Origin of the sequence: Pseudoalteromonas sp. T1lg21 (assembly GCF_002964625.1) — a bacterium.
Lineage (GTDB): Bacteria > Pseudomonadota > Gammaproteobacteria > Enterobacterales > Alteromonadaceae > Pseudoalteromonas > Pseudoalteromonas gelatinilytica.
The window spans coordinates 168,930-399,615 of sequence record NZ_PQBX01000001.1 but is presented as its reverse complement, the minus strand read 5'-3'; the positions used below and the strand labels follow the sequence as shown (position 1 = coordinate 399,615).

At 41.5% G+C, this 230,686-nt stretch carries 190 protein-coding genes, 1 tRNA gene and 5 pseudogenes (2 of these 196 only partly in view); 84 read left to right on the top strand and 112 right to left on the bottom strand.

All coding sequences use genetic code 11. From position 1 onward, the window contains the following. A protein-coding gene (locus C2M25_RS01820; protein WP_063702272.1) for a M20 metallopeptidase family protein crosses the window boundary here: on the top strand, window positions 1–421 show its 3' end. 893 nt of this gene lie to the left of the window's left edge; the window shows 421 of its 1,314 coding nt (coding positions 894–1,314); the start codon falls outside the window, past its left edge; the stop codon is at window positions 419–421. Window position 422: 1 nt separating this feature from the next. Here the strand turns inward: C2M25_RS01820 and C2M25_RS01815 are convergent, their stop codons facing one another. The 4 genes from C2M25_RS01815 to pomA all read right to left on the bottom strand — a co-directional run bounded on the left by C2M25_RS01815 (window position 423) and on the right by pomA (window position 4,700). Next, on the bottom strand, window positions 423–2,333 hold the full coding sequence (locus C2M25_RS01815; protein WP_105180231.1) for a DNA topoisomerase III: 1,911 nt from the start codon (window positions 2,331–2,333) through the stop codon (window positions 423–425). A 66-nt stretch (window positions 2,334–2,399) separates the two neighbouring features. Next, window positions 2,400–2,876, bottom strand: coding sequence for a hypothetical protein (locus C2M25_RS01810; protein ID WP_105180230.1), 477 nt, complete (start codon window positions 2,874–2,876; stop codon window positions 2,400–2,402). A gap of 129 nt (window positions 2,877–3,005) precedes the next feature. Further along, window positions 3,006–3,929: a flagellar motor protein MotB gene (locus C2M25_RS01805; protein WP_063702266.1), complete on the bottom strand. Its 924-nt coding sequence runs from the start codon at window positions 3,927–3,929 to the stop codon at window positions 3,006–3,008. 3 nt (window positions 3,930–3,932) lie between these two features. After that, the gene (gene pomA, locus C2M25_RS01800; RefSeq protein ID WP_063702264.1) at window positions 3,933–4,700 is read right to left on the bottom strand and encodes a flagellar motor protein PomA; all 768 of its coding nucleotides are present in this window, start codon (window positions 4,698–4,700) and stop codon (window positions 3,933–3,935) included. A 272-nt stretch (window positions 4,701–4,972) separates the two neighbouring features. On the opposite strand from pomA, the gene xseB reads away from it, so the two are divergent. The 3 genes and pseudogenes from xseB to dxs all read left to right on the top strand — a co-directional run bounded on the left by xseB (window position 4,973) and on the right by dxs (window position 8,058). Next, window positions 4,973–5,215 carry an exodeoxyribonuclease VII small subunit gene (gene xseB / locus C2M25_RS01795; protein ID WP_054552565.1) on the top strand — a complete coding sequence of 81 codons (243 nt, stop codon included), beginning with the start codon at window positions 4,973–4,975 and terminating at the stop codon, window positions 5,213–5,215. A gap of 4 nt (window positions 5,216–5,219) precedes the next feature. Further along, complete coding sequence (gene ispA, locus C2M25_RS01790; protein WP_063702262.1) at window positions 5,220–6,107, top strand: (2E,6E)-farnesyl diphosphate synthase; 888 nt, start codon at window positions 5,220–5,222, stop codon at window positions 6,105–6,107. A gap of 89 nt (window positions 6,108–6,196) precedes the next feature. After that, window positions 6,197–8,058 (top strand): annotated as a pseudogene (gene dxs, locus C2M25_RS01785) (1-deoxy-D-xylulose-5-phosphate synthase). Window positions 8,059–8,118: 60 nt separating this feature from the next. On the opposite strand, the gene C2M25_RS01780 reads toward dxs, so the two are convergent. The 10 genes from C2M25_RS01780 to glyA all read right to left on the bottom strand — a co-directional run bounded on the left by C2M25_RS01780 (window position 8,119) and on the right by glyA (window position 18,508). Beyond that, entirely contained in the window at window positions 8,119–11,205 is a 3,087-nt protein-coding gene (locus tag C2M25_RS01780; RefSeq protein ID WP_105174562.1) for a ligand-binding sensor domain-containing diguanylate cyclase, read from the bottom strand. Window positions 11,206–11,238: 33 nt separating this feature from the next. Then, window positions 11,239–11,724, bottom strand: a complete 486-nt coding sequence (locus C2M25_RS01775) for a phosphatidylglycerophosphatase A family protein (RefSeq protein ID WP_063702255.1) — start codon at window positions 11,722–11,724, stop codon at window positions 11,239–11,241. Next, entirely contained in the window at window positions 11,721–12,695 is a 975-nt protein-coding gene (gene thiL, locus C2M25_RS01770) for a thiamine-phosphate kinase (protein ID WP_063702253.1), read from the bottom strand. Before thiL ends, C2M25_RS01775 begins: the two co-directional genes overlap by 4 nt. 44 nt (window positions 12,696–12,739) lie before the next feature. After that, window positions 12,740–13,150 (bottom strand): transcription antitermination factor NusB, encoded by a 411-nt coding sequence (nusB, locus tag C2M25_RS01765; RefSeq protein ID WP_105180229.1) that lies wholly within the window; start codon window positions 13,148–13,150, stop codon window positions 12,740–12,742. 15 nt (window positions 13,151–13,165) lie between these two features. Beyond that, window positions 13,166–13,630 (bottom strand): 6,7-dimethyl-8-ribityllumazine synthase, encoded by a 465-nt coding sequence (gene ribH, locus C2M25_RS01760; protein ID WP_054562661.1) that lies wholly within the window; start codon window positions 13,628–13,630, stop codon window positions 13,166–13,168. 105 nt (window positions 13,631–13,735) lie between these two features. Further along, window positions 13,736–14,851 carry a bifunctional 3,4-dihydroxy-2-butanone-4-phosphate synthase/GTP cyclohydrolase II gene (gene ribBA, locus C2M25_RS01755; RefSeq protein ID WP_105180228.1) on the bottom strand — a complete coding sequence of 372 codons (1,116 nt, stop codon included), beginning with the start codon at window positions 14,849–14,851 and terminating at the stop codon, window positions 13,736–13,738. A 42-nt stretch (window positions 14,852–14,893) separates the two neighbouring features. Next, entirely contained in the window at window positions 14,894–15,547 is a 654-nt protein-coding gene (locus C2M25_RS01750) for a riboflavin synthase (RefSeq protein ID WP_105174560.1), read from the bottom strand. 4 nt (window positions 15,548–15,551) lie between these two features. Then, a complete protein-coding gene (gene ribD, locus C2M25_RS01745) occupies window positions 15,552–16,691 on the bottom strand; it encodes a bifunctional diaminohydroxyphosphoribosylaminopyrimidine deaminase/5-amino-6-(5-phosphoribosylamino)uracil reductase RibD (protein WP_105180227.1) in 1,140 nt (379 codons plus the stop codon). 2 nt (window positions 16,692–16,693) lie between these two features. Further along, entirely contained in the window at window positions 16,694–17,143 is a 450-nt protein-coding gene (nrdR, locus tag C2M25_RS01740; RefSeq protein WP_054552576.1) for a transcriptional regulator NrdR, read from the bottom strand. A 108-nt stretch (window positions 17,144–17,251) separates the two neighbouring features. Then, complete coding sequence (glyA, locus tag C2M25_RS01735) at window positions 17,252–18,508, bottom strand: serine hydroxymethyltransferase (RefSeq protein WP_063702242.1); 1,257 nt, start codon at window positions 18,506–18,508, stop codon at window positions 17,252–17,254. Between the two features lie 292 nt (window positions 18,509–18,800). Here glyA and C2M25_RS01730 point away from each other — a divergent pair, with 292 nt between their 5' ends. After that, window positions 18,801–19,169, top strand: a complete 369-nt coding sequence (locus C2M25_RS01730; protein ID WP_063702240.1) for a hypothetical protein — start codon at window positions 18,801–18,803, stop codon at window positions 19,167–19,169. Window positions 19,170–19,225: 56 nt separating this feature from the next. On the opposite strand, the gene thrC is transcribed toward C2M25_RS01730, so the two are convergent. From thrC to C2M25_RS01710, 4 genes are all read right to left on the bottom strand, one after another. After that, window positions 19,226–20,509 carry a threonine synthase gene (gene thrC, locus C2M25_RS01725; RefSeq protein ID WP_105180226.1) on the bottom strand — a complete coding sequence of 428 codons (1,284 nt, stop codon included), beginning with the start codon at window positions 20,507–20,509 and terminating at the stop codon, window positions 19,226–19,228. An 18-nt stretch (window positions 20,510–20,527) separates the two neighbouring features. Next, the gene (gene thrB, locus C2M25_RS01720; RefSeq protein ID WP_063702236.1) at window positions 20,528–21,454 is read right to left on the bottom strand and encodes a homoserine kinase; all 927 of its coding nucleotides are present in this window, start codon (window positions 21,452–21,454) and stop codon (window positions 20,528–20,530) included. 9 nt (window positions 21,455–21,463) lie between these two features. Next, window positions 21,464–23,881, bottom strand: coding sequence for a bifunctional aspartate kinase/homoserine dehydrogenase I (gene thrA, locus C2M25_RS01715; protein WP_063702234.1), 2,418 nt, complete (start codon window positions 23,879–23,881; stop codon window positions 21,464–21,466). Window positions 23,882–24,108: 227 nt separating this feature from the next. Then, entirely contained in the window at window positions 24,109–24,483 is a 375-nt protein-coding gene (locus C2M25_RS01710) for a response regulator (protein ID WP_105174557.1), read from the bottom strand. 236 nt (window positions 24,484–24,719) lie between these two features. Between C2M25_RS01710 and C2M25_RS01705 the strand changes: the two genes are divergently transcribed. Together C2M25_RS01705 and rdgC are read left to right on the top strand one after the other, a co-directional pair. Then, a complete protein-coding gene (locus C2M25_RS01705; protein ID WP_063702230.1) occupies window positions 24,720–26,483 on the top strand; it encodes a sensor histidine kinase in 1,764 nt (587 codons plus the stop codon). A 90-nt stretch (window positions 26,484–26,573) separates the two neighbouring features. Next, on the top strand, window positions 26,574–27,482 hold the full coding sequence (gene rdgC / locus C2M25_RS01700; RefSeq protein WP_105180225.1) for a recombination-associated protein RdgC: 909 nt from the start codon (window positions 26,574–26,576) through the stop codon (window positions 27,480–27,482). Window positions 27,483–27,539: 57 nt separating this feature from the next. On the opposite strand, the gene C2M25_RS01695 is transcribed toward rdgC, so the two are convergent. After that, a complete protein-coding gene (locus tag C2M25_RS01695) occupies window positions 27,540–28,382 on the bottom strand; it encodes an HDOD domain-containing protein (RefSeq protein ID WP_063702226.1) in 843 nt (280 codons plus the stop codon). A gap of 271 nt (window positions 28,383–28,653) precedes the next feature. On the opposite strand from C2M25_RS01695, the gene C2M25_RS01690 reads away from it, so the two are divergent. Further along, complete coding sequence (locus tag C2M25_RS01690) at window positions 28,654–30,354, top strand: dipeptidyl-peptidase 3 family protein (protein ID WP_105180224.1); 1,701 nt, start codon at window positions 28,654–28,656, stop codon at window positions 30,352–30,354. Between the two features lie 72 nt (window positions 30,355–30,426). On the opposite strand, the gene C2M25_RS01685 is transcribed toward C2M25_RS01690, so the two are convergent. After that, window positions 30,427–31,176, bottom strand: a complete 750-nt coding sequence (locus C2M25_RS01685; RefSeq protein WP_063702222.1) for a substrate-binding periplasmic protein — start codon at window positions 31,174–31,176, stop codon at window positions 30,427–30,429. Window positions 31,177–31,239: 63 nt separating this feature from the next. Further along, window positions 31,240–31,644, bottom strand: coding sequence for an HIT domain-containing protein (locus tag C2M25_RS01680; RefSeq protein ID WP_063702220.1), 405 nt, complete (start codon window positions 31,642–31,644; stop codon window positions 31,240–31,242). A 112-nt stretch (window positions 31,645–31,756) separates the two neighbouring features. Here C2M25_RS01680 and C2M25_RS01675 point away from each other — a divergent pair, with 112 nt between their 5' ends. Together C2M25_RS01675 and C2M25_RS01670 are read left to right on the top strand one after the other, a co-directional pair. Next, window positions 31,757–33,982 (top strand): S9 family peptidase, encoded by a 2,226-nt coding sequence (locus tag C2M25_RS01675; RefSeq protein ID WP_105180223.1) that lies wholly within the window; start codon window positions 31,757–31,759, stop codon window positions 33,980–33,982. Between the two features lie 149 nt (window positions 33,983–34,131). Continuing rightward, complete coding sequence (locus C2M25_RS01670; RefSeq protein WP_105174555.1) at window positions 34,132–35,769, top strand: methyl-accepting chemotaxis protein; 1,638 nt, start codon at window positions 34,132–34,134, stop codon at window positions 35,767–35,769. A 64-nt stretch (window positions 35,770–35,833) separates the two neighbouring features. Here C2M25_RS01670 and C2M25_RS01665 read toward each other — a convergent pair whose 3' ends face one another. From C2M25_RS01665 to dinB (C2M25_RS01655), 3 genes are all read right to left on the bottom strand, one after another. Next, the gene (locus tag C2M25_RS01665; protein ID WP_105180222.1) at window positions 35,834–37,357 is read right to left on the bottom strand and encodes a M17 family metallopeptidase; all 1,524 of its coding nucleotides are present in this window, start codon (window positions 37,355–37,357) and stop codon (window positions 35,834–35,836) included. Between the two features lie 103 nt (window positions 37,358–37,460). Next, window positions 37,461–39,143, bottom strand: a complete 1,683-nt coding sequence (locus tag C2M25_RS01660) for a carbon starvation CstA family protein (RefSeq protein ID WP_063702212.1) — start codon at window positions 39,141–39,143, stop codon at window positions 37,461–37,463. 120 nt (window positions 39,144–39,263) lie between these two features. Further along, a complete protein-coding gene (dinB, locus tag C2M25_RS01655) occupies window positions 39,264–40,250 on the bottom strand; it encodes a DNA polymerase IV (protein ID WP_105180221.1) in 987 nt (328 codons plus the stop codon). A gap of 282 nt (window positions 40,251–40,532) precedes the next feature. Between dinB (C2M25_RS01655) and C2M25_RS01650 the strand changes: the two genes are divergently transcribed. From C2M25_RS01650 to C2M25_RS01635, 4 genes are read left to right on the top strand one after another with little or no spacing between them, the layout of a single operon-like run. Then, the gene (locus C2M25_RS01650; RefSeq protein ID WP_105180220.1) at window positions 40,533–41,588 is read left to right on the top strand and encodes a ComEC/Rec2 family competence protein; all 1,056 of its coding nucleotides are present in this window, start codon (window positions 40,533–40,535) and stop codon (window positions 41,586–41,588) included. Between the two features lies 1 nt (window position 41,589). Next, a complete protein-coding gene (locus C2M25_RS01645) occupies window positions 41,590–42,912 on the top strand; it encodes an ABC-three component system protein (RefSeq protein ID WP_105180219.1) in 1,323 nt (440 codons plus the stop codon). Then, the gene (locus C2M25_RS01640; RefSeq protein ID WP_105180218.1) at window positions 42,896–43,435 is read left to right on the top strand and encodes an ABC-three component system middle component 1; all 540 of its coding nucleotides are present in this window, start codon (window positions 42,896–42,898) and stop codon (window positions 43,433–43,435) included. Before C2M25_RS01645 ends, C2M25_RS01640 begins: the two co-directional genes overlap by 17 nt. Beyond that, window positions 43,425–46,529, top strand: a complete 3,105-nt coding sequence (locus C2M25_RS01635; protein ID WP_105180217.1) for an AAA family ATPase — start codon at window positions 43,425–43,427, stop codon at window positions 46,527–46,529. Before C2M25_RS01640 ends, C2M25_RS01635 begins: the two co-directional genes overlap by 11 nt. 98 nt (window positions 46,530–46,627) lie before the next feature. Here the strand turns inward: C2M25_RS01635 and C2M25_RS01630 are convergent, their stop codons facing one another. Then, window positions 46,628–46,948 (bottom strand): helix-turn-helix domain-containing protein, encoded by a 321-nt coding sequence (locus C2M25_RS01630; protein ID WP_105180216.1) that lies wholly within the window; start codon window positions 46,946–46,948, stop codon window positions 46,628–46,630. A gap of 95 nt (window positions 46,949–47,043) precedes the next feature. Here C2M25_RS01630 and C2M25_RS01625 point away from each other — a divergent pair, with 95 nt between their 5' ends. After that, window positions 47,044–47,307, top strand: a complete 264-nt coding sequence (locus C2M25_RS01625) for a transposase (protein ID WP_105180215.1) — start codon at window positions 47,044–47,046, stop codon at window positions 47,305–47,307. Window positions 47,308–49,011: 1,704 nt separating this feature from the next. Here C2M25_RS01625 and C2M25_RS01615 read toward each other — a convergent pair. The 9 genes and pseudogenes from C2M25_RS01615 to C2M25_RS01575 all read right to left on the bottom strand — a co-directional run bounded on the left by C2M25_RS01615 (window position 49,012) and on the right by C2M25_RS01575 (window position 56,186). After that, window positions 49,012–49,560 carry a hypothetical protein gene (locus C2M25_RS01615; RefSeq protein ID WP_105180213.1) on the bottom strand — a complete coding sequence of 183 codons (549 nt, stop codon included), beginning with the start codon at window positions 49,558–49,560 and terminating at the stop codon, window positions 49,012–49,014. Between the two features lie 791 nt (window positions 49,561–50,351). Next, window positions 50,352–50,507: pseudogene (locus C2M25_RS22275) on the bottom strand (RHS repeat-associated core domain-containing protein); the annotation flags it as partial. 258 nt (window positions 50,508–50,765) lie between these two features. Further along, window positions 50,766–51,335, bottom strand: a complete 570-nt coding sequence (locus C2M25_RS01605; RefSeq protein ID WP_105180211.1) for a PIN domain-containing protein — start codon at window positions 51,333–51,335, stop codon at window positions 50,766–50,768. Then, on the bottom strand, window positions 51,336–51,788 hold the full coding sequence (locus tag C2M25_RS01600) for a helix-turn-helix domain-containing protein (protein ID WP_105173580.1): 453 nt from the start codon (window positions 51,786–51,788) through the stop codon (window positions 51,336–51,338). Between the two features lie 165 nt (window positions 51,789–51,953). Then, a complete protein-coding gene (locus tag C2M25_RS01595; protein WP_105180210.1) occupies window positions 51,954–52,901 on the bottom strand; it encodes a tyrosine-type recombinase/integrase in 948 nt (315 codons plus the stop codon). Then, entirely contained in the window at window positions 52,888–53,367 is a 480-nt protein-coding gene (locus C2M25_RS01590) for a hypothetical protein (RefSeq protein ID WP_105180209.1), read from the bottom strand. Before C2M25_RS01590 ends, C2M25_RS01595 begins: the two co-directional genes overlap by 14 nt. Next, window positions 53,364–54,119 (bottom strand): IS21-like element helper ATPase IstB, encoded by a 756-nt coding sequence (gene istB, locus C2M25_RS01585; RefSeq protein ID WP_105180208.1) that lies wholly within the window; start codon window positions 54,117–54,119, stop codon window positions 53,364–53,366. Before istB ends, C2M25_RS01590 begins: the two co-directional genes overlap by 4 nt. Before the next feature lies 1 nt (window position 54,120). Beyond that, the gene (gene istA, locus C2M25_RS01580; protein WP_105180207.1) at window positions 54,121–55,656 is read right to left on the bottom strand and encodes an IS21 family transposase; all 1,536 of its coding nucleotides are present in this window, start codon (window positions 55,654–55,656) and stop codon (window positions 54,121–54,123) included. A gap of 233 nt (window positions 55,657–55,889) precedes the next feature. Then, entirely contained in the window at window positions 55,890–56,186 is a 297-nt protein-coding gene (locus C2M25_RS01575) for a hypothetical protein (RefSeq protein WP_105173585.1), read from the bottom strand. A 294-nt stretch (window positions 56,187–56,480) separates the two neighbouring features. Between C2M25_RS01575 and C2M25_RS01570 the strand changes: the two genes are divergently transcribed. Beyond that, the gene (locus C2M25_RS01570; RefSeq protein WP_158679652.1) at window positions 56,481–57,332 is read left to right on the top strand and encodes a hypothetical protein; all 852 of its coding nucleotides are present in this window, start codon (window positions 56,481–56,483) and stop codon (window positions 57,330–57,332) included. A gap of 159 nt (window positions 57,333–57,491) precedes the next feature. On the opposite strand, the gene C2M25_RS01565 is transcribed toward C2M25_RS01570, so the two are convergent. From C2M25_RS01565 to C2M25_RS01555, 3 genes are all read right to left on the bottom strand, one after another. Continuing rightward, window positions 57,492–57,911, bottom strand: coding sequence for a recombinase family protein (locus tag C2M25_RS01565; RefSeq protein WP_105180205.1), 420 nt, complete (start codon window positions 57,909–57,911; stop codon window positions 57,492–57,494). Window positions 57,912–58,175: 264 nt separating this feature from the next. Then, the gene (locus tag C2M25_RS01560) at window positions 58,176–58,490 is read right to left on the bottom strand and encodes a hypothetical protein (protein WP_105180204.1); all 315 of its coding nucleotides are present in this window, start codon (window positions 58,488–58,490) and stop codon (window positions 58,176–58,178) included. A 6-nt stretch (window positions 58,491–58,496) separates the two neighbouring features. Further along, window positions 58,497–66,116, bottom strand: a complete 7,620-nt coding sequence (locus tag C2M25_RS01555; RefSeq protein WP_105180203.1) for an FG-GAP-like repeat-containing protein — start codon at window positions 66,114–66,116, stop codon at window positions 58,497–58,499. 96 nt (window positions 66,117–66,212) lie between these two features. Between C2M25_RS01555 and C2M25_RS01550 the strand changes: the two genes are divergently transcribed. Then, window positions 66,213–66,482, top strand: coding sequence for a hypothetical protein (locus C2M25_RS01550; RefSeq protein WP_105180202.1), 270 nt, complete (start codon window positions 66,213–66,215; stop codon window positions 66,480–66,482). A gap of 212 nt (window positions 66,483–66,694) precedes the next feature. Here C2M25_RS01550 and dinB (C2M25_RS01545) read toward each other — a convergent pair whose 3' ends face one another. From dinB (C2M25_RS01545) to C2M25_RS01515, 7 genes are all read right to left on the bottom strand, one after another. After that, the gene (gene dinB, locus C2M25_RS01545; protein WP_105180243.1) at window positions 66,695–67,753 is read right to left on the bottom strand and encodes a DNA polymerase IV; all 1,059 of its coding nucleotides are present in this window, start codon (window positions 67,751–67,753) and stop codon (window positions 66,695–66,697) included. 270 nt (window positions 67,754–68,023) lie between these two features. After that, window positions 68,024–68,437 carry a hypothetical protein gene (locus C2M25_RS01540; RefSeq protein WP_105180201.1) on the bottom strand — a complete coding sequence of 138 codons (414 nt, stop codon included), beginning with the start codon at window positions 68,435–68,437 and terminating at the stop codon, window positions 68,024–68,026. A 19-nt stretch (window positions 68,438–68,456) separates the two neighbouring features. Then, the gene (locus C2M25_RS01535) at window positions 68,457–69,005 is read right to left on the bottom strand and encodes a hypothetical protein (RefSeq protein ID WP_105180200.1); all 549 of its coding nucleotides are present in this window, start codon (window positions 69,003–69,005) and stop codon (window positions 68,457–68,459) included. Then, window positions 69,006–71,771, bottom strand: a complete 2,766-nt coding sequence (locus C2M25_RS01530) for a hypothetical protein (protein WP_105180199.1) — start codon at window positions 71,769–71,771, stop codon at window positions 69,006–69,008. 244 nt (window positions 71,772–72,015) lie between these two features. Beyond that, window positions 72,016–74,049: a hypothetical protein gene (locus C2M25_RS01525; RefSeq protein ID WP_105180198.1), complete on the bottom strand. Its 2,034-nt coding sequence runs from the start codon at window positions 74,047–74,049 to the stop codon at window positions 72,016–72,018. Beyond that, the gene (locus C2M25_RS01520) at window positions 74,042–75,265 is read right to left on the bottom strand and encodes a hypothetical protein (protein ID WP_105180197.1); all 1,224 of its coding nucleotides are present in this window, start codon (window positions 75,263–75,265) and stop codon (window positions 74,042–74,044) included. Before C2M25_RS01520 ends, C2M25_RS01525 begins: the two co-directional genes overlap by 8 nt. 187 nt (window positions 75,266–75,452) lie before the next feature. Then, entirely contained in the window at window positions 75,453–75,659 is a 207-nt protein-coding gene (locus tag C2M25_RS01515) for a hypothetical protein (RefSeq protein ID WP_054552594.1), read from the bottom strand. A gap of 153 nt (window positions 75,660–75,812) precedes the next feature. Here C2M25_RS01515 and C2M25_RS01510 point away from each other — a divergent pair, with 153 nt between their 5' ends. From C2M25_RS01510 to C2M25_RS01500, 3 genes are all read left to right on the top strand, one after another. Continuing rightward, complete coding sequence (locus tag C2M25_RS01510) at window positions 75,813–76,241, top strand: acyl-CoA thioesterase (protein ID WP_054552595.1); 429 nt, start codon at window positions 75,813–75,815, stop codon at window positions 76,239–76,241. 12 nt (window positions 76,242–76,253) lie between these two features. Then, on the top strand, window positions 76,254–77,306 hold the full coding sequence (locus tag C2M25_RS01505) for an aldo/keto reductase (RefSeq protein ID WP_105174553.1): 1,053 nt from the start codon (window positions 76,254–76,256) through the stop codon (window positions 77,304–77,306). A gap of 136 nt (window positions 77,307–77,442) precedes the next feature. Continuing rightward, a complete protein-coding gene (locus C2M25_RS01500; protein ID WP_082874007.1) occupies window positions 77,443–78,369 on the top strand; it encodes a hypothetical protein in 927 nt (308 codons plus the stop codon). Here the strand turns inward: C2M25_RS01500 and C2M25_RS01495 are convergent. Further along, window positions 78,320–78,931 carry a fumarylacetoacetate hydrolase family protein gene (locus tag C2M25_RS01495; RefSeq protein ID WP_105174552.1) on the bottom strand — a complete coding sequence of 204 codons (612 nt, stop codon included), beginning with the start codon at window positions 78,929–78,931 and terminating at the stop codon, window positions 78,320–78,322. The genes C2M25_RS01500 and C2M25_RS01495 overlap by 50 nt on opposite strands. Before the next feature lie 302 nt (window positions 78,932–79,233). Between C2M25_RS01495 and C2M25_RS01490 the strand changes: the two genes are divergently transcribed. The 4 genes from C2M25_RS01490 (at window position 79,234) to C2M25_RS01475 (ending at window position 85,570) form a co-directional block, all read left to right on the top strand. Continuing rightward, window positions 79,234–82,182 carry a TonB-dependent receptor gene (locus tag C2M25_RS01490; protein WP_233999184.1) on the top strand — a complete coding sequence of 983 codons (2,949 nt, stop codon included), beginning with the start codon at window positions 79,234–79,236 and terminating at the stop codon, window positions 82,180–82,182. Window positions 82,183–82,272: 90 nt separating this feature from the next. After that, window positions 82,273–83,814 carry a tryptophan halogenase family protein gene (locus C2M25_RS01485; RefSeq protein WP_105180242.1) on the top strand — a complete coding sequence of 514 codons (1,542 nt, stop codon included), beginning with the start codon at window positions 82,273–82,275 and terminating at the stop codon, window positions 83,812–83,814. A 20-nt stretch (window positions 83,815–83,834) separates the two neighbouring features. Next, entirely contained in the window at window positions 83,835–84,560 is a 726-nt protein-coding gene (locus tag C2M25_RS01480; RefSeq protein ID WP_105180196.1) for a SapC family protein, read from the top strand. After that, window positions 84,560–85,570, top strand: a complete 1,011-nt coding sequence (locus C2M25_RS01475; RefSeq protein ID WP_158679651.1) for a cupin-like domain-containing protein — start codon at window positions 84,560–84,562, stop codon at window positions 85,568–85,570. Before C2M25_RS01480 ends, C2M25_RS01475 begins: the two co-directional genes overlap by 1 nt. 94 nt (window positions 85,571–85,664) lie before the next feature. Here C2M25_RS01475 and C2M25_RS01470 read toward each other — a convergent pair whose 3' ends face one another. The 3 genes from C2M25_RS01470 to C2M25_RS01460 are packed head-to-tail and all read right to left on the bottom strand — an operon-like array spanning window position 85,665 to window position 90,477. Beyond that, window positions 85,665–86,702: a glycoside hydrolase family 16 protein gene (locus C2M25_RS01470; protein ID WP_105174550.1), complete on the bottom strand. Its 1,038-nt coding sequence runs from the start codon at window positions 86,700–86,702 to the stop codon at window positions 85,665–85,667. Beyond that, window positions 86,693–89,209 (bottom strand): glycoside hydrolase family 3 protein, encoded by a 2,517-nt coding sequence (locus C2M25_RS01465; RefSeq protein ID WP_105180194.1) that lies wholly within the window; start codon window positions 89,207–89,209, stop codon window positions 86,693–86,695. The genes C2M25_RS01470 and C2M25_RS01465 overlap by 10 nt, the downstream gene beginning before the upstream one ends. An 8-nt stretch (window positions 89,210–89,217) precedes the next feature. Further along, window positions 89,218–90,477, bottom strand: coding sequence for a sugar MFS transporter (locus C2M25_RS01460; protein ID WP_105180193.1), 1,260 nt, complete (start codon window positions 90,475–90,477; stop codon window positions 89,218–89,220). Window positions 90,478–90,709: 232 nt separating this feature from the next. Between C2M25_RS01460 and C2M25_RS01455 the strand changes: the two genes are divergently transcribed. The 3 genes from C2M25_RS01455 to C2M25_RS01445 are packed head-to-tail and all read left to right on the top strand — an operon-like array spanning window position 90,710 to window position 94,414. After that, window positions 90,710–92,038: a GH1 family beta-glucosidase gene (locus tag C2M25_RS01455; RefSeq protein WP_105180192.1), complete on the top strand. Its 1,329-nt coding sequence runs from the start codon at window positions 90,710–90,712 to the stop codon at window positions 92,036–92,038. A gap of 24 nt (window positions 92,039–92,062) precedes the next feature. Further along, window positions 92,063–93,394, top strand: coding sequence for a glycoside-pentoside-hexuronide (GPH):cation symporter (locus tag C2M25_RS01450; protein ID WP_063702188.1), 1,332 nt, complete (start codon window positions 92,063–92,065; stop codon window positions 93,392–93,394). Window positions 93,395–93,415: 21 nt separating this feature from the next. Continuing rightward, complete coding sequence (locus tag C2M25_RS01445) at window positions 93,416–94,414, top strand: LacI family DNA-binding transcriptional regulator (RefSeq protein ID WP_063702186.1); 999 nt, start codon at window positions 93,416–93,418, stop codon at window positions 94,412–94,414. Here C2M25_RS01445 and C2M25_RS01440 read toward each other — a convergent pair. Genes C2M25_RS01440 through C2M25_RS01420 form a run of 5 tightly spaced genes read right to left on the bottom strand, consistent with a single transcriptional unit; the run spans window position 94,401 to window position 99,943 of the window. Beyond that, on the bottom strand, window positions 94,401–96,368 hold the full coding sequence (locus C2M25_RS01440; protein ID WP_105180191.1) for a response regulator: 1,968 nt from the start codon (window positions 96,366–96,368) through the stop codon (window positions 94,401–94,403). The genes C2M25_RS01445 and C2M25_RS01440 overlap by 14 nt on opposite strands. Window positions 96,369–96,418: 50 nt before the next feature. Continuing rightward, a complete protein-coding gene (locus C2M25_RS01435; RefSeq protein ID WP_062566100.1) occupies window positions 96,419–96,880 on the bottom strand; it encodes a response regulator in 462 nt (153 codons plus the stop codon). Continuing rightward, window positions 96,880–98,358, bottom strand: a complete 1,479-nt coding sequence (locus C2M25_RS01430; protein WP_063702182.1) for a sensor histidine kinase — start codon at window positions 98,356–98,358, stop codon at window positions 96,880–96,882. The genes C2M25_RS01435 and C2M25_RS01430 overlap by 1 nt, the downstream gene beginning before the upstream one ends. A gap of 22 nt (window positions 98,359–98,380) precedes the next feature. After that, window positions 98,381–98,590, bottom strand: a complete 210-nt coding sequence (locus C2M25_RS01425; RefSeq protein WP_105180190.1) for a histidine kinase — start codon at window positions 98,588–98,590, stop codon at window positions 98,381–98,383. Between the two features lie 12 nt (window positions 98,591–98,602). Next, a complete protein-coding gene (locus tag C2M25_RS01420; protein ID WP_105180189.1) occupies window positions 98,603–99,943 on the bottom strand; it encodes a sigma-54-dependent transcriptional regulator in 1,341 nt (446 codons plus the stop codon). A gap of 215 nt (window positions 99,944–100,158) precedes the next feature. Between C2M25_RS01420 and C2M25_RS01415 the strand changes: the two genes are divergently transcribed. Both C2M25_RS01415 and C2M25_RS01410 read left to right on the top strand, forming a co-directional pair. Next, complete coding sequence (locus tag C2M25_RS01415) at window positions 100,159–100,671, top strand: NUDIX hydrolase (RefSeq protein WP_063702176.1); 513 nt, start codon at window positions 100,159–100,161, stop codon at window positions 100,669–100,671. An 81-nt stretch (window positions 100,672–100,752) separates the two neighbouring features. Beyond that, window positions 100,753–101,286 carry a cytochrome b gene (locus C2M25_RS01410; RefSeq protein ID WP_105180188.1) on the top strand — a complete coding sequence of 178 codons (534 nt, stop codon included), beginning with the start codon at window positions 100,753–100,755 and terminating at the stop codon, window positions 101,284–101,286. Between the two features lie 7 nt (window positions 101,287–101,293). Here the strand turns inward: C2M25_RS01410 and C2M25_RS01405 are convergent, their stop codons facing one another. From C2M25_RS01405 to C2M25_RS01395, 3 genes are read right to left on the bottom strand one after another with little or no spacing between them, the layout of a single operon-like run. Next, window positions 101,294–101,788, bottom strand: coding sequence for a YgjV family protein (locus C2M25_RS01405; protein ID WP_105180187.1), 495 nt, complete (start codon window positions 101,786–101,788; stop codon window positions 101,294–101,296). A gap of 49 nt (window positions 101,789–101,837) precedes the next feature. Continuing rightward, entirely contained in the window at window positions 101,838–102,404 is a 567-nt protein-coding gene (locus tag C2M25_RS01400) for a Crp/Fnr family transcriptional regulator (RefSeq protein ID WP_105180186.1), read from the bottom strand. Next, complete coding sequence (locus C2M25_RS01395; protein ID WP_105180185.1) at window positions 102,401–103,438, bottom strand: NAD(P)H-dependent flavin oxidoreductase; 1,038 nt, start codon at window positions 103,436–103,438, stop codon at window positions 102,401–102,403. The genes C2M25_RS01400 and C2M25_RS01395 overlap by 4 nt, the downstream gene beginning before the upstream one ends. Window positions 103,439–103,603: 165 nt before the next feature. On the opposite strand from C2M25_RS01395, the pseudogene C2M25_RS01390 reads away from it, so the two are divergent. Next, window positions 103,604–104,979: pseudogene (locus tag C2M25_RS01390) on the top strand (NAD-dependent succinate-semialdehyde dehydrogenase). 198 nt (window positions 104,980–105,177) lie between these two features. Here the strand turns inward: C2M25_RS01390 and C2M25_RS01385 are convergent. The 3 genes from C2M25_RS01385 to C2M25_RS01375 all read right to left on the bottom strand — a co-directional run bounded on the left by C2M25_RS01385 (window position 105,178) and on the right by C2M25_RS01375 (window position 107,129). Then, window positions 105,178–106,260, bottom strand: a complete 1,083-nt coding sequence (locus C2M25_RS01385) for an endonuclease/exonuclease/phosphatase family protein (RefSeq protein WP_105180241.1) — start codon at window positions 106,258–106,260, stop codon at window positions 105,178–105,180. Window positions 106,261–106,277: 17 nt separating this feature from the next. Next, the gene (locus C2M25_RS01380; protein ID WP_063702163.1) at window positions 106,278–106,598 is read right to left on the bottom strand and encodes a hypothetical protein; all 321 of its coding nucleotides are present in this window, start codon (window positions 106,596–106,598) and stop codon (window positions 106,278–106,280) included. Window positions 106,599–106,697: 99 nt separating this feature from the next. After that, window positions 106,698–107,129, bottom strand: a complete 432-nt coding sequence (locus C2M25_RS01375) for a hypothetical protein (RefSeq protein WP_105180184.1) — start codon at window positions 107,127–107,129, stop codon at window positions 106,698–106,700. 251 nt (window positions 107,130–107,380) lie between these two features. On the opposite strand from C2M25_RS01375, the gene rhlP reads away from it, so the two are divergent. The 3 genes from rhlP to C2M25_RS01360 all read left to right on the top strand — a co-directional run bounded on the left by rhlP (window position 107,381) and on the right by C2M25_RS01360 (window position 111,620). Further along, entirely contained in the window at window positions 107,381–108,193 is an 813-nt protein-coding gene (gene rhlP, locus C2M25_RS01370) for a rhombotarget lipoprotein (RefSeq protein ID WP_105180183.1), read from the top strand. A gap of 88 nt (window positions 108,194–108,281) precedes the next feature. Next, window positions 108,282–110,339, top strand: coding sequence for a TonB-dependent receptor (locus C2M25_RS01365; RefSeq protein ID WP_105180182.1), 2,058 nt, complete (start codon window positions 108,282–108,284; stop codon window positions 110,337–110,339). A 66-nt stretch (window positions 110,340–110,405) separates the two neighbouring features. Continuing rightward, on the top strand, window positions 110,406–111,620 hold the full coding sequence (locus C2M25_RS01360; protein WP_105180181.1) for an MFS transporter: 1,215 nt from the start codon (window positions 110,406–110,408) through the stop codon (window positions 111,618–111,620). A 14-nt stretch (window positions 111,621–111,634) separates the two neighbouring features. On the opposite strand, the gene C2M25_RS01355 is transcribed toward C2M25_RS01360, so the two are convergent. The 5 genes from C2M25_RS01355 to C2M25_RS01330 form a co-directional block, all read right to left on the bottom strand. Then, a complete protein-coding gene (locus tag C2M25_RS01355) occupies window positions 111,635–112,045 on the bottom strand; it encodes a GFA family protein (RefSeq protein ID WP_105180180.1) in 411 nt (136 codons plus the stop codon). Between the two features lies 1 nt (window position 112,046). After that, window positions 112,047–113,060 carry a fatty acid desaturase gene (locus C2M25_RS01350; protein ID WP_105180179.1) on the bottom strand — a complete coding sequence of 338 codons (1,014 nt, stop codon included), beginning with the start codon at window positions 113,058–113,060 and terminating at the stop codon, window positions 112,047–112,049. A 46-nt stretch (window positions 113,061–113,106) separates the two neighbouring features. Further along, window positions 113,107–115,278, bottom strand: a complete 2,172-nt coding sequence (locus C2M25_RS01345) for a putative bifunctional diguanylate cyclase/phosphodiesterase (RefSeq protein WP_105180178.1) — start codon at window positions 115,276–115,278, stop codon at window positions 113,107–113,109. A gap of 800 nt (window positions 115,279–116,078) precedes the next feature. After that, window positions 116,079–116,163 (bottom strand) — tRNA-Leu (locus C2M25_RS01335). Between the two features lie 177 nt (window positions 116,164–116,340). Next, entirely contained in the window at window positions 116,341–117,993 is a 1,653-nt protein-coding gene (locus C2M25_RS01330) for an acyl-CoA dehydrogenase family protein (protein ID WP_105180177.1), read from the bottom strand. Window positions 117,994–118,133: 140 nt separating this feature from the next. On the opposite strand from C2M25_RS01330, the gene C2M25_RS01325 reads away from it, so the two are divergent. After that, window positions 118,134–118,634, top strand: coding sequence for an RDD family protein (locus C2M25_RS01325; RefSeq protein ID WP_063702146.1), 501 nt, complete (start codon window positions 118,134–118,136; stop codon window positions 118,632–118,634). Between the two features lie 75 nt (window positions 118,635–118,709). Here the strand turns inward: C2M25_RS01325 and lptG are convergent, their stop codons facing one another. Further along, on the bottom strand, window positions 118,710–119,777 hold the full coding sequence (lptG, locus tag C2M25_RS01320; protein ID WP_105174541.1) for an LPS export ABC transporter permease LptG: 1,068 nt from the start codon (window positions 119,775–119,777) through the stop codon (window positions 118,710–118,712). Next, window positions 119,774–120,886, bottom strand: coding sequence for an LPS export ABC transporter permease LptF (gene lptF / locus C2M25_RS01315; protein WP_105180176.1), 1,113 nt, complete (start codon window positions 120,884–120,886; stop codon window positions 119,774–119,776). The genes lptG and lptF overlap by 4 nt, the downstream gene beginning before the upstream one ends. A gap of 322 nt (window positions 120,887–121,208) precedes the next feature. On the opposite strand from lptF, the gene pepA reads away from it, so the two are divergent. The 3 genes from pepA to C2M25_RS01300 all read left to right on the top strand — a co-directional run bounded on the left by pepA (window position 121,209) and on the right by C2M25_RS01300 (window position 126,175). Further along, window positions 121,209–122,723, top strand: a complete 1,515-nt coding sequence (pepA, locus tag C2M25_RS01310; RefSeq protein ID WP_063702143.1) for a leucyl aminopeptidase — start codon at window positions 121,209–121,211, stop codon at window positions 122,721–122,723. 126 nt (window positions 122,724–122,849) lie between these two features. Then, complete coding sequence (locus C2M25_RS01305; RefSeq protein ID WP_063702141.1) at window positions 122,850–123,296, top strand: DNA polymerase III subunit chi; 447 nt, start codon at window positions 122,850–122,852, stop codon at window positions 123,294–123,296. Between the two features lie 23 nt (window positions 123,297–123,319). Further along, window positions 123,320–126,175, top strand: a complete 2,856-nt coding sequence (locus C2M25_RS01300) for a valine--tRNA ligase (protein ID WP_063702138.1) — start codon at window positions 123,320–123,322, stop codon at window positions 126,173–126,175. A 166-nt stretch (window positions 126,176–126,341) separates the two neighbouring features. On the opposite strand, the gene C2M25_RS01295 is transcribed toward C2M25_RS01300, so the two are convergent. Next, a complete protein-coding gene (locus C2M25_RS01295; protein ID WP_105174540.1) occupies window positions 126,342–127,619 on the bottom strand; it encodes an outer membrane protein transport protein in 1,278 nt (425 codons plus the stop codon). Between the two features lie 336 nt (window positions 127,620–127,955). Here C2M25_RS01295 and C2M25_RS01290 point away from each other — a divergent pair, with 336 nt between their 5' ends. Further along, complete coding sequence (locus C2M25_RS01290) at window positions 127,956–128,279, top strand: hypothetical protein (protein ID WP_105180175.1); 324 nt, start codon at window positions 127,956–127,958, stop codon at window positions 128,277–128,279. Here C2M25_RS01290 and C2M25_RS01285 read toward each other — a convergent pair. From C2M25_RS01285 to C2M25_RS01240, 10 genes and pseudogenes are all read right to left on the bottom strand, one after another. Beyond that, entirely contained in the window at window positions 128,239–129,456 is a 1,218-nt protein-coding gene (locus tag C2M25_RS01285; RefSeq protein ID WP_105180174.1) for an HD-GYP domain-containing protein, read from the bottom strand. The genes C2M25_RS01290 and C2M25_RS01285 overlap by 41 nt on opposite strands. A 249-nt stretch (window positions 129,457–129,705) precedes the next feature. Continuing rightward, the gene (rraB, locus tag C2M25_RS01280; protein WP_054552644.1) at window positions 129,706–130,041 is read right to left on the bottom strand and encodes a ribonuclease E inhibitor RraB; all 336 of its coding nucleotides are present in this window, start codon (window positions 130,039–130,041) and stop codon (window positions 129,706–129,708) included. Beyond that, window positions 130,041–130,727: a 1-acylglycerol-3-phosphate O-acyltransferase gene (locus C2M25_RS01275; RefSeq protein ID WP_082422959.1), complete on the bottom strand. Its 687-nt coding sequence runs from the start codon at window positions 130,725–130,727 to the stop codon at window positions 130,041–130,043. The genes rraB and C2M25_RS01275 overlap by 1 nt, the downstream gene beginning before the upstream one ends. Before the next feature lie 166 nt (window positions 130,728–130,893). Then, complete coding sequence (gene parC / locus C2M25_RS01270) at window positions 130,894–133,191, bottom strand: DNA topoisomerase IV subunit A (RefSeq protein ID WP_063702130.1); 2,298 nt, start codon at window positions 133,189–133,191, stop codon at window positions 130,894–130,896. Window positions 133,192–133,201: 10 nt separating this feature from the next. After that, entirely contained in the window at window positions 133,202–134,302 is a 1,101-nt protein-coding gene (locus C2M25_RS01265; protein WP_063702128.1) for a PQQ-dependent sugar dehydrogenase, read from the bottom strand. A gap of 52 nt (window positions 134,303–134,354) precedes the next feature. Continuing rightward, the gene (gene parE / locus C2M25_RS01260; RefSeq protein WP_063702126.1) at window positions 134,355–136,244 is read right to left on the bottom strand and encodes a DNA topoisomerase IV subunit B; all 1,890 of its coding nucleotides are present in this window, start codon (window positions 136,242–136,244) and stop codon (window positions 134,355–134,357) included. A gap of 33 nt (window positions 136,245–136,277) precedes the next feature. Continuing rightward, window positions 136,278–136,838 (bottom strand): YqiA/YcfP family alpha/beta fold hydrolase, encoded by a 561-nt coding sequence (locus tag C2M25_RS01255; RefSeq protein ID WP_105174535.1) that lies wholly within the window; start codon window positions 136,836–136,838, stop codon window positions 136,278–136,280. Next, window positions 136,823–137,604, bottom strand: a pseudogene (locus tag C2M25_RS01250) (metallophosphoesterase). The gene C2M25_RS01255 and the pseudogene C2M25_RS01250 overlap by 16 nt, the downstream one beginning before the upstream one ends. Then, window positions 137,591–138,049, bottom strand: a complete 459-nt coding sequence (locus tag C2M25_RS01245) for a DUF1249 domain-containing protein (protein ID WP_063702119.1) — start codon at window positions 138,047–138,049, stop codon at window positions 137,591–137,593. The pseudogene C2M25_RS01250 and the gene C2M25_RS01245 overlap by 14 nt, the downstream one beginning before the upstream one ends. Before the next feature lie 9 nt (window positions 138,050–138,058). Beyond that, window positions 138,059–138,691 (bottom strand): NUDIX domain-containing protein, encoded by a 633-nt coding sequence (locus C2M25_RS01240; RefSeq protein ID WP_063702117.1) that lies wholly within the window; start codon window positions 138,689–138,691, stop codon window positions 138,059–138,061. A gap of 150 nt (window positions 138,692–138,841) precedes the next feature. Between C2M25_RS01240 and tolC the strand changes: the two genes are divergently transcribed. The 3 genes from tolC to C2M25_RS01225 all read left to right on the top strand — a co-directional run bounded on the left by tolC (window position 138,842) and on the right by C2M25_RS01225 (window position 141,851). Continuing rightward, window positions 138,842–140,182, top strand: coding sequence for an outer membrane channel protein TolC (gene tolC / locus C2M25_RS01235; RefSeq protein ID WP_063702115.1), 1,341 nt, complete (start codon window positions 138,842–138,844; stop codon window positions 140,180–140,182). A 107-nt stretch (window positions 140,183–140,289) separates the two neighbouring features. Then, window positions 140,290–141,216 carry an LpxL/LpxP family Kdo(2)-lipid IV(A) lauroyl/palmitoleoyl acyltransferase gene (gene lpxL, locus C2M25_RS01230; protein WP_063702113.1) on the top strand — a complete coding sequence of 309 codons (927 nt, stop codon included), beginning with the start codon at window positions 140,290–140,292 and terminating at the stop codon, window positions 141,214–141,216. A gap of 59 nt (window positions 141,217–141,275) precedes the next feature. Continuing rightward, entirely contained in the window at window positions 141,276–141,851 is a 576-nt protein-coding gene (locus C2M25_RS01225) for a TcpQ domain-containing protein (RefSeq protein ID WP_063702111.1), read from the top strand. Window positions 141,852–141,858: 7 nt separating this feature from the next. Here C2M25_RS01225 and glnE read toward each other — a convergent pair whose 3' ends face one another. Then, a complete protein-coding gene (gene glnE / locus C2M25_RS01220; protein ID WP_105174533.1) occupies window positions 141,859–144,645 on the bottom strand; it encodes a bifunctional [glutamate--ammonia ligase]-adenylyl-L-tyrosine phosphorylase/[glutamate--ammonia-ligase] adenylyltransferase in 2,787 nt (928 codons plus the stop codon). 72 nt (window positions 144,646–144,717) lie between these two features. On the opposite strand from glnE, the gene C2M25_RS01215 reads away from it, so the two are divergent. From C2M25_RS01215 to ruvX, 6 genes are all read left to right on the top strand, one after another. Beyond that, complete coding sequence (locus C2M25_RS01215) at window positions 144,718–145,611, top strand: DUF350 domain-containing protein (protein WP_063702105.1); 894 nt, start codon at window positions 144,718–144,720, stop codon at window positions 145,609–145,611. Window positions 145,612–145,639: 28 nt separating this feature from the next. Beyond that, the gene (locus C2M25_RS01210; RefSeq protein WP_105174532.1) at window positions 145,640–146,101 is read left to right on the top strand and encodes a hypothetical protein; all 462 of its coding nucleotides are present in this window, start codon (window positions 145,640–145,642) and stop codon (window positions 146,099–146,101) included. Window positions 146,102–146,170: 69 nt separating this feature from the next. Beyond that, the gene (gene rsmE / locus C2M25_RS01205; protein WP_105174531.1) at window positions 146,171–146,905 is read left to right on the top strand and encodes a 16S rRNA (uracil(1498)-N(3))-methyltransferase; all 735 of its coding nucleotides are present in this window, start codon (window positions 146,171–146,173) and stop codon (window positions 146,903–146,905) included. Window positions 146,906–146,973: 68 nt separating this feature from the next. Then, a complete protein-coding gene (gene gshB, locus C2M25_RS01200) occupies window positions 146,974–147,927 on the top strand; it encodes a glutathione synthase (RefSeq protein ID WP_105180173.1) in 954 nt (317 codons plus the stop codon). 24 nt (window positions 147,928–147,951) lie between these two features. Further along, window positions 147,952–148,509, top strand: a complete 558-nt coding sequence (locus C2M25_RS01195; protein WP_063702096.1) for a YqgE/AlgH family protein — start codon at window positions 147,952–147,954, stop codon at window positions 148,507–148,509. 20 nt (window positions 148,510–148,529) lie between these two features. Continuing rightward, window positions 148,530–148,979 (top strand): Holliday junction resolvase RuvX, encoded by a 450-nt coding sequence (gene ruvX / locus C2M25_RS01190; protein WP_063702093.1) that lies wholly within the window; start codon window positions 148,530–148,532, stop codon window positions 148,977–148,979. On the opposite strand, the gene C2M25_RS01185 is transcribed toward ruvX, so the two are convergent. From C2M25_RS01185 to C2M25_RS01175, 3 genes are read right to left on the bottom strand one after another with little or no spacing between them, the layout of a single operon-like run. Continuing rightward, window positions 148,976–149,848: a hypothetical protein gene (locus tag C2M25_RS01185; protein WP_233999183.1), complete on the bottom strand. Its 873-nt coding sequence runs from the start codon at window positions 149,846–149,848 to the stop codon at window positions 148,976–148,978. The two genes, ruvX and C2M25_RS01185, sit on opposite strands and share 4 nt — an antisense overlap. Next, window positions 149,849–150,982, bottom strand: coding sequence for a PilT/PilU family type 4a pilus ATPase (locus C2M25_RS01180; protein ID WP_063702090.1), 1,134 nt, complete (start codon window positions 150,980–150,982; stop codon window positions 149,849–149,851). Window positions 150,983–150,996: 14 nt separating this feature from the next. After that, window positions 150,997–152,037: a type IV pilus twitching motility protein PilT gene (locus tag C2M25_RS01175; protein ID WP_063702088.1), complete on the bottom strand. Its 1,041-nt coding sequence runs from the start codon at window positions 152,035–152,037 to the stop codon at window positions 150,997–150,999. 2 nt (window positions 152,038–152,039) lie between these two features. Here C2M25_RS01175 and C2M25_RS01170 point away from each other — a divergent pair, with 2 nt between their 5' ends. The 9 genes from C2M25_RS01170 to C2M25_RS01130 all read left to right on the top strand — a co-directional run bounded on the left by C2M25_RS01170 (window position 152,040) and on the right by C2M25_RS01130 (window position 160,299). Further along, a complete protein-coding gene (locus tag C2M25_RS01170; RefSeq protein ID WP_063702086.1) occupies window positions 152,040–152,753 on the top strand; it encodes a YggS family pyridoxal phosphate-dependent enzyme in 714 nt (237 codons plus the stop codon). A 17-nt stretch (window positions 152,754–152,770) separates the two neighbouring features. Continuing rightward, window positions 152,771–153,592, top strand: a complete 822-nt coding sequence (gene proC / locus C2M25_RS01165; protein ID WP_063702084.1) for a pyrroline-5-carboxylate reductase — start codon at window positions 152,771–152,773, stop codon at window positions 153,590–153,592. 23 nt (window positions 153,593–153,615) lie between these two features. After that, window positions 153,616–154,149, top strand: a complete 534-nt coding sequence (locus tag C2M25_RS01160) for a YggT family protein (RefSeq protein ID WP_063702082.1) — start codon at window positions 153,616–153,618, stop codon at window positions 154,147–154,149. Between the two features lie 58 nt (window positions 154,150–154,207). After that, entirely contained in the window at window positions 154,208–154,648 is a 441-nt protein-coding gene (locus C2M25_RS01155) for a DUF4426 domain-containing protein (RefSeq protein WP_063702078.1), read from the top strand. Window positions 154,649–154,655: 7 nt separating this feature from the next. Further along, complete coding sequence (locus tag C2M25_RS01150; RefSeq protein ID WP_063702076.1) at window positions 154,656–155,255, top strand: XTP/dITP diphosphatase; 600 nt, start codon at window positions 154,656–154,658, stop codon at window positions 155,253–155,255. Beyond that, window positions 155,252–156,385, top strand: a complete 1,134-nt coding sequence (gene hemW / locus C2M25_RS01145) for a radical SAM family heme chaperone HemW (RefSeq protein ID WP_063702074.1) — start codon at window positions 155,252–155,254, stop codon at window positions 156,383–156,385. Before C2M25_RS01150 ends, hemW begins: the two co-directional genes overlap by 4 nt. A gap of 34 nt (window positions 156,386–156,419) precedes the next feature. After that, on the top strand, window positions 156,420–158,255 hold the full coding sequence (locus C2M25_RS01140) for a DUF885 domain-containing protein (RefSeq protein WP_063702072.1): 1,836 nt from the start codon (window positions 156,420–156,422) through the stop codon (window positions 158,253–158,255). A 99-nt stretch (window positions 158,256–158,354) separates the two neighbouring features. Then, window positions 158,355–159,038 carry a hypothetical protein gene (locus C2M25_RS01135; RefSeq protein ID WP_063702070.1) on the top strand — a complete coding sequence of 228 codons (684 nt, stop codon included), beginning with the start codon at window positions 158,355–158,357 and terminating at the stop codon, window positions 159,036–159,038. Window positions 159,039–159,042: 4 nt separating this feature from the next. Next, window positions 159,043–160,299 carry a lipopolysaccharide biosynthesis protein gene (locus C2M25_RS01130; protein ID WP_105174526.1) on the top strand — a complete coding sequence of 419 codons (1,257 nt, stop codon included), beginning with the start codon at window positions 159,043–159,045 and terminating at the stop codon, window positions 160,297–160,299. On the opposite strand, the gene C2M25_RS01125 is transcribed toward C2M25_RS01130, so the two are convergent. After that, window positions 160,288–161,004 (bottom strand): SIMPL domain-containing protein, encoded by a 717-nt coding sequence (locus C2M25_RS01125; protein ID WP_105180172.1) that lies wholly within the window; start codon window positions 161,002–161,004, stop codon window positions 160,288–160,290. The genes C2M25_RS01130 and C2M25_RS01125 overlap by 12 nt on opposite strands. A gap of 169 nt (window positions 161,005–161,173) precedes the next feature. Between C2M25_RS01125 and C2M25_RS01120 the strand changes: the two genes are divergently transcribed. Continuing rightward, the gene (locus C2M25_RS01120; RefSeq protein WP_105180240.1) at window positions 161,174–163,843 is read left to right on the top strand and encodes a bifunctional acetate--CoA ligase family protein/GNAT family N-acetyltransferase; all 2,670 of its coding nucleotides are present in this window, start codon (window positions 161,174–161,176) and stop codon (window positions 163,841–163,843) included. A gap of 15 nt (window positions 163,844–163,858) precedes the next feature. Continuing rightward, window positions 163,859–164,806: an ion transporter gene (locus tag C2M25_RS01115; protein WP_063702064.1), complete on the top strand. Its 948-nt coding sequence runs from the start codon at window positions 163,859–163,861 to the stop codon at window positions 164,804–164,806. 22 nt (window positions 164,807–164,828) lie between these two features. On the opposite strand, the gene C2M25_RS01110 is transcribed toward C2M25_RS01115, so the two are convergent. Genes C2M25_RS01110 through C2M25_RS01100 form a run of 3 tightly spaced genes read right to left on the bottom strand, consistent with a single transcriptional unit; the run spans window position 164,829 to window position 169,978 of the window. Then, entirely contained in the window at window positions 164,829–169,334 is a 4,506-nt protein-coding gene (locus C2M25_RS01110) for an EAL domain-containing protein (RefSeq protein WP_105180171.1), read from the bottom strand. 15 nt (window positions 169,335–169,349) lie between these two features. Beyond that, window positions 169,350–169,775, bottom strand: a complete 426-nt coding sequence (locus tag C2M25_RS01105; protein WP_063702060.1) for a GNAT family N-acetyltransferase — start codon at window positions 169,773–169,775, stop codon at window positions 169,350–169,352. A gap of 2 nt (window positions 169,776–169,777) precedes the next feature. After that, complete coding sequence (locus tag C2M25_RS01100) at window positions 169,778–169,978, bottom strand: DUF3283 family protein (RefSeq protein ID WP_054562754.1); 201 nt, start codon at window positions 169,976–169,978, stop codon at window positions 169,778–169,780. Between the two features lie 149 nt (window positions 169,979–170,127). Here C2M25_RS01100 and C2M25_RS01095 point away from each other — a divergent pair, with 149 nt between their 5' ends. After that, window positions 170,128–170,367 (top strand): hypothetical protein, encoded by a 240-nt coding sequence (locus C2M25_RS01095; protein ID WP_105180170.1) that lies wholly within the window; start codon window positions 170,128–170,130, stop codon window positions 170,365–170,367. Further along, window positions 170,349–170,831, top strand: a complete 483-nt coding sequence (locus tag C2M25_RS01090; RefSeq protein ID WP_105180169.1) for a hypothetical protein — start codon at window positions 170,349–170,351, stop codon at window positions 170,829–170,831. The genes C2M25_RS01095 and C2M25_RS01090 overlap by 19 nt, the downstream gene beginning before the upstream one ends. On the opposite strand, the gene C2M25_RS01085 is transcribed toward C2M25_RS01090, so the two are convergent. The 4 genes from C2M25_RS01085 to zntR all read right to left on the bottom strand — a co-directional run bounded on the left by C2M25_RS01085 (window position 170,828) and on the right by zntR (window position 174,135). Continuing rightward, window positions 170,828–171,073 carry a DUF1289 domain-containing protein gene (locus tag C2M25_RS01085; protein WP_063702055.1) on the bottom strand — a complete coding sequence of 82 codons (246 nt, stop codon included), beginning with the start codon at window positions 171,071–171,073 and terminating at the stop codon, window positions 170,828–170,830. The genes C2M25_RS01090 and C2M25_RS01085 overlap by 4 nt on opposite strands. Window positions 171,074–171,172: 99 nt before the next feature. Continuing rightward, the gene (locus C2M25_RS01080) at window positions 171,173–172,303 is read right to left on the bottom strand and encodes a 1-acyl-sn-glycerol-3-phosphate acyltransferase (protein ID WP_063702052.1); all 1,131 of its coding nucleotides are present in this window, start codon (window positions 172,301–172,303) and stop codon (window positions 171,173–171,175) included. A 154-nt stretch (window positions 172,304–172,457) separates the two neighbouring features. Continuing rightward, on the bottom strand, window positions 172,458–173,738 hold the full coding sequence (locus tag C2M25_RS01075) for an SO_0444 family Cu/Zn efflux transporter (RefSeq protein WP_063702050.1): 1,281 nt from the start codon (window positions 173,736–173,738) through the stop codon (window positions 172,458–172,460). Beyond that, a complete protein-coding gene (gene zntR / locus C2M25_RS01070; protein WP_082874003.1) occupies window positions 173,722–174,135 on the bottom strand; it encodes a Zn(2+)-responsive transcriptional regulator in 414 nt (137 codons plus the stop codon). The genes C2M25_RS01075 and zntR overlap by 17 nt, the downstream gene beginning before the upstream one ends. A gap of 94 nt (window positions 174,136–174,229) precedes the next feature. Between zntR and C2M25_RS01065 the strand changes: the two genes are divergently transcribed. Both C2M25_RS01065 and C2M25_RS01060 read left to right on the top strand, forming a co-directional pair. Next, window positions 174,230–175,174: a D-2-hydroxyacid dehydrogenase gene (locus C2M25_RS01065; RefSeq protein ID WP_063702048.1), complete on the top strand. Its 945-nt coding sequence runs from the start codon at window positions 174,230–174,232 to the stop codon at window positions 175,172–175,174. A 163-nt stretch (window positions 175,175–175,337) separates the two neighbouring features. Further along, window positions 175,338–175,718, top strand: coding sequence for a DUF3192 domain-containing protein (locus C2M25_RS01060; protein ID WP_063702046.1), 381 nt, complete (start codon window positions 175,338–175,340; stop codon window positions 175,716–175,718). 33 nt (window positions 175,719–175,751) lie between these two features. On the opposite strand, the gene C2M25_RS01055 is transcribed toward C2M25_RS01060, so the two are convergent. The 3 genes from C2M25_RS01055 to C2M25_RS01045 form a co-directional block, all read right to left on the bottom strand. Continuing rightward, on the bottom strand, window positions 175,752–176,675 hold the full coding sequence (locus tag C2M25_RS01055; protein WP_105180168.1) for a diguanylate cyclase: 924 nt from the start codon (window positions 176,673–176,675) through the stop codon (window positions 175,752–175,754). Further along, window positions 176,644–180,072 (bottom strand): response regulator, encoded by a 3,429-nt coding sequence (locus tag C2M25_RS01050; protein WP_105180167.1) that lies wholly within the window; start codon window positions 180,070–180,072, stop codon window positions 176,644–176,646. The genes C2M25_RS01055 and C2M25_RS01050 overlap by 32 nt, the downstream gene beginning before the upstream one ends. Before the next feature lie 62 nt (window positions 180,073–180,134). Beyond that, entirely contained in the window at window positions 180,135–181,532 is a 1,398-nt protein-coding gene (locus tag C2M25_RS01045; protein ID WP_105174520.1) for a PhoH family protein, read from the bottom strand. Between the two features lie 299 nt (window positions 181,533–181,831). On the opposite strand from C2M25_RS01045, the gene rapA reads away from it, so the two are divergent. After that, on the top strand, window positions 181,832–184,726 hold the full coding sequence (gene rapA, locus C2M25_RS01040) for an RNA polymerase-associated protein RapA (protein WP_105180166.1): 2,895 nt from the start codon (window positions 181,832–181,834) through the stop codon (window positions 184,724–184,726). 65 nt (window positions 184,727–184,791) lie between these two features. On the opposite strand, the gene C2M25_RS01035 is transcribed toward rapA, so the two are convergent. Next, entirely contained in the window at window positions 184,792–185,112 is a 321-nt protein-coding gene (locus C2M25_RS01035) for a hypothetical protein (RefSeq protein ID WP_105174518.1), read from the bottom strand. Window positions 185,113–185,155: 43 nt separating this feature from the next. On the opposite strand from C2M25_RS01035, the gene C2M25_RS01030 reads away from it, so the two are divergent. The 3 genes from C2M25_RS01030 to C2M25_RS01020 all read left to right on the top strand — a co-directional run bounded on the left by C2M25_RS01030 (window position 185,156) and on the right by C2M25_RS01020 (window position 189,773). After that, window positions 185,156–185,512: a DUF5522 domain-containing protein gene (locus C2M25_RS01030; protein ID WP_082874001.1), complete on the top strand. Its 357-nt coding sequence runs from the start codon at window positions 185,156–185,158 to the stop codon at window positions 185,510–185,512. 181 nt (window positions 185,513–185,693) lie between these two features. Next, window positions 185,694–188,126, top strand: a complete 2,433-nt coding sequence (locus tag C2M25_RS01025) for a TonB-dependent receptor (protein ID WP_105174517.1) — start codon at window positions 185,694–185,696, stop codon at window positions 188,124–188,126. 108 nt (window positions 188,127–188,234) lie between these two features. After that, window positions 188,235–189,773, top strand: a complete 1,539-nt coding sequence (locus C2M25_RS01020) for a tetratricopeptide repeat-containing sulfotransferase family protein (RefSeq protein ID WP_063702018.1) — start codon at window positions 188,235–188,237, stop codon at window positions 189,771–189,773. Here the strand turns inward: C2M25_RS01020 and C2M25_RS01015 are convergent. The 9 genes from C2M25_RS01015 to C2M25_RS00975 all read right to left on the bottom strand — a co-directional run bounded on the left by C2M25_RS01015 (window position 189,748) and on the right by C2M25_RS00975 (window position 198,825). Then, a complete protein-coding gene (locus tag C2M25_RS01015; protein ID WP_063702016.1) occupies window positions 189,748–190,587 on the bottom strand; it encodes a sulfurtransferase in 840 nt (279 codons plus the stop codon). The two genes, C2M25_RS01020 and C2M25_RS01015, sit on opposite strands and share 26 nt — an antisense overlap. Then, on the bottom strand, window positions 190,587–191,750 hold the full coding sequence (locus C2M25_RS01010) for a capsular polysaccharide export protein, LipB/KpsS family (protein ID WP_105180165.1): 1,164 nt from the start codon (window positions 191,748–191,750) through the stop codon (window positions 190,587–190,589). The genes C2M25_RS01015 and C2M25_RS01010 overlap by 1 nt, the downstream gene beginning before the upstream one ends. 51 nt (window positions 191,751–191,801) lie before the next feature. Next, a complete protein-coding gene (locus tag C2M25_RS01005) occupies window positions 191,802–192,209 on the bottom strand; it encodes an adenylyltransferase/cytidyltransferase family protein (RefSeq protein ID WP_054561010.1) in 408 nt (135 codons plus the stop codon). Continuing rightward, complete coding sequence (locus C2M25_RS01000; RefSeq protein ID WP_105180164.1) at window positions 192,206–193,273, bottom strand: CDP-glycerol glycerophosphotransferase family protein; 1,068 nt, start codon at window positions 193,271–193,273, stop codon at window positions 192,206–192,208. The genes C2M25_RS01005 and C2M25_RS01000 overlap by 4 nt, the downstream gene beginning before the upstream one ends. Window positions 193,274–193,357: 84 nt before the next feature. Further along, entirely contained in the window at window positions 193,358–193,777 is a 420-nt protein-coding gene (locus tag C2M25_RS00995) for a group I truncated hemoglobin (RefSeq protein WP_105180163.1), read from the bottom strand. After that, window positions 193,777–194,610: a DUF3034 family protein gene (locus tag C2M25_RS00990; RefSeq protein ID WP_105180162.1), complete on the bottom strand. Its 834-nt coding sequence runs from the start codon at window positions 194,608–194,610 to the stop codon at window positions 193,777–193,779. The genes C2M25_RS00995 and C2M25_RS00990 overlap by 1 nt, the downstream gene beginning before the upstream one ends. Continuing rightward, the gene (locus tag C2M25_RS00985; RefSeq protein ID WP_063702008.1) at window positions 194,597–196,912 is read right to left on the bottom strand and encodes an EAL domain-containing protein; all 2,316 of its coding nucleotides are present in this window, start codon (window positions 196,910–196,912) and stop codon (window positions 194,597–194,599) included. The genes C2M25_RS00990 and C2M25_RS00985 overlap by 14 nt, the downstream gene beginning before the upstream one ends. Further along, a complete protein-coding gene (locus C2M25_RS00980; protein ID WP_063702006.1) occupies window positions 196,902–197,552 on the bottom strand; it encodes a methylamine utilization protein in 651 nt (216 codons plus the stop codon). The genes C2M25_RS00985 and C2M25_RS00980 overlap by 11 nt, the downstream gene beginning before the upstream one ends. 166 nt (window positions 197,553–197,718) lie before the next feature. Beyond that, window positions 197,719–198,825 carry a phosphoribosylaminoimidazolesuccinocarboxamide synthase gene (locus C2M25_RS00975; RefSeq protein WP_063702004.1) on the bottom strand — a complete coding sequence of 369 codons (1,107 nt, stop codon included), beginning with the start codon at window positions 198,823–198,825 and terminating at the stop codon, window positions 197,719–197,721. Window positions 198,826–199,042: 217 nt separating this feature from the next. On the opposite strand from C2M25_RS00975, the gene C2M25_RS00970 reads away from it, so the two are divergent. The 4 genes from C2M25_RS00970 to C2M25_RS00955 are packed head-to-tail and all read left to right on the top strand — an operon-like array spanning window position 199,043 to window position 202,655. Beyond that, window positions 199,043–200,116 carry a CDP-glycerol glycerophosphotransferase family protein gene (locus tag C2M25_RS00970; RefSeq protein ID WP_234003511.1) on the top strand — a complete coding sequence of 358 codons (1,074 nt, stop codon included), beginning with the start codon at window positions 199,043–199,045 and terminating at the stop codon, window positions 200,114–200,116. A gap of 16 nt (window positions 200,117–200,132) precedes the next feature. Beyond that, window positions 200,133–200,831, top strand: coding sequence for an ABC transporter ATP-binding protein (locus C2M25_RS00965; RefSeq protein WP_063702002.1), 699 nt, complete (start codon window positions 200,133–200,135; stop codon window positions 200,829–200,831). Then, window positions 200,818–202,158, top strand: coding sequence for an ABC transporter permease (locus C2M25_RS00960; protein ID WP_105180161.1), 1,341 nt, complete (start codon window positions 200,818–200,820; stop codon window positions 202,156–202,158). The genes C2M25_RS00965 and C2M25_RS00960 overlap by 14 nt, the downstream gene beginning before the upstream one ends. A gap of 8 nt (window positions 202,159–202,166) precedes the next feature. Next, window positions 202,167–202,655: a DUF3299 domain-containing protein gene (locus tag C2M25_RS00955; RefSeq protein ID WP_105180160.1), complete on the top strand. Its 489-nt coding sequence runs from the start codon at window positions 202,167–202,169 to the stop codon at window positions 202,653–202,655. A 224-nt stretch (window positions 202,656–202,879) separates the two neighbouring features. Here C2M25_RS00955 and C2M25_RS00945 read toward each other — a convergent pair. The 5 genes and pseudogenes from C2M25_RS00945 to C2M25_RS00925 form a co-directional block, all read right to left on the bottom strand. Then, a pseudogene (locus tag C2M25_RS00945) lies at window positions 202,880–204,249 on the bottom strand (efflux transporter outer membrane subunit). Next, window positions 204,242–207,376: an efflux RND transporter permease subunit gene (locus C2M25_RS00940; protein WP_105180157.1), complete on the bottom strand. Its 3,135-nt coding sequence runs from the start codon at window positions 207,374–207,376 to the stop codon at window positions 204,242–204,244. The pseudogene C2M25_RS00945 and the gene C2M25_RS00940 overlap by 8 nt, the downstream one beginning before the upstream one ends. 2 nt (window positions 207,377–207,378) lie before the next feature. Next, a complete protein-coding gene (locus C2M25_RS00935; protein WP_105180156.1) occupies window positions 207,379–208,605 on the bottom strand; it encodes an efflux RND transporter periplasmic adaptor subunit in 1,227 nt (408 codons plus the stop codon). Between the two features lie 74 nt (window positions 208,606–208,679). Then, window positions 208,680–209,489, bottom strand: coding sequence for a bifunctional DNA-formamidopyrimidine glycosylase/DNA-(apurinic or apyrimidinic site) lyase (gene mutM / locus C2M25_RS00930; RefSeq protein ID WP_054552701.1), 810 nt, complete (start codon window positions 209,487–209,489; stop codon window positions 208,680–208,682). A gap of 11 nt (window positions 209,490–209,500) precedes the next feature. Next, the gene (locus C2M25_RS00925) at window positions 209,501–209,992 is read right to left on the bottom strand and encodes a hypothetical protein (protein ID WP_199775133.1); all 492 of its coding nucleotides are present in this window, start codon (window positions 209,990–209,992) and stop codon (window positions 209,501–209,503) included. Between the two features lie 151 nt (window positions 209,993–210,143). On the opposite strand from C2M25_RS00925, the gene C2M25_RS00920 reads away from it, so the two are divergent. After that, window positions 210,144–211,070, top strand: coding sequence for a manganese-dependent inorganic pyrophosphatase (locus C2M25_RS00920; RefSeq protein WP_063701986.1), 927 nt, complete (start codon window positions 210,144–210,146; stop codon window positions 211,068–211,070). A 68-nt stretch (window positions 211,071–211,138) separates the two neighbouring features. Here the strand turns inward: C2M25_RS00920 and rlmB are convergent, their stop codons facing one another. Continuing rightward, complete coding sequence (rlmB, locus tag C2M25_RS00915; protein ID WP_063702555.1) at window positions 211,139–211,885, bottom strand: 23S rRNA (guanosine(2251)-2'-O)-methyltransferase RlmB; 747 nt, start codon at window positions 211,883–211,885, stop codon at window positions 211,139–211,141. Further along, window positions 211,882–214,365: a ribonuclease R gene (gene rnr / locus C2M25_RS00910; protein ID WP_105180154.1), complete on the bottom strand. Its 2,484-nt coding sequence runs from the start codon at window positions 214,363–214,365 to the stop codon at window positions 211,882–211,884. The genes rlmB and rnr overlap by 4 nt, the downstream gene beginning before the upstream one ends. A gap of 182 nt (window positions 214,366–214,547) precedes the next feature. Between rnr and C2M25_RS00905 the strand changes: the two genes are divergently transcribed. From C2M25_RS00905 to queG, 7 genes are all read left to right on the top strand, one after another. Then, entirely contained in the window at window positions 214,548–215,396 is an 849-nt protein-coding gene (locus C2M25_RS00905) for a DUF350 domain-containing protein (RefSeq protein ID WP_063702559.1), read from the top strand. Between the two features lie 20 nt (window positions 215,397–215,416). Then, complete coding sequence (locus C2M25_RS00900; protein ID WP_105180153.1) at window positions 215,417–216,235, top strand: hypothetical protein; 819 nt, start codon at window positions 215,417–215,419, stop codon at window positions 216,233–216,235. Then, window positions 216,225–217,751 (top strand): polyamine aminopropyltransferase, encoded by a 1,527-nt coding sequence (locus C2M25_RS00895; protein ID WP_234003510.1) that lies wholly within the window; start codon window positions 216,225–216,227, stop codon window positions 217,749–217,751. Before C2M25_RS00900 ends, C2M25_RS00895 begins: the two co-directional genes overlap by 11 nt. A gap of 87 nt (window positions 217,752–217,838) precedes the next feature. Further along, window positions 217,839–218,705 carry a DMT family transporter gene (locus C2M25_RS00890; RefSeq protein ID WP_105180151.1) on the top strand — a complete coding sequence of 289 codons (867 nt, stop codon included), beginning with the start codon at window positions 217,839–217,841 and terminating at the stop codon, window positions 218,703–218,705. Further along, complete coding sequence (locus C2M25_RS00885) at window positions 218,702–219,400, top strand: glycerophosphodiester phosphodiesterase (RefSeq protein ID WP_063702566.1); 699 nt, start codon at window positions 218,702–218,704, stop codon at window positions 219,398–219,400. Before C2M25_RS00890 ends, C2M25_RS00885 begins: the two co-directional genes overlap by 4 nt. 83 nt (window positions 219,401–219,483) lie before the next feature. Further along, the gene (locus C2M25_RS00880; protein WP_105180238.1) at window positions 219,484–220,701 is read left to right on the top strand and encodes a methyl-accepting chemotaxis protein; all 1,218 of its coding nucleotides are present in this window, start codon (window positions 219,484–219,486) and stop codon (window positions 220,699–220,701) included. A gap of 71 nt (window positions 220,702–220,772) precedes the next feature. Next, window positions 220,773–221,906, top strand: a complete 1,134-nt coding sequence (gene queG, locus C2M25_RS00875) for a tRNA epoxyqueuosine(34) reductase QueG (RefSeq protein WP_105180237.1) — start codon at window positions 220,773–220,775, stop codon at window positions 221,904–221,906. 21 nt (window positions 221,907–221,927) lie between these two features. Here the strand turns inward: queG and C2M25_RS00870 are convergent, their stop codons facing one another. The 3 genes from C2M25_RS00870 to C2M25_RS00860 form a co-directional block, all read right to left on the bottom strand. Then, window positions 221,928–223,055 (bottom strand): response regulator, encoded by a 1,128-nt coding sequence (locus tag C2M25_RS00870; RefSeq protein ID WP_063702572.1) that lies wholly within the window; start codon window positions 223,053–223,055, stop codon window positions 221,928–221,930. A 19-nt stretch (window positions 223,056–223,074) separates the two neighbouring features. Next, window positions 223,075–225,024, bottom strand: coding sequence for a sensor histidine kinase (locus C2M25_RS00865; RefSeq protein WP_063702574.1), 1,950 nt, complete (start codon window positions 225,022–225,024; stop codon window positions 223,075–223,077). Window positions 225,025–225,167: 143 nt separating this feature from the next. Further along, complete coding sequence (locus C2M25_RS00860) at window positions 225,168–225,659, bottom strand: GNAT family N-acetyltransferase (RefSeq protein WP_105180150.1); 492 nt, start codon at window positions 225,657–225,659, stop codon at window positions 225,168–225,170. Window positions 225,660–225,734: 75 nt separating this feature from the next. On the opposite strand from C2M25_RS00860, the gene C2M25_RS00855 reads away from it, so the two are divergent. From C2M25_RS00855 to C2M25_RS00830, 6 genes are all read left to right on the top strand, one after another. Next, window positions 225,735–226,310, top strand: coding sequence for a glutathione peroxidase (locus C2M25_RS00855; protein ID WP_105180149.1), 576 nt, complete (start codon window positions 225,735–225,737; stop codon window positions 226,308–226,310). A gap of 73 nt (window positions 226,311–226,383) precedes the next feature. Then, window positions 226,384–226,665, top strand: a complete 282-nt coding sequence (locus tag C2M25_RS00850; RefSeq protein ID WP_054552716.1) for a peptidylprolyl isomerase — start codon at window positions 226,384–226,386, stop codon at window positions 226,663–226,665. A 60-nt stretch (window positions 226,666–226,725) separates the two neighbouring features. After that, a complete protein-coding gene (locus C2M25_RS00845; protein ID WP_105174512.1) occupies window positions 226,726–227,304 on the top strand; it encodes a glutathione S-transferase family protein in 579 nt (192 codons plus the stop codon). 17 nt (window positions 227,305–227,321) lie between these two features. Beyond that, the gene (locus tag C2M25_RS00840; RefSeq protein ID WP_054552718.1) at window positions 227,322–227,672 is read left to right on the top strand and encodes a DUF2750 domain-containing protein; all 351 of its coding nucleotides are present in this window, start codon (window positions 227,322–227,324) and stop codon (window positions 227,670–227,672) included. A gap of 217 nt (window positions 227,673–227,889) precedes the next feature. Continuing rightward, on the top strand, window positions 227,890–228,567 hold the full coding sequence (locus C2M25_RS00835; protein WP_105180148.1) for a hypothetical protein: 678 nt from the start codon (window positions 227,890–227,892) through the stop codon (window positions 228,565–228,567). Between the two features lie 112 nt (window positions 228,568–228,679). After that, on the top strand, window positions 228,680–230,686 hold the 5' portion of the coding sequence (locus tag C2M25_RS00830; RefSeq protein WP_105180147.1) for a M1 family metallopeptidase. Its footprint extends 564 nt past the window's final position; the window shows 2,007 of its 2,571 coding nt (coding positions 1–2,007); its start codon is at window positions 228,680–228,682; its stop codon lies off the right edge, out of view.

Sequence of the window (230,686 nt, the reverse complement as noted above, 5' to 3'; positions counted from 1 at the left end):
CGCGGCGATTAAACGAATTTCTAAAGGCATAGCATTAAGTGCTGGCCTTGATGAAAGCTTAGCACCTGAAGTCTATGTACATGAAGACGAATCAATTCCTTCAACTTATAATAATCCAGCTCAAACCAACCTAGTGCGTTCAGCAATTGCTAACGCTATTGGTGAAGAGAATGTACTTGAAACTGAAGCTGTCATGGCAGGTGAAGACTTTGGTCTTTATGGTCGTACAGAGCAGCACGTACCAATTACTTTGTTTTGGTTAGGTGGTGTTGAACCGAGTCAATATGATGCAGCAATGCAATCTGGCGCAACATTACCTTCATTACACTCAAGTAAGTTTGCGCCTGATTACAAGAAGGCGCTTCCTACTGGCATTACAGCGATGAGTAACGCCGCGGTTGCCCTATTCAACAAAAAGTAGTTTAGGCTGACTTGGCTCTAGGCTTAGCTTTTCTTTTAAAACGTCGCTTTTGCGGCGTTTTTGGTAATTGGGCGAATACGTGACTGTCGCACTGCTTTGCTTGCTCAACTAAAGCATGCAGCTCTGCTAGTAATGGCGTTAAAAACTGCTGATAACTCATATGTTGCTCAGCTATATTCCCTAACGACGCTTCCCACTTAGCTGTTAAGTCAGGGCTAGCAAGCTGCTCTGGTAATGTACTTATGAGAGCTTTACCTGTTGCGGTAGCTAGAATGTTTTTACCCTGACGCTCTAAAAAGCGGCGTTTGAATAAAAGTTCAAGAATACCTGCCCGTGTAGCCTCAGTGCCTAAGCCATCAGTTTCTTTGAGGATCTTTTTAATTTCAGGGTCTTTCACATAGCGGCTGATACCTGTCATAGCACTTAATAAGGTAGCATCAGTAAAGTGTGCTGGCGGTGTTGTCATTTTATCTACCACTTCACCTTGATTACAATGCAGCTGCTGACCTTTTTCAAGTGGCGGTAAGGTCTGCTCATCTTTTAATTCGGTTTTGCCCATTAATGCTTTGAAGCCTAAGCTAACATCTTGCTTAGCCGCTGCTTTAAAAAGCCCACCCGCAATTTCGACCGTTACTTTGGTTTCGTTAAATAGATAGTCTGGATAAAACTGAATTAAATAATGACGGCAGATCAACCGATAGATTTTTTGTTCGTCACTATTTAATGAGGCTGTGCGAAGTTGTTTTTCGGTAGGAACAATGGCGTGGTGAGCTGCAACCTTACTATCATTAAAGCATTTACTCCGCTTACTCATATCGGCTTGCTTGCAAGCTTCACTTGCTTGCCCTTCATTATTCGCAATAGCAGCAATAATTTTAACTGCATCTTTATGATGCTCTTTTGGTAAATAGCGATTATCTGAACGAGGATACGTAATTAACTTATGACGTTCATATAAACTTTGACAGGTATCGAGCACCTTTTGCGCTGGCATTGAAAATGCTTTTGCCGCATCAATTTGTAAAGCGGATAAATTATAAGGTAGCGGGGCTTGTTGCTTTTTTTGCTTTTGCTCAAGCTCAGCAACTTTAGCTGGCTGATTAGTTATTCGTGATACAACATTTTCAGCAAGCCCTCTATGCAATACTCTACCCTCTTCATCTTGATAAGGTTCGCATGCTTTACTTGGTTGCCACTTAGCAGCAAATGTTTGCTGCTGCTCTGTTTCAAGGTGTGCTAAAACTTCGTAAAAAGGTTTTGCTACAAAATTAGCGATTTCATTATCACGATTAACGACTAAACCTAAGATAGGCGTTTGTACACGTCCAACAGATAACACATTACCAAATCCAGCTTTTTGCCCAGCAAGCGTATAAGCCCGAGTCAAATTCATGCCAAATAACCAATCGGCACGTGAGCGAGCTAAGGCTGATACGCTCAAGGGAATAAAATCGCGATTCGATTTTAAGTTATTCAGCGCTTTTTTCACTGCACTTAAGTTTAAGTCACTGATTAATAGTCGTTGAATTTGCTGTTTTTTAGCTTGGCTTAATTTGACCTGTTCAATTACCTCATCAACCAATAACTGGCCTTCGCGATCAGGGTCGCCAGCATGAACAATTATATTTGCCTGCTTGATTAGCTTTTTTAATACCGTAAGTTGTTTGCGTGTTTTTGCTTTAGGCTTTAATTGCCATTGTTCTGGCACGATTGGTAAGTGCTCAAATCGCCACTTTTTAAAACTTGCATCGTAATCATCTGGCTCTGCTTGTTCAAGCAAATGACCAATACACCAAGAAACACAATCACCATTAGCAAGCTCTATATAACCATCCTGTTTTTTTTGTGGTTTAGGCAATGCATCTGCAATGGCTCGCGCCAAGGACGGTTTTTCGGCAATGTAGAGTTTCATAACGCAACACTAAATACTGTTTTTATAAACAGTAGTCTAGCACAGGAATTTTAACTAAGGAATGGCTTACGTCTGTGGGCTACGTCGAGTAAATAGATAAATAAGTGGAAGGTAACAGACGACCACAGTCCCAATATTGATTAGCGGTAGCAGAGTCTTATACATGTACGTGCTGTATGACAAATCCCACAAATGGCGGTCAACTAAACGGAACAATTGCAAAATGGGCGCCATTATCACAACCAATTGCCCTAAAGCACTTTGCCATAAGTAAACTTTATCTTTAATACCTAAGTAAGCAATGACAGCCATCCAAGCAATATCATTAAAAGCCCAAACGACATAGCGCCAGATATAAATGTCATCAAATGCTTTTAAAGCAGAATAAATAAGAGTTCCGTATAGGAAAAAGGCGGCAGTAATGACAGAGAAGTAAAATGCAGGCCAGTCTTTACGAAGATAAAAAATAATAATAGCTGGGCTCAAAATGAACACCCAGCTATTGCTCAAGATAACTCTAATTTGTTCAAACCAATCAGGCACAATAAAGCGTCTTAATCAGTTTTATCATCATCACCGCCATCACCATTGCCTGGCATGTAGCTATATTTATCAACTTTTTTCATTTTTATACTCCATTACATGTGTTAATGAAGTTTCACTTTAATTGATTTACGGCCTTACATCAATAGGGTCAGATTCGTGTGCTTTGCCTTGCATGATAGAGATTTCAACACGGCGATTTCGTTTACGATCTTCATCGGTCACATTCGGTACAAGGGGCCTTGTTTCAGCATGCCCTACCACGACCATTCGTGACTTATCAAAGCCTGGTGCTTTTTCCATTTCACTGGCGACTGCCACTGCGCGTTTTGATGATAAATCCCAGTTATTCGTATAAAGCTCATTCGATACTTGGAAATCATCAGTATGCCCTGACACGGTAATTTCGCCCGGCACATCTTTTAACAGCGTGGCGATATCTCGAATAATCGGTTTAAATTTTGGCTGTAAAAACGCACTGCCAGACGGGAATGAACCATTTTCTCGAATGCGAATAATAATTTGTTGGCCTAATGACTCAAGCTCAATTGCCCCATCCATTATTTGCTGTTCTAGCTGCTGGGCAATTTTCTTCACAAGTTCATTTGTTTGTTCTTGATCAGCCGCAGAAATTGACTGTTCCAAGGCTTGTTGCTGAGCCGTACTTTGTGACTCACCACCACGCTTGTTACCACGTTGCTCTTGACGACCACCGGCAGAGCTTTCGTCGCCGGCCTGAAACTCAAGCATTTGCTGCGTCATTTCTACGGTTTGTTGTTGAATCGTTTCAATTGGAGTGGGTTCAGGCTTACCAGGCGTGAACTCCATGGCAATGACTGAGGTTCCTTTAGGAATATCTTTTACTTCTATTTTATTTTGTACACCGAAAGCAAACTTCATAGAGCCGGCAATTTGCTTGAACTTCAGTACATCCATTTCAGAGAAGGCAAGTAAGAGTACAAAGAAACACATTAATAGTGACATTAAATCTGCGAAAGTTCCCATCCAAGCAGGTAAGCCTGGTGGTGGGCATTTGCACTCTTGATCAGACATCCCCTACTCCTCGGTATCAACTTTACGTTTTGATTCAGCCAAGTAGTTTTTCAAGATACCTTCAATCACTTTCGGGTTTTGGCCATCTTGAATACCCAGTACTGCATCAAGAATTAAGCGTTGGTTAAGCGCTTCCTCATCTTTACGCAGCTCTAGTTTTACCTGAATAGGAATAGCAACAACGTTTGCTAAGAAAGCACCATAAAGTGTTGTTAAAAGAGCAACCGCCATTGCAGGACCGATTGCTTTAGGGTCATCCATGTTTGACAACATAGCAACCAGACCGATCAGTGTACCGATCATCCCCATCGCTGGAGCGATATCGGCGAGGGACTTAAATAAGCCTGCACCAATTTCATGGCGAGTAGCAGTAAGGGAAATATCTTTTTGCAGTGTAGCTCGTACCACATCAGCATCATGACCATCCACTAACATATCAACCCCTTTACGCATAAAGCCGTTAGGGATTTCGGCTTCTTCTAATGCTAAGAAACCACCTTTACGTGCTGAGTCAGCTAATTCTACTGCTTTTTCGATTAATTCTTCTGGCGATTCAATTTTGAACATAAAGGCTTTCGCAGCGACCTTACCAATGCCCAAAAATTGCCCCATAGTGAAATTTGATAATACGATAAAAATCGAACCACCAAATACAATGACCACCGAAGGCGTGTTGTAAAACATTGCAACTTGGCCGTCACTACTTAACACCATCGACATAGCAATTAAGCCTATGGCACCAAGAATACCTATTATGGTTGCTAAATCCACATACCCCTCCAGAGGAACAATTACACGACACCCATAGGCATCAAATTTTTATTATTAACTGCTTATCGGCAAGCAATTGAAATACTTAAATCATTAAATGAATTAATTTTATTTTAATGTAAGATTTTTAAGCTACAAGTTTAAGCTGTATCTAAAACCGTAAAAATAGCATATTGAAAATGGATTATGCGTAAAAAAACACATCATTCTTTGACCTAGTTTAGCATTCCCCCTAAAATTGGCCTCACTTTCTAACAGCTATCGAGGCCACAATGGCAACAAAGAAACCAGAAAACTTAAGCTTTGAAGAAGCACTGGATGAATTATCTCAAATTGTTGCACAAATGGAGCAAGGTGAACTGTCGCTAGAGCAGTCACTCAAACAGTTTGAACGCGGCATTGCGTTGGCAAATGCTTCATCTGGTAAGTTACAACAAGCCGAACAAAAGGTTGCCATATTAATGGGCAACGATAGCCAAGCGCCTCTTAGCAATTTTGATTCAAACCTGGACTAATTAAGTGCAATTAAAAGAACAACTACAACGCGCTCGAGAAGACGTTGAAGCACATTTAAATCGCTATTTCGAACGACCACTTAATACCGAAAAAACCATCAAAGAAGCCACGCATTATGGTGTTTTAAATGGTGGTAAGCGCTTACGTCCTTACCTTGTTTATGCAACTGGCCGAATGATGGGCGCAGATAAAGCCGATCTTGATATTCTTGCCGCTGCTATTGAGTGTATTCATAGCTACTCATTAGTCCATGATGACCTACCTGCCATGGATGATGATGACTTAAGACGTGGCCGTCCTACCTGTCATATTGTTTACGGGGAAGCGCAAGCCATACTTGCCGGAGATGCATTACAAACACTGGCATTTGATTTAATCGCCAACCATCAATTTGCAGTTTCAGCTACGCAACAAGTAAAAATGATAGCCTCGTTAAGCAAAGCCTCAGGTATTGAGGGTATGGTAGGTGGACAAGCACTGGATATCGAAGCGACCGATAAACAAATTACTGTTGAACAGCTGGAGCGCATTCACCAGCTAAAAACAGGCGCATTACTTAATTGTGCAATTACACTTGGTGCGTTGTGTGCTAAAAATTGCGATGAACATACCCTCGCGCAATTAAACCTATTTGGCCAAGCAATAGGACTGGCTTTTCAGGTACAAGACGATATCCTTGATGTAGAAGCTGATACTGAAACATTGGGTAAACCACAAGGTTCAGATATTGCAGCTAATAAAGCAACTTACCCTGCTTTATTAGGTATGGCTGGCGCAAAGCAAAAAGCACAAGATTTACTGGCTCAAGCTCATCAAGCTCTTGAGGCAATTGATTACGACACCAGCGAACTGGCGAGCCTTGCTAGCTATATCGTTGAACGTAATTATTAATGCCTACAAAAGAAAGACAAAATAACTAAAAAATCAGAGCAGCAATGGGCTATAATGCACTCTGGTTAGCGAAGGATGTATAAAAAATCATGACACTTGATAGTAGCAAGTATCCATTATTAAGTTTGGTTGACGAACCAGCACAACTGCGTGATTTAGCGCAAGACAAGTTACCTGCGTTTAGTAAAGAGTTACGCGAATACCTACTTAACTCGGTTTCGCAAAGTAGTGGTCATTTAGCATCAGGTTTAGGCACTGTTGAACTAACAGTTGCGCTGCATTATGTTTATAACACTCCTGAAGATCGTTTAGTATGGGATGTGGGTCATCAAGCATACCCGCACAAAATCTTAACGGGTCGCCGTGACCAAATGCATACTATCCGTCAAAAAGACGGTTTCACCCTTTCCCATTCCGTGAAGAAAGCCCTTACGACACTTTCAGTGTTGGCCATTCGAGCACCTCAATTTCAGCAGCCTTAGGCATGGCCATTGCCGCTGAAAAAGAAGGTAAAGATCGTAAAACTGTAGCGGTTATTGGCGATGGTGCGATTACGGCGGGTATGGCATTTGAAGCAATGAATCACATGGGTGATGTAAACCCTAACGTGTTAATTATTTTAAACGATAATGAAATGTCGATTTCAGAAAACGTAGGTGCACTAAATAATCACTTTGCTCGTATTTTATCTGGTAGTTTCTACACCAATATTCGTGAAGGCAGTAAAAAGCTGCTTTCAGGTTTACCGCCAGTGAAAGAACTTGCTAGCCGCATGGAAGAACACTTAAAAGGTATGGTCATTCCAGGCACGTTCTTTGAAGAATTAGGCCTAAACTACATCGGCCCAATTGATGGTCATGATGTAAATATGTTGGTTGATACCTTACGTAATATGCGTAACCTTAAAGGCCCGCAGTTACTGCATATTAAAACGCAAAAAGGTAAAGGTTATAAGCCTGCTGAAGCGGATCCAATTGGTTACCATGGCGTACCAAAATTTGATCCGAGCATGTCAAAATTACCAAAATCAAAACCAGGCGCTGCCACATTCTCAAATGTGTTTGGTGACTGGTTATGTGATATGGCAGCACAAGACGACAAGCTAATGGCAATTACCCCAGCGATGCGTGAAGGCTCAGGCATGGTACGTTTTTCAAAAGAGTATCCAGCTCAATACTTTGATGTGGCGATTGCAGAGCAACATGCTGTAACGCTTGCTGCTGGCTTTGCATGTGAAGGTTTGAAGCCTGTTGTTGCTATTTATTCAAGCTTTTTACAACGTGCGTACGATCAACTTATCCACGATGTAGCATTACAAAACTTACCTGTTTTATTTGCTATTGACCGTGCTGGTATTGTTGGTGCAGATGGTGAAACTCACCAAGGTGCTTATGACTTAAGCTTTATGCGCTGTATTCCTAATATGGTTATCATGGCACCAAGCGACACGAACGAGTGCCGTCAAATGCTTTATACTGGTTACCAATGCAATCAACCTGTCGCTGTTCGTTACCCGCGTGGTAGTGCAGGCACGTGTGAGGTTGAATCAACCATGAGTGCGATTGAAATTGGTAAAGCGCGTAGTATCAAACAAGGTAGCAAAGTGGCCATCTTGTCGTTCGGTACGCTTTTAGAGAACGCCAAAGTAGCTGCAGAAGCGCTTAACGCAACAGTCATTGATATGCGCTTTATCAAACCGCTTGATACTGATGCTATTAGTGAGTTACTTAATAACCATGATGTGATTGTTACCTTAGAAGACAACGCCATTGCTGGCGGTGCAGGTTCTGCTGTGAATGAATACTTAGCTGCAATTAAAGCAAATGTGACTATCTTGAACTTAGGTATTCCAGATGAATTCATTAAGCATGGTACGCAAGATGAAATGCATGCCGAAATGGGCCTAGATGCAAATGGTATCTTAACTCGCATCAAAGAGTTCATGGCTTAAGCCAAACACCATTCACAAAAAAGGAGCCTTAAGGCTCCTTTTTTAATACCAATAGAAACGCTAGCGCATCCAAATTTTAATATCGGCTAAGCCATTAGCTTGTAGTGCACTAAGTTGCTGATCAACATTGTTGCTTTGCTCGAACTCAAACGCATCTAATTGCTCATCAAAGGTAATATTTGCAACGCCATCGCCACCGCGCTTTTTAACTTGGTGCAGTGCGATATCGGCAAGGTTAACTGAGGTTTCCCAACCAATAACTTGGCCACCCAATAAAGGTAATGGGTAGAAAGACCAGCCAATCGACGCAGTAATGGTGGTCGATTCTCCATTCGGTAATCTAAATGGGTTTGCTGCAATTGCTTCACATAAATCGGCCACATAATTGTCTATCGCTGTGCGTTTGAAGTCACGTAGTAAGAGTAAAAACTCATCGCCACTCCAGCGTGCAACATAGTCAGAACCTTGAGTACGACTATTCAATAAAGTCGCCATTTGTTGTAAACAGCTATCGCCAGCAAGGGGGCCATACGCATCATTAATGCGACTGAAGTTATCAAAGTTAATTATCAATAGAACGAGCGACTTACCCTGCGCTTGCAATGACTGCGAGTTACGCTGGAAGTGTTCGATATCTTTAGGGAGCTGATCAAATAAGAAGCGGCGACTACGTAACCCTGTAAGCTCATCTGAGTGACTAACTAACTTAAGCTGTGAATTCACTTGGTTAAGCTTATCGTTGGCTTCTCGAAGCTCTACGGTTCGTTCTGTTACTAAGCTTTCAAGCGCTAATTGCTTACGTTTCTCTTGCGCTCTAAATACCCAAAATACAAGGTAGAACAGTAAAATAAAGCTACTGGTGATCAAGAGTCTAAAATAAATAGTCTCATCAAAACGACGCGGCACTACAAAGCTGTACTCAGTACGACGTGCTTTTTGCCAATCTTCACCACGGCGCTTTGCTTCAAGTTGGAATAAAAACGACCCTGGCGGTAAGTTGGTATAAATTGCCTCACGACGAGTATTGGCATAACGCCAATCACTGTCTAAGCCACTTAAGCGATAGCGGAACTCGATACTTGAAGGGGCATAATAATCAATCGCGGTGTATTTTAACGTTACATCGCGTTCATCAATTTGCAGCTGTGGTTTATCACCTAAGGTTGCGGTACTTAAATGACGAAGCGGCGTGATCAAGCTTTCAATACGTGGCTTAAGTGCTTGAACACCAAAAAGCTCAACGCTCTTAGGTATTTCTACCACACCTTGTAAGCTTGGGTACCAAATAGAGTTACCCGTGTCTGCTACAGCATCGTGGCCAAGGCCGGCACAACATTGACTGGCTTTACCATCTAGTTGGCGGTCAAACGATGAAATCACTTGTTCTACTTTTAAGCTCTCGATATCTGTACCAAACTGCTCTACCGGCATGCGGTATACGCCTTTCATGGTGCTGACCCAGATACGTTTTAATTGCTTATCGTAAACCAGACTAAAAATAGAGCCATAAGGTAGACCATCGGTCGCATCTAACTGACGCCATTGGCCTTTGGTACTGCGATAAAATAAACCATCGTTAAGTGAGCCAATTAATATACCCACCCCTTCAATATTCAAAATACTGGTGACGTAGGCACTTTCTAAGCTAGTTTGGTCGCCAATTTTTTCAATACCGCGGTCGGTAAAGTAATACGCCCCTTTACTGGTGCCAATTAAGCCAAAGTTTTGCTCATCCAGAACATAGGTAATAAATTTACTACTTAAGAAGGCATTGTATGCAAAAGGTGTTAAACCACCATAACTTAAGCGGTACATTCCGCGGCCTGTACCTAGCCAAAAACCGCCTTTGCTAGAACGGCTAATTGCGAATACTGGGTTATCGCGCAGTGCTCGCCCCGGCACCGTATACAAGTTTTGGTTTTCGTAATAAAACACACCGCGGCCTGTTGCGATGTACAAACGATCACCATCAAATTGTAAGTCGTGTACCGCAGCTCGACCAAATTGATTACTCGGAATTTGATTTACAAAATTCTTGTTGTAATCGAAGTAGCCGACACCGCTGCGGTTAGCTACCCATAATTTGCCATCAGGTGCTTGGCTAATCGCCATCACCGCTTCGGTCATATTTGAGATAGCTGAGTGACGCTCAATACGCCCCTCGTGAGCAAGCCATAAGCCTTCACTGAAGCTTGCCAGCCAAATGTTATTTTGATTGTCACGGAAAATATCGGCAAACCAAATGCTTTGGTCGAGCTGGCTTGGCTCAACCCATTGCCAATCCCCTGAGTTATCACGAAATAACAGTCGGCCGTAAGTCGAAATCCAGAGCGCCCCATCAGAGTCACTCATAAATTTATAAACGGCAGAGTTACTCGCATTGGGCAGTGGGAATGGACGCAGCTCGTCATCTAAATCAAGAAAGTAGGCACCCAGCTCTGAGGCAAGGTATAAGTTACCTTCAAGCCACGCCATATCATGAATAATGGTTTGTGCTAAACGCTCAGGTAATGAAACCTTGGCAGTAAGCTCTAATCGTAATTTAGCAAAGTCAGATGAAGTATTGGTTAAACGCAATAAATGGCGCTCATTGACCAGCCAAATGCCTTCTGGCGATAATGCCATTTGACTCACCGAACCCACAATTTGCGTAATAGCGGTGGCATTGGAGACCGGTACAATTAACGCGGAGTTTTGATTGAGTGTGACTTGATTTCGAGCAACATAATAAAGGCCATTGGCTGCAATCCAAATGCTGCCTTTGGAATCTTCGAGAATATCGCGAACCGGGCCTTTTACATTAAAGGTCTGCGACATCATGGTCTTAGGGTCCAGTGTTACCAAGCCATTTTTGGTACCAACCCAAAGTAACCCTGTGCTATCGACTAATAGTTTATTAATACCATTACTTGGCAGGAAGTCGCTGTTTTGCGTATTGAAGTTAGTGAACGTGTTACCATCAAAGCGGCTTAGACCAAACTGGGTACCCAGCCACATATAGCCTTGCTCATCTTGGGCAATACTTTTTAAGGATTGTGATGGCAAGCCATTTTGGATGTTCCACTGTTTGACCACATACTCTGTGATAGATGCAAACGCAGGCATGCTGCAAAACACCAACAAACAGACAACTAGAAATCGCATCATATACTTGCCACCAAGTAACACTTAACTCATCGTTTAAAAAGGTAAATAACCAGCTTTAAACAAGGCTTGAACACAAATTAATGAAAAAACACCTGCTAAAATATCATCAGCCATGATGCCCAAGCCACCGTGTAAACGTCTATCTAAAATTCGGATAGGACCTGGTTTAGCGATATCAAAAAAGCGGAACAATAAAAAACCCACCAACAGTGACTGCCAACTCAATGCAGCACCAATCATGGTGATATAATAACCAGCAACTTCATCCCAAACAATGGCTGGATGATCATGTACCCCTAAGTCATCTGCTGTTTTACCACATGCCCAAATACCAAACACGCTGATCACGATTGCAAACACAATCTGTAACCACAGCGGAAAGTACATCGTGGTGAAAATAAATGGCAAAGCAGCAAAAGTACCAAATGTGCCTGGCGCTTTAGGGGCAAGGCCTAAGCCAAAACCCAAACCAAAAAATTGGTGTGGGCGTTTTAAATTGAATAAACGGTTACTGCTCAAACCGGCTCCTTCGCGAAGTGCTGAAAGCCCTTACCTTGATAGTTAAACTTTTCACCATCAAGTAATAGCTCAATCTCACCTTCGCCACTTTTAATTTGCCCAACACAACTTGCTTCAACACCATATTGGCGTAATTTCATATCAACCATGCTTTTATTGCTTTCAGGCACAGTAAACAGCAACTCGTAATCGTCACCGTAATTTAAGATATAATCAAACTGCTCGGCACGTGGAATCGACGAATTTAATGCATCAGAAACAGGCACTTTATCGACATTGATCACCGCACTAACTTGCGATAGCGCTAAAATATGGCCTAAATCTGCCAACAAGCCATCAGAAATATCGATAGCCGCAGAGGCCGCGCCTCGCAAAACCTGACCTGCTGCTACACGTGGCGTCGGATAATCAAAGCGATTATTTAAATAGCTTAAATGTTCAGGGGCAATATCAAGACCTTGTTTACGGGCTTCAATAGCTACACCAGCATCACCTAATGGGCCTGTTACATAAATCCAATCGCCAACTTTAGCACCGCTACGGCGTAGTGCTTTACCTTCAGGCACAATGCCTTTAGCGCAGATTGTAATGGTTAAAGGGCCTTGGGTGGTATCACCACCAATGATTTGCACATTGAAGTACTCTGCAATTTCATGCATACCTTCAGTGAACTCTTCAAGCCACTCTATATTTACCTCAGGCAAGGTTAAGCCAACCGAAATCCACGTAGGTTCAGCGCCCATTGCCGCAAGATCACTTAAATTAACAGCTAACGCCCGATGCCCAAGGGCACGCGCAGAGATGTCATCAAAAAAGTGTACGCCCGCAACTAAGGTGTCTGTTGTTACCGCCAATTGACAGTTTTCAGGCACAGTTACTAAGGCACAATCGTCACCAATACCTAGGTTCACATCACGGCGAATAATGCCACGCCCCTTAAAGTAACGATTGATTAATTCAAATTCCTTCATACACAAAAAAGCCGGCCCAAGCCGGCTCTCCTTTACGGGGCTACTTACTTACGCAGGTCTTTCACTGCTTTATCAAGTACACCGTTGACAAACTTATGGCTGTCTTCAGCACCAAACATCTTCGCAAGCTCAATGCCTTCATTGATTGCCACTTTGTAAGGTACGTCTTCACGGAATTTCAGCTCATAGGCAGACAGACGTAAAATTGCTTTTTCGACCATGTCTAACTCATCTGCTGGGCGTGCTAAATGTGGCGCAACGATTTCATCTAATTGCTTACAGTTAACAACAACACCGCGTGCTAGGTCTTTGAAATATTCGACGTCGATCTTAGTCACATCATTTTCAATTAGCATTTGCTGTTCAATATCAGCAATTGGGTTACCGCTTAACTGCCAAGAGTATACGGCTTGAAGTGCTAAGATACGTGCTTTACGTCTTGCTGCTGGTTTCACAGAGATTCCTTAAACTTAAATTTTGTCTAACACATTAACCATTTCAAGCGCGCCTAAAGCAGCTTCGCCGCCTTTATTACCCATTTTGGTACCTGCGCGCTCAATTGCTTGCTCAATGCTTTCAGTGGTTAATACGCCAAATGCAACCGGGATATCATACTCAAGAGATACTTGCGCAAGACCTTTGTTTGATTCGCCAGCGACTAAATCAAAGTGTGGTGTACCACCTCTGATCACTACGCCTAAAGCGATGATTGCATCGTGTTCTTTCTTTGCTGCAACGCGTTTCGCTGCTAAAGGTAATTCAACGGCACCTGGTACGTAAACAACTGTAATGTCGTCTTCAGATACGCCACCTGTGCGCTTAAGCTCATCAACAGCACCTGCTAATAGGCTGCTACCAATAAAGTCATTAAAGCGAGAAATGACAATGGCAAATTTTTTGCCCGGTGCGTATTTGTTACCTTCAATAATTTTCATTTAATAACCCTAAAAAATAAGTTTAAGCGGTTGCGATTGCGCAAAAATTACGGCGCATAATACCACAAAAATATAAAAGTAGCCTAGTAAATCTGTTTTCCCTAACTAAGACTGTGGCTCAACATAGTCAACCACTTCTAAGTGGAAACCAGATAACGCATGGTACTTCTTAGGACGGCTCATTAAGCGCATCTTTTCAATACCTAAATCAGCCAAAATTTGCGAGCCCACACCCACAGTACGCGATGTACCTTGGAATTTACGATGACTGACATTTTCGCCAGCATCTTCAGCGGCAAAGGCTTTAACGGTTGCTTCTAAGTCTTCAGTTGACTCTTGTTTACCCAAGATAACAAGCACACCGTTGTGCTCAGCGATATAAGCCATTGCATCTGATAAGCCCCAGCTACGATCAGCACTTCTATCTGATAATAGAATGTCGTTAAAGGTGCTTTGTAAGTGAACACGTACTAGCGTAGGTTCATCTTTCGATACTTCACCTTTTTGTAAAACATAGTGAAGCTGACCATCAATAGTGTCTTTGTAGGTCACTAAATCAAACTCACCGTGATCTGTTGGCAGTTTACATTTAGCAACGCGCTCAATGGTGGTTTCGTTTAGGTTTCGGTATTCGATTAAATCTGCAATAGTGCCAATCTTTAAGTCATGCTCTTTAGCAAATACTTCAAGATCTGGGCGACGAGCCATGGTGCCATCTGCATTTAAGATTTCAACAATTACAGATGAAGGCTCAAGACCTGCTAAACGCGCTAAATCACAACCTGCTTCGGTATGACCAGCACGTGTTAACACGCCACCTGGCTGCGCCATGATAGGAAAAATATGCCCTGGTTGTACAATATCGCTCGGCACGGCACCTTTAGCAATTGCCGCTTGCACTGTACGAGCACGGTCAGCTGCTGAAATACCCGTTGTTACGCCTTTCGCTGCTTCAATCGACATGGTGAAGTTAGTTGAAAAAGCAGCCCCGTTATTTTTCACCATTAACGGCAAATCTAACTGCTGACAACGCTCTTGTGTCATTGTTAAACAAATTAAACCACGACCATGTGTTGCCATAAAATTGATAGCATCAGCACTAATGTGCTCTGCTGCGATAATTAAATCGCCTTCATTTTCTCGGTCTTCATCGTCCATTAAAATAACCATTTTACCGGCTTTAATGTCATCGATAATTTCTTGCGCGCTGTGTAAATTCATAATGTGCCCATGAGAGTATGATTAATAGTGACGTATCTGTACTTATTTAATAAAGCCAGCTTGTGCGAGCAAGCTCATTGATATGTCTGAACGGGAAGGTTGTTCGGCCCCTTTTATTAGGCGCTCTAAATAGCGAGCAATCTGGTCAACTTCTAAGTTCACCTGAGTCCCCACCTGAAATTCTGCAATCGTAGTTTGCTCAGCAGTATGCGGAACAATCGTCAACTTAAAGCTATTTTGCTCGACCTCGTTGACCGTTAAGCTAATGCCATCAATACACACCGAACCTTTGTACGGAATATATTTCATTAAATCGCTATCTGTACTTAGCCAGTACTCTGTTGCACGAGCATTAGGGCTGATACTTTCAACGGTCGCAATACCATCAACATGGCCTGACACTAAGTGTCCACCTAAACGAGAAATAGGTTGCATGGCTTTTTCAAGATTAACTGTTTGCCCTTTTTTGTAATGAGCAAACCCAGTTAAGCTGATGGTTTCGTTTGATAAGTCAGCACTAAAACCATCGCTATGTTTAGCGACAACCGTTAAACACACACCGTTGGTGGCAATACTGTCACCGAGCTTGACGTCTTTCATATCCAAATTAGCGCTTTGAATACGAATAGCTAGATCACCTTGCTTTTGTGTTAGTTCAACAATTTTACCTGTTGCTTCAATAATTCCAGTAAACATAGTGCTACTCTTTATTTTCAATGTGTGTGGCTTGCTTTGCTTTTACCGCTGTTAGGCGGATGTCGTCACCAATCATCACTGTATCAGTAAAGGTCAGTGCAGTGATATCACTCATCATGGTGACTTCTGCAAAGTTTAGTAAGCTTTTGCCCATATCACCTATTAACTTAGGGGCAATATAAACAATGTATTCGTCAATTAAATCTTGCTCAGCAAACACGCCAGCGAGGGTCGCACCTGCTTCGAGCCAAACGTGATTAAATTGTAGTTCAGCAAGACGCTTTAAAAGTGCCGATAAATCAACTTTATTATTAACTGCTGGCACTACTTCGTGTTTAACAAAGTGAGGCCACTTAGTTTGATTATCAAGCGACGTGGTAAAAATTATCACCGGGCTCTCGATGCTGAATAACGCAAGCTCAGGCGTTAACCTATTTTGTGAGTCAATAATGATTCGGGTAGGTTGGCGTAAAGGCAACGAGGTCGGCATGCTAAATGGCAACTCATCAACACGGACATTAAGTTTGGCATTATCGCTAATAACGGTGTCTGCACCGGTTAAGATAGCACAGCTTTGCGCACGAAATGCTTGCACGTCTTGGCGCGCTTTAGGACCTGTTATCCATTTACTTTGGCCATTATTGAGTGCGGTTTTACCATCTAAACTGCACGCCATTTTACAGGTTACATATGGCAACCCTGTTTCCATTCGCTTTAAAAAGCCTTTGTTTAAATCCCGCGCTTGTTGCTCAAGTAAACCAGATGTCACCTCAATGCCAGCATCGGCTAAAATCTGTAGGCCACGACCACTCACAGCAGGGTTTGGGTCAACCATAGCAGCAATCACCTTGCTAACACCCGCAGCTTTTAAACCTTCGGCACAAGGCGGAGTTCGTCCATAATGACTACAAGGCTCTAAAGTGACATAGGCAGTAGCACCTTTCGCTTTGTCGCCAGCTACAGCCAAGGCATTCACTTCAGCATGGCCCTGCCCTGCTAATTGATGAAACCCTTCACCGACTATTTCGCCATCTTTAACCAAAACACAGCCAACATTAGGATTTGGCGTCGTAGTAAAACGGCCGTGTTTAGCAAGCTCAATGGCACGCGCCATATAAGCAATATCAAGCTCTGTAAATGACATGATTAATCACCTAAACGAGCGATTTCTTCACCAAACTCGCGAATATCTTCAAATGAACGATAAACCGAAGCAAAGCGTACGTAGGCCACTTTGTCGAGTTTCTTCAGAGATTCCATGATGCACTCACCAATCAAATGGCTAGAGATTTCACGTTCACCCGTGGCACGAAGTTGAGATTTAATGATGTTAACGACTTCGTCGACCTGCTCAGTGCTGACTGGGCGTTTCTCTAAAGCCCGATGCAAGCCATTCAGTAACTTGTCTTCATTGAATGGTTCACGGCTACCGTCTTGCTTGATGACTCTTGGCATAACAAGTTCAGCGCCTTCAAAGGTGGTAAAGCGCTCATGGCATTCGTTACATTCACGTCGACGTCTCACTTGATGACCACCGCCAACAAGTCGAGAATCAATTACTTTGGTATCTTTTGCTGTGCAAAAAGGGCAATGCATAAGGTTCAACTTCCGTTTATAAAAAACAAAAAAAGGCCGCTTAGTAAGCGGCCTTTATAATAGCAAAAAACAACGCTATTGTTATCTTAATTACGGTTTAACCAGTAATTAAGCGTAAACTGGTAATTTTTTACAGATAGCTTTAACTTTCTCTTTTACTTCTGCTTGTACAGACTCATCGTTGATGTTGTCTAGTACGTCACAGATCCAGCCAGCAAGCTCTTTTGACTCAGCTTCTTTGAAACCACGGCGAGTAATAGCCGGAGAACCAATACGAAGACCAGACGTTACGAACGGTGAACGAGGGTCGTTTGGTACTGAGTTTTTGTTAACAGTGATGTTTGCGTTACCTAGTGCAGCGTCAGCATCTTTACCTGTGATATCTTTATCGATTAGGTCAAGAAGGAATAAGTGGTTGTCTGTTTTACCAGAAACAACTTTGTAGCCACGCTCTTGTAGTACTTCAACCATCGCTTGTGCGTTCTTAACTACTTGTGCTTGGTACGCTTTGAATTCTGGTTGTAATGCTTCTTTGAAAGCAACCGCTTTAGCAGCGATGATGTGGCATAAAGGACCACCTTGACCGCCAGGGAATACAGCACTGTTTAGCTTTTTGTAGATCTCTTCATCACCACATGCAGAAACGATTAGACCGCCACGAGGACCCGCTAATGTTTTGTGAGTTGTTGTTGTAACAACGTGTGCGTGAGGGATTGGGCTTGGGTATACACCAGCCGCGATAAGACCAGCAACGTGAGCCATATCTACGAATAAGTATGCACCTACTTTATCAGCGATTTCACGGAATTTAGCCCAGTCAACAACGCCTGAATATGCTGAGAAACCAGCGATGATCATTTTTGGCTTGTGCTCTAATGCAAGTGCTTCAACTTGAGCGTAATCAATTTCGCCTGTTTCTTCATTTAGGCCGTATTGAATTGCATTGTACGTTTTACCAGAAAAGTTAACGTGTGAACCGTGAGTTAAGTGACCACCATGAGCTAAGCTCATACCTAGTACTGTATCATGTGGCTGAAGAAGTGCTTGGAAAACAGCTGCGTTTGCTTGTGAACCCGCATGTGGTTGAACGTTAGCGTAGTCAGTGCCGAATAACTCGTTTGCACGGTCAATAGCTAGTTGCTCAACAACGTCAACATGCTCACAACCGCCATAGTAACGTTTGCCTGGGTAACCTTCAGCGTATTTGTTGGTAAGCTGAGAACCCTGCGCTTCAAGTACGCGTGGGCTACAGTAGTTTTCAGACGCGATCAGTTCGATGTGCTCTTCTTGACGAGCCGTCTCTTTAGTGATGGCTGCAAATAACTCTGGATCGAAATCCGAAATATTCATGCTACGTTCTAACATGGGGTCTCCTAAGGCAACGTGTATGGTGTTTTTTTGAAGGCTGTATTGTACGCTTAAAACGCACTTTTGCCTATCTTGTAAAGATGAACATATTTAAACAGGGATTGAATTTATTTCACAGTGTTTTAATAATGATATTTTTTTATTGATACATAATAAAAATTTATGAATTTAAAACATTTCATAGCTTTTTAAAATGTTATTTCAACAAAAAATAGCCCTGTTACATTGCGTTTTTATAGGGGCAAACTAAGCTTATAGGACTGGTCAATATGAAGGATGGTATAAGTTCATGTTAGCTAAACCAATATACGAATTAGTCCCCTACGGATACTTTTTTCTCGGCATCAGTTGTATCACATTAGCCAATGATTATGTGCCTACATTAATCGGTGTCATCTTATTTTTATTAGGTGCTAACATTTGGCGGATGCGTTCTGAAGCCAGAAGAACCGATCATTCAAGCCAACGAGTTAAACAAAAAAAACTTCGCTATTACTATGAATTTAAACCTTTTATTATTTTTATTTCGGCATTCACTTTGATGCAATGGACACAAAATGAACTCGTCTCTGTGATCAGCATTTTGCTGTGTATTGCGGCTGGGGTCATTCTAAGTATGCGGGTTTTAAACCGTCATAGTCATTCGTTACTTCATTAAAGGCTTCACTTAAAGACTGCATTAAAAAGAGCGGCTTAGCCGCTCTTTACTTGCTGTTATACTAATTTATTTAACAGCTCAGTGCGAAGCAATTGATAATCAAACTTAATATCTTCTGCTAAACACTGTTTTGCTAATGCATCTGCCAGTGGTTTCGGCATAGGCAATTCGATGTCTAAAATTTGCTCTACGCTGTCTTTGAATTTAGCTGGGTGTGCAGTCGCTAAAAAGATACCTGCACTGCCATCAGCTAGATTTTCTTTCAAGCCCTGATAAGCAATTGCAGTATGAGGCTCTGCGATGTAACCAGTTTGATGAATTTTTTTCATCACCTCTTTTGTTTCTTCTTCACCTACACAGCTCGAATAAAAGTCATCATAGCTAAACCACTCGTTATCTAGCATAAATTGTACACGAGGCCAGTTATTCGGTTTACTTACATCCATAGCGTTGGATAACGACTCAAGGGTGTCATTTGGCGCCCACTCTTTGCTTTGTAAGAAACGTGGCACTGTGTCGTTTTGGTTAGTGGTAGCGCTTAATTTCGCTACTGGCATACCGAGCACAGCACCGATCATCGCGGCACACACATTACCAAAGTTACCACTAGGTACTGAGATATGCGCTTTACTGCGCTGCTCTTTTGGTAATTGAGCAATCGCTTCAAAGTAATAGCACACCTGTGCAACTAAACGACTGATATTGATTGAGTTTGCTGAGTTTAGACCAAGCTTTTGTTTAACTTCGTCGTCTAAAAAGGCTTGCTTTACCATACTTTGGCAATCGTCAAAGCTACCATCAACCGCATAGCAGTGAATGTTATTACCTAAAGTAGTGAATAGTTTTTGCTGCGCTAATGAAATTTTACCTTTTGGGTATAAGATCACGACATCGATATTAGGCTTATTATAAAAGGCATGGGCAACCGCCGCCCCTGTATCGCCTGATGTAGCCGTTAAAATCGTGACTTTTTCGCCCTGATTAAATTGCGCAAGACATTCAGCCATAAAACGGCCGCCAAAGTCTTTAAACGCAAGCGTTGGGCCATGAAATAATTCAAGGCAATAAATGTCTTTTTCTACTTCAACTAATTTCACATCAAAGTTAAAGGCATTTTGCACCATCTTTGCAACGGTATCGGCAGGAAGCTCGTCACCAATAAGGTGTGATAAAATCTTGCTGCTACGGCTAACAAAGTCTAAATCAAGTAACGCATCAATATCTTGAATTGGCGTAAGACTATTAGGGAAGAATACACCTTGATTACGCCCTAAACCCGTTTTTACCGCTTCAACAAACGACACCTGTTGTGTTTCATCTTTTAAATTATGTAATTGCATGTTTATTCCTTAAATTCTTTAAAGCTGTCGTGTGCCAAGCTGATCTAGTTGACAGATGTGGCAGAAGCCCTGCTCATTGATGTAATTATCATTCAGCCACGCTGCACACTTTTGTGCAGCTTCAAGGCTCTTACACACGGTAAATAATGTTGGCCCAGCCCCCGAAATGCTGACTATCTCTGCGCCAAACTCAGGTAAAGCACTTTTAGCTTCTGCAAAGCCTTGAATAAGCGGTGCACGATGTGGCTCGGCTATTTCATCACTCATAATGGAGAGCGCTGCATCAAAGCGACCTGTTAGTAATAAACTACTAAACGCAGAAAGTCGCTGTGCAAACTCAACACTGTCATGCATTGATAATTGCTTTGGCAGTACTGAGCGCGCTTTTGCGGTATTCAGTGAAAAACCTGGAAAAGCCGCTACGTAATACCATTGATTATCAACGGGTAACGAAATTGACTTGTTCGGAATAAGTTCACCAGTTAATTGCAAGCCACCCAAGTAACATGGTGTGATGTTATCGTAATGACGGCCGCCACTAACAATAGCTTCAAAATCAGCCATCAACTCGATAAGTTGCTCTTGAGATAAATTCGTTTCAGCGAACTTATCAAGGGCTGCAAACGCAGCCACCACAGAACACGCGCTTGAACCTAAACCAGAACCAATTGGTAGGTTCTTTTTCAGCTCAAGTTTTACCGCTGGCATAGTCGGCGCAACGTGTTCTTTAAAATGAATTAAACATTGATAAGCCAAGTTTTCTTCAGCATTAGCAGGCAGTTTATGGGCATAGTCGCCAGAGCAAACAAAAGTATCTTGCTCAGCGGCACTCACCTCAACAACATCACCTAATAAGGTGCCATCGATAGGTGCTAGCGCAGCACCTAAAGCATCAAAGCCGACAGCAAAATTCCCGATTGAAGCGGGTGCATATACACGGATCATGACCAGCTCCTAACGCGTTAACGTTTTTAAAATGTCGGCAAATACGCCTGCAGCCGTTACTTCAGCACCTGCGCCATAACCACGGATCACAAACGGACGAGGTTGATAATATTGACTTAAGATGGCCAGTGCATTTTCACCGTCACGGATATCGTAAAGAGCATGGCTACTATCTACAGCTTCAATGCCTACTTTACATTGACCGTTTTCAATAGTGCCCACATAACGAAGTACTTTACCTTCACTTGCAGCGCTTTGAATGCGGTCGTTAAACTGTGCATCAAGTGATGGTAGTTTTGCCATAAAATCTGCTACAGAATCACCTTCTGCAAACCCTTTTGGTAAAACAGATTCAACTTCGATATCGCTTAGTTCTAACTCAAGACCCGATTCACGAGCAATGATCAGTAGTTTTCGAGCCACATCAGTACCTGATAAATCATCACGCGGATCTGGCTCAGTAAAACCACTTTCTTTCGCTTTTAACGTTGCTTCGCTAAGTGATAAACCATCTTGTAGCGCACCAAACATATACGATAATGAACCAGACAAGATACCGCTGAACTTAATAAGTTCATCACCGGCACCAAATAGCGATTTCAGATTATCAAGAACCGGTAAGCCGGCACCTACGTTTGTTTCGTATAAAAATTTACGATTATTCTTTTGTGTCGCTGCAACTAAATCTTGATAGTAAGCATACGAGCTAGTATTGGCTTTTTTATTTGCAGCAACGACATGGAAACCTGCATTCAAGAAATCAACATATTGCGCAGCAAGTTTATCGGCTGAGCTACAATCTACGATCACTGGATTGATTAAGTGATTTTGTTTAACAAATTGCTCAACCAGATTTAAATCAAATGCCTGCTCTGACTCGGCTAGTTTGTCTTGCCAGCCATCAAAAGCAATGCCTTCGCTATCTAGATAAAGCTGTCTTGAGTTAGCTACACCGTATAAGTTCAGTTTAATGTTACGTTTTTCAAGCCATGCTTGTTGACGCTTTAACTGCTGGATAAGTTCTTGGCCGACTAAGCCACAGCCAAGTAAAAACACATCGATTGAAGGAATGTGAGTAAAGAAGTTCTCATGGCACACTTTCACCGCGTCGTTGCATAACTCACCGTCGATAACCGCTGAAATGGCGCTTTCTGTTGAATCCTGTGCAATAGCAACAATGTTAACTTGGGCTTGTGCTAATGAGGCAAAGAACTTAGCAGCTAAGCCTTTGTGCGCACGCATGTTATCACCCACTAAAGTGACAATAGCAAGGTTACGTTGTACTTGAACTGGTTCGATTAAACCGGCTTGTGATTCCAATTCAAAAGCAACTTGAAGCGCTTCAAGCGCGAGCGTTAAATCACTTTCGTGAACACAAAAACTGATACTAAACTCACACGAAGATTGAGTGATTAGCACAATTGAAACATTGTCGTGTGCCAGCGCATTAAATACTTTTGACGCCATGCCCACTTTGCCTTTCATACCTGGACCAGACACCGTCAACATAGCCAGGTTTTGTAAGCTTGATAGCGCTTTAACAGGTTCGTTCGATACACTGTCGTTGCTGATCACAGAACCTTCAGCACGTGGGTTATGAGTATTTTTGATCTCACACGGCACGCCTGCTTTAGCACAAGGTAAAATCGTTTTCGGGTGCAATACTTTTGCACCAAAGTAAGAAAGCTCCATTGCTTCTTTATAGGATAATGAATCAACTTTAGAGGCTTTTTTGATATAGCGCGGATCCGCATTGTAAACGCCATCTACATCAGTCCAGATCTGACATACGTCGGCTTCTAAACACGCTGCAGCAATCGCAGCTGAGTAATCTGAACCATTACGACCAAGTGTTGTTAGCTCACCTTGCTCATTGGCAGCAGTGAAACCCGGCATGATATAAATAGTACTTGGTGCTGCTTTTAAGGCTTCTTGAAAACGTAGCTTACTAGCATTCAAGTCTGCTTCAGCATCAATGTAGCCACCCACTGATGCAATACAGTCTGTTGCTTCTAAATAACGAGCATTACTTTCTTTAAGCATGCACTCCATTAAAGCAACACTAACGCGTTCACCAAAGCTGATAACATAAGCACGCACTTGGTCTGGACAACACTTTAAAAGTGCAACACCATCTAGTTTATTCTTAAGTTCACTAAGATTAGGCCAACTTGCTACCTGACCAAAATCAGCTTCGACAGCAGCTTTTAATTGCTCACAACGTGCAACCAAAGCTTGCCATTGCTCACTAAACTCTTGCCCCTGCTCTGCAGCACTTGCTAATGCAACTAATGAATCTGTCATACCACCTGGTGCAGACAGTACTAACAACATTTCATCGCGTAATTCTTCTTTAACTAACTGAGCTACCTGTTGCAAACATGCGTAGTCGGCCAAGGATGACCCACCAAATTTTAATACTCGCATTATTTATGTTTCCTCATTCCATAAACGAAAAAGGCCTGTGTTCTAGTGAACACAGGCCTATAAATTTGTTGCACCGACCTATGCCACTATCCCGTAAGGATGATGGTTGTAATAATAATGGTCGTTGCGTGATTAAATGTTTTCATAGACTGTAGACTGCCTTAATTATAGCCAGCCTGTCAACCCTTAAAGAAAAGATAAATTATGCGTTTGCGTTATATAAAAGATTAATGAATACCAAATTTATGCAAAGTTGCTTTAAGACGCACAAGATCTATCGGTTTATCGATGAAGTCAATAGCACCCAATTTTACTACTCTTTGTTTCATTTCAGCCTGAATATCAGCCGAAATCACTATTACGAAGCACTCTATTTTCTCTGCTTTAATCGTTTCGAGCACTGCAACGCCATCAATTTCAGGCATGGTTAAATCTAAGCACAGTAGATCAAAATTTTGCTCACGAAGTAGCGCAAGAGCTTCTCGGCCATTGGTAGCTTGCTGAATATCTGCATCCAAGCAATCACCTAAACAGCGTACTACCTGCTTACGGGCAATATTTGAATCATCACAGACTAGTACTGAAAAATTAGGATTATTCATGAAATAAAAATCTTCGCTGTAGCAAATACAACATTAAAAAAGGCTAAATTAAAGATGAAATAAATTTATAACACACTTTTTCAAGCGCAGTAAGGTTAAGTTTTTTCAAAAAATACTAACAATTTATAAATGTTCCAGTAAAAAAGGATATATTTATTTCTTTTTAACCATTTATTAGCTAACTTTAGAACTAGCTGAATGTATTACAATTGTCACCAAGGAGCTATGGATATTCCATGCTACAAAAAAGCCTGTCAAAAGAATTATTAACAAATGTACTCTCAGTCTACTTTTTACTTACTTTTGTAGTGACCTGTGGACAAGTTATTGCTGAGTACGTTAATACCAAAGATTACATTCGTGACGAGTTAACGACTTTACAAAAAACATTTAGCCGTAGTTTAACCCGCGCTATTTGGGAGTTGAACGATAAACAAACCATTACGACAGCTGAAGGCCTATTAGCGATCCCTATGATTGAAGGCATTATTGTACGTGATGACAGTGGCGAAGTGCTTTCACAACTAGGCCGTTCGCTAGATATCCATGAGCTTTACAGTCAGCAGTTAGTGCAAGAAGAAGCGATTATCGAAGATACGCCGTCAGGTTTATTCGGTTATACATTCCCACTCATTTTTGAATTCTCTGGTAAAACAACCCAAGTCGGTGACGTAACCTTATTCTCAAGTCGTGAAGTGGTATTTAGCCGCATCATGATTTCTATCTACTTTTTAATTGGTAATGCGATGATCAAAACCACCTTTTTGATCATTCTTTTCTTACTGGCATTTAGAAAACGCTTAACCGAGCCATTAGCAGAATTTACAGAACAAATTGAAGATCTTGAATTAAACGACTTAGAAGGTCGCCATATTCAGATCCATACCGTTGAGCACAACGAGCTTAAAGTAATGGAAGAGTCTTTCAACCGGCTAATCGATAAGGTGGTACTTTACCGTGAAGAGCTCGAACATACACAAAAAGAATTATTGATAAGCAATGAAAAGCTCGACCAACATAACTTACAGTTAGAACAAGAAGTGGCGCGCAAAACATCAAACTTAAGCCAAGCAATGATGGACTTGCAGCAGCAAAAATATGAGCTTGAAAAACAAAAGCTAACACTGACTGAAGAAATCGATTTACGTAAGCAAACTGAACAAGAGCTCATCACCAAACAAACAGAGTTACAACGCTACCTTGATGAACTAAATATGGCGCAAGAACGTTTAGTTGGCTCAGAAAAAATGGCTGCATTAGGCGGTTTAGTAGCGGGTATTACGCATGATGTGAATACACCTATCGGGATTGGTGTTACTGCGACGTCATTCTTACAAGAACGCTTGGACCAAATTGAAGCGGCTTACAAGGATAAAACCCTGTCACCAAAAGCCCTTGAAGAATTTATTAATGATGCTAAACAAAGTACGAGCCTACTTACTAGTAACCTAGATAGAGCTTCTGAGCTGGTTGCAAGCTTTAAGCAAATTGCAGTCGACCAAGCCAGTGAAGCGGTAAGAACGATTAACTTTAAAGAGTACTTAGGTGAAGTGATCCGCTCACTCCATCCAAAACTAAAGAAAACGTCGCATCATATTAATTTAGATTGCCCTGACGATTTAACACTTAACCTGCCCGCGGGGGCGATTAGTCAGATTTTCACAAACTTGATTATGAACTCTCTCATTCATGGTTTCGAAGGAATTGAAAGTGGCATCATCGATATCGTTATCAAAGAAGAAGATGACGAAGTCGTTATCGACTTTAAAGATAATGGTAATGGCGTATCAAAAGACCAGCTAGAAAAGCTATTTGACCCATTCTTTACAACCAAGCGCGACCAAGGCGGCAGTGGCTTGGGCACGCATATTACTTTTAACCTCGTTAAGCAAACCCTGAGTGGCGATATTGAGGTATCAAGCGAAGTCGGTAAAGGCTTGCACTACCATATTAGTTTTCCGAAAAACATGCCAAAACCACTTTCAATGTTTAACTCATAAGCAATTAGCACTGATGCCGAAATGATTCATTTCGGCATCAGTTTTTTATTGTTATGATTGGGCAAATTTATTGAAAGGATTAGCCTAATTATGTGGTTTAGTAACCTTATCTGTTACCGTTTTAAACAAGACGTTTCATACGCTCAAGAAGACTTCGACAAAGCCCTAGAACAAGACCTGTTCCGCTCATGTACAGGCCAAGAGCTTGCAACTTTCGGTTGGACAAAAGCCTTTGGTAAGCACGGTCAAACTCTGTCTCATTTCTCTCAAGACAGCATTTTAGTATGCGCTAAGCGTGAAGAAAAAGTGCTGCCAGCTGCCGTTATCAACGAATTGGTTGCAGAGAAGGTTGAACAAATCGAAGCCGAAGAGAACCGCCCAGTAAAGAAAAAAGAAAAAGACGAACTAAAAGAAAATATTCTGCACACTTTACTGCCTCAAGCATTTAAAAAATCGAGCCTGCAGTTTGCATTTATTGATCAAAAGAATGGCTGGGTTGTGGTTAACAGCGCAAGCTTTAATAAAGCAGAAGAGCTTTTAGCCCTACTTCGTAAATCACTTGGTACGCTTCCTGTCGTACCTGCATTTGCGAACTATGATTTAGACGTATTTTTAACTGACTGGTTAACTAATTTCAGTACCCCTGAAGGCTTCTCTATCGGTAACGATGCAGAGCTTGAGGAAGCCGATGACAGTGGCGCTCAGGTTAAATTAAAAGGCCATGACTTATCGTGTGACGAAGTAAAATCACACTTAGAAAATGGTAAGCGCGTAACTAAACTGGCTCTTGATTGGCAAGAACGCGTTAAGTTCATGTTGCAAAACGATGGTTCGATTAAGCGTCTCAGCTATTCAGAAACATTAAAAGAAGAAAACGCCGACATTCCTAAAGAAGATATGGCGGTCAAACTTGATGCTGACTTTATCTTAGCGTCAGAAGAAATTAAACAATTACTAGAAGAGCTGACCCAAGGTTTAGGCGACGCAGAAGATTTATAAAATTAATCTGAGAGTTAGTTAATTTAAAGCGCGACTAAGTCGCGCTTTTTGTTAAAGTTAGTCAGTAAAAATTGCTTTTACTTCGTTAAGCATATCGTTATATTCATCGTCACTGAACATATCAAGTGATTCAATCACGCCTTTATCCATATAGGTTTGTAATGCCGCTGACTTATCAGAAACCTGTAAGATGCCTTCTAAAATCGCACCAATACGAATGAAATCGACATAACAAATATGCTCTGGTCGATAGTTTGGATTTGCCCAACTTTCAGCAACTTCTACAAACTCATCAGTAAATCCCCAAGCACGCATAATTGCGCCACCCACTTTACCGCCCAGCTTTTGGATAGCATGAGCAAGGAAACTAGGGTTTGCAAACACTTCAGGGTGCTTCTCAGCTTCAGTTAAAATTGGCAGCACGCCAATGTTATAAACTAATGCAGCCAAAGTAATTGTGTCACGATTCAATGATGTATGCTTGTTTCGGCGTAAAAAGAAGTCCATCAAGGTAATTGAATGGCACGCTACTTTAAGGGTTTTCTGCCATGCCTTGTCCATATAGCCTTTAATCAGCTCATTATGTGATACAAACAGCTGCTCCATTGCCATTGCCGTCGCAATGTTCTTGATTTGACGCAGGCCAATTCGTGTTACTGCTTGGTGTAGGTTTGTGACTTTAACTGAGCGCCCCATAAATGCACTATTCGCGACTTTGATCATCCGTGCCGACAATGCAGGATCATGCGAAATGACATCTGCCATATCCATCAAGTTTACCTCGGGGTTATCCGCGGCTTGCCTCACCTTCACTGCAACTTCTGGTAAGGTAGGTAACACTAACGTGTCATTATTTATTCTGTCGACCAATATGGTCAGTAATGCATTCTCTGTTGACATATGTGTGCCATCCTCTTGGGTTAGTTTGTCAAAACAAAGACAAACTAATGACTGACATTATTAGATTAGTTATAGTTTTAGTATTGTCTAACTTAGCGCTAAAGTTAAGAAATTCACAGAAATTATCTTTTTTTATATTTTTTAACTCCCTAACTCATAAATAAATATTGCTTCTAGCGCTGTAAACTTGCCATATATATGTCAGGTTTGCTTTAATGCATAGACTTTTTGTTTTCTAAGCAATGACTCTCACTTTTTAACGGGCAAAAAAATGACATTAAATAAAATTAGCCAAGCACTTATCTTATCAGGTGCTGTTTTTCTTGGTGCATGTTCTGATCAACAGGCAACCACTTCTCAAACTAAGCCTGCTGCAGAGCAAACAAAGCAAAGTACTGAACAAAACAACCCACAACTTATCAATGCAGAGAAAAGCCGTTTAGACATTTACACAGACTTCACGCTTACTTCTGATCTTAGTCACTTAAGCGACAACCAAAAACAAATGGTTGGCAAGTTGATCGAAGCCTCAAAAATTATGGATGAGCTATTCTGGCGCCAAGCATTTGGTGAGAATAAAGACGCATTTTTAGCAAAAATTAATGATGAAAAAGTTCAGAAGTTTGCAGATATCAACTATGGCCCTTGGGATCGCTTAAACGGCGACCAAGTATTCTTATCGGGTTATGAAGAAAAGCCACTAGGCGCTGAGTTTTACCCAAGCGATATCACAAAAGAAGAGTTAAACAATGCAATCGTTGATGACAAAACTGGTCTTTACTCGGTGATCAAACGCGATGAAAAAGGTCTTCTTTATAGCGTAGCTTACTCGGTTGAGTACGCACAAGAACTAGAAAAAGCAGCTAACTTATTACGCGAAGCAAGCACTCTTGCTGATGATAAAGAGTTCGCTAACTACCTAAGCATGCGCGCAGACGCATTGGTAAGTGATGACTTCCAACCTTCTGATTTTGCTTGGATGGATATGAAAAATAACCCAATTGATGTGGTTATTGGTCCTATCGAAACCTATGAAGATCAATTATTTGGTTACCGCGCAGCGTATGAAGCCTATGTACTAATAAAAGACTTAGCTTGGAGCGAACGTTTAGCCAAGTTTGCCGCTTTCTTACCAGAGCTACAAAAAGGTTTACCTGTAGATGAAAAGTATAAGCAAGAAGTCCCAGGCTCTGATGCTGACCTAAATGCTTATGATGTTGTTTATTACGCAGGTCACTCAAATGCAGGTAGTAAAACTATTGCTATCAACCTGCCAAATGATGAGCAAGTACAGCTAGAAAAAGGCACACGTCGTTTACAGCTTAAAAATGCAATGCGTGCTAAGTTCGATAAAATCTTAGTGCCAATTTCAGAGCAGCTAATTGTTCCTGAACAACGTAAACACATCACCTTTGACGCGTTCTTCGCAAACACAATGTTCCACGAAGTAGCGCACGGTTTAGGTATTAAAAACACCATTACTGGTAAAGGAACTGTTCGCCAATCATTGCAAGAGCATGCTAGTGCCCTTGAAGAAGGTAAAGCGGATATCTTAGGTCTTTACATGGTTGAGCAATTACTTAAGAAAGGCGAGATCACTGACGGTACATTAGAAGATTACTACATTACCTTTATGGCTGGTATCTTCCGCTCAGTGCGTTTTGGTGCATCAAGTGCACACGGTAAAGCGAATATGATCCGCTTTAACTTCTTTGCTGAAGAAGGTGCCTTCTCAAAAAATGCTGACGGCTTATACAGCGTTAACATGGAGAAGATGAGCCAAGCAATGGAAAAACTATCACGCTTAATCTTAACGATTCAAGGTGACGGTGATTACCAAAAAGTTGATCAGCTAATCGCAACCCATGGCGATATCAAAGCTGAACTAGCTAAAGACTTAGAAAAACTAAGCCAAGCTAACATCCCTGTTGATGTTACTTTCAAACAAGGTAAAGAAGTATTAGGTCTTTAAGCCCTATTCTCCTTTAATAAAAAACGCTGCAATTGCAGCGTTTTTTATTGCCTGAAATCGAGTAAAACACGACTAGTGTGCAACGAAGTTCAAACCATATTTGGAGTTTAGTTCTACAATATCCCCGTTGATCAGCATTTTTTGAAACTCGGCATTAAAAGCATCAATAAATTCATCGAGTTCGCGTTGTTTACTAAAGCCATAGTAGCCCTGATTAATCGTGACAGGTGGCGATAACATAATCACTTTATCTGCTATATCTAAACTGTCGATCACTGGCTTTGCTGCCCGAGGATGGGTGAGAATTAAGTCAACTCGGTTATACATCAGCTGTAAAAAACTAGCCCGCACATTGCCCACTTCAGATAGCGATAAACTTGTTTCATTACGTTTAAATTCAGGGCCATAGTTCCAGCCTCGAATGGTACCAATAATATCTTTTCGTAAACTGGCAAAATTACCAACCCAGGTCACATCATTGTTCTTCTTGGTATAAAAAACGATCGGGTCTTCGTAAAAGGGCAAGTCACTAAATTGCATATACTGCTGACGCATAGGGGATTTGTAAGGACCGATAATGGCATCAGCGTGACCTTGCTCTACCATTTTTAGTGCGCGTTTTAGTGGCATGATATCTATAACCAACTCATGCCCTAAACGTCTGCAAATTTCGTGTGCGATATCGGCACCTAAGCCGACCACTGTACCCTGCTGATCTTGTTCTAAAATGGCAGGAAAGTGACTACCAACAAAGTAATAGCTTTTTGCTAAACAAGAAAAAGAGCTCAGAATAAGCAACACGGCAAACACTGTGTGTTTCATTTATTCTGTACCCCTTCGTGCATCATCCATTTAGCTTAGTCCAATCTTGGTAGAACAAACAGTTTAAAAGTGCGCTTTTAATACCGCAATTTGTTCGTCTGTATAAGGCACTGCTGGTAATTTACCCCAGATTGGTGTTGGCCAAGCTGCATCAGTTGTGAAGCGCGCGATATGATGAACATGTAGTTGCGGTACCATATTTCCCAATGCTGCTACATTAAGTTTGTCTGGGTTGAATACCTGTTGTAATAGTTTACTCAGTTTGCCCGACTCTTGTAATAAGGTAATTTGTAGCTCTTCAGAAAGGTCGATAATCTCTTTAACACCAGCGACTCTTGGCACTAAAATAAACCATGGGTATTGGCTATCATTCATCAGTAATACTTTACACAGTGGCCAATCCGCAAGCTCAATGCAGTCGCGTTGTAGTTCTGGGGCCAGAGAAAACGGCGTATCAGTATTTTTCATCAATAAATCCTTTGATATTGGGTAAACATCCCCTACTTTATAGCATTTTGTTGCAGTTGCCTAAGCTTACCATTACCATCGTGGCAGTTTTTATTCGAGCGAAGGTACTCCTGTGCTAAAAAAAATTAAATCTCTCTCACTTGCTTTGCCGATGGTGGCAACAGCATTCAGTGTGACCGCTGAACCGCTTACTCTTGAGCGTATTTTTGACGATCCAAGCTTAGCAGGCAAAGCGCCTGTGCAACTTAAATTCTCTCCAGATGGCAGTCGTGTCACTTACCTGCAAGGTAAAACCGATGATTACAATCGCTACGACTTATGGGAATACAACTTAAAAGATAACAAAAACCGCTTATTAGTTGACTCTGCTGCACTATTCTCTGGTCCAGAGAACTTATCTGACGAAGAAAAAGCACGCCGTGAGCGCCAGCGTATTTTTGGTAAAGGGATTTTAGAATATAAATGGTCAAAAGACGGTAAAGCGCTTTTATTTCCACTTAATGGCGACCTTTACTATTATGAGCTTGCTTCAGCTAAAAGCCGTAAATTAACCGACACAGAAGCATTTGAAACCGATGCACGTTTCTCACCTAAAGGCCATTATGTGTCGTTTATTCGTGAGCAAAACCTATATGCACTTAACTTAAAAACGGGTCAAGAAATCCAATTAAGTAAAGATGGTGGCGGCGTTATTAAAAACGGCATGGCCGAGTTTGTTGCGCAAGAAGAAATGGGCCGTATGACTGGCTACTGGTGGTCTGGTGATGAATCTAAAATCGCTTATACCCGTGTTGATGAAAGCCCAGTAAAAGAAGCTATCCGTAATGAAATTTACGCGGATGAAGTAAAGCTTTTTAACCAACGCTACCCGTTTACAGGTACCGACAACGTTAAAATTCAGTTAGGTGTTGTAAGCATCAACAATCAAAAAACTGACTGGGTTGATTTAGGCGACGATCAAGATATCTATATCGCTCGTGCTAACTGGTTAAAAGATAACAAAACACTTTCTTATCAGTGGCAAGACCGCTCGCAACATAACTTAGAGTTACGTTTTTATAATAGCGACACTAAAAAACAAACCGTTGCCCTAACAGAAAGCAGTGATACTTGGATTAACCTGCACTTTGATTTGCAGTTCTTAAACGATAAAAAACATTTCGTTTGGGCATCTGAGCGCGACGGTTTTAAACATCTTTATTTATACCGCACAAACGGCGAAATGATCCGTCAAATCACCCAAGGTGAATGGGCTGTTGATAGCTTAAAAGGTATCGATGAGAAAAAAGGCATCGTTTATTTTGCAGGTCGTAAAGATACAGCACTTGAAAGCCACCTTTACAGCGTACCGCTATTCAAGAAAGGCGAAATTAAACGCGTAACTGAACTAGGCGCTTACCATAATGTGGTGATTGCTAAAGATAACAAAACCTTTATCGATAACAGCTCATCAGTTAATAAGCCAGGCTCAGCAGCATTACGTAAAATTAATGGCGAATTTATCACTTGGCTTGAAGAAAACAAGTTAGATAAGTCACACCCATTAACGCCTTACCTTGCTGATTTGATCACACCTGAATACGGCACGTTGACGGCTGAAGACGGGCAAATCATGCATTACCGTTTATTCAAGCCAACTAATTACCAAGACGGTAAAAAGCACCCGGTTATTGTTAACGTGTATGGCGGCCCTCATGCTCAGCGCGTAACAAACAGCTGGCGTAGTAAAAACTTATACTTCCAGTACATGGCACAACAAGGCTATGTTATTTTCCAACTTGATAACCGTGGTTCATACAACCGTGGTAAAAAGTTTGAAGACGTGATTTATAAGCACTTAGGTGTTGCTGAAGTGGCAGACCAAATTAAAGGGGTCGAGTTCTTACGTACCCTTGATTACGTTGACCCTGAGCGTATTGGTATTTATGGCCACAGCTACGGTGGTTACATGGCGCTTATGACCATGTTTAAAGCGGGCGACTACTTCAAAGCCGGTGTTTCTGGTGCGCCAGTCACTGATTGGGAACTTTACGACACTCACTACACTGAACGTTATGTAGGTCACCCTGCAACTAACGCGAAAGGTTACGAAGCAAGTGCAGTTTTCCCGTATGCTGAAGGCTTAAAAGGCCCACTGATGATTTACCACGGTATGGCTGATGATAACGTATTATTCACTCACGCCACTAAGTTATTCAAACAACTGCAAGATCAAGAAAAACAGTTCGAAATGATGACTTACCCGGGTTCAAAACACAGTTTACGTGGCAAGAGCGTACAAACGCACTTACACCAAACTATCACAAGTTTCTTCAACCGACACTTTAACGTTGAATAATCACGTTCAATTTCGATAACTTAGACTAAAGGCTGATTGTTAAATCAGCCTTTTTTTTGTCTCAATGTATTCTACTATTTAACTAGATTTTCGACCTATTTTGGCTACGCTTAATACATTGCTCCTATGAGCATGACGAAGGAACACACATGAATTACTTACGCCGTTTTACAATTTTTCAGCGCCTCGCCATGTTAGTGAGTGTGGTCGTGATAGGGCTGATATTTTTGAGCGTCTCGAGTTTAACGCAGCAATACAGCTCGCTAAAACATGAGCAATATATAAAAACCCAAAACCTTGTTGAGTCTGCTTACTCTATTATTGAGCATAACTATGAATTGTTTGAGCAAGGTAAGCTGAGTGAGCAACAGGCCAAACAAGCAGCCCTCGAAACAATTTCTGCACTACGTTATGACAACAACAATTACTTTTGGATCAACGATTATCAACCCGTGATGGTCATGCACCCGTTTAAGCCCGAATTAAATGGTAAATCGCTAGCGGGCAGTAAAGATCCAGATGGCGTGTTGTTATTTGTCGATATGGTCAATATTGTCAAAAAACAAGGTAAAGGCTTTATTCCCTACAAGTGGCCAAAACCTGGTAAAGATAAGCCGGTTGATAAAATTGCCTACGTAAAAGGTTTTGACAAATGGCAATGGATTGTTGGCTCTGGTGTCTATATCGATACCATTGAAGAAGCATTCTCTTCGCTTCGTACCCATGTCATTATCACCGCAGTGGTGCTCATAGCCCTGCTGGTTGCACTTAGCTACCTAATTGCCAATAGTATTCTACGCCCGACCCAACTTGCCGCCGACATGATGAAAGACATCTCACAAGGCGAAGGTGATTTAACCCAAAAGCTTGATGAAAATGGCAATGATGAAGTGTCTCGTTTGTCGCGCTACTTTAATTTGTACACCGCAAAAATGCGTGAGTCACTGAAACATGTTGCCCACAATGCAGAGCAAGTAAATCAGTTTGCTCATAGCGTAGATGATGCCAGTAAAACCAATCACTCTTTTATTGAATTACAAAACGATAGCTCAACTCAAGTAGCAACCGCGATGGAACAAATGACTCATCAAATTCACGATGTTAGTCAAAATGCTGACCAAGCTGAACATGCCGCCAATGAAGCGGCGCAAAATGCTGAAGCAGGCAAGCAGGTTCTTAACAAGACCATTACCGCCATTGAGACCCTGTCGCATAATATTGAACAAGTGAGTAAGGTAACGGCGGATCTTGCTGCAGAGAGTAACAACATTGGTTCAGTACTTGATGTTATTCGCAGTATTGCTGAGCAAACCAACTTACTGGCACTCAATGCTGCTATTGAAGCGGCTCGTGCTGGTGAGCAAGGCCGAGGCTTTGCCGTTGTCGCTGACGAAGTACGTACATTAGCAAGTCGCACAGGTAAAAGTACTGACGAAATTCAAGCCATGATCAGTAAACTACAAACCGGCGCACAAGCTGCTGTTGATGCTGTATCAGCAAGCCAACAGTTATCAACCGAAACAGTTTCACAGGCAGGTGAAGCAAATAGTTCACTGAGTGAGATTGAGCGACTTGTCACTATTATCAAAGATATGAACAGCCAAATCGCCCGCGCTACCGAGCAACAAACCAGCGCCGCAGATGAGGTTAATTTACGGATTAATGAGCTTTCACAATCAACCGAACAATCACTGTCGAATACCGAAGGGCTTTCGAACGCCAGTGAAAACTTAAAACAAAGCTCCCAAGCGTTAAGTGATGTCGTTAACCGCTTCAAGCTCGACTAACACCACAAAAAAGCCCCGCACTGCTGTGCGGGGCTTTTCAAACTTAAAACTTATAGCTTTTAGCTTATAAACAATAACGAGCGAATAAGCTGCTTACTGTTGCTGCGGTAGGCTTACCATGTTGCCAATCTCCACCTTCTACACCGCTACCTGCGATATCCATATGAACATACGGTAATGGCTTTTCAGATTCAGTGCCATGCTTATCTAAGCCACCAACAATCGCTAAGAATGCCATTGGGAACTGGTGACCACGTGCAGTTACAGCTGATGGTGCATTGTTGCTTGAAAGTACGTCATCTGCCAGTGTACGTGGTTTTACGAAATCGTAATCTTCACGGCGGCTACGAGATACTTCTGCGCCATCTGCCCATAAATCACCTAAATCAGCAATTTGGCGTGAAACATTCGCTGCACGAGCTGGACCATTTTCAACATACGCACTGTAAGGACCCATCGCACGTGCTGCGTGGCCTGTTAGCGTAGCAACAGTGAATAGCTCTGGGTTCACTTCGTTTAAAGCGCGATCTTTCATTTCACTTAGTAAGTCACCCATTGCTAAACGACCTTCAGCATCGGTGTTACCGATACGAACACGTACACCTTCACGGCAAGTGATGATTTCATCAGGAACAAAACAATCTGAACCAATTGAGTTACGAACCACGGCTAAATAGGCTATTACTTTTACGCCTTTTGGTGCAAAGTCAGCCACTGATTTCATAAAGCCAGCAACCGAAGCCGCACCGCCTTTATCACGGCTCATACCTGCCATAAAGCCACCCACTTTAAGGTCTGCACCACCGGTATCGTAAACTAAACCTTTACCAACAAACATTAAGGTACGCTCAACGTCGCCTTCAGGCACGTATTCTAGTTTTACAACACGTGGGTGATGACGTTCAACAGCGTAAGATGCGCGCGCTACAGTGCTCATCATTGGGTAATCTTTATCGATAGTGTTGATATCTGAAATCACTTCAACAGACACCTTGCTACCCGCAAATAACTCAACGCAGTAATCAGCAAAACGTGGTGGTGCCATACGCTCAGGTTCTGTACCACATAAATCACGTGCAGCGTATTGACCCGCAGCAATAGCATTAAGCGCTTTGCTCATTGCCTCGCCTGCGCCAACTAGGCTAATTTGGCTAACTGGTTCAATCGCTTGACCATGGTACTCACGAGCCTCAAGTGGCTGCCAAAGCGCTTGGCAAGCACCTAAATAAGCCACTTCGAGGGCGTGCTTGTAACGGCTGTCTTGATTTACATTAGCAAGTAAAATTGCAGGCTGAGTGCTACCCGATGCTTTCGCTTCTAGTACACCTTGCTTTGCCGCATCAAAGTAACGACGTACATCATCATAATCACGGTTCAGAGGGCCTGTAGGCGCCAAAATAACGCGTTTAGAGTCAATTACAAGTAATGTCACTTGTTTACCAATACGTGCGTCTACGGCTTGTTGAGCGCTAATAGCTTGGCTTAAGCTTGCGTCTGCTAAAGAAGAAAAATCATCACCGATAATAATCAATGCATCGTGATTTGCATCCGCTAATTGCGGGGCTGCAACTGCATGAGGGTATGCCATAAAAAAGGTCCTGCTGTTAAAAACATAGGACCTTATTATCATTGATTTAGAGCGCTATTGCCAGCCAAGTAAGATAGCTTACGATAAGGCTGGCAAGCTAAGTTTACTGCTCTGTAATGTCTGCGGAGTCTTTGCGATGCTTAACAATCACAGACCAAGCTTCAAGCATAACCAGTACGCTCACCACCAGTACTAACAAATCAAGTGTCACCAGTAACCAGTTACCTTGTTGATAGTACTCGCCAAGTTTAATAACCCCAGCAAAGAACGCCATTATCAATACAAAACTCATTGGGATCAGTGTGTATTTTGCAGGACGATTCGCCTTAATTAGCATCACTGAAATAACCAACAAGGTTAAACTTGCAAGGATTTGGTTAGTCGAGCCGAATAACGGCCAAATGATCATACCGCCACTACCATCAGCGCCACCAGCACCAAAAGCAAGCAGTAAACAGCAAAGTACAGCAACTAACGTCGCAACCACACCGTTTCGAATAATGCTGATATTATAAATATCGCCCCATTCTTGGATGATATAACGCTGCAGACGAACGCCAGAGTCCATCGTAGTCCCCGCAAACAGCACCACCATTACGGCAAGTAATGTTGAGGCGACTTCTTGCGAAATACCCCAGCCGTTTTCAATTAGATTAGCGCCACCATTAATAAAGGCACTCACACTACCGGCACCTAAGTGGCTGTAAATTTCATGCCATTCTTCTGGAGATACCGCAAGCGCAACACCACTTACTGCAACCAATGTAATAAGCGCAAGCATACCTTCGCCTACCGCACCTAAGTAACCAACAAAGCGACCATCGGTTTCTTTGTTAAGCTGCTTAGAACTGGTACCTGAAGACACAATACCGTGGAAACCAGATACCGCACCACAAGCTATAGTCACGAATAACAATGGAATAATACTTGGTGTATCTACCGCCGTTTGGGTATTAAACGCTGGCGCTGTGATATCTGGCATTGAAATAAATACCGCACCATAAAGTAGTACTAATCCCACTAATAACTGCATACCGTTGATGAAGTCACGTGGCTGTAACAGCATCCATACCGGCAATAATGAAGCAATGGCAGCATAAATAAATAGGATGATGATCCAGTTCGCATTCGCACTCAATCCGAACATTTCATCAGGTAATGCAATTGGCATGCTACTACCTAGGTAAATTGTGTAGTAAAGAATGGCCACACCAATTAAACACAGTGGAATTAACGACACTTTACGGCGTAACAATTGACCGATGACTAAAGCCACCACAATCGCTGACCAAGCAGGGAATACCGCGTTAGGTTGAGATACAAATGATTTGGCAATGACCACACCAAATACCGCATTCACCATCAGCAGTACTAAGAACACCACAATCATGAATAACGCACGGGTGCGTTTACCAATTACGCTTTCAGATAAAGCGCCCATTGATTTGCCTTTGTTACGCGCACTGGCCCATAGAGCCCCCATGTCGTGAACACCAGCAAAAAAGATAGTACCAAATACCACCCAAAGTACCGCAGGCACCCAGCCCCAATAAACGGCAATGGCAGGGCCAACAATTGGCGCAGCACCTGCAACAGAGGTGAAATGGTGACCCCATAACACAACTTTGTTGGTTGGCACATAATCCACACCATCCTCAAGTTCATGAGCAGGTGTGACAAAATTATCATCCATTTTAAATATTTTTTCGGCGATGAATTTCGAATAAAAGAACCATCCGAACAACATACCGACTATTCCGAGCAGCACGATTACGACCGATTGCATAGTCATCTCTCTTATTAAGTTATAATGTTGTCTAAGGTGTTGAACTAGGCAGGCCTAGCACCCCAACTAGACACTAACAAACTTTCAAGCACCAAGGTGTTAACCTTTAGTCTAATATACTCACTGAAAATGCTCGTGAGCCTGACTCTTTATTCCGACACCTATCCCTAGCAGGCGTACTGGCTGGTTGTTACCTCGCTCATAGGCTTTGCTCATTAACTCAGCAAAAATGCGTTCGTCTAATTGATGGTGGCTTTGATCGGCACTGGTCACAACAAAATTGGCAAACTTGACCTTCACCGATAATTTATTGATGCGGTTGTTTAATTGTTGTCTATCAAGACGACGAGTTAATTCATCCATCAAGCGGGGTAACTGGCTTAAACACTCGTCTAAATTATTTTTGTTGTATTCATAGGTGTGCTCAACACTGAGCGACTTTCGCACTCGCTCTGTTGACACTTTGCCAACGTATTCGCCTGCACACTTTTGATATAAAGACACGCCAAAATTACCAATGTGCTGCTGCATCCAATTAACACCTTTCGCACGCACATCAGCCCCCGTGTAAAGCCCTTTAAGTTGCAGCTTTTCTAATGTCACCTTGCCTACGCCGGGAATTTTGCCAAGCGGTAAACTCGCCAAAAAGTCATCAACTTGATCGGGCAATACCACAAACTGACCATTAGGCTTATTTTCATCGCTGGCTATTTTGGCAATAAACTTAATTGGCGCAACGCCCGCTGAGGCTGTTAGTCCGGTGGTGTCATAGATTTCTTGGCGGATTTGCTCTGCCATCAATGTTGCACTGCCTTTGCATGCGGTACTGTCGGTTACATCAAGGTAGGCTTCATCTAACGATAACGGCTCAATAAGGTCAGTGTACTTTGCAAAAATGGCGCGAATTTGCGTGGAGATTTCTTTGTAAACCTGCATTCGTCCGGGCACGATAACCAGATCGGGGCACAGTTGTTTGGCGTGATAGTTCGACATCGCCGAGCGCACACCATATTTACGGGCAATATAATTTGCTGTTGATAGCACCCCGCGACGACTATTACCACCTATAGCCAGTGGCACATTCGCAAGCGCGGGGTTATCACGCATCTCAACGGCTGCACCTGTGAAACCTAGGGTTTAAAGGGTATGATAAAAACATTTAAAACATAATAACTTGAAATAAAATAAAAATTACAATAAAAAGCACTTACAAAAATAACCTACGCTATAAATTTTAAACATTCTTAAAGTCACATTGAACTATACTTCACGGCTCTTGAATACAGATAAAAGTAAATTAGTCTTAATTATCCATTTATTTCTTTAACCTATGTTACATTTAATTTAATAGGTTAAAATTAAAGAACTTATAAAAAGGATTAGGATTCTATGGGAGTTACTGTAAAGGTTCTTGAAGCAAACCATGGTGATTGCATTTTAATTAGCCATAAAAATAAAGCTTTAAGCTCTTTTAATATTTTGATTGATGGAGGACCTGCAACGAATTTCAAGTATGGGCCTAGACAAAGATTTAAAGGACCTCTTTGCAAATTGCTTGACAATATAAAAAGTCAAGGAGAAAAGATTGATTTGCTTATATTAACTCATATAGATGATGACCACATAAATGGATTAATCAAAGCTTTTGAAACCCCTGGCTACTTGAGTGAACTAGTAAAATCGGTATGGTTCAATTCATCTAGATTAATTACAAAGCATTTTAATGTACCTGATATTGATGAAAATAATATCAGGTTAGCTGATAACTCTCCTCAGACTAGTGTTCAACAAGGTAAAGATCTAGAAAAATTACTTGATGAAATGGGGTGTGATAGAGCTCCTTTAATCAAAGCTGGGCAAATTCATAACGTAGGCCCTTTTAAGTTGACGGTGCTCTCACCTATTGAAACTCATCTTGAGGGTTTATTACATAAATGGCCTTCTGAAAGTGACTCCAGCTCAACCTCTCCTCACCATAACGACTACCAACTATCTTTAAAAGAAATTTGGGAATCCGATGGATTTAAAGAAGACAAGTCAGTTTATAACGGCAGCTCTATTGCATTTTTACTTGAACTGGATAACATTAAAATGCTCTTTCTTGGTGATGCTCATGATAATGTAGTCTTAGACAATATAAAAAAGTTAGGATTTAGCAAAACCAACAAGCTTCAGCTAGACCTCGTTAAAGTTTCGCACCATGGTAGCCACTACAATACCAGTAATGAGCTTCTTTCATTGCTTCAGTCATCTCGTTATATCATTTCAACTGATGGTTCTAGACATGGTTTGCCAAACAAAAGAACAATAGCACGGATCATTAAAGAAACAGATGGTAAAATTCTCTTCAATTATAGTGACATAGTTAATAAGTTACTTTTAAAACATGAAGTTAATGATTACAGCTCTCGTTTAGAAGCTCTGAAAATGGAGATTCAGATTTAATATGACTGTATCTGAAATAATTCATTCGTACTGCGTTAAAGTGAATAACGGTAGCGGTGTACTTGTAAATGCAATGAGTCATGAGTATTCCTATGTACTTACTGCTGCACACGTAATTATAGAAAAACAAGGTGGTATAATTGTTCATGACCATCAAGATAACCCGATTACCGTTTTAGATGTATTCCCCCAATGTTTACCTTCCTTAGAACAAATAAAGTCTGAGCCGCAGCTCTACGACTTTGCGATTTTGAAGGTAAACTTCCAAGAGCATATAGCACAAAAGTTTCTTCCAGCATCGGAGTTGAGAGATCAATCGCCACTAACTTTGGTTGGATTTCCTGAAACAGAAAGAAATTCATCAGATCCAATTAAAGATTACACAGGACATAAGGTAAGCGTAGCTAACCAACTTATAATAATGTCTCTTGACGGTATACCTGGAAAAACTACTATTCAGGGTATGTCTGGAGGTGGTGTCTACCATATTAAAGATGGGACTCCATTTCTCACAGGTATTGAATTTCAAATGGATGGCACGAAACTAGAGCAACAATATGGTCGTGTTCAATGTCACTGCCTAGCAAAATTTGAAAAGCTAATTAATGAAAGTTCAAGTGCTCCAATGATTCCCCCTTATTTGGATTGCTTCTCGAATGTAAGAGACAGGATATTCTCATTCAATGTGATCGATCCAAGTAATGTATCAAAACTAAAAACTGAACTAGAACAAGCTGCTGACTATTTAATTCAACAAGGACTTACTCCTCCTTATAAGCTCATAAAAAAATACCACTCCGATTTATTACTAAACCCAAAAGAATTAAATGATCTAACAACAATTGAATTGTGGACTGCTTACTTAGAATTTATAGTAATTAGTGTGCTTATTGATGAATCTCTTTCCGCAGATGATATTTATTTGAAAAATCTAGAGCGAAGACGCCGGTTAATTTATACAAGTGAAAATGCTAATTGGATAAGGAGCTTAGAGGAGCTCCTGAAAAAAGCAAGGATACTTTTAGATGCAAATGGCACATTGATAGTTTCCTCCCCTCAGACTACGGCAAAAGTTTTACCTGATAACTTCCGATTAGACAAAGTGATAAATGACATTACTGTCGTACCAAATAAAGGGCCTTTCCCTATTATTGATTCTGTAAGTTCTTCTGAAAGTAAGATACTAGCAAGTTATAAATTGACTCACCTTGAAGGCCTTCGAAACACTTGTGTGGTCGATATTGAGGATGAGTACTTAAACGAACAAGGAAATGGGGAATCCTCACAACTGTTAAGGAAGAAACTAAGTGAAATTATTAGCTGAACAAAAAAATTTAGAGTTTTTATCAAACCAATTCGAAAATATTAAATTTCTTTTTTTTCGTTCGGATGGGCACCTTTCTTTCATATCTTGCATAGCATGTATATGTGAAACCTCGAATGAAATCGTGAAAAATTGGCGCGCTATTCAAAACTTAGTGGCTGTTTACAACCAAAACTCAGGAAATTTTGATGCTTGGAACATCTATATAGCATTTATTTCTATTGAAAAGATTCCTACTTGGGAAAAGTATGAGATTGAAAACAACAAGTTTTCTGCACGGAAAATTGTGCTTGATGAGTTTCAAGAATCTCCTAGCATTGAATATTTAACTAATGAACTAGAAAACCAATTATTGGGAACAGATTTAACACTAGAAACTCGCCCGAAACAACTTAAGGAACATTCAACGTACTTAGAAAAGTACTACCGAGGTGCACCTTTAGACTCAAAAAGTGAATCTAAAGATATGCGAGCACAAATGATCAACACATTAATTGAAAGCTTAAATCATAATGAAAATTAAAAAAGTTGAAATTGAGGCGTTTCGAGCTTACAGATCAAAACTTGATGGAACTTTTGATTTCACAAACGACAAAAATATGGCTGCAAATTTTGTTGCAATTTATGCTCCAAATGGTTTTGGGAAAAGCTCTTTTTATGACGCTGTAGAATGGGCGATTACAAATCGTGTAAAAAGGCTCGAAAGTTATCAAAGTGAGGTAAGATCAACTAAGAAACCTGATGAAGGACTTAAAATTCTTCGTAATAGGTATGTAGATAAAAATACAACAACCTCTGTCAAACTATATCCCAATAAAGGGGAGAACCTTACCCGTAGCATTCCAAAAATACGTAAAAATCAAAATGATATGTTTCTAGGTGACTCTGAAAATGGCTACTTTAGACGTGCTATACTTAGCCAAGATGAGATAGAAGGCTTTCTTAGGGAAGAAAAACCACAAGATCGCTACTCCAAGTTCATGGATAGTTTTGGAGGGGATATAGAAACATCTCGAAAGGAATTGTTTGCGCTCATTAATGAAAATAAATCCGAACTAAATGCCCTAAAAAAACAGCATAAGTCTTTGCTAGAAGAATTGAAAAAGCCAATAGACCTTTCTGTTTTTGACCAATTCAATTCCATTGCAGTTGAACTTAATTCTTCAGGTGAAGAAATTATTTTGCCAGATGAAAACCTTTCATCTCAAACACTTCAAAAGCTTGACTCTAATCTAGTCACAAGGCTACATGAGCTTTCAACATCCTCAAACACCAACACACAAACGCTTCATTCTCTTCTAGAATTATTGAACACAACACCAGAAATAGAGCTTCATATAAGCTATGAAAATGAACAAAAAGCTAAATTAACAAGACTAATAAAAGGTGTAAATGACGCTGATAAATATAAAGCTTTATTAGATTTTTATAATAAGTGTGTTGAAGACCAGAAGTTATCAAACGAGCGCCTGTATAAGCTAAATGAAATTGCTGAGAATATTGAACCTTTTTTACAAGTTGAATCACGCTTAAAAGAGGTTAACAACGAAAAAAGAAAATTAACTGAAGAATATTCCAAACTGAATTCAGAGTTAAAAAGCCTGCACAAAAACCTAACCGAGTTAAACAGTGAACTCGAAACAAATGACGAGAGAGCTTCATTTCTGAGAAGTACGATAGAGAAATCCGAAGCTATCTTTTGTGAACTAAATAACAACCAAAAACAGTGTGAAATTTTAAATCAGAAAATCAACTTTAAAAACAATGAGATACTCACAGACAGCAAACTGAAAGAAAAATTAGCTAGTGAACAAAATGAATTAGCAGCTTTAAACATAAGTTCAAGCTTTTTATTAGCTGGAAATATAGGAGTAATGACTTTTGAAAAAGAAAAGATTGAGCATCTAGCAAAATGTCACGCTGAGCATGATTTATTAGAAGTGCATAACGAATCATTACATGCGACTCAGAGAGCATTAACAGAACAAATGAAATCGCATGAAAGATTAATTTCTATAGGTTTGGATTATCTGAGTTCAGAGCCTTCTCACATTTGCCCATTATGTACTCTTCCTCATGAGTCTCCAGAAAAATTAATAAGCAAAGTGAAGGGTCAAAATTTATTATCGAATCTCAGTGAGGAAAACTCAGAAAAGATCGCTAAAAATTCAATCAAACTGAACGGGCTAAAAGCTACAATCCAAAAAATTACTCTCGAAGCTATTGAGTCTCAATCTAAACAACTATCAGCAGTTCGCAATAATCTAATTGAAGTAGAAGAAAGGCTTGCTAAATTAGAGCTTGATAGAAATGATTTAGAGCTAGAGTGCAAGAGCCTAGAACAAAGGAATACTCAATTAAAAACTTCCGTATGGGGCCTTACACATCATGAGCTAATAACTAGAACTACAGCAGAGTTAGATCAATTAGCCATAAAAAAAATAAGCCAAAGTAAGAATCAAATAGGTTTGAATCAGCAAATTCAAATAATTTCTGATTCGTTAAAAGTTAACAATGTAAAGTACAGCAAACTTGAATCTGAAATAGAAGCAAAGTGCCATACTGATTTCTATATTTCAGTAATGGCCTACATAAGCGAAAATAGCATTTCGTCACAAGAACTAGATGAACACCTTAAAATACAAAAAGTAGATCTTGAGGAGACTTTAAACGGGTATAAAGCTACATCTGAATCTCTTGTTAACCAATGTAAAGTATTACAACAAGAAATGACCACTGATGGCACTTGGGTTGACTTTAATCATTTGAGAAAAGAAAAGGAAACCATAGAAAAAGCACATACTAATTCTCAAGCAAAAGTTAGAGCTTTTTATAGGGATGTATCTAAAATTATTAACATCAGTTCAGAAGATTCTTTAGAACAAGTTAAAGTCAAAATAAACACTAAAATTAGCGACTGCCAAAGACTTGCTGGTGAATTTGAAAAAATTACAAGTAGTTTTAATTTGCTACTGAAGCTTATAACATCATTCAAGCCATATATTGAACATTTATCGACTCAGCGCCTACTACATGACATTGAACAAAAACTCGAAAAAAGGCTTCGCGTCAACGATTTGTTAGATACGGAAATGACTACAATAACTGAAAAGTTAGAGTTCCTCATTAATGACTTTTTTTTCGAAGACCTTATTAACTCTATTTACAAAAAAATCGATCCTCATCCAACTTTCAAAAAAGTAGAGTTTAAAGTCACTTTTGGAGCTGATAAGCCTTGCTTAAACATTTTAGTAAGTGACTCTGAAGGTAAGATGATTTCTCCAATACTATATTTCAGTGCAGCCCAAACAAATATTTTGAGCTTGAGTGTATTTCTCGCGAATGCTCTTCATGCGAGAGATGATAAGGGAATACCGATTGATACCATTTTGATTGATGACCCAATACAATCAATGGATTCGATAAATATTCTATCGATGATAGATCTGTTACGAAGCATATGTTTACAATTTGACAAGCAGCTTATTATCTCAACTCATGATGAAAACTTCTTCGGCTTGCTTCAGCGAAAAATTCCAGCTGATATATTTGGTTCAAAATTTCTCCAGCTGGAAAAGTTTGGAGTGGTTAAACCAGTAGAACCTATTTGTAACTAGCTAAATATATATTTGAAGGGATACAGTATTTTGTATCCCTTTTAAAATTGAATTAAAAATACTTTTGCTAAGAAATTTGTCACTAATATGAAACCAGTCTAACTTGTTTTAGCTATTACGACTTTTAGTTTAGTTAATAGCTTACTCCGTGAAGTTTCATCTAGAGAGTTAAAAAACAAAACTAGCTCTGCCATATCTTCAGTTTCACAAAAGAAATAATTTAGTGGGACCCCTAGTTTTTCAGCTAACCTTTTCAAAGTCTGAAGATCTGGTGTATGCCTTCCTTTCTCATAATGATTCATACGTCCACTCGCTGAGCTAGGATCCAAACCAATACTAACCCCCAGATCTTTTTGGGATATATTTGCTTTTGTTCTAGCTTGCTTGAGGCGCAAAGGCAGTGGATTGATAAATTCCAAATGTCATTCATTTTAAAAATTCTAATACTTAGATTCTCTAAGTTTAAATCTATCATGTATACTTAGGATTTCTAAGCTTTATAGGATATTGATAAATGTCTAGACCATACTCAGAAAAAATTCGAGACCAAGTAATTAAAAGAGTTTATGAACATGGTGAAAAAGTACAACACGTTGCGCAGGATCTAAATGTATCCAAAAGCACTATTTATTCTTGGCTTAAAGAAAATGATGAAGCTGCTAAAAACTCAAAAGGAAAATATATTATAAGAAAACTTGAGGAACAGCTTAAGGCTGTATCGGAAGACAGGAAAATCTTGATTAAAGCAGCATCAATTTTTGCTAGAGAATTAAAATAAGTTTCTCCAGTGAAATATGAGCTAGTAAACCAAGTAAGAGCAGAATGTATTTCCAAATTGGATTAATTCTAAAAAAACTATTTCTTTGGAAAGGTACTTACTTGACGAAAGAACAAAAAACTACCACTGTTAAATAACCTACAGTCTTCTGCTAATTTAACTTCTCAAGAAAATTAAAACATCACAATTTTTAATTAACCATTGCCTTCTATAACAATAGATAGGTATTGCTGGGTCCTTATTTGATTAAATGGGATTTATAACCTATCCTGATTTTGCAGTTCATAAATCCACAAAATGTAAAATCAACAGCATACATATACATTGGAGGTATATTTTAGCAAGTGAAGAAATTACCAAAGGATTGTTTGATTTTTTAAGGCTATAGAACTACAACTCCTACAAAAAAATATGACTTTTACGCAAAACTATTTATCGTTAATGATTTATATTCACTAGTTAACACCTCTGATGTTAATGCAGTTCTGCAGACTAACCCTTTACTACAACACTTTGGGGGCTTAGGGCAAAAAATCGATGATTGTGATGACTATACTTTACAGTTTAAGGGAGCATCTAACGCTCTATACAGAAAGTGAATGCATGCTGCGCAACAAATAATTAACCCTCCGGCTGTGGGAGTGATTTTCAGCGAAAATCACGCCCTGAACATTATCGCTGCGACAAACAATCAATTCTACTTAATAGATACGATGACTGCATCATCAACCCTGAGAGGGATTGGAGACAATGATGCATGCTATGATTTATTACGCCACACCAATGTAATGCTGAAGTAGGTGTGGAACTGTGATGATGGAGTACCTTGCCCCATCATTCACAATTATGTTGCTTACTTGGCGATAAGGATAACCTTTACGCCTGATGTGTCGATTGTGCTCACAATAAACGAACTCCCCACATTGGCGCTATCAAGCATCGACCTGCTGACTGGAGACTTTTAAGGCTTAACTCTTTGTATGCGGGTTCACTCATGATGAAGCATTCATCACCATCAGATGTGCGAAGCTTGAATAGCCAATTCTTGCTGTTGGCACTGACACATTTTGCACAGTCTGCTGCTAGTAAGTGCGCAGTTCTACTGGGATTGGCTGCACACTAAAAGCTTTTTGTTCGTCAATAAGCAGGAAAAAGGCAAGACGCGACTCCATTCTCTGTGGAACGAGCATTTAGTTCCGTTAAATTAACAATTTCTCATCCGAAGTTCAGGTTAATTAATCATCTATGATGCTTATTAAACCACCCAAATTCATATTGGTGACTGGTGCATATTCATACCAATCGACGTTATGATTAGATGTATGCCATATTTAAAATGAGTTCAAAAAGTAACAACACTTTATTTTTTGAACAAAAGATCAAGAAAACACAGCTGCCTGCTTGACCGGAACTTTCTAATGGGTGACCCTATTAATTTCCGTTAACGAATATCTTTATATTTGCAGGTATTGGTAACTTCGAGTTTTCGGTGTTTGGGGTGGGTACTCTTTAATCTTCTAAGTTGCTTATATTACTCATCTGGCTCTCCGTAACTTTCGAGATTATAGTTGAAAACTAGAAAGATATATACGGTGATGAAGATTGCTAGTAATGCTGGAGTGGGTGCGGAACTGTGATGATGGCCTGAGGGGCTAAATAAAGCCCCTTCGCTTAAGTAACCATGAGTATGTCAAATTTTGGTAGCTAACCCTTAGTGTTAACAAAAACCCAATAGATAGCCCACTTTTTGGTATAAGGCTTAACCAAATCAATACCTTCAGCTTCTGTCGCCTTTTTCTCAGAATCACTAAATAGGTTCAGTATTGATGGCTCTAGCCAAACGGTTGCCATGCAATCTTCGGGAATTGAATCGAATTTGGTAATGAAAACTAATGGTGTTGCTGCTCTATATTCATCGCTTGTAACAGGCCACCTTCCAAAGCTTTCCTTGGCTTCTGTATTTCCCGCCATATCTTGATAATTCCATACTTCACGCACAAAGAGAGAGAATAAAGATGTGTCATCATCAACAATTGCTTTCCTAACGGACTTAACTGAATGAAAGCTTTCTCCGTTCACGCTCTTCCATTTGTTTATTTCTTCCTCCCAAAAAGAAGTGCACCGCCCTGTGACTGCAAAATGCTTTTTCAAATCTGCATCTATTTTTTTAGATGAATTTTTTGCATTATTTGCGAGGCTTACAAACGATAGAGTCAGTAAACAAACAACTAATAAAAACAATCCTCTAATCATAATTTTTCTCCTGGAAGCCCGTCGTGCCCATAATAATTTATTAACCCTTTCAGCTCTAATTTCTTATAATTTGCTGGTAGTGATTTGAAAGCTTTCTTCAGGTGCTTGTTAGTCAACTTTCTTACTTCAAGCTTTCTGTTTACCATAAATGTAGGGTAGGTTTTCTTCCAAACCAGTCCGAAATCATTTGCTGAGAAGTTTAATTGTCCATCCCAGTGACCATGCATCCATGATGCAATGTCAAAACCTGCTTTTTTATATGCATCAAAAAGGTCGCCGGGGTTTATTATTGCTGCACCTGAAGGTCCCCAGCCTGGAGTTAGATAACCATATTCATCCTTCCCTACTCGCACTATTGCCAGTTGAAGCTCCTGCTTATTTTTAACCCCTTCCTCCCCATATTGTGCTCCTGCTGCAATAGCTGCTTCCTCTTGAGTCTTAAAACCTGACGCTTCAATTTTTATTTCATCGGGTACCGATGCAGGAGTGCCCTTACCACCTGTTCCTGATGCTACTTGGTCCACTTTATCTACATTGCTACCACTAGGTAAATCAGTAATAGTAGCACTGGTTAATCCTGCATAGGCATGATCTGTCCAATTATCTTCTAACTGCTGCTCCATCCGATTATTAAACTTCTCTAAGTTATCAGAAAAGCTTTGGTGCATATTGGATTCACCACTTCCTACATAAGCAGAAAAGGCTTTTTCAGTTGGTGTGCTAGTGCACCCCATTGGGTCTAAATCACACCCACTCGTCCTCCAGTTAGATGCATTAGTTCCTTGAGCAACATACCCTGTTGGATCTACTCCAGCCATAGGGTTATTCATAATGTATGTATATGGGTTTAAACTTTGACTGTTCAACGGGCTTTGTATGAACGGATCAACACTCATAAACCTACCGAGGTTATAATCGTACACCCGACCGTTCATATGAATTAATCGGCCTAACTTGACGCATTGTTTTAAAGAGCTTTTATAACTTTGAGAGTACAGCAATAAGGGAAAGTGTTAAATCACTTTTATGGGGCTAGAAATAACAAAGGCTCCAACAAGGGAGCCTTCGCCAAGTATAACTTGGAGCCAGAACATCATTACCGGACTGAGCCTCGACCTAAAATTAGGTTATGTGGTGTCATACTAAACGGTATGTCTGCTACACCATACCCGCATGATTACCATTCGTGATAACGATGTCAATCATTACAGCATCATTTCATATTGGCGTAACTTTGAAACAAGTGTGGGCAACTTTTGCTTTTGTAGTGAATTTAAATACTCATCTACTGACATTGGTGGATTTTTCAATGAGCGCCTTTGCCTTTGTGCAGCCAGCAATGCTCGACTTGGATCCAATTCAAACATATCAGACAAAAACACATCTGGATGTATAGCTGACAGCCCAAGTGGTGCTAGTTTGTCATCTGGAAAGTCTTTTAAGTTGAATGTCACAATCCCTTCGGCTTGCCCTTTAATTGCAGCGGCAACAACATGGCGATCATCTTGATCGGGTAACTCGATTCCAGCTATAAACGGCTCATAACCTTCAACAACACAGTCAGGCACATGGCGATTCATTAACTCCCGTGTGCGTTGTAATTTCTCTTCAGAGATGTCTGGTTGCTTTTTTAACAAGTTGCGCGTCCATTCGTCGTGAATTTGCTCTGTCCATTTCGCTCGATACAAACCTGTTTGCGCCAAATACATTAGGTAACTTCGAAGTGGCGCTGGATACATCACACATGCATCCAGAATTACGGTGTAAGTTGCCATTTAATATCCTAAATTCAACTCCTGATCGAGTGCTGATAATTCATCAAGGGTCGCAAGGCGCTGTTCATCAAGCTGACGTTTGTATTGCATCACATCAACAAACGCGACCTTTCTACGATTGCCAGTTCTTGCATAAGGCAAGTCACCAGAATCAAGTAGTTTGATAAACGTGGGTCGTGACATATTTAGCATATCCGCTGCTTCTTGCGTGGTTAACTCAGCATGTATCGGTGTGATATTCACACTGTTCCCTTGGCCAAGTTGAGTCAACACTTCAATCATTAATTTAACTGCACTAGCAGGTAATTGAACAGAGTGAGTTTCACCGTCTTTACCTACCACACTAAAATTTTGCACATCACCATTCGCTTCCAGCACGGCTGAAAGTTCTTGGCTGCTTAATTTAGCCAATGCGATTTCTTCGGCACTTGGCAATGATTGTACGTTCAACATTACTTTGGTCTCATTTGTCTGTTTGTCATTGTAAATAATTAAGCTTTATTACGTGCAAGCCTTATCAGTGAGACTGATTAAAATTTAGCACAATGTAATTATCCGAAATATTCGCAAACATGTCAACTTTCGAAATATTCGAAAAACCCGTCCTTGGGTCATAACTCATCGCTGTGCCGCAGGGTGAGTGTTGCTATACACTTCTTGCAATTTGACCAAGCTCACATGCACATACACTTGTGTAGTTGATAAATCGGCGTGGCCTAAAAAGGCCTGCACATGGCGAATATCCGCGCCATTATCAACCATGTGTGTTGCCGCTGCATGGCGGTATTGATTACATGCACCTTGCTTACGTACGCCAGCACGTTTAATGTATTTGGCAACCAACTCTGACAACTGTGCAACCCGAAATGGTTTGCCATTATTCGCAATAAACAACGTTTTGCCTGAGTGCTCATTCACCAGTGTTCCTCTTACTTCCTTGAGGTAGCGATAAATCCAAAAACAGGCGCTTTTCGCGATAGGTACATAGCGGTCTTTAAAGCCTTTACCTTGATTCACCCTCAGTTTGTATTGCTCAAAGTCTATATCATCGATGTGCAAAGACTGGAGTTCAAAGCGCCGAATGCCAGCAGCGTAATACGTTTCCATAATGGCTCTATCACGCACACCCATTGCACCGTAGTGTTCGGTTTGTTGTAGCACTTTATCCACATCGGATTCACTTAAAATTGGCTTAGGTAAACGTCTGCCGTTTTTAGGTAATTCAAAATGCTCTGTGGCATTTGTTGCAAGCACACCTTTTATAAACAATATGCGTACCATGACTTTCACAGCCGTTAGCCGATAACGAATGGTGGCACGGCATAACGGCTCGCCGTTTAATGGCTTACGATAGTGATTTAAGTATTGCTGGTAATTATCAAGAAGCTCTGTGTTGACTCTATCCACTGTTGTAACACCGTGCTTTACTGCCCATGTATTAAACAACGATAATGCAGCTTGCTTACTAATTACTGTGTTTTCGCTTTGACCTTTTGCACGGCATAGCGCACAGTAATAATCAATACATGGTATTAGTGCCTGCGTCGTTGGTTTAATGAGTGACATAACGTGCTCCCCATTTCATCAGGTGAAACGCCAATGGCTTCGGGTACATCGCACCATTAAACCACTGAATAATGCGAGGGGCTGGCCGACTTGGGCAAATCAGTTTAATACCACACACAGCCAGCAACGTCCCTTCATTGTAAATAGGCTCAACAATGCAACCACGGAAGACCTCATGGCCGTTGGCAGTAATAAGCCCTGCACATTTTAATACGTGACGAAAACTGGCACCTTCTGCTGTACTACTGGTTTTAATATAACGATTTAAACTACGGTCGCAGTAACCAAGGTGATACTGAATAATTGCCTCATGACTTATACCTCTACGTGCAAGCTTATTACATGCAGTAGCATCATTTAAAAGTCGTGAGTGGTATATATCAAACAACTGTTTGATATATACCTCATCAATATTGATGCGCTGTAACATCTGCTCAAACTCATCAATTGTTTCAATCTCATTCATGATGCGTCTCCTTCGATGTTTTTATAGCGTTTACGCATTGAGCCACCCAGCAACTCAAGGCGATGAGCACGGTGAACAATCCGATCCATAATGGCATCTGCCATCGTGATTTCACCGATGTACTCATGCCACTTACTCACTGGTAATTGAGTGGTGATCAAAAGAGAGCCGGATTCTATGCGTTCTTCTACCAATTCAAGAATGTCTTGGCGATTGCGTTCATTCAGTGGCACCATTGCCCAATCATCTAAAATCAATAACTTAAACTTGGCTAATTGTGCGCGCAGCTTAGGTAATGAACCATCTCTACGCGCAATGTCTAGCTCTTCCAGTAACAAGGCAAACCGTTTATACAGCACAGGGATATTGAATTTAATGGCTTGATTCGCCAGCGCACAGGCAATCCAACTTTTACCAACACCGGTTGGCCCCGTAATAATAAGAAATTGATTACGTTGCACCCAGTCACACTGCACCAAACTCACAAAATGACTTTTATCAATGCCACGCTTTGCTAAGTAGTCCATATTCTCAATGCAAGCTTGTCCTTGCTTTAACTTGGCTGCTTTAAACATACGCTCACGCTTTTTTTGGGACTTAAACTGTATTTCTTCACAGGTTAAAAAGGCCAATACATCAAGCAGGGGCAGAGCTAACATATCAGGGCTTTCGAGCACCTTTTGTAAAGCGCCCGTCATCCCCATTAAACGTAATGTTTGTAGATTTTCAAACACACTGTGTTCATTACTCATTTTACTGCCCTCCATTAACGTAATACTCAGCACCACGAACATTATGGTGAAGCGGCAAAGATTGCTGCGTGGGTATATCTTCTGGTACTTCATCGAGGTGGCATTGCAAAATAGAGCGCACACTACTCACTGTTCGCGACTTTATGTCACAAGCACAATGGCAAGCATTCTCAAATCGTATTGCCCCGTATTGCTTTGCCAGTGTTTGCAGGTTGGTACATGCTTTACACCCTTGCATCGAATAGTCTGGCAAGTTATCAAATTGCGCCATCACCAGCGCAAGCGCACTTTGTCCGATGCGCTCTGCCCATTGAATAAAATGAGCCTTTGATTGCTCTGCATACACACGGTGACTTTTAGGGCGGTGTTGCGGCTCAGTTGTCGCGCCACCTTGCACAAAACTGCGTACATGCATAGCCACTAACTTATGCTGAAAGTACACTTCCACCTTGTTGTTTGTAACCTTAATATCCACCGCTTGGCTAGTTAGTTCATAAGGCACAGAATACGCGTGTCCATGCACATAAATGTGATAGTCTCGATTCACTTTTTGCTGGTGTATCCAACGTCCAATTTCAAAGGGTTGTTGAGGCAGTGGTTTTAAAGTTTGGTGCTCTTGATCTTGGAATCGTTGTAAACGATCACCTTCAAAGCGCTTAAAAGGCCGTTGATTTAATTGCTCAAGCAAAGCGCGTAAAGCACGGTTAATTTCATCGATGCTAAAAAACTGACGCCGACTCAATACCACGATTATCCAACGAGTGACCAGCAACACACCAATTTCAGCCAATGATTTATCTTGTGGCCTGCGTACACGAGCAGGTTCAATAACAAAATCGTAATGCTCGGCCATTTCTTGGTAACTGGCATTAATAACAGGTGTTTTGCCAGGCTTTGTCACCGCTGATTTTAAGTTATCAGGCACCACAAGCTGGGTCACACCACCGTAATAATCAAACATGGCTTGATGTGCAGACAACCAGTCTTCAAGTTTTTGTGAGCGCACAGCAATGGCAAACACGTATTGCGCATAGCCTGTAACACCAACAAATATTTCGGCATAATGCTGTTTGCATGCAACGGAGTCATACCAAGGAATGCGCTTACCAGAAAAGTCCACAAAGGTTACTTCACCAGGTAAATAATACTGGCGCATTGTCACATCAATTGAGTCAACAAAGTCACGATAGTAATGTGTAAATTGTGAGTAACTGTAAGCATCATCGGGGTTGAGACTACGATATTCTTCCCAAAGTTGGATCAAGGTTTGATGTTTAGTTTGCATCAGTTGATGAACATGATGCCAATCAGGTAACCGCTTGCTACTGTCTGCTTGTTTTGGCTCTGAAAATAGCCGAACAAGTTGGCTGTCACTGTATTCATTTACTCGCTCAAGAGTGAGCGTTATTCTTCCCAGCTTCTTACGATAACGTCGCACTGTATTGGGGGCGACACCCACCAGTTTTGCAATACGGCGATTTGAATAATGCGTGGTGAATAGCAAACGAAGAAGTTGCCGTAATATTTGTGCGCTCATACGCACCTCCTTAATTTCAATTTTAAAGAAATCAAGGCACACGCCGACCTGCATCTCATCACTGGATGAAACTTGACAGATAGGCAAAGGAAAGCTTAAATAAAAGAGTCGAAGGGCTAACGCTAACCAAACGACATTTTCAGAGAAAGTCAGCACTGCAATGCTGGCTTTTTCACTTTATGAGCCTTACTAAATTGTGCCTGAGTAATCGTACTTAAGTAACTGTGTGCAATTTAATCCATAGGCTTATCCTTCGGTGTATATTGGTTTTCAATGCGCTGCCTAGCCAACCAAACAGCAATGTCTTTCACAAGCGCAAATCGTCCCTTCCTGCCTTTAATCGTAAACAGCTCCACAGGGAAGGATTGTTGTGACATGTGTTTGCGTAACGAATGGATACTGCGATAGCCCATCGCTTCAGATAGCTTCTCCCCTGTAAGTAATGGAGAGCCATAATTTTTCATAAGCTCGCGTTCTAACTCTAAAGCCAGTGCGTTCAATCTTTCCTCCTTGCTGTTCATTGGCAGCATGGTAGTCACCTATTAAGACTTAATATGATTTATTAAGAATATGCAGTTTTGCTAAACTTACATAAGGCTTTCTTTTTTAATTAAAGGCACGAGTAAAACGATGCTATACACAGTGAACATGCATATTTTCAATACGTTAGTGTTTTTGGTTGGAGTTTGGCATTCAAATTGCCAAATTTTTAGATGTACACCTTTGAGCATTATTTAACGCTATCGAGACGAACAAAATCGTTAGCAACGCGATATTGGTGTGCCTGTTTAAAAGCACACCTCAACGCAAAAAGTGCTTATGAGATGAAAAGAAAGTTACTCAATGAGAAGGAATGGGGAAATAAAGATAATGACTGGTTAAATAAGTCATCTCGGTTTTTTAATAAAAAAGAAGCTGGTGAGCCTGTGATCCGATATGACGTCATTAATCAAATTGATAAACGCATAAATGGTGATTTCTGCTCTTTCGCGATACTCTGTCATCCGCTTTGGCAGCTTTTAGATAACAAGCAACCAACAGACACGTTTATAAATCAAGTTTTATCGCAGTTACCCTACAATTACGCCAGTCTTTTGTTCAAAGAAAATAGTCACGGCCAGCTCATTAGAAAAACAAAACTGACTCAAAAAGCAAAGCAAAAGTTAACACATAGTCATGATATTCATGCGTTAACATGCTGGTTAGCCTTTTGCCTAGAGAAAAAGACGGTAGGCTATAATCAAATTGACATCAACCAATTGTGTGCCATTCAGCATTTATTAAAAATGGCTATCGTCACACCATTTTCATCGATTACTGATGATTTCTATGTGTATGTAAATGAGGTATTTAGTCCGCTGTACTCGCGCATGCCTATGATGCGCTATCGCATTTTAATACCTAATAAAAATAACGGCTACACGGACTTTAGCCTCCCCATGAGATTAATATCTGGCAACTGTTTGACCCTACAGCCAACGCTTGGTTTGTATAAAAAACTATGTGATCGAGCGATTGAAATTGGGCTGGTAGCTAATTCTTTTGATGGGATGAATCGTTTTTATAACTTCATTTGCCATTCAGAAACCGTTGAGCTTATAAACCTTTTATTTCAACCGACTCCACCAACGAGCTTAAAAGCACTCAAACAACAAATTCTGTCTCAATTCATTTAATTAATAACAAACACCCGCCACGTAAATACACTTCATTAAGGGCAACTGAAACAAGTACCGTGTTCATACAAATTAAGTAAGCTGTGTCACTTAAAAACAGCAGAGCTAGCTATTTGAGCCAGCGCCACTAAATGTTGGCACTGACACATTTTGCACAGTCTACTGGCAGAAAGTGCGCAGTTCTACTGGGATTAGCCGCGCACTTGATAGCTTTTTGTTCGTCAATAAGCAGGAAAAAGGCAAGACGCGACCCCATTTTATCTTAAACACCAGTTTGCCAGTGGAGCTTTGGGTATCAATGGATTCAGTCAGAGACCTGAAGGCGATGTCACGTTCTTCCAAGTCGTTGATGATGTCGACCAAGTTCATCAGAGAACGTCCCAGACGGTCCAGTCGCCACATAACGAGCGTATCGTTAGGCCTTAATGATTTGAGTGTTGCTTCGAGTTCGGGTCGGTGCCGTTTGGCACCTGACATGGTCTCAGTGTAGATGGTTTGACACCCAGCTTGAGTCAGGGCATCGAGTTGTATATCGAGGTTTTGTCCTAGTGTTGATATTCTGGCATAACCAATATGCATGTAATCTCCTTGTGTACAGTAACTCAAGCCTATACTGAACATTGATTTCTTTACAAGTTTCTTTACAGATTATCGGCTGTTTTGACCATGATTAGCCGTGATGATGGCAATGGTTCAATAACGACGGTTTTCTTTACATGGTGAAATTGGGTGGGAATTGCTAGTAATGGAGTTGTGATGATGGATGTATTGAAACGGGTGAAAATGATCAAATTACCAGCAAAGCTGGTAATTTGATCATTTTTGAATGGTTTGTGATTCCTTCTAAGAAATTAGGCTGTTCGATAGAGTGCTAAAATAAGCAACCGTAAACTGTGCGCCCAGTTCCTGCTTAAGCTCATTATGAAGCTTTTTCCCCTCAGTTTCGAACGTGGCCATGGTTTCTTGGGAGGAAAAGCCTGAAGAAGCTGGGTCATCATGATTTAGCGTTTTGTCATACTCATCACCCCAAGCATCAATTCTCTCGGCTAAATATTCAGATATAGGAAGTGACGAAGGAGCTATATTATCCACCCCATCATTAAACTCTTCCCACATTGGGTAACACTCATAATCCGCCATTAATTTAATTTTTCTCATAATTACCTACCTTACTGGGTTAGCGCCAACAATAAAACCATTGCTTCCTGTTGTTACAGCAATTCGATGAGTTTGCCCCCCAAAGCCAACTTCATATATTGGCCTACCAGTTCCTTTCCCTTGATAACCCACAACCTTCCCCCGAGTGACGGCTGCCATTACAGCTTGAGGGATTTGGGCTTGGCTTATTCCTCTATTGGCAAAATCAGCCCCGTGCCGTTGAATTATGTGCTGCAATCCTGCATTTGCGTTTCCAGTCTCAAGGAATATTATCTTCCCGTCAGCATTTTTGCCTATTTGCACAATATTAGCCGGGTTGTGTTTGATTCCTTGCTGACTAAGCTGTCCCATTAAGGAAGTTGATGTGCTAGTGCGTATTAGAGGAACCATAGCAGTTCCTACGGCAGCAACTTTCCTAAAGTCATTAGCAACACCTTGGGCAATTTCATTATCTACATCTACCCATTGGTCCATCCTGCCTAGCGAACCTGAATCTTGATGAAGAAAACGCTCAGTCCAGTCAGCAATGCCATTGACCATATCTGGAATCAAATTACCGACCGCTGCTGCGGCTCCATTACCAATGGTTGAGGCCGTATCTGAGTATATTTGGTTAAGTTGGTCGCTACTCAGTCCTCCACTGGTACCACTAGACAAATCAGTTATCGTTACCGTACCTGCGGCTTCCGCATAAGCAGTCCATGCTTGGTCAATTGCATTTAGTGTTGAATTCATCCGATTATTAAACTTGTCTAAGTTATCAGAAAAGCTTTGGTGCATATTGGATTCACCACTTCCTACATAAGCAGAGAAGGCTTTTTCCGTTGGTGTGCTAGTGCACCCCATAGGGTCTAAATCACACCCACTCGTCCTCCAGTTAGATGCATTGGTTCCCTGAGCAACATACCCTGTTGGATCTACTCCAGCCATAGGGTTATTCATAATGTATGTATATGGGTTTAAACTTTGGCTGTTCAACGGGCTTTGTATGAAAGGATCAACACTCATAAACCTACCGAGGTTATAATCGTACACCCGACCGTTCATATGAATTAACTGCTGCTCTATTAACTGCTCATGGCCTGTATACCCTCTGGCTAAATCATCCCAATCATCAAGATTTGTAAGCTTATTGCCAGTACCGGCATCTATTGGCCGCCCAAAAATACCATGTGCTCTATAACGAATAATGTTAGGTGTACTATCTCTCCCTGTCAAAAGTACAGTAGGACTTCCCAATCTATCTTCTAATGAATGCAACACTGATGCCGGATAGCTTGGGTTACCACTTACTGCTAAGTATAATGTGGTATGACCCCCAACATAAGTCTTGTCTAATACCTTGTTACCTGGCTGGATCTCACGCTCAAACCCTTTACCAATATAATAAGTAGTAGTTGTAAGGCTACCACTTTGTTTTATTTGTTTAAAGCGCATACCGTCAGCGCCATAACTGAATGTTGTTGTTACAGCGTTTTTAATCAACCTTGTTGGTTTATTATCTACATTATAAATAGCTTCAGATAAGCCATCTCCAGTCAACATGTTTCCGTTGTTGTCGTATGAGAAATAGACACTTCCAGAACTTTTGGTTACACGTCTCACTGCATTAGGCCCTGCATTTCCCCCCTGACTTCGGTTGCTGTTATAGTAATACGTGCCAGCATAATCACTTTTTTGCGTTAGGTTCCCTACTGCATCATAGTTGTAATCGATATTAGCTTCAGCTGTACCATTACGAGAATACTGTGCAGCCTGAACACGCATCAAATTATCGTAGGTATACTCTTCTTTTAGGTTTGTAATCAGATTTTGCTGGTGCGTTAGATTTCCCATACCATCATATCCATAATCAATGGATTGATACTTGGTAGCACAGCTGTAACTTGTCCCACTACAAATACCGTTGACTGAGCCATTATCATGCCGATAGAAGTTTTGGTATATATTCCCACTCAATACTTGCTTAACGACATTCCCGAATGCATCTATCTCATCAATTTTTCTGAGTGTCTCATCTGCATGTAATAGGTGTCGGAACTCGCGTTCTAGGTAACCGTACTCATTATATTCATACCCTATCACTTCGTTACTAGGGTATTTCTCAGCTTTCAATACACCTAAAGTAGAGTGATAGGCATACTCCTGAATAAAGTTGATGCCATCAATTGTGGTCGTAACCCTATTAACTCGCAACAATGAGTCATATTCAAAATTCTTAATTTCTCCCGAACCAGAGTTGGTAGAATCGAGCAAGCCTTTTCCTGCACTATCATAAGACCAAGTGCGGCCGTTGACTGTCCTGACACGGCCTAAAAAATCATACTCAGGCTGAACAATCACTCCTCTTGCATCTGTTTGCGTTTCTAACTCCCCAAACTGATTGTAAGTGAATGACCAGTTTCCCATATTAGGGTCTGAAAAACTTACCTTTTGACCAAGATCATCGTATACAGCGGTGATTACACTTCCTTTTGCGTCTTTTATAAAGTCAGGGTTTCCAGCACTATCATATGCAAATAACGTTACTCCATCTTTAACATCAATAGTCTTAAGAAGCTCACCAAATGAGTTATAGATTCTAGACATTGTCCCGACACTATCGGAGCGACTCCCTATATGAGAAACTGATTCGCCTTCAGCAAGTGATGTTCCAGCTACATCAATAGTCGTAATAAGTCCCGTATAGAAATAATTAGACACATAATTTACTAGTCCATCATCAACACTTTTAAATTCAGGCCTTCCAAGAGCATCATAAGCACCAAACTCTACCGAAGTTCTTGTTGAGTAACTCGCTGTAGGCGTGATAGAACGAAGTACATTCCCTCTCTCGTCAAATTCAGTTTCAGAAATTATTAAAGATCCATCAAAACCAGTCGTTTCTGTTTTGACCGAACGACCCAAGCTATCTAGATACTCTGTAACGACAGGCGCTCCATCTTGAACTGTTTTCACAATAACTGGATAATCTCCGCCTCCCCATAAATATTGTGTATAGACAATAGGAGATAAAAGAGTTCCACTTTTAGACACGGCAGTGCTTAATACCTGACCAAGAAAGTTAACGGTGCTATCAGTGCTAACACCGCTTGCATTAATTTGACTTTCCGCTGCTCCAGTTAATTTGTCGAAGTAGGAAGTTGATGCGTCAAAACTGGTACCCCACTGCCTATTTCTAACTATTTCAACAAAATATCCGTCATTTGAGTAAACAAGCTTTTTCCATCGTTCCCCTTCTGTTATTGTTTTGGGTTGTCCATAAACATCAAAGTCTGAAAAAACTTTCTTACGCTTGATTACCCCAGCGCCATTTTTCACTCCGCTTTCAGTAACTACATAGGTTGTAGGATCATAATTCGTATACCGGAATACTTTTCGAATCGCTCTCTCACCTGAAGGGAGCCCACTTAAAGTGTAGCTAGTTCGACTTTCAACTTCTGCGCTATCTGGGAGACTGATATAACCGTTTGAAAAGTAAGTAGTATTATTAATTACTGTTTTTGACGTGTAATCATCCTCTTTCAATACTGTTTTATGAGTTACCTGGCATAACGTGTTCTTCTCGATATCAGTTGTTGTCGTTGACAGCCATTCACCGCTTGCCCCATAACTCGTATTAACTGTTGAAGGGGAATAAAAACAGTATGGTTCGCCTGTAATATACGGATTTACACTTTCAGCTCTTGAATAGGTTGCAGTACTTAGCAGAAAATTGTTAGTTAAATCCTCTTTTCGAGTTGTTTTAACCATACCTGACCAAGGAAAAATATGCTCGAATTCTATTGTCGTTTTGAAATCGATTTTTGAACCTGCCACCTCCATTGATGGCGTTGATTGCACAGTTTCAATAGATTCGAAACCTTGAAACCCTCGACCTGCAATATGAAAAATGGGTACTCCATACTGATATTGAGTTGTGTTTAATGAGCCTACGCCATTATCCTCTTCGAAAGTATCAACTACACGCATTGTGTTAGTAAAGCGCACATAGGGATAGTTTTCGATCAATGAAAAGCTATTGTTAGAAATAGAAACGTTCGCGAGTTGGTCATAGCTCACTTTAGCTTTAACCCCCATGCCTGTGGTTACCTCACGGATGGTATAATTTTCAGTTGAGTCTCTCAAATAAGTTAGGTATCCACGAGGGTTTGAGCCTATGCCCCCTGATTTTGAACCATAATACCAACGTCTCTTTACTGCTGAAGACTCAAAACCCAACCCACTGACAAAGTCATCGCGTCCGTCACCATCGAGATCCACAACTGACATAGTTGCTAGTGCGCCTATTACATTTGAGCCTAGGTCATGTACTTGAAAAGATACGCCATCTTCCTGTGTAATCCATACGTCCCATGCAAATGCGTCATAGATATGAAAGCGTGGCCGCTCTGCACCATCAATTGCTCTACAATCCTGATTTGTAGAGTGGTCCCAACATTGATATCGATAACTTGTTGTTCCGGTTGGTACTAATAAGTCCTGACGTCCATCACCGTTAAAATCGAAAACTTTAATGAAGTTATTATAAACTAACCCCTCTGCTTCATTTTCATTAGCCACCCCCCCATGCAAGGAAGAGCCGTAAGCAAACTCTCTTTTCCCCGTCGAGACAGGGCTTGCGAAGCTGCCATTGCCCTTGTTGATCGCAATCGAAAAAGTGTAGGTATTGTGTTGGGAGTTCGCAAGGTGAAGCGTTAATATGTCTGGTAAACCGTCACCATTAAAGTCAATCCATTTACCAGGAGCTGTTCGCAGAAACTCATTAAAGTTTACATTCAGTGTATGCGAGCGATGTGTGAATGTGAGTTGTCCAGTATTCTTATTATAATTCGTTTCGTACCACCAAGGCGACTTACCAAATGTTGCGCCTGCAAGGTCTATCGTACCATCTCCATTAACATCAATTGGATTAACAGAGAAACGAATATTAAGCGCTATTTGACCAGCAAATGTAAAGCTATTCCCTGAGTTCATATATGCTTTGTAGGTTATAATGCCTTCAGTTGGGTCTGATGTTTCCGCCTTTGTAGCTACTAATAGATCTTTTCTCCCATCCCCATCGAAGTCAATAACAAAATTATTACACATTGCTAAAGTGTTGAGATTTGAATAACTCAGATAGCAGCCTGCATCAATGCCCGTATCTTTGAGTAATGAAATATTACCGTTATCATATGAGGCAATTTTTATTCTGTCGTTACTGTCTTTGTAAATGATGTCAGTGGTGCCATCACCGTTAAAGTCCATAGCTCCATTCACAGAAGTATAACGATATTCACCTATGTCGTTTGAGAGTGACGAGTCTCCAGAAGAGGTGCCAACCCCTGAAGACCCATATCCAGGCAAGCTACTCCATGACATGAAACCGCCTCCTGATAGATAGATACCATCGGCACCGGATAGGTCGAGAACACCATCATTATCATAATCACCTTCGCGATAAATGGTTTGCCCCACCAAAAATTGGTCGGTAATACTTTCGAGCGGATGATTAGCACCTTCAGAATAAGTGAAGCTAGAATTGTACCAATCGAAATCTGTTGCTATACAATCACTATTACCTGAACCGTCACAATATTTTAACTTGTTTAATAGATATATCTGATAGATGCCATCATTCGCAGGCGATGCATGCTCAAGTCGCCAGTTCGCCTCTAAGGTTTCATCTATGTAAATATCAATACGTTTTAACAGGCGATTTGATAAAGACTTACCACCGAATGAGAATTTTTCTGAGCCGTCGATGGTTGAGTAAACAAAGTTTGCTCTACGGGTACCTCGCGTACCGCTATGTCCAGTGTAAAAAATATTTTTCAGGTATAGGTTCCCAGTTACACCAAAGTATTCGTATTCCACTTCATTTTTAAACGCGTCTTCTATCAGCGCAAGCATCCAGCTTTCCGCAACGCTATGACCTGACCTTATCTTACGAGAATTAGAGCTATTTCCATAAATTTCTGTATTACCGTTTGGATAGTGAACTTTGAAGTACGCGGAATTTGAGCCGATGTGACCTCCAAGTTGCTCTACTGTAAAACTTGGGTCACGCTCTGTCTGATACGTTGCGCCGGCTCGGCCGTATGTCCCATCTACCTTAAGCAGTCTTTTTCCGTTTATACAGAGCTTGTCGTTGATATCATAAAGTACAGATGTGGCACTTCCATCTAAATCATATATCTCAGTACAACGGTGAACAGCACCGCCAGCGGACAAGTTCCATCCATATCCTGCGAGTCCCTCTCCGCTTTGGCTTGAGTAATTAAGGGAAATAGAGGGTTGCATTCCCCGTCTACCAGGGGGTAAAGTTACAGGCACAGAATAGTTAAATGCCCCACCATCAACAGAGCTATGCCCCTTAATTTCAGCAACTAAATCGCTAACTAAACTACTTCCATTTAACGATGTTACAGCTTGATCATCAACCGTAGAAATTGCGCCTGGCGTTGGCACAATTTGTACTGTAGCCCCCCCTGAATTCCGTACCCCACCACAGGTTACAAACCCTGATACTTCGTTACAAGCCTCTACTTTGAAACGGTAGGTTCCATCTTCTGTCACCTGATATACCTTACTTCGGGAAGTAACTTTAATCTTTGTCTGATTAACTACACCATCTTTTTCAATGAGGAGATTGTAGTAGTCAACATTACCTGAGGCTGCCCCCCAAGACAGACTAAATGTCCCTGTAGCACTGTTAGTAGGAACGCCAGATATTGTGCCTGGCGTTCCAGGTGTTTTAGCCACTTTAGAAACACTAGAGTATTTGAAGTTACCGTAAGATGTATAACTACCTGTCGTATTTTTACCTCGAACTCTGAACCGATATACTCCGTCATCTAGTGAAAAGCTTTTACTTCGACTTGTACCACTATACTTTACTGCCCACGAGCCACTATTAGTTTGTTGTTCAAGTTGATACGAATCTGCATTTGAAGCAGCCCCCCAACTAACCGTAAATGATCCGGAAGTTGTGGTCGCAGGATTACCGGAGATTGAGCTTGGTTCACTGGGCTTTTTAGCAGAATTAGTACTATCAGTATTACTGAAAACGCCCCAACCAGCAGAATTATAGGCACGAACTCTGAAAGTGTAGATACCATCGGAAGTAGGTTTATACTGGAAACTTCTCGAAGTGCCCACATAAGCATTAGACCAAGAACCGCTATTTTTCTGTACTTGTAGATTATATTTTGAAATCGATGTTCCTGTACTAGCTGACCAAGAAATAGCAATAGAGTAGTCGTTATCGTCGTTATCTGCACTTGGTGTAGACATTTTAGGAGGAGGCGAAAGTTTATTGACTGATAAAGTGTAAGAGTCCATTAGCTGACGACGAATAATTGGTTCACCTCGGATCCATACAGTTGTTAAACCTTCAAGTTCATAATTATATGTACCATTGGCTTTTGCTGAAAAAGACTTACTGCTACCACTGCCGCTATATACCAACGTTCTGGTGCCTGATTTTGTTTCATATAAATAAAAACCAGAATCCCCGGCCCCAGCATTCCAACTTAATGTATAACTACCAGTAATGTTTGGTGAGGCTGGCAAGTTAACAAAATATGCAGCTCTGGCTGAGAAAGAAAGAAATAATAACGCAAAAAAAACAACACGGAACATGGCACGTCACTCCATTGACAATATTAAACCAAAGTTATAAATTAATTAGTTATCAAACAATTGTCAACCAAACGTAAATGAAAGCATGGAGGTTTTATGGCCCAACTCAATTTTTTTGCTAGAATATTAGTTGTTTTGACGCTTTCATCAACGCAATTAGTACACGCTAAATCTGACCCTGTTTATGATGCATTTGAGAGCTATAAAAAATGTATAAAAGCAATTAAAAAAGAAGGGAAGCAAACTGTTTCAACTGAAAATTATAAAGATTTTTGTAAATCTGAGTTGAATCACCTTAAAGAGATAGCCCCTAATAGCTTTCCTCAAATTGATAAAGTTATCCAATCATGGTTATCAAGAAAATAATCTTGATTCATTGAAGTTTAAAGTCTGGTTTATAAAGTCATATAATAACTTTTATTACATTGCGTAATGTGTAACTTCTTCCAGACTTAAACCTTAAGTCGTTTGCAGCATAAGCATGAGTGTGCGTATCTTAATTTGGGAATTTAGCGATATTCTGCTTACTCCTAGTGAAATATAAAGTAAACGACTTTGAATCGTGTTATTGAACAATACTACCAATCAAATGAAATCTGTTCTGATTCAGCTTTCTCAGGTGATAACCCTATATGCACACCGAGTAAGCGGACATGCTTTCCTCCGCCACGCAGGAAAGCTTCATAGAGCAACTCACAAAGGATTGAACGGTCTAACTTTTCAGTAGAGAACTCCTTTGTCGTTTGGTGAAAATCAGAAAACTTTACTTTAATCCCAATTTTACTTATTCCTCTATTATTGAGGTACTTAGATGCTCTTTGTTCAAGCTCTGGTAATAGCTTCTCAAAGAGAATTCGTTCAAGCTCCTGAATTTCAGAAATGTCTTCAGGAAAAGTCCTCTCAACCCCTACAGATTTTCTTTCTCTACTTGTAACAACAGGTCTATCATCAACACCACTACACCTTTCCCATAACAGTCTGCCCAACTTACCGTATCTAGAAGATAAATATTCAAGGCTAGATACCTTGACATCTTTACCATATTTAAAACCATCTGAAAGCAATTTCTCATTTGTGACTCTTCCTACTCCTGGAATTTTTTTTAATTCCATATTGTCTATAAAAGAGTCTACATTTTTAGGTGGAATGACGAAAATGCCATTAGGTTTATTTAGGTCAGAAGCTACTTTAGCTAGATATTTAACTGGGGCAATACCTGCGGATGCTGTAAGGTTAAGCTCTGCATATATTGAACGGCAAATATCCTGAGCAATTAATGTTGCGGAGCCACCAAGTAAGTTGCAATTAGTAACATCTAAATATGCTTCATCTAAGCTCAGAGGCTCTATTAAATCAGTGTACCGCTCAAATATTTCACGGATTTGAGAGCTTACAAGCTTGTAAACATCCATCCTCCCCCTCAAAAGAACTAGATCTGGGCATTTACGCAGAGCCACACTTGTTGGCATCGCACTTTTAACTCCAAATTGCCGAGCAATATAATTACATGTAGATAAAACACCTCTAGAAGTTCGGCTTCCACCAACAGCTACAGGCTTATTAGCTAAAGATGGATTATCTCTAATTTCTACTGATACATAGAATGCATCCATATCAACATGAATAATTTTTCTCATAGCCGCAAATACTGTATATAAAAACAGTTGGATAATGCCATATTCCATTCGGGATTACTAAAGTATTATTTCTAATTTTGTAAATATTTAGCGTTATCAGCTGCCAATTAGTGTGTAACGCTATTGATATTGATCTTTTCTTTTTATATGAGTCTTTCGCTTTAATGCATAACTAAATGCACATCCGTAAAGAAAAATCATTATGGCGAAAAGGAATGTTAATACAGCAAAACCTATAGCTCCAGTTTCCGAATTAGCATCAGGGTTCATCTAAATATATAAAGATGCTGCTAACATAACCCCTGTAGCAGCTGAGCCAAATACATAAATTGTTTTTGGCATTTCATATAAGATTTCATCAATAAACTCTCCAACTTGTTTATTATCAAAAACCTTACCGATAGTAGTAAAAATACCTGTTACGAAAATAATAGCTAAAAATGTTAACCCTAGCTCTCCAAAAGAACCATCATTGATTTTCTGCTTTGAAAAAGCTAATAATTTTTCTTCACTGCCTAGAAAGTCAGAGGTGAGGACAGCAACCACGAAGAAAATGGTTACTTGAGAAAGAAATACAATAAGTTCACTAAAAATAAATCTCGATAAGCTTTGTTTATACAGCTCTACTTTTCCATAGATACACTCTAATACTATAACTAAAGACGAATATAATACACTTTTCATCGTTCGGCGGCTTAATATACTACATCCCCATTTTTCTTCTTAAATCTAATGGCATTCTCTGTAGCATAAGGTCTAACGTGTCCTTAACTGTTTGACTTTCAAGCTCTTCAATCTTTTCTCTTAAAACCTGAACATCGTCAACTAACTCAGGTTTACACTTACTTCGGACACCCGTTCTTCGTCGTAATCTTTGCTTGTTTTGTTCTATTTCAAATAGGTCTAGTAGTTCCGAGTTAACATCATCAAAAAAAGCTCGAATATCATCACTAAAACCTGAAGTACGAAATAAGCTTTGTGACTTTATGGCAACTATCTCAGCAACGTCCGATTTTTTTATTTGATATAACGACTTCGGTGTTTTTCTGTCAGCTACTTTTCCATAATTTTTGATACTTTTTTCTTTTATCTCTTGGAGATCTAAAATCGCTCTCCAAGCTTTAAATGTTGTATGTCCATTATCACCTCTGACCCACGATGGCTTATCTAACAATCCTTCATTATTTTTGTTTGGGCTATCTAAGCCGGAAAGAAAGTCATCAGTCATCAGCTCATCTAATTCATTCGACATCTAAACCTCCATTTTATAAACATTTTGTTCAATATTAGAAATTGCCTTTTCTATCATCTTTAAAATTTTCAATACGTTGTTTTGGTTAGCTGAATTCTCAAGTTGTTTTATTCTTTTATAACCTGAACGTAATAAGGGCATATGATGCTCTATCACAACCCCCGGAATATTTTCATCTAAAGCTTCTTTAACAAAAGGCTGTATAGTTAACCAAATCCCTCTTAAATTTTCGCTTGTAATGACCGCATTTGAACAGTTTAAGCAAAATTCAGGTTTTGCATTATGAGGTGCCATATCTCCAAATTCAGCACACTTTGCTCGACTCTCTGCTCCCTCTCTGGGAATACATGTTGAGAAATGTGATGACTGAATAGAAATAATCCGCCCAGCTATTCGCTCCCTAAGCTCTAGAATCTCGCTAGGTGAGACTGCCTTTGTTAAGCTTTTTGCTTTACTTACATACCTTGAAAAGCCACCTAAATAGTTCTTACCGATCTTTTCTGAATCAATTAATAATGTATCTACAATAGAATTAAGCACTTTAATTCGAGCTGATTTCATCAACAATTGGGGTTCTTTGTTACGAAGGTAAGCCATAAAAAAGGATTCATCTAAGTGACAAAACTGATGTCGAATAACAGCAGCGACATCTCCTTGATAACGAGTTAAAACCGCTTCAGCCCAAATATGACGAAAGGCATGTGCTGTTGGGTATCTAACATCTTGCTTTAATTCATTTGAAATATCCATCATTGCCTTTTGATCTAAAGTAATACGGTCTGCTTTTAACCACTCTTTAGTTTCTTCGGAAAGGTACCTTTCAACTACCAAACTATGTTCAAAGTTTGATATTTTTCCAGTTTTATTAAACTCAATTAACGACTCTTTAAATCTTTTCTGGGGTTTATTTCCGGCAAATGAACTACATTGTAGCTTTGTTAGATCTCTAATAACTTCTCGATATGTTTCTAATAGTTTCTGCGCCTTTGAGCCTGTAATATCGTATTTACTTATTAACACTTCTAATTTTTTTGCCTGTTTTTCCGACAGGTATTGTTTGCTTAATAACTTTTCTAAGAGCGAAACCTCTTTGAATGGTTTGTATCTTTGAACAAAGTTATCCCAATTGGCCTTAACTCTATGTTCAATAATATGTTCAGATTCATTTCGAGTATTCAAACTTTGGTTTCCGCCTGTAAACCTATACAAGCAGGGTTCACTGGCAGATGGTTTAAATAAATGGTTAAGCTGAGCTGCTATCTGATAACACTGAGATGTAATTTCTCTTTCGACTTTTAATTTGTCATGAGTTTTAGGAACAACCCATTTTAACTTAAACCTAAAGGGAACATGAGAGTTATCCAATATATCGTTATTAGGTTCAACATGTATTGCTGTTAAAGGGAAGCCAAATTCACTTGCTCTGTAACCTAGCCATGAAACAACTAATGTAGTCATTGCATGAGTTACACGGTCCATTTCAACAGTTAGATCAGTTATATTTTTCCCAAGAGCTCCACCCATTAACTCCGTGGCCCAAGATCTTAATGACTTTTTAAATGCATTTATATTGAGCTTACGAGCGATGACTATTTCAGCCATCTTCTGATAAACACCTTCAACCGATACATCTGATAAGCGCTTACTATCTATAAATGTCTTATCTAATGATTGAAGATATCCCTCCCATACTTGAGCAGGAGGTTTAAGAGATTGAAAAGGATAAAACTTTTGAAGCATTAAAATGCGAATTATTTCTACAGCATCAAACCGTAATTCAAGCCCTAGTGACTTTACCAATGCACTGATACAACTGTCACTTAAAGATAAGGCTCTTTCTGCATGTAAGTTATATTGCTTAAATAGCTCTTCTGCTGTTGCTATATGCACCTTCTCTTTAGTGCGCCAAAGGCTTTCTTTCTCATGAACATTAGGTATAAATGTGCCTTGAATTGTCTCAAGTATCACGCGACCCCAGTAACTTCTGGTTCCATGCCCTGCATTTTTGAATTTGAACTTAGTTGCAATTGAGCCTATGACTTCATAACTAATTAAAGTATAAAAATAGTCTTTTTCGTAAACTTGCCTCATATAGTCAATATAATATTGTCCCATTTCCAAGCCCAAAAAGTTATAACTTCCTCCTAGTTTGTATTGGTTAAAACTAATGTTTAGAAGTGATTTACAAGCATCATCTAGAGAGTCTCTAAATGCTTTAAGAGTTAGATCATGACTTAACAGTCCTGTTATTCCTGTTACCTGCAGTTTATTTCTTATATTTATAATATTCGCATTATTATAAGTCGCTTTATAGGAAGGCGCTGATAAGCGATTAAAAAAACCTTTATCACCTACTGATTGGGTCAAGAAGCTTGTATGGAAATCTTCTATATTGCTGATTGATAAGCTCTTACATCCATTGAAGTTTAAGAAAGCAAAAAGGTGTATCACCATTTGATATATTGCAAAAGCTCCTTGGGATGAATTAGTAGATAAGCCATGTAAAAAGAATAACTTTGCATACTCTTCAGATGTTAGTGAGTAAAACTGACCTTTTAAGGTTAATTTAGCTGACTCCTCAAGCTTTGTAAGGTCTTTATGAAATATTGAAAAATCTAATCGCCTTGTGCCTTTGGTATTCCTGAAAACAAGAATTGAATCAAAAATGTCTCCTTCAGATTTTAAAAAATCGGGATGAGCCATTAGCTTTTCATTTTGGGTTTCCCAAAAGCTTTTTAACTCGAATGTGCTAAAACTTGGCTGCATTCTCCCCCCTATATTGAGTGAAACACACTGATTGAAACATTATTTAACTTCATTTTTTTAAACATATTGTTTCCCTCTAGTACTGAATGCTTTGTTAAAATACTTAAAACATAGCTGATCCACTCCACAGTAGGTACTACTGTCTTATACAAGTAGCTTGGGTTTGTACTCAGTAACTTTTTATAATTCGCTTCAAATTCATATAGATAATTTTTCATTTTAAAAACAGTTAAAGGGCTATCAATTACATAAATTGATCAAACCTTTCAGAGTCTTGTTTTTTGTAAGGGGATAAAACACCAACTTCATTAATTCTTCCTTTTTGCTGATTTGTTACTACCTTTAATCTCATAATCATTTCATGACTTTTTCGAGATATGTGTTCAGTAACATCATAAAACTCATCATTGAACCTAGATACTTCATTTTCATCAAATTCTTCAGCTAAATTAAAAACATTATTTATTAAATCAATCATCACATTACGTGTAATTCGACCAGAAGCATTTATCCATTCTTCGTTCTCAGCATTTAAATAATGCATTTTTTCGGTTCTGTTGGTGTGAGAATTTCTATTAGTCAAATAATATAATGTATATGGATCACTAAAAGCATGAACAGCTGAGTTTTTTATCGCTTTAAGCCCAAAAAGAACACTATGGCATAACGAACCAGACTCCCTAGCTAACACTTCTCGTTCTGATAGTGGCTTTTTAGTTATAGCTAGATGGTTGCTATTTGAGTGAACACCATTTTTAATTAACTTTATTAATACTTCAGAAATAACAGGAGGGATGTTTCCACTATGTAAATGTGTTTTCTGTATTACATCTTTAATGAAATCAAGATTTAAAAGCTCGAACAAAACACCGGATAAAGAGTAAAAGCCGTCAAATATTCCAGGTATGCTTGAGCTAAGCTTAACAAGAATCCCATCACCGCATTGATTTATAAAGCTATATAAAGCCTTCCCTGTTACCAATTTTGTAGATATAGAATGTGTTGTATGTATAGAATTTGCTCTTCCTTTAAAGTACTCACACTCAATGTGGGTTACTCGGCCTCCAATTTTAAGGTAACGGAAAGAATTTTTACTTAACTTCCCAATATCTGATGGTTGGACCGCAAAGCTTGCCATCAACCATGAAAAAAATAAATTTTCAATTTCTGATATTGGTAAGTTCTGGGTATCAGAACAAAGTTGTTTTAATTCATTAAGTCCGAATAATGGACTACTTGCTCCAGCCATAGAGAAACTCTCAGAAAGAAAGGAGTTACTTAACTGACCTTTAGTAGGCCCTTTAGTTGAAATAAAAAGTCGATTTAATTCTATTTCACTGTCTAAAGCAGGTAGGATTCTTACAAAACTCTTTTTATTACTTGTATTAGCTAATAAAACAAGTATTAAGGCATTTCGGAGTTTAGGTTCTTTTTCTTTCAGACGGTGATATTTATACAGTAAGCAAAATATTGACCGCCCTGTAAAAGATTTTTTATAGTATTTAACATTCTTATTTGGGCCTAGCATTTTGAAATCGTACAAAGAGAAATCAGATAGTTCTAAAAACCTTTTTAGAGCTAGCTTACACTCATAAAGCTCTATTATTATTGACGACGCTGTAGCTCTTAGTGAACGAATGGTTATTTTTGGCGATGCAAGAACCTGGTATAATTGATTACCAATTCCAATATCATCATTTCTTAGCCAGTCTAACTCACCAAAATAACCAGCTAACGAAATTTGCTTCTTATTGAAATTCGGACTTACTTTAGTTTTATAAATTTCGAAAAGATATTGTAATTGCTCTGGCTCAACAGATGAGCTCAATTCACTTGATCTTTCTAAAGCATAAAATAAAACTGTTCTTAGCTTTCGAAGTGCGCTTTCGCCTCCATGATTATTCAAGGTATCAAAACGATAAGACTCGTATTCCTTTAGAACAGTATAAGGATTTTTTATTTTTGTGTTGTTTAACCACTCTACAAAAAGGTGAGCTGAACCTGTAAAGCGATACTTTGCTGAAAGTGGGGCAAATTCATCTAAAAATGAATAATTATATGAAGCGATAATCGCTTTAAAAATTAATCGCTTATATGCCTCACCTTTAATATCAAAAGAAATAACTCTCTCTGGAGAAGCTTTTAACGCAGGTACAACAATCGAAGTAGCTGAGAGTGGATATCTGAAGCTTGCAGGTTCATTTGAGTTAAATTCTCTTCTTACTATTGATTCATAATAGCTAGAATTATGACTCGGTACTTTTTTCATGTCATCCAAAGCTACACTCCTTTAAAAGCAGCTCTTTTAGACCACAGCTATGAATATATGATTTTGTTACTGAATTAGAAAATTGGCCATCAACTTTATGCCCCAGCCTGTTCGCAGTGGTTAAATAAATAGCCGATGTTGTAGTAATTGATTCATAATGTTTATTAGCTCCCTCACACAAGTTATAAAATATATCAGTTCCAAAGGAGTGCCGAAGATGATGATAAACATTCGTGAACTCAATATTTTGATATGATCTATAAATGTCTGGATTATTTTGTATTTCCTTAATGACTTTATTGCGAGTCTTAGCAAAAGTATCGGTACCAAACTTTGTTGAAATACATCTTCCACGAGTCAGGTTAGTAGAATTTGAAACGAATAAATGATTTGAGTCTGTAAGAGGTCGTTCTAAACGAAAATACTGTTCCATTTTTTCTAATAAGTATCTAGGTATATACAGGAATCTAGAGCGGCTATATTTTGTATAGAGTGATGAGAGGTAATATTTGAACTCTTCTTTGTGCGGTTGCTTTTTCAGCTCCTTGAAAAGAGATAGCAATCCCTTGTGTTTCTGAGTGCTTTCATTAAAGTCTTTAAGTAGAAACCCTTGATTCTCTTTAGAACGACACCCTAATTCACCTCCATTTCTCAAAATGATTTCTTCAAGTAAAGAGCTTGTACTTTGATAAATCAGCTCCCTTGTTTGAGGTAACAAATACTTCACACTTAAACTAGGTTTAGAGTTACTTCTCGCGATAGGGATATGGGAAGATTTGATGCCAATATTTTTATATTTATTGTCCAAAAAATACTGTAGCCAATTGTAATAAGCTTTTAAAGAGTTTACGGCCTGGTTTGCAACAGCTTCGCTACTTCGACATACTGTTATAAGATACTCATTAATATAGTCATTTATGAATTCTTGGGGTAAAGCTGTATGTATACTAAGAGTAATATTTCCTTCACCCTCGAACTTATCAACCCACTCTAAAAACCGCCCAAGATGATTACAAATTTTATAACTTGCATCTGCACCAATAAACACTTCTTCAAACACATTTTCGATTAGATCTGAGTTCCTATTTTTCCTCTTTATCAACTCTATTTTTTTACCTGCAACTTCTGTATAGCGAGCAAATAGGCAAGGAAGGAGTATAGGAACCCTGTCACTATCTAGATAAATGTAGTGTTTATTTATTTTTTTATCACTGTATCTGTGCATCAATTAACTTACTTAGATAACTCTTTATCTAAAGTTAGCAGAAACATGTTTACTTACAAATAACCCCCACAGATAACACCCTCGAGTTTAAAAGCAGTCCATATCGATGTGAATGAATTTTTTCATCAGGAACACAACAACTGTTTATATATACAGTTATTATATTTAAACTTCCTGAGAGTGCAAGCTAAGAGGTTTGGCTTGTTTGTTGGTTTGGTTTTTTGCGACTGATAAGCCGTGCGCCAAATAACCAAAACGCGGCTTCGAATAACAAGCCCACGACAATTAAAGCGATAAATCCTGACATTGTGCCCATGCTATAACAGAGCAAAGCTAGAGCGAGTAAGATGAAAAGTGCAATCCACTTTATCACCCTCAAGGTTAGTTGCTGCATAATTAAGGTCCTTTAATGTGTGTTCATTTTGCTCACACTTTACGTAAGCGTGAACTTATAAATCTAGCACAATCTACTGAGTTTTCTAATTTCCTTGAGCTAAAAGCAGCATATTGCTAACCTAAGTTTTCTCACAATCAACGAAGATTTACTATGCAATCGTTTATAGAACAACACCCTATCAGAACAAAAATTAATGTTGCATGGGGTGAAATGGATGCCCTGCAGCACGTCAATAATGTGGTGTATTTTCGCTACTTTGAAACAGCCCGTATCGATTTTTTTACTCAACTAGGTTTTCTTAAAGATTTACAAGTAACAGGTGTGGGTCCGGTGATCAGCGAAAACAATGCTCGCTATAAACGCCCGGTGACATTTCCTGATACGGTGCATGTTGGTGTAAAGATTAGTGACATTGAACACGATCGTTTTATGATGCATTACACTGTATTTAGTGAAAGCCAAGACGCAGTAACAACCATTGGCTCATCACAAGTGGTTATGTTTAATTTTAAAACGGGTAAAAAAGCGCAGTTAAATGATGAGTTATTAACTGCACTTAAAGCCCATTCTAGCGATTAACAAGGATCTATTATGCTTTATAGCCCACTTGGTCGAAGTGGTATTGATGTATCTCGTGTTTGCTTAGGTAGCATGACATGGGGTATGCAAAACAACCAAGCCGATGCCGATGAACAAATCGCCTATGCATTAGATAAAGGCGTTAACTTTATTGATACTGCCGAAATGTATGCCGTACCACCTTCTCCAGACACCTACGGTAAGACAGAAGAGATCATCGGTAATTGGTTAGCGCGTAATAAAGACAAACGCGATGATCTTGTCATTGCCACTAAAATTGCGGGTAACGGCTTACCTTGGGTACGCGATGCAGGCGATATTACTCGCCAAGCAGTGGTTGAAGCCGTTGATGCATCTCTTAAACGCTTGCAAACTGAGGTTATCGATTTATACCAATTACATTGGCCTAACCGTACATCACCGCACTTTGGTAAACAGTGGCCAGGTAAAGTGTGCTTCTCAGAGGCTGACACTGATCAAAATATCGCGGGTATGTTAGATATTCTTGAAGGGCTGAATGACTGTATCAAGGCTGGTAAAATTAAGCACTGTGGTTTATCAGACGATACACCTTGGGGCATCAGCCAGTACTTACGCTTAAGTGAGCAGCATAACCTTCCGCGCATGGTATCGATTCAAAACGAATTTAGTTTATTGCACGCCAAAGATTGGCCGTATTTGATTGAACAATGTATTCATGAAGATATTGCTTACCTACCTTGGTCACCCCTAGGTGGCGGCATGCTAAGTGGTAAGTACTTAAATGGTGCTCGCCCTGAAGGTAGTCGTTGGACGCTAGTGCAACGTAATGGCCTATTTAGAGACACAGCACAATCACGCGCTGCGATTGCTGAATATGTTGAAATTGCTAACGCCTTTAATTTAACACCTTCACAACTTGCATTGGCTTGGTGTGATCAAGTGGATGGCGTAAGCTCAACGATTATAGGTGCAACATCAATGGCGCAGTTAAAAGAAAATATCGATGCTTTCTCGGTGCAATTAAGCGATGAAGCTAACGATAAAATCGCTGACGTATTTACCCTCTATCCTATGCCTTTCTAAGCAATTATGTGCATTATTATAAGCCTGTGATCTGACAGGCTTATTAATACTTATTCATCATTTTTCTGTTTCACCTACAGGTTTATCCATACTTTAGTGTATAGTTACTCATAGCATTTAACTTTGTAGGGTGTTAATGAGTAGAGTCGTAAAACAAGTATTATGCGTGGTTGCAGGGTCGTTGTTTGCCACCATTACTCATGCCTCTGAGCAGCTCTCAATTACCTGGCTTGAAAATGATGGTAAGCCCTTCTTTATCGAGAAAAGTAACGCTTATCCCCATGGTGGGCTATGCAATGAAATTACCGATATGTTGATTGAAGCCTTACCCAACATTAACCACAACAAAGTGATGTTGCCGCAAAAACGTGGCAGTAAATATCTCGATGACGGACAAATGGCGTGCTATGCCTGCATGATCCATCGTGATAAAAAAACCAACCGCGCTACTTACTCAATCCCAACCACAGTGTACCCACCCTTTAGCGTATTAAGTACCGAAGAGAAAGCACTGAAAATTAAGCAAAAACACGGTAACCCAGTATCACTTATCTCTTTGCTCACTGATGCCAATTTTATTTATGGTCAAAATGATGCGCGTAAATTTGGCAATAAGCTTGATGCTATAGCGAAAAATACCAAGCTTTACGAAAGTGCAGCATTAAGTGGTAATGGCAGTAGTCCAAATTTTGCTTTGCTCTCGCAGTTAGAGCATGGCTACATTGATTACACCATTGATTACCCCTACGTTGCTGATTATTACAATCAACAAAACCAACAGAATATTCAAAAGCTCACCATTGTTAATCCGGCTCAGAATGTGGTTTTTGGTGCCATTGGTTGCTCAACGAACGCGCCTAATAATTATGCCGAAAAAGTGCTTGCAGAAATTAATGAGGCGCTGAAGAACAAGGTACTGCCAAGTGAGAGATACCAGCAAAGCCAACGAACTTGGCTCGAACAAAGCTTTCCTGAGTTTTCAACTTATTACCAGCGCTACATTTTAGACCCGCTTAAAGAGCCTGCCACTGATGAGATAGCAACGCCTGTTGATCATCCATAAGGGTTACAACAAAGCTTGAATTAGCGACAACCTTCCCTACTCCTTCAGGCGTGCCAGTCATAATGATATCGCCATCTTCTAGGTCCATAAATTCACTGATTTCAGCTAAGATTTGCTCAGCGTTATGCAGCATTAACTTTGTATCGCCAAATTGGGTCTCTTTACCATCAATCTTCAAACTAAATTGATAATGGTAACTGTCATTAACCGTGACAAATTCAGTAAAAAGTGCAGAACCATTAAATGCTTTTGCGCGCTCCCAAGGCAGGCCTTTTTCTTTAAGTGTGCTTTGTAGGCCTCGTTTGGTTAAATCAAGCCCTAGCCCAACCGCAGCAAGTTGTTTGTTTTTAACTAAAAAGCAGAGCTCAGTTTCGAAGTGGAGTGCCTCAGCTAAATGCTCACTTTTAAGAGACTCTGTGATTGCGCTATTTGGTTTTGCAAACAGCACCATATTTGTTGGTGTTTCATTGTTAAGCTCCGCAATATGCGCAGCATAATTACGACCAACGCAAATGATTTTGCTTGGGGTGAATACACCTTCATTCCATTTCACTGTTTGCACGAAAACACCTCTTGTTTTAACAAATGTAAAAGACTCTAATTTTCTAATTTTAGCTGAAAGGCGTTGCCTTTGTACCTAAAAAATATAAACTTTTTGATAAAATATTTCCCATAATAACATAAACATAGATATTACCTCTGATCTTAAACCGTTATTTGTGTTGACGATTGTTTTACTTTCTAATAACTTAATGTAAGCGGTTACATTTATAAAATCGGGTTCGGCGATTTTTTTTGAAAGAAAATGTAAGCGCTTACAAAAATAGACAACAACATAAAATAAAACCAAATCTGGAGATTTGCATGAACCACACACTTTTCAAGAAAAAGCAGCTTGCTATTAGCCTGTCTATGGCAATGGGTCTAAGCGCGCTAGTTCCTCACTCAGCTGTCGCCGAAGAACAGCCCGACAAAGCAAGTGATATTGAAGTAATACAAGTATCAGGTATTCGCGGAAGCCTAGTAAAATCAATGGATATCAAACGTCAATCTGCGGGTGTTGTTGATGCAATTACCTCTGAAGACATTGGTAAATTCCCTGATACCAACCTAGCTGAATCTTTACAACGTATTACCGGTGTGTCTATTGACCGTAGTAATGGTGAAGGTAGCAAAATTACGGTTCGTGGTTTTGGTCCTGAATTTAACTTAGTAACCCTTAACAATCGCCAAATGCCAACAACTGGCGGTCGTTCATTTGATTTTGGCGACATCGCAACAGAAAGTGTGAGCGGTGTTGAAGTATATAAAACAGCGCGTTCTGATATCCCTAGCGGGGGTATTGGTGCAACAGTTAATATCACCACAGCTAAACCTCTTTCTAACCCTGGTTTACACGCTTCGATTGGTGCAAAAGCAGTTCACGACACATCAAACGAAACAGGTGATGATGTAACGCCTGAGTTATCAGGTATCTACAGCAACACATTCAACGATGACAAATTCGGTATTTTAATCTCAGGCTCAGTTCAAGAGCGTGACAACCGCGAGCAATCAATGGCGGTTGATAACTGGATCCCAAATGTTGATATTTCATCGTCTCCTGATTTAGCACTGACAGATAACAACCAACGCGCTGATGGCGCAACCTGGTATCCGCAAAATGCTGGTTATGCGTTTTCAGACAATTCACGTAAACGTACCAATGGTCAACTTGTGCTGCAATACGCACCGAATGACCGCATTACTGCAACCGTTGATTACACTTACTCAAAACTTGAGTTTGAAAAAGATGGCCGTAGCTTTGGTGTGTGGTTCAACAATGGTGGTAATGTTAGCGCAGCAACGATTAATGAAAACGGTACTTACACGCAAGTAACTGAAATTGGTGGTGACTACTCAACAAACTTAAACCGCGGTGCAACAACTAACGAAAATAAATCACTTGGTTTAAACATTGATTGGCAAGTAACAGACAATTTAAACATCGAGTTTGATGCGCACAACTCATCGGCTGAAAGTGCCGGTGTGGGTATCGGCCATGATGCGTTTATGATTATTGGTAACACGTCATGTTCATGGTGTGAAAACCCAACAGTGAATATCGACGAAAAAATGGCTGACTTCAGCAAAGGCGAAATTCCGCTTATCGATATGACATTAACCAATGGCCAAGCAGAAATTTTACCGAGCGACATGGGGACCCTTTTCGCCGGTGTAAACAAAGACACTAACACCAACGACCTTGACCAATACCAGTTAAAAGGTACGTGGTATAACGAAAACAGCGGTGCCCTATCGAGCATTAACTTTGGTGTATCACATACTAAAATTGATTTCCGTACGACGACAGCCTACTCAGGTCAGCTTGCTGCTGGTTGGTGGTTAATGTCAGCTGATTGGTACGATGACAGCATGTTCACTCGTGTAGACAGCTCAGGTTTACTTGATGGCTTCTCTGGTGGTGGTAGCGATAAACTATTAAATTACTACTACGATGCTGATTTCGATGACATTGTCGCGATTGCCGAAAGCATTGACTGTGATCACCCTGATGGCGGCGTTGGCGCATGTAGCTGGCCTGCTGATGTAAACGGCATGGTACAAGCGGGTCCAATCGATGACGATCACCGTGTAAGCGAAGAAACAACGGCTGTATACGCACAAGCTAACTTCGAAACAGAATTTAACGGTATGCCAGTGAACATCACTGCGGGTTTACGTTACGAATCAACAGATGTTACAGCAAACAGCTTAGAGCGCCCTGCTGTTGCGATGGAATGGGTTAACGGTAACGAATGGTCTTACATTTACGCTGATGAGCGTTCATTCTCAAACGGTGAAGGTAGCAGCAAAGAGTTTTTACCTAGCATCGATATGAACATCGAAGTAGTTGAAGACGTTATTGCACGCTTCTCTTACAGCCGTAGCCTTGCTCGTCCTCCTGTTGGCGCGCTTCGCTCAACAACGTCATTCTTAGGTAACCCGAAAGTGGGTCAACGTAAAGTGGCTGTGGGTAACCCGAACTTAAAACCTTATACTTCAGATAATATCGATCTATCACTTGAATACTACTACGGTGAAGGCAGCTATGTGTCTGCGGGTTACTATCGTAAGCAAGTTGATAACTTCCTTGTAAATATCACAACCGAAGAAACGATTGATGGTATTACAGACCCATTCATTGGTGATCGTGCAGAGCAAGCGCGTGAAGATTTAGCAGCAGCAGGTGAGCAACCATCTGACCAAGCAATCCACGATAAGATCAACGAAAACCAAGGCACTGAAGAAGGCACACCTATCGTTGGTAACGATACAGATCCACTGGCAAGCTTCTTCGTATCGCGTGATAACAACGTTGAAACAGCAAACCTATGGGGCTGGGAACTAGCAGCGCAACATATGTTTGGTGATTCTGGCTTTGGTATTGCCGCTAACGCGACTTTCGTATTTGGTGATGTTGAAGCAGACCGAGATGCTATTGGCTATCAATTTGCCCTACCGGGTTTAAGTGATTCAGCTAACTTCTCTGCGATTTATGATTTAAACGGTTTATCTGCTCGTATTTCTTATAACTGGCGTGATGAGTTCTTAACAGGCTTTGACCAACATGCTTCACCAATCTTTACTGAGTCTTATGGCCAGTGGGATATTAACGTGAACTATTCAGTTAACGAGAACCTAACGGTGTTTGTTGAAGGTCTAAACCTGACAGATGAAACGCAACGTACTTACGTTCGTTACTCTGAGCAGCTGTTACGTGCAAACCAATATGGTGCGCGCTACAACATCGGCTTCCGCTACTCGTTCTAGCATTTTGTTGTCAAAAAAGCCGCTCAACAGCGGCTTTTTTTTTCGTATTTATGCTAGTTTGTCTACATAGCATTTGAGATGGCCTTAAACATGCAACAGAATGAAGTAAAAAAAGTCGTCATTTTAGGTGGTGGTTCTGCAGGTTGGTTGTCTGCGGGTTTAATTGCTGCCCAGCCCCATTTAACTCACAACGCACAGATCACCCTGATTGAGTCGCCCGATATTGCCACCATTGGTGTTGGTGAAGGCACTTGGCCAACCATGCGACAAACCTTAAAAACCATCGGCATTAGCGAAAGTGAATTTATTCAACGTTGTGATGCGTCTTTTAAACAAGGTTCACGCTTTGATGGCTGGTGTGACGATGAAGGCGACGCACATTATTACCACCCGTTCAGCTTACCGGTGGCGTATCAGCAATTAAATATTGCACCTTACTGGTTTGCCAACAAAGATGCCGTGAGTTTCAGCCACGCGGTGGCAAGCCAAACCTACTTATGCGATCACCATAAAGCACCGAAAAACCACTTGCATAGCGCCTATCAAGGTGAAGCAAACTATGGCTATCATTTAGATGCCGGTAAGTTTGCCATGCTGCTACAACAGCACTGCACGACCAATCTAAACGTTGAGCATATCGTCAGTCATGTTGAATGTATCAATAGTGATGAAGATGGCTATATTAGTTCATTGCAAACCCGCGATCATGGCACTATTGCGGGTGATTTATTTATTGATTGCTCTGGCACCCACGCAAAGCTGTTACATCAACATTACGGTATAGAGCTAATTGAGCAACACGATGTGTTATTTAACGATCGAGCCGTTGCCGTACAGGTGCCCTATTTAAACCCGCAGCAAGAGATCCTTTCTTATACCAAAGCCACTGCGCAAGATGCCGGTTGGATTTGGGATATCGGCTTACAAAGCCGCCGTGGTCTAGGTATGGTGTACTCAAGTCGTTTTGCCAGTAGCGAAGATGCGAAACAGGCGCTTAGCCAGTACATTGCAAAAACCCAGCCCGGCACCGCGCAAAATGAACTGACATTTCGTGAAATCAGTTTTACGCCCGGCTATAGACGCCGTTTTTGGTATAAAAACTGTTTAGCTATTGGTATGTCTGCAGGCTTTATTGAACCACTTGAAGCCTCAGCGTTAGTCATGGTGGAGCTTGGCCTGAATAACTTACTTGCTAATTTCCCAACACATCGTGCTGCAATGCCGACACTGGCAAAGCGGTTTGATGAGCAGTGCCATTATCGCTGGCAACGTATCATTGAATTTTTAAAGCTGCATTATGTGTTGTCAAAGCGCACTAGCCCCTATTGGCAAGCCCATAAAGAGGCAAACTCAATCCCTCTGCAACTTCAAGAAAACTTAGCACTTTGGCAATATCAAAGTCCGTGGTTAAACGACTTTGACCGCGCTCAAGAGGTCTTCTCTGCAGCCAGTTACCAGTATGTACTTTATGGAATGAAGCAATTGCCACAATTTCCTGTACTTGCAATGCCAACGGCTATTATTGAGCATTTTAGTGCTAACCAAAAACAAGCCAAACGCGGATTACAACAACTACCCACTAACCGCGAGCTGTTAAATCATATTCAGCAATTTGGTATACAACCTATTTAATCTCAGTATTAGGAGGCCCAATGGCCAATCATGTCTTACTTGATAACATCAGCCATAAAGACCTAAAAGTGATCACCACACGCGGTGCTAACTGGGGCGACAATATTAGCTGCGCTACCGTATTTCCAAGTGAGTTTGCTAAAGTTCAAGCAAATCAACCTATCGTATTTCGTAAGCACCCGCAAACAGGTCAATTCGAAGCCCTCGCTTTATTTGGTTTCGAAAATGGCGAAAACTTGCTGCTAAACGAGCAAGGCGAATTGCAACTGAGTTACTTACCGCTAAGTATGCAGCGCCAGCCATTTTTAATTGGTCAACAAACCCAGTATAACAATGGTATTCCTGAGCAATCTCTGGTGGTACATATTGATTTAGACAGCCCACGCATAAGCACACATGATGGCGAAGCCATTTTCCTTGAACATGGTGGAAATAGCGAATACTTAAATCATATTGCTCAAGTACTTAACGCGTTACATCAAGAACACCAAACAATTAATCAGTTTTTTGAGCGTTTGCTTAGTGTTAATTTACTCGAAGCTTTCAGTATTGAATATGCAGATAAAAATGGCGAAAAAGTCACAGTGAGCGGCTTTTATACTATTAACCAACAGATACTCAATGGCTTAACCGCTGAACAGCTTAAGCAGTTACAACAGCAAGGTGACCTACAGGCTATTTATATGGTGCTGGCATCAATGGAGCACATTCCTCATTTGCTTAATAAAAAATGGGCTCAGCAGTAATGTTTGCGGCTGCGCCAATAAAAGAATGCCAGGCTTCAAGCATTGCTGATCTAAAAACGTTTTTAGCTGAGCTAACTGAGCCACTGGTCATCAGAGATCTCTGCGCTAATTGGCCCCAAGTCATTGCCGCTAAACAAGGTTCTAAAAACGCCTTAGACTATCTTTTAGGGCTTGCTAATACCGCCCCAGTACGCAGTTTTAGCAGCCAAGCAATTCATCAGGGGCGCTATTTTTATAACGCTGATTTCTCGGGGCTTAATTTTTCACAGCACGCCGATAACCTACTTTCTGTGCTGCAAAAATTAGCACTAACACTCACACAAACCGGCAGTGATTCACTGTATATGGGCTCTACTGCTGTGGAGTATTGCGCTCCGGGCTTTAGTGTTGAAAACCCATTAACAGTGACCGATTATAACTGCTTAACCAGCCTCTGGGTGGGAAATCATAGCCAGATTGCGGCTCACTATGACAACGCCGATAACCTAGCTTGTGTTGCTGCGGGTGAGCGTACGTTTACACTATTGCCAACTGATCAGGTCAATAACCTTTACGTTGGTCCACTCGAATTTACACCCGCTGGGCAAGCGATTAGCTTGGTTGATTTTGATAACCCTGATTTCAGCCGCTTTCCACGCTTTAAAGAGGCTATAGCAAAGACGCAATCGGCAACTCTTGGCCCTGGCGATGCTATTTATATTCCAGCGCTTTGGTGGCATCAGGTTAGCGCAACCAGTCCGTTTAATGTGTTGGTGAACTATTGGTGGCGACAAGCCCCAGAGTATTTAGCAAACCCATTTGATGCCATGCTGCACAGTATGCTGGCAATTAAAGACTTGCCAAACGAGCATAAACAGAAATGGCAGCAACTATTTAATCATTATGTGTTTGCTGATGATGTGGATTTAGCAAGCCACGTTGCTGAGCCTGCGCAAGGGATATTAGTGGATATCGACGAACTAACAGCCAGAAGAATAAGACAGCTATTACTACAAAAGCTCAACCGATAGAATGAACCAAAAGCCAGCGGATGCAACGAGTTCGGCGAAGCATCTGCAGGCTCTTGGTTCATAATTCACTTATAGCAATCCGCTTAATTAAGTACTATTGCGGATTGGTCTTACCCTTTATTTGTACTGCTGATGGCTGCTTTGTTGCACAGCCGATACCTGTTTCACTATTTTTACTACATTGAAAAACACGTACATAATCCACCAGCATTTGCTTAGGATAACCGGCAAAATCAACGCCTTTATCATTCACATTTGCTGGCCAGTTTCCGCCTACTGCAAAGTTAAGCAGTAAATGAAAACGCTGATCAAACGGAGCAAAGCCGGTATTTTCTATAAACGAGCCGTCTTGTTGTTGTGATGTTGAATACCACTGGTCGTGGCGAAATGTCGCATAGTGAACATCATCAACATACCAACGAATTTCATCTTGCTGCCATTCAAGGGCATACACATGAAAGTTATCAGCCGGGTTATTAGCTTCGCTGAAACGGTACGGCGAACCGCTGTAAACATTTTTGGGTGCAGGACCACCGTAATGCAAGGTGCCGTGTACGCGCGTTTCAAGGCTGCCAGCTGGCGCTGTTTTGTCATCAGTGAGAGTCTTTAAATTAACTGCTTCCATGATGTCTATTTCGCCTGATGATGCCCAGCGACCATAACGCCAATCAGTCGGTAACATCCAAATTGCTGGCCACGCGCCTTGCCCTGCTGGCAATTTAGCGCGAATTTCAAACCGGCCAAATCGCCAATCAGCTAAGTTTTTAGTGCGTAAACGAGCAGAAGTAAACGGCTGAGTCGCTTGTTTTTCTCGCTCAGCATCGCTACTCACTTCATCGCTATTATGCAATGGCCCAGTGTATTGCTCTTGGCGAGCAACAATATGCAATAGGCCATCTTTAACAAAACTGTTTTCGCTACGCGCGGTATAACATTGCAGCTCATCATTACCACCACCTCGACAATTTACTTCGTGTTGCCACTTAGTTAAGTCGAGATCATTTTGCGAAAATTCGTCTTGCCAAACTAACTGCCAGCCTTCTCCTAGGCTGGCTTTGACAGGCGCTGGGGTTTGCTGACAGGCACTCAGCGCGCCTGTTAGCAAAATAACAGCATACGATTTTACTGACATGAGACTGTTGCGTCCTCGGTGTGCGCGCTCGTTACTGATAGTTTAGCAATTGAGACTTGCCATGCACCTTCAGTGGCTAATTGCCAAGGCGAGAATACTTGGCCAAGCTGCACACCTTGCTCTGCAAAGCAGCTCAAATCTACGGTTAGCGTTTGCCAATCAATTGCTGCTTTAAGCTGTTTGCTAATATCAAATTGGCCGTCACAGTTTTCACCACATTGCATACCCAGCATTAGCGGCGCATCAGCAGCTTGGTCTACCTTAATCTGCATTTGCAGTTGACCCGCTTTTTCAACGTATGAACGTAAATCCGATGGGAACGCCGCCATTAAACGTACCGCAGCCGCTTCTTTACCATTAAAGCTGATTGCGCGCGCATCTTCTTGCACGTCTTTATCAAAGGTTTTTACGCTAATAGCGTTAAGTGCTGCACGGCTACTGGTCATGGCTTGTAGCTCAGAACCACTTTGTAGTTGCAGTGACCACGGTGCTTTTACGGCACGTTCAAATAATACTAAGTCTTCTAATTTAGCCGCGACTTGTGATTTTTCGCTAAGGTTATCCGCCAAGGTGTTTTTATCTTGGTAAGTTAAACCAAAGCCATAAGGTAATAGTGGCGCGTAATCTTTGTCACCACGGTTTTGGTTACCTACCGGGTTATTTGGCCATGAGAACGATAACTTACCTTTAAAGTCATGATTGATAGAACCATCTTGCTTTTTAAAGATAACATCGCTGATTGCATCACCTTCACTGCCTGGTAACCACGTTGCGACAAACGCATCACTAGCATTCAGCTCTGCATTCACCCACATTGGGCGGCCACTAATAAATAGCGACACCACAGGAAGACCGGCATCTTTTAGCTTTTTAAGCAGGGCTAAGTCAGTTTTATTACCGCGTTGGTATTCAAGGTTATCTAAATCACCATTACCTTCCGCATAAGGTTGCTCACCAAACACCACAATCGCGACATCTGGCTTAGATTCAAATTCGCCATTCACATTGTATTGAACCTGACCACCTGCTTGCTCAACTGTATTTTTGATGCCATCAAAAATTGAAGAACCACCCGGGAAGTCACTATTTTCGTTACCTGTACCCTGCCATGTGATTGTCCAGCCACCTGACTGCATACCGATGTTATCAGCGCCTTGACCGGCAACTAATACGTTTGAATTTGCTGATAGCGGTAGCAACTGTTGTTTATTTTTAAGTAGTACCAGTGATTCACGGACTGCTTGTTTTGCAACTGCGCGATGTTCTGCACTACCAATGATCTCTGTTTTACCTGAAAGCGGACGCTTAGCAGGGCTTGGCTTATCAAACAAACCTGCGCGCATTTTTACACGTAAGATACGCGTTACCGCATCATCGATGCGGCTTTGTGCAATTTCGCCACTTTTAACTTGCTTAATAAGGTTTTCGTAAAGTGGTTTCCATGCATCTGTCGGTACCATGTACACATCAAGACCGGCATTTGCTGCTTGCGCACAGTTGCCATTAGTACAACCCGGAATTTGACCGTGGCCGTTCCAGTCACCAACAACAAAACCATCAAAGCCCATTTTGCCTTTAAGTACATCGGTAAGTAGGTATTTGCTGCCGTGAATTTTTTCACCGTTCCAGCTGTTGAATGACGCCATTACGGTCTGAGCACCCGCACCTAACCCACCAACATAACCTTGCGCATGAATATCAAATAATTCTTGCTCAGATGCCGTGTTATTACCTTGGTCATCACCGCCTTCAGTACCGCCATCACCTAAAAAGTGTTTAACCGTACTTATCACGCGCTTATCAGATAAAAAGTCTTCATCAACCGCACCTTGCAACCCTTTAACAATGGCTGCCGAGTATGCTTTCACAATTTCAGGGTCTTCAGAATAGCCTTCATAAGTACGACCCCAACGGTCGTCACGAACAACTGCGACTGTTGGTGCGAACACCCAGTCGATGCCGGTTACCATCACTTCTTGCGCGGTAGCAGCTGCAATTTTTTCGATTAACTCTGGGTTGTTTGTTGCACCTAAACCAATGTTATGTGGAAATAATGTCGCACCAATAACATTATTGTGACCATGCACGGCATCAGTACCCCACATTGTCGGAATTGAGCTGCCATCAAGCGAGTCATCAATTGAGGCTTGATACATTTTCTCAGCAAGCTCAATCCAATCTGCGGCACTGGCATGTTTATCATTATTTGGGAATGCACCACCACCATTGAGGTAAGAACCAAAGCCATATTTACGCATATCTTCAACGGTAATATCGCGAATTTCTGGCTGGATCATTTGCGCAATCTTTTGCTCAAGGGTCATATTTGCCAGCATGTTTGCAATTTTTGCTTCCATTTCTGGGTTTGCAGCAATACCCGTTTCAATGTTTGGCCAAATTTCTTGCTCAGCGTTCACGTTGGTCACCTTATCTTGCCCAGTACAACCTAGCATGCTGACGCTTGCCATCATTAACGAACAGAGAGTGAATGTTTTTTTCAATTTCATTTTTGCACCTATGAAGTCTGAGTCGATACTTTTGAGCCAACCAGCGCAAAGTAAGTAATATATAAATAACAGGCGATAGGTAAGAATAACGCCATTTGTACGCCAACAGAATCGGCTAACACACCTTGTAGTAATGGGATAATTGCCCCACCTACAATCGCTAAACATAAAATGCCAGAGCCTTTTGAGGTGTATTTACCAAGGCCGTGTAAAGCAAGGCTGAAAATGGTTGGGAACATAATCGAGTTACATAAACCCACAAGTAAAATTGCCCACATAGCAAGGCTACCCTCACCTGTCATAGCAATCACAACCAGCAGTACTGCCAATAAGGCATGGCATGCTAACACCTTACCAGCATTAAATTTTTGCATTACAGCAGCGCCAATAAAGCGGCCAACCATAGCACCTGCAAAGTAGTAACTAATGTAATGAGCGGCTTCTTTTTCAGCGAGGCCCGCAATGTTATCTAGGGTCAAAAAGCCGACTAAAAAGCTACCTATTGCCACTTCTGCACCCACATACACAAAAATACCAACAGCACCTAAAATTAGATGGCGATAGCGCCAAACACTGCCTAAATCAACAAAGTCTTCTAAATATTGATGTGCCGCTTCGCTATCACTTTCTTTACCTAGCTTTGGCAGTTTTAAAAACGCAAAGATAACCGCAAGTACAAGTAAGGTTAACGACAACATTAAATAAGGCAGTTTCACTTGTTCTGCTGTTGCTTGGCTAATTTCAGATAGAATTAACCAGCCACCAAAAATTGGCGCAACTGTTGTTCCTAAAGAATTAAAAGCTTGCGTCATAGTCAAACGCGAAGACGCTGTTTTTTGTGGACCAAGCACACTTACATAAGGGTTAGCAGATACTTGTAAAATAGTGATACCCGAAGCAAGTACAAACAAAGCCAATAAAAATAACTCATACACATGGGCAACTGCAGCGGGGTAAAACAGCGCACAACCAATGGCTGCAACTACTAAGCCGACAACAATACCAAATTGGTAGCCAATACGACTGACCAACTTACCTGCGGGGATCGACATCACAAAATACGCACCAAAGAAGCAAAATTGAATGAGCATAGCCTGCGTATAGTTAAGTGAAAACATACCTTTTAAATAAGGGATTAAAATGTCATTCAGACAGGTGATGAATCCCCACATAAAAAATAATGTGGTCAATGATGCCAGCGCAAAGTGCTGCTTAGGCATATCTGCTTGGCTTGCAGCAGCCGACACAGGGGTTGAAACATGAGCCATAATTTTTCTTCTCTAGTTAATTATATTTATCAGTTTGTTACAGCAACGTTTGGTACTTAATCACTAACAACAAATAGCGAAATATGTTGCAACATTAAATGTAAGCGCTTACATTTATAACATATAAATCATATTTAGCAATTTATTTGCAGAAAAATTGTAAGCGCTTACAGTCGAGTCTAAGCTCTAATTAGCCAAGCCTTACACTTAACCCGAAGGACGAGTATCAACTGTGTATAAATCAATTTCACTGTTACCAGATTCATCTTTACTCAAGCCCGAGTTCACGTTCGGTGTGGCAACAGCCTCATTCCAGATTGAAGGGGCACGCGATAAGCGCCTCGATTGTATCTGGGATACATTTTGCGAAAAGCCTGGCGCTATTGCAGACCAAAGCCATGGCGATGTAGCTTGTGACCATGTTGCACGTTGGCAGCAAGATGTCGAGATGATTGCAGATTTGGCTGTCGATGCTTACCGCTTATCAATTTCGTGGCCGAGGGTCATGTTGCAAGATGGCTCGGTTAACGAGCAAGGTATGGCGTTTTATGCCCAGCTATTATCGGCGTTAAAAGCACGTAACATTAAGACCTATGTCACCTTATATCACTGGGATTTACCTCAATACCTTGAAGATAATGGCGGTTGGTTAAACCGCGATACGGCCTATAAATTCAAAGAATATACCGAACTTGTTACTCAACATTTAGGCCATTTGGTTGATTCATTCGCCACCTTGAACGAACCATTTTGTAGTGCTTACTTAGGTTATGAAGTGGGTGTACATGCACCTGGCATAAAATCACAACAAGCTGGCCGACAAGCAGCGCACCACTTACTACTCGCCCACGGCCTTGCTATGCAAGTATTAAGTAAAAACTGCCCAGACACAGAAGCGGGTATCGTATTAAACTTCAGCCCAACGTATCCTTTAACAGCCGATGATAAAAAAGCCGCAGAACTTGCCGATCAATATCATAATCAATGGTATATCAAAGCGGTTTTAGAGGGGGCTTACCCTTCTTTACTGGATGATTTAGCAGATGAAGTTAAACCAACTATTATTGCTGGCGATATGGCAATTATTAGTCAAGCCGTCGACTTTATTGGCGTTAACTATTATACCCGCATACACTACAAAAATACTGCTGATGGCTGGTTTGAAGAAGCAAGCCTTACGGATGTTCGTGTTACCGATATGGGCTGGGAAGTTTACCCACAAGGTTTAACAGAGCTTTTAGTATCACTTCATCAGCAATATGATTTACCAAAAATGTATATTACTGAAAATGGCGCAGCCATGGCCGACACGCTAGAAAATGGTGAAGTGAACGACATAGAACGCGTAGATTATTATCACACTCACCTAAATGCAGTATGTGATGCAATTCGTCAAGGTGTTGATATTCAAGGCTACTTTGCGTGGAGCTTAATGGACAACTTTGAATGGGCGTATGGCTACGAAAAGCGCTTTGGGTTAGTTTATATTGATTATCAAAGCCAACAACGCATTTTAAAAGAAAGCGCAAAACAATATCGCGCGCTGCTCAAACAGCGATAAAAATAACAACAATCGAGAACACACATGCTGACAAAAAGAGAAAAAATAGCCTACGGATTAGGCGACACAGCAAGTAATATCATCTTTCAAACGGTGATGTTATTTTTAACTTTTTTCTATACTGATATCTTTGGTATTTCACCCGCGATTGTTGGCACCTTGTTTTTGGTGGTGAGAGTCGTTGATGCAATTACCGACCCATTAATGGGAGCCTTAACCGATTCAACCCGCACTAAGTGGGGAAGCTATCGTCCCTACTTACTCTGGCTTGCTTTACCATTTGGGGTGATCAGCATGATCACCTTCACCACGCCAGACCTGCCTGAATCAGGCAAAGTCATTTACGCGTTTGTCACTTACACTTTGCTAATGCTGGTTTACACCGCGATCAATATTCCTTACTCAGCCTTAGGTGGGGTATTAAGTGGCGACCCGAAAGAGCGAGTATCCATTCAATCTTATCGCTTTGTGTTTGGTATGCTGGGCGGCTTAATTGTCAGTGCCTGTACTTTGCCTTTGGTAAACTGGCTTGGCAAAGGTGATAACGCTACGGGCTACCAACTCACTATGGCCCTGATGAGCGGCTTAGGTGTGATCTTATTTCTAATTTGTTTTCGCTTTACCAAAGAGCGCGTAGCTGCTCATAACAGCTCATCGTTGAGCTGGAAAACCCGCATGAATACGCTATGGCAAAATGGCCCATTTAAAGTATTGTGCTTTGCCGCATTTATGCTGTTAACCAGTATGGTACTACGCACCACCCTTGCCATTTACTATGTAAAATATGTGCTTGGTGAAGCTGAGCTGGTCACCTACTTTGTTACCATCGGCATGATAGGTAATATTTTGGGCTGCGCCTGTGCAAACCCACTCAGCAAACGTGTTGATAAGAAAACCGCCTATATTCGTTTGCAATATATTTCTGCGGCAATTAGTTGCGTGGCATTTTGGTTGCCGGGCGAACAGCTGATACTTGCCTTTGCGGTGTACTTTTTATGGTGTTTCTTCACGCAAATGGCAACCCCGTTACTGTGGGCAAAAATGGCCGACACCATAGATTACGGGCAGTGGAAAACCGGTGAAAGGCTAACAGGCCTAGTCTACGCAAGCGTGGTCTTTTTCATTAAGCTTGGTCTTGCCCTTGGCGGTGCCATTGCAGGTTGGTTACTGGCATTTTATGGCTATGAAGCCAATACCGAACTCAGTGAACACACGCTTTCGGGTATCTTAATTTCATTTACCCTTTATCCAGCAATAGGTAGTATGCTTGTCGCATTTATCATGAAAAGGTATATTCTTGATAATCAAACGGTTGAGCAGATCAGTGCCGATTTATCGTTAAAGCAGCATCCATAACTTTGTTTAAAAAGGAATAACATGGCCACCATTTACGAGGTGTCGAAACTTGCAGGTGTTTCTCTTGCAACCGTTTCACGAGTAATGAACAACAATGCAAATGTCAGTGATGCAACGCGTAAAAAAGTCACTGCCGCAATGGATGAGCTTGGCTATCGACCTAACTCTATTGCCCAGTCATTGGCATCAAATTGCTCGAACAGTGTTGGCCTACTGGTCTCTGAATTACAAGGTCCGTTTTACGGGCCTATGATGAGTGGCATTGAAAATACCTTTCGTAACCAAGGCAAACATCTGATTATTGCTGCAGGTCACAGTGATGAAGAACGCGAAAAACAAGGGATTGAATTTTTAATTAGCCGTAACTGCGATGGCCTTATTTTGCATGTTGAAGCAGTCAGCGACGACTACCTTATTAAGCTCAGTAAAGGTCGCACGCCGTTTGTTTTGATCAACCGCTATATCAGCGAACTCAGTGACCGCTGTATTTTGCTTAACAACATCAACGGTGGCTATTTAGCGGCGAAACATGTGTTAGAGCAAGGTCATAAAAATATTGCCTACATCAGCGGTCCACTATGGAAACAAGATGCCAAAGACCGCCTAGAAGGTCATAAGCAAGCACTGGCTGAGTTTAATCTTGAGTTTGATGAAAACCTCTTATTCCAAGGTGATTTCATGGAAGCGAGCGGTTATGAAGGGTTAAAGGCGCTGCATCAACAAACGCATCCATTCACGGCGCTTATCTGTGCCAATGATGAAATGGCAGTGGGTGCCATGGCAAGCGCGCGTGATTTAGGGCTAACTTTACCTAAGCAATTGTCGATTATGGGTTACGATAACGTGTTTTTCACCCGTCACGTTTACCCACAATTGAGCACTGTTAATTATCCAATAAATGAAATGGGCCGCATGGCAGCAGATTGGGTGTTAAGCCATGTTTATCAAAAACAAACACCACCGCTACAAACGCTATTTGAACCTGAACTTGTTATTAGGCATTCAATTAGCCGCCAATAAGCTCAGATAACAAACCAAGATTAATCGGCTTTAACAGCACTTGCTCAATCTCAAGTTGCTTGATTTTTTCTGGTTCTGGCTCGGCGCCACTAACAATGACTAACTTTAAGTCGGGGTGGCGCTGTTTTATCTGCTGGGCTAAATCAAGCCCTCCACCATCAGGCAAATGCATATCCAGTAATACTTTAGCAAAATTTTGATCGTCACTCAGCGTCGCAAGACATGCAGCACAACTTGGCGCTATAACAGTTTCAACACCTAAGCTTTCAAGCAATAACTGAGTGATTTGCGCCGCATCACTGTCGTCTTCGACCAGTAAATAACGTGTACTTTGTAATGTCATTTCAGGGCTGTCGTCTTGCTCAACCACAGGTGCAGTATTGCCTTCGCAAATATAATGATTGAGCACTTGGTAAAGCAGCCCAGAATCAACCGGCTTGGCAATCATATCGTTAAAGCCAAGCGCGCTTAACTCAGTTTTCACCCCTTTCATGGTGGCAGCTGTAAGCGCGATGATTGGTCCTTGATAACCCATTTTACGAAGCTCAATAGTGGCTTCTTTGCCGCCCATAACCGGCATATGCAAATCAATAAATACAATATCAAAAGGCTTACCCGCTTGCTCTGCATTAGCTACTTTTTCAATTGCTTGTTTACCGTGCTCGGCATAATCCACTTCTGCGCCAGTGCTGGTGATCATATGGCCAACGAGATTACGTAAATCTTTTAGGTCGTCGACCACCAACACTCGCCCAGTGGTTTTTAACGTTGCTAGTTTTTGCTGGCAATCGGGGTTTGAATCAAAGCGCAGCACTTGGCGTTCAATATCTCGAATATTGCCAGGGTAAATCGAAAGGGTAAATTCAGAGCCCACGCCTTGCGTTGATTCAAGTTCAATAGAACCTTGCATACGACTAAGTAACTCTGAACAAATAGCAAGCCCCAACCCTGCTCCACCGACATCTCGTGATTCTACATCAGCAATTTGTTCAAATGGTTTAAAGATCAGTGCTTGTTTTTCAGCTGGAATACCAAGGCCTGTGTCTTTAATACTAAAAAACAGCATTTCTCGTTCATTAACCCAAGCAGTCCAAGCACGCACGGTGATCTCGCCTTGGTTGGTAAACTTAATTGCATTATTAATAATGTTAATGAGGATTTGGCGTAACCGTGTAGCGTCTGTGTTTATAACTAAAGGCAAGGCTTGCTGTGACTCAAATTTAAGTGTTAAGCCTTTATCAAGCGCAGAAACGCGCATTAAGGTATAAACGTCAGCCATTAGGCTATCTAAGTTAACATCACTGCAATTGAGCTCCAGTTTATCGGCTGCAATCTTTGATAGGTCGAGCACATCATTAAGCAAACTCAGTAAATGTTTACCATTTCGGTAAATCACACCCAACTCATTTTGAGCATGCTGATTTTTATCACTTTGCATGAGTAACTCTGTGTAACCCAAGATAGAAGACAGAGGTGTGCGTAACTCATGACTCAAATGGGCCAAAAAGCGGTCTTTAGAGCGGTTTTCAGCTTCTGCTTTTAAACGCTCAACACGCTCATCTTCAACATCTCGGCGAGCTAAAGCGTAGCGTATAGCACGGGCAAAGCGGCTAGAGTTCATCTCGCTTTTAACCAGATAATCAACCGCACCGGCATCGAGCGCTGCAGAATCGAGAGCTTCATCTGATTGCCCGGTTAGCATGATAATCGGGCCGCGAAAGCCATTTGCCACAGCCCGTTTTAATACTTCGAGGCCATCTGATGCGCCTAAGCGATAATCTAACAAACAAATATCATGTTTGTTTTCGCTAAGCTCACTAATGGCCTCTTCAGGGCAACTTAACCACTCAACATCGAATGTATGGGAACCTAATTGGTCTAGGTAGTCGCAAGTAAGAATATAATCGTCTTCGTCGTCTTCTACTAAGAGTAATCGGGTTACCTTGTCTAACATTCTTATTCCTTATTCCAATTTGCTTAATTAAGTATTTATGCGAATTGGACTTAATCGTTCTGTGATGTTGGCAGCTCTACAAACTCTACCCAGTATTTCCCTAGTGTTTGCATTAACTCAACTAAACCTTCAAAAGTAACCGGTTTAGTGATGTATGATGCAGCGCCCAAGTCGTAGCCTTTAACCATATCTTCTTCTTGTTTTGATGTGGTTAAAATCACAACCGGTATGCCCTTCAAGTTAGGGTTGGCTTTGATGGCTTGTAAAGCTTCTCGACCATCCATACGCGGCATATTTAAATCGAGTAAAATCAAGCCCGGACGAGGCGAGTTTTCTTTTTCACTAAATTTGCCTTTACGCTCAAGGTATTCAAGCAGTTCTACACCGTCTTCAACAAAAAACAGCTCGTTCAATACACGGCTTTCGGCCAATGCGTCTTGGGTTAATAAACGATCATCTTCGTCGTCATCAGCCATTAAAATGGTAATTGGTTTAACTTTATTAAGTGGCATTACGCCTCTCCTTGTAATGTGAAAAGCGATGCTTCCACGGGTAATTTAATAGTGAAACTTGCACCCTCACCAACGCGACTGCTTGCGGTTATTTCTCCGCCGTGACGCTCAACAATACGGCGACAAACCGATAAACCTATGCCTGTGCCTTTATATTGAGAACGACCATGCAATCGCTGAAACGGAACAAATATTTTTTCGAGATACTCTTCAGAAAAGCCGATGCCGTTATCTGAAATTGTAATAACTTCCCACTCCACATCGCTATTGTGAGTTTCGCTAAATTCTGACGTTCGTTGGTATGCAATATCAATCACAGGCGCAACATTCTCACGTCTAAACTTCACCGCATTAGAAAGAATATTTAAGAACAATTGCAGCATTTGGCTTGGATCGGCTTGAATGTGCGGTAAAGTATCAAGGTTAACTGTGGTTTCAGATTCTTTTATCGCAATTTCAAGATCATCAAGAACTTCTGCAACAACTTCATTTAAATCAGTATCAGTAAAATCTTTACCCCGGGTGGTTACGCGAGAGAACTCAAGCAGGTCATTGATTAAATTAGACATACGCTGCGCCGCATTTTTCATCCGGCTAATATAGTCGATACCTTTTTCACCGAGTTCATCTTTAAACATCTTTTCAAGGCGGTCACTGAAAGCTTGGATCTTACGCAGTGGCTCTTGTAAATCATGGCTTGCAACAAAAGCAAAGTCTTCAAGCTCTCTGTTAGAGCGGCTTAGTTCGTCAGAATAGATGGTTAGCTCTTGCGTGCGCTCTGCGACTTTTGCCGCCAAGTTCTCGTTTTGTTGTTCAAGCTCTGCCCTGTACTTAGTTTGGTTGCGTAGGTTAATACGAGTTAACACAAACATACCAATAATCAATAAGGTACTGGTCACAGCGGTTATCAAAAATGTGAGCTTTGCTTCGTTTTTAATTTGCGACAGCTTCGCAAACTGCTCGATTTTAAAGTTAAGCTCACGCATTTGAATTTCATCAACCGCTACACGAATGTCTTTATATAATTCGCGGCCTTGGTCTGTTAGCAACAGTTGGCGTGCTTTAAGATCTTTATTTGCAAGGGCCAGATCGGTGGTTTTAGTCATCACCGCCACTTTGTCGTTTACTAGATAAATTAACCGCGCAATGCGGTCTGCCTGACCGGGTATTTCTGAATGCAAACTTTTCACAAGCATGATTTGCGCTTGCATCGACGCAATCGCATCATTGTAAGGGAGTAAATAGTCTTTACGATCGGTTAATAGATAACCACGCTGACCAGACTCAGCTTGCACCACAGATAAGTGCAAACGCTCAATCGCAGTGTTGAGTGAGTTGGTATTATCAAGGCTACTTTGTGTTTCAGTGAGTGAGCGAATGCTATTAAGGGCTAAAAACGCATTAGCCACCACAATACAAAGCACCACGGCAATAAAGCCAGCCCAACTGACTGCTATTTTTCCTTTTTGTTTTTGCATTTACTTCTCAATCTATGAGTGCTTAATCAGCTGCGTGAGCGTCGCTTATTTCCTGTAAGTGCTCACTACACTCCTGACAATTAGCAATAATTTTATTCAATGCCTCAAGTGCTTTTTGTTTTGGCATATCATTTTCTAATACGAGCTTAACTAACTCAGCATTCATCGAAATACGGTTTAGTGGCGCACGTGCATCATGCACCATTTTTCGTAAAGACTCGTTATTATTCATAGTTATCCTTTGTTATTTGTATTCGCCAATGCCTCCATAAGCATTTAAACGGTTATAAAGTGTTTTAGTACTGATCCCCAGCATTTGTGCTGCAATCGTCTTATTACCTTGTACTTTGTCTAAGGTCGCGTGGATCAATTCTTTTTCAACTTCTTCAATAGTTTGCCCAGCAACAACTTGGTTTGCTTGACTCTCTTTATTCACTTTAGAAAATGGCGACTCTAATGAATCAGGTAATGTAATAACGGAGCCTTTCGGGTCACTCATAATAAAAGCACGGTGAATAGCGTGACGAAGCTCACGTACGTTACCCGGCCAATCATGGGCCTCAAGCTCTTTGATTTGCGCCGCTTGCCATTTAAAGTCAGTGCCGTTTTCTTCATTAAGCTGCTCTAAAAAGGCATTGGCAAGCAGTGGAATATCTTCTTTGCGCTCACGAAGCGGTGGAATATCAATGGGGAATACCGCTAAACGAAAGTAAATGTCTTCACGTATAACATTGTTTTGCGCAAGGTCGGTCAAGGTGCGATTTGTTGCAGAAATAACACGGCAATTCACTGCTTGCTCTTTGGTGCCACCCACTCGAGTTACTTTTTTGCTTTCAAGCACACGCAGTAAATTTGGCTGCATATCAATTGGCATTTCGGTCACTTCATCTAAAAATAAAGTACCACCAGCAGCTTGCTCAAACACCCCCTCTTTACGAGCAATCGCACCTGTAAATGCGCCCTTTTCATGGCCAAAAAGCTCGCTACCAATCAGCTCTTTTGAAAATGCACCACAGTTAGTTGCTACTAACGGACCATCACAGTCAGTCGCATTATGAATCGCCTGCGCCACCACTTCTTTACCTGCACCACTTTCACCCATCAACATCACATTAGCAGAAGTGGCAGCGACGCGTTCAATCATAGTGTAAAGCTTTTGCATCACTTCAGATTCACCTATTAGAGTGCCGAAGTGGCGCTTGATTGCTGGCGTTGCTTTTTTCTTAGGGGTCGCTTTTTTCGGGTTGAGTACACGCTCAATGTCTTCGCGTTGCAGTGGTTTGACTAGGTGGCCTACATTAGGCTCACACATTTCAGCCAGCTTACCTTTTACTGAAGGGTGCCCTGAAATTAACGTAACACGAGGCGATTGACCGATTGCTTTTAAATGCTCTAGTAAATGCAGGCCGCTGCCATCTGGCAGCATGAAATCTAAAAAGACATGATCAAATGTGTTGTTTTCAAACCATTGCTCCGCTTCAGCAAGGTTCGCTGCGGTATTTATATTGTGCCCGAGGAACTCAACTATGTGACAAACTACATCACTAAATTCACTGTCATCATCAACCAAAAGTACGTTTAACATATTCATTCCCTAAGCTTTTTTTGCCATTTTACGCATAGTTATAATGAAATGAAACTATATGCGTTAAATACCTAAATAGTTCTTAATTCCAGTTATAATACCTTATTAGTTTCAATTTGGGGTAAGCATAATGAATTAAATGCGAAAAAAAAGTTATTATGGCACGTTCAATATTAAGCTAAGCTGTACTTGCATTAATTTAAAGTTGTAATCCTATGAAGTTATTAAGAAAAGTAGTTCACCCAAGTTTAAGTAATGACTATGGCACGGTGTTTATTCGTAACACTGCCCGCGCCATTGTTTTAAAAGGTGAACAAATACTACTTTTATACACCGCCCGTTATGATGACTATAGCCTACCTGGTGGTGGCGTTGATGAAGGCGAAAGCATTGAGCAAGGGCTTCTACGAGAGTTACATGAAGAAACAGGCGCACAACAAATTCAAATAAAGCAGCCACTAGGATTATACGAAGAAGTTAGGCCTTGGTATAAAGACGACTTTGATTGTGTTCATATCAAATCCTATTGCTACTTCTGTGAAATTAGTGATGAATTTGCAGACCCAAAAATGGAGCACTACGAAGTGCAAAATGGTATGCACCCTAAGTGGGTGAATATTTTTGATGCCATTGCACATAACGAAACCACCATGGCAATGAGTGAGAAACAGGGCCTATCGATTCAGCGCGAAACCTTTTTATTAAAGCTGATTGCTGACACTCTTTAAGTTACTTTACATTACTTTACGCAACCCTCAGCCATTGTGGCAGTCTATACTTATAATTAAAGCCAATTATAAGAGTAAACCATGAGTAAAGTAGCTGCCCTTTCAAAACCAACCATCCTGTTACATTGGACCGTTGCCATTTTGTTTATCGGCGTATTTGCGATGGGCATTTATGTTGCTGATTTTGCCGAGCCCCCCGCTAAATTTACCTATATGGGTTGGCATAAATCAATGGGCTTAGTGGTATTGGTTTTTGCCATTGCAAGAGTCATTTGGCGTATTAAAGAAGGCGCATTACCTGCAACATCTGCAATGCCTAAATGGCAAACAGCAGTTGCTCACCTCACTCATGGCTTATTGTTACTTGCGACCCTAGCTATGCCGCTTTCTGGCTTTATCATGAGCTATGCGGGCGGTCGTGCAATTAGCTTCTTTGAGTTTGAGCTATTGAGCGCACCAGAGAAAACACCTTGGCTTGCTGATGCAGGCAGCTTTGTACACCACAGTTCAGTGCTTATTATCGTGGTGATTTTAGCCTTGCACATTGCCGCAGCACTTAAACACCAGTTTGTTGACAAAGATGGCATGCTGAGCCGCATGCTAGGTAAGTCTTAAATCAAATTTAAGCGGGCTTAGGGTGAGCATAAAAGCGCCATAAGCCCACTAAATTACTTATTAAAAAGACCGTCTCCATAAGCACTGCCAATGGTGAAAAAACCAAGATGTTATGGACTATCCAGCCAATCGTGCCAACAATCATCAGTATACGTAAGGTAAAGTCTTTGCCTTGGAATGAAGCGTAGGTTTGCAGTAATGTTGCCGACAGCGCGATAAAGCTCACCCAGCTTTGCCAAGTAAATAGTACTGCGCTAATACTCAAAAGCATAAAAGCTATCATCACCCAGCTTTTGCGGGCAAAAATACAATAGCCATAACGCAGTGCAGCAATCAGCATTAAGCTTGCTGCACTAAAGTTTTCGAGCAACATAAAGTGCACAGATGTCAGTAAAACCGAGCTAAACAAACAAGCTAAAATTGCCTGTCTTTGTTTAAATTGAAAAGAAGCCAAATCGAGTAATGTGGCAATGGCAACTAGGCTCTGAGATAAAATAAACATAACGACTCCTGAAAAATCAGCAGTGTAATGTTCACTATTTTGCTACGCCTTAACTTAAGTTAAGACGCCGTCTAATTCGCGATAAAGAAATCGCAGAAATCCCTAAATACATAGCAACCTCATTTAAACTCAGTTGTTCAAGCCAATGCGGTTTTTGTTCCAGTAAATATTGATAACGCTGCTCAGGGGTATTGAGTAATAAAAACGCTTCTTTTGCTTCTTTAAACAATAATTGCTGACTAACTAACTGATGTTTAACTGCTTGCCAGTCAGCACTATCAAGTAAAACCAAAGGCACCTTAATAAGCTCAGCATCACGTATCACTTTGAGCTGGTAAAGCGCTGGGGTTTTGGTTAACCAGTTACCATATAGCAGTGCAAATTCATCTTGAAAGTAGAACTCTTTACACTTTTGCGCACCTTGCGATGATGCATGTAATGCCCCAAGCACCCCTGATATAATTAAGTAACCTGCATCTTGTTCGTCGCCTTGCTGCAATAAAACATCACCTTTAGCGTAACGCTTTATAGCGCATTGCCCAGCAAGCTTGTTACGAAATTCACAGGCTAGTTGATGGTAACTATCACCGAGCGGAAGTAACTGGGTATCTATCAAGATTGCCAACCTTGCATTAGTAGTTCAGTCATTTGCTGGGCGTTTATACCTTCTCGAACCACAAAGCGCTCACCACACCAAAGCGGTGAAAAACCACTGTCACCTTTAGCCTCTGCTTTTGCACGTAATGCCGTCATCGCAATCGACGCATACGGAAAAGGCGGCGCTTGCTCTGGCATCGCGCCTAACTCTTGCATCACTCTGTTGCGTATTCCTCGTGCCGGGCGGCCAGAAAACAATGTCGTCAATTCGGTTGAGTTTGGTGCAGCTGTTTTTAATACTTCACGATGCAAAGCATTCGTTGTCGCTTCTTCACAAAGTAAGTAAGCGCTCCCTACCTGCACTGCTGCTACACCGAATGCTTGATAGTGTGCTACATCTTCTGCTGTACAAATTCCACCAGCTGCAATAACGGGAATATCAAGCTTTACACACTCTCGCACCAATTGCGCTGTGGTTGGTTGCAGCGATAAATCCATCGATAAAAAATGGCCGCGGTGGCCGCCTGCTTCAATCCCTTGTGCGATAACCGCATCGGCACCATTTGCTTGTAACCAACGCGCTTCATCTAACGTTGTGGCTGATGAAAGAACGACCCCGCCCCATGCTTTTATTTGAGAAACAATCTCTTTACTTGGCAGACCAAAGTGAAAGCTCACAACAGCAGGCTTATAAGGGGCGATAATATCGATCACTTGCTGATTAATTGGCTGGCGTGAGGCGTTACGGGTAAATTGTGAGACATCGACAGCAAACTCATCAAAATAAGGTGTAAGCACATTATGCCAAGCAGTTTGCTGAGCCAGTGAATAGTCAGGTGTTTGATGGCAAAAGAAATTAAGATTGAACGGCTTATCCGTCTGCTGACTAATGTAATCAAGCTCTGAGACAAGCTGCTCAGCCGAGAGCATAGCGCAAGGTAACGAGCCAAGCCCCCCAGCTTCACACACAGCCACTGCCAGCTTGGCATTTTGCACACCCGCCATCGGTGCTTGAATAATCGCAAGTTCGGTATTTAACACTGAGTTTGTCATTACGTATTCCTTGTAAGTTTTGCAGCCTGTTGCAGTTTTTACAGAAAAAGAGTGCCTAGTTAAGATTAAACAAAAATAAAAGGCAATTAAATCATACGGATAGAATATCGAAAATTAGGTATTAGCCTTGCAAACCTTTTCCTACAATTTTGTAAGGAGATAATGATGACTGATACTGTTACTACAATCAATCCAGCCAATGAGCAAACCTTAAATACGTATACTTTATTGTCATTGCAACAAGCACAGAGTGAAGTTGACCAATGTCATCAAGCTTTTTTAAAGTGGCGCACCACATCCCATAAACAGCGCGCTAAATTACTCAATCAACTTGCACAAGTGATTGAGTCTAATCAACAAGAATTAGCCCAACTGATGACCGATGAAATGGGCAAGTTATATCAACAAGGCCTACAAGAAGTTGAGCTTTGCGCTGCAATTTGTCGCTATACCGCTGAGCAAGGGCCCAAAGTGCTTGCTGATGAAAGCCGTGATATGCAAGACGGGCACGCAATTATTAGCTATCAACCAATCGGTGTCATTTTAGGTATCCAACCTTGGAACTTCCCGCTTTATCAAGTTATACGCTATGCTTGCGCGAATATCATGGCGGGTAATACCACGGTGCTAAAACATGCTGGTAATGTATTTGGCATGGCCGAAAAAATTGAGCAGTTATTTACTCAAGCAGGTTTTGATGACTATTGCTTTAAAAACTTACTGATTGACGGCAAAACCGCAAGCAAGCTTATTGAGCACTCAGCTATTCGTGGCGTGACATTTACTGGTAGCGACGAAACAGGCAAAAAAGTGGCTGAGCTTGCGGGTAAACAGGTTAAGAAAACGGTACTTGAGCTTGGCAGTAACGATGCCTATGTTGTACTCGATGATGCTGACTTAAATACGGCGATTACCGCATGTACACAAGGGCGCTTAATCAATAACGGGCAAACCTGTGTTGCAGCAAAACGCTTTATTGTGGTTGATGCCTTATACGATGACTTTAAAGCCTTAATTAAAGAGCAATTTGAACAGGTTGTTCTTGGTGATCCGAATGATGAAAAAACCACGCTCGGCCCAATGGCCCGTAAAGGTCTACGCGATAAGCTTCATCAGCAAGTGACTGAATCAGTAAATGCAGGTGCGAGCATAATTACCGGCGGTAAAGTTGCCGAACACACAGGCTTTTATTACACCCCGACTCTACTTGAAAATATAAAACCGGGCATGCCCGCTTACGATGATGAATTATTTGGCCCTGTAGCATCGCTTATTCGAGCAAAAGATAACGCTGAAGCAATGCAAATTGCTAATGATTCACGCTATGGTCTTGGTGGCGGTATTTTTCAAAAGATAAACAAGCAGCCATTGAACTTGCAAAACACCATTTTGATACCGGTATGGTGAATATCAATGGCTATGGCCTTGCGCAGCCGAACTTACCATTTGGTGGTGTAAAAGACAGTGGCTATGGCCGTGAACACGGCGGCTTTGGACTACGAGAATTTGTTAATATCAAAACTATTATGGTCAACGACTAACCACAAAAAGGGCTCATTAGAGCCCTTTTTAATACTAAAACGTATCACTTTTCATACCAATCCGCTTAATTAAGTAGTCTATTTTGAGGCAATAAAACCTCGTTGATAACAAGGCAAAAATTTCGTTATTTAGTTGTTCTAAATGAGAAATTTTTAACGCAGTTAGCGACAGGTTTTATCCCTCAAAATGATTAAGTATTATTGCGGGTTGGTATCAAACATTGGCACTTGCTGTTTAGAGGCTGATGGCATTTTTAACTCATCCACGGCTTTTTCTTTATCAATCTGCTCTTGTTGTTTTTGATTGTCAGAGTCGGGGTTATAAACAAGCTCAGTAAGCAGTGCAAAATGATCTGAACCATACTTTGCCAAACGCTCAATACGCTTAACACTAAACTCATTACTATGAAAAAGGTGATCAAGCGGCCAGCGCATAAAGAAATAGCTGGCATGAAAGGTATTAAAAAAGCCGCGACCTTTACGTGGGTCTAACAAGCCACTAATACGCATAAACAAGCGGGTACTCCGCGACCATGCAACATCATTTAGATCACCAGCAACAATACAAGGTCGCTGTCTGTTTTTAAGTGCTTTCGCTAAAATTATCAGCTCAGTATCACGCGGTCGAGAGCTGTCTTCTTCTGTGGGGCTCGGAGGAGCAGGATGAATAAAGTGCCCTTGTACTTCTACGCCATCTGCATCTTCGAACAAAATATGGATTGAGGGGATATCGCTTTCTATAAGCTCACAAACTTGCTGTTGTTTGATTTTAAACTTGCTGTACAAGTGCATGCCATAACGATTATCTTTTGGGCAGTACACTCGATATGGGTATTCTTGCTCTAAACTGCTCAGTTTATTTTGCCAAGTTTGATCAGACTCTAACGTAATGAGTAAATCAGGTTGGTGCGTTTTAACTAAACCAATGAGTTGGTCATATTCAGTGTTCGACATCAGTACATTTGCCGACATAATACGAATACTGTGCTTATCGGATTTATTACTTGAGGCAACTTCTTTATTAGCGAGCCTTGTGTAAGGGTAAATCCAGCCGACTTGTAAAAGCAACACGACGATACTCGCCAGAGCACAACCAATATAAAGCGCGGAGCCCGTACGACTGATTAAATAGCTTGCAGCAATTAAACTCGCACAAGCAAGGTAAACCACTTGCAAGCGTACAAAGTCACAACTGCGAATTAAATAATGTTGGGAATATGAAAATGGCAAGATTGAGACCACTAGCAGCATGGCCAATAGTGAACTCAATCCATAAGTCATGAACGATTCAAGCAAAACTAGCGGCTCAGAATAGAAATAATTTCTCGGGTATCTTCCACTAAACGCACGACAGTATCGTCGACTTGAATTGAAATTAGACCATCTCTGTCTCGTGATTTAATCACTTTACCGCGGCGGTAAATATCACGGTCAAGAATATCGCCTTTACGTAATTTTTTTTGCCAACCAGGTGGTAAATCACCACCATTATCAAGTTTCTTTTCAAGGCCAGGTGGCAGACTTTTATCTTTGTCCTTATCCTTGTCTTTATCTTTTGCAAGTGCGCCAGCCGTCACTAGGCTTAAACCAATCACTGCAACTGTTAACAATGCTTTCATGCGAGTGCTCCTTTTATTAGTCCCAATTAAGCGTAGCAAGTTTTTCTGAACTGGGTATGAAACAAGCTAAAAAAAGCCGCTAAGCGGCTTTTGACAGGATTAACGATGGCGAGTAACGATTGATAAAATCTCTCGCGTATCGTGTACTAGATGAATAAGACGGTCATCGATTTCGATGGCAATAATGCCATTTCGGTCGCGACGTTTAATCACTCGACCATGGCGATATATATCTCGGTCAAGAATATCACCATGGTGATAACGCTTATACCAACCTGGTGGTAAGCCACCACCATGTCCTACTTTTTTGTATAAACCGGGTGGTAAATCACGGTAGCTGTAATAGTCATATCGGTCATGGCGATCATGTCTGTCATGATGGTGATGCTTGTGATGTTTTTTATGTTTATGCTTTTTGCGTTCGTGTTTTTGTTCGTATCTATCATGGTCACGATCATGTTTCGCGTTTGCTTCCATAGGTATCAAACTCAAACCTAAAACGGCAACTGAGATAGTAATTAATTTATTCATAATAGAGACCCTCAACGTTTGCTCTTGATAAAAAGCCTAACGTTTTAGCCTGAATCATAGATGAAGGGTTACAATTTAAAAACGCAACTGTTTACATATCAACACATTAGAAAGCCAATCTTTACATTTCTTTAAACTTCTTTGGCACTATTTACGAAAAATCGAGTCTGAGTTACAGTTCCAGTTGCAGTGTTTGTCTTTATATTTGCAACATAAACAAACGCTTCTTCACTACATAATAAGGATAATTTATGAATGTACTAAAATGGTGTTTGATAATTAGTATTTCTGCACTAACAGGTTGTAGTGCCATGATGAGCCAATATGGCAATCAAAAAACGCAATCAAGTTCATTGGTTGAGTACCTTTACCCAGACCAACAAGACAGAGCTGCACACCAAGCAACAATTCCAACCTTGAACTTACCTGCCACAGTAGGGATTGCCTTTATCCCTAACAAGTACAATGATGGCTTGCATCATGGGGATGAAGTCGCACTGCTTAATGAAGTTAAAAAGCAGTTTATGCAATATGACTACATAGACCGTATTGAAGTGATCCCAAGCACTTACTTAAAAGGTAGTGAAGGATTTACCGCATTAGAGCAAGTTTCTCGTTTATATGATGTGGATATTATGGCGCTTGTTTCGTACGACCAAGTGTCGCAAAGCTTAGAAAATAACGCTGCGTTTTTATATCTAACGATTGTTGGTTTATATGTGATTCCGGGCAATGAAAACTCAGTACAAACCTTTGTAGATACCGCCGTATTTGACGTAAAAAGCCGAAAAATGCTGTTTCGCGCGCCAGGTATTCATAAAGCAGAGCAACGCAGCACAGCGATTGGCATCGATGAAGTCGCTAAAGAGCAGTCACTAGCAAGCTTTAATGGTGCCGTTGATGACATGATCACAAATCTCGATGCTGAATTGGCGCAATTTAAAACCCGCGTAAAAGAAGAAAAAGTGGCTAATGTCACGCACAGAAATGGTACTGGCGGCAGTAGCTTATTCTGGTTAGTGGCAGTACTGGCAGGTTTTGCCGTACATCGCCGTAATGCATAACAGACAAAGTTATTAATCGCGAAAGCTTTTACCCATCCTAAAAAGCAGATACCCTTTGGTTTTTGTTGTACCTAACCAAAGGGCTTTCATGAAGTTGTCGATACTCTCAGTGCTTGTGAGCACCTCATTATTAAACCATCAAGCTTTCGCTAATAATGAGCTAGAACATATTACAACGACCGCCTCGCGCAGCGAAGTGTTGGCAGATCCACTCCCTGTTGTCGTCAGCAGTATTTCACAAAAGCAACTGGCTCTTATCGCTCCAACTCACATTGAACAAGCCCTAAAGCAAGTGGCCGGTGCCAATCTTCAACATGGTAACGGACAAGAGTATTTACCCGCTTTACGTTCACCTGTACTTTCTGGCGCAGGTGCCTGTGGCGGCTTACTCACTGCCGAAGACGGTATTCCACTTCGCGCAGCCGGTTTTTGCAACATCAATGAGTTATTCGAAGCCCACACTGAAATGGCTGAACGCATCGAAGTACTGAAAGGTCCGGGCTCTGCACTTTATGGTTCAAACGCAGTGCATGGTGTGATCAACGTAATCACCCCAGATACAACCTACGACCATAACCAACTTGGTTTTGATTACGGCTCGTTTGGCTACACCCGCTACAAACTAGGTACGGGGCGTGACTTTGGCCAACAAGGTTTAGGCATTAATGCCACGATCACCCGAGATACGGGTTATCGTGATGATGAAAGTGTTGACCAAGAAAAACTTTCGCTACGTCACCGTTTTGATGGTAAAAAGCTAAACGTAAGTACAGGCCTGACTTACACCTATTTAGATCAACAAACGGCTGGTTTTATTGAAGGCTTTGAAAGCTATAAAGATGAGCAAATAGCTCAGTCTAATTTTGATCCTGATGCATTTCGTAAAGCCCGATCTTTGCGTGTTTGGTCAAAGCTAAATTGGACACAAGATGAGGCTAACAGCTTTACCTTAACGCCTTATATCCGCGACCAAGACATGACCTTCTTTAAGCATTTTTTACCGGGTACTCCCCTTGAAGAAAATGCTCAGCAAGGTGTTGGCCTTCAATCAAGCTGGCAGCATAAGTTGACCGGTTCTAGCCTGTTAACTGTTGGCTTTGATGGTGAGCTTACAGATGCTGACTTTTTACAATATCAAGATAGCCCAACTGAAGGCTCAGCGTTTTTAGTCGCCACCGTGCCTCAAGGTAAACATTACGACTATCAAGTAACTAGCACTCTATTAGCACCATTTGTTAACCTTGATTGGCAACTTGATGAGTTACTCATCAGCCTAGGTGGCCGATACGAGCGTATGCGATATGACTACGACAACCATATGTTGGCTGGTCGTACAAAAGACGATGGTACTCCATGCGCAATGGGTGGGTGTCGCTATTCTCGACCAGAAAGCGGCGTAAATCGCTTTACTCACTTTTCGCCAAAGCTTGGTTTAAGCTATCAATTTGCAGATAACCAGTTTATCTATGCCAATGCTTCAGAAGGTTATCGAGCACCGCAAGCGGCAGAGCTTTATCAGTTACAACGCGAACAAAATGTCGCAGATCTAAAATCTGAAACTGCTAAAAACCTAGAGCTTGGTTTAAAAGGTCAACAAGCACAGCTGCATTATGTAGTTAGCATTTATGCAATGAATAAAAAGAACGTAATTTTCCGCGACAGTGATTTTTATTACGTCAATGATGGCCAAACCCAGCATCGTGGTATTGAGCTTGAACTAGCCTATGCCATAACGCCTAGCTTATCGATGCAGTTAGCCGCGAGCCACGCCAAGCATACATACAGTTATGACCAAGTACTCAGCACAGTTAATATCAATGGTAATCTCATTGATACTGCACCACGTAACATCGCTAACTTACAGCTACTATGGCAAGCAAACGACATAACGCGTGTTGGCCTTGAGCTACATACCACCAGCAGCTACTTTACTGATCCTGAAAACCAGCATAGTTACGAAGGCCATTCATTAGTAAATTTAAGAGCGGCGTGGCAGCTAACAGACAACCTAACGGTGACTGCGCGAATAAACAATTTAACCGACGAGCGTTATGCAGAGCGCGCTGACTACACTACATTTAGTGGCGACCGCTACTTTCCGGGTAGACCGCGCAATGCCATGTTATCAGCAAGTTATCAGTTTTAAATAACCGCATTTTTTGGTGAGCTATCTCATAGTTCACCCACACTGTTTAGTATTTTGGTATGATAAATGTACCTCTTGCTATTACTCCTAAACAGCGTGACATCTTCTCAAAATCTAATTCGTAACCTTCTTTTAGTGCTGGGCATTTTTCTTATTGCAGCCAGTTTACGTGCCCCTATCACTGGTATTGCACCGGTGCTTGAACAGATCATTGAACAATTTAAGTTAAATGCATCACAAGCCGGCATGTTGACGACATTACCTTTAATCGCGTTTGCTATTGCCTCGCCTATGGCAGCAAGCCTTGCTAAAAAGTGCGGCCTTGAAGTATCACTGTTCATTGCCCTGGTACTCATAGGCATAGGGGTTGTTTCTCGAGTTATTGATTCTGCCACCGTGCTATTTATTGGCACCGCTGTAATTGGTGTCGGTATCGCGATTGGTAATGTGTTATTACCAAGCTTAATAAAACGTGACTTTCCACACAAAGTAGCAGTAATGACGTCTAGTTATGTTTTAGCAATGGGCATTTTTGGTGGCAGCTATTCAGCACTCATCATTCCACTAGCTGAGTATAAAGACCTTGGTTGGCAATTGGCGCTTGCCAGTTATGCCTTATTGGTTGTGCTGGCTATTGTGGTGTGGTTACCACAACTTAAGCAACATACCATGCCAAAACAGGCATCCGTTTCAAACAGTACGCAAAGCAAAATTTGGCACTCTACACTTGCTTGGCAAATCACCTTATTACTTGGCTTTAACTCCTTTTTCACTTATATCATGCTAGGTTGGCTACCCAGCATTTTAATAGAAGGCGGCCATAGTGCGCAGCATGCGGGTGCTTTGCAAGGCGCCTTTCAAGTAGCCTCTGCGCTGCCAGGAATTGTGCTTATTCCACTACTTGCCAAATTAAAAGATCAACGCATCTTAACCCTAAGCTTAGCGTTACTTGGCGCGCTTTGTTCTGTTGGATTATTAATTGCGCCTAGTTTTGCGATGCTTTGGTCAGTCACCTTAGGGTTTTGCTCAGGTGCCTGTTTTATCTTGGGCTTATCATTTGTAAGCCTGCGCACTCATGACTCAATGCAAGCTGCGGCGTTATCGGGTATGGCGCAATGTATCGGGTATTTATTGGCTGCAACAGGCCCTATTATTGCGGGCGCCTTACATAGTTATTTTAATAACTGGGCGGGAGCACTTTGGCTGTGTATTGCATCAAGCCTATTGTGTGCTTTATTTGGTTACTTAAGTGGCCGAAATATCACTATCGGCCAACAATAAATATGAAACCGCAGCTATTTAGGGGCGGTTTCAAAGGCGCTCATATTACTAAGGTTATCGAGCCAAGGTTTATGTGAGCGATACCAAATATGAGCTTTTGGAATAAGCTTATCAGCTTGCTCTATAGCGCCAATACGTAAGCCATAAATACGTTCACCTGCACCTACAGAAGTCGCGTATAAGGCTGTACCACAGTTACCACAAAACCCTTGCGCACGCTGATTACCACTCTCGGCAATTTTTATATATTCTTTTGGCTCAGCACCTGTAAAGGTAACCCCATCAGGCATAGACACCACAACCGTGCGAAATGGCGCACCCGAGATAATTTGACAGTCAGTACAGTGACAGTTAATCACTTTATTTTCATCCACTTCTGCGTGGTAAGTTACCTCACCACAATGACAACGACCGGTGACCTTCATATTAAATTCCTTGTTGAGATGATTGCCCTTTTACAGGGTAGTGATTAGCCTGTTTTAAGCTTTGAAAATCATTAAAACGTACCCCATGCTGGGCCATAATAGGACGTATTTTTTTGCTGATCAATTGTCTAATATAAAAGGGCTGATTCGGCACAAAATGATGGATTGTGTGGGTGCGACCAAAATCAAAACAAAATAGCTGAAACGGTAAAAACCAACGGCTGGTGATCACATGCGTTTGCTCAAGTAAATTATTTACACCGCCATAATAATGCATTGACGATGTCACTAAGTTAAGAGAACAAGAACGAATAATATTAGGCACAATAAGTACCACCATTAAAAACTCGGCTCCCGCCAGTAATTCAGCTCCCCACGGCGGCAATGTAAATGGCTGTACAAACTGCACTGCGTAATAAGCAATTACCCCATAAAGAATCGCAAAATACGCGGTTGCAATCGGAAAGCCTGCATTAAACACGCGTAAAAACTTAAAACCGCTAATTTCTTTACTAAATCGCTTGGAATTAACTAGCAAACCTAGCAAGCCATCAGTGATGACTAAGGCTCTCAAAAATGGCGATTTAATGCCATTGCCCACTAAACGCTCTTCTAAATCTTGTGAGGTGCCGGATACTTTATGGTGATGTAAATGAATCTTTCTGCGATACCAAGGATTAACTGTATTTGGCCGCATAAGCCACACTGTTAACATCATAAAGTTATGTATAAAAGGACGATTACTAAAATACTGCTTATGGATAAGGTCATGCTCAAGCTCATGCGATATCGAGGTAATAAAGGCAGCCAGAATAATACACAGCCACGAGGGAATAACCGCTAAATAATAAAGTGTTGCAACAGCGATTAGTGAACACAACGACGCCAGCAGAATAATCATCGCAATGGCGTTTTGCTGGTTAAGAATAGGGAAACGCGTTCTAAGCGATTGCTCTTCGGCTTTTATCGCTGTAACAATCGCCTTTATGTTTTGCTTTGCGGTTAATTCTGACATCACAAGCTTTGCTAACTGATTGATGTCAAAATCATACCGTAATTAACTACTGCTCTCGAGAGAATTGCGTTAAAAATGGCACTACATCATTTGCTGGCAACGGCTTAGAAAAGTAATAACCTTGGATATAATCACAACCGGCTTCAGTAAGCACAGCCAATTGCTCGCGCTCTTCAACTCCTTCTGCAACGACTTTAATACCCAGTACACGACTCATTTGAATAATCGATTTAACCAGCGCTTCGTCGCCTAAATCAACATGTACTTCATCAATAAATGACTTATCAAGTTTAAGTACATCAACCGGAAAACGACGCAAGTAGCTAAGAGACGAATAACCCGTACCAAAATCATCTAACGAAATTAAACACCCAGCTTGCTTCAACTGCTTTAACACATCGAGATGATTCGTATTTTCTGGCGCTAAAACACTCTCAGTTAATTCAAATGAAATTTGTGATGGTTTAACCCCTTGCCCTTTAATAATCTCAAGCCATGCATTACGTTCAGGGTTAAACTCAGTAAATTCAAATAAAGAACGATTCACATTAAAAACAAAGTTTTCATAACCTTGTGCTTCTAACGCCTTTATTTGCTGGCAGGTTTTAATCAATACAAGTTCACCGAGGGGAATAATTACCCGCGACTCTTCTGCTAACGGAATAAACTCAGCAGGTGATACCCATTGCCCTTGGTTATTCCAACGCACTAAACTTTCGAATTTAGCGACCGTGTTATTTTCAATATCAATAATAGGTTGAAAATACACTTCTATGTCGTTGTTCTTTACGGCTTGTGTAAGCTGCTCAACCAGTAAGTTGTGCTTTTTAACCTTGTTATCCATCTCTTTGCAGAAAAACAGATATTCATCGCCTGTCTGTTTTGCATTCAAGGTAGCAAGCTCAGCTTGGCGAACTAAACGACGAGCAATTTTTTCGATTTTTTCTTGTGAAGTCGCCGTTCCAGCTTGCTCAAATTGACTAATGCCCAGCGTAACTGAAACCTGCTGACTAATGCCGCCTATAGAAACAGGCTCAACAAGTAACGCGGTAATTTGTTTGCAAACATGCTCTAGTTCACTGACATGCTGATAAGTTTGTAAGATAGCAAAACTATCACCATCGATACGTGAAAAAGCCGATTCTTTAAAGCTACCGTCGAGGCGTTCTGCAAGCTCACACAAAACCTTATCACCAAAGGTTAAGCCATAAACGGTGTTGATATCTTGAAACTTATCAACATCAAAGTAGATCACGGCTAAGTTAGTATTCTCATCATCTTGATAAGACAAAGATGATAGCAACTGGCATAAGTACTCTTTGAAGTAAAAACGATTGGTCAAACCGGTGAGTTGATCGTGGTTTGCATGAAAATAAATTTTCTGCTCAGCTTCTTTTTTCTCGGTGATATCCAAAATAAACGCCACATAGCAATCTTCACCATTATTTTGCATTTTGGTTATCGATAAAAACTGCGTGTACAACTTACCTTGTTTGGTTTTATTAGTGATCTCACCAGACCACTTACCCTCAGTATTAATTTGGTGCCACATTGCTTTATAAAAATGCGGGTCATACTTGTTTGAGCTTAAAATTTTTGGATTTTGCCCTAAGACTTCATCCAATGAATAACCCGTCATTTTAGTAAATGCGGTATTCGCGTAGGTAATATGTACGTTGTGGTCGCAAATAAAAATCGCTTCGTGACTTTGCTCAATCAGTTGGTTTGAGAAATCTAATTTAGCTATAAAGCGATCTTTTTCGATTTCACGCTGGATAAGACCAGTAAATAACGAGAAAAAAGACTCAATTTGCATCGCATCATTTATTTCATGCTGAAATAGCGCGACAAGAATGGTATCGGTTTTACCCGATATACTTTGTAAAGGCACACCCACATAAGCTTCGATACCCATATCAACGAGCATCTGATCATCTGGGAATAACTGCTGAACACCCGAGCTGAAACTAGAGATACTGCCACAGCTGACATCGTTACAAGGCGTACAGCGGATATCGTAGCTGATGTTTTCAACAATTTCGTCATGCGCACACAAAGCTATAGTCGTTGCATACAAAGTTGACTCATCGACTTGAGCTAAAAAAACATGAGAAGCACCAAGCACTTCTGATAAAGACAGGCATATTGCATTATAAAAGTTCTCACTTTTAAGATTTGAAATACTTTCAACAATACGCTTTAAGTCGTATGTACCCACGCTATGCTACCCTACCGATATTGTGCACTAAGTGATTGACTTCACTTATAGTTCAGACCGCAAATTGTATTATAAGATGTATTCAAACACCATCGTACTCTAGTCTTAAATGATTAATTTTCAACCAAATAAGCACACATTTTTCGTGGTTATTTGTAGGCTAAGCATAGTTTGAACTTGACCGCTTATAAATAGAACAAAAGTTGCTTTAATAAAGGCTGAATTGGTACTTAGATTTGAGTTATAGGCTCTGGGTGCTAGGTGCTAGGTGCTAGGTGCTAGGTGCTAGGTGCTAGGTGCTAGGTGCTAGGCAAAATGTACCCGTAGGAATGGCTTTAGCCATGAATTATGTTTTTCAGCATTGCTGGTTTGGTGTTATTTGGGTAGGTATTGCTGGTTCGGTTTTCTTGGTTCGGCAGTAAACTGCCTCCTACATTGCTTTTACGAATTGAATTGCTGAGGATGGTTTCAAAAAACAATAACCGCACCGATCGGCTAAAAACTGACAGCTGATAGCTTTTTCAGGCATAAAAAAACCCCAGCAAATCTGCTGGGGTCATAAAAGTGGTACCAGTAGGCGGACTTTTACTTATTTCAGTGCCACGCCCCGCGTGGCGCTCAAGTCCGCTAACTACTTTTTTCAGGCATAAAAAAACCCTAACCAATTGGCTAGGGTTCAAAAGTGGTACCAGTAGGCGGACTTTTACTTGCTTCAGTGCCACGCCTCGCGTGGCGCTCAAGTCCGCAAACAACTTTTTCAGGCATAAAAAAACCCTAACCAATTGGCTAGGGTTCAAAAGTGGTACCAGTAGGCGGACTTGAACCGCCACGCCCGAAGGCAACGGATTTTGAATCCGTCATGTCTACCAATTCCATCATACTGGCTTCATTTTTCTTTAACCTTCTAAACACGAGAAGATAAAGAAAAACCACTTTAGAGCAAGAAGCTTTTTTAACTGCTTTTGTCTCTATGCCAAGCATTATACAAAGAATGGGTAAGGCGGCAAGCGTTTTGTGCGGCGTCACTGATCAACCGCACAATAATTAAACAAGTTGTTAACTTTAGAGTTTTGGCATCATTCGCGAAACAATCGCCTGACAATCGATATCATGACTCAGGCAGCCGTACTGACTAAACCCTGCGTCACTTAAACGACTTTTTACAAACGCATCGGCAATAAGTGGCTCGCCAAATTGTAATAGTGTTGCTGCTTGCCAAAGCAGTGCAAGCTTTTCAATTACACGCCGAGCATGCATTTCAAGGTTTGCAGTATCTGTCAGCATACCTTTAAGCTCATCGAGCTTTATCGCAAAATCAGGGTGCAAACTGCGCGCTTTTTCGAGCTCATTGATAAGCACCTTAAGTGATTCAGGTTCACGGCTAAACACACGTAAAAGGTCAAGGCACTGCACATTACCAGAGCCTTCCCAGATAGAGTTAACCGGTGCTTCTTTATAAAGTCGACTGGTAATGTTGTCTTGTACATAACCCACACCACCAATACATTCCATAGCCTCATAAGTGTGCTGCACTGCCCGCTTACAGATCCAATATTTACCGATTGCTGTGGCACTGCGTATTAATGCCACTTCATTGCTATTACTTTGGTTATCAAGGGCATGAGCAATACGCATTGAAATGGCAAGTGCAGCTTCTGCCTCGATAGCTAAATCAGCCAATACATTGAGCATGAGTGGCTGTTGATGTAAGTTTTTACCAAATACACTGCGCCCAGCGGTATGCCAAATTGCCTCTTTTACTGCTTGTAACATCAGCGAGCTTGAACCCAGCATGCAGTCATAACGAGTTAGAGCGACCATTTGAATGATAGTGGCAATGCCTCGCCCCGGCTCGCCGAGTAACCAGCCATGCGCGCCTCTGAATTCAATTTCAGAACTCGCATTTGATTGATTCCCTAATTTACTTTTTAAGCGCTGAATATACATGGCATTTTTCTCGCCAGTTTCGAGCCAACGCGGCACTAAAAAGCAAGATAATTGCTTTTCATCGGTATTAGCGAGGACTAAAAAGGCATCGCTCATAGGTGCTGAGCAAAACCATTTATGCCCAGTTAAAGCATATAATTGCCCTGCACCACTCTCATTGATGGCATCGGCTTTGGTGGTATTAGCCCGAACATCGGAGCCGCCTTGTTTTTCGGTCATCGCCATACCTATGGTGACACCTTTTTTCTCGGTCCAAGGCTTATTATCTGAATCGTAATGATTTGCCAGTATTTTAGGTAGCCACATAGCTGCTACATTTTCTTGACTCGCAATGGCAGGCACACTGGCAAAAGTCATGGTTAATGGGCAACCAGAGCCCGGATCAGCATGATTGTGCAGCACCGCCATTACTGCTCTTACAACATGGCTACCGGCTTTTTGTTGCTGCCAAGGCAATGCGCAGTGCCCTTGCTCTATCGCATGCTGCATTAGCTGATGGTAACTTGGGTGATAATCAACTTGGTCTATACGTTCGCCAAAGCGGCTGTGAGTGGTTAATTCGGGTAAGTGTTTGTTTGCTAAAAAGCCTGCTTGCAGTAATGCACCACCCACTTGCTCCCCAAACGCCGTTAAATGCGCAGTTCCCCATTGCCCAGCAAAACGATTTTGCCAATATTGAAGTACCGTGTCGGCCTCATAGGCATTGTAGTTTTCAAGTGGTTTGGGTTGATTAAATACTTGATGAGTTTCGCTTTGAGAAACGGCCATAACTGTGTGCTCATTTTTATTATTTTCTCAACTATAGCAGGTCAGACCTGTTTGTCGACTTACTAAACAACCGCTAACTATTTCTTGTTTGCTCAGGACTTTGCTAAACTACTGCGCAATTTAATTGGATGAGATTGTTTATGTCAGCTGAGTTTCCACGTGCCGGTTTTTGGCGCCGCTTTGCCTCTTTAATTTACGATACCTTGGTTATCATTGCTTTTGCGATGCTGACAACCGTACTCTATTTATTAGCTGTTCAAGGGCTAATTTCTTTAGAGTTACTAAGCATTGGTGACGCTGAAGATGTATCTGCTTTCATTCAAAATTCACCATTATTGTATGGCATCCGTAGTGCGCTATTGGTGATAGTGAGTATTAGTTTCTTTAGCTATTTTTGGGCTAAGAGCGGCCAAACAATTGGTATGCGGGCATGGCGTTTAAAGGTGCAAACCCTCGATGGTCAATTAATTAGCTGGCAACAAGGTGCACTTAGAGCCATTACTGCGCTATTAGGTTTAGGTAATTTAGTGGTGTTGGTCGATTTTAAAAATAAGCGCGCATTGCAAGATTACATCGCAAAAACTGAAGTGATCACCCTCACCAAAGAAGAAAATAAACGTATTTATCGCTCACTTGATTAAGTGATTAAGCAACACATCAGGCACAAAAAAAGCGTGGCTACAAACCACGCTTTTTTTGTGCATTTTACACAAGTACTAGACTCGTTTATTTAAGAGATAAGTTGCAAAACCAATAAACAACAGGCTTGGTAACACGGCACCAACCACTGCTGGAATTTGATAAACCATCACCACAGGACCGAAAATCTCATTGGTTAAGTGGAAAGTAATACCGGTTATTACACCCATTATAATACGTGCCCCCATCGTTACGGTGCGAAGCGGGCCGAATATAAACGATAAAGCAACAAGCAACATCACAGCCACAGACACCGGTTGCATTATTTTGCGCCAAAGCGCTAATTCATAGGTGCTAGTATCTTGCTCATTCTGTTTTAAGTAACTTAAATATGACCAAAGCCCAGTAAACGACAGTGCTTCCGGCTTAACCGACACCACCCCGAGTTTCTCGGCGGTCAGTTGCGAGTCGTAAAACTCTTCTTTTTGCTGCTCTGTACTAATTTGCTCTGGCGTGATCATTACTTTGTTTACATCACGCAACAACCAACCATCTTTACGGTTTACGGCTTCTTTTGCTTTCGTAATTTGAGTAAGTTGCAACGATTTATCAAAGTGATACATGTGAACACCGCGTAAAGTGCCCTGCTGGTCGACATCTTCAATATTAATGAAATTACTGCCATCTTTAGCCCACACACCGCGCTTGGCATTAAAAATATCCCCACCATTAATTGCTTGGTTACGGATCTCTTTTGCCTTGAGCTGTGCTTCTGGGGCGCCCCATTCACCAAGCGCCATCATACAAATCGCCATAAACATCGCGGTTTTCATTACTGATGCAATAATTTGTAAACGTGACATACCCGCCGCTTGCATGACTACCAGCTCACTGTTTGATGCCAATGCACCTAAGCCTGTTAAGCCACCAATCAAGGCTGCCATTGGGAAGAAGATAACTAAATCACCCGGCATGCTATATAGAGTGTAAATAAGCGCAGTAGCAATATCATAACTACCACGGCCAACCGATTTTAACTGCTCAATAAACTTAATTAGGGTACTAATACCTACCAGTACCATTAAAGCAAAACCGGTGGTTTGAATTATGCTGCGACCTAAATACCAGTCGAGTGTTTTCATCATGCGTTTAACTCCCGCTTAGTCACAACTGCTTTTAACCATGCGCCGAGCGGACGACCTTTAATAATCAAGAATCCACCAATAAATAAAGCTGACAAATGGATCCACCATAAACCAATTGAAGGAGGTATTTTGCCATCTTCAACTGCAAATTTAGCGGCATTGAGTAATATGAAATACCCTAAATACAAGCTGATTGCAGGCACTAATTTAGCAAATTTACCTTGGCGTGGATTCACCACACTCAAAGGTACTGCTAGTAAAGTTAACAATGGAATTGACAGCGGAATAGCAAGACGCCATTGCCACTGTGCAATGGCTTCAGAGGTTTTCATTTTAAATAAATCAAGCGTTGGAATGGCTTCTAACTTACGGCGCTGGTGTTCAATTTCTTGATCTTGAATTTGCACACTGTAACCATCGAATTCTGTTAAGTTTAACGCAGCAGACTCGCCATCTGTTTCGTAGCGCTTACCATCGTTAAGAACAAGTTGCTGTTCACCGTTTTCTTGCTCAATCACCACACCACGTTCTGCATACACCAAACGTGCTAAGTCACCTTTTTCACGATCGGGTAGCTGAGCAACAAATACCTTGTGTAACTCTTTGCCGCCATTTTCAATATTGTGAATAAAGACCACAGCTTTTTCGTTACCGGTTTGTTGGAAACGCCCGGCACGTAATGCCGATAAGCCAGCATCAGCTTTGGCTTGCTCTTTTAATTGATATTCTTGTTCACTGGCCCATGGCGCGATGTAAAGTGTCAGCGTCCCAGCTAAAACAGCCATCGCAGTGCTTGAGATAAGGGTTACCCGAACCACATACCATTCACTGACACCGCAAGCTCTGAATACGGTCATTTCGCTGTCGGCATAGATGCGACTGTACGCCAGAATAATCCCTAAGAAGATACTCAAAGGTAAGATAAGGGAAGCCAGCTGAGGAAGTTTTAGTGCAATCATCGAGAGCACAAGTTTAGCAGGAAGACCCCCTTCAGAGGCGTCTCCTAAAATAACAACAAACTTTTGAGACACAAAAATAGTCATCAAAGTTAAAAATACGGCGACCTGCGACTTGAGAACTTCAGTGGTCAAATAACGAAAAATTAGCAATGCTCGCCCCTGTTAAACATCGAGTTTCACTGGAATAGTAAGGAATTTTGAGTAAACTAGTTATTTTACTCACTTTATTATATGCCATCACAGTTAAATATCATACCTAGCAAGAACATATAATCTTGCATAAATGGTGCAGATGGCGTCTATTATGTGATATTGATAGTCACATTAAGATAAAGTTCAAAAACACATAAATAGAGTCATAGTTTATGTACTAAGATTAGTGCTATTAAACTAAAAAATGTAAGAAAGGACTCGTAAAAGAATTTCTTACCCTTATTAACTAAGGTTATATGACTCAATATCAGGAGTAACAATGGAATTTAGCGTAAAAAGTGGTAGTCCAGAAAAGCAACGTAGCGCATGTATTGTAGTAGGCGTTTATGAGCCACGTCGTTTATCCCCCATTGGTGAACAATTAGATAAGATCAGTGACGGTTATATTTCTAACTTGCTACGCCGCGGTGACCTTGAAGGTAAACCAGGCCAAGTATTGCTATTGCATCATGTGCCTAATGTGCTGAGCGAGCGTGTACTACTAGTAGGTTGTGGTAAAGAGCGTGAGCTTGATGACAAACAATATAAACAAATCATCTCAAAAACGATTAACACGCTAAACGAAACCGGTTCGATGGAAGCGGTATGCTTTTTAACTGAGCAGCACGTTAAAAGCCGCGACACCTATTGGAAAGTGCGTCAAGCAGTTGAAACAACACAAGATTGCTTGTACACCTTCAACCAACTGAAAAGCAAAAAGAGCGACCCTCGCCGTCCACTACGTAAAATTGTTTTCAACGTACCTACGCGCCGCGAGTTAACCATTGGCGAAAGCGCAATTGAGCATGGCTTAGCAATCGCTGCGGGTAGCAAATTATGTAAAGACGTTGCCAACATGCCGCCAAATATCTGTAACCCGGCATATTTAGGTGAACAAGCACAAGAGCTTGCTGAAAACTTTGAGAACGTTAGCGTTGAGATTATTGGCGAAGAAAAAATGGCTGAGCTGGGCATGAATTCATACCTAGCAGTTGGCCGTGGTAGCGCGAATGAATCGGTTATGTCGGTGATCAACTATCAAGGTGGCGACAAAGACCAAGCGCCAATCGTGTTAGTGGGTAAAGGCTTAACCTTTGACTCAGGTGGTATTTCAATTAAGCCTGGCGAAGCCATGGATGAAATGAAATACGACATGGGTGGTGCAGCGGGTGTTATTGGTACGATGCGCGCTTTAGTGCAAATGCAATTACCGATTAACGTTGTCGGTGTTTTAGCGGGTTGTGAGAACATGCCTGGCTCAAACGCTTATCGCCCTGGTGATATTTTAACCACTATGTCGGGTCAAACAGTTGAAGTGTTAAATACCGATGCTGAAGGCCGTTTAGTACTGTGTGACGCACTCACTTATGTTGAGCGCTTTGAACCAGATACTGTTGTCGACGTAGCAACACTGACTGGCGCATGTATTATCGCGCTGGGTTCACATGCCACTGGTTTACTTTCAAACCACAACCCGCTTGCCCATGACCTACTAAAAGCGTCTGAGCAAAGTGGCGACCGTGCTTGGCAACTACCACTGTGGGATGACTATCAAGAGCAACTTGAAAGCCCATTCGCAGATTTCACCAACTTAGGTGGCCGTGCTGCAGGTACGATTACAGCGGCATGCTTCTTATCTAAATTCACCAAAAAATATAACTGGGCGCATTTAGATATCGCAGGTACAGCATGGCGCAGCGGCGGTAAAAACAAAGGTGCAACGGGTCGTCCGGTCCCTATGTTGACTCAGTATTTACTGAACCGCGCGGGTGTAAGCGAAGCAAGTCACGATTAAGCCTTATTGCAAGCTTAAAACTAACCCTAAATAAGGCGCCAAATGGCGCCTTATTAATTGAAGCAAGTCTCGTTCTATGTCAAAATCCCTGCTTTGATCTGTGTATCTGTGGGGACGTTTGTCACAATGAGCATGAACGCACAATTTTACGTTCTAAAACAAGATGATAATGCCCACCAATCGGCTGGAGCAGTTTTCGATCTGGCAGCTAAAATTGCTGCGGATCAGTATCGTCTAGGTCATCGCGTATTTATTTACGCCGATAACACCGACACGGCCCACACAATCGACGACATCATTTGGTCATTTGAACCAGATAGTTTTGTACCTCACAACTTACAAGGTGAAGGCCCTAAAGGTGGCGCACCGGTTGAAATTGGTATGACTCCGCCTGTCGGCAACAGAAAAATATTAATCAACTTAGCTGAACAACTTCCGGATTTTATCCGCCGTTTTCAGCAGGTTTATGATTTCGTACCCGTTGAGCCAAATGCTAAGCAAGCCGCCCGTGAGCGGTTTAAAAAGCTTCGCCAACTGGGCGCCCATATTGCAACGCAAGAAATTGACATTTAAGCATTTATTTAAGGTTCTGTGTAATGGATAAAACCTATAATCCGCAAGATATTGAACAGTCTTTATACCAAGGCTGGGAAGAAAATGGCTACTTTAAACCGTCTGGTCAAGGTGACGCATACTCAATTATGATCCCGCCACCAAACGTCACGGGTAGCTTACACATGGGCCACGCGTTCCAAGATACCATTATGGATACGCTAACGCGTTTAAAGCGTATGCAAGGCAACAACACATTATGGCAAGTAGGTACTGACCACGCGGGTATCGCAACACAAATGCTTGTTGAGCGTAAGCTTGCTGCTGAAGAAGGTAAAACACGTCACGACCTTGGCCGTGAAGCATTTATCGAAAAAATCTGGGAGTGGAAAAACCACTCTGGCGGCACGATCACTAAACAATTACGTCGTTTAGGTGCTTCTGTGGATTGGGACCGTGAGCGTTTCACTATGGACGAAGGTCTTTCTGAAGCGGTTAAAGAAGTATTCGTACGTCTTCACAAAGAAGATTTAATTTACCGTGGTAAGCGTCTAGTTAACTGGGACCCTAAACTTCACACGGCTATTTCTGATCTTGAAGTTGAAAACAAAGACAAACAAGGTCACATGTGGAACCTACGTTACCCACTTGCTGATGGCGTAAAAACACAAGACGGCAAAGACTATATCGTTGTTGCCACAACACGTCCTGAAACAATGCTAGGTGATACAGGTGTTGCGGTTAACCCTGATGATGAGCGTTACCAAGACCTGATCGGTAAAGACATTTTACTGCCTATCGTAAACCGTCGTATTCCAATTGTTGCCGACGAGCATGCAGACATGGAAAAAGGCACAGGTTGTGTGAAAATCACGCCTGCCCACGACTTTAACGATAACGAAGTAGGTAAACGTCACCAGCTTCCTATGATCAACATCTTCAACAAAGATGCTGCGGTATTAAGCGAAGGCGAAAGCTACACATTCGACGGTAAAGAGCTTGAATTAGATGCGCCAATCCCTGAGCGCCTACACGGCCTTGACCGCTTTGATGCACGTAAAGCGATTGTGAGCGAATTTGAAGAACTTGGCCTATTAGAAAAAATTGAAGATCACAGCTTAACAGTCCCTTACGGTGACCGTTCTGGCGTAGTGATTGAGCCTCTTCTTACTGATCAGTGGTACGTTCGCGTAGCACCGCTTGCAGAGCCTGCAAAAGAAGCAGTTAAGAATGGCGACATTAAGTTCGTACCTCAACAATACGAGAACATGTACTTCTCGTGGATGAACGACGTACAAGACTGGTGTATTTCACGTCAACTTTGGTGGGGTCACCGCATCCCTGCTTGGTACGACAACGAAGGTAACGTATACGTTGGTCGTGACGAAGCTGAAGTACGCCGCGATAACAACCTTGCTGATGATGTTGCACTTAAGCAAGACGAAGACGTTTTAGATACGTGGTTCTCATCTGCGCTTTGGACTTTCTCAACGCAAGGCTGGCCTGCAAACACAGACGATTTAAAAACCTTCCACCCGTCTGACGTATTGGTAACAGGTTTCGACATCATCTTCTTCTGGGTTGCTCGTATGATCATGATGACCATGCACTTCATCAAAGATGAAGACGGCAAGCCACAAGTACCATTTAAAACCGTTTATGTCACTGGCCTTATCCGTGATGAAAACGGCGATAAGATGTCTAAATCGAAAGGTAACGTACTTGATCCTATCGACATGATTGACGGTATCGACCTTGAAAGCCTAGTTGAAAAGCGCACTGGTAACATGATGCAGCCACAACTAGCGAAGAAGATTGAGAAGAACACCCGTAAAACATTCGAAAACGGGATTGAAGCACACGGTACAGACGCACTGCGTTTCACCCTTGCAGCAATGGCTTCTACGGGTCGTGATATCAACTGGGATATGAACCGCCTTGAAGGCTACCGTAACTTCTGTAACAAACTATGGAACGCAAGCCGTTACGTATTAATGAACACAGAAGAGCAAGATTGTGGCTTTGCTACAGATGCTGAAAAACAGTACTCACTCGCTGATCGTTGGATTTTAGGCCAATTTGAAGCAACGGTTAAAACCTATACTGAGCATCTAGAAAACTACCGTTTTGACCTAGCAGCAAACACCATTTATGAGTTCACTTGGAACCAATTCTGTGACTGGTACCTAGAACTGACTAAACCAGTATTGTTTAAAGGTAACGAAGCACAGCAACGTGGTACTCGTCACACCTTAATCACGGTATTAGAAAGCCTACTTCGCTTAATGCACCCGTTAATGCCATACATCACAGAAACGATTTGGCAACGTGTTGCGCCACTTGCAGGTATCGAAACTGCGGGCACTAGCATCATGGTTCAAGGTTTCCCTGTATACAATGAAGCTAATGTTGATAGCCAAGCGATGGACGACCTAGAATGGGTTAAACAATTCATTCTTGCTATTCGTAACATTCGTGGTGAAATGGATATCAGCCCAAGCAAACCATTATCTGTATTGCTTGCTAATGCGTCTGACGAAGACAAACGCCGCTTAACGGATAACGAAGCATTCTTAGCGTCGCTTGCTAAGCTTGAAGAGTTCACCCTTCTTGATAATAAAGACGATGCACCAGCGTGTGCAACATCGTATGTTGGTAACCTTGAGATCATGATCCCAATGGCTGGCCTAATCGATGTTGAAGCTGAATTAGCTCGTATCGCGAAGCAGCTTGAGAAAGCAGAAAAAGGCTTAGCACAGGTTCAAAACAAGTTAGCTAACGAGAAGTTCGTAAATAACGCACCAGAAGCTGTACTTGCTAAAGAGCATGCTAAACTGGCTGAATTTACCGATGCGAAAGACAAACTGTTAGCGCAAAAAGCGAAAATCGAAAGTCTATAACAGCATATATAGCGCTATAAGTTTTATAGCGCTTACAAAAAAGCCGCACTATAACATTGTTATAGTGCGGCTTTTTAATGCTCTGTAACAGCGACTTTACGTCGCGTCACAATTATACCAACCCGCAATAATACTTAATCATTTTGAGGGATTAAACGAATTGGTATTAAAATTTGTAGTTGTACTGAGCACCAACTAGAACTGCGTGACCTTTTGATTCAAATTCCCATGAAACATCTTGGCCTAAAGAAGCAGCTAGGCTGTCTTTTTCAGAGAAGTTTTGTGTTTTACCTCGAAGGATACTTACACCTAAGTCAACATTTGAGTTTTCGCTGAATGCGTAGTTACCACCAAACGAGAACCAGAAACGATCTGTATCAGGGATAGAGATTGAAAGGTGCGATTGGTCTGCTGGCGATTCATCGTATGCAATACCTGCACGAAGTAAAAGTGCATCGCTGTACTGATAGTCAGTACCGATAGAGTAACGCATTGAATCAGAGAAGTTCTCTTCTTTAGAGAATACTGGAGATTCAACACCTGGTACGTAGGCTTCTAATTTTTGGAAGCTGTCCCAACCAGTCCATAAGATGCTGTAGTGTACGCCTAGCTTCTTATCGATTTGGTGTGAACCAGAGAATTCTGCAATGGCTGGTAAGGTTAATTTTAACTCACCTGGTACTTTAGTACCCGCTAGACCGCCAAAAGCAGCTGGAAGTTGGTTTGAATACTCGCCTTCAAAGTCGATATCTGTTTCGCTGCGGTAGTTAAAACCAAAACGGTTGTTTTCGTCTAACTGATACATCGCACCAATGTTCCAACCAAAGCCGTAATCGTCACCTTCAAGGTGAGCAATTTGCGTGTTAGCTGGTAAACCTAGAGGGTTTGCACCTGCATTACGAACAACTTTCGCATCAGCATAAACATAGTTTAAGCCAAGACCTAGGCTGAACTGTTCGTTGATTTTGTATGAAGCGCTTGCATTCATGTTAACTGTTACGATTTCAGTTTCACCCGCGATAGAGCCTGCCGCGTAGTCATCTTTAAACTCTGTTGAAAGACCAAAGTTTGAAAAAGCACCAAAGCCTAAAGACACTTTGTCGTTTAAAGGCATAGTGAAGTAACCTGCAGGAATAAATGCAGATGGCGCAATGCTATCGTCATCGATAGAGCTTTCATCTAAGCCGTATGCAGCACTTTCACCTTTTAAGCTTACATCTGGAATGACAGCAATACCTGCTACAGAGATTTGCTTGTCTTTGAATAAAGACATAAGTGCAGGGTTACGAGCAACAACAGACGCGTCATCAGCAACGGCTGCTTCACCAGCGTATGCACGACCTAAACCTGATACGTTTTGCTCTGCTAATTGGAAAGCTGCAGCAAAGCTGTCAGCAGAAACAACAGCAAGTGATGCTGCAATTAGTGTTTTAGTGAACTTCATAAATCTGTGTCCTCTTGCAAACTTGTGCGAAAACTAATCCAACAATGAGGGCAACCTATTAGTTAAGCATAAAAGATTAGCGCTGTATGTTGGTATTAGATGTTTTATTCTAATGATTACAAACTTTCAAACATTACCTTAATTAAGATCAAAAAACTGTAATTTTTCGTTAGAAATAGGTAAAAAAACCGCATTTTAACAACAAGATAACAACTTATTAAAACTCATCAGATCTCTGATTACAAAACCAACAAACGGTAGTAATTATCATTTGCATTGACATCTATTTATTGTCCCTTTAGACTAAAAATAAAGGTTTTTCTGTTGAGTGTGAGTATGGAAATCGCATTGATTATTGCGGCACTGATGTTATGCGGTGTGAGTGTTCATTATTTTTGTAAAGCAAACTACTGTGCCTGTACTAAAGCGGGTGATTGCGATAATCCAGTGAATCATTATTGGTTAGGCGCTATGCTAAGTGCGGTGTTGTCGCTGTTATTATGTTGCGTGGCGTTGCATGTCGAAAAAGGCACGTTATTGTGGTTGGTATTAATGACGAGTTGCTTTAGTGGTGCATTTATATCAGCAAAGCGCAACGCCAAAAAACGCTGCATTAAGTCTAAACAAGCAGATGCTCTTTTAACAAACGAGCCAAATTAAGTTGATAATCTAGAGGCTTAATACTGGCAATAATTTTTAGCTCTTTTTCTGCGCTTAAATCGACGTCTTTGGCAGTAATATGATGCTTATGCTTGGCATTATAGAAGATCTTTATTTTCGGCTTGATTGGGTTTTCATGGTTACCTTCCATCACTAATGCCAAACGCTCATTGTTTAATTTCACAATAGTTCCAACCGGGTGCACACCTAGGCACTTAATAAAGCGTTGCACCAATTCAGAATCGAACATCTGTTTATTAGCGAGCAAATAACGCAGCGCTGAGATTGGCTCTTCACCCATTTGATGGGGTCTATCTGCCGTCATGGCATCATACACATCAACGATTGCCATAATACGTGCTGCACGGCTCAACTTTTCAGCCGCAATACCACGTGGGTAGCCTGTACCATCTAAACGCTCATGGTGATTCACAATCATATCGAGCATTAACGGCGTAATGCCCTTTTCACCTTTCACTAAGCCCAAACTCTGCGCCACATGCTTTTTAACAACTTGCATTTCGTTGTCGTTTAAAGCGCTTGGTTTAGACAATACACCTTGTGGCATTTTCGCCTGGCCAATATCGTGCATCAAGGCACCCATTGCTAGTTCTTTAATTGTTTTTTCGTTGTAACCTAAGTACTTAGCAAACACACTCACCAAAATAGCGGTGTTAATCATATGACGCCAATTGTAGATATGCTTATCTTTGAGGCGAGTTAAAATAGTTAATGCGTTATGGTTACGAAATACCGAGCCCACTATATCAACAGCGATATCATCGAGCACCGACATATTTATCTTTAAACCTGATGTAATGTCTGAATAAAAGCCTTGTAGTTTTCGGCTATGCTGTTCGTAATGCACACTAGCTTTTAAAAACTCTTGTTGAACCGTGACCCCTTGCGGTGCTTCGTTAGCGGCAGGCTTTTGTTCAACTTTCGGTTTAGCCGGTTCAGGTTTTGGTTGGTATTTTTTAGGGAGAGCAACATCGCTTTGTGTAAAGTCGATGAGTAGCTCTTCAACCCCTTCAGAGATCAGGCGTTGAATAATCGTTTTATCACGCACTAAACCACGTGTTTTGATCTTAATACTATTTACATGCTCTTGTTGCTTACTGACACTGTCAACAAACATCCCTGGTACAAGTTCGGCAATGGGTAAGGTAATAAGCATATGTGAGCTTAGCGCATAAAAACATCGAGTTTTTTATTATCGCCAATTGATTACAAATGTCTATAGATTGGGTAGCGAATACGAAATAGGTATGAGCTATGGAGTTAGAAAGGGGAAAGTTTCTAGGGGAAAGTTAGAAAGGGGAAAGTTAGAAAGAGTAAAGTTAGAATCGCTTAGCTAACGAGTCAAGAAACTCGCTAACTTTACTCTTGAAACTTGCTAACTTCCTTCCCTAGCAACTCGCTAACTTTATTCCTGAAAATAAGTACCCCAGCCGTCGTATTCAACGTCTGTTTGCTGAGCTAGTGCTTCTAGCTTGTCTACGTCTTCCATAATGGCTTCTACGTCAAGTTCACACTCAACAACCACGTCAAAGCTCCACACTTTCTCGCCGTCTTCTAGCTCAAGTTCTGCAGGTTCTTCAACATCGTAACCTAGTTTAAAAGCGGCTAAAGCGGCTTGCTCTAACTTTTCAAAATTTTCGCTAACAAAGTGGTGTTCCACTTCATAAAGTACTTCAGGATCTGAGCCATCTTCAAGTAATGAAGTAACGATGTCTTCAGTAATTTCGCGCCAATTTTCCATTATTTGTTTCTCACTTGAGCATCTAATTCAGTTATTTTAGCAGCCATAATCTGATGAACATGTGAAGCATGGTCACGAGCAGATACGTCTTTATCAAGATAAATCGGCGCTAACATTTCGAGGTAAATTGTACCATTATCCCAGCGATTTAGCTTAATAGTTTTGTGCGTTGTACTCATACAAACTGGCACTACTGGCACATCAGCACTCATTGCAGTATGAAAAGCACCTGTTTTGAAGGGTAATAAACCACGGCCATAGCTTCGCGTGCCCTCAGGAAACATCCAAACCGATAGGCCTTTTTGTTTTATTTTCTCAGCCGATTTAGAAATTGTGCCTGCCGCTTTTGAGCGGTTAGCACGGTCAATTAAGATATTTCCCGATAACCAATAAAGTTGACCAAAAAATGGGATCCATTTAAGGCTTTTTTTACCAAGGCTTACACAGTTTTCTGGCACCATGGCAGGCAAAGTGAATAAGTCATAGTTATTTTGATGATTTGCTACATAGACGGCAGGGCCAATGTTTTTAGGAGTCTCGTGATATTTAAGCTCTAACTTGACACCTAAAATTTTAGCTACCTTGCAAAACCAACCCGAAATAATATGCACATTATTGGTATGAAACGGCTTAACGATGCATAAAAGCAGACCAAAAACACAGCTTAAAACAATGAATAACGCCATGAAAATTATGCGAAAAAAAGCTAACAAACGAATTCTCCTCGTACTAATCAGCGCGCATTATAACGTGAAAAATGCTATTGCAATAGCTTTAAGCGCACATGTGTACGCTTAAATGTATTTGTGAGTTTTGCTAATAAAAAGGCCTGCAATTGCAGGCCTCTGTTTTTTACTCTGTTACTTCGCTTGGCGACTCATCACTATCATCAGTCTGGATCACTTCAACAACAGCTTCATCAACTCGCTGCAGACCACGTGGTAACTTATTACCTCGTCTACCGCGTTCACCATGATAATGCTCAAGATCAGACGGTTTGAGTGTCAGTTTTCGTTTCCCTGCATGCAGAGTTACGCTACTGCCCTCAGGCACCACAGCCAGTACTTTTACAAACTCTTCACGGGCTTGCACTTTCGCACTTGGGATAGAAATAATCTTATTGCCTTTACCTTTACTTAGCTTAGGTAAGTCGCGCAGTGGGAATAGCAACATTCGGCCTTCGTTAGAGATTGCCATACAGTAGTCAGTTGCTACATCAGTCACTCTAATTGGCGCGAGTAACTCACCCCCTTTAGGAACACTGACCAGCGCTTTACCGTTTTTGTTCTTACTCACCAGATCTTTAAAGTCGCTTATAAAGCCATAACCTGCATCTGAAGCCATTAACAACACTTGGTTGTCTTCTGCCATCACGACATGCTCAAAGTTAGCACCAGCGCTTAAGTTAAAGCGCCCTGTCATTGGTTCGCCTTGACTACGTGCTGAAGGTAAACTGTGGGCATCGGTAGCAAAAGCGCGACCACTTGAGTCTAAGAACACCGCAGGCTGATTACTCTTACCTCGCGCAGAGGCTTTATAACTGTCGCCTGACTTATAACTTAGCCCTTCAACATCTAAATCATGACCTTTACCGACACGTGCCCAGCCTTTTTCAGATAACACAACGGTCACTGACTCAGAAGGAATAAGATCTTTTTCGCTTAGTGCTTTTGCTTCTAAACGTTCAACAACAGGTGAGCGACGATCATCACCGTACATTTCAGCCGCTTCTTGGATTTCTTTTTTCATCAACGTCGACATACGACGCTCAGAACCCAAAATTTGCTCTAACTTGTCACGTTCAAGGGCAAGCTCATCTTGCTCACCTTTAATCTTGAATTCTTCAAGTTTTGCTAAATGACGTAGTTTTAATTCTAAAATCGCTTCAGCTTGAATATCGGTAATACCAAAGCGCTCCATTAATACAGGCTTCGGTTTATCTTCAGTACGAATAATTTCAATGACTTCGTCAATATTTAAGAAAGCAGTTAATAAACCTTCTAAAATATGCAAGCGTGCTAACACTTTATCTAAGCGGTATTGTAAACGACGGCGAACTGTTTCACGGCGGAACGTTAACCACTCAGTTAAGATACTACGTAAGTCCTTAACTTGCGGACGACCATCGAGGCCAAGCATGTTTAAGTTTACGCGGTAGTTCTTTTCTAAGTCTGTGGTTGCAAATAGGTGCGCCATTAATGGCTCAGCCTTGATACGGTTAGAACGCGGAACAATCACGATACGAGTTGGGTTTTCGTGATCTGATTCGTCACGTAAATCAGCAACCATTGGCAGCTTTTTAGCATTCATTTGCGCTGCAATTTGCTCAAGTACTTTTGCACCTGAACACTGATGAGGCAGCGCAGTGATCACTATGTCACCTTGCTCTTCAGTGTAAATTGCACGCATCTTAATAGAGCCACGTCCGGTCTGATAAATCTTACGAATATCGTCTTTCGGTGTGATGATCTCGGCTTCTGTTGGGTAGTCAGGCGCATGCACTAACTCAAGCAACTCTTCGATTTCAGCTTTTGGTTTATCAAGAAGTAAGCAACAGGCACTGGCAACTTCACGCACATTATGCGGCGGAATATCGGTCGCCATACCTACCGCAATACCGGTCACACCATTGAGTAAGATGTGTGGTAAACGCGCAGGTAACACCATAGGCTCATCAAGTGTGCCATCAAAGTTTGAGGTCCAATCAACTGTACCTTGGCCAAGCTCTTTTAATAAAACTTCAGAGAACTTAGATAAACGCGCTTCGGTATAACGCATCGCAGCAAATGACTTAGGATCATCCGCAGCACCCCAGTTACCTTGACCGTCCACCAGCGGGTAGCGGTAAGAAAACGGCTGCGCCATTAACACCATTGCTTCGTAACAGGCACTATCACCATGGGGGTGGTATTTACCCAGTACATCACCCACGGTACGCGCTGATTTTTTATATTTTGCTTGCGCCGATAACCCCAGTTCGCTCATTGCATAAATGATACGACGCTGTACAGGTTTTAGACCGTCACCTACATGAGGTAAGGCGCGATCCATGATGACGTACATTGAGTAGTTTAAGTAGGCGTCTTCGGTAAAACGCCCCATTGTTTGTTGTTCTATGCCTTGCATCAGCAAGGTATCTGTATCACTCATTAACGCTTACCTATTTTTTCTTAGCACTAACACGATAGATCACGTTAGCAAAGTCGTCTGAGATCAATAAGCTGCCATCTGCAAGCTCTGCAAATGCAACTGGGCGACCAAATGTTTCTTCGTTTTGCATGAAACCAGTGATGAATGGGGTGTATTTAGTAATACGACCTTGATCAACATTCGCTAGCATTACTTTATAACCTGACTTTTTACTACGGTTCCAAGAGCCATGCTCGGCAACAAATAATTGTTCTTTGTACTTAGCAGGGAACTGCTTGCCGTTATAGAAATGAATACCCAGTGGTGCAACATGGGCACCTAATGCAAGGGCTGGCGATTTATAGTCAGCAATGCTTTTGCCTGCGCCAAATTCAGGATCTAAAATCGCACCGGCGTGAACATAAGGGAAACCATAATGCGCGCCCTCTTCGCCTTCACCAACACGGTTAATTTCGCAAGGTGGGATGTCATCACCCATCATGTCACGGCCGTTATCGCTGAACCAAAATGCATTTGTTGTAGGGTGATAGTCAAAACCAACTGAGTTACGCACACCTTTGGCGATCGTTTTAATTTCTTTGGTATCAACATTTAAAGAAAAGATACGACCGTATTTGTCGTCTTCAGCGCAAATGTTACATGGCACACCCACTGGCACAATTAACTCACCAGTTGGTGCAAAGCTAATGAACTTCCAGCCGTGGTGACGATCTGTTGGGAACTTATCGTATACCACTTCGAATTTAGGATCTTTTAGATTTTTATCAATGTCTTTAAAACGAATAATACGTGACACTTCAGCCACATATAAATCACCATCTTTAACAGCTAAACCGGATGGCATTTCAAGGCCTGTGGCAATCACAATCTTTTTATCTGCTACACCATCACTGTTGTGGTCAATTAATGCATACACGTTACCTGCTTTACGCGAACCCGCGTAAACAATGCCTTTTTTTGATACCGCAATTTGGCGTGCATTTTCAACATCATCAGCAAATAAGCTAATAGAAAAGCCATCAGCGACTGTCAGCTTATCAAGAATATCTTTTGCCATTACTGGCGCTGATAACAAGCTCAGCGATAGTAAGGAGGTCAGTAATTTTTTCATTTTTGTCTTGCCCTTTAATTCGTTGCTAGCAATTAGGTTGCTACACCCTTTATTAAACTTCTGCGCGGTTACCGTGATCTTCTAACCATTGGCGACGGTCTGATGAACGCTTTTTCGCAAGTAGCATGTCCATCATCTCCATAGTTTGCTCTTCTTCATCCAAAGTAAGCTGTACTAAACGACGCGTATTAGGGTCCATGGTCGTTTCGCGCAGTTGTAATGGGTTCATTTCACCTAACCCTTTGAAGCGTTGCACGTTCACTTTGCCGCGTTTTTTCTCTGCTTCAATGCGCGCTAAAATACCGTTCTTTTCATCTTCATCGAGGGCGTAATACACCTCTTTTCCGATGTCGATACGAAATAGCGGTGGCATCGCCACATAGACGTGACCTTCTTTTACAAGCGCAGGGAAATGGCGAACGAACAGTGCGCATAACAAGGTAGCAATGTGTAATCCATCCGAGTCAGCATCGGCCAAAATACAAATCTTGTTGTAGCGTAGGCCAGATAAATCACTCGAGTCTGGGTCAATGCCTAGAGCCACTGAAATATCATGCACCTCTTGCGATGCTAAAATCTGCCCTGACTCAACTTCCCACGTATTTAAAATCTTACCGCGCAGCGGCATGATTGCTTGGAATTCACGATCGCGTGCTTGTTTTGCTGAACCACCCGCAGAGTCACCCTCTACTAAAAACAGTTCAGTGCGGTCATTATCTTGAGCGCTACAGTCAGTTAATTTACCAGGTAACGCAGGGCCTGAGGTAATGCGCTTACGGACAACTTTTTTGGCAGCACGTAAGCGGCGCTGTGCATTTGAGATACATAGCTCAGCTAATAATTCAGCAGTCTCAGTGTGCTCGTTTAACCATAAGCTAAATGAGTCTTTCACCACACCAGATACAAACGCCGCGCAAGAACGAGATGATAATTTCTCTTTTGTTTGGCCTGCAAACTGCGGATCTTGCATTTTTACCGACAACACATAGCTACAGCGCTCCCAAATATCATCAGGTGTTAGCTTTACACCTCGCGGTAGTAGGTTTCTGAATTCACAGAATTCACGCATTGCTTCAAGTAAACCTTGGCGTAAACCATTAACGTGTGTACCACCTTGTGCAGTAGGGATTAAGTTTACATAGCTTTCTGCAATGGACTCACCGCCTTCAGGTAACCATACTACAGCCCAGTCAGCGCCCTCTGTTGAGCTTGAAAACTCACCAATGAATGGTTCTTTTGGTAGTATTTCAAAACCTTTAACGGCTTCTGTTAAATAGTCTTTTAAGCCAGTTTCGTAATACCATTCTTGGCTTTCTTTGGTTTGCTTGTTAGTAAACTTGATACGCAGGCCTGGGCATAATACCGCTTTGGCTTTTAATAAATGATTAAGCTTAGTAATCGAAAAATTAGCAGAGTCGAAATAGCTGGCATCAGGCCAAAAGCGCACAGTTGTACCTGTGTTACGTTTGCCCACAGAGCCAATGACGTTTAAGTCTTCAACCTTATCGCCATTCTCAAAGGCCATGCGAAATTGCTGTGCATCACGGCGCACAGTAACTTCAACACGAGTCGATAGCGCATTTACAACCGAAATACCTACCCCGTGTAAGCCACCCGAGAATTGATAGTTTTTATTTGAGAATTTACCACCGGCGTGCAGCTTGGTAAAAATAAGTTCCACACCCGGAATACCTTCTTCTGGGTGAATATCAATCGGCATACCACGGCCGTCATCGATAACTTCAAGGGAATTATCTTCATGAAGAATGACATCTATTTTTGTTGCATGACCTGCCATTGCTTCATCGACACTGTTATCGATAACCTCTTGACCTAAGTGGTTAGGACGAACCGTGTCGGTGTACATACCTGGGCGGCGTTTTACGGGTTCTAACCCGTTTAAGACTTCAATTGCTTCGGCGTTATAATTTTGCTGACTCATAGTTTTTATATCTTTTATGCGCTTAGCTATGTTTTACGTGATTTTAAGAAAATCTACAATACTTGCAAAGGTTTGTTCGAAGCCGATAAAACTATGATCGCCTCCAAATTCAACGTGTTGCTTACACTGAGAATAATAGTTAACCGCCTGTTGAAAAGGCAGTACTTCATCGCCCGTTTGCTGTAACAAATAAAGCAATGAAGGAGTGTCTAATTGCGGCAAATATAAACTGCGCAATGCATCCATGTGACGAGTATCAAGTTCGTAATGACTATCTTGATACGGGTTATAATTTGGCCCTAAATAGTTATCGAGTAACTCAAATGGCCGAACCGCAGGGTTTATTACCACCGCAGGTATCGAATAACGTTGCGACAAATAAGTCGCATAAAAACCGCCTAATGAACTTCCTAGTAATACAGTATCATCATTTAGCAGTTGTTCTAATTGTAAAATTGCATGTAATGGTTCATGAGTTAATCTTGGCACCTGATAATCAACATCAAATTGTGCCATATGCTCACCAAAACGAACGGCTTTATAAGACTTCTCTGAGCTATTAAAGCCATGAATATAAATTACTCGTTTAGCCATACTACATCCGTGCTTAAGCGTAAGTTTTGTTGCTCATCAATTGTTAAGTTGATAACTCTAAATGCGGGGCCTAAATCGTCTTGCTGCCACGCCATCGTGTGTTTGGTAAATTGGATTGAGCTGGCCGGTGTCGCATACACACTAAGGTCACGGTAGGTTTGCCTGTACTCATGATGCACATGACCATGGAACACGCCAACACAATGCTCAGTATTGACGCACATATTTAAAAACTGCGGGCCATTTTCTAGCATATGTTTATCTAAGTAGGCTTGAATGGGTAGCGGATTATGATGACAAAACACCACGCTAGGTACCTGCCCTATTGCTTGGTTTAATTCATCTAAATGCGTGTGTGTTACCCAACCTGCTGGTGTCGGGCCTTTTGAGTTTGCCAACAGCAACTGCCCACCTAAAAAAGTAATACATTTATTACTTAAAATTTGCGGACTCGTAAGCTTTTCATATTCCGCGAGTTCATCATGATTGCCTGGTAGCCAAAACACCGGACAACTGAGCGCTGAGTCATCAATTAACTTAGCAAAAAGTTGATATGACTCGCTGCTGTGATCTTGTGTTAAGTCACCACCAAACACCAGACAATCCACATCTAACTTGGCAATAGCCTGTAAGCAACGCGCAAAATACGCCGCCGTATTCACGCTAAAGTATTCGCCCCTTGTGTCTTTTGATAAATGGCTGTCATGATATGGGCAACTTTCAATGCTGTTTTATCAAAATGGTAGGCGTAACTAAACCAAGCCATTATTTACATCCCAATTTAAAACTGCACGGCCGTTTTCAACACAGGCCACCAGCCAGTCATATAAAAAGGCGTTAAGCTGATATTTTTCATCTTTTTGATGCATATTCGGATTAGGGTAAGCATAGGAAGGCTTGATGCGCTGATGAAAATCATGATGCACAATTTCAGCGACTTTCGCATCATGATACATGCGCACAGTTAAATACAATGGCTTAACCGAAGGTAAATTACCCGTCTCTTGGCTGATAGAAATATCTGTGGTGTATTTTGCTGTATCGTCAACTTTAACCGTAAAAGTACTGTGACCTAATTGCACTTTACGCTCCTGACCGACGCGGCGTTCATGAGGTAAGAGCTTAAGCGCACGCACGTAATTATGCTCACACAAAGTTAAGTACTTAGGTAAGCTTTGAATATAACGCTGCTGGGCACTGACGTACGACAAAATAATCCCCTATGAGTTTTTCCAATCAGACAGTATACGTTGCTTATTCAGTGCTAACCACTGTAATGAGATAACTGTCGCTGCATTGTCTATTTCACCCTGTTCTAAGCGCAGCATAGCTTCATCGTATGACATTACATGGGTTTTGATATCTTCATCTTCATTATCTAAGCCAAAAATACCGCCTTGATACCCTGCTAAGTCAGTACGTGCTAAATATAAATACAAACGCTCAGTGGTGCCGCCGGGGCTTGAAAGATATGACATCATAAATTCCAGCTCATCAAGCTCAATACCCGCTTCTTCAAATGCTTCGCGCTTAGCAACCTCTTCGTAATCAGTGCTGCCATCTGCCATACCAGCAATACACTCAAGTAACCAAGGTGACTGCTTTGATGCGAGCGCCCCGATTCTAATTTGTTCGATTAACAAAACTTGGTCAGTCGCAGGGTCATAAGGAAGTACAGCAACAGCATGGCCGCGCTCTAAAATTTCGCGTTTAACTTCAACCGATTTACCACCTGCAAACAACGCATGATGAAAGCGATAGGTGTTAATTTTAAAGAAACCATCATAAACACGCTCAATTGGCTTTAACTCTATGTCATCATGGCTAAATTGTGAGATTGCTGATATTTTCATTCACTATTTCCTTCACGTTTTAAGTAAATGTTACGGCCAATTATATTCTGTTACACTTGGACATGCAGATTTACGTAATTTTTTTTTGGTTATTCATTAAAAAAGAGTACCATGGTCACAGTACAAAATTGTCTAAGGACTGAACGAACAATGAAAAAAACACTACTCGCTGCGCTGATTGGGTTTTCAAGCGCACTGACTGCAACAGCAAGTTACGCTGAAGACTTACTACAAGTTTACGAGATTGCGACAGCAAACGATCCTACCGTACTTAAAGCAAAAGCCCAAGCAGATGCGCAAGCCTTTGAGAGCGATCGCGCGTTAAGTGCACTATTACCACAAATTGGTTTAAGCCTTGGTTACCAATCAACCAAATCAGATCTTTATGACGGTACTGATGCAACGGGTTATACCGGTTATGACTATGACCCTGATGAATTCAGCCGTGGTATTAGCTTAAATCAAACACTGTTTGATTTAGGTGCATGGAATTCACTGGGTATTGCAGATAAACAAGCATTACAAGCAAATGCACAATATGATTATGCTCGCCAAGACCTAATTGTTCGTGTTGCTGATGGTTACTTCAACGTACTCAGTGCAATCGATAACCTTGAGTTTGTTCAAGCTGAAAAACGCGCTATCGAGCGTCAATTACAACAAACTAAAGAGCGTTATGCGGTAGGTTTAACTGCAATCACTGACGTACATGAAGCGCAAGCGCAGTACGATAACTCAGTAGCACAAGAAATCGTTGCTAAGAACAGCGTTGAAACAGCCCGTGAGCAACTTCGTGAAATCACAGGCAAATACCACGCAAAACTAGACATGTTGAATACAGATACGTTTTCAACGGTTGCACCTAACAAACAGTCAACTGACTACATTGAAATTGCAAAAGACAACAACTTAAACCTGCAAGTTTCAAAAGTAACGGTTGATATTGCTAAAGATCAAATCGACTTAGCAAAAGCTGGCCACTATCCGAAGTTAACGTTAAGCGCTTCATACGGTGACAGCCTTACTGATCTAAACAGCAACTCACATCAGCCACGTGAAGACAGTGCGAGTATTGGTGTTAACTTCAGCCTACCTATCTACTCAGGTGGCGCGACTACAGCAGCGACTGATCAAGCTCGCGCATACTATGTTGCGGCAAGTGAAGATTTAGAAGCAAGCTTACGTGCAGTAACTCGCTCAGTGATCACATCGTATAACCAAGTGGTATCTGACATCGCGACTTATAAAGCGCTGCAACAAGCTGTTGTTTCTGCTGAAAGTGCACTTAAAGCAACTGAAGCTGGCTTTGAAGTTGGTACACGTACTATCGTAGACGTATTGATCAGCACGCAAAACCTTTACAATGCAAAAAGTAACTTAGCAAACGTTCGCTACCGTTATGTTGTTTCAACATTACGCTTGAAACAAGCTGCTGGTACGCTTACTAGCGAAGACCTTGTTGCAATTAACCAAGGTTTAAAAGAAATCTAAGTATTTCTTCTATATAGTCCTTACTCGAAAGCCAGCCTCGTGCTGGCTTTTTTGTATTTTTAAGGACATACAGTTAAACTAGCTTTTTTATTTTTAGAGATTTTTTTGTGGTTAGTTCATCTCCTTTTAAAGCGTCTTTTTTAGGCCCTCGTTACTGGTTAACTTGGATTGGCGTGTTCTTTTTATACCTTATCTCTTGGTTACCACATAAATTACAACTTGCACTTGGAAAACTGCTGGGCCGTTTAGTCCATCGCTTTATGAAGCGCCGCCGTCATATTGCAGAGGTCAACATTCGCTTATGTTTTCCTGATATGCCTGAACATGAACAACGCGAATTAGTCCGCAAAAACATGGAAAATACCGGTATTGCAATGATGGAAACCGGCATGGCTTGGTGGTGGCCAAATTGGCGTATCAATAAAGTATTTGGTTCAGTTAAAGGCTTGGAGCACTTTGAAAAAGCTCAGCAATCAGGTAAAGGCGTGCTGTTACTTGTGCCACACTTTTTACACTTAGAAATGGCGAGCCGTATTATGGGTGTAAAACACCAAGGCATTGGCTTTTATCGTCCTCATAATAACCCTTTGATGGAATATTTCACGACTAACGGTCGCCTTCGTTCAAACGAATATTTAATTGGCAAAAAAGATGTCAAAGGCTTATTGCAAGCACTTAAAAATAAAAAGGTTTGTTACTACCTGCCAGATCAAGATTACGGCCGTAACCGCTGTGAGTTTGCCCCTTTTTATGCGGTAAAAGAAGCAGCCACAACAACGGGAACGCTGTTATTTTCAAGTAGCCGTAACTGTGAAACGGTAAGCTTAACAAGTCGTCGTGATAAGGATGGTCGCTACCACCTAGAAGTATTACCTGCTCTTGAAAACTTCCCAAGTGGCGATGACCTTGCAGACGTTACTCACGTAAATCAGCGTATGGAACAAGCCATCGATTTAGCACCTGAGCAATATATGTGGCTTCACCGCCGCTTTAAAACTCGCCCTGACAAGAACGCACCTTCTTATTACAAGTAGAGTGACATTTTGCTGTTTATATGGTTTTATTAAGCTAATTAACAACAAGAGTATTAGAAATGTGGTTTTGGGTTAAGCATTTATCATTAGCTTTTATTTTGATTGCTGCTGCTATTTACTTTTTATTTGGTAGTGGTCCTGTATTGGACATGAAAGATACCAAAAATGCTGCAGCACAAGGTTTATCGCGCTTTTATGCAGCGCTACGTAACCAAGTGAATGACAAAAATAATGAGCGCGATAAATACGTTCTAAAATTGCCTACGCCTGAAACCAGCTTAGATGTCGCGCTTTTTGAACGCGAAAAAGTCGTCGAGCCTTCATCACCAAACTGGACTGGTGACATCCAACCTCGCCGCTTTGAAAATGGCAATACTTTAAAAGATGTACTGTCTGACTATGCCCGTCACGAAGACATCGTGTTGTACTGGTATTTAAGCAAAGACTATGTTGTAAAAGATCATTTTCGCGTTGATAGTAACTTTGTTTCAACACTTTACCAAGTTGGTCGCGCCATCAACGATGATTTCGAAAATGAGGTTTACACCTATTTTTGCTTTAAGCAAAGAGCAGCGGTTATCACCGAGCTGCCCTCTGCTTATGTGCGCGAAAACTGCCGTCGCTTAAAAAGCTAGCTAATATCTAAAACACCTCTTGCCACGCCAGACTTACTAAGTCGATGTGCTGAGTTAACTCAGCACGTGGCGCACAACGTCCCTGCTGATTCAAACTCATTACGTGATAACGTGAACGATAGGCAATATACGCAGCCACTAACTCTTGCTGCATTTGCACAGTAATACAGCCTAAACGGGCAGCATCAGCTAAAATGCGCACATTATCAGACCATGTCGTTAGCTCAGGGTACTGCACTGCATTGTTCAACACCAAATATTGAGTGATAAATTCAATATCTGTGATACCACCTCTATCTTGTTTTAAATCAAACAGCTCATCATCACCTTTAGCAAGGTGTGCACGCATTTTTTCTCGCATTTCAACGACATCGGTTTTCAACTTTTCGTTATCGCGAGCTTGGCATAAAACGTCTTTGCGAATTTGAGCAAAACGTTCACTCAACGAGTCTTGTCCGTAAATCATGCGTGAGCGAACCAAGGCTTGATGCTCCCAGGTCCAGGCTTGAGTTTGCTGATAGTGGTAGTAACTTTCTAGATTAATAGCCAATAAGCCCGACGCCCCTTCAGGACGCAAGCGCGTATCTAGCTCATACAAAATGCCTGACGCAGTGCGGGTATTGAATAAGTGCATTAAACGCTGCGCAAGTTTTAAATAAAACTGCCTAGAATCAATCGACTTATCACCATCGGTATAACTGCTGCCATCATGGTTATGCACAAATACCAGATCAAGATCTGAATCATAACCAACTTCAAAGCCACCCGTTTTCCCGTAAGCAATCACCGCAAAGCCCTTTTCTTGCTCTGTCGTATTGGCAGGTTGGCCAAAGCGCTCAACACACGCATGCCATGCAATATTGACCGCTTGCTCTACAATAGCCTCAGCAAGTGCAGTGAGGTGATCGCTTACCTTCATCACACTCAACACACCGGTTGCATCGGCTGCGGCAATGCGTAACTGATGCGTTTGTTTAAACTGACGAAGTGCTTCCATTTGCAGCTCTAAATCGCCATGTTCGATACGCAAAAAATACTGCCTGATTTCATCTTTGTAAGCGGATAAAGGTGTCGGTTTATAAAGTACCTGCGGATCAATCAGCTCATCAAGTAAAATTGGATAACGAGAGATATGCTCGCCAATCCATTTACTATGACAACAAAGTGCAACCAGCTGATTTAATGCCCCAGGATTTTCATATAACAGCTCTAGGTAGGCGGTACGTGAGATGATTTTATTTAACACTTGGCAAATCATCGTAAAGGCATCACTGCTCGCTTTCGCCACGGTTAACTGTTTAAGTAAAAGTGGCATTAATTTATCGAGGATATCACGACCGCGGCTGCCAATTTTCGCTTTTGTTAGACGCGCTTTAAAGTCTTCAAGCGCCACTTGCCAATCAAGGTTAGGTTCACACATCAGGCTCACATCAGTCATTTCCCAAGCGCTAATGTACTCACTTTCACACGGATCCGCCGTTTCACTTTCAAAGCCAATCACTTGCTCGAATTCACCATGCACTTGCGCCATGGTCTGCTCAATACTTGTTAAACACTGTTTAAAGTCATCTTTGTTAAGCAAATAACATAAGCGTTGTTGGTTTAACTCATCATCAGGTAGGGTTTGCGTTTGTTTATCTGCAAAAATTTGTAAGTATTGCTCTATTTTACGAAGGTCTAAATAGTTCTGTGTTAATAAATCGGCCTCTTTACTCGACATCACTTGATTATTAACCAGCTCTTTTAAAGCAATTAGCAGTGACTGAGTTTGCAAGTTAGCTTCACGGCCGCCTCGAACCATTTGTAGCGCTTGCACCACAAACTCTACTTCTCGAATGCCACCTGCCCCTAATTTAATATTGTTTGTGAGGCGTTTTCGGCGTACCTCTTGGGCGATCATTTGCTTCATCTTACGTAGCGATTCAATCACCGAAAAATCAATATAACGTCGGTAAACAAACGGGCGTAGCAATTCATAAAACTCCTTCCAGTAAGGGTTTTCAGTGCCAATTAAGCGCCCTTTGAGCATCGCATAACGTTCCCATTCACGCCCTTGCTCTTGGTAATAATCTTCCATTGCATGAAAACTCATTACCAAGGGTCCGCTTTCACCAAACGGGCGCAAACGCATATCAACGCGAAATACTTGGCCATTCACTGTGGTTTGGTTAAGCGCCATTATGAGCTTTTGCGCTACTTTGGTATAAAACACTTGGGCTTCTACTGAGCGACGACCGCCTTGCGTTGCAACATCGCGAGGATAAGAAAAAATTAAATCAATGTCTGATGAGTAATTGAGCTCTCCCCCACCAAGTTTACCCATCCCCAGCACTAACATGGCAATTGCATTACCTTCATTATCAAGTGGCATACCACTGACTTTTGCGACCTGCGCAAACGCCCACTGGTTAGCACTATCAATGAGCTGACTTGCAAGGGCCGAGATATAAGCAATGCTATCGGCAATTGGATTTGCACAACACAGGTCAAGGTAAGCCACTTTCAACCAATACTTTTCTCGATACAAGCGCAACTTTGCCATTGCGGCACTGTCGTCCAGCTCGTTAATCTCAGTACTGTTTAGAGGCAGTTCAACAGTCCGATTAGCAAGTTCATTGTCATCAAGTAGCCAGTCTTTTAAGTCAGGTTGAGATTGTAAGCAATTCCACGCAAAGTCACTTAAAGACAACAAGTTAATAATTTTATGTTGTTCAGCTTGCCCTTCATACAAGCTCGCAAAGCGGGTTTGCCCCAATTGATAAAGGGACTCGGGAAGCGCGTGTAAATTACTCATTAAATACTCTCTTTTAACTTGCCAATAACCGTACTAGAATGATTATCAAAGAATTATTTAGCAGGGACCTGCATGTCATATTTATCATTATCTAACACTAGTTTAGTCGCGATTGCTATTAGTTTCGCTGTAATTTGCGTCACCATAGTACTGCTACGTATTCTAACGCAAATTAAAGCAAAACAAGCGCTTAAAGAAGAGCTTGCGCAACATGATAATTTTGCCATGGGGATCAGCTTTGCTAGCGAAATCCTGGTGGTCATTACCACCATCGCCTATATTTTTGATGAAATCAGCTTAAGCGCCGCACAGTCTAATCCACTCAAAGTACTTTTACTCATTGTACTTTTGTTTACCTTTATTAAAGTCGGTCATTTAATTCACCGTAAATGGATTTTGCATCGCTTTAACGAAGAAGCAGCCATACTCAAGCAAAATGTGTGTGCCGCCTTGGTCGATTCAGGTATGTTAATCGCGAACTGCATAATTTCTTTAGGTCTTTATAACTGGTGTCATACCCAAGGCTACAGTAGCTTACTTATCGCCACGGTGAGCTTCTTTGTACTGCAAGGGATGTTTGCCCTTGATAGTAAAATTCGTGAGTATCGTTTTGCAAAAGCCAACCAAGGCGCATCACTGCAAAGTAATTTTAATCTCGAAAATACTTCTATTGGGATTCGCTATGCAGGTAAGTCTATTGGCCTAGCACTTGCGGGCTATGCTGGTCTTGCCAGTGCATCATTTATTAGTGGTAAGATGGTAGAAAATTTATTCACTCTCGTATCTCATTGCGGGGCGATGTGGGTATTGCTGTATGTTTTGAGCTACATTATTAAATATATCTCGCTACCTAATATAGACACATCCTTAGAAGTAGATCACCAAGATAACATTGGTATAGCTTGTATTGAGTTTGCCGTTTTCGGTGCAATAGGCTATTTACTAATAAGTATGTTTTCAATTTGATACGGAAGTATTTGAATCGTGAGGCATTATGCCCTTTAAAGTTAATAATTATTTATTAGTTGATATAGATGATGAGTTTAGCCGCGCATTTGCTCAGCACTACTTTGCAAATGCCGAAAATTCGACTCTAGTTGTGGCTGGCGCTAATAGCCGCCACATGGTTAAACTCATGTTCGATCAACTCGTTAAAGATTATTGCTATTGCGATTTTAGTAACGAAATTAGCGTTTCAGAGCTCGCCAGTTATCTACACGAACATCATGATATTCAAGGTGTGCTGATCAATCAGACCGACTATCAACTGGCGAATGATGCACAAAAGTTCATTTATAATTCGCTACACAAAATACGTTACTTAGTACAACAAGATGGGCATAGCTTTAGTTTTATTCCCTGCCCTGATCCTGCTCATATTAATCACCTTTCGTGTCAATCTGAGATTGCTGAAACCACCGCTCATGCTTTAACTGCCAAAGACGAATTTAAATAACAAATAAATAATTGCACCTAAGCCGCTGTATACTTACCATATTGCTAAAATTATTGATAAGTGACAGCCATGCGAGTTCCTCATATTTACCAACCTTCAGCGATTTCTTTAAACACCCCGGTAGCACTTGATGATGATGCCGCAGGCCATGTTGGCCGAGTATTGCGTATGCAAGTCGGTGATAAAGTTTCCATTTTTAATGGTGAAGGAGGTGAATACCTCAGTGAAATTATTGAAGTAAGCAAAAAAAATGTGTTGGTTGAGCCACAAGAATTTATTGATCATGATGTGGAATCACCGTTAAAAATTCACTTAGGACAAGGTATATCACGCGGCGATAAAATGGATTTTACAATTCAGAAGTCAGTCGAGCTTGGTATCACTGAAATCACACCTATTTTTAGTCAGCGCTGTGGTGTCAAACTAAGCGGTGATCGATTACAGAAAAAACACCAACAATGGCAAAAAATTGCGATTGCAGCTGCAGAGCAATCAGGCCGTAACTTTGTGCCTGTTGTGCACCCACCTATCGATATAAAAGAGTGGCTAGAGCAAGCAAGTGATGCGATTAAGCTTACTCTGCATCCACGCGCTGAGCACAGCATTAAAACGATTCAAGTACCCAGCGAAGGCGTGCGCTTTTTAGTCGGTCCTGAAGGTGGCTTTACCGATGAAGAAATTGACATAGCTAAACAGCAACACTTTGTTGATATTCGCTTAGGGCCACGTGTTCTGCGAACAGAAACAGCCGCTCTTACAGTATTGAGTGCATTGCAATTGCAGTTTGGCGATTTAGCGAATTGAAAACCGTAAAAACACCCATATATCAAAGTAACAAAACACAGTATGGCATACGACTCTAAGGCAAAAACATGGCAATTAAGTTAGGCATAATCTCTGATCCAATTAGTGGCTTTAATATTAAAAAAGACACTGGTTTTGCAATGATGATGGAAGCACAAAAACGCGGCTACGAAATTTACTACATGGAAATGGATGACCTGTCTCTGCGTCAAGGTCAAAGCTATGCAACAGCTGCCAAAGCCCGTGTATTTGATGATGTAAATCACTGGTATGAATTAGAAGAAAAAGCCACCATTGCTTTAGCTGATTTAGACGTTATTTTAATGCGTAAAGATCCGCCTTTCGATACTGAGTATATCTACGCAACCTACATTTTAGAGCGAGCTGAGCAAGCAGGCACACTGGTAATCAATAAGCCACAGAGCTTACGTGATGCGAACGAAAAACTATTTACCGCTTGGTTTAGTGAACATACACCCGATACTTTGGTAACGCGCAGCCAAGCAGACATTCGTGCATTTTTAGCTGAGCATAAAGATATTATCTTAAAGCCGCTTGATGGTATGGGTGGAGCATCAATTTTCCGCATTAAAGAAGACGACGCAAATATCGGTGTGATCTGCGAAACATTAACCGAGCATGGTAGCCGCTTTGCGATGGCACAAAACTATATTCCTGAAATCAAACAAGGCGATAAACGCGTACTTGTGGTTGATGGTGAAGTAATGCCGTATTGCCTAGCGCGTATCCCACAAAATGGCGAAACACGCGGTAACTTAGCAGCAGGTGGTCGTGGTGAAGCACGCCCAATTAGCGATTCAGACCGTAAAATTGCAGAGGCTATTGCACCAACCCTTAAAGAAAAAGGCCTGATTTTTGTTGGCCTAGATATCATTGGTGACCGCTTAACTGAAATCAATGTGACTGCACCAACCTGCGTAAAAGAAATTGAAGCGGCATACGACATTTCAATCACTGGCCACTTATTTGATGCCATTGAAAGAAAACTGAGCCATACTTAATTTAAACAGTAAAAGGGGCGACTTATGCAGTCATTAGAGAATCATTTCTTAATCGCAATGCCGAGCATGCAAGACCCTTTTTTTAAACGTGCAGTCACTTATATTTGTGAGCACAATCAAGATGGTGCGATGGGCTTGGTGATCAACCAGCCTATCAACATCACTGTGGGCGAGCTACTCGATAAAATCGAAATTGATAACGACAAAAGCAAGCAAGCAGCGGGCTTTGCTGTGTATGCTGGCGGACCTGTAAAAACCGATCGTGGGTTTGTATTGCATTCGCCTAAGCCAGGTTATGCGTCAAGCCAAAAACTCAGCAGTGACATCATGATCACCACCTCAAAAGATGTGTTAGCAAGCCTAACCACTAATGAGGCACCAGATCAGTTTATTATCACACTGGGCTATGCTGGTTGGGATCAAGGTCAATTAGAGCAAGAGCTGTTAGAGAATTCGTGGTTAATTATTAAAGCAGACCCTGAGATCATCTTTAACACTCCCGTTGAAAAACGCTGGGAAAAAGCAGTCTCTATGCTGGGCTTTGATGTTAGCCAATTAAGCTCTGAAGCAGGCCACGCCTAACTTTATATATTTTTAAGACTATGACAAAACGTACTTTTAAGCCGCTCGGTGAACGCACCGTTATGGGCTTTGACTTTGGCACCAAAAGCATTGGTATTGCCATTGGTCAAGAACTCACAGGAACGGCTTCAAGCTTACACGCAGTGAAAGCGAAAGATGGTATTCCTGATTGGCAGCTGATTAAAAAGCAAGTTGACGAGTGGCAACCAGATTTAATGGTGGTTGGCTTACCGCTCAATATGGATGGCACCAATCAAGAAGTCACTTTCAAAGCCAAAAAATTCGCTAATCGCTTACACAATCACTTTGGTATCCCGGTTGAAACACAAGATGAGCGTTTGACGACTGCTGATGCCAAAGCTCGTTTATTCGAACAAGGTGGTTATCGAAACCTTGGCAAAGGTAACGTTGATAACATGTCTGCAGTAATCATTTTAGAAAGTTTCTTTGAGCAGTTTTATGGTGACTAACGGGCTTTGTTAATCACAGTATTGCTGTTTAAATCTGGAATAAAGCCTGCCTCTCGGTAGGCTTTTTCAATTGCGCCTGTTTTACGTAGTTGCGAAAGCCCCTTTTGAATTGCAGCAAAAGCCGCTTTGCCATCGGGGTGACTCTTCGAAATAATAAAATGACGGCTATCATTGAGCTGGAGTACAAGGTTTGGCACTGCAACCAGTTCAATATTTTCTAAACTATAACGGTTATTGAGACTCGGCATCAGGGGCATCATCATAAAATCAACCCACTGCATCGATACAGTGCGGACTTGCCCAAGCCACTCATCTTCTCTGAGCAGTTCTTTTAGTGGCAGATCCGATAACGTTTGCCAATCGGTTTGCCAGCGTGGTGTTGACACCGCAGTTAATTGTTTAAAGTCGGCAAGCTGTTTTACTTTAAGCACTTTTTTGTTGTTCGGCGAAGTAAATATGCCCGCAAAATACTCACCATTTCTAATGACAGGATCTGAGATATATACTGACTCTGCAAGCTGCTTTGCATCAACAGACCAAACACTATCGAAGCTTAATAGTAATTGGCCATCCTCTAACAACTTGGTATTACGATAATTAACATTCCCTTTGTGGTAGCGAAATGGCTTAGTAAAACCACCTAAACTCAACGCTTGTTGAGCGATGATCATATCAACGACGTCGCGGCGAATGTAAGCACCACTAAAGTCTTTAACTTCAATGGGCTTACGACCATTCAAAAAGCGACTGTAATCGTCATAAACATCATCGCGAATAAAAATAACCACGCTTTTATTGTCATTACCGTATACGTGAAACGTACTCAATAATAAAAATAACCAGCCGATTAAATTTACTCGCAGCAGCATTTATATATCACTCTTACCATCAAGGCCATCGATAGTCACACCTTGTAAGAAACCAGCACCACTTTGTTCATTGTTTTGCAGCTTAATCATTAGGCGTAAGTCATTTGGCGAGTCAGCATGGTGCAGCGCATCAGCGTAGTTAATACGACGCTGTTTATAAAGCTCAAATAACGCTTGGTCAAAGGTTTGCATGCCCATTTCTTTCGATTTAGCCATGGTTTCTTTGATAGAGCCGATATCGCCACGCTTGATGAGCTCTGCCACCATCGGTGAATTTAGTAGAATTTCGATAGCAGCGACACGCCCTTCCCCATCAGCAGTTGGCACCAACTGCTGCGCAACAATGGCGCGAAGGTTCAGTGCAAGGTCGTACTTTAACTTATCGTGCTTTTCTTTAGGTACTAAGTGCATGATACGGTCAATGGCTTGGTTGGCATTATTCGCATGCAGTGTTGCCACACACAAGTGACCGGTTTCAGCAAAGCTAAGTGCGTATTCCATGGTCTCTTGTGAACGGATCTCACCAATTAAGATCACATCAGGTGCTTGACGCAGTGAACTTTTCAGTGCTGATTCAAAGCTTTCTGTATCTAAACCAACCTCGCGTTGAGTGATGATACTTTTACGATGTTCGTGGACAAACTCGATAGGATCTTCAATGGTAAGAATATGACCACGTTGATTGCGATTACGATAACCCAAAAGCGCTGCTAATGACGTAGATTTACCTGTGCCTGTACCACCCACAAACAGCACTAAACCACGTTTTGCCATGATCACATCGGTTAATGTTGATGGCAAACCAAGTTCATTCACATCAGGAATTTGCGTAACGATACGGCGAATAACCATACCGGCTCTATCACGTTGCCAAAAGGCTGAAACACGGAAACGGCCTTCATCGGTTGCAATCGCAAAGTTACATTCTTTAGTGTCATGAAACTCTTTGCGCTGTTTATCGTTCATTGCAGACTCAACTAAAGCGAGTGAATCTTCATCAGAGAGTTTTTCATCACTTAAAGGCAACAGTTCGCCGTTTACTTTTGCACTGACAGGAAGCTGGCTCGAAACAAACAAGTCTGAGCCTTTTTTGTCGATCATGACTTGTAAAAAATGATTTAAAGGTAAAGACATTTTAAATAGCTCCGTTAACCACCAAACTGGGTTTTATCTTGCGCTTTAGCTCGTGCATCATTGGTTGTAATAATGCCGTAGTTAACTAAGTTTGCTAAACATTGATCCATGGTCTGCATACCATGCGATGCACCGGTTTGAATTGATGAATACATTTGTGCAATTTTATCTTCACGGATCAGATTTCGGATAGCCGGCACACCAATCATAATTTCGTGTGCTGCAACTCGCCCACCACCTACTTTTTTAAGTAAGGTTTGCGAGATTACAGCGCGTAATGATTCAGATAACATTGAACGTACCATGTCTTTTTCTTCACCTGGGAATACGTCAATGATACGGTCAATGGTTTTTGGTGCTGATGTGGTATGCAAGGTACCAAACACCAAGTGGCCTGTTTCTGCTGCGGTCATCGCAAGACGGATTGTTTCAAGGTCACGAAGCTCACCCACTAAGATAACATCCGGGTCTTCACGAAGTGCGCTTCGAAGTGCATTGGAGAAACTATGCGTGTCACGATGAACTTCACGTTGGTTAATAAGGCTCAGCTTATTATCGTGCACGAATTCGATTGGATCTTCGATAGTTAAAATATGGTGATGTTTAGTTTGATTAATATAATCAACCATCGCCGCTAAGGTCGTTGATTTACCCGACCCCGTAGGGCCTGTAACCAACACTAAACCACGTGGGTTGTCGGCAATGGTTTTAAAAATATCTGGGGCACCTAAATCATCCAGTGTTAATACATCGCTTGGGATAGTACGAAACACCGCAGCCGGGCCACGGTTTGAGTTAAATGCGTTAACACGGAAACGCGCAAGGTTTGGTACTTCAAATGAAAAATCCACTTCAAGATTTTGTTCGTAGTCCTTACGCTGATTATCGTTCATAATATCGTATACCAGACTATTTACATCTTTTTGTTCTAATGCTGGAATATTAATACGACGCACATCACCATCAACACGTATCATAGGTGATACGCCCGATGACAAGTGTAAATCCGAGGCTTTGTGTTGCACACTAAAGGCCAATAATTCGGTAATATCCATTTATGACTCCACAACCAACTGATAATTATATGGTTACAATAGCAGAACGACTTACATCCGCCTACGCAAGAATTGCTCAAGCTGCAAAAAATAATCATCGCGATGAGCAATCAATCAGCCTATTGGCTGTTTCAAAAACAAAACCTGCAGACGATGTGATTGCCGCCTATACGCATGGTCAACGCCAGTTTGGCGAATCATACGTTCAAGAAGCAGTCACAAAGGTCACAGCATTGGCTGATTACACAGACATTATTTGGCACTTTATTGGCCCTATTCAATCAAATAAAAGTGCACAAGTAGCCACACATTTCGATTGGGTACAAAGTGTTGACCGCACAAAAATTGCAAAACGTCTTAATGAGCAACGACCAGCCGACAAAGCCCCGCTCAATGTATTAATTCAAGTTAATATTAGTTTAGAAGAGGCGAAGTCAGGCTGCCACCCAGACGAGCTAATGGCATTGGCCGAATTCGTCAATCAATGCCCTAATTTGTGCCTGCGTGGTGTGATGGCGATTCCTGCCAAAACCGACGATGCCCAGCTACAATTACAATATTTTGAGCAATTAAGCGCTTGCTTTGATAAACTAAAGGCCCAATATCCCCAAGTAGACACCTTGTCGATGGGTATGAGTAACGATGTTGAAGCGGCGATTGCAGCTGGTTCAACCATGGTACGCATTGGCACGGATATATTTGGCCAACGAAATTAAAAGGTGATAACAGACATATGTCAGACAAAAAAATCGCATTTATAGGCACGGGTAACATGAGCTACGCCATCATTGGCGGCATGGTAAAGAACGGTTTTGCAGCTAAAAACATCATTGCAACCAATCGCAACCAAGACAAATTAGCTAAGGTTGCTGCTGATTTCGGGGTGCAAACTACCGCGGATAACAACGCGGCACTTCGCGATGCAGATGTGATTGTCTTATCTGTTAAACCACAAATGATGGGCGAGCTTTGTCAATCATTCCAAGATTCTGGCGTTGATTTTAGCAACAAACTATTTATTTCAGTGGCTGCCGGTCTTACCGTTAAACGATTACGTGAAATGCTAGGCCAAGATGTAAAAATGGTACGTTGCATGCCAAATACCCCTTCACTACTCGGTCGCGGTGTTTCTGGCCTTTATGGCGCGGGTGAAACCGCTGAAGAACACGAGTTTGTGCAACAAGTTTTTGAGTGTACAGGCATTGTTGTGTGGGTTGAGCAAGAGTCACAAATCAACGATATCATTGCTGTAACAGGCTCATCACCTGCTTACTTCTTCTTATTTATGGAAGCTATTGAAGAAAAAGCCAAAGCACTTGGTTTTAGCGATGAAGATGCACGCCGTTTAGTACAACAAACCGCACTGGGTGCAGCCGAAATGGCGCTGTCGCAACAAGACATCAGTATTTCTCAGCTACGTGCAAACGTAACCTCTAAAGGGGGTACAACTCACGAAGCGGTAGAACATCTGAAATCACAAGGTTTAGTCGGTACTGTTGCAGATGCAATGGATGCCTGTATTGCTCGCGCTGAAGCGATGGAAAAAGAACTTTAAGCTTACTTTTTGAAGGTAAAACTATGCAAGCCATGCACTTTTTAGTTGGGATTATTTTTGATCTCTTTTTAATGGTGGTCCTTTTACGCTTTTGGTTACAAGCGGCAAAAGCTGACTTTTACAATCCTATGAGCCAGTTTGTGGTGAAAGCCACTTCGTTCGCAGTGAACCCTCTACGTAAAATCATCCCTGGAGTGGGTGGCTTTGATATTGCTTCATTAGTGCTTGCTTATTTAGTTGCTGTAGCAAAACTCAGTGTTATTTTTCTGATGTTTTATAATGCTTGGGCGCCGGGTCCAGTATTCATTCAAGCATTTATGACAGTGATCAAAGAAGGTTTAAACTTATTATTTTGGGTATTAATTATTCGTGCTTTACTTAGTTGGGTAAGCCAAGGCTACAACCCAATTGAAGCTGTATTCCACCAGCTAACTGAGCCAATGTTACGCCCAATTCGTAAGGTTATTCCGCCACTCGGTGGTCTGGACTTATCAATCTTAGTGTTGATTATTGGTCTACAGTTTTTACAAATTCTATTAATGGATTTTATTGGCTAAGCGTTTAACGTGAAGCAGTAAGGGGCCGAAAGGCCTCTTTTGTTAAGTGAGATATACCATGAAGCAATTTATTTATTTTTCTTTGATTTTATTAAGTTTATTTACAAGCTATGCCAAAGCAGATGAACAAGCAGGCGCTCAGTACAAGGTACTTGGTCCTTGGGAAGTTCACTACATTGCATTTCCATCGACCTTCATTCAGCCAAATATCGCCAAAAACTACGACTTAGACCGTAGCCCTAATAAAGGGATTATCAATATTTCGGTATTAAAAAATAGCGACAAATCAGCACAAACAGCTAGCTTAACAGGCACAGCTCGTAACCTGCTTGGCAATAAAAAACAGCTTACATTTAAAGAAGTTGTTGAAGGTGATGCAATTTATTACCTTGCACAAATCGATTACAGCAACGAAGAAATTTACCGTTTTGATATCGAAATTAATCAAAATGGCCAAGTACAGACGCTGAAATTTCAGCAAAAATTTTACGTAGATTAATAGACCTATGAACAACACCTTGGTTTTAGCCACGGGTAATCCTGGCAAAGTAAAAGAGCTGGCAAGTATGCTCAGCCCACTTAATATTAACGTGGTTCCACAAAGTGATTTTCAAGTACCTGACGTACCAGAGACAGGCACCACATTTGTTGAAAACGCCATTATTAAAGCGCGTCATGCGGCAAAGATCACAGGTTTACCTGCGATTGCCGATGACTCAGGTCTGGAAGTCGACGGCCTAAATGGTGCGCCGGGTGTGTACTCTGCACGCTTTGCCGGAGCGGATGCGAGTGATCAAGATAATATCGACAAGCTATTAAAAGAGCTTGCTGATAACCCAGTTCGCAGTGCGCGTTTTTGGTGTGTGTTAGTACTAATGCGCCACGCCGACGACCCGACACCACTTATTTGTAGTGCCAGTTGGGAAGGCGAAATCACCCATAGCCAAGATGGTCAGGGTGGTTTTGGTTATGATCCGGTGTTTTATGTGCCGTCTGAGCAATGTACTAGCGCTCAGTTAACTAAAGAGCAAAAAAATGCCCTTAGCCATCGCGGCCAAGCTTTAAAACAACTACTTGCGCAATTGCAGCAAAAAGGCGGCCTGTGAGTTTACCGCCTTTGAGTTTATATGTGCACGTGCCTTGGTGCGTGCAAAAGTGCCCATACTGTGACTTTAATAGCCATGGCCAAAAAGGCACGATCCCCGAAAAAGAATACGTTCAGCATCTTATTGATGATCTCAAGGCCGATTTACACTTAGTACAAGGGCGTAAAATCCACAGCATCTTTATTGGTGGCGGTACCCCGAGCTTATTAACCGGGGACGCTTATACTCGCCTACTTGGCGAAGTCGACAGATTAATTGGCTTAAGCGATGACTGTGAAATTACCCTAGAGGCAAACCCAGGCACCGTCGAAACTGGTCGCTTTAAAGAATATGTTGCCGCTGGCATTAATCGTATTTCGATTGGTGTGCAAAGCATGCAAAACGACAAGCTAAAAGCCCTTGGCCGCATTCATGGTGCTGATGAAGCAAGCTACGCTGCTAAGCAAGCGCATCAAGCGGGACTAAACAGTTTTAACCTTGATTTAATGCATGGCTTACCCGGACAATCTCTTGAAGATGCCTTGGGTGACCTTGAAAAAATCATTGCCCTTAATCCTCCCCATATCTCTTGGTATCAGCTAACGATTGAGCCAAATACGCAATTTGCTTCAAAGCCACCGACCTTACCTCATGATGACATCCTTTGGGATATTCAAGAACAAGGTCAAGCTTTACTAGCCGCAGCAGGTTATGAGCAATACGAGATTTCAGGCTACGCCAAGCCCGGCTACCAATGCCGTCATAACTTGAATTATTGGCGATTTGGCGATTATCTCGGTATCGGCTGTGGTGCTCATGGTAAAATTACTGATGAAAATAAAGTCATCACCCGCACCGTGAAAGTTAAGCACCCGCGGGGTTATATGGACCTTGCCAAACCTTATTTATACGAACAATGGCAAGTAACCGAAGACGATTTAGCCTTTGAATTCTTTATGAATCGCTTTCGCTTAGTCGAACCTTGTCCGAAAGCAGATTTACCTTTGCTTACAAGTTTGTCACTGCAAAGTCAGGAACAAGCCTTGACCGAAGCAATTACAAAAGGCTTACTAATTGATGACAAAGATAACTGGCAGGTAAGCCAAAAAGGCCATCGTTTTTTGAATGACCTGCTAGAATTATTCGTTTAATAATTATATTTCTAACAACAACAAAGGAATTAAAATGCGTAAATTGACCTTCATCGCTGCGGCGGTAAGCGTTGCATTACTTGGTGGCTGCCAACAAATGCAAGAGCAACCAACGCCTGCGCCAAGCGTACAAAGCCAACCTGTTCAAAGTGAAATCGATAAAGCAAATGCTTTCTTCGAAGATACTTTTAACCGTGACGTAATGAAAAGCCCTGTCTACCAAACATACATGGGTATCAAAAAAGATTACGATAAATGGGATGATGGTAGCGAAGAGCGCGTTTTAGCTGACTTTGAACAAACTAAAGCTGACTTAGTTGCATTGAATGCAATTAATCGTGATTTATTAGATGACGCAACAAAAGTAAGCTACGACCTTAAAAAACAAGACTTAGAAAACGAAATTGCTGATTTCAAATGGCGTCATTACAACTACCCTGTGAACCAAATGTTTGGGGTTCACTCGATGATCCCTGCGTTTTTAATCAACCAACATCAGATTGCTGATGTATCTGATGCAAAAGCGTATATCTCGCGTTTAAATGGTGTACCAGCGGTCATTGATCAATTAATCACTGATTTAGAAGTACGTGCAGATGAAGGTATCATCGCGCCTAAGTTTGTATTCCCACACGTGATTGATTCAAGCAAAAATATCTTACGCGGCGCACCGTTTAATGATGGTGAAGATTCAACATTACTTGCTGACTTTAAACGTAAAGTTAACGCTCTAGAGATTGCAGATAACGAAAAATCAGCACTTATCAGCGATGCTGAAAAAGCCCTAAAAGCGGCTCTTAAACCTTCTTACACTAAGCTAATTAACTTTTTAGCTCAGTTAGAAAAACGCGCAGATGACCGTGACGGTGCTTGGAAATTCCCTGACGGTGAAGCGTTCTATAACAATGCGCTAGCACGTACCACAACAACTGATTTAACAGCGAAAGAAATTCACTCTATCGGGTTAGCTGAAGTTGCGCGTATTCACGACGAAATGCGTGCAATCAAAGACAAAGTTGGCTTTAAAGGTGACCTTAAAGCATTCATGCAATTCATGAAAACTGATAAGCAGTTCTACTACCCGAATACCGCTGAAGGTAAACAACGTTACCTTGATGAAGCAACGGCCCTTATCGATAACATGAAATCTCGCCTAGATGAGTTATTCATTGTTAAGCCTAAAGCTGACCTTAAAGTTAAAGCTGTAGAAGCATTCCGCGAAAAAGCAGCAGGTAAAGCGTTCTACCAACAACCTGCGCCAGATGGTTCTCGACCAGGTATTTATTACGCAAACCTATACGATATGGAAGCAATGCCAACATACCAAATGGAAGCACTTGCATACCACGAAGGTATTCCAGGTCACCACATGCAAATTGCTATCGCGCAAGAACTTGAAGGTGTGCCTAAGTTCCGTAAGTTTGGTGGCTACACAGCGTATGTTGAAGGCTGGGGTTTATACTCTGAGCTAGTACCAAAAGAAATGGGCTTATACGAAGACCCTTATTCAGACTTTGGTCGTCTTTCAATGGAATTATGGCGTGCATGTCGCTTAGTTGTAGATACCGGTATCCACGCTATGAAGTGGACGCGTCAACAAGGTATCGACTACTACGTAAATAACACACCTAACGCAACCTCTGATGGCGTTAAAATGGTTGAGCGTCACATTGTAATGCCTTCACAAGCAACGGCATACAAAGTAGGTATGTTGAAAATTTTAGAGCTTCGTGAAGCGGCTAAAGAAAAACTAGGTGATAAATTCGATATTCGTGAATTCCACGACGTCGTACTTAAAAATGGTGCTGTACCATTAAACGTACTTGAGAAGTTTGTTGACCAATGGGTTGCTAAGAAACAAGCAGCTTAAACAATAAAGACTTGAAAAAGGCCGCTCAGCGGCCTTTTTTATTTATTTAAACAAGTAGTTGAGCTATAAATGTATAAATAATAAAAAACGAGTATTTTCATGCAAAGCGCTATAGAGCAATTGAACAGCCGACTTCAGCATCACCAATTAAAAGAACTCATTGCCGATTACCAAAGTGTTTCGGGGGTTTTGCAAGCGGCACAATTACAACACATCTATCAATTAGCGTGCAGTAGTGAAGTTAAATACTTGTTTTTACAAAATGTTGCAGCGCATTTACTCGAAGCCAGCCCGCTGCCAAGTGAAGCGGTTGCCTTGATTGATGATATCGATAAACTAAGCTTTTTTACTCCGGGGCTTAAGTTTCAAAATGCCTTTTGTATTACCGACAACCAAGGTAACACCCTACTACATCATTTATTTACGCAGTGCCAAGCAGATAAACTTCCCTTTAATTACTTGCGTTCGTTAATGTTATTTGAAAGCAACGAAAGCTTAGGCGTTGCGTTAAAAACATTAAATAAGCAGCATCTCTCTCCAATTGGTTGTTTTATAGCACTAAACAGCACGACTCAAATGCTAGCCAAACATGAATTCTCTGCGTTATTAGCCATGATGGAAGTCGACCAAAGTCACAGCCCTAGTGCAGTCAGCGCCTTGGTAAATACCCTTAAGCAATTCTATGGTACCAATCAACCAACGAGTGCCGACAGCAAAGTGCTGCTTTGCGCGGCCTATTTGCAAGTGCCAACGGCACAGTTATTAAACGCGCTTAATCAATAACCCGATGAATAAGGATGTTGTTAAAGCGTTTTTATCGCTCAGTAGTTTTACCGCTCTTAATCATGGTAGCCGTATTGTGCTCACCTTGTGTCTTGCAAGGTTATTAAGTAGTGATGAATTTGGTACTTTTGCGGCGTTACTCGCACTTTGTGAAATTCTTTTGTTACCTGCGAGTATGGGCTTTGCATCGTCTTTAATGCGTATTAGCTATCCGCTCTACAAGGCTCAGCAACATGAGTTATTACGGGGCTTAAAACACGTATATTTAGCTGCATCGTGTTTATTCGGGGTGATTTTTGTCGCTGCGGTGGTGATTAGCTTTCAGGCTATTTCACCGCATCAAAGTGCCAAAGAGCATGTAGTTTATTTACTGTTACTGGTGCCGATTGGCGCTATTATGCAAAGCCAATCGGCTTTTTTAGTGGCGTTAAATAAACCTAAAATAGGCCTAATAACACAGCAATGTATCTTTGAATTATTAACCGCAGGGTTTTGTTTCTTAGTTTATTTGATACGTGGGGACTTATCGTTAGTCGAGATTTGTATCTTGTTGTTTTGTAGTATCTTGTGTGTAGTCAGCTATCAATATTGGCTAATCAAAAAAATGATCGTCGCAGGGACTGCCCGCTACCAAACTAAGCAATGGTGTAAAGACTCCTTGATCATGCTCGCCAGTGGCGCAGGCACCGTATTAGTAGCAAAACTCGATGTATTATTGGTGCATCACTGGTTTGGTGCACAAGGCGTGAGTATCTTCTTTCCTGCGGTAGTGATCGCCGGCTTACTGACGATTTTAGGCAATGCGGCCAACCAATATTTAAAACCCATTTTAATGGCTAACGAAAATACCGAACAGCAACTGAGCGAGTTAATGAAAGTAGTGTGGCGCTTTAACTTTGCCGCTATATTGCTACTCGCCTTGCTCGCAAAACCACTACTCAGCCTCTATGGCGAAAGCCAATTACAAGAAGGGTTTTGGATTTTAATGCTGCTGTTACTCGGGCAATTGTTACTACCAGCGAGAATTTTAGCGAGTAGCATGATCAAATTAAAAGGCAACCCACTCATCAACTTGTACGTATTACTAGGCGCAACCAGTGTCACCGTATTGATGGCTATAATTTTAAAAGATCAGTTTGGCTTAATGGGCGTGGCTGTTGCGTTTAGTGGTGGCTTTATGCTTGGTGCGCTATGCCGCATGGTGATTGTGTGTACACGCATGCGGCTGCCTTTATCTGTGGTATTGGGTTTAGTCAGATAAATAATATTCGACACTGGTAACAACACGTACTTTTTTCAGCTGAGGTGTATTTGAGTCTCTATCAGAAATTGAAAACTGGCCTTGGTGGGCGGTTTTAATTTTACCCAGCTTAGACTGTGAATCTTTAGCAAATTTCAATGCTACTTCACGGGCTTTTTCGGTTGCCTCTTGAATCATATTTGGCTTGATTTCATTTAAGCCATTAAACAAATACTTAATACGCGTTTCGTAGTTATCTTGCACTATCGCGATACCTTGCTTGGCTAATTGGCTTACTTCGCCTAACGCATGCTGTACTTTTTCAATATCATTTGAATAAACAATCACATTGCTGCGAGCAATATAACGGAACTGCTGATTCTCGCCGCCATATTCACGGGCTTGTTTATCAATAATTGACTGACTACCAAGACTAATTTCTTCGTCGCTAAAGCCATGCAGCTTTAAAAAGGCAACGACTGCATCACTTTTCTCTTCAACCCGCCCCACTAATTTTTCAAGGTTGTTATCGGCATCAGAAAACTGCAGTGGCCAAATAACGGTGTCGGCTGGCACTTCCATTTCGGCTAACCCTTTAACATGAACAGTGCGCTCCATGCCTTTCACATCAAGGGCTGCACTTTTCAAAATAAAACCTAATCCAAGCAAACCAACCGCCAATGCACACGCTGCAATAACGATATTAAATGGTTGCGCTTTATTCATGCTTTTCTCCTTGATGTAGGTCACTGTTTTTGACTCGAAAAGTAGTTATAAACAGGTTATCTTATGAGTATAACTTTTAATACTTTAGAAGCGTGTCGGTTCTAGTTTGGGTGTATTAAACTTAACAGACCCTGAAGTTTTAACAAACAGCGCAAGCGAAGGAAACAGCATGAGCGTTAAACGTATTAGCCAATTTTTTAACCCTAAATCAGTCGCGGTCATTGGCGCCTCAAATTCCCCTAACCGAGCGGGCTTTGTGGTTATGCGCAACCTTTTACAAGGGGGCTTTAAAGGCCCAATCATGCCTGTTAGCTTAAATCACAGCGCTGTACACGGCGTATTAGCCTACCCGAGCATTGCTGCACTACCTAAAGTGCCTGATCTTGCGGTTATTTGTACTAATAAAAACACCTTAATCAACATCATTAATGAGCTTGGAGAGCTTGGCTGTAAACATGCAGTGGTGATTGCTGCGGGTTTAAACGCCGACCAAAAGCACGCACTGAAAGAAGCAGCTGCTGAGGCTAATGTCTCTTTACTTGGGCCTAATTGCTTGGGCTTGCTGATTCCTCACATTGGCTTAAATGCTAGTTTTTCGCACACAGTTGCAAGCCCAGGAAAGCTCGCTTTTGTGTCGCAATCGGCCGCGGTTTGCTCAACGATTCTTGATTGGGCGAAGAACAAAGAGATTGGCTTTTCATATTTTGTGTCTGTAGGTGATTGCCTTGATATCGACTTTGATGAGTTACTCGACTTTTTAGGCCGCGATGCAAAAACCAAGGCTATTTTGTTGTATATCGATAATATAGAAGATATTCGCAGCTTTATTTCTGCAGCGCGAGCCGCTGCGTTTAGTAAACCCGTCATTGCTATTAAAACCGGTAAAACCAGTGCCGGAGCCCTTGCTGCAGAAATACACACTGGTGGCAAACAAAGCTCAGATGCGGTCTATGATGCGCTATTCCAACGAGCGGGTATGTTAAGAGTAAACGACTTACGAGAGCTTTTTGCTGCTACACAAACGCTAGCAATGCACCCCAAACTACTTAAAGTCGAGCAACTGACTATTTTAACCAATGGCGGCGGCCCAGGTGTCATGGCTGTGGATACGCTCTTGCAAAGCTCAGGAAAGTTGGCAGAGCTTAGCGACGAGACCAGAGCTGCGCTTAATAAAGTGATTCCGCAATCAGAAATGACCTCGAATCCGGTGGATATTTTTGGTGACTCAGCGCCAAGACGCTATCAACAAGCGTTAGAAATCTTGCTGCAAGCCAAAGAAGTTAAAAACCTGCTGATCATTCACACCCCTTCTGCGCTTGCACCGAGTGAAGATTATGCAGAGATCATTGTTGAAACCTTAGAGAAAATCCCGAAGATGGCACGCCCTTATGTTATGACGAACTTTATGGGAGAAGATGCCGCGTATGCTGCGCGTAAGGTCTGCGCTAATAATGCCATTCCGACCTACCGTACACCTGAAGGTGCGGTTGGTGCGTTTATGCACTTGGTAAGTTATCGTCGTAACCAAAAACATTTAACGCAAACGCCAGAATCGAACACCGATGATGCAAAGATAAATAAAGACGCAGCACGCACTGTAGTGAATGAGTTTTTAGCCGAAGAGCAAAGCTATCTATCAACCCATGAAGCAAGCCAAATTCTCACTCATTATGGTATTGATTGTATTCAAACTGAGGTTGCTTACACACCAACAGAAGCCAAAGAGCAAGCCATTGAACTGGGTTTTCCGGTAGCGTTGAAACTTATTAGCCCAAGTATTCCTTCAAAATCAGAAGTCGGTGGTGTGGTCCTTAATTTAAATGATGCGCAAGAAGTTGAACAAACAGCCTTTGCTATGCTGCTACGAATCAAAAACACCTACCCTGATGCCCATATAGAAGGTTTTTCACTGCAAAAGATGGCGCCACGAGCGGGTGCTAATGAGCTACGTATCGCTATAAAAACAGAACCTAACTTTGGCCCGGTGATCTTACTGGGTGAAGCAGGCACCGGACTTGAATTCGCTCAAGCAGCAGTGGCATTACCACCACTGAATATGAACTTGGCAAAATACCTGATTGCTGCGGCGCACGATAAAGGCGTACTTAAAGACCGCGTACTACCAGAAAAAGTCGATAAATACCGTTTATGTGCCCTACTCACCCGTATCTCGCAGCTGGTTATCGACCAACCTGATATCACTAGTGTTGAGCTAAACCCTATTTTAGCCAGCAACGGGCAGTTTTTGGTACTTGATGCAACCATTGGCCTTAGCCGTTATAAAGCAAAAGCGAACCGTAAACGCTTGTGTATTCGCCCCTACCCGATTGAATTGGTGAAAGAAGTAACCCTTAAAAACAATACCAAAGCACAGCTAAGACCTATCAAACCGGAAGATGAGCAAGCACACTTAGAGTTTGATCAATCATTGAGTAAAGAAGACAGATATAAGCGCTTCTTCGGTGAATTACCGCAATTCAACCATGATCAGCTCGCAAAAATGACGCAAATTGATTATGACCGAGAAATGGCGTTTATTGTCAGCCAAGAGCAAAATGGTTCAGCCTGTACATTAGGGGTATCTCGTGTATTGATGGATCCAGACAAGCTCGATGCGGAATTTGCAATTGTGGTGCGCTCTGATTGCCAAGGTTTAGGGCTTGGCACAATATTAATGAACGCGGCAATTGAGCATTGTAAAAACCAAGGCGTTAAACAAATTGCAGGTATCACCTTGCCAGAAAACACCGGCATGATTGAACTGGCACGAAAACTCGGGTTTAAGATCACCCGCGACTTTGAAGAGGGCAGCATTAACATGGTGCTAAAACTTAACTAAAACTGGATCACTATTTTGCATCGTTTAAGAAATTACACTGCACGAGTTTTTGAAGGTAACGGTAAATATCGACGTATAGGACGCGCACTCGACGTATTTTTGATGTCGCTGATCATGGTCAATGTGGTGGCAATTGTGCTGGAGTCGGTTGGCCCTTTAGCAAAACAATATCATCACGAATTTTTAATGATTGAGCTGATTTCTGTCGGTATCTTCACCTTAGAATATGTGCTCAGACTTTGGTCTTGTGTAGATAAAAGCGTGCATAAAGAAAGCCCATTAACAAACTCAAAAATTCGCATTAGATATTTCTTTTCGCCGTTGGCGCTGATTGATCTGATCGCGATTTTACCCACCATTCTGATGGTCTTTGTGAGTGTTGATTTACGCTTCTTACGAGTGCTTAGGTTAATGCGTATCTTTAAACTGACCCGCTATTCAAGGGCGATGCAGCTATTATTAAATTCATTTAAAGAAGAAAGCAGCTCACTGCTTGCGGCATTTTTTATTATGGCTGTGGTCTTGATCATTGCCTCATGCGGTATTTATTTAATTGAACACGATGTGCAGCCCGATAAATTTGGCTCTATTCCTGCTGCGATGTGGTGGGCCATGGTGACATTAACAACCGTTGGTTATGGCGATGTCGTACCTGTGACTCCCCTTGGTCGCTTATTTGGTGGTGCCATCACACTAGTGAGTATGGGCATGGTGGCTATTCCAACCGGTTTGTTGGCCTCAAGCTTTTCTGAGCAGTTACGTAAACGCAGACAAGTGTTTACCGATGCTGTCCACGAAGCCGTTGAAGATGGGCATTTATCGCCAGTTGAAGAAGAACACTTAGAAAACTTACGTTACAAACTGGGTTTAAGTCAGCAAGAGGCGAATAAAGCGATTCATAACGAACTTAAAAACCGCAATCGTAACTTATATTGCCGCCACTGCGGAAAACGCCAAGATTAACGAAAAGGGTAAAGCCTTGGCTTTACCCTAAAAATTCCTCATCCCATTGAGTATCTAAAAGCGCTTTTACTTCATCACCTGCCACAGGTTTGCTAAACAGATAACCTTGGAAATATTCACAGCCTAAAGTGCGTAAAAATTGCAATTGCGTGTGGTTTTCAACCCCTTCGGCTACACACTCTTTCCCTAAGCTTTTTGCCAAGGTAAGCGTTGAGTTGATAATCGCTTCATCACCTTTATCGACCCCGATGTCGTTGACAAAACTCTTGTCTATTTTCAGCACATCAACCGGAAAACGTTTCAAATAGGTCAGTGACGCATAGCCTGTACCAAAGTCATCCATATAAATACGACAGCCTAGGGCTTTGAGTTTTTCCATACTTTGCTGCGCTTTATCTGAATCATGCATCATTACTGATTCGGTGATCTCAAACACTAACGCGCTTGCAGGCACTTTAATTGCGCTTATTGATTGATGTATTTTCTCAACTAGATTCTCGCTTTCAAAATCGAGGGCAGAGAGATTTATAGAAACATATAGATCAGGATGCGTGATACGCCACTGGCGTAGCTCAATTAATGCTCTTGAAAGGGTTTGCAACATAATTTTGGTAATTAGCCCTGAGCTCTCTGCAGCATTTGCAAAGTCTTCTGGTTTATATTCATCATTACTAGGCCAACGTAGTAACACTTCAAGTCCTGCGACTTTACCTGTTTGTGCACTCACGATTGGCTGATAAAAATTACAAAACTCGTGCTCTTGATAGGCTTTGCTTAGCTGAGATTCAAGATGCAAAGTACGCTGCACTTGCAAGTTCATTTCTTGCTTATAGAATTGATAACAACTCTCGACATGACTTTTCGCGTGATACAGTGCCACATTAGAGGCTTTCAGCAATGCTTTGGTATCCTTTGCATCATCTGGGTAAACAGCAACACCAACGCTAAGGTTCACTTTTACAGCTTGCTGGCTCAGTTCAATATGGGTATCGACACAATCCATTACTTTTGCACATAACAGCAGTAGCTCATCAAGCTGCTTAAAATCTTCAGCAAGGATCACAAACTCGTCACCATCGAAACGAGCCACGCTATCTTGTGGGCGCAATACGAGCTTTAAACGCTTAGCAACACGCTTAATTAATTCATCTGATTCCTCACGTCCGAGCGAATCATTAAAGTGCTTAAAGCGCTTAATATTAACGTTTAATAAGGCGACTTTTGTTTGATGGTAATCAGCTTGTTCAATGGCATGAATAACCCGATCATTGAATAAGGTTTTATTTGGCAGCCCCGTCAAAGCGTCGTAATTGGCCAGTAAATGCAGCTCGCTTTCAGCCAGCTTTTGCGCGCTAATATCGGTAACAATAATGACGTAACTATCAAGCTGGCGATTACTGCCCGCCACCGCGCTAATTTTTATTAATACTTGGCGTTTCTCACCGCTGGCAACTTCAACCACATCTTCGGCAGAGAAATGCTCGCCCGATTTCAACGTTTGCATAATACGCAGATAATGAATACGGGTAGAGATAGGCATACCAAGTGTGAGCGAGCGGCTAGAGCGAGGCTCTGCAGGGAAACCAAAGGCATCTTGGAATGACTTATTGGTAGCACGAATACGCAGGTTTTTATCTAAGATAAACACCCAGTCACGGGTTTGTTCAAATGCCGCACCAAACAAGCGGGCATTTTCTTCAAATACCAGTTCGCGAGTCATATTCGTGTAAGTGCCAGCAACTTTTTCAGGGGCGCTGTCTTGCCACTCAACCACTTTGCCAAAGTCTTTATACCAACGCCAATTGCCATCAGCATGACGTAATCTGTAAGTGCAATTGAAATAGCCTTTTTGCGTTGATAAAAATTCTAACCACTCTAAACGGAAAGTTTGTTTATCATGTGGGTGAATCTTGGCTAAATAATCATCTAAATTAACGCTGTCAGTTTCATAGCCTAACTCATTTTTAAGACGCGGCTGATAAATAATCGGGCTTTGCGATGACCAATCCCAAACCCCAGAATGACTGCCTTCAAGAGCAAGCTTCAATCGCGCTTCACTCTCTTTACTTTCTTTATGGGCAGCTAGCAGTATTTGTTGCATACGGTTACGTCTAAACACCCAAGCAGCAACAAACAGTGCAACCAAAATCACATATAAAACTATAAAGTGTGGCGCACGCCAAGGGGGGTATTTCACTTCGATATTTAAAATAGCGGGCGGCGTTAAATCGCCGGTTAGTGGATCTTTTGCCCATACCTTAAGGTGGTATTTTCCTGCACTGAGTTTTGGGAACAGCACCCGGTTGTTATTGCGGGTATAGGTTTTTTGACCATCACCCAGTTGGTATTCATAAATGATACGTTCTTGATAGTTAAATGCCATCGCCGAAAAGGCAACTTCGAGGCCTATATCATCATGCTCAAGGACAACACTGTCGATTGGCTGTTTTAGCTCAGCGGGTAAATCACGAGACATTAAATCAAGGTTGGTTATATTTACGTGATCAATCAAAGCTTGCTGATAGTGGTTATCCATAGGGTAAAAATAGGTAAATCCTTTTAGCGTACCATAGACAATTTGCCCCGACTCAAGCTTAGTAAATGCCCCACTATTAAACTCGGTTGAGAATAACCCTTCTGAGCCAGTAAATTGCTGAAAATGTAAATTATCTGGGTTCAGTCGCCAAAGTCCTTTGTGGCTACTCATCCAGATCATGCCTGCTTCATCAAGCACCATGTCGTATAACAAAGTACCTAACTTATTCTTCTCAAGGTCGATGGTATAAATATGTTCGTAGGTGCTGGCGTCTAAGCCGATTAATCCAAAGTTTGAAAGCGATAACCACAACACATTGTTGTTATCTATGATGTAAGACATCACATTCACAGCAACATTTTCATGCTGTTCAGGCACTTTGTAAATCGTCGAAAGCTCGTAAGTTTTGGGATCAACTTGATAAAGAATACCCGCATTATAAAATAATGGCGCATCAGGCTTTGAAGATAACGCTGGTAAAAACCCGTAGGCTAAAAACGGCTCAAATTCATCAAATTTACCGCCTAATCTGGTTACTTTTTGGCTATCAATATTATAAACAAACATGCCGTAATCAGGATGAACATAGTAAAGATCGCCCGATGGCATCAACAATATGCCGTGCACCCAATCGTTAATTAAAACCTGATTATCGGGGTTTGCCGCTTTGACAGGCGTGGCCTGCCCGGTTTTCGGATCAAAGCTTAAAATGCCGCGATTAGTATGCAGCCATAACTTATCTTTGTAGGGCATAACTTGATAAACACTAAACTCAGTGGTTATTAAGTCAACCTGATAATCTTTCAAAAACACTTCACTTTCGTAGGTTTCTAAATCAACCGCTGTTAAGCCATTATGGGTGGCAAGCCAAAGACGATTTTGAAACTCAGTAATACTCCAAATTGAGTGATGAGATAGCCCATCGCCTTTTAATGAATTGGCGGTCACATTAATAAAATTGTAATTGTCGTATGACTGATAAAACGCCCCATCATTTTTAGTTGCCAGCCACATTCCACCAGAGCGGTCTTTCACAATATCAATAATGCTGGTGTCAGCTAGTGTGTAACCACTTTCTTTTAAGCGCATATTCTTAGCTAACTCACCTGTTTCAAGGTTATATTCAAATAACCCTTTGTCAGTGCCAAGCGTAATCGAGTTAGCCTCTGGAATAATCTTCCAAATATTTAATTCACTGATGAGTGTTTTATTTTTAAAGGCGATGTCTGGGGTATCAAACATTGCTTTTAAATTACTAATATCAACCTGATAAAGGCCTCTAACAGCACCCACTAGCAATGTTTGTTCATTGATAATAGCGAATGATTTGACATAATTTTGATAAATATGAGTTGGCTCATTTTGCAGATGATCAAGCTTACGGACTTTTCCTGATGCCAGCTCATAGACATAAGCACCATTACTGGTACCCATAAAAATATAACCTTGGTACGCGAAAAGCTCACGAATAACACTGCTTTTTACACGTTCAGGTATTTCAAAAATAGAGGTGATTTTTTTCGTTTCTAAGTCTAGTTTGGCAAAATCCCAGCCACGCCCTAGCCATAGTGTTTTGTCATCAACAGCCACCATACTAAACACCGACTCAATAAAAATTTGCTCTTCAGTGGTTGGTTTAGCAATAAATTGCTGATAAGTATCGGAAGTGGGATCGTAACGGAACAAACCCGCTTGTAGCGAAGCTATCCAAATATAGCCTTGTGGATCTTGGTAAATACGGTCAATGATGGCATCTTCAAGCTCACCATTAGGGCCTTTAATATGGACCACCTGATAACCATCGTAGCGATTGAGGCCACCTTCAGTCGATAACCACAAGTAGCCACTGTTATCGATAAGCATGGTGTTTACATAACTCTGCGATAAGCCTTCACTGGTTGATAAACGTTTTACCTGCGAGATAGCGGGATGGCTAAACAAGCCACAGGTCAAAATAAAAAATAACGTTATACTGGAGAAGAACTTAGTCATTGACGTTCCAAATTGCTAACTTGGCACTGTGTCACGCGTAAAGTGCATCGCAACTACGTTTCGATGCGCATATACCTCAAACAACGATTGCAAAGAATTGGGTAATGTTAATGCATAGTTAAACCCATTTTGTAGATAAAAATCAATCAGATTTTGGTACACGAAGGTAAAAACCGTCCCTTTTTGTGATGCAGTTAGGGTAGCAAGTAATTGTGAAGCAATTTTTTGACCCCGCCACATTTCATCCACATAAAGGGTTGATAAAAATAACAGCCCAGCTTGGTTTTGAACTCGGCAAGCGGCAATTATTTCTGTCTCTTTGTAGGCAACCCATACTTGGTCAGCTTTGGTCGCTCGACCGCGTGTCTTGTGTTTATCATAAAATTTATTTACTAACGGCGTTTTAATTGGCTCAAGTAAACAAAATCTAAACGCAGTCATGGTTAGCTCATTAGCGAAAGGTAATGCTCAAACTGCTGCTTTAAGAACGCTTGCTCAGATATTGGACGACTATTTATTGCAGTATAAACACCTTCACGGGTGTTTTTACCACGCTTTATTTGGTAAGCCCAAAAAGACGCTTCGTAATCCAGTTGAATTTGATATTTTTGCTCTCGTGGCAATTTACATAGATTGAAACTCATACTTTCTCAGCAATAAAATTTTAATTTAGCAAGTATAACAAAATTAACAGGCTTTAATCCCTTTTATTAGTTTAAAAGCCCGCGTATAAACTTGATTTTGGAAACACATATCAGTAAATTAACGAGCAATTTATGTACGCAAGGAACGCATGTTGTCAAAATATCTGAGTCACAGATTCGCCTTATTTTTGCTGTTTTTTTGCTTCTCAAGTAGTGCCAGCACCAATTTACTGATCTTTAATCGCCCTGCCGATACACCACAAGCTCGCTATGTTATTGATTTAATGAAAATGGCATACAAAGAAATTGGCTATGAAATCCATAAATCGATTTTAATCATCAAAATGCACTGGTTGCCGCAAACCAAGGAGTGCTTGATGGACAGCTAGGCCGTATTGCTGATGTTAAAGATGATTATCCTAATTTATTGAAGGTGGACTACCCACTTTTTGATTTTAATTTAGTGCTACTGAAAAATTGCCGACAATGTCAATATGAAGAACTTAAATCGTTAGCAATTCAGTCAAGCTACCCGGCGGCTCAGAGTTATATCGATAACCACCCATTTGAAGGCGATGTGATCAAGGTTAGAAATGTCACTGCGCAGCTTAACTTACTGACGCAAAAACGTGTTGAAGGGACCATCTTGTTAGACTTTTTATTGTCGACTAAGCACCCTGGCTTTGACCAAACAGCCTTCCATAAACAAGTTTTAATGCCGATGAAGAGCTTTCATTTTGTTCATAAGCGTCATGCGGCAATAATACCGCAACTGACCAAAGTACTTAAAAAGCTTGATGAAAACGGCACGGTGCAATTTTTAAAATCGAAATACAACCTCAGTAAATTTTAAAAATCAAAGCCACCTTGCTCAGGGTTTGTGTGTTGTTGCTCTGCCTGCTGTTTTTTCTGAAGGTAACGTTTATAACGCTGTTGGCATAAGCTAATGACTTTACGTTTTTCTGCATTGGTAAACTTATTCCAATAAAAACGCTCGTCACGACTACGGTAGCAACCTTTACAATAGCCCCGGTTATTAACTTGGCATATCCCTTTGCAAGGGCTTGGAATTTCAAATATTTCAATTTGTTGCATCACAAATGCCGGTTAATAAGTAATAGTAAAAGTATAGCCTGAAAATTAACCATAAAAAAAGCCACTTTAAAAAGTGGCTTCTTAAACTATCTGTTTCGCTTACTCAGATTCGCTTGTGGCAAGTTCTGCTTTACGATGAAAAGGCTTAGCATACATAGCTAATACCAAAGGTTTTAACTCCTCTGGCACTTTCGCGATGCGCTCGTTAAAAGCTGCTGCATCTTTTTCATCAATCACAGCTTGCGTACAACCACCCGCTATATAGTTACCTGGGTGTAAGAAAAACGAATCAACAATTTGCTGATCAATGGTTTTTGCCAGCTCTTCAGGCGATTCACAGCCAGACTCAATTGGCTCACCAAACGCTAAATGTACATGCCCTTTTGCTGTACTAAAACCTTCAACAATACTAGCAATGTCTTCACCCTGCTGTTTCACATACTGACCATGTTGCTGTTTGTGATAAAGCTCTTTCGCTTTAGCAATCGCGCAAGGCTCGTATTGATAAGAAATAGACACTGGTACAATTTTTAACTCGCGAACGTACTCAGCAAATTCTTTCTTCTGCTTGCGACCTTGTAACTGCAACATTTTAAGTAAGGCTGGATCTGTTTGGTCAAAACCGTCTTTTGCTCGGCCTTCTTTTTGCGCTATCCAAATTGAGTGGCCTTCAGCAAGTGAGTCATAGATATAAGCAGACAGCTGCGACAACGCTTTTAACATCTCTTTCGGAGCTTTCGCTGAGCGCTTTACAATAAAGCTTTTGTTTAAACGCATTAACTCAGTGATATAAGGAATTTGCAGTAAGTTATCACCAATTGCGATGCGAACTGTCGGCATGTTGTGCTTGAACAAGCCCCAATTCACCAACGCAGGATCAAGCACGATATCGCGGTGATTAGAGATAAATAAGTAAGCTTGTTTTGGGTCTAGTTTATCGATGCCCGAAAACGTTACTTCTGAAGTCGTACGGGTGATTAGTTTATTTAAATAATCAGCCACTTCATGCTGAACTTGCTCAACCGATGCGGTGTTGCCCCACTTTTTACGCAGCTGACTGCGCACTAATGGGCGAGTAATAAATGGGAAGTTCGATAAAAAGCGCGGTAGGTTATACTTAGCGATTACATCTACAAAGGCATTATCAGCAATCAAACGCGCTACTGAATCAGCTACTTCATCATCATTGTAAGGTCTTATGTCGGCGTATTTATCCACACTTTCACTCATTAAAAACTACTTAAGTTAAAAAACGGCACGCAGAGCGTGCCGTTAAAAATAATTGGCGGATTATAACTCAGGCAATTTTAAATGCGAACCGAGACGCGGTAGTTAACCAAGTTAAATGCCAGTAAATTTAAAAAAATTATTTTACAACAAACAATTACGCAATGCTCTTACCAGTTTGAGACGACTTTTTTAATACCATTTTTAGCAGTAATCTAAGGATTAAAATTGCCAATACAATACCTGCTATCAGGCTTAACCAATGTGGTAGAACTTCATGCTCTTCACCCATCATCGGCGCCACCACAAAACCATATTGCGCCACTAAATAATCGGTTAAAAAGCCAAATGCCAGCGCCGTACCAATCACCCCAATTAGGTAGGCAAATACCGCACGCTTGCCAAGCTCTTTTCCAACCACACCAAGCGTTGCAATGTTGGTTGCCGGCCCTGCCAACATAAACACCAGCACCGCCCCTGGAGACACACCACTGAGTAATAAGCCTGCCGCAATAGGTGTCGATGCAGTCGCACAGATATACATAGGAATACTGATTAAAATAACCACCAGCATCGCAAAAATACCATTACCCCACTGGCTTAAAAAAGATTCTGGAACATAAGTTTGTACCAGAGCAGCAAAGAATAAACCGATCATTAACCAAATCATGGTGTCTTCAAGCAGCTTGTTACAACTAAAGCTCACCGCACGTTTCAGTTTGCTAAAACGACTTTCAACGGCTTTAGTTGACTGCTCACTGCTACAACAGCTTTTCTGCGAAGGTGCTGCTTTTTCAGTTGCGCAACTGTGTTGTGGCTCCTGAATTGGTTGCGATCCCTTGCTACTACAACAACTTGTTGTTTTAACAGGCTCAAGCTCTTGAGGTGTTTGCTTACTACAACAACTTTGTGCGGGCTTAGCAGTTGCCTCTTTACTGCAACAGCTCGTTGTGGTCTTATGCTCAGGTTGTTTACTACTACAACAAGAGTCTTTTTTAGTAGTTTCTTGATCTGATTGTGTACTTTGCGGTTGATGAAGTTCACTGTCTTTGCCCACTAAGACACCGGCCACAATGGCACTGCACACGGCGGCAATAGGACGTATCACCGCCATAAATGGGCCAAGCAACACATAAGATACCGAAACCGAATCGACCCCAGTTTCAGGGGTTGAAACTAAAAATGCCGTGGTGGCACTTTTTGACGCCCCCGCCCTTCTTAAACCAATAGCCGCAGGGATCACACCACATGAACACAAGGGCATTGGAGCACCAATAAAGGCTGCTTTAACTGTGGTCCATAACCCTTCTTTGCCTAAATGCCGATTAAGAAAGTTAGCAGGCAAATACACATTGAGAAGACCCGCTATGAATAAGCCCAGCATTAACCAAGGCGCTGAGAGTAAAAATAGATGCCAAAAATTATTGAGTAAGTCCATCGATATCCTCCAGCGTCGTTAGTATTGAACAGTTTTCAGCAGGCTCTTCGCCGCCACAACATTTATCTGCTAATAATGAAAGTGAGTCATAAAAGCGAGTAAGCTCTGCAATTCGTTGTGCAACGAGATCGCGTTTTTGTAACGTCATTTCTTTAACTTCATGACAAGAATGCTGATCTTTATGAAACTTGATTTGCAATAGCTCTTTGATCTCAGCCAGACTAAAGCCAACATTCTTTGCTCTGAGAATAAACGCCATTTGTTTATAGTCATTCTCAGAATAAAAACGATATCCCACGTCTGAGCGCGAACTTGGCGTTAACAAACCATGCTTTTCGTAGTACCTTAGCGTATCTGTTGAGACACCCAACTGGCGTGCAAACTCACCTATTTTCATCACCGTCTCCATTGTGAAGCGTTTAATTATTATGCTCACTATAAACCTTGGAGTACACCCCAAGGTCAAGCAATAAATTAAAAAAGGAAAGCACATGAATATTACTGTCCTTGATGCAGCAACATTAGCCAACACGTCGTTAGATGCCCTAGCGCAATTAGGTAAATTAACCTGTTACGACTTAACCGCCCAAGAACAGGTTGTTGAGCGCTGCCAAGATGCCGATGTCGTTGTTAGTAATAAAGTGGTGATTGATCAACACGCCATGAGCAAATTACCTAATTTAAAATTAATATGTGTTGCAGCGACAGGGACTAACAACATTGATTTAGGTGCAGCAAAAGAGCATGGCATCGCAGTGACCAATGTCGCAGGTTATTCAACACCGAGTGTAGTGCAGCATACCTTTACCCTCATCACTAATTTACTGGGTAATACTCACAGATTCATTAATGATTGCCAGCAAGGCTTATGGCAACAAAGCCCCATGTTTTGCCGTTTAGATTACAGCTTTAATGAAATTGCCGGCAAAACACTGGCTATTGTTGGTTATGGCTCGCTGGGTAAAGCCGTTGCCGATGTAGCGCGTGCCTTTGGTGCCAATGTCATCATCAGTGAACGAAAAGGCCAAACGCCTCGTGAAGGTCGTGTTAGTTTCAATGATGCCCTGACCACTGCTGATATTATTAGTGTTCACTGCCCGCTTACTGATGAAACACGCAACCAAATCGCTGCGGCAGAATTAAGCATGATGAAACCGTCAGCTATCATCATTAATACTGCTCGTGGTGGGATCATCAATGAGGCCGATTTAGCTGATGCATTAGCTAATAATGTCATTGCCGGAGCCGGTGTTGATGTACTCAGTAAAGAACCCGCAGAGCAAGAAAACCCGCTGGCACAATACAAAGGTGCAAACTTATTACTTACCCCACACATTGCATGGGCCAGCCAAGAATCTATCGTGCGCTTAGTTAACGAAATTGCGTTAAATATCCAAGCATTTAATCAAGGCGAAATGCGTAACAGGTTGGTCTAAATCGCAATTTATTAGTCAATAGAGCTAAGTAGTTAGTAATTTATAACTTAGCCTTTTGACTAAAAACAACATAAACAATTGATTTAGTTATGATTTAAAAGTTTGGCAAGCAGTTTGCTATTAAGTGAATAACTAAAAAACAATTTCTTCGGGATAAAAGAACATGAAAAAAGCACTTCTAATTGCCGCGCTAACTGCACCATTTTTAACTGGTTGTGTCATTGCTGTTTCTGACGGTGAAGCCGATACACATTGGGCGGGAAGCTCATCTAGCTGGCAGCAACAACATAAAAATAATCGTGAAGTGATTTCTAACCTTGCATTAGATACCAGCTACCAAACGGTATTAAACAAACTAAATACACCTAACTTTACCGAGTTATTAAAGCAAGGTGATGATGTGTATCAAGTATTATTCTATGCAACGCATAGCATTCACTCTGATGGCAAGATGACTAAAGACGAGTGTACGCCACTTGTATTTAAAAATGATAAGTTAATTGGCGTGGGTGATACGATTTATAAATCACTTAGCAATGGCTAATAAGAAATTTAAAATGGGTGAGTAGGCAATCGCCTACTCATGTTCATTTACTGCGATCATTCTCGATACTATCTGATCTCGCCCTGCATCCTTAGCCTGATAAAGACCTAAATCAGCCTCCTCTAGTAAGGTTTGCTCAGCATAAACCTGACCATTTTCAGTGGTCGCAATACCAATACTAATTGTGACATGGTCAGCATTTAGCGACGCTTTGTGTGGAATGTTTAACTCATTCACGGCATTGCGCAATTTATTTGCAAACGAGATAGCCTCTTTCACTGAAGTATTGGGTAACACTGCCGCAAACTCTTCACCACCATAACGCGCAACAAAGTCACTGCCTCGTTCACACGCCCCAACTAAGGCATGAGCAATTTGTTTTAAGCAATCATCACCAGCTCGGTGACCATAGCAATCGTTGTAACGTTTAAAGTGATCAACATCCATCAGTAACACCGATAACGGGGTTTGATCCCGACGGCAACGACGCCACTCTCGTGCTAAATTTTCATCCAGATAACGTCGATTTGGGATCTCGGTTAGGCCATCAATTGAGGCGAGCATTTCGAGTAAGTCATTTTTTTGTTTGATCAACAGCTGGTTACGCACTCGGGCACGCACGATAGCAGCACTAAATGGTTTAGTGATGTAATCCATCGCGCCTAATTCAAGGCCTTTGGCTTCATCATCGTGACTGGTATTGGCAGAAATAAATATTACGGGCAGCATACTGGTTGTTGCGCTTTCTTTTAACTTAGTAAGCACTTCGTAGCCGTCAATGCCTGGCATCACAATATCCAAGATCAACAAATCAACAGTCTGCGTTTTTAAAAACGTCAGAGCTTTTTCGCCACTCCCAACACAAAAAACATCATAGTCTTGCTGCAATGTTTTCTCTAATACCAAGCGGTTTAACGGATCGTCATCAACAATCAGTACCTTGGCTCTTTTCAACATCAGTAGATCCTTGTTCGATGATAAATGCGATGACCTGTTTTATTTGCCATTGCAACTCATCATTTAATTGTTCGGGCAGTTCGCCATCTACCTTAAGCCTAGCTTCACATTGCTGAGCGCACGCTGACAATCGCTTAAAACCGAGATTTCCGGCTGACCCTTTTACATTATGAACCACACGGACCAACTCATCGGTAGTTTTTAATGTACAGATTTGTAATAACTGCTCTGCTGCCATAGTCGCAAACTTTGATAACATAGTTAATACTAACTTAGTATTGTTTGCAAACTGAGACAGTATAAAAGCTTGATCAAAAAAGACTTCTTTTGTGTTATCAAGTTCACTCATTGCTAAAAACAACTTACTAGCAACAATCGGTTTAGTTAGGTGTTTATTCATCCCCGCCGCGATTGAATGCTCAATATCCTCACTTTCACTGTGTGCAGTGAGTGCGTAAATCGGCATTTGCTCTTTGGTGAATGACTGACGAATAATACGCGTTGCCTGGCAACCATCCATCTCTGGCATCTGAATATCCATAAAAATGAGATCGGGCCTTAAGCTATTTGCCAGCTCAATGCCTTTTTCACCATTTTTTGCACACACAACGGTGACATCAATTTGCTCTAGAATACTTTTAATAATGCTTAAATTAAGCGGGTTATCATCCACAGCGAGTACTAAAAGCCCTGATAAGTCAGTACTTGAAGGCAGTGAAACCAGCGCTTTTTTCACAGGCTCTGCGGCTTTATCAAGCTGTAAGCAAAAGCAAAATTCACTGCCTTTACCTTTTTCGCTTTCAAGTTTAATTTCGCCTCCCATTAACGCAACTTCGTACTTAACAATCGCTAAGCCTAGACCCACCCCCTGATGAGAGCGCGTTAATGATTCATCACCTTGAGTAAATGCATCAAATAAGCGGCTTTGATCTGCCTTGCTAATACCAATGCCCGTGTCTTTAACAGTAAAACAAATGAGTTGCTGCTCAGCTGACTCTTCTACCAACATTAAGTTTAATATTACTGTGCCTTGCTCGGTGAATTTGGCTGCGTTTGTCAGTAAATTAGCTAATACCTGCTGCAAGCAAATCTGATCACCCATCAAGTTATCGCTAATGCTTTTATCGCATTCAACTTTAAATTCGATATCTTTATTTGCACATAAAGGAGCGGTAATCCCCTCACAGTAGTCGATTAAGTCAGGCACACTAAAAGGGGCTTTATTAATTTGCACTTGCGAGCTTTCGGCGCGGGCAAAATCGAGCATACGATTCAGTAAAGTTAGTAAGCTATTGGCCGCTGATTTTGCCTGTTCGGCATGGTTGCGCTGCGGCTGTGTTAAACCTTGTAAAGCGATAACATCAATTAAGCCTAATACAGCATTAAGTGGTGTGCGTATTTCATGACTGAGGTTAGCAATAAAGCGGCTTTTAGCTAATGTTGCCCGCTCAGCATCATCTTTTGCTTTTACTAAATCCGTCACATCCTGTACATGAACAACATAGTAATCAGGTGTTTGCTCAGCATTCCAAACTAATGACACACTAATTTGTAGCCAGCGCTGCTGCTCTTGTTGTTCAAGACTAAAGTGATAAACTTTTTTCTTCTCATGCAATAGCTCTGTCAGGGTATTTTTTAACGTCTGATAAGACTGTTCAGCAAATAAGTCTATTAATTTAAGATCATTGGCGTTTTCAATTGCAAAGATTTTACGTGCCGCTTTGTTTGCTTGCAGCACCTGATCGTCAAGCGATACCAACAGCACCCCATTTGCAGCATATTCCATGGCACTGCGTAATTTTGCTTCGGAGCTTTGTAATGCATTCAGCGCATTATGCTGCTCGGTAATATCACGACCAATCGCCATGGTGCCAAGAAACTGCTGATGCTCGTTATAAAATGGCACGATGCTAAATAGATAACTGTTATCTTCGGTGGTCAATCTTTTTTGATAAGCTTGGCGGTCTTTGAGTACTTGTTTTTCAAGCTCATTTAACACGCCCTTATCATCACTAATATCACATAACTGCTGGCCTACAAGCTTCTCTTGTGGCAAACCAATATAGCGCTCATACGCCTTATTACAGCCTAAAAACGAGCCATCAATATTCTTAAAATAAATGAGATCCGGTACGTTATTAAGCATGGTATTTAATAACGCTAAGTGACGCTCTTTCGCATCGATACTACGGCGTAATTGTTTTGACTTTACCTGTACTTGCGAATCAAGCGCTTTATTTGCCTCTTGTAAAGATTGGACGAGCTCTTCATTACGGCTAAACACCTTTTTCACACGGCTGAACCAAGGCTGCCAATCAACTGGAATACGATAATGAACTAACGCTTGTTTGCCTTCATCATGCTGCTCAAGATAATTCATTAAGTGCGTCATTGGTTTTACAAAAATACGCTGACTCAACCAAAAAACAGCGCTGAACATCATCACTAAAAACACACTCAAAAATGCGAATTCTAAAAAAATGTCGTAGCCTACAGGTTCACTCAGGGCTTGCTTTGATTCATAGAAACGAGTGTAAATAGGCAAGTTTGTTGCTTCTTGCACTAAATGACTGTGGTTATTTTTGCGCATATCTACAGCGACATTAGGCCAATGTTCGCTAGCACTGACGGCAGTGTTAAGTTGTGTCTTTGAGCTGGCTATAACTTGGTTATCTTGGTTGATAAAAATATACTCACCATAGTTAGGCGATATTTTTTTTAACCAGTTAGAAATTGCTTTAAGGTCATAAATCAACACGATGTAATCACGACTATTGGCTGCTCGTTGCTTACCAATTGCAAAGTAGGCATGGCCATTAATAGTCAACACGGGGCTCGAAGCAAGCTTGTTGCTATTCACTAATAGAGGCCGAAACTTGTTATCTAGCACACTGGTCAAAAATTCACTTTTTGCTGTGTTACGTCGCTTAATATAAACAAAGCCTTGCTCATTAACATAAGCAACCGCTTCTAAAGATTGAATAAGTGACAGCGTGGTATTAAAAGACGGACCAAGGGCAATTACTCGTCGCCATTGATTAATTGCATAAGCGGTTGAGGCAAACTTTCCTTGCCCAACTATCTCGCCTACTCCATCACCAACGGTTTGATAGTAATAATGATCAAACTGGTTCACATTGCGCGCCCAACTAGGATCAAAATCATAAGAAAGTGGCTGCTCGTAGAGTTTAAACATGGTGTCAATGAGGCCATCTGCGGCACTCATCGCATGGCTAAGTTGAGCTGAGATATTATTAAAACCGTTTTGCCTGCTTTCTATCGCCCGCTCAAGTTTTAAATTATATAAGTGTAAACACAAAAAAAACGCCACCAGCAGCGGCACAATAAGTGCCACTGCTAAAGAGCGATAGTAATGCTTTAACGGTAAAAAATTCACTGGCTTATAAGTACCTTACCTCGGTAACAGCTAGGTTAACGAGGCATAGGTATACTGGCAAGTTATAAATTTTCTTCAGCAAAGCTGGCTAAACGACTACGTACTACACCGTTTAAGTTAACAGTGGCACTACCCTCAAAATCTTTAAAACGCTCAACAATATAGGTTAAGCCTGAGGTCACAGGCGTGAGGTAGTTACTATCAATTTGCGCTAGATTACCTGAGCAAATGAGTTTAGTGCCTTCACCGCAGCGAGTAATAATGGTCTTCAGCTGTGATGCGGTTAAGTTTTGACTCTCATCCAAAATAACAACAGCATTTTGAATACTACGACCACGCATAAAGTTTACCGATTTAAACTGTACGTTGGCTTTTTCCATAATGTAATTACGGCTTGAAATCGGATTCTCATCTCCTTTATGCAGCACTTCTAACGTATCGGTGATAGCAGCTAACCACGGCGCCATTTTCTCTTCTTCGGTGCCCGGTAAAAAACCAATCGACTCAGCAATCTCTGGGGTATTACGAGTGACAATAACTTTATCGTAAATGCCTTTTTCAATAATCATTTCAAGCGCACTGGCAAGGGCGAGCAAGGTTTTACCACAGCCAGCGGGGCCAGTTAAAATCACCAACTCAATGCTTGGGTCAAGCAGCGCATCAAGTGCCATTCCTTGATACACATTTTTTGGTTTAACACCCCACGCGGTATGGCTCATCAAACGCTCAACACTGATATCTTTTAAAGTAATTTGTTTATCATCGTAGCTTGTTACTCGAGCCGCAAAGTGGTCGCTTTCATCTAAAATATATTCGTTACAGAACACATCGCTAATCGTGCTTTTTGCCACATGATGATAGGTATCTCGGCCTTGCTGCTCTGTTTCGCATTCTCCAACCTGTTGCCAAAAATCACCGTCAATTTTTTTATAGCCGCTAGTTAGCAACGCTATGTCGTCAATTAATTGGTCTGTTCTGTAGTCTTCAACAAATTTAAGCCCTGCCCCTTTCGCTTTGAGGCGCATATTGATGTCTTTGGTGACAAGCACAACCTTGCTATCGCTGTGTTGCTTCTGTAAATGAACAGCACAATTGATAATGCGATGGTCGTTTTCGTTGCCAGGTAACCCTGAAATACTGTCTGCAAATAAATGGTCATTAACGATAATTAAGCGACCACGAGATTCTGTTTTAGCCTTCTTATTACTAGGGAGCGCGACACCCTGCAACATTTGCTCTGGAGAAGCGTCCTTTAGCACTTCATCTAAACCACGAATAGCAACACGGGCGTCACGGCTGACGTCATGTTTCCTATCTTTAATATGGTCGAGCTCTTCTAATACTGTCATCGGGATAACGACATCATGTTCTTGGAAAGATAAATAAGCGAGGGGTTCGTGGAGTAATACATTGGTATCGAGCACATACATTTTACTATCAAGGTTCGAAGCTTTTTCCATAGCACTTTCCTTACGTTTTATGATTTTTATGCTATACCCAATAAACTAAACAAGCGGCGGATGAAGCTATGATTTATTCGTCAGGTATATACTCAGTTTAGTCTATTTACGACAAAAGTCCTTTTTATGACAAACAAATATACAATTATTTAACTGGTTAAAATACATACAATTTTTACCCTTAATAATGACTTAAAAAGGTTGACTAAATTTAATTGTGTGCGGCGAGTTTACTGCCTTGAAGTAGCATGGCGTTACAGGTAACATAGCCGCCTTTTTTCTTCATAGACGAGACATACATGAATTTTTCCTTAGGTCAGCGTTGGATCAGTGATACTGAGTCAGATTTAGGATTAGGCACCGTTGTTGCCCTTGAAGGCCGTCAGGTCAGCATTTTATTTCCAGCCAGTGGAGAAAACAGAGTTTATTCTTTAACAGAAGCACCTGTTACTCGTGTCGCATTTAATCCAGGTGATATTATTCGCAGCGTTGAAGAGTGGGAATTAGAAGTCGAGTCTGTTGAAGCGCAAGGCGAGTTACTATGCTATCACGGCACTCGCGTTGATAATGGTGAAAAAGCGCAGTTAAAAGAAACCTTTTTAGATCACTTTATCAAATTCAATAAACCACAAGACCGTTTATTTGCAGGCCAAGTAGACCGCTTTGACCGCTATACGCTGCGCTACCAAACTTGGCAGCACCAGTTTGAGCGCCAGCAATCACCTTTGAAAGGTTTAATTGGTCAACGTGCAAACCTTATTCCGCATCAGCTTTATATCGCACAAGAAGTGGGTAAACGTTTTGCGCCGCGCGTATTACTTTCTGATGAAGTGGGGTTAGGTAAAACCATTGAAGCAGGTATGATTTTACACCAGCAAATCATCAGTGGCCGTGCTAGCCGTGTATTGATTGTTGTGCCTGAAAACTTACAGCATCAGTGGTTAGTCGAAATGCTACGCCGCTTTAACTTACGTTTTTCAATCTTTGATGAAGAACGTTGTGATGAGGCATTTGCAGACTCCCCAAACGTATTCGAAACAGAACAGTTAGTACTTACTAGCCTTGAGTTCTTAAGCAAGAAAAAACGCTGGTTTGAGCAAGCTACGCTGGCTGATTGGGATTTATTAGTGGTTGATGAAGCGCACCATTTAAGTATCAACAATGGTAAACCAAGCACTGAATACCAACGTATGGCAGAGTTAAGCCAAGACATTCCAGGCCTTATTTTATTAACTGCGACGCCAGATCAACTTGGTCACCGCAGTCACTTTGCCCGCTTACAATTACTCGACCCAGATCGTTTCTACGACTACGATGCGTTTGTTGAAGAAGAAAGTAACTACAAAGAGGTTGCCGAAGCTGCTAACCAATTACTGGGTGAAAAAGGCCTTGATGATGCATCTAGAGCAACATTAAAAGAGCTATTAAAAGAAACTGATATCACAGAGCTTTTAGCCAAAGCAGAGCAAGGTGATGAAACGGCACGTAACGAAATTTTATCAATGCTGCTAGACCGCCATGGTACAGGTCGTATTTTATTTAGAAATAGCCGTAGCGGAATTGATGGCTACCCAAGCCGTAAACTTCATGCTTATCCAATGGCGATGCCTAAACAATATAAAACGGCGATGTCAGTACTGGGTAACATGGCTGGTATTCAAAATGCAGAGCTAACTGCTCTTCGCGCTTTATTCCCTGAAAAAATATTCCAAGAGTTTGAGGGTGAAAATGCCAGTTGGGGCGCATTTGACCCACGTGTTGATTGGTTAATCGAAACATTAAAAACCCTTAAACACGAAAAAGTACTGCTTATCTGCGCTAAAGCCGAAACCGCACTTAGCCTAGAACAGATTTTACGTGAGCGTGAAGCAATTAAAGCCTCAGTTTTCCATGAAGGCATGTCGATTGTAGAACGTGACCGTGCAGCAGCTTACTTTGCCGATGAGTACGACAGCGCACAAATTCTTCTTTGTTCTGAAATTGGCTCTGAAGGTCGTAACTTCCAATTCTCGCATCACTTAGTACTGTTTGATTTACCACTTAATCCAGACTTACTCGAGCAACGCATTGGTCGTCTTGACCGTATTGGTCAAACGCAAGACGTAAACATCCACGTACCGTATTTCGAAAACACCGCACAAGAAGTATTACTTCGATGGTACAACGAAGGTTTAGATGCGTTTGAAACAACATCGACAACAGGACAAATGCTGTATAAAGAGTATGGCGAAGAACTACTTGAGTTTATTGGTGCACACAACTGTGACGAAGAAGAGCTAGACCCACTACTAGAACAAGTTGCCAGCCAAAATGCTAAGCTTCGTAAACAAATGGAAAGTGGTCGTGACCGTTTATTAGAGCTGCACTCAAGTGGCCAAGGACGAGCTGAAAGTCTTGTTGCTGATATCGAAGAGTTAGATGATCAATTCACGCTACCAAGTTATATGATCAATGTGTTCGACACCTTTGGTGTAAGCCAAGAGGATAAAGGTGAAAATACCATCATCTTAAAGCCAACTGAGCACATGCTAAATCCATCTTTCCCATGCTTGAAAGATGATGGCATCACAGTAACGTTTGATCGTAGCACCTCGCTTTCGCAAGAAGACGCGCATTTCATCAGCTGGGACCACCCTATGGTGCAAGGCAGCTTAGATATGATTTGTGATGATGACTTTGGTACTGCCTCTGTGGCGTTATTGAAAAACAAAAAGTTACCTGCTGGCACCTTCTTTGTTGAAATGATCTTTATTGCTGAGGCGATGGCACCTAAAGCGTTGCAGGTTGGTCGCTTCTTACCGCCTACGCCAATTCGTATCTTATTAGATAAGAGCAGCAATAACTTGGCCGACAATGTTGCCTTTGATGCCTTCAACCAGCAGTTGTCTGCGGTTGGTCGCCAAACGGCAAGTAAGTTAGCCAGTGCACTACAAAGCGCCATTCACCCAATGATCACCAGCGCACAAGGCATGGCACAAACCAAGCTTGAAACACTACGCGCTGAATCACTAGAGAAAATGCAAACTGCACTCGGTGAAGAGCAAGCTCGTTTAACAGCACTTAAGCAGATCAACCCGAATATTCGTGATGAAGAGCTTAGCTTCTTTGATAAGCAACGTAGTGAACTCACTACTTACATTGAAAAAGCGCAAGTTAAACTGGATGCAATTCGTTTAATTGTGGTTTCTCACTAACCCATTGGCTCGTAAGCGAAAGCTTTAAGGTTTGCTTAAAGCTTTCGTGCTTACCTTCCATCATGCTATTGCATTATCGTTAATAACTTCTCTAGCATACTTTTATTCAACTCACCCATTTGCTCGTTATTGCTTAAAGCGTAAATAGCCCCCTCAACGGCACTTTCGTCGATATCTTGTCTGGACTCTACTACATTTGCCCAAAGTTCTAATTCATCGATATCTATTTCGCCATCGATAACACGCTGTAAAACCTGACAGAAAACGTCTTGCGTAAGAATATACACATCACCTTGTGTGTCAGGAGTGCTTGTAATCACTGAGATTGCCTCAAATCGATTATCACCAAAACGGGCAAACTCATCTAATGCGTCTAATTTATCCATTTGCTATGCTTACCTTTTCAATCTCAAAGCATCTTTTTACTAAATGACAACCCTTACTTGCTCACAATGCAAAGCAACCCTTCACTGCCAAGCTGATAATATTAATGCCTGCTGGTGTAACGAGCTGCCCAACATTTTACCACTCGATGAGGCAGCAACAGAGTGTTTATGCCGAGACTGTACTATAAAAAAGATAAATTCATTTTTATCTAAACTTTATCAACAACCTTTAGAACAGCAACTAGCCTTTGCTAAGCCTTATTTTTCTCAAGGAAATTTAATAGAAAATCTTGATTACACCATGCAAAACAATTACATGGTATTTAGCCGCTGGTTCTTTTTAAAACGCGGCCATTGCTGCAGTAATGGCTGCACTCACTGTCCTTATTCCGATAACTAACCCTCAGGTAGAGTATTTATTCAATTAGTTTGCATTTAATTGCAAATATTGCATGGACGAAAAGAATAAAAATACATTATAATTGGATATAAATTCACTAAATTAATCATTTTTAAGCTTAAACTATTAATAACGTCTATTTTTTAAGCATAAATTTACTGTAACTAAATCGGAATCAATCATGAACACCTTTAAGCCTGCTCTACTTGCAAGTGCAATTTCTGCGGTTTTATTCAATAGCAATATGGCGTTTGCAGCTGAAGATGCTATCGAAGTTGATAAATCAATTGAAACTATTCAAATCACTGCAACACGACGTGCAGGTTCAGTGCAAGATGCGCCACTTAACATTACAGCGCTAAACGGCGATGTAATTAGCGATCAAAACATTGGTGATCTTGAAGATGTCGCGCGTTGGGTACCTGGCTTAACAATTTCTGATCAAGGTGGTCGTGAAGGCTCTCCGATTATCGTTCGTGGTTTAAACACAAATACCTCTGACCGTATTTCTGATAGTGGCACAGTAGCCACTTATGTTGGTGAAATTCCACTTAGCATCGACTTACGTTTAACTGATGTTGACCGTGTTGAAGTGCTAATTGGCCCACAAGGTACACTGTATGGCGCAGGGACTTTAGGCGGTGCGATCCGTTATTTGCTTAAGCAACCCGATCTAGATTTAACAGAAGGTCAGGTAACAGGTGATGTATTTAGCATTAACGAAAGTGACGGCACAGGCGGTGAGTTTGGCGTGGTATTCAACACTCCGCTAATTGAAGAAAAACTAGCTCTTCGCGCTAGCTTAAATTATTACGATAACCCGGGTTACATTGACTACACGCACGTGGTTCAAGAGCCAGGTGTATCAAATCCGAATCCTGACTTTTCTGACAGCAGCGATGTAAATGCCAACTTAAAAAGCGTAAGCGATGTTAACGATGAGCAAATCACCACAGCACGTTTATCACTGCGTTGGCTTGCAACCGAAGATGTAGATGCAACGCTTAACTACTTCTATCAAAAACAAGAAAATGGCGGTAACTCAACATCGCAATACGGCTCACTTGCTGATAGCAGTGCGCTACAAGGTATCCCAGGAAAGTACGAAAACGTTGCCCGTGTACTTGAGCCAGGCGAAGAAGAAAACGATTTATTAAGCTTAGAGATTAAAGCGGATCTTGGTTTTGCTGAGCTGGTATCTGCATCAGGTTGGTCTAGCTATGAGCAATCAGGTCAGCGCGACCAAACCGATCTACTTTACGATATTTGGTCAGGTTATGCCGACTTCCCTTCATTCGTTGGCTACACACACGACACCTCTGAGCGCGATACCTTCACGCAAGAACTTCGTTTAGTTTCAAATAGTAGTAGCGCTTTTAACTGGATCGTAGGTGGCTTCTATAACAAATTAGAAAGTCACTCAGATGACCGTGAGTACACGCCAGGTCTGACTGAATATTGGGGTGGCGGTATCCCTAATGTTGAACAAGACCTTGAGTACATTCTAATTTCAGATAGCGAAACCACTGAAAAAGCACTTTTTGGTGAAATCGGCTACAGCATTACAGATCAGCTTGATGTAACTCTAGGTGCACGTTTTTACGAATACGATGTTTCTACAACATCAGGTTCTGCTACACCGCTTTACTCAGGGGATTTTGATTCACTTGCTAATCTAGATATGGAAACGGTTAGTGCCAGCGATAGCGGTAACTTATTTAAGTTTAATGCTAATTACACATTTGATAACGGTATTCTTGCTTACTTTACTGTAAGTGAAGGCTTCCGTATTGGTGGTGGTAACGGTATTGCTCCTTGCCCTGATGTATTACCTGAGCAACAAATAGTTTGTGCCCTGCCAAACGAAGAAGATTACAAACCAGATACAACGGTCAACTATGAGCTAGGCTTTAAGTCATCATGGTTACGTAACCGCCTACACTTCAATGCAGCACTATTTAATGTTGATTGGAAAGATGCGCAAGTAGGTAGCAGCACTGTAAATGGCCAAGAGCTAATTACCTCGAACGCAGGCTCTGCTAATTCAAAAGGTGTTGAGCTTTCTACTCGTGCAATGATTGGTGACAACTGGGCTGCATATGCGACATACGCGTATGCAAAGGCTGAATTGACCGAAGATGCGCCGTACTTATTTGGCGTGTTAGGCGATGACTTAGCGCAGTACCAAAGCTACTATGATGGTGCTAAAGGCGACCGTTTACCAGGTGCTCCTGAGCATCAATTCTCGTTTGGTCTTCGTTACGAGCAAGATGTCTTAGGTGATAAGTTATTAAGCGTAAACTACGGTATCACAGCGCAAAGTGATGTAATCACCAAAGTAGGCTTAAAAGCAGACGGCGAAGTATTACCAGGTTATGCACTAAGTAACTTATCTGCCAAAATTACTGGCGATATGTGGTCTGCAACGCTTTACGTAGACAACTTATTCGATAAATATGCATTCACTTCTGTACGTCGTGATAAGTCTTGGGCAGGTATGTCGCAATATGCTGAGCTTAACAAAGAGCTACCTGAGCTACAGCGTGTTTATGGTCACTACACCACCGCGCCTCGTACTATCGGTGTGAAGTTTAGCTATAACTTTGAGCTGTAATTAAATATACCCATAAAAGCCTTGCCTCCTTTAGGCAGGGCTTTTATTGGGATTGGTATAAGCCTGAAAATAATTAAGTATTATGGAGAATTGGTATACTATGCGCTTATGCTAAATGATACCCAACAAGCGCTTCGCGCTCATATCCAACAGTTGTTAAGCAACAAACAACTAACCGATGCACATCACTTACTTGTGCAGCGGCTAAAACAAAATCCTGAAGACCACGTTTGTTACTTTTTACTCAGCGAAGTCAACACCGCAGCTGGCGATATCAACAAAGCGATTAAGCTACTTGAGAAAGCGATAATCCTAGCCCCTTTTGCGATTTATCATTTAGCACTTGCCAAGTTATACGTACTGTTAGGCAAAGTAAGTAATGCGGCTGTGCATTATGAAAGCGCTCTACAAACAGCTGACTTTGGTGCCGCTGACTTTGATACATTAGCCAATATTGCGACCCGTTTAGGGCATTATGACGACGCCCTTAGCTTTCAACAAGCAGCCTACCAACGCAATAAAGATAACCCACAAATTAGCTATAATTTGGCGGTGTGTTATAAAATTCACGGACTGTTCGATGAAGCTAAAAGCTTGTTACAGCAACTAACCACAAAGCAAGCTAGTTTTTATCAAGCCCACTATTCGCAGGCTGAACTCAATACTGTTATAGATGCAGAGCAACATATTCAAAAACTACAAGCCTTGGCGGATAGAGAAAAAAGCATTATTGACCAACAAGTGTATTTTCATAGTCTTGCTCTTAATTATGAGCACCTCAATGACTACAAAAATGCATTTAAATACTTTGCACAAAGTAAGCAAGCAATAGCCGGTAAACTTAATTATCAAGCCACACAGCATCGCCACTTTTGTCAAAAACTGATTACCCAGAGCAAGCAGCAAGCAATTAAAAGTAGTGACTCTGAGTTCTCGCCAGTTTTTGTCGTTGGCATGCCCCGCTCTGGTACAACCTTAGTTGAGAAAATCCTTAATCAAAGTTCAAAGCTACGAGGCATTGGGGAATTAAATGATATTGCGCAATTGATACAACACGCCACGCAATCCGCGCGTGTGATTGACAGCGAAATGCTCGATAAGGCATATGAATCTGAGGCGATAAAGACAGCACTGACTAGCTATCAACAAAGAGCCCAGCTGCTAAGTGGTGGCCAAAGAAGTTGTGATAAACAGCCATTTAACTTTTACTATATTGATTTTATTTTAGCGGCTTTTCCTAATGCAAAAATCGTTTGTATGCAGCGGGACTGGCAAGATTGCAGCATTGCCAATTTTAGGCAGATGTATAGCCCGCAAAGTGTGTTCCATCACTATAGTTTTACACTTGAAGATATTGCCTCGTTCCATCAAGATTACTCGGTATTAGTCAGTCATTTTGCCAACAAGTATCCTGAGAACGTTTTTTTGCAAAGCTATGAGCAATTGGTGGCAGAGCCGACCCTACAAACTCAAAAGCTCTATGCGTTTTGTGATTTAAGCTGGCAGGAAAACAGCCTTACTTTTTATAAAAACAATGCAGCATCAGCCACGGCGAGTAAAAAGCAAATTCGCCAGCCACTGAATAAAAACAGTATCGGCAGCTGGCAAAATTACGCTGAGTTTATTGATGTGGGCCTGTTTCAATAGGTAAGTCGTGACGAGCGCCCCACTCACTCCATGAGCCATCGTAAACACGTAAGTTAGCGTAACCGCATTCATCGGCACACAATGCAATTGCGCAAGCGGTTACACCTGAACCACAGCTAAACTGCAACTGGGTGTGATGCGGCGCTATATGTTGCTCAAATAATGCCTGCAACTCGCTTAGCGATTTAAGCTCACCGTTATTTAGCACTGTTGCAAGAGATAAACTGCGACTATTTGGAATATGACCACTGCGCATGCCTTCGCGCGGCTCAGCGTGTTCACCGGTAAAGCGCTCATAAGGGCGAGCATCAAGTGTTAGTGTGCTTTGTTCATCAAGTGAGTTAAGTACTTGCTCAGCACTGATGAAGTAATCAACACGCGGGCTGGCAACAAAGTTGCCTTGACCAGAAGCAGCTGAATAACTTGCTTGTGTTGCAAAGCCAAGTGCTTGCCACTTAGCCAAACCACCGCTTAAAACTTTTACATTATCAAAGCCCATTGCTTTAAACATCCACCACGCACGGGCAGAACTGAATAAGCCTTGGTCTTCATAAATCACAACTAGAGAGTCTTGGTTAACACCAGCAAGCTGCATATGCTCTTCAAACTGCTCGCTATTGCACATCATGCTTGGTACAGGATTACTGTTATCTGCTAGCGCCTTCTTGAAATCAAAACGCTGTGCATTAGGAAGCATAGCCTTAGGCGCATACTCACCCGGTAAACCAGGACGTACCATTCCTGCATCGAAGATAACCAAGTTATCCTGGTTTAAATGCTCGTTAAGCCATTCTGGCGAGACGATGTTCTTCATTAGCTTTCCTTTTGCGATAGCTGTGCAAATGTATCTTGTTGAGTTAAGCGTTTTTCGACCGCTTCAACATGCTCAGTTGTACATTCTTTCCAAACACCAGGCAAGCAATACACATGCTTTAAGTAGGTAAAAAACTTATCTCTCAGAATACTGTTGGTCTGCCAGCCATTTTGTAGTTTTTCCAAGCTCTTAATCAAGGCAGTTTGATCACTTGCGTGTAGTACGAGCTCATCAATGTTGTAACAAGCAAGCCCCAAGGTAATCACTTTTTTATCAAGTAATAAAGATTCTAAGCCAACTGTCGAGTTAATAGTTATAACGGCTTCAGCACCATTAATAAGTTCTCGAGTACAATTTCCGTTGGCAAAAACGGCAACATCATTTCTATCGTACAAGTGCTCATAGTGCTTATGCCATGAAGGATGTTCTTTAAAAACAACTTTAAGTTCTGGATCATTTAACTGTTTTACAGCTGAAACAACAGCATCGTAATACTCTTCCATTGACTTAAGCCAAGGAGAGTAACAAGCTATTTGAGTATCGTGTGGAACTTGAAATGGCACAAATAAGTATTTTTTGGGTAACTCGATAGCGTCAAACTTACAACGCTTTTTATGGTTCGCTCTAGGAATTAAATCAGGCGCAGAAAATGGCAACTTCCCCTGCGGATCAAAGTTTAAATAGAATTGATTATCTCGCGGTACAGAAGCCGCAAAATTAATACCTTTTGGATCTAAGCTTGTTGTTCCGGGCAGTAACCCATTTTCATAGTAATAGGTGGTCACTCCTAAAGCCTTAGCAGCCATACAAACAGTAACATTCGGTAATTTATTACCATTCCAAATGACTAAAGCTTGTGGCGATTCTGACTTCAATAAATCATAATACTTAGCGAACCGACACCGCTCCACAAGCAGCATCAAAGCAGAGTAACTTTTAATTATTAGCGGGTTATTCCATAAACTATTACGCGCTTGTTTACGTAATAGTTGCTCCGAGATTATTTTACTAAAATCAATTTGTATTGCCTTGCTAAAATACTTTAAAGCAGTAAATCTAGGTAAGCCCATGCAGTGCACTTTACTCTTTAAAGGCAGTTTCCTAGTCAGTTCTTTGTAATAGCGGGCGTGCACATTGTTGCGAGAGATAAATAAAAAAGCCATATACACATCTTATTTTTGATTTAACGTAAGCGCATACAGCTATTTTATTAATTATAAATGACAGTTTGAAGGTTGCCTCACAACTTCTATTATTTCTGTTGTAGAGATAGAGGGAGTACGCTCTAAATAAGTTACATCACAAAGTTGGCTAAATTGATCAAATCGACCAGCCCAATCGTCCCCCATAACTAGCAAATGGGCTTGATGATCTTTTATGTACTCACCTTTTAATTCTAGAGAATGCTCTACAAATACTTCGTCGACACACTTCAATGAACTAATAATTTTCAGCCTATCAGCTTCACTATATACGGGCTTTCGACCTTTCTTAGAGAAGTTTAGTTCATCGGAAGATACACCAACTATTAAATAATCTCCTAACGCTTTAGCTCGTTCTAATATATTGATGTGTCCCACATGAAAAATATCGAACGTGCCAAATGTAATTACCCGTTTCATTGGTGCTCCTCTAAATAAGATACAATTCTCTTAGCAGAGTGACCATCCGTAATACCTGCCAGTTTATAGACTATTTCTTTTCTTTTTTCTTTAAATTCGGCTGTTTCGTTAACACTTGAAGTTAATAACTGCTTTAAATCTTTATAACTTCCTGCACGAGTACATAGCTCATTGAAGTATTTGATATCTTCATCAAGTCGAGCTTTTAACCTATAAGAAAAAATACCTCTGTAAGACCAGCGCAGCTTATAGAAATCACACCAGATAACAGGCTTTTCTAATGCTGCAAACTCAAATATGGCTGACGATGCATCAGAAATCATTATATCAGCAAGTTCTAAAAAAGGAGTAAGGTCAAAATCGAACTCATTAGCAAGGTAAACATTCTTAGCGCTAGCCCACTTCTCAAGCTTTAGGCGTTGTTTTTTATATTTTTTCTTAAACAAACTAAAGAAATGAGGCTTAACGATAATATTAAATTCATCAAAATGCTCAGGGAAATCATCGCTGAAACATTCTAAAGAACTCGGATAAAAAGTAGGCGCATACAGCAAAGTTTTTTTTGTTGGATCTAGGCCTAGATTTTTGAGGCTTATAGTACCAAGAGTCTGATTAAAAATAGGGTCTAATTTTGCGTAGCCGCTATCAATAAAGTTACCTTCAGGATAGAGTGTTTTTAAACGTTGAAGTCGGTGTTCACCTTCAACAAACCGCACTGTCATCTTGTTGTTCGATACGTCGTAATAACACTGCTTTGGGCCAATTCCATGCTGCATCAGTACAGTCTTTTTATTTAAATTCTCAGCACCTGCAAACGTATTACCAAATACAACCCAATCTGCATCTGAGTTCTGATAAAAGTCAAAGGTTTCACTTGTGTTTGTTAACCACTTTGCAACTATTGCATTTTTATCTATAAAGTCACAACATACAGCACGACTTCGCTCATCCTGCTCTTCATAGAAAACCATGAAAACATGGTAGCCTTTTGTTTTTAACTCCTTTAAAACAGGCAAGTACTGTGGAATGTAATATAGATGCTGAACATCAAAATATAACCGCATTGTTTACAACTTAATAACTTCAACCAAGAGCTATTGTACATAAATTACATTTTTGTTTCAGCCCACAATTAAAGTTTGTTCTAGCTAAATATCAATTACCTCAGGGCGCAGCGGTGCTAAGCGACTAAGAATCTTATTTTGTACTGTTTGCGGGATCTGTTGCTCGTCCATAGCATTAATCAAAAGCTCTACTACGCGGTTAAAGTCTTTTTCAGGGATGTTCATTCCCGTGTGGATATCTACCATATTGTCGCCTTTGTATTCACAAGGGCCATCTGTGACGCTACACAAATGAGTAATAAAACCTTGGCGAAAATGGGCAACATTCGTTTGTTTAAAATAAGCTAAAATTTGTTCGTCACGGCCAATTTGATTAATAAAACTATCAACCAGCTTTTCAACTCCTTGCTCACCATTAATTTGCTGATACAAGGTGCTATTGTTGCTACTCGCACAACCAACTAACATAACGGCAAATACAAATGTAAAAAGTGTTTTCATCATTACCAATACCCTGTTACAGAAAGATACCAACCTGTTTGATCCTCAGCCCCAGCAATACTTCCTAAGTCTAACCAAGCTGCGGTCACACTAACATGCTTGTTAGGGAACCAAGCAACAAACACATCCTGCCAATCTTGCTCTCCTAAGCCAAGGTTATTGGACTTTTCACGATACTCAACACCCACAGCTATTTGATGGGTTAAAAACACTGCAGTAGATGCTTCAAATAACAATTCTTTATCGCTATCAGGGCCGCCAAAGCCTAACAAGCCTAGCTGATTAGCATCGCTATAACGAAAGGTGGTGTTCCAAAACCAGTTATACCCAGCAAGCGCCCCTAAGTGTAATTTACTGGCAGCAAGATAAATATCGGTACCACTGGTGTCTTTGGCGCCGAGTAGGTTTGCGATACTGCCGTCATCCAGTGATTTATGTTGCACACCCAAGCTCAACTGCGGCCATTTACTGTAAACGATATCGCCGTATAAGCGCAATTTTGCACCTGCAATTGATTGCTCAATATCAGTATTTAACGCCGGAACTTCGAAGCGTTGTTCTGCGTAACTAAATTCAACGCGATCATAAATATTTAGCTGCGCGCCACAAACATCTAGGCGATAATCACTCACATCTGCACGGCTACAAAAACCATTTATTGCTATTTCATCATCACTTGCATAGCCTGCAAGCTGCGCCCAAGGGACAATACCACCACCCGCACTACCTTCAACTTGGGAGACTCCGGGTGTTGCTAATAATTTACCTGACGCCGCAAAGCCAGAACTTGCAAAAGCAAGGCATGTTAACCCAAACAACCAATTAAGACGCTTCATTGTACACCTCTAACCACTGCAAAAACTGCTCTGATTTTAGTGGCCTACTTAAATAATACCCTTGAGCATAATCGCATTTGTTTTGCACTAAAATATCCAGTGAATCTTTGTTCTCAACGCCTTCCGCTACAACCGAAAAGCCCAACTGATGACCTAAAGTCACCGTCGATTGCACTATATATTGATCTTGACGTGACTGGTCTAGTTGCAAAATAAAACACTTATCAAGCTTTAGCTCATCAATCGGTAATGACTTTAAGCGCCCAAGCGATGTTTGCCCTACACCATAGTCATCCAACGAGATTTTAACACCCAAGGTTTTAAGGTTTTCGAGTGCCTTAATGCCTTGCTCTTCGTTCTCAATCATATCTCGCTCTGTAAGTTCAATCGTAATTAAACGCCCATTAACAGCATGTTTCTCAAGTTGTTTAGCAAGGTGTGAGTAAAAGCTTGGGTATGCAATATCTTGTGCAGAGACATTAATCGCAGCCTGCATAGTAATACCTTGCTGTTGCCATGCAGCAACTTGAGACACTACGGTTTTCACAACCCAAGAAGTTAACTCAACAATCACCCCCGATTGCTCAGCTAAATCAATGAACAGCTCTGGTGAAACCCACTGACCATCTTTGCGTTGCCAACGAATTAACGACTCAACTTTATCAATACAATTGGTTTTAATATTTAGTTTTGGCTGATAGGTCATAAACAGCTGACCATCATCATCGACAAGGGCTTGCTTAAGTTCATCGATAATAGCAAGGCGCTCAAGGTGCTCTTCGTCTTCACCTTCTTGATAATAGTGAATGGTTTTATGCTCACAGGATGCGGTATCAACGGCAATTAACGAGCGACGCATTAAGTCCTCAGGGCTGACATTTTGTGAAAGACAATGCACTACCCCAACGCTAAAGCGTAACGTAATATTCAAGCTTTGAATTAAGTAGCCTGCTTGTAGCTGAGTAACCAGCTTCATTACTGCATCTTTAAATTGTTTCGTTTCATCTGCTGGCAATAAAGTTAAAAACTCGTCACCGCCAATCCGAGCATTCACCCCATTATGATGAGCTGAGTATTCGCCAATTCGCTCAGCAACGGCTTTTAAACAATCATCACCAATACGCGGGCCTAATTTATCATTGATATGACGAAGACCGCGTATATCAATAGCAACGAGTGTGTATTCAGCCCCTTCAACAAACAAGTTTTCCATGCTCTCTAACATCGCAGAACGGGTATAAAAGCCAGTTAAAGAATCATGGCTGGCTTGAAAACTAATTTGCTGCTCACGCTCTTGTATGTCATTACCCATGTTATTAAATGCATCGACTAAGGTAGTGATTTCGCTACTTTGTTTTTTACCTACAAATTCAGCTTTATAATTACCTCGCGCAAATTGCTGAGCAAGTAGGGTAAGCTTTGAAAGCGGTGTGGTCAGGTTTTTGGCCAAAATCCCACTGGCCAGCACACCGATGACAACCGTGATAGCAGCAAGCACAATTATAGTGAAAAACAACTGCTCAAACTCACGATAACTTTGCGTTAAATCGGCACTTAACAACACTGAGACAAAATGACCTGGTAACGACGGAAGTTCAACCAATCGGTTTCTATAAACAGGCTTTTCGCCAAAAATTCGCTGGGTTGTTTTGTTATTAAAATGCGCTAACACTGAATCACTTTGTGGCTGCTTGGTGAGTGATGTCTCTACAACACCATCCTCTTCACCAATAAAACTCACATCCATTGTGGTGAGGTTTTTAAGCTCTGCTGCAACTAGGTCGTTGATTTCAAATCCCACAAGGCTGTAGGCAACAGTACGAGGCGCACGTACTGGCAGTAAAATTACTTGGTAAAGGGTTTGGTCAAGTACAATGAAATTTGATTGTTCTGCATTAATGAGTAATTCATTCATCAGTGCAGAAAACTCATCTGGCGTATGGTTAAACTCAGTATTTGCAGAAACCAATTGCCCTGATAAATCAATCAGTAACATCAAATCAGCATTGATACGACGACTGTGGTTATTCAGTACACTACTGATAGTATCAGCATCTTGAGTGGCGATTGCTTGCTTAAAGCCAAAATCTGCGGTGAGTACCTTTGCGGCTGTTAATAGCAGGCTTTCTTTAGCACTTAAATATTGCTTAAAAACATTTTCAGCGACATTAATATCTTCACGTAACTTTTGATCATTAAAGCGATTAGTCGACCACCAAGAGCTCGCTAAACTGACTAAACTAGTTAATAAAACCAAGCTTACGCATAAGGCTATGATACGCCCTCTTAAACTATGAATCATTATCTGCCTTAAACATCTCACCAAACGTATTACGCGGTGCAGGTTCATTCGTATTAATTGTAATATCAGCAACTTGCTCAGTTACAGTAACCGATAATTTTTTGTTAATTTCACTGGTTTGGTTTGGGTGCCAAATAGTTAAACTGGCCGGTAAAGTAATCCCTTTTAATTGTACTTTGCCATCCTCTGCTGTTTTTAGTGTGTTAGCGCTGTTTGCGACATAGATATAACCCACCATAGAATCGTGGATATTACAGCCAAGGACTACAACCCCAGAGTTATCAAACAACTCTGGTTTCTCTGGACGGTCAGCGTAAAGCCTAATATTGAAAGGTTTAGCACTCGAAAAAGAATAAACATGATGACGGATATTATCGCTATTTGGAAAATCAACAGATTGTCCTTGCTGTATGACCAATACATTAGGTGAAAATTGTTTATCAACCTGGTCCATTATCGCTATGGGTAATTGCGTGCTCGGTAAGTTCGCATTACTTTCTAATTCGATTACAGCATCAGCTAACGGCTTACCAAACTGGTCACGAACGGTAAATGAAATATCACCAGCAAAAGCATTTGCTGAGCAACAAAGAACTACAAAAGAGCATACAGTGCGGGCACAATGCGAAAAAAACGTCATAATTAGACCTTGCTTAGCTTAGTTTGCTAATAAGTATAGATTAATCTTAGCTTAAGTTAATGAGAGAGGATATGAAAAGCAAGAAAAAAGCCAAGCAGTTTTACTAGAAAACTAACTTGGCTTTAATAATATTGACTTAGCACATGACTAAGTTAAAAAACGACAATTAATTGTGCTTAATTAAGCCGTATTCTTTATCTAAAATAGCGATCACTTCACTACGTGGGTCGCTTGGAATCGTGATTTCTTGACCAATAATTTTACTCGCAATGCCAACGTAGGTATCAGACACTTCAAGCATCACTGATTCTGGCAAGGTGTAGTCTTTAGCAAGCTGCTCACGCTCGCCCATACGGTCTTTATTTAATAACACGTCGCTGTCTGGCACGTTATTAATTAATAGCTGGCGGAAACCCTCTTTTGAGTTTTCAATGATTTTACCGTCGCGGTAAGCTGAGCCATCCCAAATACGTGATGAATCAGGTGTACCTACTTCATCGATATAGATAAGCTTATCTGAACCATCAACGTCTTCAACATAACCAAATTCAAATTTAGTATCGACAAAGATTTGATCAAGCTTTGCAAGTTCATCACTAATCAGCTTAAAGCCTTCAACAAGTAATTGCTCATATTTAGCCACATCATCTTCAGACTTGAAGTTAAAAACAGCTAAGTTATTCGTGATGTTTTCACGGGTAATATTTACATCATCGACTGCAGGAATATCTGCAACACCTGTGATAATGCCTTTGGTTGATGGCGTAATTAACACGTCATCTAGCTTTTGGTTCGCAGCTAAGCCCTCTGGTAAATCAATACCACAGAAATTACGCGTACCTTTCGCGTAATCACGCCACATGCTGCCAGTAATATATTGGCGCGCAATGGCTTCAACTTTTACTGTACTTGCTTTACGTACAATCCATACATAAGGGTGTGGAATATCAACAATATGGTTACCAGCAAGGCCAGCTTTATCAAATAGCTTAAACCAATGAGATGCCACAGAGTTTAGCGCGATACCTTTACCAGGCACACCATTTAAACCGTTTTCTCCTTGCCAAATACAATCAAACGCAGAAATACGGTCAGAAATAACCATAATAGCTAGCTCAGTTCCTTTTGGAACTTGGTAACCTTTTTCATTAATTAAACGAGCGCTGTCTTCATCAGTTAACCAATAAACTGAACGCACTTTACCACTGTGTACCGCACCTTTGGTACGGATCGGTAAATCATCGTTTACGTCTAAAACTTTATAGCTAGTCATGCTATCTCCGATAGTATTTGGCATGCTCTTGTGAGCACATGTATGGGATTGGGGTTATGGCCGCCTATAATAATCTAGACGCCTTGAAAGCTCAATCATTGCACTATCATCATCAGCCTGCGGATGTAATAAAAACCATAAAAATTTAAACTTTCAGTAATTTTGCTGTCATAAACATTATTTCGCTATACTAGTGCCCTCGCAATAGGAGGTTTTCTTGGATTACTTAGCAGCTACCGCAGAAAAAAAATATTTAATGTTTATTTCACAGAACTATTCGTACGCGATCTTACGCCCACTACAACGGGAGATTTTAGCGCGTGGCGGTGAAGTTCGCTGGTTTTTCTATGGTGATGAAGTAAATTCACATTTCCTTCATCAAGATGAAATAAGCATAAAATCACTCAAAGAAGTAATAGAGTGGCGTCCAGATATTGTATATGTACCAGGGAATGTGGTACCTGATTTCATACCAGGCAAAAAAGTGGCTGTTTTCCATGGATTTAATTCGGGAAAACGCATCAACAATGGCGTTGATAACCATTTTAATATTCGAGGTTGCTTCGACTTATATTGCACGCAAGGGCCGACAACTACGACGACTTTTTTAGAGCTTGCCCAGCAACATGGATTCTTTAAAGTAAAAGAAACGGGCTGGCCAACACTCGATCCTTATTTTAGTGAGATTGAAAACAATCCATACAAAAACCCTGATGACAACAGAAAAACCTTATTGATTTGCTCGACTTTCTCAAAGCGCCTTTCTCTTGCACCTAAATTATACAAACAAATAAAAGCATACAGTGAGCAAGGCAAGTGGCGAATTTTGGTGCAATTTCACCCAAAAATGCCAAGCGAGCTTGTTGAACAATACAAGGCTCTACAAAACGACAATCTAACCTTTGTCGAGACTGATAACGTATTACCACTACTACAAGCAGCGGATGTCATGCTATGTGATACCTCATCAATTTTACTTATGTTTATCTTACAAAGAAAACCTGTCGTGACCTTTTGTAATCATGGTGCTGGTGAACATTTAGTAGATATTACTGATGCCAATAAAGTAGAGGGTGCTATCGACTACGCACTGGGTAAGCCTGCTGAATTAATGGCGAAAATCGAACACTTCTGCCAGCAACTGCATCCATACCAAGACGGCTTATCGAGTCAACGTGTACTTGCTGCTAGCAATGAATTACTATTGAGCAATCCTGCACTTAAGCCGAAACCACGTAATTTTATTCGTAATTTTAAAATGCGTAGAAAATTAAATTACTGGCGATGGTAACAATTCATAGGTCGTTATGATCACGCTTGAAAATGTGCTTTTCAAATGGCACGCAAAACAACCTGAGCCGACGATCAATATTCCTGAGCTAGATATTGATCAAGGCGAGCATGTTTTTCTTCACGGTCCGAGTGGTTGTGGTAAATCAACGTTATTATCCCTGCTTGCTGGTGTCACAGTGCCAACACAGGGCAATATCGTGCTTCTTGGTAAAGCGATAAACCAATTGAGTAATAGTAAACGTGACCGTTTTCGTGCCGACCATATTGGTTATATTTTTCAAAACTTTAATTTACTGCCCTATTTATCGCCCATTGAAAACGTGACCTTAGGTTGCCAGTTTTCAAAACAAAGGCAAAACAACGCTCTAAAAAATAGTGCAACAATAGCAGCGGAAGCAAGTCGCTTACTCACTGCTTTAGGACTAAACGACGCCTTGCAACATCAAGCAGTTGCACAGCTGAGTATTGGTCAGCAACAAAGAGTTGCCGCAGCACGCGCCTTTATTGGCAGCCCTGAAATTATCATTGCAGATGAACCTACCTCAGCACTCGACACACAAAATCGCCAAGCCTTCGTAAAATTGTTATTTGAGCAGGCAAGCGCAGCAAATAGCACGCTAATTTTTGTTAGTCATGATGAAACATTACAAACGCTATTTACCCGAAGTATCAGCCTGGTCGAGTTACAAGGAGGCACAGATGCTACTCATTAAACTCGCCACAAAAAGTTTATTAAACCGTAAAGCCAGCGCCCTACTCACTTTGTTTACAATAGCCATAAGCGTGATGCTACTCATGTCGATTGAACGGGTTCGGGTCGATGCTAAAAGTAGCTTTAGCAATACAATTTCTGGCACTGATTTAATTGTTGGTGCGCGTACTGGTGACATCCAACTACTGCTGTCTTCGGTATTTCGCATTGGTCATGCAAACAATGGCGTGAGTTGGAAAAGCTATCAATTCATCTCTGAGCAGCGAGGTGTAAAATGGGCTATACCTATGTCGCTTGGCGACAGCCATAAAGGCTTGGCTGTACTTGGTACAAATAAAGACTATTTTGAGCACTATCGCTTTGCTAAAAAGCAGCCTTTAAGCTTTTTACAAGGTCATGAGTTTAATCATTTATTTGAGGTTGTACTAGGTGCTGAGGTTGCCAATACCCTTGGCTATCAACTTGGTGATGAAGTGGTGATTGCACACGGCATGGGCAATACCAGCTTTCATAACCATGACGATAACCCATTTAAAGTGGTCGGTATTTTAAAACCAACGGGGACACCTGTTGATAAAACCCTGCATATTCCACTTGCAGCAATAGACGCGATTCATGGCAGTCATGCTCATCAGCATGAACCCGCTCAGGCTGATGCAAATGACCATGAGCATGACCATGACCATGACCATGACCATGACCATGACCATGACCATGACCATGACCATGACCATGACCATGACCAGCATGATGATGTTGATTTAGTTGGCACACCAAAACAAATAACCGCTTTTTTACTTGGTTTTGATTCACCACTTTATACCTTACAAGTGCGTCGTAATATCAACCAATACAAAGATGAAGCACTGCTAGCCATCATGCCGGGGGTTACCTTGCGTGAACTCTGGGAAATGCTGTCTATTGTTGAAAAAATCTTGCTGTTATTTTCTATCGTCGTGGTGCTGATCAGTTTACTTGGCATGTTAACGAGCCTGCTTTCAAGCCTAAATCAACGCCGTAGAGAGCTTGCTATTTTGCGCTCTGTGGGCGCAAGGCCATGGCATATATTCACCTTGATCAGTGTCGAGTCATTACTTATAACAGGGCTTGGCTGCATTGTTGGCACCGCACTGTTCTATACTTTAATGTTACTCGGCGCAGATTACTTGCAAAGCCATGCCGGAATAAGCCTAAATATTGCTTTACTGTCATCCTATGAACTCATGCTCTTAGCTGCGATAATGGTCGCAGGCTTTATTGTTGGGTTAATTCCTGCAACCCGTGCGTATTTCTACTCTCTTGCTGATGGTATGAGTATTAAAATTTAAGGAATGTTATGCCGTTTTTTCGAAAATTCGTCGCTTTAGTCGCATTAGTTGTGTGTGCTAGCGCTAATGCTGGCGCACCTAAAGAAATCTTCTGGGAAGATTTAATTCCAAAAGGTCATGTGCAAATCGACACCCAAGCGCAAGCAAACCATGAAAGCTCTGAGCAAAACTGGGTGCAACCAGACCTCGATGCACCTGTGGTAAAAGAACTTAATGGTCAATCAGTAAGTTTGCCTGGCTTTGTTGTACCACTTGAAGGCGATAGCGAAGTGATCACCGAGTTTTTATTGGTACCTTACTTCGGTGCTTGTATTCACGTACCACCACCGCCGCCAAATCAAATTGTGCATGTCACGATTAAAAACGGCGTACCAATCGAAAGCCTCTACGATGCGATTGTCGTGACAGGCGTTATCAGCACCGAAACTTGGTCTGGTGAAATTGCCCAAGTCGGCTATAAAATGAAAGCCGTCGGTGTAGCACCATTTGAGTTATAAGTTTTAAAGAGCATGCTTTTGCATGCTCTTTAAATTAATCCACCACTTTTTCTTTTTCCAGTTCCTGTTCGCTTAATTCATACCAATTCGCTTAATTAAGTGATCTATTTTGAGGCAATAAAACCTCGTTGATAGCAAGGCAAAAATTTCGTTATTTAGTTGTTCTAAATCAGAAATTTTTAACGCAGATAGCGACAGGTTTAATCCCTCAAAATGATTAAGTATTATTGCGGATTGGTATCATACCATCCGCCACCAAGGGCTTTATAGAGCGTTGCTAAGCTTTGCAGACGATCATTCTTTGCCTGCGATAACGCTATTTCTGCCGAAAATAACTGGCGCTGTGCATCCATTAAATCAAGGGAGCTGGCAACACCATTGCTATACCTAAGGCGTGCTAAGCGATGTAATCTTGGCTACTGAGCACCAAGCTCCTTTGCGCATCATAGCTTTGCTCTGCCGACTGATAGTTCGAAAGCTGATTGCTCACTTCTTGCAGTGCCACCAGCACTGTTTTTTGGTATTGAATACTTGCCTGATAAGCTCGTTGTTCCGCCACCGTTAAATTTGCCTGATTACGTCCCATATTAAATATTGGCATTAACAGCTCTGAGCCCAGCAACCAAACCTGCGAATTACTGGCGAGCAAATCACTAAAATCAGTACTTTCACTGCCAAGCTCTGCATATAAATTAAGTTTTGGAAATAAAGCCGCTTTTGCGACCCCAATCTCAGCCATGGCCGCTTGCCATTGATACATTGCTTGCTGCACATCTGGTCTACGCTTTAACAGTTCACTAGGTAGTCCTGTAGGTAATTGCTTAGGAAGGGTTTGTACAGATAACTCATTCCCCCCTTGCACATCAGCATTGGCATCACCAATCAAAAACTTTAACTGATTAATAATCCGCCTTTCACTGTGCTGTAAAGGCGGGATCTTCACTTTCGCTGACTCTAATTCAACCTCGGCTTGGCGCTGTTCTAGCCCTGAAATAATACCGCCTTTTTTACGAATACGCGCAATTTCAAGCTCTTTCTCGCGAAGCTTAATCGTACTCAGGCTAATTTTTAATTGCTCTTCAACTTCTTTGAGGGCAAAAAACTGCTGTGCAACATCAGCAATCAAGGCGAGCTGAAACGCGTTTCTTGCTTGCTCTTGGCTATAATAATTTGCCAGTGCAGCTTCGCTTGCGCGGCGGTTACTGCCAAATAAATCTAGCTCCCAACTTAAGTAACCTTTTAAATCAAATGTATTTTCGGGGCTGCTATTAAGCTCTTCTTCTCGCTCTGAGGTAAAGCCTATGCTTACATCTGGCCATAAAGCGGCATCGGTAATCCGATACTGAGCTCGCGCTTCAATAATTTTCGATTGCGCAATTAACATATCTTGGTTGTTAAGAAGCGCTTGGCTAATTAGTTTTTGCAAATGTGGGTCGTTATATATTTGCTTCCAGCCCGCTAAAGCCTCCGACTGTGGCGTTGCTGTTGCGCCCATAAAATTAGCAACTTCTCTATGATCAGGTATTTCAAAATCTGGCCCTACAGCACAGCCATGAATACAAGCGAAACAAAGCAATGGCAACAATTTATGCATCGACTTGCTCCTCTACTACTTTAGAGGCCAGTATTGGCTGTTTTTTCACAAAGCGTGCAGCAGTAATAAAAAACAGCGGCACTAATATAATGCCAATAGAACTTGCCAGTAACATTCCCCCTAAAATAGGCATAGATACCGACTGCCGACCAACGGCGCCGGGGCCAGAGGCAAGCACTAACGGCAAAACACCAAGCACAAAAGAGGCTGCAGTCATTAAAATAGGCCGAAAGCGAGAACGGGCGGCTTCTATTGCTGCATCAGTGGCATCCATCCCCTCCTGATAAAGCTGATTTGCCACTTCAACAATCAAAATTGAGTTCTTTGCAGCAAGGCCGATCAAAGCAATAAAGGCGACTTGGAAGAATAAATTGTTTTCATGCCCCGTCACTAAGGTCAATACTGCGGCTCCTAACATGGCAATCGGGCTTATTAATAGAACCGCAAACGGTAAACTCCAACTTTCATAGAGCGCCGCTAAAAATAAAAATACAAACACGATAGCAAGGCTGATAGCGATACTTAGCTGCCCCGATGAGCGAATTTCTTGATAGGTTAATCCTGTCCATTCATAGCCAAGGTTAGGCGGTAGTTTTGCCATTTCTTCTTTAATTACGTTAATTACATCTCCCGATGCATAGCCTTCAGCTGGCGATACATTCACCATGGCACTGGTAAACATATTAAAGCGATTTATTGCAGACGGACCGGTTGTTAAATTTAACTTAGCAAGCACATTTGATGGCACCATAGCGCCATTTTTTGAACGCACATAAAATTCGTTGAGGTTTTCAGGGCGTGCCCTAAATTCATCTTCAGCCTGAACTTTAACCCGATAAACCCGGCCAAATAAGTTAAAGTCATTAATTGTTGATGAGCCAGTAAGCACCTTCATTGTGCTGTAAACATCGGCAATCGGCACCTCTAATGCCATGGCTTTTTCTCTATCTAACTCTAAAAATAGCTGAGGTACTGAGCCACGCAGTGAGCTACTTGCTTTAGCAACTTCAGGGCGGTTATTTAAATTTGCCAGCAGTACCTCGAGCGATTCAACCAGACCCGTTAAGTTGCCTCCTGTTTTTTCTTGCAGCGCAAACTCAACGCCAGAGCCCGAACCAAGCCCCGCTACAGCTGATGGTTGAAACACATTAAACTCAGCATCCGGAATGGCATACAACTGCTTACGTATATCATTCATCACACTTGTGACCGTAAAGCCTTGCTCAGCACGCACTTGCCAAGGTTGTAAAATAACCTCCATTTGACCATGTGATTGCGCACTACCAGCACGACGGTTTTCACCCGCTAGCGTGAATGAATAAGCCACCCCGGCATGGTTCATAACATATTGGTTTGCCTTACTTATCACCTCATTGGTACGTGAGACCGTTGCCGCATCTGGCAAGGTAATATCAACAAAAAAGCGTCCTTGATCTTCTTGCGGCATAAAGCTGCTTGGTAATTGGCTAAACACAAAGTAACAGCCTCCTACCATTATAAAAAAGCCAATATAACTACGTTTTGCTTTTTCGGAGCATGCCTTTACAAGCCAAGTGTATTTTTCGCCAACACCTTCAAGCCAGTTATTAAATTTATTAAAAATCTTATTGTTTGATGGGGCACTAGGTTTTAAGAAAATCGCACATAAAGCAGGGCTCAAGGTTAGCGCAACTAAGGTTGAAATGAGTACCGCAACCGTAATTGAAATCGCGAACTCTCGGTACATAATGCCCGTAATACCGGCTAAAAATGACACCGGCACAAACACCGCTGCCAGTACTAAAGAGGTTGCCACTATGGCGCCAGAAAGCTCCGTCATCGCTTGCTTAGTAGCGGCAACTACCTCCATATTTTGCTCATTGATCAGTCGCTCAACACTTTCTACTACGACAATCGCATCATCGACGACGATGCCGATTGCCAATACCATAGCCAATAAACTGACATTGTTAATGGTAAAACCAAATGCAGCCAAGGCGATAAAGGTGCCCACTATCGACACCGGCACAGCTAACGCAGGTATTAAAGTTGTTCGCCAGTTTTGCAAAAATAAATACACCACTAAAATCACTAAGATCAGCGCTTGAATAAGGGTATTAATCACCTCATTAATCGACAGTTTGATGAACTCTGATGCATCATAAAAAAGCTGCCATTTCACTCCCTTTGGAAAAGCCTCGCTCAGGCGCTCCATCTCAGCCTTAACACGCTCTGTAACCGCTAATGCATTAGAGCCTGGTAACATATAAACCTGCAAAATAGTGGCTGGCTGTTCATTAAGTTTTGAATTTAAAGTATACGCAGAGGAAGCTAGCTCAACCCTTGCGACATCTCGCAAACGGATCATCGAGCCATCACTATTAACTCGCAGCATAATATTATTAAACTCATCCACCTTATTAAGCCGGCCTTGTGCTCGTACCGGAAAGTTAAGCTTAATAGCATCGCTCATTGGCTGAGCCCCGATCTCCCCAGCAGCGGCCTCTTTATTTTGTGCTTTGATTGCTGCGGTCACATCATTCACGGTTAACTCGTAGCCCGCTAAAATATCAGGCTTTAACCAGACACGCATAGCATATGAACGCGAGCCAGTGTTACGTACCTTACCAACCCCCGGGACACGCTTTAAAGCTGCCTCAACATTGATGCTAGCGTAGTTACTCAAATAGATTTCATCATAGCGTGGGTCATCAGAGGTCAGTGCCAGTTTCAAAAGCTCAACGGAACTTTCATTAGAGACATTCACCCCTTCAGTTTGCACATCAACAGGTAAATTACTACCAGCTTGACTTGCGGTGTTTTGTACATCAACAAGGGCGAGATCAGGGTCGGTGCCAACATCAAAGGTGAGTGTGATCCCAACACTGCCAGAGTTAGTTGCCTTTGACTCCATATACAACATATTCGGTGTGCCATTTAATTCTTGCTCAAGAGGAATAGCTACCGACTCAGATGCGGTCTCAGCCGTTGCGCCGGGGAATGAAGCAGACACTTTAACCGACGGCGGAGCAATATCTGGGTATTGATCAATGGGTAGGGTAAAGAGCGAGACCAAGCCTGTGAGTAAAATAACTAACGAAATAACGATAGCAAACACTGGACGCTTGATAAAAAAATGCGAAAACATAGCTAAGCTCCCTGCTGATTTTTTTCATCATCTTGTTTGCTTGGTTTATCTGGCGCCAGTGGAGTAGTGTCAGTGTTAGGTGCGACTTGGCGTTTTTCAAATTCGGCTAACGAAATCGCCTTTACTTGCTGACCATGACGAATGCGATGTAAACCTTTCACCACCACTTGCTCACCCGCACTCAAGCCACCGCTAGCAACAATTCCTTGTTCACCGTAATGCTCAACAACAATAAAGCGCCGCTCTATCTCACCTGAATCAAGTACCACCATCACATAAATACCACCCTGCTCAACTTGTGTAGCTTCCTCAGGGACGACAATGGCATCTTTCAACTCAGATAATTTAATTCGTGCTTTTGTATATTGCCCAGGTAATAGCTCACTATTAGGGTTAGGCAGCTTTGCTCTTACTTTAAAGGTGCCCGTTTTCGGGCTAATTTTAGGGTCGGTAAAACTCACATCACCCCAATATCGATACTCGCTGCCATCAGGCAAAGAAATACGTACAAAGCCTTCTAGCGCCTTGCCCTTTTGCTCGGCTTGTAGCTGCTCCATCATGCTGGTCATACGCCGCTTGGCATTCAAGTAATCAAGTGCCGACATATTAAAATTAACGAAAATAGGGTCTATTTGCTGAATAGTAGTAAGGAGTGAAATACCGTTACTGCCGACCAAAGCACCGAGATCGGCTTCTGAGCTACCCACCATGCCGCTAATTGGCGCCGTCACACGGGTATATTCTAAATCAAGCTTGGTTTCTTCAAGTTCTGCTTGGGTTGCTGATAATGAGGCTTGTGCTTGCTCTTGAATCGAAATTGCATTGTCGTAATCAAGCTGACTTGCTGCGTCTTGCTCGTAGAGGGGTTTTAAACGGGTTACATCGCGCTTTGCTTTAGCCAGCGCTGCTTGGTCTTTTTGCAGCGCCGCTTTAACGCGATTAAGTTTTGCTCGGTAGGGTCTATCATCAATGGTGTAGAGTAAATCTCCTTCATTTACCCAGCTACCTTCAACAAATTCTACGCTTTGTACAAAGCCGGTGATCCGCGCTCGCACTTCAACATCCAGCGACGCATCTGTGCGTGCCACGTAATTCCCGTACAGTGGCACATCGAGCTGCTTAACCTCAGCGGTAACCACTTCTTCAACAACCACTTGAGGTTGCTCTTTAGAACAACCCACCAGTGCCGCTAAGCACACGCACCCTATGACGTATTTGTTTAATAGCATACAACCTTCTCATTCCTTAAGCCTGTCTCTATCTTGCTATCTGTTGCAATACTACATAGATGAGGGATTCTTTGTTATTTTTGACAATTAGAGCAGTACACAGTGCTTCTTTGCCCTAATCTAATTTCTTTTAATGGCTCTTTACACGTTACACATGGCTCACCTTTGCGACCATAAACTAGTAATTGCTGGGCAAAATAACCGGGCTTACCATCACTTTGAGCAAAATCTTTTAATGTTGTGCCGCCTTGCGTGATAGCCGCAGCAAGTGTTTCTTTAATAATAGGCACTAATTGCTGATAACGCTTTAAAGACACCTTGCCGGCTTCTCGTTTCGGGTGAATTCCGGCCTTAAATAACGACTCATTGGCATAGATATTACCTACACCAACGACCACAGCATTATCCATAATAAACTGTTTTATTGGTACTTTTTTATTTCTAGACTGTTCGTAAACACGCTTTGCAGCAAACTCATCGGTAAGTGGCTCCGGCCCAAGCTTGGTTAGCAAGGTATGACATTCGCCTGGTGCTTGCCATAAGCAGGCACCAAAGCGACGCGCGTCGTTGAGTCTTAGCGCTTTACCTGAGGCTAAAATAAATTCGATATGGTCGTGCTTTTTTAATGGCTCATCTGCGCTCACAACTCGTAAGTTGCCCGACATTCCTAAGTGCAAAATAACACTACCCAGCTCACAACCGAGTAATAAATATTTTGCTCTACGCTCCACTGAAGTAACTTTAAGTCCTTGTAATTGATATACATCATCAGGCACAGGCCAACGCATACTGGCGTTATGAATATTTACTTTGGTCACTGTTTGGTTAAGCACATGCGGCGTTATTCCCAAACGGCTAACTTCAACTTCTGGTAATTCAGGCATCTGTGACTCTCTTAAAACGGGTATAACGGAAATAACTTAGCAGCATCAGCTTGTTCAAGCTCAAATACTCGTTGTAACCGCTTATCTAATAAATAGTATTGCTGATCTATGTTGTACAACTGATACACCGCTGGCAACTGCTCACCGGCTAGCCACACGGAGGCAACATAATCAGCCGATGTCTGTGAAATTTTACTCACAGGGAGACTGGCAATAGTCAGTTTTTGATGTTGCCAAAGTCCAACAAGTTGTTCGAGCTGCTGCTCATCGCCTTGCCATGTGATTTCTTGCTGTGATTGGCTACGCCAAGAGGTGCCGATACGCTCGATTTTTAATTCTGGAAATGCCATTGCTAAAATAAAGCTTTGTTCTGGGAGTAATGCTTGTACTCCTTCTTCAACGGGCTGTGTATTGAGCTTTTTATGTAGGCCATTGAAGAAAAAAATCATCAATAGCATCGAAATAATCACCACATTATTCCATGCTTTTCGGCTCAAGCGCATCAGTATCTTCCTCAGTTTTCAATATCTTAAAGTGTAACCAAAAAGGACATTAATTGGCAGTTGTAATTGATCAACAAAATTTCATGTCTGTTATGTATCAATCTGTCGATACTTTGCTAAAATATCCGCCAAATTTAAAGGAGTTCCGTCAATGTCAATGTATGTAGTGGGTCATAAGATCCCTGATTCAGATTCAATTTGCGGTGCAATTGCGCTTGCTTACTTAAAAAACCAGATCAATGAACCTGCGATCCCGACGCGTTTAGGTGAAGTATCACCTGAAACACAATTTATCCTAGATAAATTCGGTTTCGAAGCACCTGAGCTAAAACTTAGCTACGCAGGCGAAGACGTTTATATCGTTGACCACACAGAAAAAACACAAGCACCTGATGACATCGATGAAGCACGTGTTGTGGGGGTTGTTGATCACCACAAACTAGGCGACTTAACATCGTCAACACCACTTGAGTGTTGGATCCGCCCTGTGGGTTGTTCAAACACTATCATCAAAATGATGTATGACTTCTACAATGTAGAAATTCCAAAAGATATCGCAGGCATCATGTTATGCGCTATCTTAAGCGACACTGTGATCTTTAAATCACCAACATGTACAACGGCTGATATCAAGTGTGTTGAAGCACTTGCTGAAATCGCTGGCATCGAAGATTTCAAAGAACTTGGCATGGACATGTTCAAGGTTAAATCAGCAGTGGAAGGCACGCCTGCACGCGATTTAGTAATGCGTGATTTCAAAGACTTCAACATGAACGGTAAGCTAGTAGGTATTGGCCAGCTAGAAGTTATCGACCTTGCAGTATTTGATGAAATCAAAGCAGATCTTGAAGCTGATATCGCTAAGCTTAAAGAAGAAGGCGATCGACACTCAGTATTACTCCTGTTAACTGATATCATGAAAGAAGGCTCAGAAATGCTAATTACGTCTGATGACGTATCTGTAATCGAAGCTGCTTATGATGTTAAATCAGAAGACGGTCGCGTATGGTTAGATGGCGTATTAAGCCGTAAGAAGCAAGTAGTACCACCACTACAAGACGCTTTCGCAAAGATCTAATCTTACGAAATAGATACAAAAAAAGCCGATGTTACATCGGCTTTTTTGTGTCTGGAATTTTGCGGTAGTTAGATCTGCGTTGCATTACGCTGGCGTAACACTTCAAATAAACAAATCCCCGTCGCAACTGACACATTTAAGCTAGATACCGTACCAGCCATTGGGATTTTAACTAATAAATCACAATGCTCACGAGTTAAGCGGCGCATACCATCCCCTTCTGCACCCATAACAATCGCCATTGGCCCTGTTAGATTTGCATCGAATAACTCAGTATCTGTTTCACCTGCAGTGCCGACAACCCAAACACCTGCGTCTTTAATTTCGCGTAATGTGCGTGCCAGATTAGTGACTTGTACCAGTGGTACTGTTTCTGCCGCACCACATGCTACTTTACGCGCTGTACCATTGAGTTTTGCTGATTTATCTTTAGGAACGATAATCGCGTGCACGCCTGCAGCATCAGCACTACGTAAACACGCCCCTAAGTTATGCGGATCAGTTATGCCATCAAGTACCAGTAAGAAAGGCGTTTCCTCACGGGCAATGATCTCATCTAGATCTTTCTCGTTATACATACGGGCTGCTTTTACATTGGCAATAATGCCTTGGTGCTGCTCACCGTCGGCTTTATTATCAAGCGCTTTACGCTGCATAAATTGTACAGAAATACCGAATTTACGTGCTTCATCAATAATCGGGTTTAAACGTTTATCTTCACGTCCTTTTAAAGCATAAATTTCTAAAAAGCGCTCTGGCTCTTTTGCTAAAATTGCTTCAACTGAGTGAAAACCAAAAATTAATTCATTACTCACGTATTATTTGCTCCTCGGCTATTACGTTTACGGGCATTCTTACCCGGTCTTTTTGCCTTTTTGGTGGCTTTCTTCTTGCTCTTCTTGTTGCCGGCTTTTACAGCATCGGCTTGTTTACCATTAGGTTTTTTACGCCCTTTAGAATGAGAAGACTTGCCACGTTTTTCGTTGTCTTTATCGCCTGACTTAGCCTCAAAACTGCCTGACTGCGTTTTTTTGCCAGGGATTTTACCGGCCTTAAGCTGGGCACGAACACTTGGTTTTGCAGGGGCACTACGACCACGACGACGCGCATAACGGTCTTGTTGCGCTTCACCTGCTAACACTAAGTTTATGCGTCGCTCATCAAGACTTACAGATGAAACCTGAACCGTTACTTTATCGCCTAAACGATAAACGGTATGTGTTTGTTCACCAATCAAGCAATGCTTAGCTCCATCATAATGGAAATATTCATTGCCTAAATTAGTTACATGGATCATGCCGTCGATTTGTAAGTCGTCTAAACGTACAAATAAACCAAAGTTAGTTACCGATGAGATCACCCCACCAAATTCGTCACCAACATGGTCTTGCATAAATTCACATTTCAGCCAATCTGCGACTTCGCGTGTCGCATCATCAGCACGGCGTTCAGTGGTTGAACACTGCTCACCTAAAATATCAACTTCGTCATCAGTGTAGGCGTACTCACCGGATGTTTGCTGACCTTGCGCTTTAAGCACGGCTTTAATTGCACGGTGCACCACTAAATCAGGGTAACGACGAATAGGCGACGTAAAGTGGGCATAGGCTGGCAAAGCCAAACCAAAGTGACCAATGTTATCTGGCTGATACACCGCTTGCTTCATCGAACGAAGCAACATGGTTTGAATAAGCTCAGCTTCAGGACGGTCGCCTAATCTTGCTAACACCTGAGTGATTTCTTTTGGTGTTGGCTCATCAGAAATCGCGGTTTCAATACCAAGCTCTGATAAAAAGTTTCTGAAGAAACCAAGCTTTTCACCATCCGGCTCATCATGCACACGATAAAGCGCACTTGCTTCGTGTTTTTCTAATAAACGGGCAGCTGATACGTTCGCAAGAATCATGCACTCTTCGATAAGCTTGTGTGCATCATTGCGAACCACTGGCACGATTGATTCAATCTTACGGTGTGCATTAAACACAAAACGCGTTTCTAACGTTTCAAATTCAATCGCACCACGTTCTTGGCGTGCTGCTTTTAGTGCCATATACATCTGATGCAAGTCAGTTAAATGCGGCACCATCTCGGCATATTCTTCACGCAGCTTTTCATCGCCTTGTAAAATCGCATTCACTTTAGTGTAGGTAAAACGAGCGTGTGAATTCATCACCGCTTCGTAAAATTTGTACCCAGACAATTTACCCGCATCTGACACTGTCATCTCAGCGACCATACATAAGCGGTCAACTTTCGGGTTTAGTGAGCATAAGCCATTCGATAGTACTTTTGGCAGCATCGGAATAACTTGCTCAGGGAAGTACACTGAATTACCGCGTTCAATCGCTTCTTTATTCAGAGGCGTATTCATACCTACATAATGCGACACATCAGCAATAGCGACCCATAAACGCCAACCACCCGATGGTTTACGCTCACAATAAACGGCATCGTCAAAGTCACGGGCATCTTCACCGTCAATAGTCACCAGCGGTAAGTCACGTAAATCAACACGACCTAGCTTTGCTTGTTCATCAACAAACTCACCTAAATGAGCAACTTGCTTCTCAACCGCTTCTGGCCACACATGGGGAATATCGTGATTGCGTAGTGCAACTTCAATTTCCATACCCGGTGCTAAATGTTCACCCAGTACCTCGGTTACTTTACCTACCGCATTCATATGTCGGCTAGGGTTTTGGGTAATTTGCACCTGCACCATTTGATTGTGGCGCGCGCCATTTTCACTACCCGGTAGTATCATAATGTCTTGCGTTATGCGTGGGTCTTCCGCCACTACAACAGCAATACCATGCTCAACAAAATAGCGACCAACAATCGGTGCTCGTTCATTGGTTAATACCTTAATGATACGTGCTTCGCATTTGCCACTAGCGCCTTTACGATTGCCTTTTGCAAGCACAATGTCACCGTGTAACACCATATTCATTTGGTGCTTCGCGATAAACCAATCTTTACTCTCACCTTCAACTTCTAAAAAGCCGAATCCGTCACGATGACCAATGACCTTACCTTTAACGAGGCCAGATTCATCGATCAATGCGTAGCATTTAAACTTATTGAAATACAGTTGACCATCGCGCTCCATAGCACGTAAACGACGTTTGAACGCTATTTGGCGCTCTGTATCGTTCACATGTAATTCGTCACAAAGTTGTGTGAAGTTTGCTGGTTTGGCGCGAGATTCTAAGTGAGTAAGTATAAACTCACGGCTAGGGACGGGGTTTTCGTACTTTTCTTGTTCTCGACTGAGATTGGGATCCTGTTTTGACATTCACTATCTTGTTAGTTGGTTATGTTGTTATTTTAACCCATAACCTAACAATGAGACAGGCAAAAGCTATGAAACTTTTAAGAAATTGATTAATTCTGGCAAAAAGTGAGGCGTTGATATTCTTTGCAACAAACACTCTGTGTTAATATTTTCGGAAAATAACAACAAGCTAACAAATCTATATGGATATTAACTTAACCCATTATCTTTCGACTATGGCCTATAACAGCGCCTACATTGGCCTGTTCATTGCTATCATAGCCCTTGCAAAACTGTCGTATAACTTAGCAACTCCTTACAACACCACCAGCCAGTTAACCGATAATGCCAACAGTGCTTTAGGTTTATCGATAGGCGGTTATTTAGGAGCTATCACCATTATTTACGGCTTTGTTTTAGCTGGGCCTAGTAAAGGGCTTGTTAGCGACTTGATGAATGTTTCACTGTACAGCGTGTTAGGTATGGTACTACTGACCTGCTCACGTATTTTAAATGACAAATTACTGCTGCGCTTGTTCTGCAACCAAGAGCAATTAATTAACCAACAAAACGAGGCCGTTGGCTTAGTACAAGCAGCTAACTATATGGCAGCAGCACTTATCATTGGTGGCGCATTAACCGGCGAAGGCACCTGGTTATCAGCCATTGTGTTCTACTTTTTAGGGCAACTGATGCTGATCATTTTTGCCAAAGGCTATGATCACCTTACTGCATTCAACCTTCACGAGCAGCTAGAAAAAGGCAATAAAGCCGTTGCACTTAGCTTTTCAGGCACCATGTTGGCATTAGCTATTATCTTATGTCATGCGCTTATTGGTGGCTTTCATAGTTGGCAACAAAGCTTAAGCTTATTCTTTATTGACGCATTATTTGGCTTTTTAATTTTACCAATTGTGCGTTACCTCGTTGATAAAATTATTTTTAGTAAAATTTCTCTCGACCAAGCAATGCACGATAAAAACACCGCTGTTGCGGTTATCGAAAGCAGCATTGCCATTTGTGTTGCTGTTATCATCACTATCGCTATTTAAGCTTATATATGGAGTAATGGATGAACATCTATAAGCTTTTTATTATTGCTGCCATCTCGTTTTTGGCTTGCATAATAATACGTGCAGATCTTCAAGCGCCACTTATCAGTGGCCAATATGGCAACTTTAAAGACTACGACGGACAAGATAAAGCCTACCTATTTTCAGTGCCAGAAGATGGCCAGATGATGCGCTTAGAAATTAAAGGCAGACTGCCTTTAAATTCGTGGAAAGCTATTGACCTTGAAGTATTTGACCCTGATGGCAACTATTTATTTAGTTACGCAGATGAGCTATGGGCAGAAACCGGACGCGATTCAGAAGGAAAATGGACTGAATACCGTGATTATACTTATCACGATGTCCACTTCCCAAAGAAGGGGCAATATAGCGCCTACGTCAGTAGTACGTTTGGCCCAAATAAGCGTGCCGAACATTTTAGTTATACGTTTCGAATTATTCCAATCAAAGGGAATAGTAAAATACTTATTCCGCTAATGTGGATGTCAGGCATTATTGCTGGCTTATGCCTTTTTGTGATTTTGAATCGCTTAGAGGAAGGTAAAAATAAATCAGATATTTCTTTTCAACCTATCACCAAAAAAGGTTTACAGGCAAAGCAAGCGATGGAAACAACATTTCCTGTTTGGCCTATCGCCCTGCTGTTTTTCGTGCCTGTGCTACTTGTATCTCTGTTCGCCTATGGCAAAGATGATGATGAAGCTGACTGGCAAGTTTATGCCTATGGGCACAGTAATATCTATGTAGATAAACAGCTTCGAGAGCAAAGTATTGGCAGTGCTGGTTTTCGTTCACGAGGCGGCCCGGGTGGTAAGTAAATCAATTCGCGAAAGCCACATTTTACTGTTTAGTATTTTTGTCGCTGGCCTTTGCTCTATTATCTATGAGCTGCTGATCGCAACAACGGGTGCCTACTTTTTGGGTGATAGCATCACCCAATTTTCCCTGACGATTGGCGTCTATATGGCGGCAATGGGCATAGGCTCTTATTTTTCGCGTTTTGTGCCCGATAAACCATTGCTAGCTTATTTTATTGGTTTTGAGTTAGCGCTTGCACTACTTGGTGGTTTGAGCGTGCCCTTGTTGTACTTCTCGTATGCCTATGGCTTACCACTACAAGCAATTAGTATTTTACTCACCACGCTAATAGGGATTTTGATTGGCTTAGAAATTCCGCTGTTAAGTCGCCTAATGGAAAAACATTATGCGCTAAAAGCAAACCTCGCCAATGTGTTATCTATTGACTACTTTGGTGCCCTGCTCGCGACTTTACTGTTTCCTTTTCTATTTTTACCTTGGCTTGGGGTTTTTAAAACGGCCCTAAGCTTTGGCTTAATGAATCTAAGTATTGCGCTGCTATTGCTTTGGTACTTTATCGACCATATCAGCCCAAACCGTCGAAAAGTACTGAGGCTCACACTTGTTTTAGTTAGCTTAATATTGGTGCTTTGCTTATTTGCTAGTAAACAGCTCACGTATCTTTGGCAAAGCCAACTTTACGATGATCGTGTTGTACATTCAGAGCAAACCCCCTATCAGCAAATCGTACTCACTCGTCATAAAGATGATATTCGCCTTTATTTAAACGGTGGCTTACAGTTTTCATCGATTGATGAATATCGCTATCACGAAGCGCTTATTCACCCAGCCATGGTGCGCCATGGCAATGCAAAACGAATTCTAATTTTAGGTGGTGGCGATGGCTTAGCAGCCAGGGAGCTTTTGAAATACCCGCAATTAGAGTCTATTACCCTGGTTGATTTAGACCCTGCTGTCGCTAGGCTTGCGCAAACTAATCACAACCTCACAACACTTAACAAGCACTCACTGAGCGATCCTAAAGTGACAATTATTCATCAAGATGCCTATGTGTTTGTTGAGCAAAGCCAACAACTGTTCGATATTATTTTTATTGATTTACCCGATCCAAAAGCAATCAATCTTGCACGGCTTTACAGTCAGCAGTTTTATCAACTAGTAAAAACACGACTGCCAAATAACGGAATTGTGGTCACCCAAGCCACCAGTCCATTTTTTGCAAAACAGGCATTTTGGTCTATCAACAACACGCTCAGTGCAGCAGGCTTTGCTCATACTTTGCCTTATCATTTGAATGTGCCCTCTTTCGGTGAGTGGGGCTTTGTTATGGCTTGCAACTTGATCTGTAGCAACCACCAGTTGTTGCCTGTTAACACCCGCTATTATCGCCCTGAAAATGACGCACAACTGTTTATTTTCACGCCAGACATTAGCGCTAACAACGAAAAAGTATCGACGCTTGATGAGCCAAATGTGCTGCACTATTACTTACAAGGGTGGAAATATTGGAACTAAACGAATGGATTAGCCTATTTGGGGAGTTTACAAAGTAAAGGATTACCGTTACAAAGAGAGTTAATAACAACAATAACAAGGTTTGTAATGCAGGCGCACAAACAGAGCCTTTTGTACTTACACATTGCAGTACTCCTATTTGGGGGCACTGCATTATTTGCCAAGCTAGTCAGCCTAAGTGCATTAGATATTACCGTTTACCGAACAGCCATTGCGGGCTGTGCACTACTGCTGTTACTCACAATCCAAAAGAAAGCGATTAAGCTTCACTCACGTCGTGATTATCTCATCGCCTTGTTACTTGGTGTCATTGTTGGAATACATTGGCTTACCTACTTCGCAGGTATGCAATTGGCAGGTATTGCAGTCGGTATGATTGCCTTTTTTACTTACCCTGTTATCACGGTGTTTTTAGAACCTTTTTTTCATGGCAGTAAACCACAGCTTAAAGATATTTTTAGCGCCTTGGTGGTAATGCTAGGGATTTACTTACTCATTCCAGATGCCAGCTTAGGCAATGATGTTACACTCGGTATTGCTATTGGTATTTTGTCAGCGTTCTTTTTTGCTTTTCGAAATATCGTTCACAAGCGTTACTTTAGCCAGTATGGCGGCCCACAAACCATGCTTTATCAAACCTGGATCGCCTGCATTATGCTGTGCGCCTTTGTCGAAGTACCGCCATTACAAGTTGATACAATAAATTGGCTGCTATTAATTACCGTAGGGGTTATTTTTACAGCAGCACCGCATTCACTGTTTGCAGCAAGCCTAAAAAACTTATCAGCCTCAACCGCTGGTTTGATATCGTGTTTGCAGCCTTTATACGGTACGTTTTTCGCTTTTTTAATTTTGCATGAGCAACCTTCAATTAGCACTCTTATTGGTGGCGCATTAGTAATTAGTGCCGCTTTTTATGAAACATGGTCAGTGACTCGTAGGTATAAGCAATGATGAAAGTATTCGCTCACAGAGGTGCCAGTGGTACCTATCCAGAAAATACCAAGAGCGCCATTATCGCCGCTGTTGATTTGGCAGTAGATGGTATCGAAATTGATGTGCAAAGCTGTCTTGATGATTACATGATTATTCATGACACCTGGCTTGATCGTACAACCTCAGGACGCGGCAAGGTAAACGCCTGCTCAAAAGAAAAAATTCAGCAATACGATGCAGGCAATGGCGAAGTTGTACCGACTTTACAGCAGGCAATCGATTGGGTTGATGATAAAACACTGCTCAATTTAGAACTTAAACATACTTTTTCGCTAGATAAATTTGTTGAGCTTATTGAGTCAAATGTCAGTGCAGGAAAGATATCTAGAGATAACCTGTTAGTCTCTTCATTCGATCATCACCAACTAATGTGGCTCAAGCAAAAACTGCCTTGGGTAAAGATTGGCGCACTCACCGCTTCTATTCCAATTAATTACAGCGAGTTTGCGCAAAAACTGCATGCCTACAGCATTCATGTAGATAAAAACTTTATAAACCATGAGTTTGTTGCTGATGCAAAACAACGCGGCCTTCAAGTTTATGCTTACACGGTCGATAAAGTGGAAGATATCGAATTAATGCTAGAGTATGGCGTAGATGGTATTTTTACTAATTTTCCGTGTCATACACAAATGACACTGCAGTCACTGTAACTCAACAAAACTAAGCTATACTGTTGAATTATGTGAAATTGAATAATAAAAAATACGCCAAAATGAATCAACACAACATCTTAATGAGTAGCTATATGCGCATTTATAATTTTATCGAACAAACATTCTTTTACACTCTTACACGTAAGATTGTCGGTAATTTAGGTTTTGTGTTTGCGTTTCAAGCTATCACATTAATCTGGCTTTATAGCAGCCTGTCAGAGCAACAAGCTGGTTTAGGACTATTTTGGTTAATGACCTTTGTTATCGTCGCCAGCTTTATTTTTACTGTTTTCTACATGCGCTTTTTGATTGTGCGCCCAGTGCAAGCAATGCGCGACACACTTGAGCAAATCAATCGCCATGATGCCGATTTATCTGCCAAGCTTCCGCATTTTACCTACGATGAATTTCGTGATTTAAGTGAGCAGTACAATACCTTTACCGTTCACCTAGCAAAACTATTAGCCACCACGTATCAAAGTGCACAAGCCAGTGCTGATAGTAGCTTAAAGATGACTCATTCTATGCAGCAAACCGCACAGATGAGCCACCAGCAAATAAAATTCAGTCAAACCATTACCGATTCAAGTAATCAAATTACTTCAAGCCTAGAGAATATCTCAGCGAACACAGACAGCGTACATCAAGTAAATAATGAACACTTGAGCTTTGTGCAGCACTCGGCTACTGAGTTATCGGCACTGGTTAAAAAGGTCGCGATGATAAGCCAAATTTTGGGTAACTTCTCAGCAACTGTGTCTGGTCTGAAAGAAAACAGCGAGAACATTCGCGCTATTTTGAAAATGGTCGAAGAGTTTTCGGATCAAACCAATTTACTTGCCCTCAATGCTGCAATTGAGGCGGCACGTGCCGGTGAAGCTGGCCGAGGGTTTGCTGTGGTTGCCGATGAGGTCAGATCGCTCTCAGTTAAAGTAAACGATGCAACTCGCCAGATCAGCGATTTTATTAATCAAATGAACACCCTCGTTAGCGAAACCAATAAAGAATCTGAGCAACTAATTAGCCACTCGAGTGAGGCTGAAACAGCAATTAGCAATACCTCAACAGGCTTTAGCAATATGCTTGGCGAATTTGAGCAAAACCAACAACAGCTGCAGCAAATTGTCAGCGCGGTGCATTTACTTGAGCAAACCCAAACCCACACTCATCAAACGGTAGAGCAAATTGTGGCTTTGGGCAAGCAAGCTAAACAGCAAATTGATGAATCACTCGCTGATTGCCAGCAATCACACAAACTGAGCCAACAAACCCAAGAGCAATTAAAACGCTTTGTGTAATCGGCTTTTAACTGCTGCTCTGAGTCAAACTATGTTAAAGTAGCCGCTTCTTGGCTACTTTTTTATTGACCGTGACAACACCCGCTATTGATTATGAACAACTCGCGCTGCAAATAAAGCAATGGGGTAAAGACCTTGGCTTTGCAGAAGTCGGGATCACTGATATTGACCTAACGAAACACGAAGCGCAGCTACAACGCTGGTTAGATTTAGGCTATCACGGTGAGATGGAATACATGGCAGCCCATGGTATGAAGCGAGCGCGCCCCGCTGAGTTGGTACCTGGTACGCAGCGAGTCATCTCAGTAAAAATGAATTACCTACCGCCTGATGCAAGTTTTGCTAAAAACCTTAAACAAACCGACAAAGCGTACATCAGTCGCTATGCATTAGGTCGTGATTATCACAAGTTAATTCGTAACCGTTTGAAAAAGTTAGGCCAACAAATAGAACAGCATATCGGCCAACTCGGTTTTCGTCCTTTTGTTGACTCAGCCCCTGTGCTTGAAAGACAACTAGCCGAAAAGGCAGGCTTAGGTTGGCGTGGAAAACATAGTTTATTAATCAATAAAGAAGCGGGCTCTTGGTTTTTCTTAGGTGAGTTATTTGTTGATATACCGCTGCCTATTGATGAAGAAAATAGTTTTGAAGGCTGTGGTAAATGCGTTGCCTGTATGACGCTGTGCCCAACTGGTGCAATTGTCGAACCTTATGTCGTTGATGCCCGTAAGTGTATTTCTTACCTAACGATTGAGTTACAAGGCGCGATCCCAGAAGAATATCGTCCGCTGCTAGGCAATCGTGTCTATGGCTGTGATGATTGCCAGTTAGTGTGTCCATGGAATCGCTATGGTCAGATCACCGATGAAGCTGACTTTCACCCAAGAACACAGCTTAAAGATCAAGACTTACTGGTTTTATTTGCATGGGATGAAGCGACATTTCTTAAAAATACCGAAGGCAGCCCTATTCGCCGCATCGGTCATGAGCGTTGGTTAAGGAACCTCGCTGTCGGATTAGGTAACGCTGATTACAATGAGCTGATAATCGATGCTTTAGAGCAAAGATTAACAACCGCTAGCGCTTTGGTTGCTGAGCATATTGAGTGGGCGCTTGATCAACAAAAAAATAAGCGCCAGTTAAAACTTCGTAAAACTGAGCGCTTAATTCGTATTGTTGAAAAAGGCCTCCCCAGAGATGCTTAATGCATAATAAAAACGATGTACCTATTGCTTTAATAATTGCGATAGGTCATTTTCAATTTCTTTGAAGGCCGCTTTAACCCCTTTTACAGACTCTTCTCGAGCTACTGAGTTTTGAATGGTTTCATCGACCTTTTGATAGATAAACACCTCTTGGTCTTCATCTAAGCCCATGGTCGGTATGCGCCTTTCTAAGTCTTCTTGAAGCTGCTTAAAAATTGCTTCGTTATTGATACGGTTTTCATTTAAAAGCTCAATTAAACCAGTAAATTTACTATGTACCTTACCGACGGCATCATTTAATTGTTGTTGCTGCTGAAGAAGCTCTTTTTTTGTGAGAATCGCTTTAAGCTGCTGCTCTGTAACACTGACTAAAAAGCAAATATGGTCTCGAATTCGGCCATGCTTATCTGGGTCTTGTCCCGGCATGTTTAAGATAAGCAAACTAATCATTTCATAGTTTACTAAAATCCGATTTGAGAACTCGTGCAAACGTCCTTTACTTTTGAGCATTTCAAACAGCTCGATCACTATGGGTGAACACACCCCCGACACAGAGAAATGTAACACTTCACCATCTAACCTAAATTCCACATTACTTTGTAAATCAAACGCACCTAAACAGTTTAAAAAGGCTTTACCGAGATCTTGCTCATTATCAATCGAGCCAATATGTTCGATGTAATTAACGATTTGACCCATTTCACTGCTGTTTGCCATGGCGTTAAACGCCGTTGAAGTCGCATCTTCAACCTGTTGCTCTAGCGACTCTTTTTCAATGAGTACTTGATTCAAATGTTGTAATTTCAGTCTCAGTTCTTCATGGCTAAATGGCTTAACAATATAGTCTTCAGCCCCGACAGAGTAGCCTTCCATACGCTCTTCAACCGTGCCCCTCGCTGAGACAAACATCACTATAATTTTTTGTGTGATTGGGTTTTCTTTGAGTTTACGGCATACATCATAACCACTCATTTGTGGCATGCTCACATCGAGTAAAATCACCTGAGGATCAAACTCTTCAACGACTTCTAAACATTCTGGGCCGCTATTAACCATTTTCAGCTCAAAATCCAGATCTTCTAAGATCTCTTCAATAATTTCTAGATTAAATGGTTCATCATCAACCGCTAAAATACGCTTCAAGGCCATGATTGCTTCTTCCGTTTTATCAATTTATCGATATAGACTGTTGTTCATTTGCCAAGTGTTGTGGCAAGTCTATTTCTAGGGGCAGTCGAACCAAAATAGTGGCGCCCCCGTATTCATTGTTGCTTGCCATAATGGTGCCTTGATGCAAGGACACGAATTCACGACAAATCGCCAGACCAAGCCCGGTGCCTCCCGCACCACTGTTGGTTTTACTACTTTGCTCAAACTTAGCAAAAATCTTTTCAAGTTCTTGTTCAGGGATCCCTATTCCGCGGTCAATAACAGCGATTTCGGCCATCTCCTCATGCACCGCTAAACTAATATCAATCTCGCTATTCGGCTCACTAAATTTCAGTGCATTTCCGAGTAAGTTGCGCATGATTTGGTTTATTTGCTCTTCGTCACACTCAAGCACAATGCCTTGCTCAAAGCCTATTGGCCGAATCGCAATATTTCGCTCAAGCGCTGTGCCCGACACATCATCAATACTGGTTTTTATAATATTGCTTAAATTATGTTTGTGTGGATTGAATGGGAATTTCCCGACATCGAGCTTTGATAAATCAAGCAAGTTATTTAGCAGCGACAATAAGCGCTCACCACTTTGCTCAATTCTAGATAAGTATTTATTTAACTTATCTTTACTTAAATCGTCATTGGCAACCTTCTCAAGCCCAAAGCGAGCAAAACTTAAGATAGAATGCATAGGGGTTCTAAGTTCGTGAGACATGTTTGCTAAAAACTCAGATTTACTGTGATTTGCAGCTTCTGCAACATTTTTAGCGTGCTCTAACTGGGCAGTACGGGCTTTTACTTCTTCTTCAAGCATGTCTTTTGCTTCAAGCAGCAAGTCTTCTTTCTCTTTTAAATGAGTCACATTTTTAAAGATAACCGCTAACGCTATTTCGCCATGATGATCGATTTCATTAAACGAACCAACAAGAGGTACCTCTGTGCCATTTTTCTTAAGTAGTCGTAAATCACAACTAAATTGACGATTTTTACTTAAGGTTGCGATTTTATCTTTGATTCGCTCAGTTGATGCCACATCAAAGAACTCATAGACCGAGCAGTTTTCAAACTCTTTGAGCGGTTTTTCAAACAGCTGTTCACAGGCATCGTTCGTTTCAATTACCTTGCCACAGCGTTCAAATAAAATAATAGCATCTGGGGTATGTTTAAAGATAACCCGCAGTAAGCTGTCTTTTTCAATGAGTGCATCAACGGTATTTTGTAAACGCTCCACTAATTCACTGTTATGGCGTCTTAAGAGCTCTGTCTGCCACAGTTTATGCACTGATTGTAGTAAGCTATTATCATCAACCGGTTTGATGAGCACATCTTCCACCCCTTGGCGAATAGCGGCCACCATGGAGACTTGATCAGGCTTAGAAGTATAAAGTAAACAGCGACTATTCGGCTGGCGTGTTTTGAGCTTGTTGAAAAGCGCAAGTCCAGTACCGTCTTCAAAAGTAAAATCGCTTATCAGTAAATCAATATTTTGCTCTTTGATAACATCCAATGCTGACGCCGTACTATCAGCCGTGAAGGTTTTAATATGTGCACCTTTGAGATTCAGGGCTATTTGCGCCAAACGTTCAGCACAATGATCAACGAGTAACACGGTAGGAAGTTGAAGAATATTATCGCTGTCGAGCTCAAGCACCCCTTCCAATAAAGAGCTAATTTCTTTATTGGCAAAGAAAGGGTAAATGACCACAGCATTAGGTAACAGGCGATTTACTTCACTAAAATGCTCAAGTAAATCGCTTCGTTGTGCTTTAGGAGCCAAAAGCAAGAAATGCTCTTGAGAAAATACCTCCATAAGCTTTTTAATAATACTGGTTGGCACACCATGAGAAGCTGCAACAAGATCAAAGTCTTGCTCTAAAACAGCATCATCAACCATCGCAAAATGTAATAGCTCTACTCTGCAGCCAATCAGCTCCAGCAGCACCTTTACCCGCATGGCTAACACACTATTGCTATCAACAATTAATATTCTTCGCACCGTTGACTAGACCCGCTTAATAATAAATACCTATTTTAGCGTAGTCTAAAATCACAGTGGGTCACAATTTGTACCGCATTTTTTATTAGTTTTTTAACGTATTAACGGTCTAATCGCTTGCCTAAAATAGTGAGGCTATAAGCTTTATCATCCATAATCGCAATATCCGGAAGCTCTCCCCAGACCTTGTAATCAAAGCAATTAAACAGTTTTATGCTCGGTAGGTTATGGCTGAAAATAAAAGCTAATAACACCTTGATATCAAGTGTTTTTGCATGCTGCTCTGAAAATGTAAGCAATTGTTTACCAAGCCCTTGTCCTTGAGCCTGTTGAGTGATGTAAATGCTTATTTCAACGGTACCATCATAAGCAGGACGCCCATAAAACGACTTATAACTCAGCCAAGCAAGCACTTTACCTTGTTGCTCAAAAACAAAGATAGGTCTTTTCTGTGTATGGCTATCAAACCACACTTGCCTATCTGCAACCGACACCTCTTCGGTATCTGCGGTTACCATACGCCCAGGGATAGTCTCGTTATAAATAGCGACTATGTCAGTTAAATCGTTTTGAGTTGCTTTGCGAATCGTCATAAATAGCTGAAATTAAATGATCACTTTGCTGCATATTAGCGTATATTCATCACAAATAACTAGCGGGAAATAACTATGTATAAATATGCTTTGTTACTTGCAGCAGGCCTACTAACAACAAACCTTGCAGCACAAACCACAGAAGCGACACCGGCAGCTAAAGCAAGCAGTCAATGCGATGATTTCACCAATGTCACAATGAGAAAATTACGCTCGAAAGAGTCAATCAACTTATGTGAATTTAAAGATAAGCCGCTTTTAATTGTTAATACCGCCAGTAACTGTGGTTTTACACCGCAATTTGAAGGCTTAGAAGCCCTTCATAAAGAATACAAAGACCGTGGTTTAGTCGTATTAGGGTTTCCTTCAGATGATTTTTTTCAAGAAGAAGACGATGAAAAAGACACTGCTAAAGTATGCTTCATCAATTATGGTGTAACCTTTGATATGTTTGCCACCAGCGCCGTTCGTGGTAGTGATGTGAACCCAATATTTAAGCACTTAAACGAAGCAACCAGTTCACCTAACTGGAACTTTTACAAATACTTAGTGTCTGCTGACCGTAAGACAGTACAACGCTTCAACAGTAAAACTAAGCCAGAATCGCAAACGTTACGCGATGCAATTGAAGCTGAGCTGACTGCAAAATAAATTTAATTTTTCGTTCGGTAAATATTGAACTAGACTAGTAATTTAATACTAAAACACACATTAGGGAGATGTTATGGCAGTAGCCAGTGCAAGACACATTCTCGTAGACAGTGAAGCTCACTGTTTGGATTTAAAACAGCAAATTGAGCAAGGAGCTGACTTTGCAGAGCTTGCTCGTGCTCATTCTAATTGCCCATCAGGTCAAGATGGTGGTGCATTAGGTGAGTTTGGCCCTGGCATGATGGTTCCAGAGTTCGACAAAGTCGTTTTCTCTGCGCCAATTAACCAAGTACAAGGCCCAGTACAAACTCAGTTTGGTTATCATCTTCTTGAAGTAACAAGCCGTACTGATTAATTTCACAATTGAATTCAAAAAGCCGCTTCACAGCGGCTTTTTTTTGCAAAGGATACCATCATGCAATTACTAGGCTCTACCACTTCACCTTTTGTGCGCCGTATTCGGATTTGGGCGGCACTTAATAACCTACCTATTGATTTTATTAATTTGGATATTTTCTCTGAGCAAGACAGACAAACCATGATTGCTCATAACCCTGCCAGAAAAATTCCTGTATTAATCGACCATGATTTTACCTTGTGTGATTCCAACTCAATTATTCGCTATTTGCTTGAACAAGCAGACCAGCCATTACTTAGCTGGCAGCAAGAGAACTATTTAACCATTATCAATGCCTGTAATGATTCATTAGTAGAAATTCTACTTTGCCAGCGCTCGGGGTTTGATACCAACACCGACAAACTGTTTTTTAATTTACAGAATGAACGAATTGCTGAAACATTAGCCTATTTAAATAGTCATTTATTGGAGCCAGTATTTAAAAGCTGTGAATACCTCAACATCAGTTTATACTGCTTGCTAGATTGGATCCGCTTCCGCGAATTAACTGATTTTAGCCAACTAAATAACTTAGTTGATTTTTATCACAAATTCGCCGATAAAGCGGCGGTACAACAAACAGATCCACGAAAATAAAGATAAGGGTTACGCAAATGAGCGATATCGAAATTGAATCAGAATTAGTTAGCTTTGTAGAAAAAGTTCGTTTGAACGAATCTATGTGGGCACTCGGTGCCGAAGATGGTGGTTTTGTTGTCTGTGAATCAAACCAATTTAGCGACACTGATGTGCTACTGCTATGGGGCACTGAAGACGCTGCAAAAGCACAATGTAAAGACGAGTGGCAAGACTACACGCCCGTTGAAATTGGCCTAGACGAGTTCCTTGATGAATGGGTTGAAGACCTAAACGAAGATGATGCGCTTGTAGGTTTAAACTGGAACGATGATCAAGTTTGCGTTGAAATCGAACCGGTTGGTCTAGCTAAAGCACTGTGCGATTAATAGCAATCCTTAGGCTTACAATGACACTGCCGCTTTTATGGCAGTGTCGTTAAGCTGGAAACTTGATACTTATATTGATTTTAACAATAGAACCACTATTACTTGCAATCAATGCATTGCCTAAATCGCTTTTAATTCCAACTGAAACTCGCATCTTGAGGTGGTTTGGGTATATCAGTTATACTCTTCGACACATCTTTATTATCAAGGTATTAGGTTGAAGTCCCATCTTGGTCGTAGGCCCTTTTCGGCCATGGAATTACATACCCTGTATAATGGTTACATCTATGGTGATCAGCGTTTAGCACGTGAGCAAGCTAAGCATTGGCACTTTTGGCTGCCTTTATTTGCTTATTATACTGGTGCCTACAGCGATGAAATTGGCCACTTAACCCTAGATAACATCGTCACCCTTGACGGTATTCGCTGCTTTGATTTTCATACGCATGGCAAGATAAAACCCCGCTATGTGCCAATCCATAATGCATTACTCGATGCTGGACTTGATCAATACTTAGGCTATTTAAATGAGCAAAATCAACAACGACTAATGTTTGATTTACCTGCAAAATCAGGTCGCTATAGCGAAAAAGTACGCATTTGGTTTTCTGGTGAAGGTGAACGTGCTGGTTACTTACAAAAATGCGCTATTCCTAATGTCGATCAACAAGGTATGAAAACCGCAATTAGTAGCTTACGGCTCAACTTCGAACAACAAGTGCGTATTCATGCACTGCAAGCAAATAGCAAAGACGCCTTTAACTACTTACTTGGTTTTAAAGATTTCAACGAACAACGCTTTACTGATTTGGCACTATTAAATGCCGTGCTACAAAACGTCCGACAAATAAACCCACACCTGCATTGGCAGCGTTTCATCGACCGCCATAATTAACTGACAAACTTTGTTACTAACTATTTATTACTGTTCAAATTAAAACCTGATAGCATGGTGATTCGCCCCTCTTAGCAGGTGCCTTTCTAACAACAAAAAATCAGGGATACTTATGTTCTTAAAAAGCCTATTAACGGTAAGTGTTGCACTTGCTGTTAGCTCTGCCCATGCCAATGAATATGTTATCGAAAAGCTTGCCAAGCCTAGCTCACAACAAGTAGAACTTACGCTTGATCCTGCCAAAGACAATTTTTCTGGTCATACCGAAATTGCTTTAGAGGTTTTAAAAGCAACGAATTATATCGAATTAAACGGTATTGATTATGCGGTTAGCATGGCGAAAATTTTAGGTGCAGAAAACTGTGACCTAAGTGCTGAAATGCTAAAAACAGGCAAAGTTAAATTCGCTTGTGAAGAAAAAATTCAGCCAGGCAAATACACTTTAAAAGTTGATTTTACAGCCCCTTATAACCGTCAAAGTGTTGGTTTATATAAAACTTTAGATCAAGGTACGCCTTATCTTTTCACCCAATTTGAAATGAGCGATGCGCGTCGTGCATTCCCGGTTTTTGACGAGCCTAGTTATAAAATTCCATTTCAGCTAACTATTACAGCGCCAACATCACAAAAAGTGTATGCCAATACACCGGTTTTAAAAACCAAAGTTGATGGCGATATGACAACGCACTTTTTTGACAAAACGCCTCCTATTCCTTCTTACTTAGTCGCCATGGCTGTAGGCCCGTTTGAAGAGCTTGAAATTAAAGGCATGCCAATTCCTGGCCGCGTTCTGACTCCACAAGGCAAAATCCATCTTGCTGACTACGCAAAAGAAAATATGCCGCGTGTGTTAAAAGCACTAGAAGATTACTTTGGCATTCCTTACGTTTACAAAAAAGTAGACTCAGTTGCTGTACCAGAGTTCCCATTTGGCGCGATGGAAAACGCAGGCTTAGTGACTTACCGTGAAGACATTTTATTGGTAGACCTAGCAACAGCAACGCGCAGCAAAAAAGAGCGAAATGTATCAATCATTGCCCATGAATTAGCTCACCAATGGTACGGTAACCTAGTGACCATGAAATGGTGGAATGACTTATGGTTAAACGAAGCATTCGCAAGCTGGATGGCAGCGAAAATCACTGCACAAATCAACCCAGAGTTTGAGTCGCACTTAGACTTGCCGCAAAACCATGTAATGGCACTGGATGCGCGTTTAAGTACTAAACCTATTCGTAAACCAATCAAAACTGAAGCTGACATCATGGACGGCCTTGGCCTTGCCTACAGTAAAGGGAGTGCGGTTTTATCTATGGTTGAAAACTGGATTGGCGAAGAGGCATTCCAGCAAGGTATTCGTGCTTACTTGAAGAAATTCTCGTATAAAAATGCAGAAGCCGCTGATCTATGGCAAGCACTAGGCGAAGCGTCTAATAAAGATGTGGCAAGCGTATTAAAATCATTTATCGAACAATCATCTTTCCCACTTATCAAAGTAACGCAAGATGGTAAGAAAATTAATATCAGTCAAAGCCGCTTTGTAAATGCTGGCGTTGATGCACCTGCACAACTGTGGAATGTTCCGGTTGCAATTAAGTATGGTGCGGGCGACAAAGTTAAAACCGCAAGTGTTCTGCTTAACAAAGAAACACAGCAATTGACTCTCGACTTTGAACCTGAGTGGATCTACCCAGATCAAGGTGCCATGGGTTATTACCGCTGGGTATTAAATGATGCACAGTTCAATGCTCTATTAGAGAATGCAGCAGATAAGCTAACGGTGCGTGAGCGCTTAGCGCTACTTTCTGCGGTTGATTCATTACTTGACGCGGGTGTTATCTCTGCGGCTCACTTAATGCAAACTTTAGAAGCCTTTGTGAGTGATGCTCACCCATTAGTAGCAAACACAGCATTAGGTTACCTAGCTTCTCAAAAACGTGTATTCGAAGACGACAGCAACCGTGATTTATGGCCTAAGTTTATCCGTAACAGCATTGCTCCTGCCGCTAAGCAATATGGTTTAACAGCAAAAGCAGGTGAAGACGCGGCGGTATCGCAATTACGTGCGCAAGTTATTGCTCGTTTAGGCTTTGATGGCCATGACCAAAAAGTCATTGAT

Excerpts from the sequence above, each read along its gene's own strand:
- C2M25_RS01815 (WP_105180231.1), bottom strand. The coding sequence starts at position 2,333 with ATGAAACTCTACATTGCCGAAAAACCGTCCTTGGCGCGAGCCATTGCA.
- C2M25_RS01805 (WP_063702266.1), bottom strand. The coding sequence starts at position 3,929 with ATGTCTGATCAAGAGTGCAAATGCCCACCACCAGGCTTACCTGCTTGG.
- xseB (WP_054552565.1), top strand. The coding sequence starts at position 4,973 with ATGGCAACAAAGAAACCAGAAAACTTAAGCTTTGAAGAAGCACTGGAT.
- C2M25_RS01780 (WP_105174562.1), bottom strand. The coding sequence starts at position 11,205 with ATGATGCGATTTCTAGTTGTCTGTTTGTTGGTGTTTTGCAGCATGCCT.
- thiL (WP_063702253.1), bottom strand. The coding sequence starts at position 12,695 with ATGAAGGAATTTGAATTAATCAATCGTTACTTTAAGGGGCGTGGCATT.
- ribH (WP_054562661.1), bottom strand. The coding sequence starts at position 13,630 with ATGAAAATTATTGAAGGTAACAAATACGCACCGGGCAAAAAATTTGCC.
- ribBA (WP_105180228.1), bottom strand. The coding sequence starts at position 14,851 with ATGAATTTACACAGCGCGCAAGAAATTATCGATGACATTAAAGCCGGT.
- C2M25_RS01750 (WP_105174560.1), bottom strand. The coding sequence starts at position 15,547 with ATGTTTACTGGAATTATTGAAGCAACAGGTAAAATTGTTGAACTAACA.
- ribD (WP_105180227.1), bottom strand. The coding sequence starts at position 16,691 with ATGTCATTTACAGAGCTTGATATTGCTTATATGGCGCGTGCCATTGAG.
- nrdR (WP_054552576.1), bottom strand. The coding sequence starts at position 17,143 with ATGCATTGCCCTTTTTGCACAGCAAAAGATACCAAAGTAATTGATTCT.
- glyA (WP_063702242.1), bottom strand. The coding sequence starts at position 18,508 with ATGTTAGAACGTAGCATGAATATTTCGGATTTCGATCCAGAGTTATTT.
- C2M25_RS01730 (WP_063702240.1), top strand. The coding sequence starts at position 18,801 with ATGTTAGCTAAACCAATATACGAATTAGTCCCCTACGGATACTTTTTT.
- thrC (WP_105180226.1), bottom strand. The coding sequence starts at position 20,509 with ATGCAATTACATAATTTAAAAGATGAAACACAACAGGTGTCGTTTGTT.
- thrB (WP_063702236.1), bottom strand. The coding sequence starts at position 21,454 with ATGATCCGTGTATATGCACCCGCTTCAATCGGGAATTTTGCTGTCGGC.
- thrA (WP_063702234.1), bottom strand. The coding sequence starts at position 23,881 with ATGCGAGTATTAAAATTTGGTGGGTCATCCTTGGCCGACTACGCATGT.
- C2M25_RS01710 (WP_105174557.1), bottom strand. The coding sequence starts at position 24,483 with ATGAATAATCCTAATTTTTCAGTACTAGTCTGTGATGATTCAAATATT.
- C2M25_RS01705 (WP_063702230.1), top strand. The coding sequence starts at position 24,720 with ATGCTACAAAAAAGCCTGTCAAAAGAATTATTAACAAATGTACTCTCA.
- rdgC (WP_105180225.1), top strand. The coding sequence starts at position 26,574 with ATGTGGTTTAGTAACCTTATCTGTTACCGTTTTAAACAAGACGTTTCA.
- C2M25_RS01695 (WP_063702226.1), bottom strand. The coding sequence starts at position 28,382 with ATGTCAACAGAGAATGCATTACTGACCATATTGGTCGACAGAATAAAT.
- C2M25_RS01690 (WP_105180224.1), top strand. The coding sequence starts at position 28,654 with ATGACATTAAATAAAATTAGCCAAGCACTTATCTTATCAGGTGCTGTT.
- C2M25_RS01685 (WP_063702222.1), bottom strand. The coding sequence starts at position 31,176 with ATGAAACACACAGTGTTTGCCGTGTTGCTTATTCTGAGCTCTTTTTCT.
- C2M25_RS01680 (WP_063702220.1), bottom strand. The coding sequence starts at position 31,644 with ATGAAAAATACTGATACGCCGTTTTCTCTGGCCCCAGAACTACAACGC.
- C2M25_RS01670 (WP_105174555.1), top strand. The coding sequence starts at position 34,132 with ATGAATTACTTACGCCGTTTTACAATTTTTCAGCGCCTCGCCATGTTA.
- C2M25_RS01665 (WP_105180222.1), bottom strand. The coding sequence starts at position 37,357 with ATGGCATACCCTCATGCAGTTGCAGCCCCGCAATTAGCGGATGCAAAT.
- C2M25_RS01660 (WP_063702212.1), bottom strand. The coding sequence starts at position 39,143 with ATGCAATCGGTCGTAATCGTGCTGCTCGGAATAGTCGGTATGTTGTTC.
- dinB (WP_105180221.1), bottom strand. The coding sequence starts at position 40,250 with ATGCGTGATAACCCCGCGCTTGCGAATGTGCCACTGGCTATAGGTGGT.
- C2M25_RS01650 (WP_105180220.1), top strand. The coding sequence starts at position 40,533 with ATGGGAGTTACTGTAAAGGTTCTTGAAGCAAACCATGGTGATTGCATT.
- C2M25_RS01645 (WP_105180219.1), top strand. The coding sequence starts at position 41,590 with ATGACTGTATCTGAAATAATTCATTCGTACTGCGTTAAAGTGAATAAC.
- C2M25_RS01635 (WP_105180217.1), top strand. The coding sequence starts at position 43,425 with ATGAAAATTAAAAAAGTTGAAATTGAGGCGTTTCGAGCTTACAGATCA.
- C2M25_RS01625 (WP_105180215.1), top strand. The coding sequence starts at position 47,044 with ATGTCTAGACCATACTCAGAAAAAATTCGAGACCAAGTAATTAAAAGA.
- C2M25_RS01615 (WP_105180213.1), bottom strand. The coding sequence starts at position 49,560 with ATGATTAGAGGATTGTTTTTATTAGTTGTTTGTTTACTGACTCTATCG.
- C2M25_RS01605 (WP_105180211.1), bottom strand. The coding sequence starts at position 51,335 with ATGGCAACTTACACCGTAATTCTGGATGCATGTGTGATGTATCCAGCG.
- C2M25_RS01600 (WP_105173580.1), bottom strand. The coding sequence starts at position 51,788 with ATGTTGAACGTACAATCATTGCCAAGTGCCGAAGAAATCGCATTGGCT.
- C2M25_RS01595 (WP_105180210.1), bottom strand. The coding sequence starts at position 52,901 with ATGTCACTCATTAAACCAACGACGCAGGCACTAATACCATGTATTGAT.
- C2M25_RS01590 (WP_105180209.1), bottom strand. The coding sequence starts at position 53,367 with ATGAATGAGATTGAAACAATTGATGAGTTTGAGCAGATGTTACAGCGC.
- istB (WP_105180208.1), bottom strand. The coding sequence starts at position 54,119 with ATGAGTAATGAACACAGTGTGTTTGAAAATCTACAAACATTACGTTTA.
- istA (WP_105180207.1), bottom strand. The coding sequence starts at position 55,656 with ATGAGCGCACAAATATTACGGCAACTTCTTCGTTTGCTATTCACCACG.
- C2M25_RS01575 (WP_105173585.1), bottom strand. The coding sequence starts at position 56,186 with ATGCTGCCAATGAACAGCAAGGAGGAAAGATTGAACGCACTGGCTTTA.
- C2M25_RS01570 (WP_158679652.1), top strand. The coding sequence starts at position 56,481 with ATGAAAAGAAAGTTACTCAATGAGAAGGAATGGGGAAATAAAGATAAT.
- C2M25_RS01565 (WP_105180205.1), bottom strand. The coding sequence starts at position 57,911 with ATGCATATTGGTTATGCCAGAATATCAACACTAGGACAAAACCTCGAT.
- C2M25_RS01560 (WP_105180204.1), bottom strand. The coding sequence starts at position 58,490 with ATGAGAAAAATTAAATTAATGGCGGATTATGAGTGTTACCCAATGTGG.
- C2M25_RS01555 (WP_105180203.1), bottom strand. The coding sequence starts at position 66,116 with ATGTTCCGTGTTGTTTTTTTTGCGTTATTATTTCTTTCTTTCTCAGCC.
- C2M25_RS01550 (WP_105180202.1), top strand. The coding sequence starts at position 66,213 with ATGGCCCAACTCAATTTTTTTGCTAGAATATTAGTTGTTTTGACGCTT.
- dinB (WP_105180243.1), bottom strand. The coding sequence starts at position 67,753 with ATGAGAAAAATTATTCATGTTGATATGGATGCATTCTATGTATCAGTA.
- C2M25_RS01540 (WP_105180201.1), bottom strand. The coding sequence starts at position 68,437 with ATGAAAAGTGTATTATATTCGTCTTTAGTTATAGTATTAGAGTGTATC.
- C2M25_RS01535 (WP_105180200.1), bottom strand. The coding sequence starts at position 69,005 with ATGTCGAATGAATTAGATGAGCTGATGACTGATGACTTTCTTTCCGGC.
- C2M25_RS01530 (WP_105180199.1), bottom strand. The coding sequence starts at position 71,771 with ATGCAGCCAAGTTTTAGCACATTCGAGTTAAAAAGCTTTTGGGAAACC.
- C2M25_RS01520 (WP_105180197.1), bottom strand. The coding sequence starts at position 75,265 with ATGCACAGATACAGTGATAAAAAAATAAATAAACACTACATTTATCTA.
- C2M25_RS01515 (WP_054552594.1), bottom strand. The coding sequence starts at position 75,659 with ATGCAGCAACTAACCTTGAGGGTGATAAAGTGGATTGCACTTTTCATC.
- C2M25_RS01510 (WP_054552595.1), top strand. The coding sequence starts at position 75,813 with ATGCAATCGTTTATAGAACAACACCCTATCAGAACAAAAATTAATGTT.
- C2M25_RS01505 (WP_105174553.1), top strand. The coding sequence starts at position 76,254 with ATGCTTTATAGCCCACTTGGTCGAAGTGGTATTGATGTATCTCGTGTT.
- C2M25_RS01500 (WP_082874007.1), top strand. The coding sequence starts at position 77,443 with ATGAGTAGAGTCGTAAAACAAGTATTATGCGTGGTTGCAGGGTCGTTG.
- C2M25_RS01490 (WP_233999184.1), top strand. The coding sequence starts at position 79,234 with ATGAACCACACACTTTTCAAGAAAAAGCAGCTTGCTATTAGCCTGTCT.
- C2M25_RS01485 (WP_105180242.1), top strand. The coding sequence starts at position 82,273 with ATGCAACAGAATGAAGTAAAAAAAGTCGTCATTTTAGGTGGTGGTTCT.
- C2M25_RS01480 (WP_105180196.1), top strand. The coding sequence starts at position 83,835 with ATGGCCAATCATGTCTTACTTGATAACATCAGCCATAAAGACCTAAAA.
- C2M25_RS01475 (WP_158679651.1), top strand. The coding sequence starts at position 84,560 with ATGTTTGCGGCTGCGCCAATAAAAGAATGCCAGGCTTCAAGCATTGCT.
- C2M25_RS01470 (WP_105174550.1), bottom strand. The coding sequence starts at position 86,702 with ATGTCAGTAAAATCGTATGCTGTTATTTTGCTAACAGGCGCGCTGAGT.
- C2M25_RS01465 (WP_105180194.1), bottom strand. The coding sequence starts at position 89,209 with ATGAAATTGAAAAAAACATTCACTCTCTGTTCGTTAATGATGGCAAGC.
- C2M25_RS01460 (WP_105180193.1), bottom strand. The coding sequence starts at position 90,477 with ATGGCTCATGTTTCAACCCCTGTGTCGGCTGCTGCAAGCCAAGCAGAT.
- C2M25_RS01450 (WP_063702188.1), top strand. The coding sequence starts at position 92,063 with ATGCTGACAAAAAGAGAAAAAATAGCCTACGGATTAGGCGACACAGCA.
- C2M25_RS01445 (WP_063702186.1), top strand. The coding sequence starts at position 93,416 with ATGGCCACCATTTACGAGGTGTCGAAACTTGCAGGTGTTTCTCTTGCA.
- C2M25_RS01440 (WP_105180191.1), bottom strand. The coding sequence starts at position 96,368 with ATGTTAGACAAGGTAACCCGATTACTCTTAGTAGAAGACGACGAAGAC.
- C2M25_RS01435 (WP_062566100.1), bottom strand. The coding sequence starts at position 96,880 with ATGCCACTTAATAAAGTTAAACCAATTACCATTTTAATGGCTGATGAC.
- C2M25_RS01430 (WP_063702182.1), bottom strand. The coding sequence starts at position 98,358 with ATGCAAAAACAAAAAGGAAAAATAGCAGTCAGTTGGGCTGGCTTTATT.
- C2M25_RS01425 (WP_105180190.1), bottom strand. The coding sequence starts at position 98,590 with ATGAATAATAACGAGTCTTTACGAAAAATGGTGCATGATGCACGTGCG.
- C2M25_RS01420 (WP_105180189.1), bottom strand. The coding sequence starts at position 99,943 with ATGTTAAACGTACTTTTGGTTGATGATGACAGTGAATTTAGTGATGTA.
- C2M25_RS01415 (WP_063702176.1), top strand. The coding sequence starts at position 100,159 with ATGAAGTTATTAAGAAAAGTAGTTCACCCAAGTTTAAGTAATGACTAT.
- C2M25_RS01410 (WP_105180188.1), top strand. The coding sequence starts at position 100,753 with ATGAGTAAAGTAGCTGCCCTTTCAAAACCAACCATCCTGTTACATTGG.
- C2M25_RS01405 (WP_105180187.1), bottom strand. The coding sequence starts at position 101,788 with ATGTTTATTTTATCTCAGAGCCTAGTTGCCATTGCCACATTACTCGAT.
- C2M25_RS01395 (WP_105180185.1), bottom strand. The coding sequence starts at position 103,438 with ATGACAAACTCAGTGTTAAATACCGAACTTGCGATTATTCAAGCACCG.
- C2M25_RS01385 (WP_105180241.1), bottom strand. The coding sequence starts at position 106,260 with ATGACTTATGGATTGAGTTCACTATTGGCCATGCTGCTAGTGGTCTCA.
- C2M25_RS01380 (WP_063702163.1), bottom strand. The coding sequence starts at position 106,598 with ATGAAAGCATTGTTAACAGTTGCAGTGATTGGTTTAAGCCTAGTGACG.
- C2M25_RS01375 (WP_105180184.1), bottom strand. The coding sequence starts at position 107,129 with ATGAATAAATTAATTACTATCTCAGTTGCCGTTTTAGGTTTGAGTTTG.
- rhlP (WP_105180183.1), top strand. The coding sequence starts at position 107,381 with ATGAATGTACTAAAATGGTGTTTGATAATTAGTATTTCTGCACTAACA.
- C2M25_RS01365 (WP_105180182.1), top strand. The coding sequence starts at position 108,282 with ATGAAGTTGTCGATACTCTCAGTGCTTGTGAGCACCTCATTATTAAAC.
- C2M25_RS01360 (WP_105180181.1), top strand. The coding sequence starts at position 110,406 with ATGTACCTCTTGCTATTACTCCTAAACAGCGTGACATCTTCTCAAAAT.
- C2M25_RS01355 (WP_105180180.1), bottom strand. The coding sequence starts at position 112,045 with ATGAAGGTCACCGGTCGTTGTCATTGTGGTGAGGTAACTTACCACGCA.
- C2M25_RS01350 (WP_105180179.1), bottom strand. The coding sequence starts at position 113,060 with ATGTCAGAATTAACCGCAAAGCAAAACATAAAGGCGATTGTTACAGCG.
- C2M25_RS01330 (WP_105180177.1), bottom strand. The coding sequence starts at position 117,993 with ATGGCCGTTTCTCAAAGCGAAACTCATCAAGTATTTAATCAACCCAAA.
- C2M25_RS01325 (WP_063702146.1), top strand. The coding sequence starts at position 118,134 with ATGTCAGCTGAGTTTCCACGTGCCGGTTTTTGGCGCCGCTTTGCCTCT.
- lptG (WP_105174541.1), bottom strand. The coding sequence starts at position 119,777 with ATGATGAAAACACTCGACTGGTATTTAGGTCGCAGCATAATTCAAACC.
- pepA (WP_063702143.1), top strand. The coding sequence starts at position 121,209 with ATGGAATTTAGCGTAAAAAGTGGTAGTCCAGAAAAGCAACGTAGCGCA.
- C2M25_RS01305 (WP_063702141.1), top strand. The coding sequence starts at position 122,850 with ATGAGCATGAACGCACAATTTTACGTTCTAAAACAAGATGATAATGCC.
- C2M25_RS01300 (WP_063702138.1), top strand. The coding sequence starts at position 123,320 with ATGGATAAAACCTATAATCCGCAAGATATTGAACAGTCTTTATACCAA.
- C2M25_RS01295 (WP_105174540.1), bottom strand. The coding sequence starts at position 127,619 with ATGAAGTTCACTAAAACACTAATTGCAGCATCACTTGCTGTTGTTTCT.
- C2M25_RS01290 (WP_105180175.1), top strand. The coding sequence starts at position 127,956 with ATGGAAATCGCATTGATTATTGCGGCACTGATGTTATGCGGTGTGAGT.
- C2M25_RS01285 (WP_105180174.1), bottom strand. The coding sequence starts at position 129,456 with ATGCTTATTACCTTACCCATTGCCGAACTTGTACCAGGGATGTTTGTT.
- rraB (WP_054552644.1), bottom strand. The coding sequence starts at position 130,041 with ATGGAAAATTGGCGCGAAATTACTGAAGACATCGTTACTTCATTACTT.
- C2M25_RS01275 (WP_082422959.1), bottom strand. The coding sequence starts at position 130,727 with ATGGCGTTATTCATTGTTTTAAGCTGTGTTTTTGGTCTGCTTTTATGC.
- parC (WP_063702130.1), bottom strand. The coding sequence starts at position 133,191 with ATGAGTGATACAGATACCTTGCTGATGCAAGGCATAGAACAACAAACA.
- C2M25_RS01265 (WP_063702128.1), bottom strand. The coding sequence starts at position 134,302 with ATGAAAAAATTACTGACCTCCTTACTATCGCTGAGCTTGTTATCAGCG.
- parE (WP_063702126.1), bottom strand. The coding sequence starts at position 136,244 with ATGAGTCAGCAAAATTATAACGCCGAAGCAATTGAAGTCTTAAACGGG.
- C2M25_RS01255 (WP_105174535.1), bottom strand. The coding sequence starts at position 136,838 with ATGGCTAAACGAGTAATTTATATTCATGGCTTTAATAGCTCAGAGAAG.
- C2M25_RS01240 (WP_063702117.1), bottom strand. The coding sequence starts at position 138,691 with ATGAAAATATCAGCAATCTCACAATTTAGCCATGATGACATAGAGTTA.
- tolC (WP_063702115.1), top strand. The coding sequence starts at position 138,842 with ATGAAAAAAACACTACTCGCTGCGCTGATTGGGTTTTCAAGCGCACTG.
- C2M25_RS01225 (WP_063702111.1), top strand. The coding sequence starts at position 141,276 with ATGTGGTTTTGGGTTAAGCATTTATCATTAGCTTTTATTTTGATTGCT.
- glnE (WP_105174533.1), bottom strand. The coding sequence starts at position 144,645 with ATGAGTAATTTACACGCGCTTCCCGAGTCCCTTTATCAATTGGGGCAA.
- C2M25_RS01215 (WP_063702105.1), top strand. The coding sequence starts at position 144,718 with ATGTCATATTTATCATTATCTAACACTAGTTTAGTCGCGATTGCTATT.
- C2M25_RS01210 (WP_105174532.1), top strand. The coding sequence starts at position 145,640 with ATGCCCTTTAAAGTTAATAATTATTTATTAGTTGATATAGATGATGAG.
- rsmE (WP_105174531.1), top strand. The coding sequence starts at position 146,171 with ATGCGAGTTCCTCATATTTACCAACCTTCAGCGATTTCTTTAAACACC.
- gshB (WP_105180173.1), top strand. The coding sequence starts at position 146,974 with ATGGCAATTAAGTTAGGCATAATCTCTGATCCAATTAGTGGCTTTAAT.
- C2M25_RS01195 (WP_063702096.1), top strand. The coding sequence starts at position 147,952 with ATGCAGTCATTAGAGAATCATTTCTTAATCGCAATGCCGAGCATGCAA.
- ruvX (WP_063702093.1), top strand. The coding sequence starts at position 148,530 with ATGACAAAACGTACTTTTAAGCCGCTCGGTGAACGCACCGTTATGGGC.
- C2M25_RS01185 (WP_233999183.1), bottom strand. The coding sequence starts at position 149,848 with ATGCTGCTGCGAGTAAATTTAATCGGCTGGTTATTTTTATTATTGAGT.
- C2M25_RS01180 (WP_063702090.1), bottom strand. The coding sequence starts at position 150,982 with ATGTCTTTACCTTTAAATCATTTTTTACAAGTCATGATCGACAAAAAA.
- C2M25_RS01175 (WP_063702088.1), bottom strand. The coding sequence starts at position 152,037 with ATGGATATTACCGAATTATTGGCCTTTAGTGTGCAACACAAAGCCTCG.
- C2M25_RS01170 (WP_063702086.1), top strand. The coding sequence starts at position 152,040 with ATGACTCCACAACCAACTGATAATTATATGGTTACAATAGCAGAACGA.
- proC (WP_063702084.1), top strand. The coding sequence starts at position 152,771 with ATGTCAGACAAAAAAATCGCATTTATAGGCACGGGTAACATGAGCTAC.
- C2M25_RS01160 (WP_063702082.1), top strand. The coding sequence starts at position 153,616 with ATGCAAGCCATGCACTTTTTAGTTGGGATTATTTTTGATCTCTTTTTA.
- C2M25_RS01155 (WP_063702078.1), top strand. The coding sequence starts at position 154,208 with ATGAAGCAATTTATTTATTTTTCTTTGATTTTATTAAGTTTATTTACA.
- C2M25_RS01150 (WP_063702076.1), top strand. The coding sequence starts at position 154,656 with ATGAACAACACCTTGGTTTTAGCCACGGGTAATCCTGGCAAAGTAAAA.
- C2M25_RS01140 (WP_063702072.1), top strand. The coding sequence starts at position 156,420 with ATGCGTAAATTGACCTTCATCGCTGCGGCGGTAAGCGTTGCATTACTT.
- C2M25_RS01135 (WP_063702070.1), top strand. The coding sequence starts at position 158,355 with ATGCAAAGCGCTATAGAGCAATTGAACAGCCGACTTCAGCATCACCAA.
- C2M25_RS01130 (WP_105174526.1), top strand. The coding sequence starts at position 159,043 with ATGAATAAGGATGTTGTTAAAGCGTTTTTATCGCTCAGTAGTTTTACC.
- C2M25_RS01125 (WP_105180172.1), bottom strand. The coding sequence starts at position 161,004 with ATGAATAAAGCGCAACCATTTAATATCGTTATTGCAGCGTGTGCATTG.
- C2M25_RS01120 (WP_105180240.1), top strand. The coding sequence starts at position 161,174 with ATGAGCGTTAAACGTATTAGCCAATTTTTTAACCCTAAATCAGTCGCG.
- C2M25_RS01110 (WP_105180171.1), bottom strand. The coding sequence starts at position 169,334 with ATGACTAAGTTCTTCTCCAGTATAACGTTATTTTTTATTTTGACCTGT.
- C2M25_RS01105 (WP_063702060.1), bottom strand. The coding sequence starts at position 169,775 with ATGACTGCGTTTAGATTTTGTTTACTTGAGCCAATTAAAACGCCGTTA.
- C2M25_RS01100 (WP_054562754.1), bottom strand. The coding sequence starts at position 169,978 with ATGAGTTTCAATCTATGTAAATTGCCACGAGAGCAAAAATATCAAATT.
- C2M25_RS01095 (WP_105180170.1), top strand. The coding sequence starts at position 170,128 with ATGTTGTCAAAATATCTGAGTCACAGATTCGCCTTATTTTTGCTGTTT.
- C2M25_RS01085 (WP_063702055.1), bottom strand. The coding sequence starts at position 171,073 with ATGCAACAAATTGAAATATTTGAAATTCCAAGCCCTTGCAAAGGGATA.
- C2M25_RS01080 (WP_063702052.1), bottom strand. The coding sequence starts at position 172,303 with ATGAGTGAAAGTGTGGATAAATACGCCGACATAAGACCTTACAATGAT.
- C2M25_RS01075 (WP_063702050.1), bottom strand. The coding sequence starts at position 173,738 with ATGGACTTACTCAATAATTTTTGGCATCTATTTTTACTCTCAGCGCCT.
- zntR (WP_082874003.1), bottom strand. The coding sequence starts at position 174,135 with ATGAAAATAGGTGAGTTTGCACGCCAGTTGGGTGTCTCAACAGATACG.
- C2M25_RS01065 (WP_063702048.1), top strand. The coding sequence starts at position 174,230 with ATGAATATTACTGTCCTTGATGCAGCAACATTAGCCAACACGTCGTTA.
- C2M25_RS01060 (WP_063702046.1), top strand. The coding sequence starts at position 175,338 with ATGAAAAAAGCACTTCTAATTGCCGCGCTAACTGCACCATTTTTAACT.
- C2M25_RS01055 (WP_105180168.1), bottom strand. The coding sequence starts at position 176,675 with ATGTTGAAAAGAGCCAAGGTACTGATTGTTGATGACGATCCGTTAAAC.
- C2M25_RS01045 (WP_105174520.1), bottom strand. The coding sequence starts at position 181,532 with ATGGAAAAAGCTTCGAACCTTGATAGTAAAATGTATGTGCTCGATACC.
- rapA (WP_105180166.1), top strand. The coding sequence starts at position 181,832 with ATGAATTTTTCCTTAGGTCAGCGTTGGATCAGTGATACTGAGTCAGAT.
- C2M25_RS01035 (WP_105174518.1), bottom strand. The coding sequence starts at position 185,112 with ATGGATAAATTAGACGCATTAGATGAGTTTGCCCGTTTTGGTGATAAT.
- C2M25_RS01030 (WP_082874001.1), top strand. The coding sequence starts at position 185,156 with ATGACAACCCTTACTTGCTCACAATGCAAAGCAACCCTTCACTGCCAA.
- C2M25_RS01025 (WP_105174517.1), top strand. The coding sequence starts at position 185,694 with ATGAACACCTTTAAGCCTGCTCTACTTGCAAGTGCAATTTCTGCGGTT.
- C2M25_RS01020 (WP_063702018.1), top strand. The coding sequence starts at position 188,235 with ATGCTAAATGATACCCAACAAGCGCTTCGCGCTCATATCCAACAGTTG.
- C2M25_RS01015 (WP_063702016.1), bottom strand. The coding sequence starts at position 190,587 with ATGAAGAACATCGTCTCGCCAGAATGGCTTAACGAGCATTTAAACCAG.
- C2M25_RS01010 (WP_105180165.1), bottom strand. The coding sequence starts at position 191,750 with ATGGCTTTTTTATTTATCTCTCGCAACAATGTGCACGCCCGCTATTAC.
- C2M25_RS01005 (WP_054561010.1), bottom strand. The coding sequence starts at position 192,209 with ATGAAACGGGTAATTACATTTGGCACGTTCGATATTTTTCATGTGGGA.
- C2M25_RS01000 (WP_105180164.1), bottom strand. The coding sequence starts at position 193,273 with ATGCGGTTATATTTTGATGTTCAGCATCTATATTACATTCCACAGTAC.
- C2M25_RS00995 (WP_105180163.1), bottom strand. The coding sequence starts at position 193,777 with ATGATGAAAACACTTTTTACATTTGTATTTGCCGTTATGTTAGTTGGT.
- C2M25_RS00990 (WP_105180162.1), bottom strand. The coding sequence starts at position 194,610 with ATGAAGCGTCTTAATTGGTTGTTTGGGTTAACATGCCTTGCTTTTGCA.
- C2M25_RS00985 (WP_063702008.1), bottom strand. The coding sequence starts at position 196,912 with ATGATTCATAGTTTAAGAGGGCGTATCATAGCCTTATGCGTAAGCTTG.
- C2M25_RS00980 (WP_063702006.1), bottom strand. The coding sequence starts at position 197,552 with ATGACGTTTTTTTCGCATTGTGCCCGCACTGTATGCTCTTTTGTAGTT.
- C2M25_RS00975 (WP_063702004.1), bottom strand. The coding sequence starts at position 198,825 with ATGACTAGCTATAAAGTTTTAGACGTAAACGATGATTTACCGATCCGT.
- C2M25_RS00965 (WP_063702002.1), top strand. The coding sequence starts at position 200,133 with ATGATCACGCTTGAAAATGTGCTTTTCAAATGGCACGCAAAACAACCT.
- C2M25_RS00960 (WP_105180161.1), top strand. The coding sequence starts at position 200,818 with ATGCTACTCATTAAACTCGCCACAAAAAGTTTATTAAACCGTAAAGCC.
- C2M25_RS00955 (WP_105180160.1), top strand. The coding sequence starts at position 202,167 with ATGCCGTTTTTTCGAAAATTCGTCGCTTTAGTCGCATTAGTTGTGTGT.
- C2M25_RS00940 (WP_105180157.1), bottom strand. The coding sequence starts at position 207,376 with ATGTTTTCGCATTTTTTTATCAAGCGTCCAGTGTTTGCTATCGTTATT.
- C2M25_RS00935 (WP_105180156.1), bottom strand. The coding sequence starts at position 208,605 with ATGCTATTAAACAAATACGTCATAGGGTGCGTGTGCTTAGCGGCACTG.
- mutM (WP_054552701.1), bottom strand. The coding sequence starts at position 209,489 with ATGCCTGAATTACCAGAAGTTGAAGTTAGCCGTTTGGGAATAACGCCG.
- C2M25_RS00925 (WP_199775133.1), bottom strand. The coding sequence starts at position 209,992 with ATGCGCTTGAGCCGAAAAGCATGGAATAATGTGGTGATTATTTCGATG.
- C2M25_RS00920 (WP_063701986.1), top strand. The coding sequence starts at position 210,144 with ATGTCAATGTATGTAGTGGGTCATAAGATCCCTGATTCAGATTCAATT.
- rnr (WP_105180154.1), bottom strand. The coding sequence starts at position 214,365 with ATGTCAAAACAGGATCCCAATCTCAGTCGAGAACAAGAAAAGTACGAA.
- C2M25_RS00905 (WP_063702559.1), top strand. The coding sequence starts at position 214,548 with ATGGATATTAACTTAACCCATTATCTTTCGACTATGGCCTATAACAGC.
- C2M25_RS00900 (WP_105180153.1), top strand. The coding sequence starts at position 215,417 with ATGAACATCTATAAGCTTTTTATTATTGCTGCCATCTCGTTTTTGGCT.
- C2M25_RS00890 (WP_105180151.1), top strand. The coding sequence starts at position 217,839 with ATGCAGGCGCACAAACAGAGCCTTTTGTACTTACACATTGCAGTACTC.
- C2M25_RS00885 (WP_063702566.1), top strand. The coding sequence starts at position 218,702 with ATGATGAAAGTATTCGCTCACAGAGGTGCCAGTGGTACCTATCCAGAA.
- C2M25_RS00880 (WP_105180238.1), top strand. The coding sequence starts at position 219,484 with ATGAGTAGCTATATGCGCATTTATAATTTTATCGAACAAACATTCTTT.
- C2M25_RS00870 (WP_063702572.1), bottom strand. The coding sequence starts at position 223,055 with ATGGCCTTGAAGCGTATTTTAGCGGTTGATGATGAACCATTTAATCTA.
- C2M25_RS00865 (WP_063702574.1), bottom strand. The coding sequence starts at position 225,024 with ATGCGGGTAAAGGTGCTGCTGGAGCTGATTGGCTGCAGAGTAGAGCTA.
- C2M25_RS00860 (WP_105180150.1), bottom strand. The coding sequence starts at position 225,659 with ATGACGATTCGCAAAGCAACTCAAAACGATTTAACTGACATAGTCGCT.
- C2M25_RS00855 (WP_105180149.1), top strand. The coding sequence starts at position 225,735 with ATGTATAAATATGCTTTGTTACTTGCAGCAGGCCTACTAACAACAAAC.
- C2M25_RS00850 (WP_054552716.1), top strand. The coding sequence starts at position 226,384 with ATGGCAGTAGCCAGTGCAAGACACATTCTCGTAGACAGTGAAGCTCAC.
- C2M25_RS00845 (WP_105174512.1), top strand. The coding sequence starts at position 226,726 with ATGCAATTACTAGGCTCTACCACTTCACCTTTTGTGCGCCGTATTCGG.
- C2M25_RS00840 (WP_054552718.1), top strand. The coding sequence starts at position 227,322 with ATGAGCGATATCGAAATTGAATCAGAATTAGTTAGCTTTGTAGAAAAA.